220 protein-coding genes, 6 pseudogenes and 1 riboswitch (1 of these 227 only partly in view) are annotated in these 230,686 nt (G+C 55.3%); of the genes and pseudogenes, 37 read left to right on the forward strand and 189 right to left on the reverse strand.

The annotated features are described in order from the left end of the window. The 18 genes from FLT43_RS04655 to metH all read right to left on the reverse strand — a co-directional run bounded on the left by FLT43_RS04655 (position 1) and on the right by metH (position 20,724). Entirely contained in the window at positions 1 to 384 is a 384-nt protein-coding gene (locus tag FLT43_RS04655) for an enoyl-CoA hydratase (protein WP_087441799.1), read from the reverse strand. 104 nt (positions 385 to 488) lie between these two features. Beyond that, positions 489 to 962 carry an ABC transporter permease gene (locus FLT43_RS04660; protein WP_087441800.1) on the reverse strand — a complete coding sequence of 158 codons (474 nt, stop codon included), beginning with the start codon at positions 960 to 962 and terminating at the stop codon, positions 489 to 491. Positions 963 to 1,051: 89 nt separating this feature from the next. Continuing rightward, positions 1,052 to 3,064 (reverse strand): GTPase SAR1, encoded by a 2,013-nt coding sequence (locus FLT43_RS04665; protein WP_087441801.1) that lies wholly within the window; start codon positions 3,062 to 3,064, stop codon positions 1,052 to 1,054. After that, positions 3,054 to 4,934, reverse strand: coding sequence for an ATPase, T2SS/T4P/T4SS family (locus FLT43_RS04670; protein WP_087441802.1), 1,881 nt, complete (start codon positions 4,932 to 4,934; stop codon positions 3,054 to 3,056). The genes FLT43_RS04665 and FLT43_RS04670 overlap by 11 nt, the downstream gene beginning before the upstream one ends. A gap of 4 nt (positions 4,935 to 4,938) precedes the next feature. Further along, complete coding sequence (locus FLT43_RS04675; protein WP_244194131.1) at positions 4,939 to 5,700, reverse strand: ABC transporter permease; 762 nt, start codon at positions 5,698 to 5,700, stop codon at positions 4,939 to 4,941. Positions 5,701 to 5,770: 70 nt separating this feature from the next. Then, complete coding sequence (locus tag FLT43_RS04680; RefSeq protein ID WP_087441803.1) at positions 5,771 to 6,484, reverse strand: carbon monoxide dehydrogenase maturation protein; 714 nt, start codon at positions 6,482 to 6,484, stop codon at positions 5,771 to 5,773. Positions 6,485 to 6,504: 20 nt separating this feature from the next. Continuing rightward, on the reverse strand, positions 6,505 to 7,728 hold the full coding sequence (locus FLT43_RS04685) for an SAF domain-containing protein (RefSeq protein ID WP_244194132.1): 1,224 nt from the start codon (positions 7,726 to 7,728) through the stop codon (positions 6,505 to 6,507). Next, positions 7,725 to 9,278 carry a serine/threonine protein kinase gene (locus FLT43_RS04690; RefSeq protein ID WP_087441805.1) on the reverse strand — a complete coding sequence of 518 codons (1,554 nt, stop codon included), beginning with the start codon at positions 9,276 to 9,278 and terminating at the stop codon, positions 7,725 to 7,727. The genes FLT43_RS04685 and FLT43_RS04690 overlap by 4 nt, the downstream gene beginning before the upstream one ends. 168 nt (positions 9,279 to 9,446) lie before the next feature. Next, entirely contained in the window at positions 9,447 to 10,535 is a 1,089-nt protein-coding gene (locus tag FLT43_RS04695; RefSeq protein WP_087441806.1) for an SAM-dependent methyltransferase, read from the reverse strand. An 83-nt stretch (positions 10,536 to 10,618) separates the two neighbouring features. Then, the gene (locus tag FLT43_RS04700) at positions 10,619 to 11,383 is read right to left on the reverse strand and encodes an ABC transporter ATP-binding protein (protein ID WP_087441807.1); all 765 of its coding nucleotides are present in this window, start codon (positions 11,381 to 11,383) and stop codon (positions 10,619 to 10,621) included. Beyond that, on the reverse strand, positions 11,380 to 11,727 hold the full coding sequence (locus FLT43_RS04705) for a thioredoxin family protein (protein ID WP_087441808.1): 348 nt from the start codon (positions 11,725 to 11,727) through the stop codon (positions 11,380 to 11,382). The genes FLT43_RS04700 and FLT43_RS04705 overlap by 4 nt, the downstream gene beginning before the upstream one ends. After that, positions 11,724 to 12,065, reverse strand: coding sequence for a cyclic-phosphate processing receiver domain-containing protein (locus tag FLT43_RS04710; protein ID WP_087441809.1), 342 nt, complete (start codon positions 12,063 to 12,065; stop codon positions 11,724 to 11,726). Before FLT43_RS04710 ends, FLT43_RS04705 begins: the two co-directional genes overlap by 4 nt. A gap of 29 nt (positions 12,066 to 12,094) precedes the next feature. After that, a complete protein-coding gene (locus FLT43_RS04715) occupies positions 12,095 to 13,015 on the reverse strand; it encodes a deoxyribonuclease IV (protein WP_087441810.1) in 921 nt (306 codons plus the stop codon). Continuing rightward, a complete protein-coding gene (locus FLT43_RS04720; RefSeq protein WP_087441811.1) occupies positions 13,005 to 13,850 on the reverse strand; it encodes a DNA-formamidopyrimidine glycosylase family protein in 846 nt (281 codons plus the stop codon). Before FLT43_RS04720 ends, FLT43_RS04715 begins: the two co-directional genes overlap by 11 nt. Positions 13,851 to 13,897: 47 nt before the next feature. Beyond that, positions 13,898 to 14,728 carry a TIGR01457 family HAD-type hydrolase gene (locus FLT43_RS04725; protein WP_087441812.1) on the reverse strand — a complete coding sequence of 277 codons (831 nt, stop codon included), beginning with the start codon at positions 14,726 to 14,728 and terminating at the stop codon, positions 13,898 to 13,900. A 45-nt stretch (positions 14,729 to 14,773) separates the two neighbouring features. Then, positions 14,774 to 15,859 carry a Gfo/Idh/MocA family protein gene (locus FLT43_RS04730; RefSeq protein WP_087441813.1) on the reverse strand — a complete coding sequence of 362 codons (1,086 nt, stop codon included), beginning with the start codon at positions 15,857 to 15,859 and terminating at the stop codon, positions 14,774 to 14,776. A gap of 288 nt (positions 15,860 to 16,147) precedes the next feature. Beyond that, complete coding sequence (gene rnz / locus FLT43_RS04735; protein WP_087441814.1) at positions 16,148 to 17,089, reverse strand: ribonuclease Z; 942 nt, start codon at positions 17,087 to 17,089, stop codon at positions 16,148 to 16,150. Between the two features lie 197 nt (positions 17,090 to 17,286). Next, complete coding sequence (gene metH, locus FLT43_RS04740; RefSeq protein ID WP_087441815.1) at positions 17,287 to 20,724, reverse strand: methionine synthase; 3,438 nt, start codon at positions 20,722 to 20,724, stop codon at positions 17,287 to 17,289. Between the two features lie 163 nt (positions 20,725 to 20,887). Between metH and FLT43_RS04745 the strand changes: the two genes are divergently transcribed. Continuing rightward, positions 20,888 to 21,430 carry a 1,2-dihydroxy-3-keto-5-methylthiopentene dioxygenase gene (locus FLT43_RS04745; protein WP_087441816.1) on the forward strand — a complete coding sequence of 181 codons (543 nt, stop codon included), beginning with the start codon at positions 20,888 to 20,890 and terminating at the stop codon, positions 21,428 to 21,430. Between the two features lie 58 nt (positions 21,431 to 21,488). Here FLT43_RS04745 and FLT43_RS04750 read toward each other — a convergent pair whose 3' ends face one another. The 5 genes from FLT43_RS04750 to FLT43_RS04770 form a co-directional block, all read right to left on the reverse strand. Beyond that, positions 21,489 to 21,941 (reverse strand): FixH family protein, encoded by a 453-nt coding sequence (locus FLT43_RS04750; RefSeq protein WP_087441817.1) that lies wholly within the window; start codon positions 21,939 to 21,941, stop codon positions 21,489 to 21,491. Between the two features lie 224 nt (positions 21,942 to 22,165). Next, positions 22,166 to 22,975 carry an HAD family hydrolase gene (locus tag FLT43_RS04755; protein ID WP_087441818.1) on the reverse strand — a complete coding sequence of 270 codons (810 nt, stop codon included), beginning with the start codon at positions 22,973 to 22,975 and terminating at the stop codon, positions 22,166 to 22,168. 33 nt (positions 22,976 to 23,008) lie between these two features. Continuing rightward, entirely contained in the window at positions 23,009 to 23,593 is a 585-nt protein-coding gene (locus FLT43_RS04760; protein ID WP_087441819.1) for a methyltransferase, read from the reverse strand. Between the two features lie 32 nt (positions 23,594 to 23,625). Further along, positions 23,626 to 23,841, reverse strand: coding sequence for a DUF896 domain-containing protein (locus tag FLT43_RS04765; protein WP_087441820.1), 216 nt, complete (start codon positions 23,839 to 23,841; stop codon positions 23,626 to 23,628). Positions 23,842 to 24,003: 162 nt separating this feature from the next. Further along, entirely contained in the window at positions 24,004 to 24,384 is a 381-nt protein-coding gene (locus FLT43_RS04770; RefSeq protein WP_087441821.1) for a LysM peptidoglycan-binding domain-containing protein, read from the reverse strand. Between the two features lie 249 nt (positions 24,385 to 24,633). On the opposite strand from FLT43_RS04770, the gene lexA reads away from it, so the two are divergent. Together lexA and FLT43_RS04780 are read left to right on the forward strand one after the other, a co-directional pair. Then, positions 24,634 to 25,260 carry a transcriptional repressor LexA gene (lexA, locus tag FLT43_RS04775; RefSeq protein ID WP_087441822.1) on the forward strand — a complete coding sequence of 209 codons (627 nt, stop codon included), beginning with the start codon at positions 24,634 to 24,636 and terminating at the stop codon, positions 25,258 to 25,260. 111 nt (positions 25,261 to 25,371) lie between these two features. Then, positions 25,372 to 25,634, forward strand: a pseudogene (locus FLT43_RS04780) (SDR family oxidoreductase); the annotation flags it as partial. 635 nt (positions 25,635 to 26,269) lie between these two features. Here the strand turns inward: FLT43_RS04780 and FLT43_RS29975 are convergent. Both FLT43_RS29975 and FLT43_RS30775 read right to left on the reverse strand, forming a co-directional pair. Beyond that, positions 26,270 to 26,374, reverse strand: a complete 105-nt coding sequence (locus FLT43_RS29975; protein ID WP_244194133.1) for a sporulation protein YjcZ — start codon at positions 26,372 to 26,374, stop codon at positions 26,270 to 26,272. A gap of 687 nt (positions 26,375 to 27,061) precedes the next feature. Further along, positions 27,062 to 27,202: pseudogene (locus FLT43_RS30775) on the reverse strand (transposase); the annotation flags it as partial. Between the two features lie 1,130 nt (positions 27,203 to 28,332). On the opposite strand from FLT43_RS30775, the gene FLT43_RS04790 reads away from it, so the two are divergent. The 4 genes and pseudogenes from FLT43_RS04790 to FLT43_RS30990 all read left to right on the forward strand — a co-directional run. Beyond that, positions 28,333 to 28,722: a hypothetical protein gene (locus FLT43_RS04790; protein ID WP_087441823.1), complete on the forward strand. Its 390-nt coding sequence runs from the start codon at positions 28,333 to 28,335 to the stop codon at positions 28,720 to 28,722. After that, positions 28,688 to 29,347, forward strand: coding sequence for an O-methyltransferase (locus FLT43_RS04795; RefSeq protein WP_244194134.1), 660 nt, complete (start codon positions 28,688 to 28,690; stop codon positions 29,345 to 29,347). Before FLT43_RS04790 ends, FLT43_RS04795 begins: the two co-directional genes overlap by 35 nt. A gap of 1,190 nt (positions 29,348 to 30,537) precedes the next feature. Next, positions 30,538 to 30,822 (forward strand): DUF2642 domain-containing protein, encoded by a 285-nt coding sequence (locus FLT43_RS04800; protein WP_244194135.1) that lies wholly within the window; start codon positions 30,538 to 30,540, stop codon positions 30,820 to 30,822. A 1,033-nt stretch (positions 30,823 to 31,855) separates the two neighbouring features. Then, positions 31,856 to 32,366 (forward strand): annotated as a pseudogene (locus FLT43_RS30990) (site-specific integrase); the annotation flags it as partial. Between the two features lie 104 nt (positions 32,367 to 32,470). On the opposite strand, the gene glnA reads toward FLT43_RS30990, so the two are convergent. The 13 genes from glnA to FLT43_RS30460 form a co-directional block, all read right to left on the reverse strand. Further along, a complete protein-coding gene (glnA, locus tag FLT43_RS04810; RefSeq protein ID WP_087441827.1) occupies positions 32,471 to 33,799 on the reverse strand; it encodes a type I glutamate--ammonia ligase in 1,329 nt (442 codons plus the stop codon). A 44-nt stretch (positions 33,800 to 33,843) separates the two neighbouring features. Then, complete coding sequence (locus FLT43_RS04815; RefSeq protein ID WP_087441828.1) at positions 33,844 to 34,254, reverse strand: MerR family transcriptional regulator; 411 nt, start codon at positions 34,252 to 34,254, stop codon at positions 33,844 to 33,846. 96 nt (positions 34,255 to 34,350) lie between these two features. After that, positions 34,351 to 35,610: a methionine gamma-lyase family protein gene (locus FLT43_RS04820; RefSeq protein WP_087441829.1), complete on the reverse strand. Its 1,260-nt coding sequence runs from the start codon at positions 35,608 to 35,610 to the stop codon at positions 34,351 to 34,353. A gap of 56 nt (positions 35,611 to 35,666) precedes the next feature. After that, a complete protein-coding gene (gene hflX, locus FLT43_RS04825; RefSeq protein ID WP_087441830.1) occupies positions 35,667 to 36,950 on the reverse strand; it encodes a GTPase HflX in 1,284 nt (427 codons plus the stop codon). Between the two features lie 60 nt (positions 36,951 to 37,010). Further along, positions 37,011 to 37,994: an AAA family ATPase gene (locus FLT43_RS04830; protein ID WP_087441831.1), complete on the reverse strand. Its 984-nt coding sequence runs from the start codon at positions 37,992 to 37,994 to the stop codon at positions 37,011 to 37,013. A gap of 101 nt (positions 37,995 to 38,095) precedes the next feature. Further along, entirely contained in the window at positions 38,096 to 38,731 is a 636-nt protein-coding gene (locus FLT43_RS04835) for a YdcF family protein (RefSeq protein ID WP_087441832.1), read from the reverse strand. Between the two features lie 78 nt (positions 38,732 to 38,809). Continuing rightward, positions 38,810 to 41,416: a transglycosylase domain-containing protein gene (locus FLT43_RS04840; protein WP_087441833.1), complete on the reverse strand. Its 2,607-nt coding sequence runs from the start codon at positions 41,414 to 41,416 to the stop codon at positions 38,810 to 38,812. Between the two features lie 194 nt (positions 41,417 to 41,610). Then, on the reverse strand, positions 41,611 to 41,853 hold the full coding sequence (gene hfq, locus FLT43_RS04845) for an RNA chaperone Hfq (protein ID WP_040730128.1): 243 nt from the start codon (positions 41,851 to 41,853) through the stop codon (positions 41,611 to 41,613). A gap of 49 nt (positions 41,854 to 41,902) precedes the next feature. Beyond that, the gene (gene miaA / locus FLT43_RS04850) at positions 41,903 to 42,820 is read right to left on the reverse strand and encodes a tRNA (adenosine(37)-N6)-dimethylallyltransferase MiaA (protein WP_087441834.1); all 918 of its coding nucleotides are present in this window, start codon (positions 42,818 to 42,820) and stop codon (positions 41,903 to 41,905) included. 13 nt (positions 42,821 to 42,833) lie between these two features. Beyond that, positions 42,834 to 43,628, reverse strand: coding sequence for a class I SAM-dependent methyltransferase (locus tag FLT43_RS04855; protein WP_087441835.1), 795 nt, complete (start codon positions 43,626 to 43,628; stop codon positions 42,834 to 42,836). A 56-nt stretch (positions 43,629 to 43,684) separates the two neighbouring features. After that, positions 43,685 to 45,817: a DNA mismatch repair endonuclease MutL gene (gene mutL / locus FLT43_RS04860; protein WP_087441836.1), complete on the reverse strand. Its 2,133-nt coding sequence runs from the start codon at positions 45,815 to 45,817 to the stop codon at positions 43,685 to 43,687. 13 nt (positions 45,818 to 45,830) lie between these two features. Continuing rightward, positions 45,831 to 48,629: a DNA mismatch repair protein MutS gene (gene mutS / locus FLT43_RS04865; protein WP_087441837.1), complete on the reverse strand. Its 2,799-nt coding sequence runs from the start codon at positions 48,627 to 48,629 to the stop codon at positions 45,831 to 45,833. Between the two features lie 61 nt (positions 48,630 to 48,690). Further along, positions 48,691 to 50,007 (reverse strand): putative amidoligase domain-containing protein, encoded by a 1,317-nt coding sequence (locus tag FLT43_RS30460; protein WP_258558872.1) that lies wholly within the window; start codon positions 50,005 to 50,007, stop codon positions 48,691 to 48,693. Here FLT43_RS30460 and FLT43_RS29995 point away from each other — a divergent pair. Next, a complete protein-coding gene (locus FLT43_RS29995) occupies positions 49,907 to 50,179 on the forward strand; it encodes a hypothetical protein (protein ID WP_244194138.1) in 273 nt (90 codons plus the stop codon). The genes FLT43_RS30460 and FLT43_RS29995 overlap by 101 nt on opposite strands. A gap of 270 nt (positions 50,180 to 50,449) precedes the next feature. Here FLT43_RS29995 and FLT43_RS04875 read toward each other — a convergent pair whose 3' ends face one another. The 6 genes from FLT43_RS04875 to FLT43_RS04900 form a co-directional block, all read right to left on the reverse strand. Continuing rightward, positions 50,450 to 51,010, reverse strand: a complete 561-nt coding sequence (locus FLT43_RS04875; protein WP_087441839.1) for an outer spore coat protein CotE — start codon at positions 51,008 to 51,010, stop codon at positions 50,450 to 50,452. Positions 51,011 to 51,403: 393 nt separating this feature from the next. Continuing rightward, positions 51,404 to 52,390: an aromatic acid exporter family protein gene (locus FLT43_RS04880; RefSeq protein ID WP_087441840.1), complete on the reverse strand. Its 987-nt coding sequence runs from the start codon at positions 52,388 to 52,390 to the stop codon at positions 51,404 to 51,406. A 145-nt stretch (positions 52,391 to 52,535) separates the two neighbouring features. Then, complete coding sequence (locus FLT43_RS04885) at positions 52,536 to 53,375, reverse strand: ABC transporter permease (protein WP_115057864.1); 840 nt, start codon at positions 53,373 to 53,375, stop codon at positions 52,536 to 52,538. Next, positions 53,359 to 54,156, reverse strand: coding sequence for an ABC transporter ATP-binding protein (locus FLT43_RS04890; RefSeq protein ID WP_174818226.1), 798 nt, complete (start codon positions 54,154 to 54,156; stop codon positions 53,359 to 53,361). Before FLT43_RS04890 ends, FLT43_RS04885 begins: the two co-directional genes overlap by 17 nt. A gap of 29 nt (positions 54,157 to 54,185) precedes the next feature. Beyond that, positions 54,186 to 55,193: an ABC transporter substrate-binding protein gene (locus FLT43_RS04895; protein ID WP_087441841.1), complete on the reverse strand. Its 1,008-nt coding sequence runs from the start codon at positions 55,191 to 55,193 to the stop codon at positions 54,186 to 54,188. A gap of 229 nt (positions 55,194 to 55,422) precedes the next feature. Beyond that, a complete protein-coding gene (locus FLT43_RS04900) occupies positions 55,423 to 56,940 on the reverse strand; it encodes a carboxypeptidase M32 (protein ID WP_087441842.1) in 1,518 nt (505 codons plus the stop codon). A 145-nt stretch (positions 56,941 to 57,085) separates the two neighbouring features. Here FLT43_RS04900 and FLT43_RS04905 point away from each other — a divergent pair, with 145 nt between their 5' ends. Then, the gene (locus FLT43_RS04905) at positions 57,086 to 57,460 is read left to right on the forward strand and encodes an iron-sulfur cluster biosynthesis family protein (protein WP_087441843.1); all 375 of its coding nucleotides are present in this window, start codon (positions 57,086 to 57,088) and stop codon (positions 57,458 to 57,460) included. Beyond that, on the forward strand, positions 57,460 to 58,092 hold the full coding sequence (locus tag FLT43_RS04910; RefSeq protein WP_087441844.1) for a beta-class carbonic anhydrase: 633 nt from the start codon (positions 57,460 to 57,462) through the stop codon (positions 58,090 to 58,092). The genes FLT43_RS04905 and FLT43_RS04910 overlap by 1 nt, the downstream gene beginning before the upstream one ends. Before the next feature lie 58 nt (positions 58,093 to 58,150). Here the strand turns inward: FLT43_RS04910 and FLT43_RS04915 are convergent, their stop codons facing one another. Beyond that, positions 58,151 to 59,128 (reverse strand): CobW family GTP-binding protein, encoded by a 978-nt coding sequence (locus FLT43_RS04915; protein ID WP_087441845.1) that lies wholly within the window; start codon positions 59,126 to 59,128, stop codon positions 58,151 to 58,153. 174 nt (positions 59,129 to 59,302) lie between these two features. Between FLT43_RS04915 and FLT43_RS04920 the strand changes: the two genes are divergently transcribed. Next, a complete protein-coding gene (locus FLT43_RS04920) occupies positions 59,303 to 59,845 on the forward strand; it encodes a PadR family transcriptional regulator (protein WP_087441846.1) in 543 nt (180 codons plus the stop codon). A gap of 42 nt (positions 59,846 to 59,887) precedes the next feature. On the opposite strand, the gene FLT43_RS04925 is transcribed toward FLT43_RS04920, so the two are convergent. Next, positions 59,888 to 60,433 carry a DUF309 domain-containing protein gene (locus tag FLT43_RS04925; RefSeq protein ID WP_087441847.1) on the reverse strand — a complete coding sequence of 182 codons (546 nt, stop codon included), beginning with the start codon at positions 60,431 to 60,433 and terminating at the stop codon, positions 59,888 to 59,890. Positions 60,434 to 60,632: 199 nt separating this feature from the next. Here FLT43_RS04925 and FLT43_RS04930 point away from each other — a divergent pair, with 199 nt between their 5' ends. From FLT43_RS04930 to FLT43_RS04960, 7 genes are all read left to right on the forward strand, one after another. Then, the gene (locus FLT43_RS04930) at positions 60,633 to 61,070 is read left to right on the forward strand and encodes a hypothetical protein (RefSeq protein ID WP_087441848.1); all 438 of its coding nucleotides are present in this window, start codon (positions 60,633 to 60,635) and stop codon (positions 61,068 to 61,070) included. Next, positions 61,071 to 61,361, forward strand: a complete 291-nt coding sequence (locus tag FLT43_RS04935) for a YxcD family protein (RefSeq protein ID WP_087441849.1) — start codon at positions 61,071 to 61,073, stop codon at positions 61,359 to 61,361. 287 nt (positions 61,362 to 61,648) lie between these two features. Continuing rightward, positions 61,649 to 61,882: a 3-dehydroquinate dehydratase gene (locus FLT43_RS04940; RefSeq protein WP_087441850.1), complete on the forward strand. Its 234-nt coding sequence runs from the start codon at positions 61,649 to 61,651 to the stop codon at positions 61,880 to 61,882. A gap of 238 nt (positions 61,883 to 62,120) precedes the next feature. Then, positions 62,121 to 62,822 (forward strand): response regulator transcription factor, encoded by a 702-nt coding sequence (locus tag FLT43_RS04945; protein WP_087441851.1) that lies wholly within the window; start codon positions 62,121 to 62,123, stop codon positions 62,820 to 62,822. 135 nt (positions 62,823 to 62,957) lie between these two features. Next, positions 62,958 to 63,821, forward strand: coding sequence for a class I SAM-dependent methyltransferase (locus FLT43_RS04950; protein WP_087441852.1), 864 nt, complete (start codon positions 62,958 to 62,960; stop codon positions 63,819 to 63,821). Beyond that, entirely contained in the window at positions 63,791 to 64,516 is a 726-nt protein-coding gene (locus tag FLT43_RS04955; RefSeq protein ID WP_087441853.1) for an RluA family pseudouridine synthase, read from the forward strand. The genes FLT43_RS04950 and FLT43_RS04955 overlap by 31 nt, the downstream gene beginning before the upstream one ends. Before the next feature lie 36 nt (positions 64,517 to 64,552). Continuing rightward, a complete protein-coding gene (locus FLT43_RS04960) occupies positions 64,553 to 65,896 on the forward strand; it encodes a CapA family protein (RefSeq protein WP_087441854.1) in 1,344 nt (447 codons plus the stop codon). Between the two features lie 35 nt (positions 65,897 to 65,931). On the opposite strand, the gene FLT43_RS04965 is transcribed toward FLT43_RS04960, so the two are convergent. Next, entirely contained in the window at positions 65,932 to 66,390 is a 459-nt protein-coding gene (locus FLT43_RS04965) for a MarR family winged helix-turn-helix transcriptional regulator (protein WP_087441855.1), read from the reverse strand. A 245-nt stretch (positions 66,391 to 66,635) separates the two neighbouring features. On the opposite strand from FLT43_RS04965, the gene FLT43_RS29230 reads away from it, so the two are divergent. Continuing rightward, positions 66,636 to 66,806 carry a hypothetical protein gene (locus FLT43_RS29230; RefSeq protein WP_164776607.1) on the forward strand — a complete coding sequence of 57 codons (171 nt, stop codon included), beginning with the start codon at positions 66,636 to 66,638 and terminating at the stop codon, positions 66,804 to 66,806. Here the strand turns inward: FLT43_RS29230 and gyrA are convergent. The 13 genes from gyrA to FLT43_RS05030 all read right to left on the reverse strand — a co-directional run bounded on the left by gyrA (position 66,803) and on the right by FLT43_RS05030 (position 89,162). Continuing rightward, on the reverse strand, positions 66,803 to 69,250 hold the full coding sequence (gene gyrA / locus FLT43_RS04970) for a DNA gyrase subunit A (RefSeq protein WP_087441856.1): 2,448 nt from the start codon (positions 69,248 to 69,250) through the stop codon (positions 66,803 to 66,805). The genes FLT43_RS29230 and gyrA overlap by 4 nt on opposite strands. A gap of 15 nt (positions 69,251 to 69,265) precedes the next feature. Further along, positions 69,266 to 71,257 carry a DNA topoisomerase IV subunit B gene (parE, locus tag FLT43_RS04975; RefSeq protein WP_087441857.1) on the reverse strand — a complete coding sequence of 664 codons (1,992 nt, stop codon included), beginning with the start codon at positions 71,255 to 71,257 and terminating at the stop codon, positions 69,266 to 69,268. 185 nt (positions 71,258 to 71,442) lie between these two features. Continuing rightward, positions 71,443 to 72,432, reverse strand: a complete 990-nt coding sequence (locus tag FLT43_RS04980) for an ABC transporter permease (RefSeq protein WP_087441858.1) — start codon at positions 72,430 to 72,432, stop codon at positions 71,443 to 71,445. Continuing rightward, positions 72,425 to 73,390, reverse strand: a complete 966-nt coding sequence (locus FLT43_RS04985; RefSeq protein WP_087441859.1) for an ABC transporter ATP-binding protein — start codon at positions 73,388 to 73,390, stop codon at positions 72,425 to 72,427. Before FLT43_RS04985 ends, FLT43_RS04980 begins: the two co-directional genes overlap by 8 nt. Before the next feature lie 24 nt (positions 73,391 to 73,414). Further along, positions 73,415 to 74,230: a GDSL-type esterase/lipase family protein gene (locus FLT43_RS04990; RefSeq protein WP_087441860.1), complete on the reverse strand. Its 816-nt coding sequence runs from the start codon at positions 74,228 to 74,230 to the stop codon at positions 73,415 to 73,417. Positions 74,231 to 75,322: 1,092 nt separating this feature from the next. Continuing rightward, positions 75,323 to 77,185: an ABC transporter ATP-binding protein gene (locus tag FLT43_RS04995; protein ID WP_087441862.1), complete on the reverse strand. Its 1,863-nt coding sequence runs from the start codon at positions 77,183 to 77,185 to the stop codon at positions 75,323 to 75,325. Continuing rightward, positions 77,182 to 78,954, reverse strand: coding sequence for an ABC transporter ATP-binding protein (locus tag FLT43_RS05000; protein WP_087441863.1), 1,773 nt, complete (start codon positions 78,952 to 78,954; stop codon positions 77,182 to 77,184). Before FLT43_RS05000 ends, FLT43_RS04995 begins: the two co-directional genes overlap by 4 nt. A gap of 350 nt (positions 78,955 to 79,304) precedes the next feature. Continuing rightward, on the reverse strand, positions 79,305 to 82,994 hold the full coding sequence (locus tag FLT43_RS05005; protein WP_244194140.1) for a dynamin family protein: 3,690 nt from the start codon (positions 82,992 to 82,994) through the stop codon (positions 79,305 to 79,307). A 96-nt stretch (positions 82,995 to 83,090) separates the two neighbouring features. After that, positions 83,091 to 83,348: an NAD/NADP transhydrogenase alpha subunit gene (locus FLT43_RS05010; protein WP_087441865.1), complete on the reverse strand. Its 258-nt coding sequence runs from the start codon at positions 83,346 to 83,348 to the stop codon at positions 83,091 to 83,093. A 25-nt stretch (positions 83,349 to 83,373) separates the two neighbouring features. Further along, the gene (nth, locus tag FLT43_RS05015) at positions 83,374 to 84,042 is read right to left on the reverse strand and encodes an endonuclease III (protein ID WP_087441866.1); all 669 of its coding nucleotides are present in this window, start codon (positions 84,040 to 84,042) and stop codon (positions 83,374 to 83,376) included. Between the two features lie 80 nt (positions 84,043 to 84,122). Continuing rightward, complete coding sequence (locus FLT43_RS05020; protein WP_087441867.1) at positions 84,123 to 86,882, reverse strand: S-layer homology domain-containing protein; 2,760 nt, start codon at positions 86,880 to 86,882, stop codon at positions 84,123 to 84,125. Positions 86,883 to 87,007: 125 nt separating this feature from the next. After that, complete coding sequence (locus FLT43_RS05025) at positions 87,008 to 87,622, reverse strand: GerMN domain-containing protein (protein WP_087441868.1); 615 nt, start codon at positions 87,620 to 87,622, stop codon at positions 87,008 to 87,010. A 64-nt stretch (positions 87,623 to 87,686) separates the two neighbouring features. Further along, entirely contained in the window at positions 87,687 to 89,162 is a 1,476-nt protein-coding gene (locus FLT43_RS05030) for an N-acetylmuramoyl-L-alanine amidase (RefSeq protein WP_087441869.1), read from the reverse strand. Positions 89,163 to 89,464: 302 nt separating this feature from the next. Between FLT43_RS05030 and FLT43_RS05035 the strand changes: the two genes are divergently transcribed. The 3 genes from FLT43_RS05035 to FLT43_RS05045 all read left to right on the forward strand — a co-directional run bounded on the left by FLT43_RS05035 (position 89,465) and on the right by FLT43_RS05045 (position 92,021). Next, positions 89,465 to 89,917 (forward strand): MarR family winged helix-turn-helix transcriptional regulator, encoded by a 453-nt coding sequence (locus tag FLT43_RS05035; protein ID WP_087441870.1) that lies wholly within the window; start codon positions 89,465 to 89,467, stop codon positions 89,915 to 89,917. Positions 89,918 to 89,941: 24 nt separating this feature from the next. Then, positions 89,942 to 91,591, forward strand: coding sequence for an MDR family MFS transporter (locus FLT43_RS05040; RefSeq protein WP_087441871.1), 1,650 nt, complete (start codon positions 89,942 to 89,944; stop codon positions 91,589 to 91,591). Between the two features lie 133 nt (positions 91,592 to 91,724). Beyond that, entirely contained in the window at positions 91,725 to 92,021 is a 297-nt protein-coding gene (locus FLT43_RS05045; protein ID WP_087441872.1) for a DUF5316 domain-containing protein, read from the forward strand. 25 nt (positions 92,022 to 92,046) lie between these two features. On the opposite strand, the gene FLT43_RS05050 is transcribed toward FLT43_RS05045, so the two are convergent. From FLT43_RS05050 to leuC, 3 genes are all read right to left on the reverse strand, one after another. Then, the gene (locus tag FLT43_RS05050) at positions 92,047 to 92,631 is read right to left on the reverse strand and encodes a TetR/AcrR family transcriptional regulator (RefSeq protein ID WP_087441873.1); all 585 of its coding nucleotides are present in this window, start codon (positions 92,629 to 92,631) and stop codon (positions 92,047 to 92,049) included. Between the two features lie 165 nt (positions 92,632 to 92,796). Beyond that, complete coding sequence (leuD, locus tag FLT43_RS05055) at positions 92,797 to 93,408, reverse strand: 3-isopropylmalate dehydratase small subunit (protein ID WP_087441874.1); 612 nt, start codon at positions 93,406 to 93,408, stop codon at positions 92,797 to 92,799. A gap of 13 nt (positions 93,409 to 93,421) precedes the next feature. Then, the gene (leuC, locus tag FLT43_RS05060; RefSeq protein ID WP_087441875.1) at positions 93,422 to 94,846 is read right to left on the reverse strand and encodes a 3-isopropylmalate dehydratase large subunit; all 1,425 of its coding nucleotides are present in this window, start codon (positions 94,844 to 94,846) and stop codon (positions 93,422 to 93,424) included. 163 nt (positions 94,847 to 95,009) lie between these two features. Between leuC and FLT43_RS05065 the strand changes: the two genes are divergently transcribed. After that, the gene (locus FLT43_RS05065; protein ID WP_087441876.1) at positions 95,010 to 95,939 is read left to right on the forward strand and encodes a LysR family transcriptional regulator; all 930 of its coding nucleotides are present in this window, start codon (positions 95,010 to 95,012) and stop codon (positions 95,937 to 95,939) included. Positions 95,940 to 95,990: 51 nt separating this feature from the next. Here the strand turns inward: FLT43_RS05065 and FLT43_RS05070 are convergent, their stop codons facing one another. Next, on the reverse strand, positions 95,991 to 97,862 hold the full coding sequence (locus tag FLT43_RS05070; protein WP_087441877.1) for a glycoside hydrolase family 3 N-terminal domain-containing protein: 1,872 nt from the start codon (positions 97,860 to 97,862) through the stop codon (positions 95,991 to 95,993). Next, complete coding sequence (locus tag FLT43_RS05075) at positions 97,859 to 98,713, reverse strand: carbon-nitrogen family hydrolase (RefSeq protein WP_087441878.1); 855 nt, start codon at positions 98,711 to 98,713, stop codon at positions 97,859 to 97,861. The genes FLT43_RS05070 and FLT43_RS05075 overlap by 4 nt, the downstream gene beginning before the upstream one ends. 168 nt (positions 98,714 to 98,881) lie before the next feature. Between FLT43_RS05075 and FLT43_RS05080 the strand changes: the two genes are divergently transcribed. The 8 genes from FLT43_RS05080 (at position 98,882) to mtnB (ending at position 107,071) form a co-directional block, all read left to right on the forward strand. After that, positions 98,882 to 99,382, forward strand: coding sequence for a type IV secretion system protein VirB6 (locus tag FLT43_RS05080; RefSeq protein WP_087441879.1), 501 nt, complete (start codon positions 98,882 to 98,884; stop codon positions 99,380 to 99,382). 121 nt (positions 99,383 to 99,503) lie between these two features. After that, positions 99,504 to 100,694, forward strand: a complete 1,191-nt coding sequence (locus tag FLT43_RS05085) for a pyridoxal phosphate-dependent aminotransferase (protein ID WP_087441880.1) — start codon at positions 99,504 to 99,506, stop codon at positions 100,692 to 100,694. Positions 100,695 to 101,214: 520 nt separating this feature from the next. Further along, complete coding sequence (gene proB / locus FLT43_RS05090) at positions 101,215 to 102,300, forward strand: glutamate 5-kinase (protein ID WP_373994965.1); 1,086 nt, start codon at positions 101,215 to 101,217, stop codon at positions 102,298 to 102,300. A gap of 42 nt (positions 102,301 to 102,342) precedes the next feature. After that, positions 102,343 to 103,590 (forward strand): glutamate-5-semialdehyde dehydrogenase, encoded by a 1,248-nt coding sequence (locus FLT43_RS05095; RefSeq protein ID WP_087441882.1) that lies wholly within the window; start codon positions 102,343 to 102,345, stop codon positions 103,588 to 103,590. An 82-nt stretch (positions 103,591 to 103,672) separates the two neighbouring features. Further along, entirely contained in the window at positions 103,673 to 104,554 is an 882-nt protein-coding gene (proC, locus tag FLT43_RS05100; protein WP_087441883.1) for a pyrroline-5-carboxylate reductase, read from the forward strand. Next, positions 104,551 to 105,768 (forward strand): 2,3-diketo-5-methylthiopentyl-1-phosphate enolase, encoded by a 1,218-nt coding sequence (locus FLT43_RS05105; protein WP_087441884.1) that lies wholly within the window; start codon positions 104,551 to 104,553, stop codon positions 105,766 to 105,768. Before proC ends, FLT43_RS05105 begins: the two co-directional genes overlap by 4 nt. Further along, positions 105,765 to 106,430, forward strand: a complete 666-nt coding sequence (locus FLT43_RS05110) for a 2-hydroxy-3-keto-5-methylthiopentenyl-1-phosphate phosphatase (protein ID WP_244194141.1) — start codon at positions 105,765 to 105,767, stop codon at positions 106,428 to 106,430. The genes FLT43_RS05105 and FLT43_RS05110 overlap by 4 nt, the downstream gene beginning before the upstream one ends. Continuing rightward, the gene (gene mtnB, locus FLT43_RS05115) at positions 106,427 to 107,071 is read left to right on the forward strand and encodes a methylthioribulose 1-phosphate dehydratase (protein WP_087441885.1); all 645 of its coding nucleotides are present in this window, start codon (positions 106,427 to 106,429) and stop codon (positions 107,069 to 107,071) included. The genes FLT43_RS05110 and mtnB overlap by 4 nt, the downstream gene beginning before the upstream one ends. Before the next feature lie 590 nt (positions 107,072 to 107,661). Here mtnB and FLT43_RS05120 read toward each other — a convergent pair. From FLT43_RS05120 to FLT43_RS05220, 21 genes are all read right to left on the reverse strand, one after another. Then, entirely contained in the window at positions 107,662 to 108,363 is a 702-nt protein-coding gene (locus FLT43_RS05120) for a DnaD domain-containing protein (RefSeq protein WP_087441887.1), read from the reverse strand. 202 nt (positions 108,364 to 108,565) lie between these two features. Then, the gene (gene asnS, locus FLT43_RS05125) at positions 108,566 to 109,861 is read right to left on the reverse strand and encodes an asparagine--tRNA ligase (protein WP_087441888.1); all 1,296 of its coding nucleotides are present in this window, start codon (positions 109,859 to 109,861) and stop codon (positions 108,566 to 108,568) included. 14 nt (positions 109,862 to 109,875) lie between these two features. Beyond that, the gene (locus FLT43_RS05130; protein WP_087441889.1) at positions 109,876 to 111,087 is read right to left on the reverse strand and encodes an acetate kinase; all 1,212 of its coding nucleotides are present in this window, start codon (positions 111,085 to 111,087) and stop codon (positions 109,876 to 109,878) included. Further along, on the reverse strand, positions 111,084 to 111,956 hold the full coding sequence (locus tag FLT43_RS05135) for a 3-hydroxyacyl-CoA dehydrogenase family protein (protein WP_087441890.1): 873 nt from the start codon (positions 111,954 to 111,956) through the stop codon (positions 111,084 to 111,086). The genes FLT43_RS05130 and FLT43_RS05135 overlap by 4 nt, the downstream gene beginning before the upstream one ends. 144 nt (positions 111,957 to 112,100) lie before the next feature. Then, positions 112,101 to 113,606, reverse strand: a complete 1,506-nt coding sequence (locus FLT43_RS05140; protein ID WP_087441891.1) for an AAA family ATPase — start codon at positions 113,604 to 113,606, stop codon at positions 112,101 to 112,103. Next, positions 113,575 to 114,141, reverse strand: a complete 567-nt coding sequence (locus FLT43_RS05145; protein ID WP_087441892.1) for a quinolinate synthase — start codon at positions 114,139 to 114,141, stop codon at positions 113,575 to 113,577. The genes FLT43_RS05140 and FLT43_RS05145 overlap by 32 nt, the downstream gene beginning before the upstream one ends. Positions 114,142 to 114,437: 296 nt before the next feature. Beyond that, positions 114,438 to 114,959, reverse strand: coding sequence for a DUF5590 domain-containing protein (locus FLT43_RS05150; protein ID WP_087441893.1), 522 nt, complete (start codon positions 114,957 to 114,959; stop codon positions 114,438 to 114,440). A gap of 12 nt (positions 114,960 to 114,971) precedes the next feature. Continuing rightward, positions 114,972 to 116,282 carry an amidohydrolase gene (locus FLT43_RS05155; protein ID WP_087441894.1) on the reverse strand — a complete coding sequence of 437 codons (1,311 nt, stop codon included), beginning with the start codon at positions 116,280 to 116,282 and terminating at the stop codon, positions 114,972 to 114,974. Continuing rightward, positions 116,279 to 116,926, reverse strand: coding sequence for a redox-sensing transcriptional repressor Rex (locus FLT43_RS05160; RefSeq protein WP_087441895.1), 648 nt, complete (start codon positions 116,924 to 116,926; stop codon positions 116,279 to 116,281). The genes FLT43_RS05155 and FLT43_RS05160 overlap by 4 nt, the downstream gene beginning before the upstream one ends. A 35-nt stretch (positions 116,927 to 116,961) precedes the next feature. Further along, entirely contained in the window at positions 116,962 to 119,817 is a 2,856-nt protein-coding gene (gene dinG, locus FLT43_RS05165; RefSeq protein WP_087441896.1) for an ATP-dependent DNA helicase DinG, read from the reverse strand. A gap of 115 nt (positions 119,818 to 119,932) precedes the next feature. After that, positions 119,933 to 120,565 carry a tetratricopeptide repeat protein gene (locus tag FLT43_RS05170; RefSeq protein WP_087441897.1) on the reverse strand — a complete coding sequence of 211 codons (633 nt, stop codon included), beginning with the start codon at positions 120,563 to 120,565 and terminating at the stop codon, positions 119,933 to 119,935. Positions 120,566 to 120,763: 198 nt separating this feature from the next. Continuing rightward, a complete protein-coding gene (panD, locus tag FLT43_RS05175; protein ID WP_087441898.1) occupies positions 120,764 to 121,150 on the reverse strand; it encodes an aspartate 1-decarboxylase in 387 nt (128 codons plus the stop codon). After that, a complete protein-coding gene (gene panC / locus FLT43_RS05180) occupies positions 121,135 to 122,046 on the reverse strand; it encodes a pantoate--beta-alanine ligase (protein ID WP_087441899.1) in 912 nt (303 codons plus the stop codon). The genes panD and panC overlap by 16 nt, the downstream gene beginning before the upstream one ends. Then, the gene (panB, locus tag FLT43_RS05185) at positions 122,043 to 122,924 is read right to left on the reverse strand and encodes a 3-methyl-2-oxobutanoate hydroxymethyltransferase (protein ID WP_087441900.1); all 882 of its coding nucleotides are present in this window, start codon (positions 122,922 to 122,924) and stop codon (positions 122,043 to 122,045) included. Before panB ends, panC begins: the two co-directional genes overlap by 4 nt. Before the next feature lie 356 nt (positions 122,925 to 123,280). After that, positions 123,281 to 124,252, reverse strand: coding sequence for a biotin--[acetyl-CoA-carboxylase] ligase (locus FLT43_RS05190; RefSeq protein ID WP_087441901.1), 972 nt, complete (start codon positions 124,250 to 124,252; stop codon positions 123,281 to 123,283). Beyond that, positions 124,249 to 125,538, reverse strand: coding sequence for a CCA tRNA nucleotidyltransferase (locus tag FLT43_RS05195; RefSeq protein WP_087441902.1), 1,290 nt, complete (start codon positions 125,536 to 125,538; stop codon positions 124,249 to 124,251). The genes FLT43_RS05190 and FLT43_RS05195 overlap by 4 nt, the downstream gene beginning before the upstream one ends. Before the next feature lie 72 nt (positions 125,539 to 125,610). Continuing rightward, entirely contained in the window at positions 125,611 to 126,771 is a 1,161-nt protein-coding gene (gene bshA / locus FLT43_RS05200) for an N-acetyl-alpha-D-glucosaminyl L-malate synthase BshA (protein ID WP_087441903.1), read from the reverse strand. Positions 126,772 to 126,838: 67 nt separating this feature from the next. After that, positions 126,839 to 127,537 (reverse strand): bacillithiol biosynthesis deacetylase BshB1, encoded by a 699-nt coding sequence (gene bshB1 / locus FLT43_RS05205; RefSeq protein WP_087441904.1) that lies wholly within the window; start codon positions 127,535 to 127,537, stop codon positions 126,839 to 126,841. Next, positions 127,537 to 127,959: a methylglyoxal synthase gene (gene mgsA / locus FLT43_RS05210; RefSeq protein WP_087441905.1), complete on the reverse strand. Its 423-nt coding sequence runs from the start codon at positions 127,957 to 127,959 to the stop codon at positions 127,537 to 127,539. Before mgsA ends, bshB1 begins: the two co-directional genes overlap by 1 nt. Before the next feature lie 41 nt (positions 127,960 to 128,000). Then, positions 128,001 to 128,804: a 4-hydroxy-tetrahydrodipicolinate reductase gene (gene dapB, locus FLT43_RS05215; protein ID WP_087441906.1), complete on the reverse strand. Its 804-nt coding sequence runs from the start codon at positions 128,802 to 128,804 to the stop codon at positions 128,001 to 128,003. Positions 128,805 to 128,834: 30 nt separating this feature from the next. After that, the gene (locus tag FLT43_RS05220) at positions 128,835 to 129,215 is read right to left on the reverse strand and encodes a nucleotide pyrophosphohydrolase (RefSeq protein ID WP_087441907.1); all 381 of its coding nucleotides are present in this window, start codon (positions 129,213 to 129,215) and stop codon (positions 128,835 to 128,837) included. 155 nt (positions 129,216 to 129,370) lie between these two features. Between FLT43_RS05220 and FLT43_RS05225 the strand changes: the two genes are divergently transcribed. Both FLT43_RS05225 and FLT43_RS05230 read left to right on the forward strand, forming a co-directional pair. Continuing rightward, on the forward strand, positions 129,371 to 130,240 hold the full coding sequence (locus FLT43_RS05225) for a YitT family protein (RefSeq protein ID WP_087441908.1): 870 nt from the start codon (positions 129,371 to 129,373) through the stop codon (positions 130,238 to 130,240). 1,443 nt (positions 130,241 to 131,683) lie between these two features. Next, positions 131,684 to 132,597 (forward strand): annotated as a pseudogene (locus FLT43_RS05230) (transposase). Positions 132,598 to 133,067: 470 nt separating this feature from the next. Here the strand turns inward: FLT43_RS05230 and FLT43_RS05235 are convergent. The 62 genes and pseudogenes from FLT43_RS05235 to FLT43_RS05530 form a co-directional block, all read right to left on the reverse strand. Then, positions 133,068 to 133,910: a sporulation protein YpjB gene (locus tag FLT43_RS05235; RefSeq protein WP_087441911.1), complete on the reverse strand. Its 843-nt coding sequence runs from the start codon at positions 133,908 to 133,910 to the stop codon at positions 133,068 to 133,070. A gap of 52 nt (positions 133,911 to 133,962) precedes the next feature. Beyond that, positions 133,963 to 134,598, reverse strand: coding sequence for a DUF1405 domain-containing protein (locus FLT43_RS05240; RefSeq protein ID WP_087441912.1), 636 nt, complete (start codon positions 134,596 to 134,598; stop codon positions 133,963 to 133,965). 140 nt (positions 134,599 to 134,738) lie between these two features. Then, on the reverse strand, positions 134,739 to 135,602 hold the full coding sequence (locus FLT43_RS05245) for a menaquinol-cytochrome c reductase cytochrome b/c subunit (RefSeq protein WP_087441913.1): 864 nt from the start codon (positions 135,600 to 135,602) through the stop codon (positions 134,739 to 134,741). An 18-nt stretch (positions 135,603 to 135,620) separates the two neighbouring features. After that, a complete protein-coding gene (gene qcrB, locus FLT43_RS05250) occupies positions 135,621 to 136,292 on the reverse strand; it encodes a menaquinol-cytochrome c reductase cytochrome b subunit (protein ID WP_006678863.1) in 672 nt (223 codons plus the stop codon). Positions 136,293 to 136,310: 18 nt separating this feature from the next. Then, positions 136,311 to 136,847: a QcrA and Rieske domain-containing protein gene (locus tag FLT43_RS05255; RefSeq protein ID WP_006678864.1), complete on the reverse strand. Its 537-nt coding sequence runs from the start codon at positions 136,845 to 136,847 to the stop codon at positions 136,311 to 136,313. A 172-nt stretch (positions 136,848 to 137,019) separates the two neighbouring features. Then, complete coding sequence (locus FLT43_RS05260) at positions 137,020 to 137,469, reverse strand: DUF2487 family protein (RefSeq protein WP_087441914.1); 450 nt, start codon at positions 137,467 to 137,469, stop codon at positions 137,020 to 137,022. A gap of 93 nt (positions 137,470 to 137,562) precedes the next feature. Beyond that, a complete protein-coding gene (locus FLT43_RS05265) occupies positions 137,563 to 137,742 on the reverse strand; it encodes an IDEAL domain-containing protein (RefSeq protein ID WP_087441915.1) in 180 nt (59 codons plus the stop codon). 23 nt (positions 137,743 to 137,765) lie between these two features. Continuing rightward, on the reverse strand, positions 137,766 to 138,272 hold the full coding sequence (locus tag FLT43_RS05270) for a gamma carbonic anhydrase family protein (protein WP_087441916.1): 507 nt from the start codon (positions 138,270 to 138,272) through the stop codon (positions 137,766 to 137,768). A gap of 67 nt (positions 138,273 to 138,339) precedes the next feature. Next, complete coding sequence (locus FLT43_RS05275; RefSeq protein WP_087441917.1) at positions 138,340 to 139,494, reverse strand: hypothetical protein; 1,155 nt, start codon at positions 139,492 to 139,494, stop codon at positions 138,340 to 138,342. Positions 139,495 to 139,633: 139 nt separating this feature from the next. Beyond that, entirely contained in the window at positions 139,634 to 140,248 is a 615-nt protein-coding gene (locus tag FLT43_RS05280; RefSeq protein WP_087441918.1) for a histidine phosphatase family protein, read from the reverse strand. A 48-nt stretch (positions 140,249 to 140,296) separates the two neighbouring features. After that, positions 140,297 to 140,893: an anti-sigma factor gene (locus FLT43_RS05285; RefSeq protein ID WP_087441919.1), complete on the reverse strand. Its 597-nt coding sequence runs from the start codon at positions 140,891 to 140,893 to the stop codon at positions 140,297 to 140,299. Beyond that, positions 140,893 to 141,474, reverse strand: coding sequence for an RNA polymerase sigma factor (locus FLT43_RS05290; protein WP_087441920.1), 582 nt, complete (start codon positions 141,472 to 141,474; stop codon positions 140,893 to 140,895). Before FLT43_RS05290 ends, FLT43_RS05285 begins: the two co-directional genes overlap by 1 nt. 429 nt (positions 141,475 to 141,903) lie before the next feature. Beyond that, a complete protein-coding gene (locus tag FLT43_RS05295; protein WP_244951371.1) occupies positions 141,904 to 142,683 on the reverse strand; it encodes a prolipoprotein diacylglyceryl transferase in 780 nt (259 codons plus the stop codon). Positions 142,684 to 143,117: 434 nt separating this feature from the next. Next, the gene (locus FLT43_RS05300; protein ID WP_087441922.1) at positions 143,118 to 144,194 is read right to left on the reverse strand and encodes a phosphotransferase; all 1,077 of its coding nucleotides are present in this window, start codon (positions 144,192 to 144,194) and stop codon (positions 143,118 to 143,120) included. 271 nt (positions 144,195 to 144,465) lie between these two features. Continuing rightward, complete coding sequence (locus tag FLT43_RS05305) at positions 144,466 to 145,560, reverse strand: prephenate dehydrogenase (RefSeq protein ID WP_087441923.1); 1,095 nt, start codon at positions 145,558 to 145,560, stop codon at positions 144,466 to 144,468. Then, a complete protein-coding gene (hisC, locus tag FLT43_RS05310; protein ID WP_087441924.1) occupies positions 145,557 to 146,654 on the reverse strand; it encodes a histidinol-phosphate transaminase in 1,098 nt (365 codons plus the stop codon). The genes FLT43_RS05305 and hisC overlap by 4 nt, the downstream gene beginning before the upstream one ends. A gap of 42 nt (positions 146,655 to 146,696) precedes the next feature. Further along, positions 146,697 to 147,527 (reverse strand): tryptophan synthase subunit alpha, encoded by an 831-nt coding sequence (gene trpA / locus FLT43_RS05315; RefSeq protein ID WP_244194143.1) that lies wholly within the window; start codon positions 147,525 to 147,527, stop codon positions 146,697 to 146,699. Continuing rightward, positions 147,524 to 148,747 (reverse strand): tryptophan synthase subunit beta, encoded by a 1,224-nt coding sequence (trpB, locus tag FLT43_RS05320; protein WP_244194148.1) that lies wholly within the window; start codon positions 148,745 to 148,747, stop codon positions 147,524 to 147,526. Before trpB ends, trpA begins: the two co-directional genes overlap by 4 nt. 24 nt (positions 148,748 to 148,771) lie before the next feature. After that, a pseudogene (locus tag FLT43_RS30000) lies at positions 148,772 to 149,515 on the reverse strand (phosphoribosylanthranilate isomerase); the annotation flags it as partial. Then, on the reverse strand, positions 149,512 to 150,315 hold the full coding sequence (gene trpC, locus FLT43_RS05325; protein ID WP_087441925.1) for an indole-3-glycerol phosphate synthase TrpC: 804 nt from the start codon (positions 150,313 to 150,315) through the stop codon (positions 149,512 to 149,514). The gene trpC and the pseudogene FLT43_RS30000, both read right to left, overlap by 4 nt. Further along, positions 150,305 to 151,360 carry an anthranilate phosphoribosyltransferase gene (gene trpD / locus FLT43_RS05330; RefSeq protein WP_087441926.1) on the reverse strand — a complete coding sequence of 352 codons (1,056 nt, stop codon included), beginning with the start codon at positions 151,358 to 151,360 and terminating at the stop codon, positions 150,305 to 150,307. The genes trpC and trpD overlap by 11 nt, the downstream gene beginning before the upstream one ends. After that, positions 151,357 to 153,009, reverse strand: coding sequence for an anthranilate synthase component I (trpE, locus tag FLT43_RS05335; RefSeq protein ID WP_087441927.1), 1,653 nt, complete (start codon positions 153,007 to 153,009; stop codon positions 151,357 to 151,359). Before trpE ends, trpD begins: the two co-directional genes overlap by 4 nt. A gap of 422 nt (positions 153,010 to 153,431) precedes the next feature. After that, a complete protein-coding gene (gene aroH / locus FLT43_RS05340; protein ID WP_087441928.1) occupies positions 153,432 to 153,800 on the reverse strand; it encodes a chorismate mutase in 369 nt (122 codons plus the stop codon). Between the two features lie 2 nt (positions 153,801 to 153,802). Then, on the reverse strand, positions 153,803 to 154,924 hold the full coding sequence (gene aroB, locus FLT43_RS05345) for a 3-dehydroquinate synthase (protein ID WP_087441929.1): 1,122 nt from the start codon (positions 154,922 to 154,924) through the stop codon (positions 153,803 to 153,805). An 11-nt stretch (positions 154,925 to 154,935) separates the two neighbouring features. Further along, on the reverse strand, positions 154,936 to 156,105 hold the full coding sequence (gene aroC / locus FLT43_RS05350) for a chorismate synthase (RefSeq protein WP_087441930.1): 1,170 nt from the start codon (positions 156,103 to 156,105) through the stop codon (positions 154,936 to 154,938). Positions 156,106 to 156,317: 212 nt separating this feature from the next. After that, on the reverse strand, positions 156,318 to 156,503 hold the full coding sequence (locus tag FLT43_RS05355; RefSeq protein WP_087441931.1) for a molecular chaperone: 186 nt from the start codon (positions 156,501 to 156,503) through the stop codon (positions 156,318 to 156,320). Between the two features lie 89 nt (positions 156,504 to 156,592). Beyond that, complete coding sequence (locus tag FLT43_RS05360; RefSeq protein WP_087441932.1) at positions 156,593 to 157,474, reverse strand: CheR family methyltransferase; 882 nt, start codon at positions 157,472 to 157,474, stop codon at positions 156,593 to 156,595. A gap of 165 nt (positions 157,475 to 157,639) precedes the next feature. After that, a complete protein-coding gene (ndk, locus tag FLT43_RS05365) occupies positions 157,640 to 158,083 on the reverse strand; it encodes a nucleoside-diphosphate kinase (protein ID WP_087441933.1) in 444 nt (147 codons plus the stop codon). A gap of 91 nt (positions 158,084 to 158,174) precedes the next feature. Further along, positions 158,175 to 159,149, reverse strand: coding sequence for a heptaprenyl diphosphate synthase component II (hepT, locus tag FLT43_RS05370; protein WP_087441934.1), 975 nt, complete (start codon positions 159,147 to 159,149; stop codon positions 158,175 to 158,177). Positions 159,150 to 159,157: 8 nt separating this feature from the next. Further along, positions 159,158 to 160,027 carry a menaquinone biosynthetic enzyme MqnA/MqnD family protein gene (locus tag FLT43_RS05375; RefSeq protein ID WP_087441935.1) on the reverse strand — a complete coding sequence of 290 codons (870 nt, stop codon included), beginning with the start codon at positions 160,025 to 160,027 and terminating at the stop codon, positions 159,158 to 159,160. Next, entirely contained in the window at positions 159,999 to 160,628 is a 630-nt protein-coding gene (locus FLT43_RS05380; RefSeq protein WP_087441936.1) for a UbiX family flavin prenyltransferase, read from the reverse strand. Before FLT43_RS05380 ends, FLT43_RS05375 begins: the two co-directional genes overlap by 29 nt. Continuing rightward, on the reverse strand, positions 160,625 to 161,497 hold the full coding sequence (locus FLT43_RS05385; RefSeq protein ID WP_087441937.1) for a UbiA-like polyprenyltransferase: 873 nt from the start codon (positions 161,495 to 161,497) through the stop codon (positions 160,625 to 160,627). Before FLT43_RS05385 ends, FLT43_RS05380 begins: the two co-directional genes overlap by 4 nt. Continuing rightward, positions 161,490 to 162,227 (reverse strand): demethylmenaquinone methyltransferase, encoded by a 738-nt coding sequence (locus FLT43_RS05390; protein WP_087441938.1) that lies wholly within the window; start codon positions 162,225 to 162,227, stop codon positions 161,490 to 161,492. The genes FLT43_RS05385 and FLT43_RS05390 overlap by 8 nt, the downstream gene beginning before the upstream one ends. Positions 162,228 to 162,265: 38 nt before the next feature. Further along, positions 162,266 to 163,135, reverse strand: a complete 870-nt coding sequence (locus FLT43_RS05395) for a heptaprenyl diphosphate synthase component 1 (protein WP_087441939.1) — start codon at positions 163,133 to 163,135, stop codon at positions 162,266 to 162,268. A gap of 124 nt (positions 163,136 to 163,259) precedes the next feature. Beyond that, the gene (locus FLT43_RS05400) at positions 163,260 to 163,808 is read right to left on the reverse strand and encodes an ATPase (RefSeq protein WP_087441940.1); all 549 of its coding nucleotides are present in this window, start codon (positions 163,806 to 163,808) and stop codon (positions 163,260 to 163,262) included. Positions 163,809 to 164,008: 200 nt separating this feature from the next. Beyond that, positions 164,009 to 164,230 (reverse strand): trp RNA-binding attenuation protein MtrB, encoded by a 222-nt coding sequence (mtrB, locus tag FLT43_RS05405; RefSeq protein WP_087441941.1) that lies wholly within the window; start codon positions 164,228 to 164,230, stop codon positions 164,009 to 164,011. Positions 164,231 to 164,400: 170 nt separating this feature from the next. After that, entirely contained in the window at positions 164,401 to 164,673 is a 273-nt protein-coding gene (locus FLT43_RS05410) for an HU family DNA-binding protein (protein ID WP_006678894.1), read from the reverse strand. A 279-nt stretch (positions 164,674 to 164,952) separates the two neighbouring features. After that, positions 164,953 to 166,431 carry a stage IV sporulation protein A gene (gene spoIVA, locus FLT43_RS05415; protein ID WP_087441942.1) on the reverse strand — a complete coding sequence of 493 codons (1,479 nt, stop codon included), beginning with the start codon at positions 166,429 to 166,431 and terminating at the stop codon, positions 164,953 to 164,955. Between the two features lie 364 nt (positions 166,432 to 166,795). Continuing rightward, a complete protein-coding gene (locus FLT43_RS05420; RefSeq protein ID WP_087441943.1) occupies positions 166,796 to 167,536 on the reverse strand; it encodes a hypothetical protein in 741 nt (246 codons plus the stop codon). A gap of 78 nt (positions 167,537 to 167,614) precedes the next feature. Beyond that, the gene (locus FLT43_RS05425) at positions 167,615 to 167,971 is read right to left on the reverse strand and encodes a 2Fe-2S iron-sulfur cluster-binding protein (RefSeq protein ID WP_087441944.1); all 357 of its coding nucleotides are present in this window, start codon (positions 167,969 to 167,971) and stop codon (positions 167,615 to 167,617) included. 63 nt (positions 167,972 to 168,034) lie between these two features. Beyond that, complete coding sequence (locus tag FLT43_RS05430) at positions 168,035 to 168,673, reverse strand: nucleotidyltransferase family protein (RefSeq protein ID WP_087441945.1); 639 nt, start codon at positions 168,671 to 168,673, stop codon at positions 168,035 to 168,037. A gap of 124 nt (positions 168,674 to 168,797) precedes the next feature. Continuing rightward, a complete protein-coding gene (locus FLT43_RS05435) occupies positions 168,798 to 169,097 on the reverse strand; it encodes a 2Fe-2S iron-sulfur cluster-binding protein (RefSeq protein ID WP_087441946.1) in 300 nt (99 codons plus the stop codon). Between the two features lie 34 nt (positions 169,098 to 169,131). Continuing rightward, complete coding sequence (locus tag FLT43_RS05440; RefSeq protein ID WP_087441947.1) at positions 169,132 to 169,311, reverse strand: DUF2768 family protein; 180 nt, start codon at positions 169,309 to 169,311, stop codon at positions 169,132 to 169,134. Positions 169,312 to 169,467: 156 nt separating this feature from the next. After that, positions 169,468 to 169,746 carry a stage VI sporulation protein F gene (locus tag FLT43_RS05445; protein ID WP_087441948.1) on the reverse strand — a complete coding sequence of 93 codons (279 nt, stop codon included), beginning with the start codon at positions 169,744 to 169,746 and terminating at the stop codon, positions 169,468 to 169,470. Between the two features lie 95 nt (positions 169,747 to 169,841). Then, positions 169,842 to 170,867 (reverse strand): NAD(P)H-dependent glycerol-3-phosphate dehydrogenase, encoded by a 1,026-nt coding sequence (locus FLT43_RS05450; protein ID WP_087441949.1) that lies wholly within the window; start codon positions 170,865 to 170,867, stop codon positions 169,842 to 169,844. Beyond that, entirely contained in the window at positions 170,857 to 171,471 is a 615-nt protein-coding gene (gene plsY / locus FLT43_RS05455) for a glycerol-3-phosphate 1-O-acyltransferase PlsY (RefSeq protein WP_087441950.1), read from the reverse strand. The genes FLT43_RS05450 and plsY overlap by 11 nt, the downstream gene beginning before the upstream one ends. Before the next feature lie 12 nt (positions 171,472 to 171,483). Continuing rightward, positions 171,484 to 172,806, reverse strand: a complete 1,323-nt coding sequence (der, locus tag FLT43_RS05460; protein ID WP_087441951.1) for a ribosome biogenesis GTPase Der — start codon at positions 172,804 to 172,806, stop codon at positions 171,484 to 171,486. Between the two features lie 139 nt (positions 172,807 to 172,945). After that, positions 172,946 to 173,539 (reverse strand): permease, encoded by a 594-nt coding sequence (locus FLT43_RS05465; RefSeq protein ID WP_244194144.1) that lies wholly within the window; start codon positions 173,537 to 173,539, stop codon positions 172,946 to 172,948. A gap of 111 nt (positions 173,540 to 173,650) precedes the next feature. After that, the gene (gene rpsA / locus FLT43_RS05470; RefSeq protein WP_087441953.1) at positions 173,651 to 174,871 is read right to left on the reverse strand and encodes a 30S ribosomal protein S1; all 1,221 of its coding nucleotides are present in this window, start codon (positions 174,869 to 174,871) and stop codon (positions 173,651 to 173,653) included. 255 nt (positions 174,872 to 175,126) lie between these two features. Beyond that, the gene (locus FLT43_RS05475) at positions 175,127 to 175,705 is read right to left on the reverse strand and encodes a lysophospholipid acyltransferase family protein (protein ID WP_087441955.1); all 579 of its coding nucleotides are present in this window, start codon (positions 175,703 to 175,705) and stop codon (positions 175,127 to 175,129) included. Between the two features lie 6 nt (positions 175,706 to 175,711). After that, a complete protein-coding gene (cmk, locus tag FLT43_RS05480; RefSeq protein WP_087441956.1) occupies positions 175,712 to 176,416 on the reverse strand; it encodes a (d)CMP kinase in 705 nt (234 codons plus the stop codon). A 146-nt stretch (positions 176,417 to 176,562) separates the two neighbouring features. Beyond that, complete coding sequence (locus FLT43_RS05485; protein ID WP_087441957.1) at positions 176,563 to 176,763, reverse strand: diadenosine tetraphosphatase; 201 nt, start codon at positions 176,761 to 176,763, stop codon at positions 176,563 to 176,565. 1,167 nt (positions 176,764 to 177,930) lie between these two features. After that, entirely contained in the window at positions 177,931 to 178,572 is a 642-nt protein-coding gene (locus tag FLT43_RS05490) for a flagellar brake protein (RefSeq protein ID WP_087441958.1), read from the reverse strand. Positions 178,573 to 178,691: 119 nt separating this feature from the next. Further along, positions 178,692 to 180,035 carry a germination protein YpeB gene (ypeB, locus tag FLT43_RS05495; RefSeq protein ID WP_087441959.1) on the reverse strand — a complete coding sequence of 448 codons (1,344 nt, stop codon included), beginning with the start codon at positions 180,033 to 180,035 and terminating at the stop codon, positions 178,692 to 178,694. A gap of 118 nt (positions 180,036 to 180,153) precedes the next feature. After that, positions 180,154 to 180,303 carry a hypothetical protein gene (locus tag FLT43_RS29235; protein ID WP_006285250.1) on the reverse strand — a complete coding sequence of 50 codons (150 nt, stop codon included), beginning with the start codon at positions 180,301 to 180,303 and terminating at the stop codon, positions 180,154 to 180,156. A gap of 119 nt (positions 180,304 to 180,422) precedes the next feature. Further along, a complete protein-coding gene (gene prsW, locus FLT43_RS05500; protein WP_087441995.1) occupies positions 180,423 to 181,136 on the reverse strand; it encodes a glutamic-type intramembrane protease PrsW in 714 nt (237 codons plus the stop codon). A gap of 65 nt (positions 181,137 to 181,201) precedes the next feature. Continuing rightward, positions 181,202 to 182,452, reverse strand: coding sequence for a Glu/Leu/Phe/Val family dehydrogenase (locus FLT43_RS05505; RefSeq protein ID WP_087441960.1), 1,251 nt, complete (start codon positions 182,450 to 182,452; stop codon positions 181,202 to 181,204). 174 nt (positions 182,453 to 182,626) lie between these two features. Then, entirely contained in the window at positions 182,627 to 183,247 is a 621-nt protein-coding gene (locus tag FLT43_RS05510; protein WP_087441961.1) for a genetic competence negative regulator, read from the reverse strand. Positions 183,248 to 183,512: 265 nt separating this feature from the next. Further along, positions 183,513 to 183,947, reverse strand: a complete 435-nt coding sequence (locus tag FLT43_RS05515; RefSeq protein WP_087441996.1) for a DNA-directed RNA polymerase — start codon at positions 183,945 to 183,947, stop codon at positions 183,513 to 183,515. Positions 183,948 to 184,082: 135 nt separating this feature from the next. Next, entirely contained in the window at positions 184,083 to 184,892 is an 810-nt protein-coding gene (locus FLT43_RS05520) for a metallophosphoesterase (RefSeq protein ID WP_087441962.1), read from the reverse strand. A gap of 6 nt (positions 184,893 to 184,898) precedes the next feature. Then, positions 184,899 to 185,294 (reverse strand): hypothetical protein, encoded by a 396-nt coding sequence (locus tag FLT43_RS05525; RefSeq protein WP_087441963.1) that lies wholly within the window; start codon positions 185,292 to 185,294, stop codon positions 184,899 to 184,901. Then, positions 185,291 to 185,881 (reverse strand): CPBP family intramembrane glutamic endopeptidase, encoded by a 591-nt coding sequence (locus tag FLT43_RS05530; RefSeq protein ID WP_087441964.1) that lies wholly within the window; start codon positions 185,879 to 185,881, stop codon positions 185,291 to 185,293. The genes FLT43_RS05525 and FLT43_RS05530 overlap by 4 nt, the downstream gene beginning before the upstream one ends. Before the next feature lie 207 nt (positions 185,882 to 186,088). On the opposite strand from FLT43_RS05530, the gene FLT43_RS05535 reads away from it, so the two are divergent. After that, entirely contained in the window at positions 186,089 to 186,580 is a 492-nt protein-coding gene (locus tag FLT43_RS05535; protein ID WP_087441965.1) for an inorganic diphosphatase, read from the forward strand. 413 nt (positions 186,581 to 186,993) lie between these two features. Then, entirely contained in the window at positions 186,994 to 188,580 is a 1,587-nt protein-coding gene (gene serA, locus FLT43_RS05540; RefSeq protein ID WP_087441966.1) for a phosphoglycerate dehydrogenase, read from the forward strand. A 157-nt stretch (positions 188,581 to 188,737) separates the two neighbouring features. Here serA and FLT43_RS05545 read toward each other — a convergent pair whose 3' ends face one another. From FLT43_RS05545 to ald, 34 genes and pseudogenes are all read right to left on the reverse strand, one after another. After that, entirely contained in the window at positions 188,738 to 190,177 is a 1,440-nt protein-coding gene (locus FLT43_RS05545) for a sensor histidine kinase (RefSeq protein ID WP_087441967.1), read from the reverse strand. A gap of 1 nt (position 190,178) precedes the next feature. Further along, the gene (locus tag FLT43_RS05550; RefSeq protein WP_087441968.1) at positions 190,179 to 190,895 is read right to left on the reverse strand and encodes a response regulator transcription factor; all 717 of its coding nucleotides are present in this window, start codon (positions 190,893 to 190,895) and stop codon (positions 190,179 to 190,181) included. Positions 190,896 to 190,975: 80 nt separating this feature from the next. Further along, complete coding sequence (gene ccsA / locus FLT43_RS05555; RefSeq protein WP_087441969.1) at positions 190,976 to 192,229, reverse strand: cytochrome c biogenesis protein CcsA; 1,254 nt, start codon at positions 192,227 to 192,229, stop codon at positions 190,976 to 190,978. Beyond that, complete coding sequence (resB, locus tag FLT43_RS05560) at positions 192,226 to 193,890, reverse strand: cytochrome c biogenesis protein ResB (RefSeq protein WP_087441970.1); 1,665 nt, start codon at positions 193,888 to 193,890, stop codon at positions 192,226 to 192,228. Before resB ends, ccsA begins: the two co-directional genes overlap by 4 nt. 26 nt (positions 193,891 to 193,916) lie before the next feature. Then, positions 193,917 to 194,441 carry a redoxin domain-containing protein gene (locus FLT43_RS05565; protein WP_087441971.1) on the reverse strand — a complete coding sequence of 175 codons (525 nt, stop codon included), beginning with the start codon at positions 194,439 to 194,441 and terminating at the stop codon, positions 193,917 to 193,919. A 239-nt stretch (positions 194,442 to 194,680) separates the two neighbouring features. Next, on the reverse strand, positions 194,681 to 195,424 hold the full coding sequence (locus FLT43_RS05570) for a pseudouridine synthase (protein ID WP_087441972.1): 744 nt from the start codon (positions 195,422 to 195,424) through the stop codon (positions 194,681 to 194,683). Between the two features lie 602 nt (positions 195,425 to 196,026). Beyond that, positions 196,027 to 197,228: pseudogene (locus FLT43_RS05575) on the reverse strand (IS256 family transposase). A gap of 458 nt (positions 197,229 to 197,686) precedes the next feature. Continuing rightward, positions 197,687 to 198,220: a spore maturation protein gene (locus FLT43_RS05580; protein ID WP_087442641.1), complete on the reverse strand. Its 534-nt coding sequence runs from the start codon at positions 198,218 to 198,220 to the stop codon at positions 197,687 to 197,689. Between the two features lie 81 nt (positions 198,221 to 198,301). Continuing rightward, positions 198,302 to 198,946 (reverse strand): nucleoside recognition domain-containing protein, encoded by a 645-nt coding sequence (locus FLT43_RS05585; protein ID WP_087442640.1) that lies wholly within the window; start codon positions 198,944 to 198,946, stop codon positions 198,302 to 198,304. Positions 198,947 to 198,987: 41 nt separating this feature from the next. Then, positions 198,988 to 200,223 (reverse strand): D-alanyl-D-alanine carboxypeptidase family protein, encoded by a 1,236-nt coding sequence (locus tag FLT43_RS05590; RefSeq protein WP_087442639.1) that lies wholly within the window; start codon positions 200,221 to 200,223, stop codon positions 198,988 to 198,990. A 228-nt stretch (positions 200,224 to 200,451) separates the two neighbouring features. Then, the gene (gene ytfJ / locus FLT43_RS05595) at positions 200,452 to 200,892 is read right to left on the reverse strand and encodes a GerW family sporulation protein (RefSeq protein ID WP_087442638.1); all 441 of its coding nucleotides are present in this window, start codon (positions 200,890 to 200,892) and stop codon (positions 200,452 to 200,454) included. A 129-nt stretch (positions 200,893 to 201,021) separates the two neighbouring features. Continuing rightward, a complete protein-coding gene (locus tag FLT43_RS05600; protein ID WP_087442637.1) occupies positions 201,022 to 201,726 on the reverse strand; it encodes a DUF2953 domain-containing protein in 705 nt (234 codons plus the stop codon). A 50-nt stretch (positions 201,727 to 201,776) separates the two neighbouring features. Beyond that, a complete protein-coding gene (locus FLT43_RS05605; RefSeq protein WP_087442636.1) occupies positions 201,777 to 201,983 on the reverse strand; it encodes a hypothetical protein in 207 nt (68 codons plus the stop codon). After that, positions 201,964 to 202,665, reverse strand: a complete 702-nt coding sequence (locus FLT43_RS05610) for a metal-dependent hydrolase (protein ID WP_087442635.1) — start codon at positions 202,663 to 202,665, stop codon at positions 201,964 to 201,966. The genes FLT43_RS05605 and FLT43_RS05610 overlap by 20 nt, the downstream gene beginning before the upstream one ends. 1 nt (position 202,666) lies before the next feature. Continuing rightward, a complete protein-coding gene (gene scpB / locus FLT43_RS05615) occupies positions 202,667 to 203,284 on the reverse strand; it encodes an SMC-Scp complex subunit ScpB (RefSeq protein WP_087442634.1) in 618 nt (205 codons plus the stop codon). Further along, positions 203,253 to 204,047, reverse strand: a complete 795-nt coding sequence (locus FLT43_RS05620; RefSeq protein WP_087442633.1) for a segregation and condensation protein A — start codon at positions 204,045 to 204,047, stop codon at positions 203,253 to 203,255. Before FLT43_RS05620 ends, scpB begins: the two co-directional genes overlap by 32 nt. Before the next feature lie 82 nt (positions 204,048 to 204,129). Then, complete coding sequence (ribH, locus tag FLT43_RS05625; protein ID WP_006676815.1) at positions 204,130 to 204,597, reverse strand: 6,7-dimethyl-8-ribityllumazine synthase; 468 nt, start codon at positions 204,595 to 204,597, stop codon at positions 204,130 to 204,132. A 48-nt stretch (positions 204,598 to 204,645) separates the two neighbouring features. Continuing rightward, on the reverse strand, positions 204,646 to 205,887 hold the full coding sequence (locus FLT43_RS05630; protein ID WP_087442632.1) for a bifunctional 3,4-dihydroxy-2-butanone-4-phosphate synthase/GTP cyclohydrolase II: 1,242 nt from the start codon (positions 205,885 to 205,887) through the stop codon (positions 204,646 to 204,648). 23 nt (positions 205,888 to 205,910) lie between these two features. Beyond that, a complete protein-coding gene (locus FLT43_RS05635; protein ID WP_087442631.1) occupies positions 205,911 to 206,570 on the reverse strand; it encodes a riboflavin synthase in 660 nt (219 codons plus the stop codon). After that, a complete protein-coding gene (ribD, locus tag FLT43_RS05640; RefSeq protein ID WP_087442630.1) occupies positions 206,551 to 207,720 on the reverse strand; it encodes a bifunctional diaminohydroxyphosphoribosylaminopyrimidine deaminase/5-amino-6-(5-phosphoribosylamino)uracil reductase RibD in 1,170 nt (389 codons plus the stop codon). The genes FLT43_RS05635 and ribD overlap by 20 nt, the downstream gene beginning before the upstream one ends. Before the next feature lie 262 nt (positions 207,721 to 207,982). Next, positions 207,983 to 208,148: riboswitch (FMN riboswitch) on the reverse strand. 79 nt (positions 208,149 to 208,227) lie between these two features. Continuing rightward, a complete protein-coding gene (locus FLT43_RS05645) occupies positions 208,228 to 208,725 on the reverse strand; it encodes a VanZ family protein (protein ID WP_087442629.1) in 498 nt (165 codons plus the stop codon). A 40-nt stretch (positions 208,726 to 208,765) separates the two neighbouring features. Then, positions 208,766 to 209,569: a transglycosylase SLT domain-containing protein gene (locus FLT43_RS05650; protein ID WP_164776670.1), complete on the reverse strand. Its 804-nt coding sequence runs from the start codon at positions 209,567 to 209,569 to the stop codon at positions 208,766 to 208,768. A 578-nt stretch (positions 209,570 to 210,147) separates the two neighbouring features. Then, complete coding sequence (locus FLT43_RS05655) at positions 210,148 to 210,585, reverse strand: peptidylprolyl isomerase (RefSeq protein ID WP_087442627.1); 438 nt, start codon at positions 210,583 to 210,585, stop codon at positions 210,148 to 210,150. A gap of 124 nt (positions 210,586 to 210,709) precedes the next feature. Continuing rightward, a complete protein-coding gene (lysA, locus tag FLT43_RS05660; RefSeq protein ID WP_087442626.1) occupies positions 210,710 to 212,050 on the reverse strand; it encodes a diaminopimelate decarboxylase in 1,341 nt (446 codons plus the stop codon). Between the two features lie 152 nt (positions 212,051 to 212,202). Then, positions 212,203 to 213,960, reverse strand: a complete 1,758-nt coding sequence (locus FLT43_RS05665; protein ID WP_087442625.1) for a spore germination protein — start codon at positions 213,958 to 213,960, stop codon at positions 212,203 to 212,205. A gap of 1,329 nt (positions 213,961 to 215,289) precedes the next feature. Beyond that, complete coding sequence (gene sigF / locus FLT43_RS05670; RefSeq protein WP_087442623.1) at positions 215,290 to 216,045, reverse strand: RNA polymerase sporulation sigma factor SigF; 756 nt, start codon at positions 216,043 to 216,045, stop codon at positions 215,290 to 215,292. An 11-nt stretch (positions 216,046 to 216,056) separates the two neighbouring features. Next, on the reverse strand, positions 216,057 to 216,506 hold the full coding sequence (spoIIAB, locus tag FLT43_RS05675) for an anti-sigma F factor (protein WP_087442622.1): 450 nt from the start codon (positions 216,504 to 216,506) through the stop codon (positions 216,057 to 216,059). Further along, positions 216,503 to 216,856: an anti-sigma F factor antagonist gene (spoIIAA, locus tag FLT43_RS05680; protein ID WP_087442621.1), complete on the reverse strand. Its 354-nt coding sequence runs from the start codon at positions 216,854 to 216,856 to the stop codon at positions 216,503 to 216,505. Before spoIIAA ends, spoIIAB begins: the two co-directional genes overlap by 4 nt. 89 nt (positions 216,857 to 216,945) lie before the next feature. Beyond that, complete coding sequence (locus tag FLT43_RS05685; RefSeq protein WP_087442620.1) at positions 216,946 to 218,175, reverse strand: D-alanyl-D-alanine carboxypeptidase family protein; 1,230 nt, start codon at positions 218,173 to 218,175, stop codon at positions 216,946 to 216,948. 224 nt (positions 218,176 to 218,399) lie between these two features. Next, complete coding sequence (locus FLT43_RS05690; protein ID WP_087442619.1) at positions 218,400 to 219,728, reverse strand: pyrimidine-nucleoside phosphorylase; 1,329 nt, start codon at positions 219,726 to 219,728, stop codon at positions 218,400 to 218,402. A 34-nt stretch (positions 219,729 to 219,762) separates the two neighbouring features. Further along, positions 219,763 to 220,584, reverse strand: a complete 822-nt coding sequence (locus tag FLT43_RS05695) for a purine-nucleoside phosphorylase (RefSeq protein WP_087442618.1) — start codon at positions 220,582 to 220,584, stop codon at positions 219,763 to 219,765. Further along, positions 220,584 to 221,561: a tyrosine recombinase gene (locus FLT43_RS05700; protein ID WP_087442617.1), complete on the reverse strand. Its 978-nt coding sequence runs from the start codon at positions 221,559 to 221,561 to the stop codon at positions 220,584 to 220,586. The genes FLT43_RS05695 and FLT43_RS05700 overlap by 1 nt, the downstream gene beginning before the upstream one ends. A gap of 129 nt (positions 221,562 to 221,690) precedes the next feature. After that, a complete protein-coding gene (locus FLT43_RS05705; protein WP_087442616.1) occupies positions 221,691 to 221,927 on the reverse strand; it encodes a DUF4227 family protein in 237 nt (78 codons plus the stop codon). A gap of 87 nt (positions 221,928 to 222,014) precedes the next feature. After that, the gene (gene ald / locus FLT43_RS05710; RefSeq protein ID WP_087442615.1) at positions 222,015 to 223,133 is read right to left on the reverse strand and encodes an alanine dehydrogenase; all 1,119 of its coding nucleotides are present in this window, start codon (positions 223,131 to 223,133) and stop codon (positions 222,015 to 222,017) included. Between the two features lie 183 nt (positions 223,134 to 223,316). Between ald and FLT43_RS05715 the strand changes: the two genes are divergently transcribed. Further along, a complete protein-coding gene (locus tag FLT43_RS05715) occupies positions 223,317 to 224,732 on the forward strand; it encodes a S8 family peptidase (protein ID WP_087442614.1) in 1,416 nt (471 codons plus the stop codon). 15 nt (positions 224,733 to 224,747) lie between these two features. On the opposite strand, the gene fur is transcribed toward FLT43_RS05715, so the two are convergent. The 4 genes from fur to FLT43_RS05735 form a co-directional block, all read right to left on the reverse strand. After that, the gene (gene fur / locus FLT43_RS05720) at positions 224,748 to 225,227 is read right to left on the reverse strand and encodes a ferric iron uptake transcriptional regulator (RefSeq protein WP_087442613.1); all 480 of its coding nucleotides are present in this window, start codon (positions 225,225 to 225,227) and stop codon (positions 224,748 to 224,750) included. 102 nt (positions 225,228 to 225,329) lie between these two features. Then, the gene (gene spoIIM, locus FLT43_RS05725) at positions 225,330 to 225,974 is read right to left on the reverse strand and encodes a stage II sporulation protein M (RefSeq protein ID WP_087442612.1); all 645 of its coding nucleotides are present in this window, start codon (positions 225,972 to 225,974) and stop codon (positions 225,330 to 225,332) included. Between the two features lie 118 nt (positions 225,975 to 226,092). Further along, positions 226,093 to 227,304 (reverse strand): endonuclease Q family protein, encoded by a 1,212-nt coding sequence (locus FLT43_RS05730; protein ID WP_087442611.1) that lies wholly within the window; start codon positions 227,302 to 227,304, stop codon positions 226,093 to 226,095. Then, positions 227,292 to 227,879 carry an NUDIX domain-containing protein gene (locus FLT43_RS05735; RefSeq protein ID WP_087442610.1) on the reverse strand — a complete coding sequence of 196 codons (588 nt, stop codon included), beginning with the start codon at positions 227,877 to 227,879 and terminating at the stop codon, positions 227,292 to 227,294. Before FLT43_RS05735 ends, FLT43_RS05730 begins: the two co-directional genes overlap by 13 nt. 153 nt (positions 227,880 to 228,032) lie before the next feature. On the opposite strand from FLT43_RS05735, the gene FLT43_RS29240 reads away from it, so the two are divergent. Then, positions 228,033 to 228,182: a hypothetical protein gene (locus FLT43_RS29240; RefSeq protein ID WP_164776660.1), complete on the forward strand. Its 150-nt coding sequence runs from the start codon at positions 228,033 to 228,035 to the stop codon at positions 228,180 to 228,182. A gap of 104 nt (positions 228,183 to 228,286) precedes the next feature. On the opposite strand, the gene FLT43_RS05740 is transcribed toward FLT43_RS29240, so the two are convergent. The 3 genes in view from FLT43_RS05740 to FLT43_RS05750 are tightly spaced (each overlapping or abutting the next) and all read right to left on the reverse strand, a layout consistent with a single transcriptional unit that may run on beyond the window. After that, positions 228,287 to 229,348 (reverse strand): mannonate dehydratase, encoded by a 1,062-nt coding sequence (locus tag FLT43_RS05740; protein WP_087442682.1) that lies wholly within the window; start codon positions 229,346 to 229,348, stop codon positions 228,287 to 228,289. After that, positions 229,314 to 230,447: a Gfo/Idh/MocA family protein gene (locus FLT43_RS05745; RefSeq protein ID WP_087442609.1), complete on the reverse strand. Its 1,134-nt coding sequence runs from the start codon at positions 230,445 to 230,447 to the stop codon at positions 229,314 to 229,316. Before FLT43_RS05745 ends, FLT43_RS05740 begins: the two co-directional genes overlap by 35 nt. Then, positions 230,444 to 230,686: the 3' end of a sugar phosphate isomerase/epimerase family protein gene (locus tag FLT43_RS05750; protein WP_087442608.1), read on the reverse strand. 645 nt of this gene lie beyond the right edge of the window; 243 of the gene's 888 nt are visible here — the last part of the coding sequence; its start codon lies beyond the right edge, outside the window — the gene reads right to left on this strand; it ends in the stop codon at positions 230,444 to 230,446. Before FLT43_RS05750 ends, FLT43_RS05745 begins: the two co-directional genes overlap by 4 nt.

Here is a 230,686-nt window from a genome sequence, read left to right on the forward strand (position 1 = left end):
CTATAGCGGATCGAAAATCACCTGCTCCAGGCTGCCGTCGGAATGCCATACCTCCTTCATACGATACAAACCGTTCAGCCGGATTCCCGAAGCGTCTATACGGTCCCAGCCCACATCTCGCCCATATTCTGTCAAGCCTACTTGAATCACGGCATCTATCGCGTGAATATGATAGATCGATTGCAGCACGGTAGCTCCCGTGACCGTATAGGTTGCCGGAATTTGCAGCCGGGGCGCGAGATTCGGATTCCGTTCATCGAGAACGCGATCCGCTTCGTCCAGCAGAAGCTTGCGGGCCGTTACCGCATCATGCGAGATCGAGAGCGCCGCCATAAAAAGGATAAAGGCAACCAAAAGGGATATCATGTGAGCGGCATTTTTCATATATAATCTCCCCCCGTCCACAGTTCCGGCCCGAATGGAAGCCATGAAGGACAGGACGCAACTTTGAACCAGAGTTCTGGCGGCCTGTTGGCTGAATTCTCCACTTACTGCTGCTCGAACACGATGCCGCGTGTCACATTGCTCTGGTCCACAATGACACGGGCTTTAAATTTGCCGCTCGGATTTACATAGCTTTCCAGCGACTCCAGGGTCGCCAGCTCCAGGCTTTCGTTGCGCTTCGCGCTGGAGACGGTCCCGTTGTCAAGCACATCTGACCCGTAGTAGGTCCCTTCCGTAATTCCATTCGACTTGTTTTTGCCTGTGATGACGCGAACGCCGAACTGATCCTGCTTATAAAATTTGCGGATGGCGTTCACGACCTGAGAACCGCTTACCGTTGTGTTGTCATAGACGGTGAACGATGCTTTGCTGAGCTCCGTCTGTATAGACGAGAACTCATTTTGTGCCGTCTTCGTCGCCTCTTGGGCGCTGACGAACAGTAGTACGACAATCGTTATCAACGCAATGGTCAAAAAGATTCCCGCCGCTACCTTCAGCGCGGATTGAGCATTATTCATGGCAAATCATCTGCTCCTTTTCCGGATTTTTGTTCTATTGGGTTCTGATTGGCATGTCTGGCTTGGATAGGCCGCTTACTGAGCGGAGGCTACAGCTGACGAATTTGCTCAAAAGACGAGCGCATTTGCTCCGCGCTCATCCAGACGAGCGGTATGACCAAGTATAGAAAGACGAGGGCATACATCGGCGCGAATCCGAACCATTGTCCCCATACCGCTTTGGCATCGATGCTCTTCTCATAATGCTGTTTGATCATTTCCTGCTCATAGAGCCAGTCCTGTTCTACGTCATCGAAGGCTTGATAAAGCGGAATCAGATCGAAGGCCAGTTCGATTTTTTCGACGAAGCGGACAAAGTCCGGGTAAGGAGCATCCCGCTTCAGCTGCTGCAGCGCCGCTTCCGCCCCGCTCTCCCAATTCATGAGACATGCATGCAGCGGCTTCCTGAAATAAATAGAGCTGCGCCCCATCCAGCCCACGATCTGTTCAGCCGTCATGCGGTCGAAGGCTCTCAGCAGCAAGGTCAGCGACTGGAACTGGCTAATCTCCGTCCTCATGTCGATATGCTGCAGCCGGCTCCGGACGTGAAGCAGGACGACCGGGCAGGCATAGGCGGCAAGACTCGCAGCAAGGATCAGCAGCACCTCCCACCATTGGATGCAGCTCCCTTGCAGCCGATCAGCATAGTTCGCGAAGTAGTTGATTAGCTGCCTGGATTTCCGTTCGCTTGCCACCGAGGGGTGATCCAGGAGTTGTGCCTTCCACGTCTCAAGCGCTTGCTGGGACGGCTGCCCGGCAGTGCTGCCAACCATGGCCGGCAGCTCCAGCCCGAGCGCCGTCATCTGCCGCTGCAGCTGATTCCACGCCCCGGAAGCGGCTGTAGACTGCAATAGGAACAGCAGACAGACCCCGCAGCACAGCACGACCGCACCCAAAGCCCAGCGCCGGGCATAGAATTGATCGACCGGCATGTCGTCGTTCGCCTCTCTCAGCAGCCGCTGAATCCGCCGAATCGATGCGGGAGATGTGCGGGCCATCAGTCGCCGTACGAGAAGCTTGACGGCAGGGCGGGTCCAGATACGGGACTCCCATGTCCGACGGGCTCCCACCTCGCCCCGGCCTGGCTGCCAATGCAGTTGCAGCAGCAGCCTGTGGCAGATGAAGACTGTGATGAACACCGTCAGCTGAAGCAGCCAGCCGAGCTTGCTCTCGTAAAATTGCTCCATCAGCGGGAAATAGGCCTTTGCCCAGCGGGCAAGCGGGTCAGCGAACAACACGGGCATGATCGCGATGGCCTGAAGCCCGCTCAGAAAATATTCCAGCCGGGAGCGCATCGTAAATTCCAGATGGATCTCCCTCACGAGCATCGAGATGCCTTGCAAATAGGAGGACCCTTGCCGCTGAGGCGGATCCCCGTATTCGGCCACGAAGCGCGATAATCCAGCGAACAGCTTGAAGTAACGGTTCGGAGCCGCCTCCTCATACGCGGCCAGGGCCGCTTCCGGCTCCTGTTCATCCATCATGTCAAGCATTCGCTTCATGTGGGGCTCCAGCATCGGGTGGCTGCCGTCCGCCGCCTCGGCGATCGCGGCATCGGCCATGCGATGGCGGTGATAGGCTTGCCTCACACTGGCGAAGGCCTCCGCCCCGAGCTTCAGCAGCTTACGTTCGGCGCGTTGGACTATCGCATCCCGGTACAGCCCTTCCGCGACGCTCAATACGAGCAGGAGCATGAGCCATGACAGCACATCCTGATCGAACGAGAGGAATACGATCGCCGCTAACGCAGCCGTCGCGGCGCTGCCGAGCAAGACAGCTGACGTCTTCCGGCGCAGCAGCCATTCATCATACGAATAGAATAGGCTTAGCCGCTGCCGGATTGCGCGGGCCCGGCTCTTCAGCAGCGGCGTCTTTACAGCCATCATATAGAACCGCTGCAGCCCTGCATGCCATGCCGCCTTCATATGTGCGCCCCAAGAATTACTTCGCTGCCGGTATAGATAAGCTTGTCCCGTTTCCAGCCTTCTGCTGATCCTCCAGAGCAGAACACCGATGGCTACCGAGACGGCGGCCAGCCCCATCAGCACAGTACTAACCGGCAATCGCCATCCCTCCTTCTTCAGTCAGCCATTCGCGGAATCTCCGCTTGTCCTCGGCCGTCATTTCCCGCTCCATTGCTTCCGCCTGCCGATCGGATAGCGGATGAACCAACCAGTACCGGCCTTGCCGGTATTCGACGATATTGCGGTATTCGAACGCGCGCGTTCGGCCAAGCCGGCGGTGCAACTGCTCGGAGGACAGAATGTAGCGCTCCCAAGATACACCTCCGCCCCCGCTCTCTGCGGCCGGCGGCATCTCCCCCGGCTCCGGATCCGCCATTGGGATGCACTCGGTGATCCGCTCAATATACCGCTTCCCGTCCGCGTCCCGGGCCAGATGCACATCAAAATGGATCACGCCGCTAACCTGCTGCTCCGCAATCGCTTCGTTGTGGAACATTCCGCTTTTAAGCAGCGAGTTGCGAAGCGCGAAAATAAGATCCGTAAATGTTTTGGCGTGATGCGTGAAGACGGTGAACAAGCTGGCGACCTGCGCCATTTGAATCATCCAGGCCGCGATCGGGTCGGTAGCAACTTCACCGAGTATATGCACCGTGCCATCCGTTTTCTTCTGCACGTCCAGCCCGGCCTGACCGGAAATGCGCTCGGTCTCCCTGAGCGAGACAATATTCCGGTGCGGGTACAGTCGCCGCAAATGGAGCTCGAACGCCTGCTCCTGCACGCGAAGCGGATAGAAAGGGTAGATGGACTGGACTAATGCCATCAAAAGCGTCGTCTTCCCCGATCCTTGCGCACCGGTAACAGCCGTCACCCGCGCTCCCTTCATTAAATAAGTAAGCAGAGCGATCGGCAGCTCGGCGTTATTATCCGTAATTAGCTGCGAAAGCGTGACCCGGCTCGTATCGAATTTGCGGATAAAGAAGCACCATGATTCCGCAAAGGGCGGGCGAAGAACGACAACCCGCGAGCCGTCCTTCATATGATTGACCCGGTAGCCATCCGCTTCGGTCAACGGGCCGGGCGATTGATATTTGTAAATGTTGTGGCACACCCTGCGCAGCTCTGCGTCGCTGCCGAAGGAAAGAAACGCAAAACGAATCGATATCCCTTTATAAAAAATCCATACGCTGTCGCAGGCTCTGATCTCCTCTTTGTCCCCCGATTCCGGCTGCACCAAAGCGGCGTACGGCGTGCCGGCCAACACCTCAGGGACCCCGTTAATGCCGCCGGATACGCCGTCAATGCGCATATCGCGCATCTCATCAATGACCGAGAACCCTTTATACCGCTGATACAGACGTTGAGCTACAATCCGTATCCGGTCCCGGTGTCCGAACGGCAGACGCTCCATTCGAAACGCCGCGTCGACATCCCCGCTCGTGACGACATAGCCTGATTCGTCCTCCGCAGATGGAGTAACTTTTAATTCATCCCACTTGTATGTCCGTATCAGTTCATCCAATGCTTCGTACCCGTAGCGTTGCTTGTATGCATACAGGAGCAAATCAAACTTGTCCTGTACAGTCAGCAGAGCCGGACTGTTGAACGAGATAAGCCGCTCTAGCTCATCTGCCGCAAGCTTGATATGCTGTTCGATAATGTCGACAATCCACTCTTTAATATATTCCTTGGCCGCAGGCTCGCCGTTGTTGCATGCTTTCAACGCCTTTTTGAGCGCCAGCCGGCGCGCTGTCTCGCGCCGGAACTCCTCTTCATTCGCATGGACATCCATCAGAATGTCAGAGGTCCACGTTATGAAATACTGCTTCACGACAGCGTCCAACCTCTCCCATGTCCAATCCTGCGGCTTGCCCGCACTGGCCGCCTTACTTCCCTTGCTGCGCAGGCGCAGCCCCAACCCGATAAGCGTGCCCGCAGCAATGGCCGCGATGAGAATTCCGTTCCAGAACATGCGCTCACCCCGCTTTACCTGGATCGGAACGCGCTATCGCGCCTGACTCCGCCATGAGCCATTCCGCCAGCTTCTTGTGATGATGGGCGAATCCATTCCGCTGCTTGCGCTGCGGCTTCATGAGCTGCTGAATATACCAGGCAAGCAGCTTGCCCTCGTCTGCGGCGTTCCGGAAACCGGCGGAGTACGGAATCATGAACACGGGTGCCTCCGGCCTGTATTGACGCCGAATCCGGATATCATTTTGCCGGATATCGTCATCATACATGCCTAATATATAGGCAGAGACGGGAGAGCCCTGATCGCGGAAGGCGGCATCCAGTGAAGAACGCTGTTGGCTGGCAATGAGCAGCGTCCCATGGGCCCGCGCCCCGACAGACTGCGCCATATCGTCATCTTCTCCGCCTGCATCCCATAGCACGATATCGTACCGTTTCTCCGTCTGCCTCATTATCCTCTGTATCCAGTGGCGCAGCTTGGCTCTGCCAGTCGATCGTTCATTTTCGTCGTCAAAACCCGGGAGCATATCGAGATTGCGCATGACGGGAATCGTGAAGGACACGAGGAGATCATCCTCCGCCTGTTGATGCTCCAGCATGCGAAGCAGGTTGCTCCAACCGTTCGGAGTGGTGCGATAATGAATCGAAGACGCGGCCTCCGGCTTCGGCAGGAGCGCCTCCAGGCCTCTGCCCCGCCGCTCGGCATGAATGAGCAGCACGCGCAGCTGGCAGCGCCAGGCGAGCGTCATTCCCAAGCATGCCGTCAAGGAAGTGCCTCCGCACATTCCCCGTCCTGCCGAACGTATCATCCAATGCTTGCATAGCGGCATTTTTGCATTACCATCCTTTCGTCGTGTCCTTCAGGCATTTTCTCCATTCTTTGTCTGCCAGCGGACCTGCGATCCGTTCCGCCAACCCGCGCCATGCTCTTTTCGTTCCGCGCGCATAGGCCTGAAGGCACATCGTTCCCGCATGCTCCTGATCCATCTTCGCCGTCCAATCCCGTTCGTCTTCGGGAATGACTACCGCATCCTCCGACCAGCACTGCTCGAATCCCGGCTGATACAGTTCTTTCACGAATTCGAGCTCGGACTCCGGCTCCAGGGAACGGAACAGCACCGGAATGAATGCGAGCGGTTCCCCTTCCTGATTGCGCTGGAAGGCAGCCAGCCATTCTTTGTTCTTCGCGATGTGATAGCTCTCGACAGTCTGGCAGAGGAAGCGGCAATCCGCTTCCGACCATTGCGCGGGAGCAAAAAATGCAGCTGAATCCGTATCGATGAGGATATCATCATAGCTCGGCGGCGCCTCCTCTTTCCGCTCCAGTCTCTGGAACGCGTCCTTCCAATTCAAGCATCCGGTCAATATGTCGAACCCATTCCAATTGAGCGGACTCATGGTCGGGTCCGGTCCGGCAACCCGGTACGCGCTCCATTGCGCCTGGGTCCCGTCAATCAACAGTACTTTTCGCTGCAACCGGGCAAGCAATGTGCATACCGCAAATAGATGCTCACTCTTATCCACGCTTCCGATAAATACCGCGCTAGACATTCGTATTCCCCCTATCTTCTTCACTTCCGCTTCTCCCGTTGGCGGCGGTCAGGCTCGGAAAAGATCGATTCGTGCTCCGTCGCATTTTCTGTATGATTTCCGGAGCCGCCTGTTCCTTGCTGCGACTCCTCCTCCGGAATGGAATGAACCGGTTCATCCGGCGACGGGGGCTGCGCAGGCCTTCTGTCCGGCTCCTTCTCTGTTCCCGCGCTTCCGGGAACCGTATCCGGCAGTGGCCGCGGCGTGTCCTGGGTCAACCGTTCTGTCGACGTGCCGCCCTTCGGACCGACGAACGGCGAATTCCTTACCGCCTCCGGCGCTCTTCCCGTCAGCGGAGACGCTCCGGCGGGATGAGCGGGAACGGGGTAACCGGCCGCTTCTTGCGTCACTTGTTCAGGTCTCATTCTTACCCCGCCGGAAGTGTCCCGCTCGGCGGCCTTGTCGGCCCATGCGTTTTCCATCTGTTCCCGAAGACGGGACATTAACGCCGTCTTCGCCTCCTTCGCGATATTCGGGTTCGATTGCATGAGCTTCAGCACCTGTTCATTGGGCGGATAATTGACTGCCGCATCCTTTTGCAGATGAGGTTCGATATACCGTAATGCATAAATCTGACCTCCATGCAAATAAGCGTCCACACAGGCGCTGGAGAACGACAACCGTTCGCGTTCATCCATCTGCAGCCAGATCGTGGGCTCCTGCAGTTCATGAACCGCCTTGCGAGACAGGATGACATAATCTTGGCCATCCGGGAACCGGATGCGCACATCAATCGCATCGCGCTTGCTCAACAACAATGGCAGTTGAATGACCGCCGTCTCCACCCAGCGCATATCATCCGCCAGCCGCGCCTCTTCATACAGCATCGAGGCGAGCACCGGAGTTTTGGCAGATACATCGATTTTCAGCACTTTGCCGACGGCGTCATCCACCTCGCCCACCTGGCCTGCCGGAGCAGCCGATTCCGCGATCTCCCTCCGCTTCAGATCGGCCATGCTGATTCGGGTCCCGGCTTTGAGCGGCCGCTCGAATGCCCATATCGTCGCCTGCTGCTTCTCCCGTTCCGCCGCCAGCCGCTCCAGCCGATCGAATTCCTGCTTATATTCGGCTTCCACTGAAGACCGCAGCGCGAATAATTGGCGGTCGGACCACCACAGGCAGAACCCGAACAAGATGCCTGCTGCCGCCGCACCGCATAGAGCGGACCACGCCATTTGCTTCCTTCTCCGTGTCCATCGTCTCAACTTCGCACCTCTCCTTTGCCAAGCTTCATCTCCTTCATCCATCTTCCGAACCGATTCAGCCATCTCCTGCCGGTACGGCCCGACCCTACGAGCTCTTCCGTCCAGCGCAAGGCATCCTCGCTCCACTCGAATGGATTCGGCTGATGCGGCAGCTTCGCCACACCTCTGCAACGCCCGCGGAGCCAAGCCGGCCGCCAGGCAGGATAGGCATCCGCATGTGAGATGGCTGCAATCCAATGCGTGCATTGGTTCGCTTCGAACCTTCGGGCCGCCTCGCGCAGCTCTTCCCGGCGCCAGGGAGACGCGCTGCCGACGAGCACGGGAATCTGAGCCCGCTCGAACTCCTCTATCCGGCGTCCCGTTGCATCCGCTCCCGTATCAAGCACGACATATTCGTACCGGCCAAGCAAATACGGCAGCAGATTGCCCTGCGTCCAGCGGTAGCAGGTCACGCCATGAAGCCGAACTCCTTCGGCATCATCTCCCGCCGTCTTCCGGCTGTCCATCGCATCCGGCTCTTCGCCTTCATAATCCGCATCCAAGGCGCGAATGACCGCACCGTCCGCCTCATCCCGGGCATCAACGTAGGCTGCCCTGCCCAATTCCCCGGCAGACAGGTGATACGCGCACATGAGCGCCGCATGCGTCGCTCCGATTCCGGAGGAAGTGCCGTGAAAAGCAATCACTACGCCGGCGCCAGTCCTCCCGGCAGCATAAGGAGAAGCGTTGATGCCCACTGTGGAAGGAGTGTCCCCCGCAGCGAACGGCCTTAATACTTCGAGCAATTCCTGTGCCGATTGATAGCGATGTTCGGGACGGATGGCCAGCAGCTTGACGAGAACCGGAAGGAAGCCGGCCAGAACATCATCGGCCAAACATTGCGGCGGAATCGGAATCTCTCCCTTCCAGCGGCCATCTGACATCATATAGGCCAGCAGAGCGCCTATCCCATACAGATCAGTGCGGGCATCGCTCTGCTTGCCCTCGTACTGCTCCGGCGCGGCGAACCCGACTGTGCCAAGCTTCACTGTATCGTGATCCTTGTCTGCATCGACGTTGCGGGCGATTCCGAAATCAATCAGCTTCACCTGGCCCTGCCGGCTCAGCATAATGTTCGACGGCTTCATATCGCGAAAGACAATTGGCGGATGCCGGCTGTGCAAATAAGACAAGGCTTCGCAAATCGGCACCGCGTAGCCGATTGCCTCGGTGAACGTAACAGGCCGCTCCCGCATTCGTTCTCCCAATGTCACCCCCTCGATATATTCCATGACGAGATAGGCTCTTCCCGACGCGTCGGGCGGATAAAAGTCAACAATCAAGGGAAGATGCGGGTGGCGCAAAGCCGTCAGCAGCCTTGCTTCATGCACGAGCTGCTCCATATCCCTGGCCACGGGCTTGGAAACCTTAATCGCCCACTGCTTCGAAGCCAGCCTCTCGTCTTCCGCCAAATAGACGGAACTCATCCCCCCGCTTCCGAGCAATCGGACAATGCGGTACCTGCCGTGCAGCAGTTGACCCGGCTGCAGGCTATATCCATGTTCCAGCAATGCAATCCCCCCCAGACAACGCAAAAAAGCACCCTGAAAACGAACCATCGTTCGTAATCAGGGTGCTTCCCTGTGTGCACGCTATGTTTTGATGCTAGTGTATAAGATTTGTAGCGGCTTGTCCAGCCTTATTTCGAAAAAGATCGTGCCACTGTACATTTAGTATCATTAATATTTCATCATATAAAGTGTAATCTCGTCCCGATTATGGAACAACTGCTTCGCCCGGATAATTTGGGCATGCTCGGCATACATGGCAGTTACATCGCGAATCGTCTGCAGCGGCTTTTTGTGCATCAATTTTACGGTGACGAGGATCGTTCCCCCCGCAATCACGCCGTCCAGCAAGCGGATAACCATCTCTGCCGTCGCTTTGGGGCTCCAGCTCATATCGCAGACGAGCAGATCGAACTCATTCGGCTCCACCGGGACATCGGCAGCATTCCGCTTCACATACGTCAACTGCGGGTGCCCTATCAAGCTCGGATGCATTTTGGCCGGGTCGATCGCGGTAACATGCACTCCCCGCTCCAGCAAGAGGCTCGTCCAGCCTCCCGGCGCGGCGCCGACGTCCAGTGCATGCCGATAAGCAGAGTAATCGAGACCGAATGTCCGTTCCGCTTCCAGCAGCTTGAACTTGGCGCGGGAGATTTGCCCTTCCTCCCTCTGGAACCGCATCGCTCCGCCGGGCCAATCGGATCCCGCTTCCGCGGAATTCATCATTCCTGCATAGATTGCATCCTCGCTAATCACAACAGATACGATAATATCCGGTTCGGCCAGTACTGTCTCTCCTCCAATCCGTTCGATTACGGAGAGGAACGCCTCCCGGATCGCCTTATCTTCCTCTGTCCTCGCCCCGCCGGACCGAACATGGACGGCGACCCGCATGCCGCTGCCGGCTTGGAGACCGGAGCCTGCGGTCAACTTCTCCAGCCACAAGGCGCACATCGCTTCCAGTTCTTCTGCCGGACCATTCGCGAGCCCCTCCTCGCGCTTGAGCGCCAGGTGCACCGGCTGAATATGCCGGCCGAAGATCGGCGGCTCCTGCTGCCATCGTTCCATCGCTTCAGCGGAACCGGCTGGAAGCTCCATCAAGGCCATCTCGCCGGGAACGAGCATGCGGCTCTTCAACTGACCGAAGCTTCTGCGCAGCTCCTCCTGCGCATACGGGATATAACCGTGATTGGAGGTGACAATCCAATGGGATGACGGTGTATAATGTGACTCCAGAATCAATTCTTGTACGGATTCCACGTGGGCAAACCTCCAGCTTTGTTGCGAATATCAATCGCTATATTGAACATCATTGCAAACATATAATTTCAAAAAGACAACGCTCACGGAACCCGTATCCATGGTCGATCATTCGTCCAGTCCACCTGGACAGGCATATCGAAGGTCTCCGAGAGCAGCTCCGGAGTCATCACCTCGCGCTTCAGCCCGGACGCGACCATCCGCCCCTCATGCAGCAGCGCTACATGCGTGAACAGCGGGATAATTTCCTCCGAATGATGCGTCACATAGACAATCCCGAGATCGCGTCCCGAGAGCAGCGCCATATCTTCAAGCAGCTTCTCCCGCTCATAAATATCGAGGCCGGAGCACGGCTCGTCCATAATAAGCAGCTCGGGATCGCCCATCAATGCGCGGGCAAGCATAATTTTCTTGCGTTCCCCTTGCGAGCAGACGGCAAGCGGCTGATCCGCCAGACGGCCAAGATGGAATTCCTCCAGCAATTGCTGGGCCCGCTCCTTCACTTCCTTCGGAATCTCCTGATAGAAGCGCAGCCAAGCGAAGGCACCGGTCGCCACCACTTCCCACACCGGGTCGCGCAGCGTTAATTTTTCGACGAGCGATTGACTAATATATCCGATCCGTTGTCTCACTTCTCTTACATCGCACTGACCATATGTATGACCAAGTACGCGGACGGTTCCGCTGGAAGGAAATTGGTAGGCGGTTATCAGTTCAAGCAGCGTCGTCTTCCCGGATCCGTTCCGTCCCAGCAACACCCAGTGCTCCCCAGGGTTTACGCTCCAGTTCACGTCATCTAAAATGGTTCGCTCTTCTCTCTGGAACCTGATCTGTTCTAGCTGTATCACAGCAATCCCCCGCCTTTCAATCGTTCATACATATAAGTTACCGAATGAAATGCATAAATCTTCTCCGGCCCGCTCTCCCGTTCCGCCGTGTCTTCTCCCCAGAGCAGAAGACAAGGGACGCTCTCGATGCGATGCGCCTGCACCAGTTCGGCGGCATCCAGCACATTGACCGAAGCGATCGCAAGCTGTGAATAAGATTGCTCCAGTAGAGCCAGCATCCGTTCAGCAAGCCGGCACGTCCCGCAAAAGGGGCTGTACACATAGAGTGCCCGCCGGCTTCCTGCAGCCGTGACCGGACGACCTGGCATAAAGTGCTGAAGCTCTTGCCCGCGGACCGGGTTCACTGCTTCTCCATCCTAACCCGCTCCAGCGTATCCCAGCCCATGGGCCCGTTATGAAGCTTCACGGAGTCCGGCTTATGCTTATACAGCTGCTGGTACATCCGTTGTCTCCCTTCCGGGCAGGAAGTATGGAGATAGATTTCCTCCTGCGGATAAAGTCCGCGGCGCACCATTTCCAACACAAGCTCCGTTCCCGTGGGCTCGTCCGGCCCCAGATCATGATCTAGCGATAAAATACCGACGTGCTCCTCTTCCAGAAGCAGGAGACATTCCTCCATATTCCGCGCCAGCACGAATCCGTCCGGACAGCGCCGCCAGTCGTCCAGGTAGACATGAATCATCGCATTCCCTCTTTCCCTTCACCATGAAATCATTTGTTGCCGGCCCGAACTGCCTGCTTCAGCCTGTTCCACTCGGGAACATGTCCGTATTGTTCGCTGCCTGGCGTCTCCAGAATGAGCGGCTTGCCGCAGATCCCTTCAGCCATCGCCAGTCGGGCCAGATCCTCAATGCCGATATGCCCGTCTCCCAGATTAGCGTGACGATCTTGGCGCGAAGCATAGACTTCTCTTGAATCGTTCAAATGAATGACCTGCATATGCGGCCAATAACCAAGCTCATGCCCTTTGGCAACGAATTCATCGGTCTTGGACGGATCCCACAAGCCGCTGACGAACGCATGACAGGTATCGAAGCAATAGCCGATTTTGTCGGAATAGCGGCTTAACTGCCTGATCTGGATAAGCTCCTCCAGCGTTACTCCGAGGCCGCCATGACTGCCCGCCTGATTCTCTAGCAGAAGCCGGGCGCGCCCGTTCCAGACGGCAAGCACCGTATCGATCGTACGAATAATGTTCCCGTAGGTGCGCAGCAGAAGCTGATCACCGTCGGACTTGCCTTTAAACATACCGAAATGGACGACCGCTCCAATCGATCCGCAGGCTTCCGCAATCATCAAATCATTCAACAGCGATTGCACCGTCGCTTGGAACCGCTCTGGCGCCAGTTCGGCATCGACCGCCAGATTCGTCGGATACGGCGTATGAACGACGGTCTGAATCCCGTGACGTTCACATATCTCCCGAGCCGCCTCCGCCTCATCCTCGTAGCCGAGCTTGACGGACAAGCCCCTTGGGTTCTTACTGAAATATTGATAGCAGCCAAGGCCAAACGCCTCCTGCAATCGGACCGCGTCACGCGCGGCATGGCTATACCCGCCTCGCAGCGACAAATGACAACCGTATTGCAGCGCAAAGCTGCCGTCTCCCCTCCCTGGGAGACTAGGATTCATCCACTGGCGGCAGCGGCTGGCACTGCGGACAGAAATACGCGGGCTTCCGCTGGATCTGCATTTCTTCAATCGGCGTGCCACAGCGCGGGCAAGGCTCCCCTGTCTTGCCTGCAATTCCCCATGAGACTGAAGCCGTACTGCCGTCAGCTGCCGCTCCGCTCCCATCCTGCCGCTCGATCGCTTCCTGAAGCACATGAATCATTGATAAATACAACCGGTCAAGCTCTTCTTCCTGCAGCTGATCAACACGCACAGAAGGGCGAAGCCCGGCGGCGAACGCGATGTCATCCGCATACCGGCTGTCAATTCCGGCCAGCAGCGCGGGATTCATCAAGGCCGCCTTCAAAGTCGACCGCCGCTTGGCGAACCGTTGGCGGAACCGTTCCGCCGTCAAGTGGCGGGACAATGGATCAGGACCATGCTCCCGCTGCTGTTGATCCAGCTCTTTCGCCGTCAGCAGCAACAGCTGAAGCGACCGCGACTTGACCACGGTCACCGCCACGCTGTCCAAGCGGAGCGAAAATGAAGGCTTGCTTGCGCTTGCGGCCGTTTTCAGTTCCTCGTCCTCCGCACCGGCTTCGAGCCTGTCAATATGAAGATCATCCTCCTGGCCCAACCGCAGCACTAGGCGCTGACCATTATCCAGATGAAAAATAAGATCCGTCCCTCTTCGTTCCACAAATAAAATTTGTCGGCCAAGAGCCTGATCATGCATACGTTCCATTTCCACGTTCAGCCCGGATTGGCGCTGCATATCCAATGTGCGGATACGTTGGCCTACCGTATGCTGATCCAACCATCTCCGGTAACCTTCGATCTCGGGAATTCCCGGCATCGAGCATCTTCCTTCCTATGTCTATAAATTAATGGCGTTAATGCCGCTTATTCGTTAACATGCGCTTGTTCCATGAACCACTGCCGCAGCTCCTCCAGCGTAGCGCATATCATATCGGGATTGACTCCCGAGCGTTTCTGATAATCCTCGAGGTTGGCCGCTGTTGTAAGGCCTGTCAATACAAGCGCCGTCCGGCACCCCGCCTGCTGACCTGCCAGCATATCAGTCATCATATTATCGCCGATGACGATGGCTTCCTCCGCGCGGCAGCCCAGCCGTTCCAGTGCGGCGTCCATGATGATGCGGCTCGGCTTCCCGATCACGACGGGTTCAACTCCGGAGGCAGCCTGGATCGCCGCCCCGATCGACCCGGCTCCAGGGGAGAATCCCCGGTCGGAAGGCAGCATCAGATCCGGATTCGTCAGAATCGAGAGCGCTCCCTTGCGCACTGCGGCTGCGGCCGCTTCCAGCTTCGCATAACTCACGCTCCGGTCAATTCCCTGAACGACGATATCGATCTCTTCATTCCATACGGCCTCTACATCCGCCGTCCACGTAATTCCGGCATCCGTCAACGCTTGCTCCAGGCCCCGTTCCCCGATCATAAATACGCGGCGGCCCTGATATTTCTTCTGAATATACGATGCAGCAGCTTGTGCAGACGTGAGCACATCCTGACTTTTCGCATTGATTCCGAGCCCATTCAGCATGTCAGCAACTTCTTCCGGCGTACGCGACGAGTTGTTCGTCACGAACTGATACGGAATTCGGAGCTGCTGTAATGTCGAGACCAGCGCATCCGCTCCTTCAATCATCGTCGATCCGTGATACATCGTTCCATCCAGATCAATGCAGGCATACCATTTCGTGTCCATCATGATGCTTCCCCATTCCTTTCTTCGCTTGCCGTAACATGTCTAGGCCTACCGCTCCCGGTCGGCACGGATGACATGATCCACCCACTGCTCAACCGCATTGCCGTCTGCCAAGGTCGGAACGATATCCGACCAGCGTTCATCTCCGGACAATCGCAAAATGAAATGATGAAGCGCCGCAAAGTGGCTGTCCTGAAACACGCCCATCGTGGCCTTTTCGTCCGGGAGCAAATACAGGCTGTCCGGTTCAGGGAGCGCCGGATGCTGTCCGTTCAATAAATGAAGGGCCGGCATCTTGTCCCGTTCCAGGTCGCAGGTTATGCTCCCCTTCGTACCGACGATGTCTATCCGGAACGCCTCAGCGCCATAAGCAATCCGGGATACTTCCACCATCCCATGGACGCCGCTCTCTGTCTTATAGGTCATGACGCCCCAATCATCGACATGGACCGGGACACGCTCTTCTGAGCCGGCCGTCTTCGGCCGCTCCGGCACAAACGTATGTACATGACCATCCACGCTCGCGAAATCACCGAACCAGTGACGGATCAGATCAAGCGCATGCACGCCGATATCCGTAATGGCTCCTCCGCCGGACAAAGAGTCGCTCAGCCTCCAACTGAAAGGCCTTGATTCGCTCAAATATCCGGAACGCAGATAAGCGATTTTGCATTGCAGAACTTCGCCGACCAGCCCCGCCTCCAGCCAGGACCGGATGCGCATGACAGCCGGGTGATAACGAAATACAAATGCGAGCTGCTGCGGGTGCTGTGCGGGTATCTCCCCTACCAACTCTTTCGTCGCCTGCGCATTGTCCGTTACCGGCTTCTCGCAATATACAGCCTGCCGGCGGGCGACCGCGGTTCTGACTTGATCTGCGTGCAGCGCATTCGGTGTGCAAATGCTAACCGCATCAGAGCCTTCGATCTGAAGCGCCTCTTCCAACGAATTCGTAATATGGGCAAATCCGATGCGGCGTGCCTGGACGCCCACCTCTTCGGGCCGTCTGGTGACCAACGCGTGGAGATATAGCTCCACGGGCAGCGGCTTCACAATCGGCAGCGTTCTCAATGCAATCATATGGGTTTTGGCGATCGTGCCGAACCCTACTATAGAGAAACCAAGCTTCTGCATGGAGGATTCCACCTTTCCTAATTCCCGCCTTCGCTCACGATAGGTTGCCGGGAAATACTCAACTTTGATCCATTGTAAAGAACCGCCACTCCGCTTGCAAGGCTGGATATTAGAATGACCCGTCCATTTTCGACGGTACGCCGCGTCGATCGACGTCGAAATTCCCTCTAAGTCTCCCGTTCCGCCCCGTATGGTGCACCCATTGTCAACTTGTGCGCTTTCCCGGAAAATAATACCCCGAAGCATCCGGGCTTCGCCAAACAGTCGGCACTCCGATTACAGGCTTCGCTAGCGGCTATTGTCCGGTTCCATCGCGAGCGGAACGGCAAGCAGGTCGTCGGCGAGCACTGTGGAGGGAAAGATCGCCCTCGCCTCGGCCAGCAAATGAGCCAACGTCTCCTCTTCTTTGTAGCGCGAGCTGAAGTGGTTCAACACCAGCTTGCCCGCGTCGGCCTTCATGGCGATAGCGGCTGCATCCGCGGCGGTGCTGTGGCCGTATTCATGCGCATTGCCGCGCTTATCTTCCATGAACGTAGCTTCATGAACAAGGACATCCGCCCCTTCCGCCAACCGTACCGCATTCTCGCACGGCCGCGTATCGCCTAATATCGCGACCACCTTCCCCGGTATCGGTTCTCCCAGGACGGCCGCAGCCGCAATGCGCCGCCCGTCCGGCAGCGTGACATCCTCCCCGCGCTTAAGCTTGCCATAGATCGGTCCGGGTGGAATCCCCATCTGCTCAAGCACCTCAATGCGCAGCTTGCCCGGACGGGCCAGCTCCTCAACCCGGTAGCCATAGGAAGGCACACGGTGATCCAACGGAAGTCCGGTGACCCGGAAGCTGTCGTCGGACCAGATTAAGCCCGGCCCGATCTCCTGGATATGCAGCGCATAGGGCAAATGCGTATCACTTACTCGAAACGCGGTCTCCATGAATTCGCTCAGCCCTGCCGGTCCGAACACGGTCAACGGGTCAACTCCGCCCTGATAAGCTCTGCTGGACAACAGCCCCGGCAACCCGAATAAATGATCCCCGTGCAAATGCGTAATAAAAATAAATTCGCACTTGCCAAGCTTCAATGGAGAACGAAGAACTTGATGCTGCGTCCCTTCGCCGCAATCGAACATCCAGAACGTTCCCCGTTCTTCCTGCAAGCGAAGCACGAGGCTGCTTACATTGCGCCGGGTAGTCGGCATGCCAGCCCCAGTGCCGAGAAAATAAAGATCCATGGCCTTGTCTCCCCCTTTACTTCATGATATAAAATAATTTCGGTTACTGATAGTGCATTCGTAGTAAGCTATACCCAACTGCGCTTCGTTCGATTCCGCCCCTGCCCCTACAAAACAAAACCTCCGCACCAGCCTATAGAGAAAGCGGTGCGGAGTTGCTGTTGTGTGACCCATTATGCTGAAAGGTTCCTTACGCCTTATGCCTTATCCACGTTGAAGTACGTTCCTTGCGGATGAGCGAATACCATCGCGGTGACGGAGGCTTCCGGCTCCATCATGAAGCCTTCCGTTAAGTGCACGCCGATATCCTCCGGCTGCATGAGGCGGAACAGCGGCTCCTGATCCTCCAGGTTCGGACAGGCCGGATAACCGAACGACACCCGAATGCCCTGGTATCTGGCGCCGAACCGTTCCTTCATCGTCATCTCGGCAGGATCGGGGATACCCCATACTTCCCGCATCATGTGGTGAATCCGCTCAGCCAGACCTTCCGCCAGCTCCAACGCCACCGACTGCAGGGCGTGGGAACGCAGATACTCGCCTTGGTGCTTGAACTCATCAGACCGTTCGCGGACTCCCTTCCCGGCCGTTACGACCAGGAAGCCGACATAATCCATGACGCCGCTCTCCTTCGATCGCAGGAAATCAGCCAGACACATATAAGGATCGACCTGCTGCCGCGGGAACGTGAAGGTATGGAGCACTTCATCCTGCCGCTCCGGATTATAAATATGAATGGAATCCCCTTCCGACTGCGCCGGGAAGAAACGATACATCGCGTTGGCTTGCAGCACGCCGCTCTCCGCTTCCTCGCGCAAAATCCGATCTACCGTCTCCTTCAGCTCGACCGTCTTCGGATCGCGCTCCTTCAAGCGCTGCTCGACGGACCCGCGCATGCCGAGGTGATGCCCAAGCAGCATCTGCATATTCACGTACGGAATCACTTGCGGCACGGGTATATTACGCAGCACGTGGCGTTCCAGATCCGGCGGAAGCTGCACCGGCGCTTCCTTGATCGCCGAGCGGACCGCACGGGTCAGCTTCGGCAGCTTCTGCTCCCCTTCCTCTTCCTTCGCTAGCCGTTCCTTATGGGCACGCAGCTCATCGACGAGAAGCTGCCGTTCCTCGGCGTTCATCAGCTTGTTCGCCAAGTCCAGCCCCTCCATTGCATCTTTGGCATACAGGACAAGGCCGTCATATTCCGGAATGATCCGGTTTTTCGTAAATTTGCGCGTCAGCGCCGCGCCGCCGACCATAATCGGCACATCGATGCCGGCGCTCCGCAGATCTTGCGCGGTCACAACCATCTGTTGGGCCGATTTGACCAGCAGACCAGATAAGCCAATCGCATCCGGCTTTTCCTTGCGGTAAGCTTCAATCAGTTGTTCAGGCGGAACTTTGATCCCGAGATTAATAATTTCATAGCCGTTGTTGGACAGAATGATTTCAACCAGGTTCTTCCCAATATCATGGACGTCGCCTTTTACGGTGGCGAGCAATATTTTCCCCTTGACTGCAGATTCGTTCTTCTCCATATGCGGCTCGAGGAAGGCAACGGATGCCTTCATCACCTCCGCGCTCTGCAGCACCTCGGCCACGATCAGCTCATTGTTATTGAACAGGCGGCCAACCTCTTCCATTCCTTTCATCAGCGGGCCGTTAATTATGTCAAGCGGCGGATATTTGTCCAGAGCGAGCGCCAGATCCGGGGTAAGTCCTTCCTTCGTGCCCTCCACTATATAAGAAGCAAGCCGTTCCTCCAACGGAAGATCGTTCGTTTTCACCTTCTTCTCTACTGCCCGGTTGCGGAACGCGGCCACGAACTCGGCAAGCGTCTCGTCATTCGTCTCGTAGAGAAGCGCCTCGGACAGCTTCCGCTCATGCTCCGGTATGGAAGCATATCGCTCCAGCTTCTCCGTGTTGACAATCGCGTAGTCGAGTCCCGCCTTGGTGCACTCATATAGAAAGACAGAATTCAGGACTTCCCGGCCGGCCTCCGGCAAGCCGAACGATATGTTGCTGACGCCGAGTATCGATTGGCAGCGGGGCATCGCTTCTTTGATGAGGCGGATGCCTTCGATCGTTTCTTTCGCCGAGCCGATATATTGCTCATCCCCGGTTCCGACCGGGAACACCAGCGGATCGAAGATGATATTTTCCGGCTCGATGCCAAAATCATTGACCAGAATATCATAGGAGCGCTGAGCGACCTCGAGCTTATCCTCCCGGGTAATGGCCTGACCGCGTTCATCGATCGTGCCGACGACGAGCGATGCGCCATAACGGTGCACTAATGGAACGACATTCTCGAATTTTTCCAGTCCGTCCTCCAGATTAACCGAGTTAATGATCGCCTTGCCTTGCGTATATTTTAATGCCAGCTCCAACACTTCCGGGTCCGTCGTGTCGATGACGAGCGGCACTTTGACCTTCTTTACCACTTCCTGCAAAAACACGCGCATATCTTCTGTCTCATCCCGATCCGGATCCTGAAGGCACACATCGATGACATGAGCTCCGCTCTTCACTTGGGCACGCGCCACCTCTGCCGCTTCTTCAATCTTGCCTTCCCTGATTAACCGCTTGAACTTGCGCGAGCCCAGCACGTTCGTCCGTTCGCCGACCATGTATGGGCGGCTCTCATTCTCGATATATACAGTCTCGATTCCGGATACGGCCGGCGGGTGGCTTCCGGCTTGCTGACGAGGCTCGTATTTATCCAACTCCTCCTTCAGCACACGGATATGCTCCGGCGTTGTCCCGCAGCAGCCGCCTGCAATATTCAGCCAGCCCTGTTCGGCGAAGGTGGCGATTTTGCGGGCGAGCGATTCCGGGGATTCGTGATAATGTCCGTTCTCGTCAGGCAGGCCTGCATTCGGGTAGCAGCTGATCGCCGCCCGGCTAATCGCGGAGAGCGATCGCAAATGATCGCGCATGAATTCCGGTCCGGTCGCACAGTTCAAGCCGATCGACACCGGATTCAGATGCTCGAGGGAGATATAGAAGGATTCAATATTTTGTCCGGCAAGGGTCGTTCCCATCGGCTCGATCGTGCCCGAAATCATTAACGGCAGCTTCTGTCCCGTCGTCTCCATCGCGCGTTGAATGGCAATCGAACCGGCTTTCACGTTCAACGTGTCTTGAGACGTCTCCAGCAGCAGCGCGTCGACTCCCGCTTCAATGAGCGCCAGGGCTTGTTCGTAATAGGTGTCTACCAGTTGATCGAAGGTAACCCCTCCGGTGACCGACAGCGTTTTCGTCGTTGGGCCCATCGCTCCGGCCACGTAGCGCGGCCAATCTGGCGTGCTGAACTTCTTCGCCGCCTCTACCGCCAGCTTCGCCGCTGCCAGATTCAATTCACGGGCCTGCTCCTGCAGATCGTACTCCGCGAGCACGATGCTGGTCGCGCCGAAGGTGTTCGTCTCCAGAATGTCAGCTCCGGCTTCAAGGTATTGTTCGTGTATTCGTGAAATGACGTCAGGACGAGTCAGAACGAGCATTTCGTTACATCCGTCCAAATGTTCGCCTCCGAAATCTTCCGGCGATAAATCCGCCTGCTGAATCATCGTTCCCATCGCACCGTCTAGAATGAGAATACGTTCTTGAAGTCGTTCTTCTAATGTTGGTTTCTTCATCCTTCTGCCCACCCTCTGTCAAACGTTTAGAACCTAGTTTAACAGAAGTGCAACGTTTAGGAAAGACTTGCGATCTTTTCACTCGATTGGCTCTTGCCCATTCATTTCCTGTGTACTATAATACAATCACAATTATTCTGATTATGAAAGTAGGGATTGGCGAATGGCTGAGATTCGGATTCGAAACACGAACGAAAAAATTACTGGAGAAGAGAATGTTCGTAAGTTCCTGGAGGGGCAAGGCGTGCTGTATGAGCATTGGAATCCGAACAAATTAGACGCCTCCCTGCAAGACAAATTTGTGCTGACCGATGACGAGAAGCAGGCGATCCTTGACACATTCGATGACGAAGTCCGTGACTTGGCCGCGCGCAGAGGGTATCGGACATGGGACATTATCGCACTCTCCGACGCGACGCCGAATATTGAAGATCTGCTCAAAAAATTCGAGCAAGTTCATACTCATACCGAAGATGAGGTAAGAGCGATAACCGCCGGCAACGGCATCTTCGTTATTAAAGGATCCGATGACGTCGGCTATATGGATGTCATTCTGTCTGCGGGCGATGTCATCTCCGTTCCGGAGAACAAGCCGCACTATTTCACCTTAATGGAAAATCGCAAAATTGTAGCCGTTCGCTTATTTATCGAAACCGAGGGCTGGATCGCTCATCCGTATGCGGATCCGTCCTTCCAGCAAGCGTGATCGGATTGAATGGCCAAAAAAGCCCTGTCGCCATGACAGGGCTTCCTTCCTTGCTTGTTTATTTGACTTCGAATTGCTTCTTCGGCATCGAATGCATATCTCGTGCTGTTACATGGGAGATCACATTATATGTGCCCGCTTTATCAAACGTATGCTCGAATTGATATGTACCATCCTGCGTGAACGAACCTTCGGCTCGCTCATGCTGTTCTTCCCCTTCCAGCCAATACTCGAACTCCACTTTGTCCGCATCATCCACCGCTTGTTCGTTCTGTGTAACGCGAGCGGTTATCGTGACAGGCTCATTCGCTTTGACTTCCGCAGGAACCTGCAGGTCTACTTTGATCAAGTCCGGTACCGCCCCATCCTGCCCATGCTCATCGTGCCCGCTGTGATCGCCGGAGCCATTGTGGCTCGCATGCTCGCCGCCATTGCTATTGCCATTTCCGCAGGCTGCAGCGAAAATAAGCATCAGGCAAAGCGATAGCGCCAACATTGCCTTCTTCATCATGCCCATTCACTCCTTAGCTATTCCAAACCTCTCTATATATTCATTATAAACAACAATACTTCGTAAGATATGACTCGATCGGGCTAGATCCTGAACAGTTATGTGACGGTTATGTGACATTCATCACATCAAAATCTGCGCATGACAGCTCCGCGGCGTACAATTTGACCCCCATCAAGCAAGAAAGCCCGCCCTTCAGGCAGACTTCCCTATCATTTATAGGCTTACTTTAACGCCGCTTGATTTATCGATTCAATCACGCCGATCAGTTCCATCAAGTTGGTTATCTCGTGTTCGGGCCGGATATTGCCGGTCAATGTCACGCCCTTGCGATTAATCCAGGCATGATGCATTCCAACATTTTGCGCACCCAATATATCCGTGGTCAGCTTGTCCCCAACCATCAAGCCTTCATGAGGACCGATGCCCAGTAATGACATCGCGTGGCGGAACAGACTCGGTGCAGGCTTCCCTTCCGGATGATGACCGGAGATGACGATATGATCGAAGAACGGAATGATATCAGGAATGCCATCAAGCTTTTCCTGCTGCAAATCCGGAGCCCCGTTCGTCAAGAGGAGCAATTGATAATGAGGCTTCAACGCCCGCAAAATATCATACGTCTCCTCATATACGTAAGAACGCGACCGACGTTCGCGCATGAATCGCTCCGCCAGCTCCGCTCCCAGCGCCTCATCCTCGCACCCTGATTGGCGAAGACCTGTCGTCCATGAGGCGGTCCGGTAAGCCGGCGCCAACTGCTGCAGGCTTCGGAACTGCTCATGCTCTCCCCCGGTAAAATGCCCCCATAACGCCTCAAAAGGATTGATGCCAATATTGGTCGTGAAGGCGTAGGTTGCATAGGTTTCATATAACGCTCTTGCAGCGTTCCGCACCTCGGTCTCCAATTGTTCCGCGTCTACTCTCGCTGTGGAGTGCGCATAGTGACACACAGCGGCAAAGGCTTCCTCCACACACCGCTCATCCCACAGCAGCGTGTCATCCAGATCGAATAATACGGCACGTATGGCCATTGCGTCTCCCCCCTTGTCTCCACTCTGGCAAAACTACTTCTTCGGCTTCACGAAGACGACCTTATCCGACTGCTCCGTCTCCTTGGACTTATCGTTCTTGTCTGCTTTTGAACTCTCTTCGTACGCTATCTGGTTCTGGGCAGCGAACTGCTGCAGCCGCGCATGCATCGCTTCGATATCATAGCGGTTCATCATACGGGAGAACACCCAGTTCGCGCCTTTGCCGTTCTTTTCAATAACGATGAAGCCAGGCTGATACGTTATTTTTTTGATGTCTTCCACTTTGAGCGTACGCAGCCGATTCCATTTTGTCGTGCTTAGTTCGTCTTTCGTGACCCGTAAAAAGGGCCGGCGCAAAAACAGCATCAATGCCAATGCCAAATAACAAATAACAGTTATCCAGTACAGCGTAGGGGACGGCAGGTTCGTGCCAACACTGCCAAGCAGCCCATAAATGATCGTAAACCCGGTCAATATCAAAGGAAGAATAAAATTCCGGCCCTTGAATTCATCGAAAGCAACCGTATGGGAAGCGATCCCCGGCTTGCCCTGCTTTTTGCGTTGCTTGTTCAACTGAGCGCTATTGCGCCGTACTTGACGTTCCCAACTACGCGACATCCCATCCAGACCTCCTATATATGCTAAACACTCTAATGAACGGTGCTTCCCGGTTGATTGTTCTGTTCGCCTTCTTCGTCTTCCACATAGCGAATGCTGTCCAACTTGTTGCGTACCTGCTGCCGGAACAATACGAGGTATTGCTCTCTAAGCGCGGCCCGTTCCGCCAGTTCCTCCGAGTTCAGCCCTACGCTCTTATGCTTGCGGGCCAGCTCGTTGATGCGCGCGATTAATTTATCCATGTTCATCTTGTACCCTCCATACACTGGTGCATATCTTCTACTTTGACATGCTGCCTCAGCCTTGTCAAGCAAGCTGACGGCGAGAGAATACAAGAAGCACGTCTTCGGCCTCAATAGGAGAGAAAAGCGGTGCTGTGAGAAATATGATCCGTCACAGCGGAAATATCGTCAAGAAAATATCGGCACGTCAATGACGATGCCGGATTGCAGCGTATGCCCTCTTAAATCGTTCAATTGAATAATCTTGTATATGTATTCACGGGTATCCATTCCATTCGGTTTGTATTCCGTCGCGATCTCCCACAGGCTGTCCCCGGGCTGAACAAGTACGTGCTCCGTAACTACAGAAGGCTGCTCGGATACAATGTCGTCATCCCCCCATGCTTGGACGATTCCCGCACATAAAAGGAACAACAGAACAAAGAGCAATATCGCTCGAATCATCTTCCTTCTATTATAACGGTTCTGCTCTACAGGTTGATGCATAGATAATCTTGCTTCCGTTCGATATGCATAATTCCGTCTCGGGTTATATACCACTTGGCTCATGTTCGCCCACTCCCCAAACACTTGTTCTATTCTTGTTGTCCATAATGTAGCACGAACATACGTTCAGGTCAACAGTTTTTAAGGAACGTGCGTTCTCTTTTTTATTTCCCGAATCCCATTAAGTGACGTTTCCCGAAAGGAAAACGAAAAAAACCGCATAAAATCAAGGTTTTTTAGAACTTACGTTTGTGCGAACGGAGGTTCTATGGTATAATTTTGACAAAAGAGCATTCATTGGAGTTGATATCTTTGTCTAAAATATCAAGTCGACAACAAGCGATCCTTGATTTTATACGTGATGAAGTCCGCACCAAGGGTTATCCTCCTTCCGTAAGAGAGATCGGGGAAGCTGTCGGCCTCGCATCGAGTTCTACCGTGCACGGCCATCTGGACCGGCTGGAGAAGAAAGGCTTTATCCGCCGGGACCCAACGAAGCCAAGAGCAATCGAACTGCTGAGCGAACAATCGGATCGCCATTCGGAATTCAGCCATGCCGTGGCACGCGTTCCCGTCATCGGGAAGGTAACGGCCGGAGAACCGATTACGGCAACAGAGAACATCGAAGATTACTTCCCTCTTCCGGTGCATATGGTGGGAGATGATGACAACATCTTTATGCTATCCGTAGTCGGCGACAGCATGATCGAAGCCGGAATACATAACGGAGACTACGTTATCGTCCGCCAGCAGCAGACAGCGAACAACGGTGAAATTGTCGTAGCCATGACCGAGGAGAACGAAGCAACCGTAAAGACATTCTACAAGGAACGCGATCATATCCGCCTTCAGCCGGAGAATCCGACATTTGAGCCGATCCGGTTGAAGCATGTGACGATTTTGGGCAAAGTGATTGGGTTGTTCCGTGATTTTCATTAATGGTTACAACCAATGGGAGCAAGTGTAAAGAAGCCGCTTTGGATACAGCAGTTCTGTATTCGGAAGCGGCTTTTTGACGAGTCCGGGCCATATGTCATGATTCATTCGGGGGCTGAAGCCGTCGCGTTCGCCAAGGAAGGCGCCGACATCGCGATGGTGTATTTGAATGAGCATGCCGAGGAAGCAAGCGGCGTCAGGCAGGCCGGACGCGCTGCGTGCTTATCGGTCGCGACATTGGAGAAGAATCGTTCTGTAACCATACTGTGGAACAGACCGTAAAGGAGCTTGGGAAGCTGGACATATTAGTCAATAATGCTGGCGAACAGCATCCGCTGGAGCGCATCGGTCGCATTTCAGATGCACAGCTTCAAAGAATGCCGGTGCAGCGCCCTAGATGACCTGAAAAGCTCGCTCCCAGCTACGTCTATCTGGCAAGTGCTGATTCCTCTTACGTCACCGGACAGAGTTTGCATGTCAACGGGGGCGAAATTAAGTAATCATTATTCCTGGTACCGGGCGCTTTTACTAATGCCACCAGGATTCGACAATTTGATGCGCAACAGTCGGATCATATCCTTTCCCAATCAGATATGATACGGCTGCCGCTTCGCGCAACGCATGTTCAACCGATATGCAATGTGCTTCCTTTAATCCGTTTTGCACCCATGGCTCGACGGTCTGTAATGTTTCCATCTTTAAATGTTGAGTCTCCGAACATTCATGCGGATAGGAATGATGAGGATAAGAATAAGGGTTCATGTATGACCACGGGTTAAGAGACATTGAATATGGTTGGTATTGGTAACTCAAAGAAAAACAACTCCCCTCATAGTTCATACCTCATCATATGCCTATGGACCAATTATGCTCCAGTTCAAAAACAAATTATTGTAAGTCCTTCCTCCCATTTATCCGGGCATACAAAAACGGCCCTGCTGAATAAGCAGGACCTTGTACAGTAGGCTGCCTTTAATCGCAAATGCGCAAGGCGCTGACTCATAAAAAACGATTAGTAAATAAATGCACGGGAAACGATTACTAGCAGTATAAACAATACCAAAATTACACCTGTCGACGTCCAGAGCCCACCAATACCACAAGTAACTCCACCCATTCGAGTTACCTCCTTTCACTTGGTACTCCCATGATATTAGAATTACGGACGGTTTGACTTGGCTATAACCCATAGGCACAAAATTTGGGCCGTTAGTGCGAACGGCGCCCTCAACCGTGACCTTGCTGCTCCCAGGAGTGAAAGTGTTGTGCCATCACTTTCAGGATAGATACCCCTCAGCTTTAGCACAATCATTTAAAGCAATTACTCATAATGTAATACAGAAAGGAGGTGGCTTGAATGAGACGTCATCGTAGAACAATCACTGTTGTTCTTAAACGAGGTCAGAAAGTATTGGTAGTGTGTAGAAGAAAACGGAGAAGACATTGTTGGTAATTACTCATTTGTGTGGAGCACCGTAGAACCTTAGCGTTGGTGCTCCATCCCTTCCGCTGACGGCCTTGTTCTAGCCTTTCGGCGTCTTCAGATGTAGTGCAGTTTCTGCTGCCATTGGGGCACCTCCCCCGTGTATATCGTAAGAAAAAAAGCCTCGGAGTAATCCGAGGCTACTGAATAACTTGCGGTTTTAACTAAACAACTGAATACCGAGAATTATAAGATGGTTGGTATCCCTGAGTTTGGAATATCGGTCGTCTTTTCGCTTTTTAATTCTGCCTTAAAAGCTGGATTTCTTACTCCATCAGCTTTCGTGTTCTTATCAAATTACTCAAAAATTGCTTTGAGCTACAAGTACTTGAACATCCGAATCGTATCAATTACAGTTCTGCCGTTCTCTCGACAATAGTTCTGTTCGAGTTCCTCATACACGAAGGAAAAGTCAATGAGCCCAGTAATTTTGCGCAATATGCTGTCTTTGGGAACGACCAAGGAACCTCACATGCCCCATTCAACACAAACGAAACCGCAGAAGTTAAGTTACAAAAAACTCAACTATTACTGGCGTTGCAAGGTCAAGCGTATCGCCATCCGGAATCGTTATCGTTGTTACTGTCCTGGAAGCATCAGAGAACTCAAAATTCCCAAGATACCCCCAGGGGAGGAGCATAAGTGCCATAGTCTGACTATAAGTCACTCATAATCGTATTTTTCAAGTACTCATTAAATTCGGAATATTCATCTTCTGCACTACTCCTTGGATAACTCATGATGACAAGATTATAGGGCAAATTCTCTTTTCGGTAAGCAGGATGTTTATGTTCGTAAGGGTTTTCTTGAAACTGTTGTAGATATGCTCTTTATGGTTGTGCCAATTTTATACGATATTAGATAGAAGTCACAAGTTCGCGTATTTTGCCCTTTTCAGGAGCTGCTTCTACTTCATCATCAGTAGGTCTCATCAGTTATTAATTGCATATCGTAATTAAGTCCCGGAGGAGATTTCAATGTAAGACTATAATTAAAACGACCTCCATAAGTTTATCTATCAGGTAAAAGTCATTGTCTCCGTAACTTTCAATCGGCTCGATAAATTGAGCAAAATTGCTACCTCCTTCTGCATCTGATTCGCTTTAGTTCACATCAAAGACTATGGTTTTTGAATGATTCCTGACACAGCCTCCGTACTGTCCTCTTACTGAGCAGTATTCGGTCGTTGTCATCGTTATAACCCCAACAGGCCCCTTCCCTTTAAGGTCTATTAGGTTAGCCCGAATCGTTAACCCGCTGCTCCCCCATCCACTTTCAAGCACCCGGATCAGTATGTGCTCCATTTTTAAATGAAGACATGGTATTGGACCTACACTTGTAGTTCAGATCGCTGATTCAGCTCGTCTTGCCCTGTTTACCGCATCATGCCCCCGCAGCATGTCATTAAGGCAGTGCAATAAAATACGTTCATCCGCCTCGTAAAACTCCGGAAAAGCCAGATACGCAGATACCATTTTGGAAAATTAATTACTATGGTCTCTTTAGATGTGCATCGACACATTGTATACGTTTGTATACAATTCATAACAAAGTAATATGTATTCAATTGTATACAAGTGGAGGGTTTTAAAATGAAAGATGAAGTATTTAGAGATTTTAAGAAAGAGAGACATCATCATGGTGAACGTTACAAAGGAAAAGATAGTTCACACCAGCGGGGTCCAAAAACCTTTCGACGTGGGAGGGCAATTGCTTTTTTAGAGATGTTGAATCTTAAGCGTTCCACCATTAAACAACAGTTAGATCAACCAGAGTTTGAATCGATTCATCAAATTTTAGTTGGTGAATTAAAAGCCATCGATATGGTAATCAACGAATTTATTCAGTTATTTGAAATACACATAAGTGAAGCCATGGAAATACCCAAGACAAAGAATGAAGAAACGGAAACTTCTGTGTCGGAAAGCAAAGAGTTTAAAGCTAAAGATGAGAAAGGAAGTGAATCTGATGAAACAAATTAACAGTTATATCGATTCCGTATTTTATAAGCAAGATGCTCTTTTGGAGGATGTTATTTCATCCATACAAGAAAACGGAATGCCCGCCATATCGGTATCTCCTTCCTCTGGAAAACTCCTGACGATGCTTGTTTCCATTTCAAGGGCTAAAAATGTGTTGGAAATAGGGGCTCTGGGGGGCTACAGCGGGCTTTGCCTGGCCAGGGGATTCGGTATCGAAGGAAAATTAACCTCCCTTGAATTAGAGGAAGGTTACGCAGAATTAGCATACAGCAATCTTTCTAAAGCTGGCTTTGGTAATCAAGTCACCTATGTTACCGGACCGGCTTTGCAAAGTCTTGAAAAATTAGTTGCCAACAATAAACAATATGATTTTTTCTTTATTGATGCTGACAAGGAAAATTACGAAACTTACCTGACATATTGCATTAGTCTCGCGGAAGCGGGCGCTTTAATCGTTAGTGATAACGTACTGGCAGGCGGCACGGTAGCGGATCAGGACGCTCAGCCTAAGCGTTATACAGAAATAATGAAGAAATTCAATAAAACCGTGGCCAATCATCCTCAATTAGAATCACTGCTTATTCCAATAGGTGATGGGATGACCGTTTCCAAAGTTAAAAAATAAAGGATAACGGAAAAATAATATTTCGTTCAGCCGAGTTCCAATACGAATGGAATTGTTGAGAACCACAGAAGAGCCGGAATGGCAAATACCTCTACGGCTCTTTATACTCATAATTTTTTGTGGGCATTTGAGGGTATCGACCCGAATGACGCAAAAAATCTTCCCGTGCCCCCACAGTAAAAAAACCTCGATGCCTTAGAGGTCCAAGGGCTTCGATAATTAATATAAGGTCATATATTGATCGCGTTCCCACTGATGAACCTGTGTGCGGGTTTAAGTTTTTGCTTTTCACACAGTTGCATATTACTTGAAAAACCTTATAATAACAGGCTTTTTCGTAATCGGGAACATTATGTAACTTCATATGACTTCTTAATTGTGGGTGGTTTTGTGGGTGATTCGTACCATAAAAATAGCCCCGGAGTGATCCGGAGCTTCAGGTTGAGACAAACCCTCGCGAAATACTGCAGCCCCGGGAGTTCTTTATGTTCTTTGTCCATATTTCAAATACGAAGTTCAAATTATCAGATGGGTGACAGCCTTCCAGGTCCAGGTCGCCATTTTTTTGAGGTCATGGCAGCAAAAACTCGCTCTATTGTCTCCTTTCGCCCCGCATACATTCGTTGTTTTCCTCTGTTTGGCGAAGGTGGTCTGCCTCTTCAACATATTCAGCCCAAACATATCGCTTGATGCGTTTCACTGCATCTTTACTCTCACATTGTGTCCGGAGCGGACAAGCTTGGCAGATTGGCGGGTTCGAGCGATACATTTTAACCGTCACGATTCGTTGTTTCGTAAAACAGTAGCGCATTTGCTGGACATAGGGAACAGCCGTAGTGTTCATCGTCTCAACGTGTACTTGTACATATCTATCTCCCCCTTAGAGGGCCCGAAGGCCCTTAATGTAAACATGTATATTCCTTTAACAATTGGGTCCTGGTCATGAGAAATCTGCTTCGTGCCATCATCACAGTATTCGTGTGGATGTACCATTTGTATCTTCGTAGTGGACATAGATCATTTCATATCCATCGAGGCTTTCGAACAGGCAGAAGTGCTTGTGTGCTACCTTTTCTGCTTTATTCATACCTCTTTCCCCGCATAATACAACACGTTTCTGGGCATTCGTCCAATTCATTTTGTAGGCGACTGCATAGAATGCCATATAAATTATTTGGGAGGTAATTATTTTGAGTAGTCATCCAATGATGCATCAAATGCCTTATATGCACCACAAGTCCTATATGCACCACAAGCCATATATGCATCACAAGCCTATCGTGGTTTATCCTGTAAATCCTTGCGTTGTTGAAGCTTTAATGTGCCAAATTGGAAATGTTGTTATTCTGGAAACCACACGTGGTAGAATCGACGGATGTGTCCTGGATGTCAAACAAGACCATGTTTTGCTCGAACAAAGAAAAAAGAAATTTTTTGTCCGCATTGCAGAAATCGTTTGGATCATGCCAGAATAATTTGTGATATATGTCGGGGAGGTTCACCCTCCCCTTAGGTGCTGAGCGCCCATAGATTTAATATTCGAGGAATCAACTGCATCCGCCGATGTCGAAGAGGTCAATCTGCATCTCATTCTCGATTTCGTGATTTAGTCCCTAATCGGATACGGCTCGCCGACACGCTTCATAAAGCTGTATTGCTGAACCTTCCTGTATTCATTGACTGTGCTGCCGGCAGGATGGATTTACAGTTTAAGCCTTAGAGAGGCATAGTTCGCAAAAAACAATCGAGCTCAGGCTGTTGAGAAAGTCCAAGGGATTTTGTGGCACTTTATTTTTTATGTGGTGGATCTCGTCTCTCCGTAGAAAAAATCGATTTAAAACGCTAAGGGTCCAAGTTTTGAGTAGGAAAATGGACAATCTCCACCCCTTCGTAAAAAATTTTCCAACGGCCATTTCCCTAGACACGTCTATCCGGTAGGCGAATTCCGCAAAACTGCACGATTTCTCCAAGCACGCCTATTCGGTAAGCGAAATCCTGCGCCAATACAGCAATTCGATATGGACGACTTTACCAGAAAGGGAATCCTGCAAAACTGCAGGAATTTCACCCGTTTCGCTTTGACTTGAAGCAAAAGGGCCTAAAATGATGTAGATTTGCAGCAATTCCTCGGGATGTGGACTCATTGAGCCGAAATTCCTGTAAAATAGAAGCAATTCCCTCCACACGTTCAAGCCCCAGGAGGCAACGATGCCTCCAGAAGGCAATGATGCATCTTGAAGGCGATGATGCATCTTGAAGGCGATGATGCCCCCAGGATCCGACGCGGTCTCTTGGATCCCGTAAAATTAGGCCGTTGAGAAGTATTGGGGGATTTTCGCCACTTCATTTTTTATATCGTGGAGCTCGTCTCTCAGTAGAAAATATTCTGAGTGCCAAGTTTAGATTGTGTAAATGGACATCTCCACCCCTTCGTAAAAAACAGGCTTTTCCAACGGCCTGGAGCTGCACGAGTATAATATTAAACAACAAATCAAGCCATATTTCAAAGAAATTTTGCTAAAAGATATCAAGCCGATAATGTTCCAGAAATCAATTCAAGACCTTGGAATATCACGGCGAAGAATAAAAGAACTGTTCGGGGACATCAAAACGTATCGCTCTACTCGCGTAATTTCAATGAGTCAGTCTTTACCAATGATCTACGTTATCACATGAACTGCAAAATCAAAACAAGCTTGTCCTAAATGATGCATACCACCACGATCTGAATCTGGTACTATGTCGAGAAGACGGAAATTTCATGCCAAAATCATCACTCTTTAATGCCTTCTCCAGGATTCTGAATCGCGCCGGATTACCGCCATTGCCGATCCATTCGCTGCGCCATACCCACGCAGTCATATTGCTTGAGAGCGGCGCCGATATGAAGTATGTCCAGGAACGGCTTGGCCACGGAAGTATTCAAATTACATCGGACGTGTACGCCCACGTATCCAAAAAACTTGAGGCTACGAATATGGACAAGTTTGAGAATCACCTCAAAAACATTCTCGAATAAAATTGTGGGTGTTTTGTGGGTGCTCCACTCCGCTACCTTCCCCGCATCATTTCACCCACAAATTAAAAATCCCCAGAAGCCTTACGGCTCTAGGGATTAAAGAATTAATATAAGGTCATATACTGATCGCGTTCCCACTGATGAACCTGTGTGCGGTACATATCCCATTCGATTTCCTTCAGCTCCATGAAGTGCTGCAGCGCATGCTCGCCGAGCGAATCACAAATGATCTCGTCGCGGAGCAATGCTTCCAGCGCTTCCTTGAGGCTGGATGGCAAGCTTGGGATGCCTTCCGCTTCGCGCTCTTCGTCCGTCATCACGTAGATATTCCGGTCAGTCGGCGCTGGCAGGTCGGATTTTTTCTTGATTCCGTCCAATCCCGCATTCAGAATAGCGGCCAACGCCAAATACGGGTTCGCCGACGGATCCGGGTTGCGCACCTCAACCCGTGTGCTGAGACCGCGGGATGCGGGAATGCGAACCATCGGGCTGCGATTGCTTGCGGACCAAGCGACGTAGCATGGAGCCTCATATCCCGGAACGAGCCGCTTATAGGAGTTGACTGTCGGATTCGTTATGGCCGCGAAGCCGCGGGCATGCTTCAATACCCCGGCCATGAAGCGGCGGGCATCATCGCTCAAGCCCAGCTTATCCTTCTCGTCATAGAACGCATTCTCCTTGCCCTGGAACAGCGAGATGTTGCAGTGCATGCCGGAGCCGTTCACGCCGAACAACGGCTTCGCCATGAAGGTGGCGTGCAGGCCATGCTGGCGCGCGATCGTCTTCACGACGAGCTTGAAGGTCTGGATCTGGTCAGCGGCCTTGATGGCGTTCGCGTACTTGAAATCAATCTCATGCTGCCCCGGCGCCACTTCATGGTGGGAAGCTTCGATTTCAAAGCCCATTTCCTCCAGCTTCAATACAATCTCGCGACGGCAGTTCTCCCCCAGATCCGTCGGGGCCAAATCGAAATACCCGCCCTGATCGTTCAGCTCCATCGTCGGATTGCCCTTCTCATCCGTCTTGAACAGGAAGAACTCCGGCTCCGGTCCGACATTCATCGCCGTATAGCCCATTTCTTGCGCTTCCTTCAGCGCCCGCTTCAGAATGCCGCGCGGACATCCGGCGAACGGAACTCCGTCTGTTGTATATACGTCACAAATCAACCGTGCTACACGATCTTCCGTTACCCATGGGAATACCACCCAAGTATCCAGATCAGGCACCAGATACATATCTGATTCTTCAATCCGCACATAACCTTCGATAGAAGAGCCGTCAAACATCATTTTGTTGTCCAGCGCCTTGTTCAATTGGCTTACCGGGATCTCCACATTCTTGATCGTTCCCAGCAAATCCGTAAATTGAAGCCGGATAAATCGTACATTTTGTTCTTCCGCGATGCGTACAATGTCTTCTCTGGTGTAACCCATGGAGTAACATCTCCTTCTTGTGAACCTGGATTAGATTGGTTTGATCACTTCGTGAAGAAACGAGACAGTTCACCTTGAATCAATGACACTTGACCCGGTCTATTTCCGGAAATGAGCTGCTGCTTCAGCATTCGATGCAGTTGAGTCTCCGACAGTTCCTTGCGTTTGCTTTCCGAATCTTCGCTTAGCACGGTCGCCTCCTCGGATTCCTTGGAGACCGGATTCAGCACTTGCTTGATCCCGGCGATGTTCACACCCTTCTCAATAAGCGCCTTAATCTCCAGCAGCCGCTCTACATCATTGAATGAGAATAGACGCTGGTTGCCGGATGTGCGTGCAGGCATAATCAATTCATGCTGCTCGTAGTAACGAATCTGCCTTGCGGTCAAATCCGTCAGCTTCATTACGATGCCGATTGGAAACAAAGCCATATTTCTGCGAATTTCATCCCCCACCGCTCATCAACCTTCCTCTGGTGATCCCTTGCTTCCCTTCATTGTATCTCCCGTTCAAATAGGTGTCAACAGATGTCAGAAAAACTGACAGAAAAATCAGGACAGCTTCAGCAGCCCCCGCTCCACCATCGCGGACAATGCGGTCATCGCTCCCAGCTTCGCATGCGCATAAGTCAAGCCGCCCTGCATGTACGCCGTATACGGCTCCCTTATCGGCGCATCCGCCGACAGCTCCAGGCTCCCGCCCTGGATGAAGGTGCCGGCCGCCATAATAACCGGGTGCTCGTAGCCGGGCATTTCCCAAGGCACTGGCACGACATGGGCGTCGACGGCGGATGCCTTTTGAATCCCTTGCACGAAGGCGATCAGATGCTCGGCGGAATCGAAGCGGATCGCCTGGATCAGATCCGTCCGCGGTGCCGACCAGTGCGGGGACGATTCGAATCCGAGCTCCTCGAACATAGCCGCCGCAAAGACGCTGCCGCGCACGGCTTGTCCCACGATGCTCGGCGCAAGGAACAGTCCTTGGTACATGGCGCGCGTCATGCCAAGCATCGCCCCAACCTCGCCGCCGATGCCCGGTGCGGACAGACGTGCCGCCGCCGCTTCCACGAAGCGCCGCTTGCCGGCGATATAGCCTCCGGTCTCGGCGATGCCGCCCCCCGGATTTTTGATAAGGGAACCGGCAATGATATCCGCTCCGGCCTCCGTCGGCTCCAGCCGTTCCGTAAATTCGCCGTAGCAGTTATCGACGAACACGATTGCATCCGGGATCAGCCGCTTGACTTGGGTAACCATGTCCGCGATCTCATCGACGCGGAACGATGTCCGCCAGGCGTAGCCACGCGAGCGCTGAATGCCGATCACTCTGGTTCGCGGCGAGATCCGCCGCTCAACCTCCGCCCAATTGACCTGCCCTTCATCCGACAGCTCCACCTCGCCGTACTGAATGCCCCAGTCGCGAAGCGAGCCGGTCCCGTCGCCTTCCTGACCAATCACCTTGTGCAATGTATCATAAGGTGTTCCGGTAATATACAGCAGTTCATCACCCGGGCGGAGCACGGCGAACAGAGCGGTCGCGATCGTATGCGTCCCCGATACGAAATGAGGCCGCACAAGCGCCGCCTCCGCGCCGAATACGTCGGCATAGACCTCATCCAGCACTTCTCTGCCCCGATCATTGTAGCCGTAGCCCGTCGATCCGGCAAAATGATAATCGCTTACCTGATGCCGCTGAAAAGCCTGAATGACCTTCCATTGGTTCTGTTCCGCAATCGACTCGATGTCCCGGACCCGATCCTTGATTTTCTCCTCTACCCGTTCTGCCAGCTTCATCATCTCATCTGTAAATTGCATGATCCATTCATTCCCCTTGTTCCGACAACGCACTTCCCAACAAGCTCCCGTTGTACTTATGATAGATAAGGCTCCAGCTTGTAGCTATGGAGCTCTGCCTCCGCTCGATCGAGACGAACGGTCAACTGTACATTCTGGCCGTCCGCTTCCTGCTCCAGCACTTCGCCAATGCGATGAGCAAGCGCAATCAGATCGCCGCGTGCGCCCGGCAGCCGGTAGGTTACCGTGCGGCCCGACAGATGCTGCTGCACGGCAAGCCGCACCTGTTCAAGATCGGCTTCGTCGTACGCGCTGATCAAGAAATGGCTCTCATCCAAAGGCAGCATCTGGCGCTGCTCTTCGATGCACATATCCTTCTTATTATACAGCACAATCTGCGGCTTTGCCCCGGCGCCCAATTGCTGCAAAATATCATCGACGACCCGCATCTGCTCCTCCCGCATCAGAGAAGAGGCATCCACGACATGCAGAATGAGGTCCGCCTCATTTACTTCCTCCAGCGTCGCGCGGAATGAAGCGACAAGCTCATGCGGCAAATGCTGAATGAAGCCGACCGTATCCGTCAAAATCGTTAACTTGCCGTTCGGAAGCTCCCATTGCCGGGAGGTCGGATCCAGCGTGGCGAACAGCTGGTTCTCCACGTAGACATCCGCTTCCGTCAGCTGGCGTAGCAGCGTCGACTTGCCTGCGTTCGTATAGCCGACGAGCGCCACTTGAATCGCGCCGCTCTTCTTGCGGCGCTCGCGATAGACGCCGCGATGCCGGACGACCTCTTCCAGCTGGCGCTTCAGATCGGAGATGCGCCGCCGGATATGGCGCCGATCGGTCTCCAGCTTCGTCTCCCCCGGCCCGCGCGTTCCAATGCCGCCTCCTAGCCGGGATAAATTGCGTCCATGGCCCGATAACCGCGGCAGCAGATAAGATAGCTGTGCAAGTTCAACTTGAATAATCCCCTCTCTTGTCTTCGCACGCTGTGCAAATATATCCAGGATCAGCTGTGTCCGGTCAATAATCTTCACATCGAGCGCTTCTTCCAGATTGCGCACCTGGGCGCCGGACAACTCCTGATCGAAGATGGCGGTCGTCGCGTCAAGCTCCGCGATGACCGCTCCCAGTTCAGCAACCTTGCCTTTGCCTATGAACCATCTCGGATCGGCGCTCTCCCGCTGCTGCATCATGACCGACAGCACGGCAACGCCGGCCGTCTCCGCCAGCTGCACCAATTCCTGCAAGGAATCCTCCGGACGAAGCCGGCTTCGCCGGACTTCATCCGTAATGAGTGTCACCAAGACCGCACGGTCTTGAATATGTTGAGAAGTCTCATAGAACGTTCTTCGCATGCATTGAAGGTCTCCTTCATGTCATAGTGGCCGCTTCCCGCTTCTGTACCCCAGTATACCTCATTTGCGCTCCCATTTTAAATCTTCCGGACGAAGCGTCATCAGTTCCAGCTTGCCCGGCGACTGTTCCGGGTAGGTCTGCAGCAAGCGCACCGCTTGATTGCGCATCGCCTTCTCCATAACGTTGCGCACGAACCGCGCGTTGCTGAACAAGTTGGAAGACATAATTTTCTCGTCCAGAATGACGTTCTTCAGCTGCGAGAGCGATTGCGGCATCAACACATAATCCTGTTCCTTGGCAATGGATTCTGCAATCAACAGCAGCTGATCGACCGTATAATCGGGGAACTCGACTTGAATCGGAAAGCGGGAGGGCAACCCGGAATTGGTTTGCATCAACCAGTCCATTTCTTCCGAATAGCCTGCCAAGATCAGAACGAACTGGTTCTTCTGATCTTCCATCGCTTTTACTAGTGTGTCCACAGCTTCCTTGCCGAAATCTTTCTCGCCGCCGCGAGCCAGGCTATACGCTTCGTCAATGAACAAGACGCCGCCCATCGCCTTTTTGATCAAGTCACGTGTCTTTTGCGCCGTATGTCCTATATATTCCCCAACCAGATCCGCGCGCTCCACTTCGAGCAGATGGCCTTTGCTCAGCAATCCGAGCTGCTGGAACATTTTCGCCATAATCCGGGCAACCGTCGTCTTGCCCGTCCCCGGGTTCCCTTTAAAAATCATATGATAGACATGCGAGTGACATGTGAGGCCCGCTTCCTGGCGGCGGCGATTCATTTGCAGAATGGCATAGAGCTCAAACGCAATCTCCTTCATATGCTCCAGACCGACGAGCCGGTCCAGCTCCTTGCGGATGTCGGCAAAAGGCCCTTCTGCCTGCATGGCCGACTGATCCTGACCGGCCGTCCGGGCCTGATCCGGCTGAGCCGCGGACTCAGCCGGCGTGTCCACCGGACGGATGACGACATTAATTTGACGCGAAGGTCTTGTTTCTGCGTTCGATCCGGCCGCTTTGAGTCGTACGTTCATATGCGTCACCCTTTCGACGTTCAACTCCCGATCCTGCCATCCCGAGGCAGAACCGTCTATGTTGTTCAATATATTCTAGCGTCGAACAGGTTATTAGAAGTTTACGGAATCCACAACTCGTCCCATTTCCATTTCGTATAGGCCAACGATTCACGGCTGCGGTACCATAGCGGAGACAGCACCTCGCTGTTAACCGTTACAACCTGCGGCTGGTCATAATGGAGCGCCTGCGCGATCTCCAACGCGCGCATGCCGTGGAAATCATGCGTCACGATCGTGGCCGACGTCCAGCCTCGCTCTTGCATCATGCGCTGGCTGAAGCGGAGATTTTCCAGCGTGCTCGTCGACTCGCCTTCCAGTACGATGCGATCTTCGCTTACCCCGTGATCGATCAAATAGTGAGCCATGCCTTCGGCTTCCGTGAAGTTCGCATCCGGGCGATCCAACCCTCCGGACACGATAATATAATCGAAGCGCCCCTCCTTGTACAGCTCAAGCGCTTTGTTCAGCCGCTCCCGCAAGCCCGGACTCGGTTCGTCTCCCCAGAGCGAAGCGCCCAGCACGATGCCAATGTCCGTGCGGACGGGCTGTACCACATCAGGCATCGACGCTATCTTCCACTGTGTATAGGCCAACCACAGAAGGCCTGCGAACAGCAGCGTTCCGGCAAGTGACAGCAGCCTCGCCCGCAATCTGCCCTTATTTGTATGTACGCCAAGCTCTTGTCCTTGAATCATGCGCGGCTCACTCCTCCTTGTTCAAAAGAAAAGCGCGCAATTCCACATTGCGCGCTTCCTCTGATGCTTAGAAATGCATTAATCATTTCCGTTGCCGTTATTTCCGTTACGGCCAAAGCCATGGCCGTTGCCCTCTCCGTTGTTGCCATGAACGGCCTGATCCTGCCCCGGATCCGGAGCTTCGAAGCTATTCTGATCCGGCGGAGTCGACGTCTCCGTTTGATCAGGTACCACGGTTCCAGGCACCGTGCCCGTATCATCCCCGTCGCCGGACGGATCGGAACCGTCAGGGTCAGGAGGAAACGGATCAACCGATCCGTCCGGGTCTCCCCCCGGATCCGGAGGATCTACGATCGGCGGTTCCGGTGTTTCTGGCGTTTCCGGTATTTGGATTTCTTCTTCCTCGATCTTGACCGTGGCGACATTGGAACGGGCCGATTCCTCGTCCCCGCTTACCGCCGTTACCACATAAGAATACGTCTCGCCGGCGAATACGCCGATATCTTCCGCATTCGTTACCTTCAGTCCAGACAGCAACTTCGTGTAATCCTGTTCGGCGGAAGACTTCCGGTACAAATTGTAGACGATGTTCTCGCCTTGTACCGGCTGCCAGCTCAGCGATACCGTCTTCGTCGCTTCCGAGTAGGAAGCGGTCAGACCGCTGACCTTCTGCACCGGATCAGGCTGCTTCTCGACATCGTCCGGCTTCCCGAAGGAACCGGACTTCCGGTCCTTCAGCGCCTTGCCCATCACTTCGCTGAACATGCGCGAAGGCACCCGGCTGCTCTCAAGCAGCACGTGATCGCGGTCCGTCTTGTCATATCCCATCCATACCGCCGCCGTCCATTCCGGCGTATAGCCGACGAACCATGCATCCCGGTCGCCCGGTCCGTCATAGCCCGGAACCGAATGCTGTGTCGTTCCCGTCTTGCCCGCTACCTGTCGGCCGCTGATCTGCGCCTGGGTACCGGTGCCGCTTTTCACGACATCCGTAAGCATCTCGGTCATATAATAGGCAGTCTGCTCGCTCATAACCTTCATCGGCTTCGGCACATGATACGTGAAATAATCATGCCCCTTGCGGTCCACAATCTTCGCCACAGCGTAAGAAGGATAATAATTGCCTCCATTGGCGAATGCATTATAGGCGGTGGCCATATTAATCGGCGTCACGCCATGCGTCATCCCGCCTAATGCAATCGACAAGTTGAAATCGTCATTCGTTAACGGAATGCCCAAGCTCTTGGCAAATTCAAAGCCAGTCTTCAATTTAATCTCATTGAGCAGCCAGACCGCCGGAATATTGATCGAGCGTCTGACCGCTTCCTTCATATCGACGCTAGTCGTATAGCCGCCCAGGTTAGTCGGACTATAGCCGTTGAAGGATTGCTTCTCGTTGCTCAGCTTCGACCACGGGAACCATTTGCCGGTCTCCAGCGCCGGGGCGTAGGACACAATCGGCTTGAAGGCCGAACCCGGCTGCCGGGTGATGGTCGCCCGGTTCAATCCTTTACGGGCATAGTCTCGTCCGCCCATCATCGCCAGGATTGCGCCATTCTTATGATCCGTAATGACCATCGCGCCCTGTACCTTCGTCTCGTCCTTGCTCTTCTCGAACATTGCGTCGTTATTGAAGGCGTCGTACATGATACGCTGCGCATTCGCGTCCAGCGTCGTATAGATCTGGTAGCCGCCGCGGAACAACTGGTCTTCGGTAAGACCGGTCCTCTCCACGATTTCCTCTACCATATAATCAAGATAAGAATAATACGCTTCTTCGGTATTGCTGTCGGCCGCGCCTTCATCCTTGGTCTCTACCGGCACATAATCGACCGCAGACGCTTCATCCCGCTCCTGCGCTGTAATATAGCCCTGCTCGTACATCAGCTGGAGCACGACCTGGCGGCGTTCCTTCGAGCGCTCCGGATTATTGATCGGATTGTAATGGGTCGGCGCCTTCGGAATGGCCGCCAACGTAGCAATTTGCCATAATTCAAGCTGATTGAGATCTTCCGTACCGAAGTAAGTTTTCGATGCGGCGATAATGCCATAGGCCCGTTTTCCGAAGAAAATACGGTTCAAATACATCGTCAAAATTTCGTCTTTGGTAAAATGATTCTCCAGCGCCAGCGCGATGGACACCTCGGTCGCCTTACGGAAGAAAGTCTTGTCGCTGGTCAGGAACATGTTCTTCGCCAGCTGCTGGGTAATGGTACTTCCGCCCTCGGCCAAGCTTCGCGACACAATATCCTTCACCATAGCACGCCCGATGGACCATAGGTCGACCCCGCGGTGCTCGTTGAAGCGCCGGTCCTCCGTTGCGATGAACGCATCGCGGACGCGCTGCGGAATATCTTCCGGCTCGGCAATCTCCCGATGCTCAATCCCTTTGCCCAGATGGGCGATTACATTATTATTGCTGTCATATACGGTGGAGATTTCAGCCATCTCGAACATGTCGGCGTCCTTATACTCGCGCATCAGCCGCTCCCCGTTCAGCAAGATGAACAGATAACCGCCAACCGCGATAAAGGCGGCAAACGCAGCCATAAAAAACGATAGCCAGAAGGTTTTGCGCCAACTCCACTTGCTGCGTTTCTTCGGAGGCTTCCCCTTTCCTTTCCCCTTAGTTGGCACCGGTGTGCGCGTGCGTGTACGCTGGGGAGGTTGCTTCTCTCTCGTCATCGTAACCGACTCCCTTTTGTTCACAGAAATGAGTTCTCTCTACTCTATCTCCTACGATTTGCATGCTATCCAGCACCTGATGGGACGTGCAATGAAAAGAACAACCCTTCAGGGTTGTTCGGCAGCGGACTATACCATTAGACGCAAAACAGGGGCGAAAAGTTGCATTGCTTCTCTTCGGCCCCCGCTAAAACTTATTGCGTGTCGTTCTGATGATCCTGCATCAGGGATACGTTACGCTGCGGCGTAAACGTGGAAATGGCGTGTTTATACACCATTTGCTGGCGGCCGTCACTGTCTATGACGATGGTAAAGTTGTCAAATGCGCGGATAACCCCGCGAATCTGGAACCCATTCGTTAAATACACCGTCACCGGGATGCTCTCCTTGCGCAATTGGTTCAAAAACGTGTCCTGGATATTAATAGATTTATTCATCGTCCGTACCCCCATAATCATAAGGTTGTGTTGAAATATATTCAACCTCTTACCGAAACTTTCCTGCTATGATTTTACAAAGTCGATCGAAATGTTCGTCCGCACGCTCCACATCGGTCACATCCACCCATTCAATATCTTGCATGCGGCGGAACCATGACAGCTGACGCTTCGCAAAACGCCGCGTATCTCGCTTTAATCGTTCGACGGCGGCCTCCAGCGACATTTCATTCTCCAAATACGCTGCGATTTCCTTGTACCCCAGCCCCTGCATGGAGATGAGCTGGCGCGAGTAGCCTGCATCGAGCAAGCGGCGCACTTCCTCAATCAGTCCGTCCCGGATCATGATGTCGATTCGATCCTCAATACGTTTATATAGCATCTGCCGGTCCATTGTCAAACCGATTAAGCACAGGTCATACGGAGACGTCTTCTGTTGGCCTGCAAGCTGCGAAGACAGCGTCTGGCCGGTCAGATGGTAAATCTCCAACGCCCGTACGACCCGCCGCTGATCATTCGGATGCAGCCGATTCGCCGTTACCGGGTCAACGGCCTGCAGCTTGGCGTGCAGCGCTTCAGGGCCATGAGCGAGCGCAAATTCGTTCATTTCCCGGCGAAAAGCCTCGTCCGAACCGGCATCGCTGAACTCGAAGCTGTAGCAGACCGATTCCACATACAAGCCGGTCCCCCCGACAATGAACGGCATCCGATCCCGTGCGGTGATATCGTCAATCAGATGACGGCATCGCTCCTGGAACTCGGCGACGGAGAAGGCATAATCCGGATCATGGATATCCAGAAGATGATGAGGTATCCCCCTTCTCTCCTCCAGCGGCAGCTTCGCGGTGCCGATATCCATCCCACGGTATACCTGCATGCTGTCGCCGGATATAATCTCGCACTCGTAGGCATGAGCCACATCCAGGCTCAGGTTCGTCTTGCCAACTGCCGTAGGGCCGACGAGCACGAGCAGCCTTGGCCTAGTTGGCGACGTTGTTGCCGGCAATGTCAATCACTCCATATGCTAATTTCGTCCCGGTGTGCACGATCCGTTCAAATCCGAGCCGTCCGAATTCCTCGCTGCCACGCAACTCCTTCATGACGACCGTCTTCCGGGCCACGCGGCAAGCTTCGCGAATCGCTTCCGGCTTCACCGCTCCCGGATTGGCCAATGCGCGCAGCGGATCGATCGATGCCGATTCCTTCACCGGTTCACGGAACATCGGATCGAAATAGACAATGTCCACCGAACGGTCGGGAAGGCTGCGCAGCCATCCCACATGATCGGCCTGCTTCAGCAAGATGCGGCGCATCGCTTCATTGACGGATTCAATGCTGCTCTCATACAAGTGAAGGCCTTCGTGCAGCAGGGTAAAAAGCGCCTGCTCGCTCTCCAGAGCCGTCACGCGGCCCGCTTCGCCCACGACATGGGAGAAGACGAGCGCATCGGATCCGAGACCAGCCGTGCAATCCAGCACCTCATCGCCCGGTTGGGCGCGGCTGGCGGCAACCATCGTGTCCCCTTCGCCGGCCAGCAGCCGCTTGATACGGACATAGGCCATGCTGGGGTGATAGATCAGCTCGGTTACCCCTAGCTTCGTATATCGTACATCCTTATTGCGGTAGACGACAAATTCATCGTCCCCGTACCGGTTCCGAAGAGCGGCCAGCGTGCATCTGCGGCGCTCGACGAACCGGTGGCCGAACGTCTCGGCCATCTTCCGGGCGCGTTCCCTTATGTGCGGGGAGGTCTTATCCCCCGTAGTTACAATCATGAGCTCCTCCTCATTATATACGCTTCAGAAAGGGAAACACAAATGCGGCAACCGCATTACATGACCCGCTTGAACATTTTCTCCAGATCATAGGTCGTGAATTTGACGACGATCGGGCGCCCGTGCGGGCAAGTATACGGCTGGCGGCATGCGGCCAGCCGGGCCAGCAGCGCTTCCGCCTCCGCCTCGGTCAAGCGCTGGTTGGCCTTGATCGAGGCTTTGCACGAGCACATAATCGCCGAAGCCTCTCTCAGCTTGCCGACATCCGGCACTTTTTCGCGCAGCACCCAATCCGTCATCTCCCGCACGAGATCGGCTTCCTCTCCGTTCGGGAACCAGTGCGGATACGACCGGACGAGGAAGGTCTGCCCTCCGAACGGCTCCAGCCGGATGCCTGCCTGCTCCAGCAGGTGCAACCGATCTCGTATTCGCGCGGCTTCCGCCGTCGTGAACTCCAGCGTCAACGGCAGCAGCAGCTCCTGCGACGCCTCCTCGGGATGCCCGAAGCGCTCGTAATAATATTCATAATTGATGCGTTCATGGGCCGCATGCTGATCGATCAGATACAACCCCTCCGCATTGGATGCGATGAGATACGTCCCATGCAGCTGGCCGATAAGCTCGACGGCCGGGAATGGCGGCAGCTCCGCCTCCGGCGGCTTGCCCGGGCCGGCTTGCCATGCCGCCTGAACACCCGCCTGGCGGAAGCCGGACGGCGGCCGGTTCGGCGCTGGCGCCGGGGCAGCAGCACCGGAACGCGGGCTTCCGCTCCCGCCGGCATAGCTTCCGCGGGACTCGCGCACCGCTTCCGGCTCCCGCATCGGCCCGGCATCCGGCTCAGGCTCCCGCTCCGCTTGCACAGCATCCCGGCGGCCATAGTCCGCCTCCGGAGCAGCCGCCTGGCCGCTCTCCGCTGGCACTGCCCCCGCCCCAGCGCTCCGCTCTGCATCGACTGCAGGCTTCACTCCGGTGCGGTCAAGCTCAACCCCTGCCAGATCCGGACCCGGACCAGGGGCAGGAGCCTCGCTCTCGGGCGGAAGCGGCGGCAGATCCGGCTCCGCTGACGGAACGAGCGCGCCCATCGGCTTGAGCCGGGGCTCGTCGCGGCCGCCGGCCAGCGGCGCGGCCGCCCACTGCCATTCCGTCTGCTCGACATAAGTCCGCACCTTCGCCTTGTCCGGAGCGGCCTGCGGAATGAGCGCCTGCTGCAGCAAAATGTCGCGCAGCGTAGACGCGATAAATTCGCACAGCTCCGGCTCCTTGCTGAACCGGACCTCCAGCTTCGCCGGATGCACATTGACATCAACCAGTGTCGGATGCATCCGCACGTGGAGGACGATCATCGGGAACCGGTTAATCGGCAACAGCGTATGGTACGCCTTCAGTACCGCCTGATTCAAGGCGAAGCTGCGCACATAGCGCCCGTTCACGAACCAGGACATCGCGTTGCGGTTCGATCGGGTCAGCTCCGGCTTCCCGATATAGCCCTCCAGCTTGTAATCCAGCTGCTCCGCCTCCACCGGCACCATGCTCTTCGCCGTCTGCACGCCGTACACCGCCGCGATCACCTGCTGCAAATCGCCGTTGCCGATCGTCTGCAGCAGCAAATTATCATTATGCTTCAACGTGAACGCAATCTGCGGATAGGCGAGCGACAGCCGGTATATGTAGTCGGAGATATGCCCGAGCTCGGTCTGCACCGTCTTCATATATTTCAAGCGGGCGGGCGTATTGTAGAACAAATCGCGGACGGCGATATCCGTCCCCTGCATCGACTGCGCCGGCTCGGATGCTTGTGCGGTTCCTCCTTCTATCGTCAGCTTCCGCCCGAGGCCGCTGTCATCCGCGCAGCTTGTGAGCTCCACCCGCGCCACGGCGGCAATGCTGGGCAAGGCCTCCCCGCGGAAGCCGAGGCTGCGGATCGCGAACAGATCCTTGCCTGAAGCGATCTTGCTCGTGGCGTGGCGCTGGAAGGCGTTCTCCACATCGTCTTCCCCGATTCCGGATCCGTTGTCCTTGACCCGAATCAACTGGAGCCCGCCCTCCTCGACGGTCACATCAATCCGGGTGCTCCCGGCGTCGATCGAATTTTCCACCAATTCCTTGACGACGGAGGAAGGCCGTTCCACGACCTCGCCAGCCGCAATCTGATTGGCGATATGCTCGTCCAATATATGAATGACGGCCATCTCGGATTCCCCCTTATTCGTTCTTCAGCCCGCGTGCCCGCTTCATGAACGCGTGCAGCGCGTTCATCGCCTCGAGCGGCGTGAGCGACAGCACGTCGACTTCCTGCAGCTCGGCAATCAACACATCGGCCTGCCGGTTCCGCCGCTGCTCCTCCTTCGTGACCGGAGCGGTTGGAGCAGCCGAAGCCGTCGCCGCCGCGGATTCCTCCCAGCCGAACAGCGACAGCTGCTCGACGGCGCCGCTTGCGGCCGTTCCCGCTTCCCGCACCGGCGCCGGCTCCGCAACCAACCCCTTGGCCGCGCCTTCCTCTGCAACCGACGTCGGCTCGGCCTGCTCCCGCACCCGATCCGGCAGTACCTGCCGCTCCGCCTGTGCTATGCCAGCGTCGACCGAAGCTGTCTCCCCGGTCTCCCGCGGCGCTCCCGTCTCATACGTCTTCAACAGATCATAGGAGCGATGGATAATCGAATCCGGCAGCCCGGCCAGCTTCGCGCAGTAGATGCCGTAGCTTGTGCTCGCCGCTCCCGGAATCAGCTTCCGCAGGAAGGTTACTTGATTCCCGCTCTCCTGAACCGCCATACAGACGTTGCGCAAGCCGCACAACCGTTCCTCCAGGTGCGCCAGCTCGTGGAAATGGGTCGATACGAGCGCCTTGCAGCCGATCTCGTCGTGCACGAACTCGATCACGGCTTGAGCAATCGACATCCCTTCGCTCGTCGACGTTCCCCGTCCGAGCTCATCGATAATAACCAAGCTCCGGCGCGTCGCCTTCGCGGTCATCACCTGGATGTCCATCATCTCCACCATGAAGGTGCTCTGGCCGCCAATTAGATCATCCGCCGCGCCGATGCGGGTGAAGATCCGATCGACTATCGGCATGACCGCCCGATCGGCCGGCACGAAGGCGCCCATCTGAGTCAAAATCGACATCAGCGCGACCTGGCGCATATAAGTGCTCTTCCCGGCCATGTTCGGCCCGGTAATGAGCAGCATGGCTGCGGCCTGCTCCTCCAGCACGGTATCGTTCGCCATGAACGAGCCGCTCTCCATGACCGCTTCCACCACCGGATGGCGCCCGCCTTCGATATGCATATCATAGCCGTCGGTAACCTCAGGACGGACGAAGCGGTGCGCCGCGCCGACCGCCGCCAGCGACTGATACACGTCAATCTCCGCGATCGCCTCGGCCAGCGTCTGCAGCCTCCGGATCTGCTCGCCGATGCGCTGGCGCAGCTGGCTGAACAGATCGTATTCCAGCCCGATCATTTTATCTTCCGCTTCCAGGATGAGCGCTTCCTTCTCCTTCAGCTCCGGCGTAATGAACCTCTCTGCGTTCGCCAACGTCTGCTTCCGCTCATAGCGGCCCTCCGGCAGCGCCTGCAGATTCGATCGGGTAACCTCGATATAATAGCCAAACACTTTGTTATAGCCGACCTTCAGCGACTTGATGCCCGTCTCTTCCCGTTCGCGGCGTTCCAGCTCCGCGATCCACTGCTTGCCGTTCACGCTCGCTTCCCGCAGCTTGTCCAAATGCGCGTCATAACCCGCCTTGATGATGCCGCCGTCGCGTACCGACACGGGCGGTTCCTCGACGATGGCGCGATCGATCCATGCCACGATATCCTGGCAGTCGTCCAGGCCGGACACCCGCTCGCGCAGGGTCGCCGAATCGGTCTCGGCGCAGCACCGCTTCAAGCCCGGCACCCGCTCCAAGGAATGCTTCAGCGCGATCAGATCGCGGCCGTTCGCGGTGCCGAACGCAATCCGGCTGACGAGACGCTCCAGATCGTACACCTGATGAAGCTGCTCCCGGATATCCTCGCGCCAGATCATATGATGATACAGCGTCTCCACCGCTTCGAGCCGCGCCTCGATCGCCCGCTTGTTCATGAGCGGCTTGTCAATCCAGCGGCGCAGCAGCCGGCCTCCCATCGACGTCTGTGTCCGATCGAGCAGCCAGAGGAGCGAGCCCTTCTTCGCCCGCTCGCGCACCGTCTCCGTCAACTCCAGATTGCGGCGCGTGAACGGATCGAGGACCAGATATTGATCCGGCTCGTACGTCCGCACCTGGGTCAGCTGAGACAATGAGCGCTTCTGCGTCTCGGCCAGATACGACATCAGCAGCGCTAGCGCCTGACGGCGTTCCGGTTCGAGCCGCATCCATGCCGCCTCGCCGAATTGCCGCTGAGCAAGCGTCTCATCCCGCTTCGTCCAAGGAGTGAACAGAACCGGCTTGCTCCACGCCTTCGTCACCGGCCGCGCCTCGTCCAGCACTCGCTCGGCGCCGAGAATCTCCGTCGGCGCATACACGTTCAGCTCGTCCAGCAGCCAAGACTGGCCGGCCGGGGCTGACGTCGCCGTCACCTCGCCGGTCGACAGATCGCAGGCGGCCAGGGCATACATGCCTTCATGCTCCGTCAGGCAGAGCAAATAATGATTGGCCTTCTCGTCAATCATCTTCCCTTCCATAATCGTGCCCGGGGTGATGATGCGCACGATCTCGCGGCGCACGACCCCCTTCGCGGCCGACGGATCCTCCATCTGCTCGCAGATGGCGACCCGGTACCCCTTCTCGATCAGCCGCTGTATGTAACTGTCGGCGGAATGATACGGAACGCCGCACATCGGGATCCGGTCTTCCGTCCCGCTGCTGCCCCGTCCGGTGAGCGTAATCTCCAGCTCCTTGGCCGCCACAATTGCGTCGTCATTGAACATTTCATAGAAATCGCCGAGGCGGAAAAACAAAATTGCGTCCTCCGCCTGCTGCTTAATCGCCAAATACTGCTCCATCATCGGCGTCATCTTCGCCATTAAACACCCTCCGATACCTGACCTTGAATCGTCCTCATTATATCAAAAAAAGAGCGCAGACTCACGCTTTGACCGCGCCTTCCTTCCGGATGGCCCATGTCTGGCGGATATCTGCGCGCTCATTCCACCGCCAGGCCGAATCGATGCGGCGGGCCAAGGAGCGGATGAGGGCCTGCTCCCGCTCGCTCCCGGTTCCACCTCCGGCAGAGACGGCTTCATACTCCAGCGCGGCCAGCAGCCCCTGCACCGCGGCCCGGGCAATCGGACGCAGCTCCTCCGCCGGCCGGCCGGCGTGATAGGCCCGGATGACACGGTCGCGCAGACTGTCGCGCCGCTTCAAGCGATGACTGTGCCTGACGGCCGCGTTCATCAGGGCCAGCACTTCCTGCGCCAGATCGGGCGAGAACAGGAAGCTGGGCAGCGTCCGGTATTCGAAGCCGCCGGCCCCGCCATGCTCCTGCAGGCGGACGTCGCCGAACGTTCCGTAGCGAGGCCGCCGTGACGCGCCGGACGGGTCCTCCAAGGCGGCTACCGGCACGGCGACATAAGTATCCAGCACCCGCACGAGCTCGGACGTCAGCGGCAGCCCGCTCAGATGGATATGTCCGCCGAGCGGGAAACGGCCGAGCGGCAGGCCGCCGGCAAGCCACTCCAGCGCGGCGCCTTCCTCCGCCGCTTCGAGGCTGCGGCGGGCTTCCGCCATCGCGGCGGCGATATTGCGCACGAGCTGCGCGGGACTCGGGGCAGGATCGGGCCGCAGCTCCATCAGCGGGAAGCGCACCTGCCCCCCGATGCGCACCGCATCGCAGCCCGCCCGGCCGCCCCGTGGCAGATAGCGGCTCGCCGCAATTAGCTTGCGCCGGCGCGCATCGTGCAGCACGAGCTCCGCATCGAGCCCCAGCAGGAGCGAGCCCGGCCGGGCGCGGGCAGACTGCTGTTCGGCGGCCGCCTTGGCCCAGGAAGCGGCGTAGCGCTCCAGCACCCATGCCGGGAGGGGCGCCGGAACGGGCTCTACCCGCTCGATGGCGTCGCCGGGGCGGGGCTCCTCCAGGACGCCTGCGGGCGCATCGGCCTCTTCGGCGGCGGGGCAGCAGCGGAGCGTGACCGCCCCCGTGTCGCGGCCGAGCGCATATACCGCCCGCACAGCGAGCCGGGCCAGCCGCAGGTAGGGCGGCCGCTTCCAATCGTCCAGCAGGCGGTAGAAATAGCCGCCGGACGGCGCCTGGAAGCATTGCGCCGCCGCGACCGCTTCAAGCTGGCTCACCCAGAAGCAGAGCGTGCGCACGAAGCCGGGGCCGGACGGCTCGCTTCCCGGCTCGTCGTCCCAGGCGGCCCTGTCCAGCACGGGCAGTCCCCACAGCCGCAGCCGGTCCCGCATCGCAGGCCCGCTCCATGACCCGGCATGGCGGTTCAAAATCATCCGCTTGGCGCCAGCGGAGCCAATGCCAGCCGCCGCGTCCGGCAGGCGGGCGGCATCAGGCGCCTGCAGCCAGAGGACATCGACGCCCGGCGGCGCTTCGGCTGCCTTCGGACGCAGCGCTGCGGCATAACGCCGCCATTGACGATATCCGGCGGCATGATCGGTATACAGACAGACACCGCCGCCCAATTCCAGACGTTGCATCGCCTCGTCCCCCGTTCATCATGATGATCCCGATTGCCTGTATGCGGCAATTCGGCAAATTTTCAAAAAAAAGGAGGGCTCCCGCCCTCTTCGATGATGCTGCTGCTGCATATGCATAAGTATGAAGTTCAACGGATGAGGGCTTCAGGATGTTATCCGGGATATCTCCGCAGGCGGTGAGGGTCTGCGGACCTAATCACAACTCCTCATCCGTTATATCCGGATCCAGATCGTCGAACTCATCGTCCTGGATGCCGAAATCAAAGTCCTTGTCTTCGAAATCGTTGCAACCGTTCGGGCAGACGCGCACACATACCTTAGTCTCCGCTATCATCTCTACCGCGAATTCCCGCTCCACGCGAATCGTAACCCCTGTCCCTGACGAGGAGACGCTGGCCTCGACGCAATTCGGCTCTTGGATCGCCTCAGCCGCTACCTCTTCCGTCGTTCGGCGATGCTTCGGATCGACATAAGACAATCCGACCAGCTCCACGTAGGATACCGTCTCCTTGGCTACATCCGTCTGGGAATTGTTGTCGTACGAATACCAGATGTTGATGTCATACGTGCCGATGACCTCAATTCCATCTCCGGCCCTCACCGATTCATATTGATGATTGATAATCCAGGCTCCCAGTATACTCGTCGGATGATGAGGCGGAGTGACGGTATGTGTAACGACGGAGAACTTGCGACCTTTGCCGCAGACTGCTTTCGTGATTATCTCACGGCAGTGGTGTTTATCTGAAATTGCCATCGTGTGGACCTCCTCCATACAATCATTCAATAAAGTGTATGCAGGACGTGGGCGAATGTTGAATAGACAGATTTAAATATAGAGAAAAAAGATATATGCTTCGGAATCCAGCTTCTATACCGAAGCGGCGCGGGCGCTGCGCCAGCGGTCATATCATGATGTCGCGCCGGAGATATGCGGCTCGCGGCCGCCGCGCTTCTCCTTATTGCCGACGGAGATTCTAGCGATGCGGCATTTCCGGGAACCGCCGATTTCTACCGCGCCTGCACTTCTTCCACTATTCCATCCTTTTGCGAACATAGCGAGCAAGAAAGAGAGAGTCCGTTCCGCACCGTCATACATAGTATATCTTTATGATGGAAGAGACTGTCCGCATGCCACCGGCAGGCCAATTCAGGCGGCCAGTTGTTTTTTTTGTTTGTCCTTTTTTGCGATCTTCAGGAAGCTGTACAGTTCGCGATTCAGCTGCAGCACTGCGGAGCGGACTTCGAATTCCTGCCGCGTCGCCGGCAGATCCATCGCCCGGAACAGCCCCTCCAGCTCCAGCAGCAGCTGTTCGGTCTTGCCCGTATAGTGCGGCTCCTTCACGTCGCGGCTGAGCTGATCGAATAGCTTGGCCACCAACAGACATTGCGGAAGCTGCTCATATACCTGCGAGATAAGCTGCATCATATTTTGCACATGGTCGAGCTGCGTCTTGCGCATATAGAAATAGACCAGCCACCGTTCGTCCTCCCGCACGTCGTCGGAACGAAGCAGCAAATTTTCAAGCGCCCGGGAGGCGAGCCGGATGCCTTCGTCGGCCGAGGCGTTCGCCTCGATAATTTCGCGCCCGTCCCATGCGTATGAGGGATCGCGGAGACAGCGGCTGATCTGCTGAAAAATGCGGGAGAAGCGCTCGTCGACATCACTCCGAATCCGAACGAGCTTATCTTCCTCGCTCGGCATGTAAATCAGATTGACCAGGGACGCGGAACCGAGGCCGACGAGCAGCAGCACGACCTCATTGAGCACCCCCGTTAGCGTCAAAGTGCCTGCGCCATAAATATGGAAGGTGACGACCGAACTCGTCACAATGCCTTCTTTGAAATTGAGCCGTACAATGACCGGAAAAGCCAACAATATGTATAAAGCCAGTACCCACAGATGAAAGCCGAGCAGTCCGAACAGAAGCGACGCCATAAGCAGTCCGACGAGCGAGGCGAAAAAGCGGGCCGAGACGGTCTGGATGCTCCGCTTCCGCGTCACATCGACTCCCAAAATAGCCAACAGGCCCGCACCGAGCGGGTTGGGGCTTCCTATCAGCCCAGCTGTAATGATCGCGCAGATCGAGGCGATTGCCGTCTTGATGACACGAATGCCGACAAATCGGAAAATCATAGAAATGCTCCTTGCTGTAAAAGGATTAGGTAGACTTTCATTATAATCTACAATCCCCTTGCATACCAAACATTTCGTGGTGATCGGACTTCACCGCCGGAGAGGGCGGCAGCGTTGTTCCGCACTCCACCTGCCGCCCTGCGGCTTACGATCGGTTCAACCATGCCCGTTCCAGATAGGCGACTCCCTGGTACATCAAGGTCGCCACCACGGCGATAATGACCAAAGACGCCATCACCAAAGTGAAATTGAACACCTGGAAGCCATAAATAATCAAATAGCCGAGTCCGATCTTGGAGACGAGAAATTCTCCTACGATAACGCCGACCCAGGCCAATCCGACATTCACCTTCAGCGTCGATACGATTGCCGGGAAGGAGGCCGGCAGGATGACTTTGCTGAAAATGACGCTTTTGCCTCCGCCGAACACCCGCACGACCTTAATATAATTCGGGTCGACCTCCCGGAAGCTGTTGTATACGACGATCGTCGTGATGATGACCGTGATCGATAACGTCGTGGCGACGATTGCCGCGAAGCCAGCTCCGAAGCCAACGATGAAGAGCGGCCCAAGCGCCACCTTCGGCATGCTGTTGAAGACGACCATGTACGGATCCAACACTCGTGCCAGGAAGTCCGACCGCCAGATCACGACGGCCAGCAGCGTGCCGAATAACGTCCCCAGCACAAACCCGGCAACCGTCTCCCCGACCGTCATCCCGAGATGCGGCCAGATCGACCCGTCGGCAAAGTCCTGCACAATCTGCTCCCATACCTTGCTTGGATAGCTGAACAGCAGCACGTCGATCCATTTCATGCGGCCGGCCAGCTCCCACAGTCCAACGCAAGCGATGAGAATAGCCGTTTGGGTAAGCAAGACGATCCAGGTCCTTTTCCGGCGGTCGGCCCGATAGCGCGAATATGTCCGTGCGAGCAACTGACTGGATTCCTCGGCCGCTCTGTTTATCTCAGTTCCGCTCTGCATGTTCGCCCTCCTTTCCGTCCGATGCCTCCAGCTCTTTCCACAGCTCATGGAACATCTCGTTGAAGCCGGGCTGCTCTCTGGCAAAGAAGGGCTGCGCCTCCCGTATCGCATCCGGGATAGTGAAGGCTTTGCGCATGCTGCCGGGATCGCGATTGAGCACGATCACCCGGTCGCTGACCGCAATGGCCTCCGACAGATCGTGCGTTACCAGCACGGCGGTCTTCCGCCGGGCCTTCAATGTATCGACGACCAGATCCTCCAGCTGCAGCTTCGTCTGATAATCGAGCGCGGAGAACGGTTCATCCAGCAAGAGCAGCTCCGGCGAGGTCGCCAGCGTCCGCACGAGCGCGACCCGCTGCCGCATGCCTCCGGACAGCTGATGCGGATATGACGCTTCCGTACCGCCCAATCCCATTCCGTTCAGTAAATCCCGCACCAGCTCCTCCGATTCCCGATTCCACCGCTTCGTCAGCTCAAGGCCGAGGCTCGCATTTTCCAGAATCGTGCGCCACGGATACAAATAGTCGCTTTGCAGCATGTAACCGACCCGCGGCGAAGGTCCCGCGACCGCATTGCCATAGACGCGGACGCTGCCATGCGTCGGCTCCAGCAGCCCGGCAATAATGGAGAGGATCGTCGTCTTGCCACAGCCGCTCGGCCCGACCAGACTGACGAATTCCCCCGGCATAATCATGACGGACAGCCGCTCAATCGCAAGCTTCGCTTCGCGTTCCGTCACATAGACATGAGTGACTTGAGACATTTCTACCGCTGGGATCACGCGTCCGCCTCCTTCATTCTGTCCGTCAGCTACTTCACCTGCCGCTTGGCTTCCTCCGCAAATTCATTATTGACGATCCGGCCATACTCGATCCGTTCTTTCAATTCGCCCGCCGAGTCGAGCACATCCAGCAGATTGCTCCACTCCTTATCGTCCAGCACCGGATCGGCCGCGAAGGAGCCCTGTTCCTTATACCGCTTCACCGAGCTGACGACAATGTCCCGATCCGTATCCTTGAAGAACGGCATAATAACATCGGCGATCGCTTCCGGCGATTCCGACTCCACCCACTTCTGCGCCTTATAGACCGCATTGGTGAACTTCTGAGCCGCTTCCTTGTTCTTCGTCAGATAGCTCTGCTTCGTCATGAAGACCGTATACGGCAGCAGTCCGCTCTCCACGCCGAACGAAGCGACGACCGCCCCTTTTCCTTCCTTCTCGAAAATGGACGCCTGCGGTTCGAACAGCTGCACGTACTCCCCTGTGCCCGAAGCGAATGCAGAGGCGACGTTGGCAAAATCAATATTTTGAATCAGCTCCAGATCGCCGTGCGGATCGATGCCATGCTTTTTCAGCGTGAACTCGCCAGCCATTTGCGGCATGCCGCCTTTGCGCTGTCCGAGGAACACCTTGCCCTTCAGATCATTCCAATCGAAGGTGCCTTCGGCATGGCGTGCCATCAGGAACGTGCCATCGGTCTGCGTCAGCTGCGAGAAGTTGATCACCGGGTCTTCCGCTCCTTGCTGCGCGACATAGACTGACGTCTCCGAGCCGACAAGCGCGACGTCGATCGCTCCGGAGAGCAGCGCCGTCATCGTCTTGTCTCCCCCGAACGTCGTCTGCAGCTCCACCTCCAGTCCCTCTGCCTCGAAAAATCCTTTGCCCATCGCGACATATTCTGGCGCATAAAAGATCGACCGGGTCACTTCCCCGACCTTCACCTTCATTTTGTCACTTTTGCCTCCGCAAGCCCCCAGCACTGCCGAGCACAGCAGCAGCACGGCGAGCACGGTGAAGCCAAGCCGTCTATGCTTCATCGAATGATCCCTCCTCTGCGGGTAAAATAAAAACCGTTGCTCCGCTCCTGCTCCCGCTGTCCTTCCAGCCGTGCCGGCCCGGCCGCCGGAGATCATGTTCACGGATATTGCATCGTATGCAGGCGGTGAATAAATGGTTATTCGCACAGCACGAAGAAGCCGCATCATTCCCTTGCGGGATGACGCGGCTTCTTCGCGAGCTCGGTTCGTTGCCGTTTTCAATTATAGATTACAGGCTATATACATCCTTCATTTTAGCCGACAAGTAATCGACCAAATATTGCGGGTTCAACGCTTCCCCCGTCACCTGCATCACGATCTCGGCAGGCGTAAGCAGCTTGCCGTGCTGATAAATGCGCTCGGTCAGCCACTCCTTAATCGCCAGCAGCTCGCCGCTGGCGATCCGGTCCTCCACATCCGGCATGCCTCGATGCAGCGCATGCATGAACTGAGCCGCATACATATTGCCGAGCGAATAAGACGGGAAGTAGCCGAATCCGCCGCCCGACCAATGGACATCCTGAAGCACGCCTTCTCCCGCATGCTTCGGACGAACGCCAAGATACGATTCATACTTATCATTCCATACATCCGGAAGATCGTCCACGGACAAGCCTTCGTTGAACAGCATTTTCTCGATTTCATAGCGGATAATAATATGTAGGTTATAAGTGACTTCGTCCGCTTCAATCCGGATCAGCGACGGCTCCACCCGGTTCACCGCCCGGTACACCATCTCGTCGGTCACTTGTCCGAGCTGGAACGGGAAGGTCTGCTGCACCTGTCCATAGTATCTTGACCAGAAGGCGCGGCTCCGCCCAATCAGATTTTCCCAGAAGCGCGACTGGGATTCATGAATCCCCATCGAGGTGCCGGACGCCAGCGGCGTGCCTGCGTATTTTCCGCTAATATTTTGCTCGTACAGCGCATGTCCGCCTTCATGAAGCGAGCTGAATATCGCATCGGCCATATCATGCGTCTTATAATGCGTCGTAATCCGCACATCGCCCGGATTGAGCCCGATCGCGAACGGATGAACGCTCTCGTCGAGTCGGCCGGCATCGAAATCGTAGCCGATCTCCTTCAGCAAGTAATGGCTGATCGCCTTTTGCCCTTCAATCGGGAACTCCTGGAAGAGAAAATCCGCGGCCGGCTGCTTGCCGGAGGCTTGGACCGACTGCACGAGCGGAACGAGCTGATCCCGGAGCCGTCCGAATATTGAATCCAGCTTGGCTACCGTCATATCCGGCTCATAGGCGTCCAGCAGCGTATCATAGCGCGTATCCCGCACGCCCCAGTAATCGATGAATTGCTGGGTCTTCGCTACGATGTCCCGCAAGTACGGCTTGAACGATTCGTAATCTCCCTTTTGCTTCGCATCCTCCCACAGCGTCTCGGCATGAGAGGTCAGCACGACATACTCCTGATGAAGCTTCGGCGGGATAAGCCGGCTGCGATTGTATTCCTTGCGGGCGTCCTTCACCATTTTGCGATCCGCCTGACTCAACGAATCGAGCATGCCAGGCTGCTCCAATTCATCCAGACAGTTCCCCATCTCTGGAGAGACGGACAGTGAGAACATCTCTGCCGCCAGCGCGCCGATGGCGTGGGCCCGCTGCTCCGCCCCTTTGCGCGGGGCGCCTGTCCGCAGATCCCACTGCATGAGGCCCAACGCTTCCTCATAACTTTTCATTTTCGTCAACATATCGTGAAATTGCTCCAACACCGGATGTTCGTTTGTGCTCATTTGCAAAACTCACCTCATTTTTCTTGATTCTACGGGCGCTCCTGCTGCCGTTTCCGCTCACCTCTTGATGATACGTGGTGTTCGGGATATAATCAACTTTCAAAAGCGGCATTCCCGCTGCAGCTCTGAAGAAGGAGTTGGTACTATGTCAGTCAGCATCGAAGTGACGCCGGGAGCAGAGGAAGCGTTGAGACGGAAGCTGGACGGGCCGTCCGGCGAAGCAGGCTATATCAAGCTCATCTATGATACGGATGGATGCGGATGCGCGGTGAACGGGGTTCCCGCCCTCTGGCTGGTGAGGGAACGGGGCGCCTGCGATGAGGACCTTCCGAATAACGCAAGCCTGCCCATGCTGCTCGGCCGCCATCAGGCTGTATTTTATGAAGATCGCATGAAGCTCGATGCCGGAGCGATTGCCGGATCCTTCGTGCTCAGCAGTCCGCAGCAGATCTATTCGACACATGTCATTTGCTCGGATCGGCGCACGGCTTCCGAGGCATCTTCAGAGGAGGAATATTGATGAAGAACAACATGGAATCCATTTTGGAATTCAACAAGCAATTCGTGGACAAGCGGGAATACGAGCAGTTTTTGACGAACAAGTACCCGGACAAAAAGATGGCTATTATTACCTGCATGGATACCCGGCTCGTCGAGCTGCTTCCCCGGGCGATGAATCTGCGCAACGGCGATGCCAAAATCATCAAAAACGCGGGCGCCATTATTTCGCAGCCGTTCGGCAGCGTCGTGCGCAGCGTGCTCGTCGCCATCTATGAGCTGGGAGCGAATGAAGTCGTCGTCGTCGGGCATTATGGATGCGGCATGACCGGGCTGAATTCCGAGGGCATTATCGAGAAGGCGAAGGCAAGAGGAGTTCAGGATGTCGTCCTGGACACGCTCACCAATTCAGGCATCAAGCTTCACCATTGGCTTCGCGGATTCGACAACGTCCATGAGGGCGTGTTGAACAGCGTGCGCATTTTGCGGAAGCACCCGCTGCTGCCGAACGATATCCCCGTGCATGGCATGGTCATTCATCCGGATACCGGCGCTCTGGAATGGGTAGCGGACGGCTACCGCTACCTGGAGGATCTCCAATCCGATCCGGAACTGGCGGACAAGGAGACGCATACCCCTTCGGCCACCCGTTGATCTAACGGCGACAGCTCCTGGCTCAGAACATCCGGTTCTGCTCCAGGAGCTTTCGTAGTTATTGGCATATATCGCAGAAGGAGCGCTCCAGTTCGGCGACATCCATCTGTTCGCCGATCATGACGAGAACATCCTCCACCTCGCCCTGCGGCATAATGGGAACGAACTCGGTCGCCCGGTACGCGTACTGAAACATATAGCGCTTCGTCGTATCGGTGAAGGTGACGATTCCCTTCGCCCGGTATACGTTCGAGGGCTGTCCAAGCAGCCAGCGCTCGAACCTCTCGCTATCGACCGCTCGCGGAATGGCTCGCGTCCACACGGTAACCTTGTCGTGCGCGTGATGCCTTGACGCGCAGCCAGGCTTCGCCTCTTGCTCTACGGGGGCATCCCCCGTCCGAATCGCATCCTGCCATCTTGAACGGTCGATGGCGGCCCGCTCGGTAACGAGCATGTCGGCCTCGGCATTCCATGCGCGGAGCTCACGCTGTACCGCTTCCAACTGCGCTTCATTCACCCGATCGGCCTTGTTCACCAGAATGAGCTGAGCCGCGCGGACCTGCTCCTGCAGGAGATTCATCAGCTTGCGGTTCGGCTTTTCCCCTTCGTCAAGCATCGCGGCAAGATGAGAAGCATCGGCCAAGGTCACGATATGATTCAATACGACATCGGAATACAGCGATATCTCCGTAATCGAGTCGACCAGCTCCATCGGCTGGGCGATGCCGGTACATTCCACATAGATGATGTCGGGACGCTCCGACTGAACCAGTTCGTACAGCTTGAGACTGAAATCGCCCCGCATCGAGCAGCAGATGCATCCGTTCAGCAGCTCGGTCATCGCCACGTCCTCAGGCAGCAGCTGCCCGTCCAGATTCACCTCGCCGACCTCATTCATGACAACAGCCGGCTTCATGCCCGCATCAAGGCTCCATTGCAGCCATTGCTGAAGGAGTGTCGTCTTGCCGCTCCCGAGGAAGCCCGCCAGGATAACGACGGGAATTTTTTGTGCCTTGTCTGATATTGCGTTCGCCATTACGTACTCTACCCCATTTCCACTTGCCTGAACTCGCAGCAACCGCATCGCGGGTTGATGTTGAATACTGCTTGCAAATATGTAATCAATTACATATAATGGAATGTGAAAAGGTCTGTCCGTTCCCCTTTGCGGCGGGACGCAGACCCATTCCTGTATTGGAGGTTGTCCCCCGTGCTTAATACATTATCTTACGGACTACTCGGACTTCTTGCAAGCGAGTCTTGCTCCGGTTATGATCTAATGCTTCGCATCCAGCCGTTCTGGCAGGCGAAGCACAGCCAGATCTACCCGCTGCTGGCCAAGCTGGAGCGGGAAGGCTACGTTCAATATGTGCGCATTGAACAGAAGGACAAGCCGGATAAGAAGGTCTATTCGCTGACCGAACAGGGGAAGCAGGCGGTCTTGGACTGGTTGGGCGAGCCGCCGGCGGAGCAGTTGTCCCGCGACGAGCTCAGCCTGAAGGCCAAGTGCATCTGGATGATCGATCGTGAACTCGCCATTCCTTTGTTCCTGACACGCAAGAAGCAGCTGGAGACGAAAATCGCTTACCATGAAAAGCTGCTGCAGCGCATTCCCGAGGAAGAGCGTCATGTCCGCTCCAAAAAGTTCGGAAGCTACATTTTGCTGCACCGCGCGATCTCGCTCGCGACGGCCCAGATCGAATGGTGCCGCTGGGTCGTCCGGATGCTGGAGGAAGAGGACTCGACCTCCTAAGACGGCGCGGCCGGCATGCGCCTCCCCTGGCGGAACGGGATTCTACGGACGCCCCTGCTTCCGGTTCCGCCCCTTCAGGCGCTGGGCCGCCCTGCGCGCCGCAATGACCGGTTCGCGGTCCCTCAGCTTATGACGATGAAGGATGCTCTCGTCTTGCTCGCTTCCCGTGCGGCACCACTGCCAGCCCAAGGCCTGGCAACGGGCTTCGCATTGAGCGGCCAGCTCCGGATCGGCAATAGGGAAGTTCCACTCGGCATACGTCCGCTCCGGCGCACCCCCTTGACGATACGACTCCACCCGCTCCGACAATTGGGCGATAAGCTCCGAGCCGTCGATCCCCAGTTGCGACCACGCAACCTCCGGAGCATGCGCAAGCGCGCTGCGCAGCATTTTGCCGGCCCCGGCCAGATTGCCTCTGCGCTCATGGTACAAGCCGACCGCAATCTGCACGAGAGTCAGCCACCAGACTTTCCGTTCAGCCGATGACTCCGCCTTCCAGTGCTCCTCCATAATCTCGTGGCATTCGAACCAATCCCTCGTGCCGTGGAATTCCAGCATATAGTCGATGTACGCTAGCGGATAATCCATTCGGATCCTCCTCTCATCTATCCGGATTTATCTTCCCTTGAATAATAAAATAGTAAAAAATCCGCCTTAACGGATCCTAGTTTCTATGATTAGCGGCACAGACAATTTCATTGTAACAAGTTCAATATTTTTTTGAAACCTCTTTCGGAACAGCCCGTATTAGTATCGGATACAACTAATCTACTGGAGGAGGCAGTTCATGCGTAAATGGATTATCGTTATGATGGCGTTCCTGCTCGTGTTTGCGGTGACAACGCCATCGCTGGTGGATGCCAAGCGAGGGGGATCATTCCGTTCGGGCGTGAAGAAGTATCAACCCGCCCCGAAGAAAGCGGAGACGAACAACCAAGTGAATCGTTCGGACACAACCGGCAATACCAAGACAACCGGCACGAACACGACGGGGAACCGCGGATTTTTTAGCGGAGGCAGCTTCATGAAGGGCCTGATGATCGGCGGGCTGGCCGGCATGCTGTTCGGCGGGTTGTTCGGCAACATGGGCTTCTTCGGAGAAATATTGGGATTGCTGGTGAATCTCATGGCGCTCTTCGCCCTGTTCATGCTCGTCGTCATGATCTTCCGTAAATTCAAGGATCGCCGCAAGCCGCCGCGGCCGGACAGCGGGCGGTGGAACTAAATGCAGCTTCGCATTAGTATGGATGAGATCGTGAACGCCGTGTGCTTGCACCTGGCGATGCGCAGACAGGTTCAACCGACGGATATTGAAGTCGAGCTCTGTTGGGATGAGGAACACGGATTCACCGCCGAGGTATGGGTGAACGGGCGTCATCAATATTTGGTCGAGATGAACCTGCTGGAAGCGATCGAGCAATACGTCCACAAGGAATACGGGCAGCGTGCCTTCCGGCACCAGATTCGCCTGGAAGTGGATGATGAGATCTGGGCTCAAGTCGACACCGGCTTATAATCGCTGCGGACAGGGGGGCGTGCAAGAACTGCGCCTTCCCTGCCTCCGGCATCACATTCATAGATGCAGTTCGCACATTCATACATGTAAGCGGCAGACAGGAAAACGAATACGTTTTTCACGTTTCGCCGTTTTTTTCATCATTTTCTGCCTCCATTTCATGCCTTGGGTAACATTTTTTTTCGATTTGTAACAACATTGTCTTATGATTTTAATGTTCATTTAATGTTCCTTTCGTAGAATAACTATAACGGAAATAATCAGAAGTTGAAGGAGGTCCGTTACAGATGAAAACTGTCTTTATCGATTTTCAGGAGCGTAAAATTCCCGTGTTTTGCACAAATATATCGCACAAAAATACATTCTCGTTATTAATGGAAGCTTTGAATACGAAGGTGCGTACAGGCAAGAAAGCCATCAAGACCTGTCTCGAATCCTTGATCAGCATCGAGATCATCGGGTCAGAGGCGATCCTGCACTCCAAGCGGGAGATGGACTCGCTCGCGCTGTCACTGTATTGAGCCGGACTGGACATGTCCTCCGCCTTGAATCGAATAGGGAACTTCGCCTGAACCTGAATCGCGGCGTCTGTCCTCACATCGGACAGGCGCCGTTTTATGTCGGAACGCCCCTACCCTGCTCGGGCCGCGAGATGGAGGCCGCTCGCCTCCACTTATTCCTATGAAAACGCATGTATAGATTGTCATCATCTGACAACATTCGCTATAATGGGAAGAAGAGCGGAGGGGATGACCGGTAATGAATGACGTACGGATATTAATCGTTGATGACGAATGGGAAATCACCGAGCTTATCTCGCTGTATTTGAGGCGAGAAGGGTACCAGGTCTTCGTGGCGGATAACGGATATTCTGCCTTGCATATGGTCAAGGAGACCAATCCGGATCTTATCATTCTCGATATTTTGCTGAAGTCGCTGGATGGCTATGAAGTGTGCAAGGAAATACGCAAAACTTCCTCCGTCCCGATCCTGTTTATCAGCTGTAAAAGCGAGGACATAGATATTATAATGGGTCTGACCGTAGGCGGCGATGATTATATCACGAAGCCGTTCAGCCCCGGCCAACTGGTGGCCAGAGTCAAGGCTCACTTGCGCAGAACGTTGCAATCCTACTCTATCCTGCCTTCACCTTCTGCCCACCAATTGCATTATGGCGAACTCGAGATCAATCTGCTCAGCCACGACGTGAAGGTCGGCGGCAGGACGGTCTCGCTGTCCGCGAAGGAATTCGATCTGTTGACCTATCTCGCCAAATCCCCGAACAAAGTATTTAAGCTCGAACAGCTGTATCAGCATATCTGGAATTCCGAGAGCTTCGGCGACACGCGCACGTTGATGGTGCACATTAGCAATCTGCGGAAAAAAATCGAGCGCGATCCCGCCCACCCCCGTTATATCGTCACCGTTCGAGGCGTAGGCTACAAGTTTCAATATGAATAAAACCGGCGCAAGTTGCCCGTATGAAGCCGATGAAGCCATGCGGGCATGTTTGCATGCGGATTTTCTGGCGCCCGCCGTTCGGTTATAGTACAATAACGCTTAGTGACTGAAGTCAGAAAGGAAGTAGTGCACGATATGTATATGGCAAAAGATTGGCAAGATTATGAGGTCATCGATACCGGGAACGGTGAGAAATTGGAGCGCTGGGGCGATGTTATCCTGCGCCGCCCGGATCCGCAAATTATATGGCCTATCGAACGGGAAGCGAAGCATTGGCATCAGGTTCACGGCCACTACCACCGCAGCTCTTCGGGAGGCGGCAGCTGGGACATGAAGAAGCCGATCCCGGAACGCTGGTCGATACAGTACCGCGACTTGAAGTTCCATATCCGCCCGACCAACTTCAAGCATACCGGGCTGTTCCCGGAGCAAGCGGTGAACTGGGCCTGGATGATGGAAAAAATATCGCAAGCGAACCGCCCGATCAAAGTGCTGAATCTGTTCGCCTATACGGGCGGCGCGACCGTCGCATGCGCTTATGCGGGTGCAGAAGTATGCCATGTGGACGCCGCCAAAGGGATGGTGCAGTGGGCCAAAGAAAATGTGCAATTGTCCGGCCTTGTCTCCCGTCCGGTTCGCTTCATAACGGATGACGTGTTCAAATTCGTGCAGCGGGAGGAGCGCCGCGGCAACAAGTATGATGCCATTATTATGGACCCTCCATCGTACGGGAGAGGACCTGGCGGTGAAACGTGGAAGCTGGAGCAGAGCTTGTATCCGTTCCTGGCCTCCTGCATGAAAATTATGTCGGACACCCCATTGTTCCTGTTAATCAACTCGTATACGACCGGGCTCTCCCCGTCCGTACTGAACAATATGCTCAGCATGACGATGAAGAAGCGGTACGGAGGAAAGATTACAAGCGGCGAGATCGGACTGCCAATCACGCAGTCCGGACTGGTGCTTCCATGCGGTATCCTGGGCCGCTGGGAGGCGTGACTCCGGTGCCGAACATAGACGTCCTGTACGAAGACAATCATGTCATCGTCGTCGTGAAGCCGCCGAATCTGCTGTCTCAGGCCGATGATACCGGGGATATGGACATGCTCACGGCGATCAAGCAGGATTTGAAGATACGCCACAACAAGCCGGGCAATGTATATCTCGGCCTCGTTCACCGGCTGGATCGTCCCGTCGGCGGCGCGATGGTGTTCGCGAAGACATCGAAGGCGGCCTCCCGGCTGTCCGATACGGTCCGCAAGCGGGAGTTGGGCAAGGAGTATATCACCGTCGTGCATGGCGTCCCTGCCTCCCGGCACGGCACCTTGAAGCATACACTGCTCAAGGATGCCCGGACCAATACCGTCCGCGTCGTGCCGCCCGGCACGGCGGGAGGCAAGGAAGCGGTGCTCGACTATGACGTGCTTGGAAGCGCCGAAGGGATGTCGCTTGTCCGGATCGCGCTGCACACCGGGAGACCGCACCAGATCCGCGTGCAGATGAAGCAGTTGGGCTGCCCGCTATACGGAGATCAGAAGTACGGGGCCGAGCTTAATCGGCCGGGACAGCAGCTCGCGCTATGGTCGCGGCGGTTGACCTTTGCCCATCCGGTTACGAAGACGGAGTTGGAGTTCTATTCCACCCCGCCTCATGAATACCCTTGGACCATATGGAAGGACAGCATCCTTGGCTGATGCTGCCTGCGTCTTAAGGGAAGGGAGTGGCATATGATGAACAAGTATCGATTCAAATTCGACAAGAGATTCATTTATGCAATGCTGGTCATCCTGCTGCTGACCGCCTGCGGATCTCTCGCCCCTAATCCTCATGCCCATCAGGGGCAGGCAGCCGCGCTGGAGGCCGGAGAGGAGAAGCAGACGGACGAGGACACATTCGAGGAAGCGGTGCCTGCCTCGGCAGACAAGACAGGCCAGACGGACGAGATGGACGAGACGGACACCGCCGCGAAAGCGGAAGAGCCCGCCGCTGAAGCCGAACCGTATACGCTGAGCGGAAGGCTCCTGGCTGTAGGCGATATAATGATGCATTCGCCGCAGTTCCCGGCATATCTGAATCCGAAGACGGGACAGTATGATTTCCGCGGGTTCTTCACGAACGTGAAGCCGATACTGAAGGAAGCCGACTGGTGCTGGGCAAATCTCGAGACCCCTTTGCTTGGGGGCGAGAAGGTGTATACGGGCTACCCGATGTTCAATGCCCCGCCCGAGCTGGCCGACGCGCTGAAGGATGCCGGCTTCAACATCGTCACCGCCGCGAACAATCATACATTGGACCGGCGGGAACGCGGAGCGCTGCGAACGAGAGAAGTGCTCAAGGATCGCGGCCTCGTCACGAAGGGCATCTCGGCTTCCCTGTGGGAATCCAAGCAGCCGACATTGATGGACAAGAACGGGATAACGATGGGTATTCTTGCTTATACATACGGAACGAACGGAATCCCGCTTCCTAAGGATAAGCCGTACCTCGTCTCCCTCATTGACGAAAAGCGCATGATTGAAGATATTCAGAAGACCCGTTCGGCCGGGGCCGATGTCGTGGTCATCGCCCTGCATTTCGGAACCGAGTACGAGCCGAATCCGAACAAAGAACAGACCCGGCTAGCGCGCAAGCTCGTCCAAGCCGGAGCCGACATCATTCTTGGCTCGCACCCGCATGTGCTTCAGCCTTATGAGCGCTTGACCGTCAAAGATAAGCACGGCCAGACGCGGGAGGGACTTATTATTTATTCACTAGGCAACTTTATATCGAATCAACGGGGAGACGGCAAAGATGTCGGTGTCATCTTCGGTGTCACAATTGAGATGCATATGCCGGAAGGAACAATCGAGCTGAAGGAAATTTCGGCTGAGCCGACATGGGTGCATATTAATGGGCCGCATGAAAAACGTAAATACAGCGTCATTCCTCTATCCTCAGTCTTGAAGGATAAAACGGATACACGGTTCACCAAGCAGCAACGGCAGCAGATGTCCAACATGAAGCAGCGGGCAGCCAGACATGTCTCTTCCATGTCCGAGGTGCCGGTGCTGCTGCAGGCACTGCCGGCCCGCTAGCGCGAACGTCGCGGCGCTTCCAGCCTCTCGGGAATTCAACGCTTCGTACCGGCCGCTACCGCCTCCGTATCGGGTGCAGGGGCGGCCGGCTTGTTCGCCAGCTTCCCCAGCAGCAGAATGAGCAGCTGCTGATTATGGGTGGAGATGCGATGCAGGGTATCATTCCAATACGATTCCCGAATCTCGATGCCGCGCCGCATCTCTTGTTCTCCGAACGGGGTAGCCTGAATCCACACGATTCGCCGATCGACCGAGTCGCGTTCACGCATAATGAGCGCATTCTTCTCCATTCGATCGAGCAATGTCGTAATCGCTGCCGGAGTCGTCGCCAGGTGCGGCAGCAGATCGGAAGGCTTCACCTTGCCGTACTCCGCCACCAGCTCAAGCACGACGAGCTGGCTTTCCGTCAGACTAGGCGCCAGCGCTTCATCCATAACCCCCTTGTAATCCTTCGACAACTTCGACCATAGCTTGGCAAATTCGGTTGCATGCATATCCGCTGCTTCCCCCTTTTCTCCGTGCCGAGTTCAATTACGAGAATATCCGATTCCCAAAAACAAGTAAATTATACCACATGATCCACGCGCGGTCATCACTCCAGCCACGCTCGCGTCCATTGTTCCCTTCTGCCAGCGTGGTTCCGGGCCCGATTCGGCACGCTGCGGGCCCGGTGCGCATAAGATAGCACATGGGCGAATGTCCCGCCTAATCCCATACCGAATGGCGAGGAGGAATGCTGATGAAGTTCACCGATGACGAGCTAATCCACAAGGCCGTGAGGGCCGGATTCTTGCAGCAAGACCCGCAGTGGGTCGACCGGCTCGATGAACCGGTGCCCCTGCGGGTCCTATTAGAATGGATAATCCGAATGCATGATGATCTGTATCCTCCGCACAAGCCGTTTGACTAATCCCCGCGCGGTCCGATCACGACCGTCGCTGCGATCTCTTCCCCTTTGTCCATTGGCACGAGAGAGCGGCCATGCGCCTTCCGGTCCATCAATGGCGCCTGTTCGGTCAGCAGCGTATGGGCATGTCCCGCATCGGTAATGAACGTAATCGGATAGGCGGTCTTGCTGAAGAAGGCGCCGATCAGGCGGGATCCGTTCGGTTTCACCCGCTTGCCCTCTTTGAACTCGAAGGTGGCGATCCCTTTGCCGCCGCGTCCTTGGGTCGGATAGTCGAGCAGCAGCGAGCGCTTGCCCCATCCGAGATCCGACATGACCGTTATTTCTCCTTCGTCTCCAATGACCTGAATCGCCGCAGCTACTTCATCGTCTTCCTTCAGTTGGATGCCGCGCACGCCGCCGGCGGCCCGTCCCATCAGGCTGACCTCTTCTTCGGCGAAGCGGATGGACATCCCGAGCTTCGTCACGAGCATGAGATCATGCGAGCCGTCGCTCGGCAGCACCGTCAGCACTTCGTCGGCGTTCGCGACCTTGCAAGCCGCGATCGCCCCGGAACGATTCGTCTCATACTCCTTGAGCAAGGTTCGCTTCACCTGGCCTCGCCGGGTGACGAACAACAAGGAGGAGTGCTCATCGGCGAACGATTTGACAGGAATGACGCTGACAATGCGATCTTCCTTCCCGATCGGAATCACATTCACGATCGCCGTGCCATTATCCTTCCATTTGAATTCGGGCAGCAGATGAACCGGCAGCGAGAAATATTGCCCCCGCTGCGTAAACAGCAGCAGCCGATCCAACGTATTGACCTCGAACACATGGCGGATATAGTCGCCTTCCTTCACGCCGGAGCCTTCCCACTCCCCGCCCGAACGGGTGAACGAGAGCAGACTCGTTCGCTTGATATAGCCTTCGTTCGAGAGCGTTACGATGACATCCTCGGCATTGACGATCACTTCCAGGTTGACCTTAATCTCCTCGACCTCGCCCTGGATGACTGACCGTCTGTCGATGCCATATTTATTGCGAATCTCGTTCAGTTCCTTCTTGATCACAGAGAACAGCTTGCGCTCATTGTCCAGTATTGAACGGAACTCCGTAATTTTTTTCCGGATTTCGTCAAGCTCCTTCGTCAGGGCTGTCAGCTCCAGATTGGTGAGACGGTATAATTGCAAGGTCAGGATCGCATCGGCCTGACGCTCCGTGAAGCCGTACTTGTCCATCAGATTAGCTTGCGCATCCTGGCGGTTCTTGGAGCCCTTAATCGTCGCGATGACGTCGTCCAAAATATCGAGCGCTTTGACCAAGCCTTCAAGCACATGAGCCCGGTCCTCCAATTTGTTCAGATCGTAACGGGTGCGGTTCGTTACGACTTCCTTCTGATGGCTGACGTACTGCTCCAGCATCGGCTTGAGGCCGAGCTGCTGCGGCGCCTTGTTCACGATCGCGACCATATTGAAGTTGTAGACGATTTGGAGATCCGTCTTTTTCAGCAAATAATTCAGAATTCCGGTCGAATCCGCATCCTTCTTCAGCTCTACGACGATCCGCAGGCCGTCCCGGCCGCTCTCGTCCCGAACCTCAGCAATGCCGTCCACCTTCTTTTCCAGCCGGATGTTCTCCATGGACGTGACAAGCCGCGCTTTGACGACTTGATACGGAATCTCTGTAATGACAATCTGCTGCTTGCCGCCGCGGATATCCTCGATCTCCGTCTTTGCCCGAATGTAAATGCGGCCCTTGCCGGTCCGATAAGCATCGCGAATTCCGTCTTCCCCCATAATAATCCCGCCGGTCGGGAAATCTGGCCCGTGCACGATCTGCATCAGATCGTCCAGCTCCATCGCCGGCTTGTCGATCAATGCGGTGCAAGCATCGATGACCTCGCGCAAATTGTGGGTGGGAATCTCGGTTGCGAAGCCGGAAGAAATCCCGCTGACCCCGTTCACAAGCAAATTAGGAAAGCGCGCGGGCAGTACGGTAGGCTCCTTATCCGTATTATCGAAGTTCGGACGGAACTGGACCGTATCCTTCTCAATATCTCTCAACAGCTCCATCGCTATCGGAGACAGCCGGGCTTCCGTATACCGCATCGCAGCTGCCGGATCGTCATCCTGCGAGCCCCAGTTGCCGTGCCCGTCTACGAGCACATGCCCCATCTTCCAAGGCTGGGCCATGCGCACCATGCCGTCATAAATCGACGCGTCCCCGTGCGGATGGTAGTTCCCCATCACATCCCCGACGGTCTTCGCCGACTTGCGGTACGGCTTGTCCGGCGTATTGCCGGATTCATACATCGCATACAGAATGCGGCGCTGGACCGGCTTGAGGCCGTCCCTGACATCGGGAATCGCTCGATCCTGGATAATATATTTGGAGTACCGGCCGAACCGGTCGCCGACGACATCTTCCAGAAACGCTGGTTTGAATTGTTCCGATACGCTCATCAGTTTCTCACCTTTCTATTCCTCGAACTCCGCAAAATCCACATTCTCCACGATCCAGCGCTTGCGCGGCTCCACCTTGTCGCCCATCAGCGTCGACACTCTGCGCTCCGCCTTGGCTGCATCCTCGATGCGAACCTGCAGCAGCGTGCGGGTCTCCGGATCCATGGTCGTCTCCCAGAGCTGTTCGGGATTCATTTCCCCGAGCCCTTTGTACCGCTGAATCTCGGCGCTCGATCCGAATTGCTTCATATAGTTGCTTAGCTGCTCATCCGTCCAGGCGTAGCGTACCGAGACATGCTTCCCTTTTTTATGCGTAATTTTAAATAAAGGAGGCTGCGCAATGTACACCTTGCCTTGGTCGATCAGCGGCTTCATATAACGGTAGAAGAATGTCAGCAGCAGCACCTGAATGTGCGCGCCGTCGGTATCGGCATCGGTCATGATGATGATCTTGGCGTAGTTGCTCTCATCCGCCTCGAATTCCGTGCCAACGCCCGCTCCGATCGCGTGAATGATCGTGCGGTACTCGTCGTTTTTCAAGATATCCGCCAGCTTGGCTTTTTCCGGATTCAACGGCTTGCCCTTTAGCGGCAATATCGCCTGGAAGCGCGAATCCCTGCCCTGCTTCGCCGATCCGCCTGCCGAGTCCCCTTCGACGATGAAGAGTTCATTGCGCGTATAATCCTTCGACTGGGCTGGCGTCAGCTTCCCGTTCAGATTCGAGCTCTCGCTCCGCTTCTTTCCGCTGCGCACTTCTTCTCTCGCTTTGCGCGCCGCCTCGCGCGCCTTGGAGGCCTGGATCGCCTTCTTGACGAGCATCTGGGCGACTTGCGGATTTTCCTCCAGGAAAATGCTCATATGCTCGGACACGACCGTATCGACCGCACTGCGGGCAGACGCGCTGCCCAGTTGATCCTTCGTCTGTCCGACGAACTCGACATCCGACATTTTCACGTTGATGACGGCCATCATGCCTTCGCGCAGGTCGTTGCCGTCGAGATTTTTGTCCTTCTCCTTCAGCAAGCTGTTCTTGCGCGCATATTCATTCATCACCCGCGTGTAGGCGGTCTTGAAGCCCGTCTCGTGCGTGCCGCCGCCGCGAGTCGGAATCGAGTTGACGAACGAAGCGATCGTCTCCGTATAGCCATCATTATACTGGAGAGCGACCTCCACTTCCGTCTCATCCTTCTCGGCAGCGAAATGAACGACTTCATTGAGCACGCTCTTGCCTTCATTCAAGAAGCGAACAAATTCGCTTGCCCCGCCTTCATAGCAGAAGGTATCCTCCTTGCCGGTCCGCTCATCCTTCAGAGCGACCTTCAGACCGGAATTGAGAAAGGCAATCTCCTGCAGCCGCTCCGCCAGGTTGTCATAGCTCAAATGAATGTTGCCATGGAACACTTTGGCATCCGGCTTGAAGGTCACCTTCGTGCCGGTCTTGTTCGTATTTCCGATAATCTCGAGACCGGTCACCGGTTCCCCGACATGCTCCGTCCCGTTCTCATCCGTCCACGATTCGAAGCGTTGTCTATGAATATGTCCGTCCCGGTAAATCTCCACCACAAGCCACTCCGAGAGCGCGTTCGTGACCGAAGCGCCGACCCCGTGCAAGCCGCCTGATTTTTTATAGCCCGCGCCGCCGAATTTGCCCCCTGCGTGCAGCACCGTATAGACGACCTGCGGCGTCGGAACGCCGGTCTTATGCATGCCTGTCGGGATGCCGCGTCCGTTGTCACGGACCGTCACCGACTGGTCTTTATGAATCGTTACATCGATCTGGGAGCAGAATTTGGCCAAATGCTCATCCACGGCATTATCCACGATCTCCCATACCAGATGATGCAGACCTGAGGAACTCGTACTGCCTATGTACATGCCCGGCCGCTTGCGAACAGCGACAAGCCCTTCCAGTACCTGTATATCGTCCGCTCCATATTCCCCGTTCCGGTTCCCCGATGCTCCCTCGTTGCCCGGCAGCTGTTTGAACAAATCGATTTGCTCGACCATTCCAGCTCCTCCTTCAATCCTTCATTCAAATGCATCTGTTCATAATCAAAAGAAAATCTGTCGCACCCGTAGGAAAGGAGAACACTCCCACCATGTATATCGTCCGGATGCAAACAGATGTTACGCCTTCTTGATAAGTTTGTCCGAAAATCTTTACGAACAAGGAAAACAAGTACTTGTATATTCTAATTCAATATATCCTGTTTCGTAAAGACGCGGAATGCGACAATCAATCCGGCAGCCCCCCATACCGTTAGTACGGCGAGGGAGAACGGCAGCGTCATTCCTTCCACGGGAGCCGGGGTTCCCGCCAAATAATCCGTCAGCTTCAGGTTAATCATGAATAAATATTTTGCTGCCGGCCAGGAAGAGGCCATGTTGTAAAGAATCGATCCGGCGATCAAGGTTGCCATCAGCGTCACGATGCTGGCCGCCGTACTCCGGACAAGCACCGATATCATGAAGCCGAGCGCGGCGACGACAATGCTCGAGAACCAGACAAGTCCGAGCTGCATCAGCATATAGAGCCAGGAAGGCACCGTATGCACCGTCTCGAAATTGACATCCGTTCCGGTCAAGGAGAAGCCGGTGAATATCGGATAGGTCCAGCCGCCGTAACCGAAGACGAGCCCGGAGATAAGATAAGACAGCAGCGCTGTCAATAATACGATGATGCCGGTGAACATCATGAGCACAATCCATTTGCTCAGCAGCACCTTCCAGCGCCGGATCGGCCGGGTCAGCAGCATTTTGATCGTGCCTGTCGAACGTTCCGAGGACACGATGTCGCTCGCAATCGCCATGACAAGCAGCGGAATGAAGAGCGTAACGGCATTATCCAAAAAGGTACGCGTAAAGGTAACCCCATTCGGGTCGCTCGGATTGATATCATGATCAAGATTATATTGAAGCTGCTGCAGCACGATGCGCCGGTACTTCTTCCACTCCTCCGGAACCCGGTCGCTTCCGAGCGAGTTCTGGATGTCCGTAATCCGCTGCTGCAGCTCCAGACGCCAGTCTTGGTTGAATTTTTCACGATTGTTTTCCACGGTTTTCATTTGCGCGTAGGTGAAGACCGGAATAATAATGATGAGGATAAGCAGGATGACATAGAAGCGGTTCTTCCTCAACACTTTGATCGTCTCGTTCTGAATCAAAGGCAACAGGCTACTCAATGCGCTCCCCCTCCGTTATTTCCAAAAATAGCTGTTCCAGGGTCGGCATGATGCGTTGGATTCCTTCCACTTCGATGCCCGCATCCAGCAAGCTTCGGTTCAGCCCGGCAATCTGTTCCGGAGCCGTCTCCGTCAAAATCGCGTCCTCCGGCAGCCCGACGAGCGCCGCGGCATCGATGACGCCCTCTTCCCGGCTGTAGAACCGGACCGCACCGCTGCGCTCCAGAATCTCCCGCGCCTTGGCGGCCGGCTGTGCCTGCCAGATAACGAATTGATTCCTTCCGGTCAACAGCCCTTCGACATCATCGACAGCCAGCACCTTCCCGCGGCTAATAATCGCGACCCGATCGCACATCAGCTGAATCTCGCTTAGCAAATGACTGGAGACGAACACGGCCATGCCGCTGTCCGCCAGCTCGCGAATGAAGGCGCGGAGCTCCTTGATGCCGAGCGGGTCCAGCCCGTTCGTCGGCTCATCCAGAATAAGCAGCCTCGGCTGTCCGAGCAGCGCCTGCGCGATGCCGAGGCGCTGCCTCATGCCGAGCGAATAGGTCTTGACCCGATCATGGATCCGGTTGGACAGGCCAACGATGTCGACGACCTCTTGAATTCGTTCGGGTCCCAGCTCCGGCATCATGCGGGCGAAATGTTCTAAATTTTCCCACCCGGTCAAAAAGTTATACATCTCCGGGTTCTCGACAATCGATCCCACATAGCGCAAGGCCCGCTCCGGCTCGCGATTCACATCGAATCCGCACACTTGAATGCGCCCGGATGTCGGCTTAATGAGATCGACCAGCATGCGGATCGTTGTCGTCTTGCCCGACCCGTTCGGGCCGAGAAAGCCGAAGATTTCCCCTGCCCGCACATCGAAAGTGACATCGTTAATGATTGACTTGCGGCCGATCCGCTTCACGACCTGCTGCACCGACAGGACGATGGATGAATCCATGCTCATAAGCTTCCTCCTCTCACGCGATCCTTACCGGATACTCTGGACGATGCGCTCCGCGATCGCCTGATAGCCTTCCCCGTTCGGGTGAAAATGATCCGAAGACAAATAACTTCCGATATTGTGCTGGAACAAATCGGTCGTCGGCACGAGCAGCATGTTCTCGTCCTGATTAATGATGCGGAACGCCTCATCATTCCATTTCTGCACGACTGTATTCCCGATCTGCCGCATTTCCTTCAGATCCGCGAACGGATTGTACAGCCCGACATAGACGATAAGCGCATCCTTATTCCAACGGCGAATGCCCTCCAAAATCCGCTTCAGATCTGCAGTCCCCTTCTCCGTCTTCGCCAGCAGCGCACGCTCATCCATCGCGGACGGACTCATCTGCTCACTCTGCGCACTCTGGAACAGATCGTTGCCGCCAATGGTCAGCAGAATGACATTCGCCTTCTTCAGCACGTACCCGGTGCTCTCCTGCTCAACCCGTTCGGCTAACTGCTCTGCCCTCAAGCCGTTAATTCCCATATTATTAAGCAGCGTGACCGGCTTATCCGTACCTTCCTTCAGCAATGACACCGTACGGCGAACGTACCCCTCTCCCGTACCGTCACCAGTGCCTCTCGTCAGCGAATCGCCGAGCGACGCTATCAGCAGCTCCTTCGATCGGCTCGTCTCCTCAACAGGAGGCAGCTTCATCTCCGGCTTATCCGTGAACGGCACAGACGCCGGCCGCAAAATATCCGCTACCCCGAAGCCAAAACCGATGATAAGCAGAACCGTGGACAAACATCCGAATATAACAATCCAACTCCATAATTGCGAGATTGGTCTGCGCTGCATATCCATCCTCCCTCACCATCTTTGCCCGGGTATTCCGGATCTCCGCCTAAAGATGGCCGACATGTTACGTATACTGCCATGCGATTGACAATACATGCTATATTGTTTTAGAATACCTGTTCCCGTACCGATTTGCAAACGAGTCCCTTACGTTTTGCAAAACAAAGCCGCTCCCCGGAGCAATTTGGTTAGTTCCCGCCCCTTCCTCAACCCTTCACTGTTCTTTTCACCATTCTCCCATTCGCTCAGGACCATCCCTTCTCTGGTTGTCATAGATGTCTTCTCCCAACCTATCAGGAGTTACTCCGGTATCCATTGATGCATTCTCCCTTCTAATCAGGTCGCTCTGTTTCACTTTGGCGCATTCTCCCTTCTCGTCAGGACTTTCTATTCCCTTTTACGCTTATCCCTTCTCATAAGACTGTCTCTATTCTTGTCAATCGCCATCCTTCTAGTTTTGCGACTCTAACCGCTCTCTGCACTCTTCCTTCCACACAGGTTCGTCCAGGTGCACCTCTCACAGTGCCTTTTGGGTATTATCCCGTTCAATCAGCCTCAACGTGATCATCATTTTAAGGATTCAATAATTTATCATTGAACCCTTACATAATGAACCAAGACTTTGTTTCCAATCGAGAAATGGACAGCAATAATACTGAACTTTCAGGAGAAAAGCCGTTCGGGACCCACCATTCTGAGCAATGGGGAGAATATGTATAAGAGGTTCAGCGCAGACCCAAGCATTGACTTATTCCACCTTCATTTTCTATCTACACTGCACTTCCATCTTCACCTGCGCCTGACTGGATGGGAGATTGCTTATAAGCGGCTTCTTGCATTTCTAGGCCGATTTTCTGAGCACTGGGGAGAGTGCAGTTGAGCATCCGCATCGATTGCGCCGTTCCCGATTTGCCATAGAGAGTCATGAAAAGAAAGTCGCTATCAATGACTTTACGACCCCATAATTTCTGAGCATAGCGGGGATTCCGGCCCCGGTGCCTTTCCACAGCAAAAAAGCTCCATCCACGGAACCTCCCAACTCGCTTGCGCGGTCCAGGTCGATTCGGGCGAATGGAGCCATCTTTTTTCAGCTTACATATATTTATATTGGGCGGCGACGAGGCCGTAGTACGTTCCTTGCTTCGTCATCAGTTCTTGATGGGTCCCCTGCTCCTGAATCACCCCGTGATCCAAGACGATGATGTTATCGCAGTGGCGAATCGTCGACAGCCTGTGGGCAATGATGAACGAAGTCCGGCCCTGCAGCAGCGTCTTCAGCGCCTCCTGGATTTTCAACTCGGTCTCGGTGTCGATACTGGCCGTCGCCTCATCTAGAATCAGAATGCGCGGATTCGCCAGCAGCGCCCGAGCGAACGAGAGCAGTTGCCGCTGTCCCATAGAGAGCAGATTGCCCCGCTCCTGCACTTCGGTGTCATACCCGTCCTTCAGCTTGACGATGAAGTCATGGGCGAATACCGCCTTGGCGGCCGCTTCGACCTCCGCATCCGTAGCATCAAGCCGGCCGAAGCGGATATTGTCGCGAATCGTGCCCGAGAAGATGAACGTATCCTGCAGCACGATGCCGATCTGGGAGCGAAGACTTTCCAGTGTCACATCCCGGATATCGATGCCGTCAACGAGTACGCGGCCTTCTGTCGGATCGTAGAACCGGCTGAGCAGGCTGATGATCGTGCTTTTTCCTGAGCCGGTATGTCCGACGAGAGCAATCGATTCGCCCGCTTTGGCGGACAGCGAGATGTTGCGCAGCGCCGGGCGGCCTTTCTCGTATTCGAACACAATGTTTTCGAAATTCACGTCGCCGTGCACTTCCGGCATCTTTCGCGCTTGATCCTTTTCCGCGATGGTCGGGCGCTCATCCATGAATTCGAAGATGCGCTCCGACGAAGCCATACCGATCAGCATCTGCGAATACATCTGGCCGAGCCGGTTGATCGGCTCCCAGAAGTTCCCGATATATTGTGCGAAGGCGAACAGAATACCGACCGTAATCGCCTCGGTCTGCACGAGATGCGAGCCGAGCATGAACAGGATGAACGCTCCGATAGCACTCGTAATCTCGATAACCGGTCCGAACGTCTGGTTCATGGCGGACGCCCGATCCCATGATTTCTTGTTGACCTGGTTCATGTGATCGAAATATTCCATGTTCGCTTGCTCTTGCGTGTACGCCTGCGTTACCCGGATGCCTTGAATCGCTTCGTTCAAATGAGAGTTAATGCGCGACTGCTTGATGCGCACATCCTGCCAAGCGAAACGGATCTTTTTGCGCAGCTTGGTCGAGATCAGGAACATAATCGGCACGGTAATCATGACGGCGACCGCTAACTGCACATTAAGGAACAGCAAAATGATGATGATCCCGAGCAACTGCAAGCAGTCTACAAGGGTATTAATTGCTCCGTTCGTGAACAGATCCTGGAGCGAGTTGACGTCGTTGGTAATCCGAACGAGTACGGAACCCGCCGGACGTTTGTCATAGAAATGAAAGGACAGCTTCTGAATATGCTTGAACAGGTCTGCCCGCAGATCGTAAATGATCCGCTGTCCGATCACGTTCATGAACTTGATGCGGAACGCGTTGGCCGCCCATTGCACGAGGTACAGGCCGAATACCGTTCCGGCAATAATATAGAGCAGCCGTGTCGACGGATCCCCGACCGCCGGCTGTATCGCATGGTCGATCGCGTAGCTGATGAGGAAAGGGATCGCCAGCTTCGTAATGGTGCCCAGCACCATCATGATGATCAGCACCGGCAGCAGCTGCTTGCGGTATGGCTTCATATAGACGAGCAAGCGGCGCATTTGGGCCCAGTTGAACGGCTTCTCGATAATCTCGTCATCCTGATAGACGAACCGGGATCGCTTCTGTGATGTATCCTGCGGAGTCTCCCGCCCCTTCCGGCCGGCGGCAGCCGCTTCGTTCATCGCGCTCATGCTCTCACCTGCTCTCTCATGCCTGCCGCAGCGCCCTGCAACTGGTCAGCATATTGAATATGGTAGACATCCTGATAAGTGCCCGGCACCTGAATCAATTCGTCGTGCGTGCCGCGTTGAATAATCTCACCCTTGTCGAGGACGATAATCTCATCCGCATGGCGCAGAGAAGAAATGCGATGCGCGATGATGAATACCGTGCGCCCCTTCATCACCTCTTGGAAGCCGGCTTGAATCTCATGCTCAGTCTCCATGTCTACGGCACTGGTCGCATCATCAAGAATAAGCACCTTCGGATCCTTCAGCAGCGCTCGAGCGATCGCGATCCGCTGCTTCTGGCCTCCGGAGAGGCCGAGTCCGCGTTCCCCGACAATCGTATCGTAGCCGAGCGGGAACTCCATGATGAAGTCATGCGCCTTAGACAGCTTGGCTACCCGAATGACATCCTCCATCGTCACGTCATCGCGCCCGTAGGCGATATTATTATAAATGGAAGAAGAGAACAGGAACGTCTCCTGGAATACGGCCGCCATCTGGGTGCGCAGACTTTGAATATCCACATTACGGATATCCTGCCCATCCAACATAATGCTTCCCTGCTTCACGTCATAGGCCCGCATCAACAGCTGGATAATCGTCGTTTTCCCCGAACCGGTTCCACCGAGAAGACCGATGACCTTGCCGGGCTCCGCATCAATCGTCACATTGCGGATGGCGTCCACATCGCCTTCATAGCGGAATGTCACGTCATTGAACTGGACATGGCCTGTGACCTGGCTGTCATTGAGCACAATCGCATCCTTCCGGTTCTCAACGTCTACCGGCGTGTCCAGAAGTTCCAGCACCCGTTCGCCGGACGCTTTCGATTGTGTATAGTTGTTAATATGGAAGCCGACGCCCCACATTGGTCCGATAATGTACCAGATCATGCTGAAGAACGATACCAGTTCACCAAGAGACATTGAACGGTTGATAACCTTCGTTCCCCCAACCGCGATGAGGAGTACGATACAGAAGCAGGCCAGCATTTCCATTAAGGGAAAATAACGCCCCCATAAGGTCGATGCATAGATTTGGTTTGCCTTGTACGCCTCGTTCCGATCCGAGAACTTATCGACTTCATGGCTCTCGCGCGCGAACGATTTGACAGTGCGCACACCGGTAATATTCTCCTGGACCGCCGTCGTCAATTGGCTGAATGCAATCCGCATTTCCCGGAAAGCCGGATGAATTTTGGATTCGAAGCGGAAGGCAACGAACACGAGCAGCGGAATGGAGACAAGGGTAGTTAGCGTTAACCCCCAATCGATCGAAAACATCATCGCCGCGCCGAAGACCACCATCAGCACCATATTCAGGATCTGAGCGAACCCGAATCCGATAAAGTTGCGAATCGCTTCCAAATCGGCGGTCAGGCGAGACATCAGGTCGCCGGTTCTTGCTTTGTCATAATAGCGGAATGATAAAAATTGCAGCTTGCGATAGCAGGCGCCCCTCATTTCATAGGCCACATGATTCCCCAGGCGTCCGCCAAAAAATCCGTGCATAAATTGCAAAATGCCTTTGATGCTGACAACGACGACTACCGTTATGGCCAGCCAAGGCACCAATTCGAACCGCTTTTTTGCTATCACGTCGTCGATTAGAATGCGCAGCAGATTGGGATAAACCAATCCGAGCGCCGTCGCGACAATCAAGCAAAACACCGATGCGAACAGCAGGCCTCGTTTGGGCCAGTAGAACGAGCCGAGCTGTTTGAAGACGTTCATCGGACTTCTCCTCCCTAACTATCTTTCGTGGTGGCTGCTCAAACCATCTGTCCCCGCCGACGCGGCACACCGGAACGAATCGGAAGGCAAACATTTTGAACGCGCACTCATTAGATGTATTGCAGTTTATCATCGGCCCCATCCAACGGCAAAACGGCAATTCGCTCATAATTCCGGCTATGACTTCCTATTTCGAGAATTCAGATAACGAATCCGATGATCTCTTTTAAATCATCTGATTTCCTTCGATCCTAGCCGCTAGAGACACAATAACGCTTACCCCGTTCATACGTGGTAAGCGTTATCTTCGAATTGATGCCTTTTTGATATAGAAACCCGTTCAACTCATCTCATTCCAACGTGCGCCGCACCGCCTCGATCGCTTCACGCAGCGGCTCGGCGTCATAGTCCGTCCGCGATGCTTCATCAAGACGCTCGGCATGGGCGCGAAGCGCATCCTCCCATTGTCCGCGCAACAGTTGGGCGGTCTGGCCCATCTGCTGCAGCGCATGTTCCGCGAACGCGTCGCGATGGTCGCGCACGGTCAGTTGAATCGCCTGCGACGCTTTCTCTTCGAGCGCCTGACGAAGCGCATCGCGCCCTCCTCCTTCGAAGAAGGCTTTGGCATTGCGGAAATAAGAGCGCAGCCAGCGGACCGATACGTCCGCAGGTTCGGCAGGCTCTTGTACCTCCGGCGTCGGCCACGACTCCAGCGGTTCCGCTGCCAAGGCGAAGCCGGGAAGCTGCTGCTCGCAATGCTCGAGCAGACGCGCACGCTGTGCCTGCACGATCCGCTTGGCCGTCTGCTCCAACCGAAGCGACGTCGCGTACAGCTCATTGGACAGCTCCTTGCGGAACAGACGCAGCCATTCGCGGTAACACCGCTCCAGCGCGGCGTCGCCGCCGCGAGCATCCTGCCGCAGAGAGGCCGGATTGAACGCGTATGCAAAGCTGTCATTGAACCGGTACAGCATCCGCTGCCGAACATGGTACAGCAGTTCGTCGGCTTCCTGCTCCAGCCGGGCGCTCTCGTCCGCATGCAGCCATTCGCGGGCACGCGCCTCACATTCGGAAGCCGCCTGCCGGTTATGCTCCGCCTGGCGCGCCCGCTCCGATGCGTCCGCATGCGCGGCGTCCCACATCGCCAGCAGCTGCGACAGCACCCGGCGCAGCTCCTGGCGGGATACTTCCGCGCTCAGGCCTGCCAAATCCTCCGAAGCGAAGCGGAGGAATTGCTCCTCGAAGGCGGCAAGTCCGGAAACCTGCCACCCCTCCGCGTTGCCAGACAGCGAGGCTTCCAGTCCCCGCAGGCTCGATACCGGGAACAAGCGCGGACGGCGAATGCCGAATTCCGTCAACCGATCCGAGACGTAGCTTACGACTCCTTCCAGCTCCTCCCCGGACGCCGCCAGATCCGCAGCGTTCACCAGGAAGAACATCTTATCCAGCTCGAAAGCGTCCTTCACGCGGCCGAGTTGGGTCAGGAACTGGCGATCCGCCTGGGAGAAGGCGTGGTTGTAATAGGTTACGAACAGGATGATATCCGCATTTTTCATATAATTGAAGGTAACTCCGGTATGGCGGGCATTAATGGAATCTGCGCCCGGCGTATCGACGAGCACAAACCCTTCCCGGGTCAACGGGCTGTCCAGGTGCAGGTCAATCCGCTCGACGAACGCGGACTTCCATTCATCCTTGACGTAGGCGCGATATTCCTCCCAGCCGACATCAAGCGCCGCCCCGAGATGCGGACGCGCGTCGTCATATCCCCGCTTGACCGCCTGGATGAAGCTGTAGTGCGGACGCCCGGTCGGATGCAGCGTTTCCGGCGAATGCCGGTCCAGGGCCTTCAGCACCTCATCCATATCCATAGCAGCGGTCCCGCTCTCGCCCATGCTCTCCAGGGCGAAGCGAACATCGTCGAGCAGCTTCGCCTCGCTCTTCATCGTAATACGCGCCGTACCATGCGGATGATCCTCCGTCGGCGCCGCGATCGTATTGATGGCCGCCGTCGTCGGATTCGGCGAGACCGGGAGCGCATCCTGGCCCATCAGGGCGTTGGCGAACGACGATTTCCCGGCGCTGAACGCCCCGAATAAGGCGACCGTGAACCGGTTCGCCTCTAGCCGCGCGGACTTGTCGCGCAGCCCTTGCGCCAGCGGACGCATCGCCGGCAGCGGCGCCAGCGCCTGCGCGGCCTGCGTCAGCCGCTGCGCCGCATCGCGCAGCAGCCGACGCGCCCCGGCCGCTTGCACGGGTGCGCCCGCTGGCGCTTCCGCTGCGGCTGGCAGCGGTCCGCGCAGTGAAGGGGGCGCTGCCGCCGCTGCGCCGTTGTCCTGTGCCGGCAGGCGGCGCGTCTGCGGCCGCTCCACCGGTGGCAGCAAGCGCTGCGGGTCGTCCGCTTCGATAGAACGGACGCCCTCCCACGAGGCGATCAGCGCGGTGCGCTGTGCCGTCATGGCGTGCTCCTGCGCGGCCAGCCGCTCGTCTTCCGCCAGCTCGGCGCTCAGCTCGCCAGCCAGCGCCCGCTGCGCCTCGGCCTTCCGCTCCAGCCGGGTCCGCTGCGCAGCGAGGTACGGCTCGGCCTGAGCCAGGACGGCGCGGCGAATTAGCGAGCGCGCCTCATCACCGAGCGCGCGGCAATAATTGAGCGTATACTCCGAAGGGGCTCCTGCCCCGGGCTGAACCGCTTGTGCCAGCCATGGACCATCCAGCGCCGGCAGCGCCGCTTCCAGCTCTGCGGCTGCCTTCGCCTCGTCCATGCCGGCAGCATGGGCTGCTTCCCGAATCATGCGCAGCACATGGACCTCCGCATTGGCGCGGATTCCTTCCCGCCAAGCGTCCGCGAAGGCGGCGAGGCGCCGCTCGCGTTCCTGCTCCGTCTTCTGTCCGGAGAAGAGCAGCCCGACCCGGAAGCCAGGCATCCGCGCTTCCAAATACGACTGGGCCAGGTCACGCGTCGCCGCCGGCGTAATATTCGCATCCCGCAGCAGCTTCTGCAGCGCCTCCTGGAAGGCCGAAGACAAGGATTGCGCTTCGGCCTCCACGGCACGCACGGCCGCCTGCTGCGTCTCCCAGCGCTGCCTCAGCGCCTGTGCCGCTTCCGTCCCGCCTAGGGCTTCAATCCACGCCTGCCGCGCCTGCTCAATCGGCGCGATGCGCATCGCGATATGGGAGACGGCCAGTTCCCTCGCTGCCCGCTCCACGCCGAACCGTACCAATGCCGCCTTGTCCTCGACGATGCGGCGCATATAGCGCTCCAGCGTTGCCCATTCGTTCAGCGGATGATCCGGCTCCTTCAAGCTGACATAGAAAATGGCAGCCGGCTTGAGCTGCCAAGCATCCAACGCCCGCTTCACGTCGTCGCGGTAGATGTCGAAGGCGATCTCGCGCTCCCGGTGCTTGTCTATCTGGTTCACGATCCAGATGAGCGGCTTGCCGGCATCGGCCACTTCCTTCGCAAATGCAAAATTATATTCCGATTGAACATGATTGTAATCCGTAACATAGAACACGACATCTGCCAAGTGCATAGCCGCTTCGGTCGCTTCCCGATGAGCCGGATCGGCCGAATCGACTCCGGGCGTATCGAGCAGAGCGGCCCCTTCCTTCAGCCAATCGGCTTCATTGTACAGATACACCCGTTCCACGGCCTCCCCGTCACGGCATACCTCTGCCAGCTGTTCAATTGGCACGGAAACAACGCTCGCTTGCTCGCCGTCCCTGCGCATGATATCGGCGCGCCGCTTGCCGTAGCGAACAGTGACCACGTTCGCGCTTGTCGGGATGGGGCTGGACGGCAGCAGATCCGCTCCGCACAGCCGGTTGATCACCGTCGATTTGCCGGCAGAGAAATGCCCGCAGAACGCCAAAATAATCGTGCCTTCCCGCCATTTGCCGAGCAAATCAAGCATTTGCCGGCTCCTGGCGTGATCTCCTGTCTCGCGGAATTGATCCGCCGTATGTTTGAGCCACGCTTCCATGGAGCTAATTCCTGCTGTCGTTTCTGCGGCCGTTTGCTTTGCATTCAAGTCCAGCATCTTCATGTCCTCCGGTCTGCGATAATAAGGCCTGATATAATGAAAACCGAGCCTTGGCTGCATCCGCCTTAGACTCGGTTTCTAGTTTACCATATTTTATTGTTCCGGGAGGATAATTTCAAATTGCTCCCCGTGCTGCAAAATGGTGATGCCCAAATCCTTCACCTTCATCACGACGACCCCCCGCTTCTGGCGCATGCGATCCACATATTGCGCAGGCACCTCGCCGGCTCCGTATATCATGACGCCTTCTACTTCTTTCTCCTCATCCTCCTGCAGCGGAGTCTGAATAATGGCCTCGTAGATATCGGAAAACTGCTCAAAATCATTCGTATAGACAGAAATGCATTTCATCGCGACCGCTCCTATTCACGTTCTTTTATTTTCCAGTCTTTCTTGGTTTGGTCGCTTTCATACGTGCTTTTCCCACGCGGCAGCAATCGATGAGAGGACAAATCTCGCACCGGGGCGACTGCGCTTTGCAATGATAACGTCCAAAAAATATAAGCCGGTGATGCGTAAGCGTCCATTCGTCCCGCGGAACTTTGCGCATCAGCTTCTTCTCCACTTCCAGCACGCTGTCCTGTTCATCGGCCAGCTTCAAGCGCTTGGCTACCCGCTCCACATGCGTGTCGACCGCGATCGCCGGCACGCCGAACGCATTGGAGACAACGACATTCGCCGTCTTGCGCCCGACACCGGGAAGCTCGGTTAATTGGGCATGCTCCCGAGGCACCTCGCCGTCATACTTGTCGAGCAGCATACGGCACAGCTTCTGGATATTGCTTGCCTTGTTGCGGTACAGCCCGATCCGCCGGATGTCCGCCTGCAGTTCCTCCAGTGGCACCGCCAAATAATCCTCGGGGCGCTTATACTTCCGGAACAAGTCCGCGGTTACTTTATTGACGGTCTCGTCCGTGCATTGGGCCGACAACAGAACGGCAATCGTCAATTCGAACGGATTGGAATGGATCAACTCGCAATGCGCATCCGGATACATGCTGGCGATCGTATCCAATATTCGGCGTACACGTGCACTGGTTGCCAATTCTTTCCCTCCATTCCTTAGGTAAAAACCGTCTCATCCCTGAACAGGAATGAGACGGTCAGATACAACCCTACTGTATTTTAAGACAATCTTTCGATTTCAACAACCTTGTTTTTCACGATATAGAGCATAATTTCAGTGTCTTCCTTGATCGTAGACAATGAAATTTTGTCTCCTTTGGAATGAACATACACATTTGACGCCATGTTGAAGATATAATTGCTCTCCGCAAGCGAACGCTTCACATACAGATCATCTCCGCTTACTCTCCAGAAGCTCCGCTTCGTGCCGGTGATCAGATTGACCGTAGTCAGACCGTCAACGTTCTTGCGTACAAAGACCCGATCGCCGGTTTTGAGCGCATTGACACTGCCTGTGGAAGACTCGTCCACCTGAATAACCGGATTTTTACCGAGCTGATGCACCGATGCGCTGCCCTCATTGTCACGAACCGTTAACACTCCCGAAGAGGCGTCAATCGATTCGATGCGTCCATAGGTCACTTGCACCTTGCTTGCCTCGACGAAGTTGCGGCCGTCCATCACCACATTAAGATACTCGTTAGGCTTAATATCGGCCAACTTGATTCTCTTGCGGTCAAGATCATAGAATGACGTGCTGCCTACGCTGAATTCCTCTACGTTCGAACCGGACGTGCGCAGACGGATACGATTGCGCGATGTATCGACGGATTGTACCTCGAACTGCTCGACGGTGCGCAGCGCCAGGGAGTTCACGGTCGTCTGATCGTCCGTTAAGTAGGCTACGACATAATCGCCGCTACGGAGATCGGCCACCGTTGCGCTCGTCTTATCGAATCTCTCCACGTACAATGTAGTGTTTTTGTATGGCAGCGTAACCGCCATGCCGTTCTCCAGCTTCATCGTCACCGTCTTCGCGGTGCCGCTGGCTGAGATGAACGTGCCTTCGAACTTGTTGACGAATTGGACCAGCAGCGCTTGATTGGCCGTATGCTGGATATTCGCTTTCTTCTTGCCCTCCCGCAGTTCGCTTACGATATCATCGATGTACACACTATCGCCGTTGCGTTCGAAGCGGGTCTCATTGGTCAATTTCAAGGCGTAAGGCACTTTATTCGCGTCCATTACGGTCAACAGATTGTTCGTTCGGTCATAGTTGATTACCGTTACCCCGATCAGCGTCTCCAGCTTGCGATCGAGCACTTTAATTTTCGTAACCAGATCATCGCTGTTCAACGTCAGTTCCACCCGATCGCCGAATTCTCCGGCAACCAGATCATCGAACGTCGGAACCTTGATGCCTTCCATAATGATTTCCACGTTAGGCGCGAGCATCTTCGCTTCCAGCTTGTCATTCTCCTTGCGGATCGTCAAGCTCGTCTTCGCGGCTCCCTTCTCGTACAGACGGCCCGTCATCGTCAACTCCGTCAATTGGGTCAGTTCAATCGACTGGACGATGCTGTTCTTAACCACGTAGGAGATTGCCGAATCCGGCTTCAGATCTTTGATGCCGTTCATCAGTTGATCCTTGTAGCGCACAACCGCATCCTCAGCGACGGTGAAGGTCTCTTCACTTCCGCTCTCTGGCTTTATCGTAATGGAACGGTTGGTCGCGTCAACGGCGACAACGGTGCCCTTGTCCGATTTGTTGACAGGGCCGGACTTCACTTGAAGCTCGATTACTTTGCGATCGGAGGTAAAGGTTTCCCGCTTAATCTCCAGCACGCTGTCCTCCGTCAGCTGCGAAGCCTGGATCGAGTTGCCGCTTGCGTCTTTCAGCACGGTCGACGAATCATAGAAAATTTCAGTCAAATCCGCTGTGCCGTCACGCTTCACGTACAGCTTGTTCTCCGAGCTAACGGCGTATTTCAGCGTAGCTTGAGAGGATTCCACCTGCGGCGTGCTGTCGAGCAGCTCGACGAAAGCGCCGGCCCCGCCGCTGCCAAGGACTCGCACCTTCGTGTACAGCGCCAGATCGGATGCCTTGATCGCTTTATCCGAATCGGCCTGGTAATACAGCGTCTTGTCATCGAGACGGAACGTCGAAGCCTGGTCATTCTCCCCGTACAAGCGGATTTCCTTGTCCGTCAGCTCCATAATATAGCCAATCGACTCGTTCTCGCGCTTGACGTCCGCTATCTTCTCCCCGCGGCTGAAAAAGGTCGCAAGCTGCGCGCGCGTGACCTTGCCCAGCGGGTCGAATTTGTTGCCGTTCAGGCCGGCTGCCAGCTTCAAATCGACGGCAGTATTGACATAGCCGAGCGCAGACGAGGAAATCTTGCTGTTATCGGCAAAAGAAGTCTGCTTGCTCTTCGCCTGCTTGGCTTCCTCTTCCTTGCCGACGGCACGTACGAGGATTTTCGTAATCCATTCCCGCGTCGCTTTCTTCTCGCCCCAGCTGCTCTTCGGATCCGGATTCGCCATTTCCTCGTTCTTGTCGATAAGCCCCTTCTGGAAGGCAAGCACGACGTAAGGCTTGAAAATTTCGCCCACCTTGAAGTCGGCTGGCAGAGCAACTGAATCGGACGAGTTCAATTCTCCCTGCAGACCCATGAAGCGGATCGCCATCGTGATCGCCTCTTGCTGGGTGACGTCGTCATTCGGGCGGAATTTGCCGTTGTTGCCCTTCAAAATATCCAAAGCTGCGAGCTTATGTATATGCTTCTCAGCCCAGAATCCCAAATTAACATCGCTGAACATCGGGCTGACTCCCGCGGACGCAGACTGATTCTGCGCCGTCTGTGCGGACTCTGCCGCCATAACTGCCATTGGCGCGGAAGTGAGCGTCAGCGAGACGGCAAGCAGCGCGCTGCCAAGCGTACGGAACTTGCGCTTTGGTTGTGTATTATTCGAGTGCATATGTAATCCCCTTCCCCAAATAGTCCATGTAATAGTCCATGTAATAGTCCATGAAAATTGCTATAAGTAGTTCCATTTCGACAAGAACAGGGGCAATTCCTGCCCCTGTTCCCAAAAAGTTCGTATTATTGTCGGTGGATCGGATGCTCCAGCGTAACATGCCCCATCATGCTCTCCTCAGCTTGGCCGTCTACGAGCACATCAATCGCTTTGATCTCGTCGAATTGGAACAGTGTCTTCGTCAATGCTTCGATAGCGAACGATTCGCCACCGGCGCCGAGACGGGCATCGTCCGGAATATGGATATCAACGGTCAATGTTCCGTCGCTCAGCTTCACTGACTTGAATTCTATTTTTGCCCATAACGGAGTGTCTTCTGGATTATCAGACGTCTGGAGCGCCTTCAGCGCTTCTCTATACTTCTCTTCATCATCCGCGAATTGAATCTTGGCGGAGTACGATTTTAATTCCATCAGATCGCCATCGGACACATAAGCCGTAATTGACTGCTCCTGCTTCTCCTGCTTCCCCGGTTCTTGGTTCGCAGGCTCTTCTTTATCCGGTTCCTGCTGATTCGAATCCGTGTGATCCGGATCCTGAACAGCCCCGTTATCCGGCTGCACCTCAGTCGGAGGCACCTCCGGCTGGCCGGCATTCGTCGTCGGCTTGGCGCCGCATGCAGTAACCAAAGAGATCGACAGGACGATCGCAGCCAATCCCCACCATTTTTTATTTTTCATCAGTAATGACCTCCTTTACACCGTTCCTAACGCAACACGAAGCAAAAAGTTGCGTTCTTCATCCTCAGGACAAGCCCAAATAGTCAAGAATCCCCTTGACGATGTTGTCGGCGACGCGCTGTTGGAACTGTTCGTCAAAAAGCTGGGCTTCTTCGGCGGCATTGGTCAAAAACCCGACTTCAAGCAAAATGGCCGGCATTTTCGTCTCTCTCGTGACATGATGATTTGCCTGGCGGACACCGCGGTCTTTGAATTGCGTTCCTTCCATCAGATGCTTGTGCATCGTCTCGGCGAACGCCTTGCTCTCCGAGCGCCAGTAGTATGTCTCCGTGCCCGACACAGAAGGTTTATTGTCAACACTGTTCGCATGAATCGACACGAACAGATCCGCATTCAGACTGTTCGCAAGCTGCGCCCGTTCACTTAACTCCAGGAACGTGTCGTCCTCGCGTGACAGTACGGTGTTGAACCGGTCGTCTTGACTCAAAATCTCGCCAACCTTCAGAGCGAGCGACAGATTGAAATCTTTCTCGTACCGCTTCTTCACGCTGACGGCCCCGGAATCATGATCGCCGTGACCGGCATCGATAACGACCGTATACTTGCCGTCCGTCTTGATCGGAGGCTTCGGCTCGGAGGTGTCTTTGCCCGGAACAAGTTCGATCGAAGTCAGCCCCGATTCGTTATAGACAATCTTCCCGTGATTCGGGCTGTTCAGGTCAATGACGAACCGGACCGTATTCGGGCTGTCGCTGAACATCGCGAAGCGGATTCGCTGCACGTCAGGGTAGTCCGTAAGTTCCATTTCCCCCTGACTGCCGCTGTTGAAACCGAATTTCTCCAAAAATTCATCGGAAAATACTGCCTTCGGGAAGTCGATAACGACCCGATCCGGAGAGTCCATCGTCATGATGCTCGGCGTGACGCTGCGAGTAGCAGCGATATGTAACTTATTATCGATGAATGAAAAATCAGTGATTAGGGCATCCCCTTCTTGAGGGTTCACGACACCGCCACCGTTGTCATCGGATTTGCCGTTATCCGAGCTACCATTCGCGTCCTCGCCGCTCGGGGTCCCCGGCGTTGGCGGGACGACTTCGGATGACTCGTCAGCCGTGAACAGATAGACCGACTTGGTCTCCCTGTCCCAATCTACCGTCAATCCCATATTTTCCCCGATGATCCGCAGGGGTACAAGTGTGGTGCCCTTTTGCAGCATCGGAGCTACATCCAGCTTTACTTCCTTGTCATTTACCGTTGCCGTCTTCTGATCGACGGCCATAGTCAATCGATTGCTGTCATTATATATGGCTACCGACTTCGCCTTCGGGTCCCAATCGACCTTGTACCCTAACTGTTCCGACACGACGCGAACCGGAATCATAGTGACCGAATTAACTAACGTAATCTTTTCGGGCAATGGAATGGAATTGCCATCCAGGTACAAGGCTCCTGTCGGAGCAGCTTGTCCCAATTGAGGAAACAGCATGAACAACCACATGAGCATCAGAGCTACACCAAATTTTTTTCCTTTTTTCATCTTCACCTCTACATCCTTTCAAATTGTTCCGGCCTATCTGTCTATGTGTTCAGACCAGACGATATATTAGACGGAAAACATGACCAAAAGTTGCGTGATTTCAACATTTTTCGGGTATATTTTTCCTTACTTATTAAGGTAATAGAAGCGGGACGACGTGGCAACCAAAAATTTAAAAAAAGGTTGACGCCATTTTAACAAAAGGGATATACTATAAATTGCTTTTTATTTTAGTAGGTAAACTATTTAACTTGTATACATTATATTTTGTATAAATTATAGCAACTAAAGGAGGTTGGATAATGGCGAGGGATGAAGATCTTGTTCAGTTCGAGCGGCTGTTCTGGCGAGTGTCCCGCAAGATTCAGTGCTTGCGCAAGAAGAAGTTCAACGATCGCTTGTCGGATTCGCAGACTTATATTCTCGTGAAGCTGGCGACCGAAGGGCCGCAGAAGGTGTCCGGGTTAGCGGAGTCGATTGGCATTACGCCCGGCGGCGTCACCAGCATTTCCGACAAGCTGATCGCGAGCGGGTATGCGCAGCGCAAGCGCGATGAAGAGGATCGCAGGGTTGTCTTTCTGGAGATTACCGACAAAGGCATGGACGTGATGAGGGAGCTTCATCAGGAGCGGCTGGAGATCATCCGCTATCTGTTCAATAACTTGCCAGCAGACGATCTGCAGCATCTCAATCGTACCTATGAGAAGCTGCTGGAGAACCTGGACAAATATGAGAAAGAAATGCTTGAAGAGTAATGGAGTAAGACAAGGAGTGGATTTATGGAACATTTATCAGAAAAACGAAAACTAACGATCATGATCGCGATTATGGCTGCGATGTTCTTCTCGGCCATCAATCAGACGATCATCGGCGTTGCCATGCCGCGCATTATCGCGAAGCTTGGCGGGATGGACTATTATACATGGGCAATTACGATTTATCTGCTCACCTCGACGGTCGCTACCGTGCTGGTCGGCAAATTATCCGACATTTATGGGCGCAAGCCTTTTATTTTGACAGGTATAGCGCTCTTTATGCTGGGCGCATTCTTGTGCGGTTTTTCCGCTGATATTTTTCAATTGATTGCCTTCCGCGGCATCCAGGGGATGGGCGCCGGCATTATAATGTCTACCGCATTCACGGCGGTCGGCGATCTCTATGCGCCGCGTGAGCGGGCGAAATGGATGGGCATCATGAGCGGCGTGTTCGGCCTGTCCAGCGTACTGGGGCCTCCGCTTGGGGGCTATCTGGTCGACCATCTTGATTGGAGATGGGTATTCTGGATGTTCCTGCCGCTTGGCATTATCGCCTTCTTTATGATTATCTCCCTGTTCCCGAAAGTGGAGCGCAAAGTTGGAGAATCGATCGACTATTGGGGCTCGGTGTTCCTGACGACGACTATCGTACCGCTGTTGCTCGCCTTCTCCTGGGCGGGAGACGGCGCAGGCAAATATGCTTGGGGTTCATGGCAAATTATCGGCTTGTTCTCGGCTACCCTCGTTTCCCTCATTATTTTCATTTTGGTGGAAATGAAGGTTAAATCACCGGTGCTGCCGCTGTCGCTGTTCCGCAACGGCATCGTCACAGTCTCGAACCTGGCCGGATTCGTATTGAATGCCGGCATGATGGGCGCCATTATTTATGTTCCCTTCTTTGTGCAAGGGGTGAAGGGCATCTCCCCGACCTATTCGGGTTATGTCACTATGCCGATGTCTGTCGTTATGATTCTGTGTACGGCATTTATCGGACAGTTCATCTCGAAGACGGGAAAATATAAAAAGATGGCCATCGGCGGCCTGCTCATTATGACCTTCGGCATGGTGCTGCTGCACTTTATGACTCCGGATACAGCGATTTATATTACGATTATCTACATGTGCATCGTCGGTCTCGGTCTCGGGATCAGCATGCCTGTCTTCTCCCTGACGATTCAGAATGCGGTAGAGCCGCAGCAGCTCGGCGTGGCGACCGCATCGTCGCAGCTGTTCCGTTCCTTGGGCGGAACGATCGGAATCGCCGTGATGGGTACCGTCATGAACTCGCACATGACTAGCAAAATGACCGAACTTGGCGCGGCATCCGGCGCTGCTGGCGGACAAATGCAAATCGACCCGAAATACGCGGAGTCGCTCAAGGAAGTGATGAATCCGCAGACGCTGCTCGATCAGCCGAAGCTGGAAAGCATCATAAACCAGCTGCCGCCCGAGCTGCAGACGATGGTCGACAATCTCGTTCATATGGTGCGCGAAGCGCTTAGCTACGGCGTTACCAGCACCTTCCTGACGGGAGCAATCGTCACTGCGGTAGCCGTCATCCTCACCTTCTTCCTGAAGGAAATCCCGCTTCGCTCCGCGAAGGATGTCAAGGTGAAGCAAGGCGACCATGCAGGAGAAGCGAGACAGCAAGTCATCGTTAATTCCAAATCTTAATATGCGCATCGGAACGAACGAACCGCCTTATCCCTTCGGATAAGGCGGTTATTTGCAATCAATCCATTCCATTATTAGCCATATCATCGTATAATAGATGTCGATGGAATAATTAGTAACGGGGGCGCTATCTATGTACATCCGCATCCTATGGGGATTGATCATCATAGGAGTTACGGGAATCTATGCGTTGGTTACGGGCAATCTGTACCACATGTTCCTCATCAACGGCTTCGTCGGTCTCGGACTATGGGCATGTGCCGGCTTGCTGTCCGGCACGTTCAGGGATCATCGCTATTGGCAATTCAATTACACCCGCAACTCGGAGGATGATACGCGCAGGCAGACAAGCTTCAGCGCTACGCTGCTCTTGCTCGGCCTGCCAAGCGTGCTTGCTTCGCTTCTCCTCTACATCTTCGTATATCGTTAACCGGCATTTCCCGCCATTTTGCCATTCAAGCGGGCGTCTCTGCATCGCTTGCCGGAGCCGCCAGCCCCAGCGTCATCGTCTCTGCCATCAAGGCTACCGCTTGCTGCAGCGTACAGGATGACCGCATCAAAAATTCAGGCTCGAACAAGGCGGCCGAAGCCCCGATCATCATCTGCACGACGCTCGGCACATGGACAGGCCGTATTTCCCCGGCGGCAATGCCTTCTTCAATAATATTGCTCACGGTAGACCAGCCGCATTCTTCCTGCAAATAATTGTTGATTTTATTCCATTCATGTGGAGCAAGCCGCTTCATCTCCGCCAGCAGCCGCTGATCGCTCAGCTTCAGCCCGCTCGGCACGATGGAGAGCACCCGCTTCAGCTTCTCCAGACTGCTCCACTGCGGATTCTCGTAAATCCCTTTCTCAAGCTGGATAACTTCATCGATCGATTGGTCAACAATCGCGCCGATCAACTCCTCTTTCGACGAGAAATGCTCATAAATGGTTCGCTTGCTAATCCCCATCTCCCCGGCCAGATCACTCATCGTAAATTTGAGTCCCTGTATCGACATCAAGTCCAAGGCCGCTTGCATCAGCCGTTCTCTCATGTAACTTCCCCCTCTTGAACAACAAGGTAAGCCCTTCGCATCATGCGTATCATCATGCCGAGTATATGTCACGCTCTATGCGGAGTCAAGCTGCCAACAACGAACAAGACTCCCTCTGCGAAGAGTCTTCGCGGCAGGGAGTCTTATGGATTGCACTGTTTCTTATTAAGATGCGGAAGCGGCCAGGCGCTCGGCATGCTTCGCCTCATACGCGGCAATCGCATCCTCATGCTGGAGGGTCAACCCGATATCATCGAGTCCCTGAAGCAAAAATTGGCGGCGGTGCTCATCGAGGTCGAACGAACAGGACAGGCCGTAATCATCGGTTAACTGTTTGTACTCCAGGTCGATATGAAGCTTGTAGCCTTCATGGCTCGCCGTTCGCTGGAACAGGTCCTCCACCTGCTCCTCCGACAGCTTGATAGGAAGAATACCGTTCTTGAAACAATTATTATAAAAAATATCCGCAAAGGAAGGAGCAATCACACAGCGGAATCCATAGTCGAGAATCGCCCACGGCGCGTGCTCACGCGAGGATCCGCAGCCGAAGTTAGCTCGCGAGATCAATACGGACGCTCCGTCGTACTGCGGCTGATTGAGCGAGAAAGACGGAATTTCCTTCCCTTCCTCATCAAAACGCCATTCGTAAAACAGAAATTGCCCGAACCCGCTGCGCTCGATACGCTTCAAAAATTGCTTAGGAATGATGGCGTCCGTATCTACGTTCACGCGATCTACCGGCGCCACCAATCCCGTCATCGTTGTAAATGGTTGCATCGTCCGTTCCCTCCTAATTCAATACTTCCGAGTTGAATTCCCAATTGCGGACATCGACGAAATGCCCCTTAATGGCAGCGGCAGCTGCCATCGCTGGAGAGACGAGGTGGGTGCGCCCTCCGCGGCCCTGGCGTCCTTCGAAGTTCCGGTTCGAAGTCGACGCGCAGCGTTGGCCCGGCTGCAATACGTCCGGATTCATCGCAAGGCACATGCTGCATCCGGCGTCACGCCATTCGAAGCCTGCTTCCTTGAACACGGCGTCCAGCCCTTCGCGCTCAGCCTGCAATTTGACGCGGCCCGATCCAGGCACGACGATTGCGGTGACCTTGCCGCTTACTTTATGCCCTTTGGCCACTTCAGCGGCCGCGCGCAAATCTTCAATCCGTCCGTTCGTGCACGATCCGATGAACACATAATCGATGCCGATCTCGGTCATCTGCGTTCCCGGCGTCAGCCCCATATATTCAAGCGCCTTCTCCGCGGCCTTGCGCTCATTCTCTGTCTTGAAATCGGCCGGATTCGGCACCGCAGCCGTAATATCCGTTCCCATGCCAGGGCTTGTGCCCCAGGTCACCTGTGGAATGAGGCTGTCCATATCGACTTCCACGACCATGTCATAGGAGGCCCCTTCATCCGTGCCAAGCTGCTTCCAGCGTTCGATCGCCTTGTCGAACGCTTCGCCCTGAGGAACATACTGGCGTCCGCGCAAATATTCGAATGTCGTCTCGTCCGGCGCGATCAGTCCGGCACGCGCCCCCGCTTCAATCGACATGTTGCATACCGTCATCCGCTCTTCCATCGTCAGCTCGCGAATCGCTTCTCCCGTATATTCGATGACATAGCCCGTCGCGAAGTCCGTTCCGTATTGCGCGATGAACCCGAGAATCATGTCCTTCGCCGTGACGCCCGGCTTCCGTTTGCCGACGAAGCGCACTTCCATCGTCTTCGATTTGGCTTGCTGCAGGCATTGGGTAGCCAGTACATGCTCGACCTCGCTTGTGCCGATACCGAAGGCGAGCGCTCCGAACGCCCCGTGAGTGGACGTATGGCTGTCTCCGCATACAATCGTCTTGCCCGGATGGGTCAGGCCCAGCTCAGGGCCCATGACGTGCACGACCCCTTGATCGATGCTGTTCAGATCGAACAGCGTCACGCCGAACTCCTCGCAGTTTTTGGACAGTGTGTCGATCTGCTGCTTCGAGATCGGATCGGTAATATTGAAGCGATCCTTCGTTGGCACGTTGTGGTCCATCGTCGCGAACGTCAATTCCGGTCTGCGCACCTTGCGGCCGCTCATGCGCAACCCTTCGAACGCCTGCGGCGATGTGACTTCATGCACCAGGTGCAGGTCAATATACAAGATCCCCGGCTTTCCTTCCTCTTGAACGATAACGTGATCATCCCAAATTTTTTCATACATCGTTTTCTTAGCAGCCATTCGTTCTTCACCTCTCCGCATAATGCGCTGTACTATTAGAATGAATATAGCATTTGCTTCTTCATTGATCCAAGATATAATATCTATAACAATGATAGGTTCAACCTATAACTCATCTGTACATCATGGAGTTAGCGATATTCATACATTGGAGGACATACCTATGGAATTCCGGCAACTACAATATGCGGTGCAGATTGCGCAGGAACGCAATTTCTCGCGGGCAGCCGAGAAGCTGCATATCGCTCAGCCCTCGCTCAGCCAGCAGCTGTCCAAGCTGGAAAAGGAAATCGGCGTGCTGCTGTTCCGCCGCACCACCAACTCAGTCGAGCTCACGCATGCAGGCGAGATCTTCGTCGAGCGCGCTCAAAAAATATGGGATGCGATGGAGCAATTAAAAAGTGAAATGGCCGATATCAGCCAGACGAAAAAAGGCAAGGTCGTCATCGGGACGATGCCGATTACGGGCTCTCATTTGCTCCCGCATGTGCTTCCTTCGTTCCATTCTATCTACCCGGATATCGAGCTCGTGCTCGTGGAGGATACGTCTACGTCCAACCTGGAACGGATGACGGCTCAAGGAAAAAACGATCTTTGCCTGCTCTCGCTGCCGCTAACCGACCCGGCCCTGACCTGGGAGCCGCTCGTCGACGAGGAGATTCTGCTCGCCGTCCCCAGCCAGCATCCGCTCCTGCCCCAGGGCGGAGCTCCCGCCGAAGAGGTACCGCTCGCTTCCTTGCAGGACGAGCCGTTCATCCTCCTGAAGCGGGGACAGGGCTTCCGCCAGCTGACGATGGATCTGTGCGAGCAGGCCGGATTCCGGCCGAATGTCGTATTCGAGAGCAGCAATATCGAGACCGTGCAATCGCTCGTGGCCGCAGGAATGGGCGTTGCGCTCGTCCCCGCGTTCATCGCGCGGGCGCCGCGCATCGAATTCGTCCCCGCCTACCTGCCGCTAGCCGGACGCCCCGCGCGCACCCTCGTCATCGCCTACCGTGAAGGCCGTTATATGTCCCATGCGGCATCAGCGTTTATGGAGACCTTGAAGAATACGGTCGCCAAGCGATTCGGCGGGCAGGCCGGAACCCCTTAAATGAAGAACAGCCCCGGGACCGCTTATGTCGGTCCGGGGCTGTATGTCTGTCTAGGGCATCGTCACCGGCAGCTTGCCTGCGGGCGGTTCGGCAGAGAATAGCGCCTGAACCCCGGCGCGGAGATTGCTGGCCGTCGTCCCGTAGACAGCGATGCCGAGCGGGATATCCGGCAGTTCAGCGATATCGTAAGGCGTCCCGACCGACAGCGCCGCAGCCGTAATGCCCTGCTCCGCGGCAGCCTGGAACCAGCTTCTCGCCGTCTCCGCGCTGGTGCGGTTATGATGCAGGTCTTGCGTAACCCAGACCGCGATCGTCCCGGTCGGCCATTGCCGGGTCGATGAGGCTTCCATTGGCGTCCGCGCTTCGACCTGGATGCTCCCCCCGGCCGCAGAGGAAGCGGCCGCTTCGATCTCGCGCTGTACGCGCTCCAGCACCGTCCGCTGATCCCCGATGAGGATGACACGGCGGCCGTCCCCGCGAAGCAGCGGCAAATTCGTCTTCACTCCGCTCCCCCATGCGGTCGCGGCTTCGGACGCGATGCAGTCGGCCGTCTGCTCCGCCGAGCCTGATTGGAAATATGCTTCGGCTCCCCGGATTGCATCCTCCAGCGGGACGGGCGGGGAGGCCGTGTCCGGCAGCAGGCCGTACTTCCGCTTCATCCGCAATATTCTGCGGACGCTGTCGTCAATCCGGGCGGCCTCAAGCTCGCCGGCATCCACTGCCCTGCGGATCGCGCTCGCCGCCGCGGCCGGCTCCGGCGGCATCAGGAGCATGTCCGCTCCCGCCTTCACCGCCATGACCGCCGCTTCCTCGCTTCCAAAGTGATCGGCGATAGCCTTCATATTGAGCGCATCCGTCACGATAACCCCCTGGAAGCCAAGCTGTTCGCGCAGCACGCCGGTCAGCAGCTCGGGCGACAAGGTCGCGGGCAGCGTAACCGGCTTCCCGTCCAGCTTCGAGACGGCTGTCGCCGGCTCCAGCTGCGGCACTTGAATATGTGCGCTCATAATCGCATCGACGCCTTCCGCGATCGCGGCCCGGAATGGCACCCATTCGACGGATTCGAAGCGTGAGAGGCCGTAATCAAGCTTCGGAAGCCCGATATGCGAATCGGTTGCCGTGTCGCCATGCCCGGGGAAATGCTTCGCCACCGCAGGCAGCCCGGCGGCATGCATACCGCCGATGAATGCCTTGACGAAATCCGCAACCTGCGCCGGATCCGATCCGTATGAGCGGAGGCCGATGACCGGATTGTCCGGATTGCTGTTGATGTCGGCGACCGGGGCGAAGTCGAGATTAAGCTCCAGCTTGGCGAGCATCTGGCCGAGCACTTCCCCTGTCTTGGCGGCCGCTTCCGGGCGCCCCGTCGCGCCGATCGCCATATTGCCGTTCATCGCCGAGGCGAAGGGCAGCCGCGTGACGATGCCGCCCTCCTGATCGGTGCTGATCCATAACGGAATGGCAGCCGTCTGCTGCAATTGGCGATTCAGCGTCAAGACCGTGCGGATATCGGGAATATCGCCGCGGAACAGGACGACCCCGCCAGGATGGAGCTGCTGCATCGCTTCCACCAGTTGGACGCCGCCGGCTTCTTGGGCGACCGCCTCCACATCGACCATTAGCATTTGACTAATCCGCTCATCGAGCGACATGCCAGACAGCGTCCGTTCAATGAACTCCCTTTCCTTCTTCTGTTCGGCGATTGTTCTTTCGTCCCCGCTTGGCTTACCGCCCGGTAACGGCGGGGCATTGCCCGCACCGTTACCGGGCCCGCCCCCAAATCCTGCCTCAGGCTGAAGCGCGAACCAGACACCGAGGCCAACGGCCGCAGCAAGCAGCACCGAGGCCAGAATAATGAGCTTCCGCTGGAATCCGCCTCGCCGTGTCCGGCCGTGCCGGTTCGAACGCGAAGGCGTGCTCATTCCCTCTCCTTGGCCGCAATGACCTGCCCGCTTCCGCGGTACAACGCTTCCCGCCGATCCGCGAAGACCGGAATGCGGCTGCGGACCTCCTCTACGGATGACAGCGGGATATCTGCGTAAATATCCGTCTCTTCTTCTTCCGCCCCTGCGATGGGTTCTCCCCAAGGATCAAGCACGACCGAATGACCGAAGAAGGCGGACGCCGTTCCGTCCGCACCTATGCTTGTTCCGACCCGGTTGCAGGCGGCGACGAACATCTGATTCTCAATCGACCGGGCCGTCAGCAGCATGCGCCAGTGGTATAGGCGCGGATGCGGCCATTGGGCCGGCACGAACAGCACCTCCGCGCCGTCGAGGGCCAGCGTGCGGGCCAACTCCGGGAAGCGCAAATCGTAGCAAATGATGGCACCGCACGCCACACCATCCAGTTCAAAGCGTCCCAGCATGTCTCCCGCAGTCAAATACGAATGCTCATCCATCAACCGGAACAGATGAATTTTATCGTATTGAGCTGCAATCCGTCCCTGGCGATCCGTTACATACAGGCGGTTATAGAAGCGGCTTCCCTCACGTACCGATACCGATCCTCCTACAATATTCACTCCATACCGGGCGGAAAGCTCCGACAGCAGCTCCCGCGCCGCTTCCCCTCCGGGATCTGCCAATTGATCGAGCTTTTCCAACGCATAGCCCGTATTCCACATCTCCGGCAGCACGATGACATCAGGCCGGCCTTCCGGACTGTCCATCACTTGCTCGATGCGGCGCTGTACACGGTCGACGTTGCGATCCGGCTCTCCGATGCTGACATCCATTTGAATCAGGCATATTCTCCATGCTTCCGGCTTCATTCGATTGCCACGCTCCTTCGTTCGGTCCAGTTTTTCCACACTTTCCTTCATGATACCTTTTCATGGAATGGAGTCAAGCCGGACACACTAAAGAAGGTCTATAGGTTCGTGCTCAACAACGACTCTCTGAACCTCTATTACGGCACCGAGATGAAAGGAGTTTTCCTTATGATAAGTCAAGCAATTCGAGCTGCTGCTGCCGCGCTGCTGATCGGAATCTTCGCTTGGACCGCCGCCGCCGGCGCCTTCCCTGCGGAATTCGAGCCCGGGAACACCGCCCCGTCGGCGAAGGTTCCTCCCGTTCAGCTGTTCGACATGCAGCAGGAACGCATTATTAAGACGATTCCGAACCAGGAAGAACATCAGGCTGCCGCCCGGGAATGGCTTCAATCCGTTACCGGCCTCGCTCCCCAGATGACGCTCGACAGCCGCTGCGGCTATATCGTCCGCATCCCGCTGGAAGCGCCCGTAGAGATCAAGCTCCCGCCGGGGCCATTGAAGACGAAAGATGTTTTCTTAATCTACTGTCCGGACAAAGATCCGTTGCTCCTGGTCTTCTCCGAGCAGCGCAAGCCGTTCCTTCTGCGTATTTCGTCGAACGTGAAGCCGTTCATGCAGAAGTTGCTCGCTCCGGCCTCCCCGAAGCAAGTGACGCCTTCCAGCAGCTGACCCTCGGGACGGCTGCTTCCTTTTCATCGTATTAAAAAGAGGTATATACACTTCCGGAAAAACATGTTAAATTATCGTTAATCTTCGCGCTTGGCGATATATGTGTCTGGAGTGATTGACGATGAAGCCTACTATACCCCAAATCGTGCCGGCAGATCGGATGAACGGTCTGCCGAAGCAGTTCTTCGCCACTCTGGTTGCGCGCGCCCAAGCAAGGGTCGCAGCCGGTCATGATGTTATCAATCTCGGACAAGGCAATCCCGATCTGCCGACTTCTCCGCATATCGTCGCCGCCCTGCAGGAAGCGGCTGCCAATCCGTTATATCACCGCTATCCCCCGTTCCAAGGCTACCGCTTCCTCAAGGAGGCCGTCGCGGAACGGTACATGACCGATTACAGCGTCGAGCTGGATGCGGATACCGAGGTTGCCGTTCTCTTCGGCGGCAAGACCGGGCTCGTAGAGATCAACCAGATATTACTGAACCCGGGCGACGTTTGTCTTGTTCCGGATCCCGGATATCCCGATTACTGGTCCGGCGTCGCGTTGGCCGGAGCGGAGATGGTCATGATGCCGCTGCTTGAGGCGAACGGATATTTGCCGGATTATGAGCGGATTGACACCGCATGTCTGGAACGGGCGAAGCTGATGTTCCTCAATTACCCGAACAATCCGACATCTGCAATCGCGGATCGTCGGTTCTACGAAGAGACGATTCGCTTCGCTGAACGGAACGGTATTGTCGTGGCAAGTGATTTCGCCTATGGCGCGATCGGCTTCGACGGCCACCGTCCGATCAGCTTCCTGGAACTCCCGGGAGCGAAGGAGGTCGGCGTCGAGTTCTATACGATGTCCAAAACCTACAATATGGCCGGCTGGCGCGTCGCCTTCGCCGTGGGCAACGCCGAGATCATCCGGCTCATCAATCTGATGCAGGACCATATGTACGTCAGCCTGTTCGGCGCGGTGCAGGCCGCAGCGGCGGCCGCGCTCACCGGACCGCAGGACTGCGTCCGCGAGCTGTGTGGGGCCTATGAATCACGGCGCAATGCGCTCTACGCGGCGCTGCATCGCATTGGCTGGAACGCGCCGCCGCCGGCCGGCTCCTTTTTCTGCTGGCTCCCTGTGCCTGCCGGATTCTCGTCGGCGTCCTTCGCCGATCTGCTGCTGGAGCAGGCGAATGTGGTGACCGCTCCGGGCATCGGATTCGGCGGGCACGGCGAAGGATATGTCCGGCTGGGCCTGCTCGCGCCGGAGGAGCGGCTGATCGAGGCGGCGGAACGCATCGGAGCGCTCGGTCTGTTCGGCGGCTGATACGGCATCCGATCTGCTGTGAATGGACAACGTTCCGCCCAGCGTTGACAATCCGTAGCTAGCGGCCGCTTTACACGTCTCAGAACCGCATGGTATTCTAAGGGTAACCGCGCCGCCGCAATGGAACGGCAGGCGCCGGATACATGGAACGCGATGACAGGACCAGTACGTAACCAAGTCATGCCCAGAGAGCGGATGCCCCGGCTGCAAGCACCGCCGTTGACCGTTACCGAACCTATCCTTGAGCGGTCGGCGTAAGCGATGAATCGTGAAGCTGAACGGCAGCCCCGTTATCGGCAGGAAGCAGGAAGCGGAGCAATCCCGCGCAAGGCCGTTGATCATGAGCAGCATCATGCTGCGATGGCCGGCAGACGCGAGGATGATGTCCGTCTTCAACAAAGGTGGTACCGCGGAAGTTCAACTTTCGTCCTTTATAGGACGAAAGTTTTTTTATATTCCGCAACAGGTATAGAAGCACGCAGTATAACGGCAGGAAGTGATTGAATTGCAACGCATCGTAATGAAAATCGGCAGCAGTTCCCTTACGTCGGACAATGGCGGCCTTGATCGCGCTCGGGTCTCCTTCTATGTCCGGGAAATGATCTCCCTGCGCCAACGCGAGGCCCAGGTTGTGCTGGTCACCTCCGGAGCGGTAGCGGCCGGGTTCCGGCATATCGGATACCGGGAACGGCCCAAGCAGCTGCACGAGAAGCAAGCGGCCGCCGCGGTCGGGCAGGCTCTGCTGATGCAGGCGTACCAGGAGGAGCTGCAGCTGCATGGAGTCCCTGCGGCCCAGATTCTGCTCACCCGCTCCGACTTCGCGAACCGCCGCCGGGGCCATAATGCGTATATGACGCTGCAGGAGCTATTGGCCAGAGAGGTCGTCCCGATTATTAATGAGAATGATACCGTCTCGGTCGAGGAGCTGAAATTCGGCGATAACGATACGCTCTCTGCGCTCGTCGCCAATCTGGTTCACGCGGACCGGCTCATTATCGTCACCGATACGGACGGCTTATATACGGCCGATCCGCGGACAAATCCCGAGGCGACCCGCTTCGAGCGCGTCGATCAGATTGACGAGGATCTGTATGCGTATGCCGGTGGAGCAGGCTCCTCTGTAGGCACGGGCGGGATGCGGTCGAAGCTGGACGCGGCACGTATCTCTATGCGCGGGGGGGTCCCCGCATTTGTCGGCAAGGTCAATGAACCGGGCGATCTTCTGCACGCGGTGGATGGCGACGGGAAGGGGACCTATTTCGACACCCATTTTCATGCGCTGCCGATGAAGAAACAGTGGCTCGGATTCCATTCGACGGCGCATGGCCGCATCAGTGTCGATGCCGGGGCGGAGGAGGCGCTGCTGGCCAAAGGCTCCAGCCTGCTGCCCGCCGGCGTCCGATCGATCGAAGGCGAATTCCATTCCGGCGATGTGGTCGAAGTCATCGGTCCAGATGAGCGGCTTATCGGCAGAGGCATCGTCAATTACGATTCGGATCAGCTGCGCACGGCGGCCGGCTGGTCGAGCGACGAAGTGATGAAGCGGATGGAAGTGAACCGGATCGAAGTCATTCACCGGGATGAATGGGTTACCCTGCGTTCCTAATGTTTCGGCAAAAATAGATTTTTATATGGAGGAGGAACTACGATGAGTGAAGTGCGTAACAAAGCCGGGCTCGCGAAGCAAGCGGCCCAGATTATGAACCGGTTGACCACGAAAGAGAAAAATGCGGCGCTGCACCAAATGGCGGATAAACTGCTGGAGCAAGAACGCTCCATTATCGAAGCTAATACGAAGGACTTGGAGAACGGCCGGCAGCAAGGCACCTCCCCTTCCCTGCTCGATCGGTTGGCGCTGAACAGCGCCCGCATCGAAGCGATGGCGGAAGGTCTGCGCCAGATCGCCGCTCTGCCCGATCCGGTGGGCGACGTGCTGGACACGTTCACCCGTCCGAATGACCTGCGGGTCGAGAAGATCCGGGTCCCGCTCGGCGTCATCGGCATGATCTATGAAGCACGGCCGAATGTCACCGTCGATGCGGCCGGCCTCTGCCTGAAGACCGGGAATGCGGTCGTCCTGCGGGGCGGCTCGGCCGCGATGGAATCGAACAAGCGCATCGTCGCCGTGCTGCACGAGGCGCTTGCCGGGACGGCGCTCCCGGCGGATGCGCTGCAATTGATTGAAAATCCGGACCGCTCCTCGGTCGATGAGATGCTGAAGCTGAACGGACTGCTCGACGTCGTCATCCCGCGCGGAGGCGCTTCGCTGATTCGGAATGTCGTGCAAAATGCTACCGTTCCGGTGATCGAGACAGGTGCCGGGATCTGCCATACGTACATCGATGAATCGGCCCGCCCGGCGATGGCGGAAGCCATTGCCGTCAATGCGAAGGCTCAGCGCCCATCGGTCTGCAACGCCATGGAGACACTGCTCGTGCATAAGTCGTATGCGGAACAGCATCTGCGGGCGCTGCTGGACCAGATGCGGGCCCAGGATGTCGAGCTCCGCGGCTGCGCGCAGACGCGTGCGCTTGACCCTTCGGTAGCGCCCGTGGCCGAAGCGGATTATGCGACTGAGTACAACGATTACATCCTCAATGTGCGCATCGTTGATTCGCTTGATGCCGCCTTGGAGCATATCGCGCGTTACGGCACGATGCATTCGGAGTGCATCGTTACCGAGAATGCGCGGCATGCCGAGCGCTTCCTGCAGGAGGTTGACGCCGCGGCCGTCTATCACAACGCCTCGACCCGCTTCACGGACGGATTCGAATTCGGCTTCGGCGCCGAGATCGGCATCAGCACCCAGAAGCTGCATGCACGCGGACCGATGGGATTGCCGGCTCTAACCTCAAGCAAGTACCGAATCTACGGAACAGGACAGATTCGTTCCTAACAGGATAGCGTTGCTAACAGAACAGATTTGTTCTTAAAGAGAGAAGCTTAGCAAATCGATAGGGATAGGAAGAGAGAGAGGAATGATACTGATGGACAATCGACATACACATATAACCGACTCGTTCCGCTCGCTTCGCATCGGCATTTACGGGGCCGGTTCCATGGCGGAGGCGATTATTCGCGGCCTGACGGAGAAGCAGCTGATCGCGCCGGACCGGATCGCGGTCGTGAACCGGAGCAATACCGAGCGGCTGGAGGAACTGCAGCGGCGTTACGGCGTTGCCGCCGATAATTCTCCGCAGGGCAAATCACGGCTGCTGCAAGCAGCCGATATCGTCCTCCTCGCCGTCAAGCCGAAAGATGCGGCAGGCGCACTCGCCGAGCTGAAGACCTGCCTTCAGCCGGGTGCGCTCCTGCTCTCGGTCGTCGCCGGGCTCTCCATCGCTACGATGCAGCGCATTGCAGGTCCGGTTCCCGTCGTGCGCACAATGCCGAATACATCCAGCTCGATCGGCCTCGGCGCCACCGGCGTCTGCTGGTCGGAAGAGACGTCCGCTGAACAGCAGGAAGCTGCGCTTCATCTGCTGCAGGCCGTAGGCTACGCAACCGTGGTGGCCGAGCATGATCTGAATATGGTTACCGGCCTATCCGGAAGCGGCCCGGCATATGTATACTATTTAATGGAAGCGATGATCGCGGCGGGCGTCGACGGCGGGCTCTCCGCGGAGCAAGCCCGCGAGTTGACCGTGCAGACGGTTCGGGGCGCAGCCGAGATGGTGCGGCTAACCGGAGAAGAGCCTGCCGATCTCCGGCGCAAGGTGACCTCTCCCGGAGGGACGACGGCAGCCGCGATCGAGACGCTGGAGCAGTACCAATTCCAGCAGGCGCTGCGTTCCGCTATCCACCGCGCGGAAGCCCGCGCGCAAGAGATGGGTGAACAAATTGGGAGGGAGACATATTGAAAGCACATTGCACCGCCACGTATCGCATTTATGACGATCGGGCCGACTTCGCCAGCAAGGCGGAAGGCATCGCCGTCGGTATGACGGTCGGCAGTTGGACCGAGCTGCCGGAAGCGCAAAAAGCGGATATGGCCAAGCATCTGGGACAAGTCCTCTCTGTCGTGCCTTGCGAATCCGACATCCCGGGCGAGCGGTATGCGGATATTACGATCGCCTATCCCGACGTCAACTACAGCCGGGATCTTCCGGCGCTGCTCGTGACGATGTTCGGGAAGCTGTCTATGGATGGACGCATCAAGCTGATGGACATCGAATGGTCCGATACGTTCAAGCAAGCGTTCCCCGGACCGAAGTTCGGCTTGGACGGAGTGCGGAAGCTGGTCGATGTCCATGACCGGCCGCTGCTGATGAGCATTTTCAAATCCGTTATCGGCTATGATCTGCCGGCTCTTGCCGAACAATTCCGGCAGCAGGCCTTGGGCGGGGTCAATATCATTAAAGACGACGAAATTCTGTTCGAAAATCCGCTGACGCCAATCGAACGCCGGGTGAAGGCCTGCATGGAGGCGGCGGATTCCGTCAGCCAGCAGACCGGCCAAAGGCTGCTATATGCGGTCAACCTGACCGGGCCGACGTTCAAGCTGCGGGATCAAGCGCTGCGCGCGATCGAAGCCGGAGCCAATGCCTTCCTGTTCAATGTGCTGGCCTACGGCTACGATGTGCTGCACGCGCTCAGCTCAGATCCGGATATATCGGTGCCGATCGCGGCGCATCCGGCGATGGCCGGCAGCATGTATCCGTCGCCGCATCACGGCATTGCGGCCCAATTGCTGCTCGGCAAGCTGATGCGGCTCGCCGGAGCGGATCTGGTGCTGTTCCCGTCACCATACGGCTCCGTAACGATGCCGGCGGAGGATACCTTCGCCATCCGCGATGCGCTCACCCAGCCGGATATGGCGCTGCTGCGCAGCTTCCCGGTGCCGTCCGCCGGCATCCATCCAGGCATCGTGCCGCTTATCATTCGCGACTTCGGCACCGATGTCATTGTCAATGCGGGCGGCGGCATCCATGGGCATCCGCTCGGTACCGCTGCCGGAGGGCGCGCATTCGTGCAAGCTATCGACGCCGTCATGCAGGGCAAGACACTGGAAAGCCGGGCAGCCGATCAGGAAGAGCTGCGGGCCGCGATTCAAGCATGGGGGGTGAAGCAGTGAGCCGGGGCCAACGACGGGTCATCTTCTGCGATTTCGATGGAACGATTACGGAGAACGACAATATTATCGCCATTATTCGCCACTTCAACCCGCCAGGCTGGGAACCGATTGTCCAGGACGTCTTGGAGGAACGCATCTCCATTTCTGAAGGCGTCGGGCAAATGTTCGCTCTGCTGCCATCATCGATGCGGGATGAAGTCATCAGGTTTGCGCTCGGACAAGCCGTCATCCGGCCGGGGTTCGAGGAATTCGTCCGCTTCTGCCGCGACAGCGATATCGCGCTGTACGTCACGAGCGGCGGCATCGATTTCTTCGTCTACCCGCTGCTTGAGCCGTTCGGCATTCCTTTCGATCATATCTATTGCAACGGAAGTGACTTCAGCGGAGAGTCGATTCGGATTACATGGCCGCATCCCTGCCAGGATCCGTGCCAGAACAAATGCGGCATGTGCAAGGCAACCATTGCCCGCCGCTTTCCGGAGGAACAATATGAGCGGATCGTTATTGGGGACAGCGTGACGGACTTCGCGGCAGCGAAGCTGGTCGAGTTCGTCTATGCGCGGGCCCAGCTTATCAGCAAATGCGAAGAGCTGCATCTTCCTTATGCGCCATTCGGGACGTTTTATGATATTATCGAGCATCTGGGAGGTTCGGCTTCATGATAGACATCCGGTTAACTATCGAGGAAAAGCAGCACGCCCTTGCCGAGCTGCGCAGCATCAAGGAACAATTCGCAGCGCGTCATTGGTTTCCCGGGACGAGCGGCAATCTGTCCGTTCGCACGGGGGACATCGAGGAGGGGCGTTTTCAATTCGCGATTACGGCCAGCGGCAAGGACAAGTCCGTACATACGACGGAGGACTTCCTATTCGTGGATGAAGCCGGACAGCCCTGTGAGGCGACCCGGCTCCAGCCAAGCGCGGAGACGCTCATCCACTGCGAGATTTACCGGTTAACCGGGGCAGGCGCCATTTTTCACATTCATACGGTATTCAATAATATCGTGTCCGAGATCTATGGGGACGAAGGCTATATTCCCGTCCAAGGCGTGGAGCTTATCAAAGCTTTCGACATCTGGGAGGAAAATGCGCGGATCGACATCCCGGTCATTCCGAATTACGCTCATATTCCGAGCATCGTTCCCTGCATTAGGGCCAAGCTCAATCCGGACATCCCGGGCGTCGTCCTGCGCAACCACGGCATTTACACTTGGGGGGCCAACTGCTTCGAGGCGAAGCGCCATCTTGAGGCGTTCGAATTTCTGTTCGAGCATGTCTATCGAATGAAGGCGCTGGGACGATAGCCATCACCTTCGATCGCTTGGGAAGACTGATCTTCCAAGCGATCGTATTTTTTTCCGGAAGCCGCTGCGGAAGTTATGCTCAAGAGATAGCTGGTCACGCGGCGGCCGTTACGCAGCCAGCCCTTTGCTCCATTCTCCCCTTCAATCAGGTACATAATCGGAGGTTTGCTCTTCTTCTATCCCCTTCTCAAAAAAGGCTCCCTCTCCCCCTGCCCGCAACGCCATGCACCTGTCAAAATGATACCGTTATCCGTGTTACATGACGTTTCTAAGAGTGCGGTTGTGTGAAAAGTGTGAAGAATCGAAGCTCCTCCGGCATCCCTGCGTGCTTGTTGCTTACGAATTAATCCCCCTTGATCAGATGGAGTCTGAGCCGAAGGGAGAGTATGCATAAGCGCCATAACACGGCATAACTCAACATAGCACTATATCACCTCGCGGAAGCGCTCGCGCTGCTGGAGGAGCGGACAGACATTCGCCATCACTAGTCCGAAGCTGCGGCTCCTCCAACAAGAATACCCCCGGCACGATGAGTCTCTCTCACTCGTGCCGGGGGTTACGGTGAAGCTATTCTTGGCAGCGGCTCATGCTCAATTATCGGAAGGAATGCGCAGCTTCCCGGTGGAACGGAACCGCTGCGTGTACACCTTAGCGTCCTCGATCGTGCGGACGCGGTTGCGGCTCCACTCAAGCAATATCCGATCGATGTAGCGGAAATACACTTTGCCGGCGAATACCGCTTCCTTCAGCGCCAGCAAAATCAGCTCTTCCGGATACCGGTCTTCGTCAATCCAGCCGGCAATCGTCTCGCACTCCATCGGGGAGAGGGGACGTCCGAATTCCTTCTCGAATATATTAAATAGATTCGGAGGCTCCGCGTCGGACAACGGCGCCGCCGCCCGCAGCCGCTGCCGTTCTGCCCGGATTTCCTCAGCGGCTGCCAAGGCGAGCTTTTCCCACAATCCGGTCAAATTGTATTGCTCGTACTGGACATCCGTCGCTGGATCAATGTTGTCGTCTATACTCAAAAAACCTTCTTTCATCAGCTTCTGCAGCGATTTGATAACCGCATCAGGAGCTGCTCCCATTCGTTCCTGCAGTTCGTCGATTGTCGGGAACTCCTTCATCTCCTGCTGCTTGAAGCCGATGAGGTGAATGAGCAGCATCACATCCGAATCGCTCAACTTCCATTGCTTATAGTAACGCAGCAAATGATACGGCACGCTAATGCTGCCCGATTGCAGGCCTAGCGCCAACCCTTTGGCAAAGGTCCGGAATCCGTCTACACTCACCAAGGTACCTCCTCTTCCCAACATACTCTCCTTATTGTCGCACAAACGAATGCTTTTGGTAAGGCTTACATTGATAATGTTTCCAAAAAATTCATGAACTTGTGTAACAGTAATCCCGTATCACCGAAGCGATACGGGATAATATGCTAGCTATCAGGCCGTGCCTAGCGGCGCCATGCGGCGCTGCGCAGCATACAGACCGTTATGGATACAGACGGTACAACAGGCGCGGGAACGGAATTGTCTCCCGAACGTGCTCAAGCCCGCAAATCCACGCCACTGTGCGCTCCAATCCAAGACCGAAGCCGGAATGAGGCACGGAACCGTATTTTCTCAAATCAAGATACCACTGATAAGCTTCATCGGACAGCTCATGCTCGCGGAAGCGCTCCTGCATCAGCTCCGGATCGTCGATACGTTGCGAGCCGCCGATAATCTCGCCATAGCCTTCTGGCGCGATCATGTCGGCGCAGAGCACGACTTCCGGACGGTTCGGATCCGGCTTCATATAGAACGCCTTGATCGATGTCGGGTAATGCGTAATGAACACCGGCGTCTCGTATTTCTCGGCGATCGCCGTCTCATGCGGCGCTCCGAAGTCTTCGCCCCACGGAATGTCGTGGCCTTGCTCCTGCAAAAACTGAATCGCTTCATCATACGTGATGCGCGGGAACGGACCTGTCACCTTCTCCAGCTTCGAGACATCCCGTCCTAGCGTATCGAGCTCGGCGCGGCAGTTCTTCAGCACGGACTGCACGATATGGGCTACGAATTGCTCCTGCACCCGCAGGTTCTCTTCATGATCGACGAAGGCCATCTCCGGCTCGATCATCCAGAACTCGATCAGGTGTCGCCGGGTCTTCGATTTCTCAGCGCGGAACGTCGGGCCGAACGAGTACACCTTGTTCAGCGCCATCGCCGCAGCTTCCATGTAGAGCTGCCCGCTCTGGGTCAGGAACGCGTCTTCTTCAAAATATTTCGTATGGAACAGCTCCGTCGTGCCTTCACAAGAGGAAGGCGTCAAGATCGGAGGATCGACCAGCGTAAAGCCATGCTCGTCGAAAAATTGCTGCACCGCGCGAATAATCTCGGCGCGAATCGTCAGGATGGCGCGCTGTCTTGGCGCCCGCAGCCACAGATGGCGGTGATCCATCAGGAAGTCGACCCCATGCTCCTTCGGCGTAATCGGATAGTCCTCCGTTAACTGGATGATCTCGACTCCGGTTACCGTCATTTCATAGCCGGACTTGGAGCGCGGCTCTTCCCGAACGATCCCTGTAAAATATAAAGAACTCTCCTGTGTCAAGCTCTTGGCCGCTTCCCATACCTCTTCCGGCACTTCACTCTTCACGACGACACCTTGGATGAACCCGGTGCCGTCCCGCAGCTGCAGAAATTGAATCTTGCCGCTGGAGCGTTTGTTATGCAGCCAGCCGCCGATGCGAACTTCTTCGCCCACATGGCGGTTGACATCACGGATGACACATGTGGTCGTCATCATTCGTCTCTCCCTTACGATTGTTTGGATTGTTGAACCAATCGATACGTATCGCGGGCAATCATTAGCTCTTCATTGGTCGGAATGACGAATACGTCCACCTTCGAATTCGGCGTCGAGATACGGCGCGGTTCCTTCGAACGCACCTTGTTCAGCTCCCGATCAATCTCTACGCCGAGGAACGTTAGCTTCTCGCATACATGCTGGCGAATGACGACCGAGTTCTCGCCTACGCCGGCGGTAAATACGACCGCATCCACGCCGTCCATCGCAGCCGCATAGGACCCGATATACTTGCGCATGCGGTACGTGTACATCTCGAACGCCAGCGTCGAATTCGGTTCGCCTGCTTCCATTCCGTCCGTAATCTCGCGCATATCGCTGGATACGCCGGAGATCGCGAGCAGCCCGCTATGCTTGTTCAGCATCGAATTGACTTCATTGACCGTCAGGTCTTCCTTCATCATCGTGAACGGAACGACCGCAGGGTCCAGGTCGCCGCTGCGCGTACCCATCATCAGGCCTTCAAGCGGCGTCATCCCCATCGACGTATCGACCGAGATGCCTCCCTCGACCGCCGTCAGGCTGGCCCCGTTCCCGATATGGCACGTAATGATTTTCAGCTCTTCCAGCGGGCGGTCCATCAGCTCGGCCGCGCGCTTGCTGACATAATCATGCGATGTGCCGTGGAAGCCGTAGCGGCGGATTTTATGCTTTTTGTACAGCACTTTTGGAATGGCGTACATGTACGCTTTCTCTGGCATCGTCTGGTGGAAAGCCGTATCGAAGACAACGGATTGCGGCACGTTCGGAATATTCGCCTCTACGGCCTTAATCCCCATCATATGGGCCGGATTATGCAGCGGCGCCAGATCGAACAAGCGACGAATCTCGGCTTTGACCTCCGAATCGACCAGTACCGAATTTTTGAACGATTCGCCGCCATGCACGACGCGATGGCCGACCGCATCGATCTCGTCGGTCGACTTCAGAACACCGACTTCCGCATCGGTCAACTTGTCCAATACTTTGCGGATTGCCGTCGTGTGATCGAGAATCTCGCTGACTTCCGTGATCTCTTCCGTATGATGCGGCTCATGCACGAGGATGGAAGAATCCATCCCGATGCGCTCTACCCGGCCTGCCGCCAACACCGACTCGTCCGTCATATCGTACAGTTGATATTTAAGCGAGGAGCTTCCCGCGTTGATTACGAGTATTTTCATAGTCGATCCCCATCCTTATCATACTTGAAAAATCCGACGCCCGTCTTCACACCAAGGTGGCCGGCTCGCACCATCTTTTTCAACAATACGGACGGACGATATTTGATATCGCCGAATTCGCGGAACATGCGTTCCAACGCCGCCAATACCGAATCCAGACCGAAGCGGTCCGCCATTTCCAAAGGCCCATATTGGAAATTGTATCCGATACGCATCGCGTTGTCGATATCTTCTGGCGAAGCGACGCCTTCCTGGAGCACATGAAGAGCCTCGTTGATGAGAATGCAGCTCACGCGCGTCGTCACGAATCCCGGAGATTCATAGACCATAACGCCTTTCTTCTGCACAACCTCTTCGACGAAGCGCTTTGTTTCGTTAAATGTAGCGTCCGAAGTCTTCAGCCCGCGGATAATCTCCACTAGCTCAACCTTCGAGACGGGATAAATAAAGTGCATGCCGATAACCCGTTCCGGATATTTCGTCTTGCTGGCCAGCTCGGTTAACGACAATGTGGATGTATTGCTTGCCAAAATAATATTGCCTGGGCAAACGCGATCCAATTCAGCAAAGACTTGCTTCTTCGCTTCCAAATCCTCCGAGATCGTCTCGATGACCAATTCGCAAGATCCCAGTTCCGCCAAATGTGTCACTTTATGTATGCGGGACAGGATCAATTTTTTCTCCGCCTGGGTGATTGCCCATTTCTCCATTTGTTTGTCCAGACTCGCTTCAATCATCGAGTAGGCATGATCCAGCTTCTCTGTCGACTTTTCCACCAACAGCACGTCCAAGCCTTTAACAGCAAGCATTTCCGCAATGCCTTGGCCCATAGTACCGCCGCCGATGACGCCGATTTTCTTGAAAAACATGGTTTCTTCCACCTTTCCTCCATCTATGCTCTGTATAGTGTACCCGATAACAGGCATTCGTTATCAGTGCACAGGGATCTTAATCTATCATAACATGAATCTTGCATATAAAAAGAAAAACCCAGCGTGTTTTCACGCTGGGAATTACTGCCTGTCACATAATAGACACCGGAATTGCTCTCCGCTCAGATTTTCCTCGCTCAAAAGCTGGTGCAAAATGCGCTCAAAGGCAGGCTTGCGCTCACCCAGCAGCGCGTGCGTACGCTGGAAGAGCTGCTCCATGATGACTTGCGTCTGCCGGGTCAAGGCTTCAGGCGATACCTGCTTCAAGCGGACGATGCCCAACTCCGTCAGGCCCGCATTGACCATCGTGTCGACGATGTTCAGCGCCTGATCGAAGTCGCCTTGCGAGCCGGTGCTGCGGTTGCCGTAGAAGATCTCCTCGGCCACGGCTCCGCCGAGCGCAATCATAATCTGTTCCTCCAGGAACGGCTTCGTGTACAGATAACGCTCTTCCTGCGGCTGATGACGGACATACCCGAGCGCCTGTCCCCTTGGGCTGAGCGCCACCTGGGATACGCTGCCGGGACGGACCACTTCCGCCATAATCGCGTGGCCCAACTCGTGGATCGCGACGCGCCGGCGCTCTTCCTGATTCGTCTCCCGGTCGATCTTCTCGCCCATCATCACTTTATCGATCGCCTGGGAGAAATGGTTCGTCGTAATGACATCCGACTCATCCCGCATCGCATAGATTGCGCCTTCATTCAAGACGCTCTCCAGCTGCGCCCCGGAGAAGCTGAAGGTCTCGTCGGCGATCCGCTCCAGATCGACGTCATCGGCCAGCGGCTTATTGACGGCGTGAAGCTTCAGAATATGAAGCCGGCCCTTTTTATCGGGGAGATCGACCTGAATATGGCGGTCGAACCGTCCCGGGCGAAGAAGGGCGCTGTCCAGCATCTCCTTGCGGTTCGTCGCGGCCATAACGAGAATGCGCGGGCTCATGTCGGCATACAGCCCGTCCATCTCCGTCAGGAGCTGGTTCAGCGTCTGATCGTACTCTCGCTGTTGTCCGCCCTCCCGCTTCCCGCCGATGACATCGATCTCGTCGATGAAGATGACGGCGTTCTGCTTCTTCTCCTTGGCTGCGCGCTGCCGGGCCTGCTTGAACAGCTCGCGCACGCGGCCGGCTCCGACGCCGACGAACATCTCCACGAACTCACTCCCGGCGACGCCGATGAAGACGGCATCGGCATAATGCGCCGCCGCTTTGGCCATCAGCGTCTTCCCTGTCCCCGGAGGCCCGGTTAGCAGGATGCCCTTGAGCGGACGGATCCCGAACTTCCGGATCTCATCCGGGCGAACAAGGAAATCGAGCGCTTCAATTAATTCATTCTTCGCCCGTTCCTGGCCGCCAATCTGCTCGAAGCTTAGCGGGGCTACATCCGCCTTGCGCGAATCGCTGCGGGCGCTTCCGTTCGTCACTCCGGCACCGCCGCGCCGCTTGACGGCATACAATAGCACGATTAATACAACGGCTGCCAACACGATAGGAAGGATATTCACGCCACGAAAAGCGAGGAAGATGACGATCGAAATCGCCGCTCCGATAGCCGCCTCAGGCCAGCGGATCGACAGTCTGTTCTTCATGCGGCCACACCCCCATTGCGGTTCCGTCCAGCGGCAAGAGCATCGTCTTGCTGCCTTGCTTGTCCTTCAGTTGAATATAGACATACTGGTTATCCATCTCCGTCACGACTTCCAGGTCTGGCTGGTTCGTCTTCAGCTCCTGCAGCTTCTTCGGAATATCGCTGTAATTCCGGTGAACCATCGCCTGAGCTACATCGAACAGCGCCTGCGACCACCATTTGTCAATCGATGGCGTACTGTTCTCATTGATATATTCAATCTGCACTTTTTTACCTTTGGCATACTGTGCAATATCGTTATTCAGCTTCTGTACCACTTCACGAATATCGGCGTTCGGATCGGCCTGAATTTGAATGCTAAGCGTATCCGAATGCCAATCTACCTGATACTTCGTAATCTCGGCATGCTGCCGCATGACGCGATCTACGGGCTGTTCCACATACTTTGTCTGATACACGGCCCACCCGCCGAATAAAATACCGCCGGTCAGCAGCATAATAAGCAGGGTCGGCGCAATGCGAATGTTCTTCGTCATGCCACGAAAACCCCTTTCTATTCCTGTATAGCACTGAAAATTGCAGGCTGAACATGTTGCTGGCGTGCAGACGAAATCATCTGCTTTGGCTGACATACGGTGCTAAATATGTGCAAGTCATACTTTTATCTATCAACTCATGACATACATTAGTATACCATAGATGATATACGATTTCGGAATGTAAAGTGTTCCATGACTGCCAGCACAGCAAAAAGCACCGCCTCCCTTCAGCGGCGTTAACACGCTGAAGCGAAGCGGTGCGGAATGGAAGAGCAGGTCCAAGCTGCCCTTGGCTATTGATTGGGCAATCCATAGATCTCGCCCAAGGGAGAACCATCATAGAAGGAATAAAACTGATAAAAATACCGGCGCGTCCCTTGCTCGTCCTTACGCTGGACGAAGGCTTGCCACACATATTGATTATCCTTGTATCCGGGCAGCAGCCGCACGATACGGGCATCCGGATACGCCTGATGAATAGTGGCCTTCACCGTGGCTTTATCCACGCTGTCGGCTGCCGGGATCGAGGTGACCCGATCGGGAAATACCCATACCCAGACGGCCTTCTCTTCCTGGTTGACCCCATTAATAACATAGACGACTTCTTCCCATATACTCTTGTCAATGCCGTTTACCTCGGTCAACGGCATTTCCTGCTGCGCGCGCTGCAGGATCTCTGCTTCTTTTACCCGCTCATCGGAATAAATGTAATTGACGTACATTACCAAGGCGACAATGAATAGGATAAGCACGAGGAACGCCAGCACGGCGATGAACCACCGGTTGCGGCGGCGGCGACTGCGGCTTCTGGCCATGCGCTCCTCCCGTCAGCGCTCGAGCAGGCGCTCGAAGCACCGCTCGGCTTCATAGAGAATGCGCTCTTCGTCCAAGGTCAGGCACTGGCCGTCCTTAACCACTTGGCGCCCGTCGACCCATACATGAGCGACGTCTTTGGCGGAAGCGGAATAAATCATATGCGAGACGAAGTCGGTATGCGGGACGAAATGCGGCTGGTTCACATTGACCGCCACGATATCCGCCTTCATGCCGGCTTCCAGCAGACCCAGCTTCTCTGCCCGGAGCGTCTGCGCTCCGTACAGCGTCCCCATACGCATCGCTTCGGCCGCCGGAACCGCCGTCGGATCGCCGGATACACCCTTATGGATCAGGGCAGCCAAGCGCATCTCTTCGAACATATCCAGATTGTTGTTGCTTGCCGGCCCGTCGGTTCCCAGCGATACGGTTACGCCGGCGCGCAGCAGCTCCGGAACCCGCGCCACGCCGGAAGCCAGCTTCAGATTGCTGCCCGGATTATGGGAGACGGCCACGTCATGGCGAGCCAATACTTCGATCTCCTCATCGGTCAGATGAACGCCGTGCGCCACGAAGGAAGGGCGCGAGAAGAAGCCGAGCTTCTCCAGATGAGCGACGGGACGCAGCCCATAGTCCGCGACATTCTGGGCGACTTCCGCCGCGGTCTCCGACATATGCGTATGCAGCGGAAGATCGAGATCATGCGCCGCCTGCACGAACTTCTCGATGAAGCCCGGCGGGCATGTATACGGAGCGTGCGGAGCCAGCATCGTCGTAATGCGGCCGTCCGCCTTGCCGTGCCACTCGCGGGCGAATTGAACGGCTTCCTGCAGCTTCGCTGCCTGCACGTCTTCTGGGCATAGACCGATCGCGCCGCGCATCAGGCAGGCGCGCATGCCGGATTCCTCGACGACCTTGGCCACCTCATCCATATGGTCATACATATCGACGAATGTCGTCGTCCCGCCTTTCAGCATTTCTAGAACCGAGAGCGCCGTCCCCCAACGGACGTCCTCCGCAGTGAATTTTGCTTCCATCGGCCACATTTTCTCTTGCAGCCACGTCTGGAGCACCATATCATCGCCATAGCCGCGCAGCAGCGACATCGCCGCATGGCCGTGGGTATTAATGAGCCCCGGAATGAAGAACAGCCCCTTGCCGTCGATCCGCATCGCCTCGGGCGTATCATGCTCTTGCGGCAAATGTTCTCCCACATAGACAATCATGTCATTTTCAATGACCATCGTACCTGTAACCGCCGTGTGCTGCGCGCCTGGGCGAAGTGACGCAAAGTTCCCGTTACTAATAATAAGTTTCGTCGTCATTCTACCGGAGCTTCCTTTCTCTCATCGGATAAATAATAGGCCAGACTGAACATGTCCGTCGTAAAATCGGCGGTATGCACCCGCACGTGAGGCGGGACGCGAAGAATAACCGGAGCGAAGTTCAAGATTGCCTCCACTCCCGCGTCGACGAATTGCTCCGCGACATGCTGCGCCTCCGAGGCGGGTACGGTGATGATTCCGATGCGGATTTTATGTTCGCGCACGGTGTCCGCCAGCTCGCTCATCGGCTGTACGCGCAGATTGTTGATCTCGGTGCCTACCTTCGGCTCCAGCTGGTCGAATACAGCCACAATCCGCATATTGTCCTTCATATATGCCGTATAGTTGCACAATGCATGGCCCAGCTTCCCCGCTCCGACGAGACCGACATTAATAATCTGATCCAGCTTCAGTATATGGCGGATTTGTTGAATCAGGTAAGAGACGTCATACCCAATTCCTTTGCGTCCAAAATCGCCGAAATATGCCAAGTCTTTGCGAATCTGGGCGGGATTGAGGTCCAGCTTCTGACCCAAATCCTGTGAAGAAACCGTCAGAACCTCTCGCTGCTTCAGTTCCATCAGATGACGTAAATAAACCGGCAGTCTGCGAACGACAGCTTCTGATATTTTCAACGTTTTCATATCTATTTCGTTGCCCCCTCATCGCTCTTACACGCCTATTTTTCGTGCTCGCTTAACCACGCTTCGATTCTGGGCACCAGCTGCACATTGGCCATGTGCTCCATCTTCGGCCCAGGAAGCGAATATAAGAAATGTTTGCCGTAGCTCGTCTCAATGACCCGTGTATCGTACACGATGACGATGCCTTTGTCCTGAGCGGTCCGCACAAGGCGTCCGAAGCCTTGCTTGAAGCGGATAACCGCCTGCGGAACCGAATATTTGCGGAACGGGTTCTGCTTCTGGCGCTTCAGCCGGTCGCATTTGGCTTCGACGAGCGGATGGTTCGGCGGCTGGAACGGCAGCCGGACAATGGCGAGACAGGTCAGCGCGTCTCCAGGAATGTCGACCCCTTCCCAGAAGCTGCTCGTACCGAGCAGCACGGAGGCCGGCTGCTCCCGGAAGCGGCGCGTCAGCTTGCTGCGGTTCCCGCTGTCGATGCCTTGGCCCAGCACCTGAATGCCGCTCGCGCTCAGCGCCTCCTTCAGCGGCTCGTATACATCCCGGAGCATACGATACGAGGTGAACAGGACGAGCATTCTGCCGCGCGTGACGAGCGCTACATCCCCGATCGATTTCGCGAGCGTCTGATTGAAGACCGCGTCGGATGATCCTTTGACGCTGGGGAAATCGCGCGGGATAACGACCAGCGCCTGCTCCCGGTAATTGAACGGGGAAGGCAGAATGACCGTATGCAGCCTGCCGTCGTTAGCAGCCTCCATCAGCCCGATTTGCTCCTGCACGAACTGGAAGGACTTATCTACGGACAATGTGGCTGAAGTGAGGATGACGCTCTTCTTCGGCTCGAAGAAATAACGGTTCAACGCCTCGCTCACGTCAACGGGCACGGCATACATCTGCAGCGACTTGAATTTGAACTGCGTGTTGCCCTCCATCCAGTAGACCGTCTCTGGATCCGATCCTTGCATGAACAGCCGGAAATCGTCGCGGACCAGGCCTACATCCTTCAGAAGCCCGCTAATATCGACGATGACGCCTTCCAGTTCGTCGTCATCGGCCTCTTTCCACTCATTGACCAGCTTCTCGCCCGAGCGCACAATATCGCTGAGACGGGTGTGGATCGATTTCTCCAGCTCTACCGCCTCGGGCCAGCTCTCCGGACGCTCGCCGGCCGGGAGGCGCAGCACCGCCTGCCCGCCCTCGAATTGCCCGGCTTCCCCGGAAGGAAGCAGCTGATACAGCATGTCATGCAGCCGATCCCATTGTTCCTTCACGTCGACGATCTGCTGCAGCAGCTTGTCGATCCCTTCGGCCCAGATAAGCGCTTTCTCATGGCCTGACAACCGAAGTCGCTGTTGAAGGACGACAAGAGCGCCGCTCTTGCTGTCTTTGAACAGCCGGGTGAGCGGGTGAATGAGTGAAAAATATTGCAAATTCGTCCCCAAGTGCTTGCCGGCCGTCTCCTCGAAATGATGCGCCTCGTCAACGACGAGATGCTCATAGCCTGGCAGCAGACGATGGTCCGCCATCACGTCGGTAAATAATAACGAATGGTTCGTAATGACGATATCGGAGAGGTTCGCGTTATTTTTGGCCCGGTGATAGAAGCAGCGGCGGAACCAAGGACAGGAACGGTTCAGGCACGAATCACTGTCGCTGGATACCGAATCCCAGAACTCGGGGCCTTTGTGAACGAGATGAAGCTCCTCGTCATCTCCATGCTCCGTCCGGCTAAGCCACACGAGCAGCTGCGCCGCTGTAATGCTGTCATCTCTTGCGTGGACGAACTCTCTGTTACTTATTTTATGTTCAAATTTACGCAAACACAAATAGTGACTGCGCCCTTTTAGTAGCGATACCTTGAACGAAAAAGGAACAATCTGCTCCAGAAGCGGCACATCGCGCTGTCTCAGCTGCTCCTGCAGGTTGATTGTATGGGTGCTGACGACCACCTTCTTCTCATGAAGAACGCTCTGATACAGGGCCGGAAGCAAATAACCGAGCGACTTGCCGGTTCCCGTCCCGGCTTCAATCAGCAGATGCTTGTCCTGATCGAGACATTCCATCACTTCGTTGAACATCTGCTCCTGCGAAGCGCGGGGCTCGTAATGATCAAGCATCGCTTCCATTCGCCGCTTCACTTCATCCAGAAAATGGCGGAACGACTTGCCGGACAGCGGGTTGTCCGCGGACGCGTCGCGGGGCGGCGGCGTGTCGGTCCAATCGTCCTGCTTGAGCATCAGCTGACGGTGGGGGAAATAGCCTTCCTCCTCCCAGCTGGCCATATTGCGTTCCCGTTCAGTTAGCTTCTCCGCCAGAAGCCACTTCAAATCCCGCTCCTCGTGATCCCCGAACACATCGACGATGCCTTGCAGCGTAAGCAGAGGCAGGTCATCAATAGCTTCCATGCACCGGCGGAAGATGTCCGCCGTCGCAAGCGCGTCGCTGTCCGCCTGATGAGGCCTGTCATGGGCAATGCCGAAATCATGAGCTACGGAGCCTAGCTGATAGGAAGGAAGCGAAGGGAACAAAATGCGAAGCAGCTCAATCGTGTCCAATATCCTTCCGGTGAACGGCAAATAACCGGTCTGCTCCAGCGCTTGGCGCAAATATTGGTAATCGAAGCCTACATTGTGGCCCACAAGGACAACGTCGCTCAGCAGCGGCACCATCCCGGTCATGGCCTCGTCCAGATCTGGCGCATCCTGAACATCCCCGTCGGAGATGCCGGTAAGATTGGTAATGAATTCGGGTATGCTTACCGTCGGACGGACCAGGGTGTGGTATTGTTGTTCTACGTTCAGATCATGCCCCAGAACGACAAGGCCAATCTGTATAATTTCATCGCTGGGCTGATTGCCCGTCGTCTCAAAATCCAACACAGCAAATCTCATTATCTGTTAATTCCTCTCACCGTTTCTGTTCTTAGCATAACAGATGATCGGTCATTTGGAAATGCACAGAGGGAAACATCTGTGCGTATTTTTACGTACAGGTTTCCCTCTCTGGTTACGGCATGTGAATCCACTCACCGCCATATTGCAAATGATCGCCATCCGACAGACACGCTTTCAAGTTCAAAACAGGCTCTGGCAGTGAAGGATCAAGCAGGTGCGCTTTGCTGAAGTATTCCTTCGCTTTGGAAAGATCCCGCTGCTCGGCGCTGATGCATCCCAAGGCATTGTAAGCGATCGCTTTGAGGCATTTGCTCTCGGTCAGAGGAATGATGAGTTGAAAATGATGTCCCGCTTCCTGATTCCGGCCCAGATGCAAATAACTCATGGCCAAATAAATGCGGCTGTCGATATGGTCCGGCCTTATCGATGCCGCCGCTTCCAAATGCTTGACGGCTTCATCATACATCATCAGCATGTAGTATCCCTGACCTCGCTGGAACGGATCCGTAATATCGGGCAGTGTCGGCTGCGGCTGCGCCTCGATCACGTCATTAGGACTGTGCGGGCGCAGCGAGGCGAGCTTCTCTTCGAACCGGAGCCACTCCTCCACGATGTAATCGCTCATGGTGGACAGCACCTTCAATTGCCGGTCCAATTCCTGCTTGCGCTCTCCCGCCGCTTGGGGATACTGGCGAATTAACTCATCCAGCACTTCATTCATCGTCGCGAATACTTGTTGCAGCACGATTCCATCCCACCTTTACGAGTGATGCGTATCGTCTTCATAACGGATCTACGTTCATTGTGTGTTAAGGGGGTGGATTTCATTCCGTGCTCCAACGTTTACCCAACGGAGCCTGGCGCTGTCAAGAGCTGGGCCTGTCCAGGATGAAGTGTTGTACCGTTGTTCGCTGTGTTGGCCGACGGTCCTTATCTAGGCAAGTTACTTGACCGTCGCGTGGACTTCCGTGCCGGCCATCAATTCGACAGGCTTGTTCTCCCCATCGACGAACACGATTTTGGGCGTATAGGAACGAGCTTCTTCGTCGGTCATCGACGCATATGAAATAATAATGACGTTGTCTCCGGGCTGGACCAGGCGTGCCGCCGCCCCGTTCAAGCAGATGACCCCGGAATGGCGCGGCCCCGGAATGACGTAAGTTTCCAGACGGGCGCCGTTGTAATTATTGACAATCTGCACTTTCTCATTAGCCCAAATGTCGGCGCATTCCATCAGATGCTCGTCGATCGTAATGCTGCCCACATAATTCAAGTTAGCCTCCGTCACCGTCGCCCGGTGAATTTTCGATTTCATCATTTCACGGAACATAAGCGTCCTCCTTGGCGGCTGAACAGCCGGTTGTCAATTAAGCGCGTTCGCCCGAAGCGGACCGCCAGCGCGATAAGCACGTCGCTCCCTGCATTGCCGGCCGGTTCATCAGAAGGCAGCGCCTGCAGCGCCGGGAACGTCAATATGTCAACGTAATCAATATCCGCCAGCGGCGCTTCGCCGATAATCTGGCGGAGGCGGGACTTTATGTCTCCCGCCGTGAGCGCCGGGTCCTCCCGAAGCCACTGCTCCGCCATGCGGAGCGAGCGGGATAAGCCGAGCGCCTGTTCGCGCTCCTCGCCGCTCAGGTACACATTGCGCGAGCTGAGCGCGAGCCCGTCCGCTTCCCGCACAATCGGGCAAGGGACGATCGCGACATCGAAGTTCAGGTCGTCCACCATCTGTTGAATGACGGCGACCTGCTGCGCATCCTTCATACCGAAGTATGCCCGATCGGGCTTGACGATATGGAATAGCTTCGCGACGACGGTCGTGACCCCGTCGAAATGACCCGGGCGGGACGCGCCGCACAGCCGCTCGGTAACTTCGCGCACATGAATCGTCGTCTTCGTCGGCTGCGGATACATTTCTTCCGGGGACGGAAGAAAAACGATATCGATGCCAAGCGAAGCCGCAAGCTTCAGATCCCGCTCCTCATCGCGCGGATATTGGGCCAGATCTTCGTTCGGCCCGAATTGAATCGGATTCACGAAGATGCTCAGCACCGTGACCGCGCACTGCTCCTTCGCCTGCCGCATCAGACTGGCATGGCCTTCGTGAAGATAGCCCATCGTCGGGACGAATCCGACCTCTGCCCGTTCCGATTGCTGTTCCGCTTCCTGCCGGAGCCTGCGGACCGCAGTCCGCAGCTCGGCGATGGTCCGAACAGTGATCATCGGACATCCTCCTCTTCCCGGCCGGCATGCCCGTACAATTGGACCTGCACTTCTTCATCGGCCGTGAACGAATGGCCTTCCGCCGGGAAGGCTCCCGACTTCACCTCTCGCACATAGGCACCGATCCCCTCCTGAATCATGGCGCCAATATCGGCATAGGTTTTGACGAACCGCTTCTCGCGGTAATCCGCCGTATAGCGCAGCAGATCGTGGAATACGAGCACTTGGCCGTCGGAGGACGCGCCCGCCCCGATGCCGATCGTCGGAATCGAGAGCCGCTCCGTAATATAAGCCGCCACCTGCGCCGTCACCAGCTCGAGCACGATCGCGAACGCGCCGGCCTTCTCCAGCGCCAAGGCATCCTCCAGCAGGCGGTTCGCATCCTCCGCCGTCTTGCCTTGAATGCGGTAGCCGCCGATCTGATGCACCGACTGCGGCGTCAAGCCGATATGCCCCAGGACGGGCACCCCTGCTTGCACGCACGCTTCGACCGTGGCGGCGATTTCCTTGCCGCCCTCCATTTTGACGGCATGGGCATGGCCTTCCTGCATTATGCGGCGGACGCCGGCCAGCGTGTCGGACATGCTGCCGTGGTACGTCATGAACGGCATATCTGTCACGATGAAGGTGCGGGACGCGCCGCGCCGTACGGCGCGCGAATGATACACCATATCGTCGAGCGTGACCGGCAGCGTCGAGTCATAGCCGAGCACGACGTTGCCGAGCGAATCGCCGACGAGAATCAAATCGACGCCGGCCGCTTCCGCCAGCTGAGCCGACGGGTAATCATACGCCGTCACCATGGCCAGCTTTTCCCCCCGCCCCTTCATCGCCTTCATTTTCACAATGCTTAACGGTTGTGTTGCCATCTCGTACATCCATCTCCTTTTGTAGAGGCTGCTCACTAAGTTCCGCTTTATGGCGGAATCTTGTGGAACACAGACCCTTCGAGGTCAGCCCCTTTTTGTTGATCGGCCTCGTTCCTTCTCTTTAGTGTGCGCAAAACAAAAAAACCTTTCAGCATATCCTGCTAAAAAGGTCACCAAAGAGAAAAAGAGGTCGCATGCGGACGTCCTTCTGTCTCGGTCCCTTCGGCTCAGAGCAGATACGTGCACCACGTTCGTCAAGGAATATGTACTTGTCGGCACGATGTTCCTTGCTTACTCGGGTGAGTGCGATTCTCTCCCGAGATACCGCCTCACCGACTACAGTATAGCAGATTCATGGATCGGTTTCACCCGGAAAAATGCACATCTCCGGAAAAAACTTTTTGCACCGTTCCCGTCTTATCCCTCAGCAGCAGGGCCCCGGATTCATCGAGCCCTTCCGCTATGCCCTGCAACGGCCCTTGGGGGGTCTCGATAGTCACTTGCCGGCCGAGCGTAATGCTCTGCGCCTCCCACAGCGTGCGGATAGGCGCGAACCCTTCCTCCTCATACAGCCGGTACAGCTGCTCCAGCTCCTGCAGGCATGCCGCCACCAATGACGCCCGGTCTACTTCCCGGCCCGTCATGATCTTCAAGGACGTCGCCCGTTCCTGCAGCTCCTCCGGGAAATCGGCCGCATCCAGATTGACGCTGATGCCGATGCCGGCGATGACATAGAGCAGCCGCTCGTCTTCGGCGGCCGACTCGAGCAAGATGCCGGCCACTTTTTTGCCGTCGGCCAAGATGTCGTTCGGCCATTTGATGCCGAGCGGGGCCGACGTCAGCTTCTTCATCGCCCGGAACATGGCCACCGCCCCGAGCAGCGTCAGATGCGGCGTATACGGCAGCGGAATGCGGGGACGCAGGACGATGCTCATCCAGATGCCCTTGCCCGCCGGCGAATGCCAGACATGCCCCTGGCGGCCCCGTCCGCCCGTCTGCTCCTCCGCCAGCACGACCGCACCCTCGGGCACGCCTTCCTTTGCCCAGGCGGCCGCTTCGTTCTGCGTCGACTCCGTCTTCTCCACAATGCGCAGCCGGTTGCCGAAGTTGCCCGGAGCCAGCTTGCTTAGCAGCGCCGCCTCATCGAGCCGGGTCGGCTGGGCCACAAGCCGGTACCCGAGCTTCGGCACGGCGTCGAAGGCGTAGCCCTTCGCGCGGAGGACGTTGATCTGCTTCCATACGGCCGTCCGCGTAATCTGGAGCCGGCGGCTCAATTCCTCGCCGGAAATATATTGACCCGGGTGTTCCCGGAACCAGTCCAGTAATTGTTGATTCATTCTCGCTTCCACTCTTTCTGCACGTATTTCCTAAGCGCGTCGCGCTCGTTCGGCACATCACCGAGCGCGACGGCGAGCCAGGCGGCTTCGAGCGCCTCGCGAAGCCACGGCCCGGCCGGCCGTTCCGCCGCTTGCAGCAGATCCCCGCCCGTCAGGGCAATATCCGGCAAGCGGCGGACGGCGATGCGCTGGAGCCAGGCTTCGCCGTCCCGCAGGAACGGCGCAAGCCGCTCCTCCGGCACGCCAGCCAGCGCCCGGCGGCAGGCGTGCCATCCGCGGAGCGCGTCCTCGCCGCAGGCGTAGAGCGCTTCCGCGTAGGCCCGGCGCCAGGCGTGCTCGCCGCCGGACCCGGCCAGGGCGGCCTCGCCTCCGGCCGCCAGCCGCACCTCCGCGCGCAGGACGCCGAGCACCGCGTCCTGCTGCGCGCCCGAGAAGCGAAGAGCCTGCACGATGCGCTTCGCTTCCTCCTCGCCGGCCGCCAGGCCGAGCAGCAGCGCGGCGAAGCGCAGCTCGGGTCCAGCCACGGACCCGAGCGCGCACAAGAGCCGCGGCCAGCCCTCCGGCGCAGGCCCCGCCAGCGCGCCGAGCGGCTCCTTCGCATAGCGCAGGAGTCCGCTGCGCGCAAGCATGGCCCACCCGCGGGCCGGATTGGCTCCCGCGGTCAGCTTCCACAGCTCGTCGCGCACGCGTTCCATCGCGACGTAGCGCAGCGTCTCCCGCTGGCGGAGAAGCGCCCGCCACGTCGACTTGGCGATGCGTCCGCCCAGCAGCGACGCGAACCGGACGCCCCGCAGCATCCGCAGGGCATCCTCGCGGAAGCGCGTCTCCGGATCGCCGACGCAGCGGATAAGGCCCCGCTCCAGATCAGCGCGGCCGCCGAACGGATCGCGCAGACGGCCCTCAATATCAAGCGCCATCGCGTTGATCGTGAAGTCGCGGCGCCGGAGATCCTCCTCCAGATCGTCGATGAACTCGACCTCTTCGGGCCGGCGATGATCCTCGTAGGCAGATTCCTTGCGGAACGTCGTTACCTCATATGTATAATGATCCATGACGACCGTAACCGTGCCATGGGCGAGTCCCGTAGGCACGACGCGCCGGAACAACGCCATCACCTGCTCCGGCAGAGCGGAGGTGGCGATATCAATATCGCCAATCGGACGGCCGAGCAGCCTGTCCCGCACGGAGCCTCCGACAATATAGGCTTCATGCCCCATGTCCAGCAGTTGGCGCATCACTTGCTTCGATTCCGCATATAGCAACTCTTCTTCAACATTACATTTCATCGATGGGTCACCCCCTTTACATACAAGCGCGCGCAATGGCAGCCATTGCGCGCAATAAATTCCGGCTGTACGTTAACAGACGGGCTTCGGAATGCCGACCTCTTGCCCGAGCACCCGGTAATATATTTGTTCGTATTCCCATGTGATCAGATCATTGCAGAAATCGTGATGAGCCCGATGCAGACACGCCTCGCGCATCGTGCGGGCGAGCTGCGGCTGGCTTAGCAGCTGAATGGCGTAATCCGCCATCGCTTCCGTATCCCCGATCGGAGCGAGGAATCCGGTCTCTCCATGCTTCACCAGCTCCGGAATGCCTCCGGCCTCCGAGCCGATCGTCGGCACGCCGCAAGCCATCGCTTCAAGCGCGACCAGGCCGAAGCTCTCTTTCTCCGAAGGAAGCAGCAAGCAATCGGCCATCGAAATGACTTGGGCGATTTCATCCTGCTTACCGAGAAAGTGAACCCGGTCCTCCAGCCCCATCTCCCGGATTTTGCACTGCACCTTCGGCATATCCGGTCCTTCGCCGACGAAGACGAGACGGGAAGCAACTTCCTGTTGCACGCGATAAAAAATATCCACCACATCCGCCACCCGCTTGACCGGACGAAAATTCGAAATATGCATCACAATTTTTTCGAACGGATAAGCGAATTCAGCTCGAAGCTGAGTGACATCCCGCGGATAGTAGATGCGCTTGTCAACGAAGTTGTAGGTCAAATCGATCGGGCGGGTAATCTCCAGCAGCTCCCGCGTTTCTTTGATCAAATCCTGGGAGACGGCAGTAACCGCATCGCTCTCATTGATGGCGAACCGGATCATGTCCTTGAGCGATTCATCCTGGGCGAGAACCGTAATATCCGTCCCGTGCAGCGTCGTGACGACCTTCAGATCCGGATGGGACATCTGCTTGGCTAAGTAGGCGCACACCGCGTGCGGTACGGCGTAATGAACATGCAGAACGTCGAGCTGCTGCATATTGGCTACCTGCGCCATTTTATTCGCCAGCGACAAATCATAGGGCGGATAGCGAAAGACATAATAATCGTTGACATCCACTTCATGATAGTAGATGTTCTTCAAGAACCCGGATCCGAGGCGGAATGGAATATTGTGGGTAATAAAGTGCACTTGATGTCCGCGCTCCGCCAGAAGCTTGCCTAGCTCGGTCGCAACGACGCCGGAGCCCCCGAGAGACGGATAACAGGTAATTCCGATTTTCAGTCCTTCCTTCAAGCCGATTCCCTCCTATCTGTTCCAAAATGCTCGTTCAACGGCATCCAGCATGCCCTTGACCTGATAATTATAAAAAGGCGGAAACGGCATACGGCCCCTTCATGGCAAAGCCTTCAGCCATGGCAAAGCCTCTGGCCTGCCCGAGCAGAGCGTCTCTTGCCTCGACCCGTTCCACATAGCCTTGATTCAACGGTGTCAAGACGACATCGTCCGTGCCGCTTGGGCGGACGAATTGAGAAGAATAGGTCTGCAGCGCGTTACGCTTCTCTTCATAGACATCGGTCACATCGACCAGAATCTGAGCGGGTGCAATATCGTTAATGAAGTAATAAAAAACCTGCTCCACCGTATGGGCGGGCGCATCGGGCATATACCGGCGCAGCTTCGCATTGAAAATCGCTTCCTGCACAATGCGGCTGCATTGAATATGATCGGGGTGGCGATCCTCCCAGTAAGGCATGAAGACGATGCGCGGACGATAGCGGCGAATCGCGCCGACAACCGCATCGATATGCTCCCGCCGAAGCTCCAGCCCCCTGTCAGGCAGCTTTAGATTGTCGCGGACCGTCAGGCCAAGAATGGAACTTGCCTGCTGTGCCTCCTCCCGCCGCCGCTCGACCGTTCCGTTCGAGGACATCTCCGCCTCTGTCAGATCGCAGATGCCGACACGGAAGCCGAGCTTCGTATGCTTGGCAATCGTGCCCGCCATCCCGATCTCCACATCGTCCGCATGCGCGCCGAAGGCAAGGATATCCAGTTCATTCATTACTCTTCCACTCCCGGCTTGTATTTATGAGCCAATTCCCGCCATGCAAAATCGCCGCGCTGCAGCGCCTTGACCAAAATTTCGGCCGACGCCACATTCGTGGCCACCGGAATGCCCTGCACGTCGCATAGACGAAGCAGCGCGATAATATCCGGCTCGTGCGGCTGGGCCATTAACGGATCGCGCAGGAAAATAATGAGATCCATCTCGTTCTCGGCAACCAGTGCGCCAATCTGCTGATCGCCGCCGAGCGGCCCTGATTGAAAGCGATGGATATCCAGACCGGTTCTCTCCATAATGCGAAGCCCCGTCGTGCCAGTCGAGTACAACTGGTGGCCGTGGAATACACTTTCATACGCCGTCACGAAATTGACCATCTCGTCTTTTTTCCGGTCATGTGCGATAAATGCGATTTTGTACATGCTGTAACCTCCGTTGCGATATCCCCTGTAATATAACGGGCTTAGTCATCTAGCAGATGTTCGAATCCGTAAACCAGCTCTTGCAGCTCCATCACTTTCTTCACCGCGACGTTGACGCCCGGCATATAGCCGGCCCGATCATAAGAATCATGGCGAATTTTCAAGGTTTGTCCATAACCGCCGAAAATAACCTCCTGCTGCGCAAACACCCCCGGAAGCCGTACGCTATGGATTCGGAATCCATTATAGTACCCTCCGCGCGCACCTTCCAGCTTCTCTTCTTCATTCGGATTGCCCTGGCGCTTCTCTTCTCTCGTCTGGGAAATCAGCTCAGCCGTCTTAATTGCCGTCCCCGAAGGCGCGTCCAGCTTCTGCTCCCCGTGGTATTCAATAATCTCTACATCCGGCAAATATTTGGCCGCCTGCTGCGCGAAGCGCATCATAAGTATCGCCCCAATCGAGAAATTCGGTGCGATCAAGCCGCCGATTCCCTGTTCCTTGCACATGCCGCCCAACCGTTCGATATCTTCCGGAGCGAACCCCGTCGTTCCGATTACCGGACGAACCCCGTGCTGTATCGCCAGCTCGGTATTGCGCAGCACCGCTTGCGGTGCCGTGAAATCAACCATGACATCCGGCGCGTTTACTTGCAGTACCTTCTCGAGATCGGACTCGACGATAACGCCGCAGGCCGGCAATCCGACCAGCGAACCGGCGTCGACAGGTCCTGCCGAACGATCGACAGCGGCAACGAGGCGAAGCGCTTCATCTCCTAGCACCATTTTTACGACTTCACGGCCCATTCGGCCTCCTGCTCCGACAACAGCTACTTTGATTTGTTCCATCCTCGCCCATTCCTTTCCTTATCTTGCCCGCTAACCGTTCGGATGTTCCTCAATCCGGGTCCACCGATCAGCGTCTCTCGTGGTGAATTTGTGCATGACATCGTCATGCGCCTTCGTCAAATCAATGCCAAGCGAATTGGCAAAGCATAATAAAATGAACAGGATATCTCCCAGCTCCAATTCAATGGAATTATCCGCCTCCGAAGCCTTTTTCGGCTTCTCGCCATACGTATGATTCACTTCCCTGGCCAATTCGCCTACCTCTTCCGATAAGCGTGCTAGCAAGGCGAGCGGGCTGAAATATCCTTCCTTGAATTGGGATATGTAACGGTCCACTTCGCGCTGCATTTCTGCTAACGGCTTCTCGCGCAGCGTCGACAAGAGCACCTTCAAATCCGAATTTGTCGCCATGCCATCCCCTTCTTCAGCTGTTTCATTCTGCTACTATGTTAACGTATACCCGGCTGGAAAACAAATGCTTTTTATATGTAACTTATTTCGATATACTAAGAATGCGCCGCTCAGGCGCGATGGTTATCTTTAATGAAAAAGGAGCCTTGCCACACGTGAATTCCACCTGGCTGCAGCGCATATGGCAGACCTACCTGCCGATAACGATCGGAACGGCCGTGTACGCGTTCGGTCTGATTTACTTCATTCTTCCCAACCAGCTGATGGAAGGCGGCGTCACCGGAATTACGGTGCTGCTGAACTATGCCGCAGGCATTCAACCGTCTCTTTCCACACTTGTGCTGAACATCCCGCTTTTTGCGATTGGATGGAGAGCGTTGGGAACCCGGCAATTAATATACAGCATCTATGGCGTTCTGTCCCTCACTGTGTTTTTGTGGCTGTTCGAACGAGCGGTGGCCAATCAATGGATCTTCCCGTTCCAGACGGAGCATGATTTCATCCTCGCTCCCCTGTACGCTGGCGTGACCTTGGGAGCCGGCCTTGGCATCGTGTTCCGCTTCGGCGGTACCACCGGAGGCGTAGACATTCTGGCGCGGATCGCGAACCGAAGATTCGGCATCAGCATGGGGCAATTCATTTTGCTGCTCGATATCTTCATCATCGGCTCCGCCTTGTTCTACATCCCGAAGGAAAAAATACTGTATACTCTCGTAAGCGTTTTTATCGCTTCCCGAATTATCGATTTTATTCAGGAAGGGGCATATGCGGCCAAAGCCTTCACCGTCATCACCGACCATGCCGAAGCGATATCGCAGTCGATAACGAACGAGATGGAGCGGGGCGTGACGCTCATTCCCGTCATCGGAGCCTATTCCCGTGAGCAAAAGCAGATCGTGTACTGCGTCGTCAGCCGCACCGAAATGCGCCGCTTCCAAATGCTCGTCAAGCAAATCGACCCGCGCGCCTTCATCGTCGTCAGCGATGTCCACGACGTGCTTGGAGAGGGTTTCCGCGAAGAATAGCGGTCCTGCAGTACGCCTGCACTGAAGATTCATGCACCAATAAAACTTCGCGCACTAAGGAAAACGCCGGAAGCACACGCTTCCGGTTATTTGGTTTTTCTCCTAACTTATCATAGGATGCGACCATAATTTCCTCGTCATAGAAGATATAAACCGGATGGAGTCCCCTCTCGCACTTAGAAGGGGAAAGTCTAGAAATGGGAGGACAGCAATGTGTTAAATAGATTGATGATGTGTCTGAAAATGGTAGCGGACATGTCCGGGATCGTATGTAATGACTCCGTACAAGCCCAGCCGTCCCGCTTCACGCCAGAAAAAATTGATAATTTTGTCCAAAAATACTTTTATACTTTTCCGAAGAAAACTTGCAAAAACATCATTACATCCGCTGCGTTTACGTTTGTCGAAGGTGATCACATCATGTTGCCGGTATGTATATAAGAACGATTCCTACAAACCGTTAACGTTATACGAAAATAATGTATTACCTGCAGTCAGCGTCATTGCGACGCCAGAAGATATGGGGAGGTTCATCATCGCCCATACTGAAGAAGCCAGGAAACAGGCGAATCTGTTGTTTGAGACTACATATAAACCGATCTATGATACTTAGTTTTCGTATGACATTCATATACCGGGGTATGCGTATGCGTTTCATGAAAAGCTGCATGGCTGCGAACGACAGCCGCATCTATCTTTGCGGTTGCAAGTTTTGTTATCTCTTTATTATGCATTACTATTGCTTTATCGGGAATACCCGTTCCGATAAGCGTGTTGCCTCGGTAGCGAAAGTGTTCCTCTGTGATGCGGCATGTGATCCACATTGAATGGGATTCAAAACGCATCTGAATCGAATATGTATCTGATCCGGAGCAAGACATGCAGTCAAGGCATGCACCCAAGGCTCTTTTCACTATTCTCCCGTTGCGTCAGACAGTCCCTGGCATCAGGCTTCATGAACATTTCTTACCCTCATCTGAACATTCTCACCCTCATCAGTGCAAGATTCTCTCCCCCGCCTCTTTACTTCACTCTCCCGATCGTTCAGGACAAGCGTTTCGTCACTGTTTACCGTACAATCACCGCCTGCACATAATAGCTCTGAATCCCATTATTATATGAAAAATATGGCCTCTTTATATGTCCCTTCATTTTTCTCGCTGCCATTTTCAAAACACGACTTACTAGTCTAAATGTTAGGTTTCAGGGAAATGAACATGGGCTTCATTTTCCCTGACGCAAAGGGAGATTGAAGATAAGAAGGGAGAAACATGAGCCCCAAGCCAAGGTAAAACGCTGTGTATAAAATCCGGTGTTGAATCTCAATTTTTTCGGTTCCATTTTTGGAAAAAGAGGGTTGAAAACAGAATGTATGTTCGCTATAATTGTTTTAGGAACATTTGTTCGTTCTCACGGAAAAGTAATCGTTTGGAGGGAGTTCAGGTGGGACCATTGGATCAGATTGCGACATTGGAGGAGTTGTGGAAGATATTCGCTGCCGAAGCGGATTGCGCCGCTTATGTGGAGAAAATCAAATGGCCGGAAGGCTTCATTTGTCCGCGCTGTGAGCATCGCCAGTCTTATGTCATCAGAACACGCCGCCTTCCTCTGTATGAATGCCGTTCCTGCCGTCATCAGACTTCGCTTATTGCCGGAACGATTATGGAAGGCAGCAGAACCCCTCTCAGGAAATGGCTTGCGGCGATTTGGCTCGTCTCGTTAAGGAAGACAGGAATCAATGCCGTTCAATTGCAAGTTGTACTTCAAGTTACCTATAAAACGGCCTGGCTCATTTTACATAAAATTCGAGGAGCGATTCATTATCATGATACCCATGATCTTATGAAGGGAGACGTGCGGGGCATCATCGTGTTCTATGGACGCCCATTCAGTTCACCCATCGTGATGCATGACAAGGAGACGGCAATTATCGTTGCGGAAGCTGCATCCTTCTCCGCGTGCGGACCGGCCAGACAATATAAGATGAAGCTTATCGGCAGGGAGCATCTATCAGGCAAGCTGCTTCTTCCTTCGGGATGTCAGCACTTCACAGATCAGCATGTTGAGAAGAATCATGACTATGAGACGGAGATTAACCGCTACATTTTCCGCATTCGCCGGGACAGCCGGCTTTATATAATGTATCGGCAGGCCCGCCAATGGTTGAATCAGACGTTCCACGGCATCGGCGCCAAGTACCTGCAGCGCTATCTGGATGAATTTAACTTCCGGCGCAATGCGCCAGCTGCTTCCGTCGCATCTCAATTGCTCCAAGTATGTCTTATGCGCTCGACGTTAGCTTAATATATACAGGACACACGTTTTCTCCATCCCGAGCAGCGTCTTGCGCGGCGTAGACGGTCTGTCTTTGCACTCTGAGCTATTGAACAGCGTCTTGTCCAGCATACGGCGGTGTATATGTTAACTTGCCGAGCAGCATCTTGCACAGCGCATGATGGTGCTTCTTTCGATAGAGTTAGACAGTGTTTGTTTCGCTATTCTGGACGTCGTCTTTCACAGCGTAAGAGAGTGCGAGGATAGCGGCAAAAGCTGCTTTCAACGGGGAGGAAAACTGGAAGTGAATAATGACACGGTGGAATGGATTTTTGTTCATTGTCCTGAAGCAAGGGGAGAATATGCATAAGGACGTAAAAACATTTGCCAGACTTCCATTCGGAATTCTCCCCTTTTGTCTCGCATAGCCATTTTTCAACCACCAGCACCCCCAGCACATGAACCAAGCAATAACGTGACGTTTGTTTATCCGCTCAAATGCTTGCCCCCTCGTATTCAAGCTGCTTGATTTACAAGTGCCCGGTGATATTCATTACTTGCGGAAGCGGCCGGGCCGAATCGAGCCATGCTCGTATCGGTACTTCTGCAATGCGACATAGAACAAGACGGAGCAGATAATAAACGTAAATAATAATGTCCATTGCAGCGGCAGTGTCCCTGTATCTTCATGCCCGAATGTCGGCGCATCCTTGGTCTTGCCGAACAATTGGCGAAGCCATTCATCCCCGTGCCGATTCAACGCCTGATTGACTTCAGCGAGGGGCGTCTGCTTGGCTACGGCCCGTTCGACAAGCCGCACGAGGGAGTCGATGACCTCCATCGTCTCCGGACTGCGTTGAATGGTCGCTGCCGGTCGGATGCGGTCCACATGCAGCAGCCACTGTTTTGCGCTGGATAACCACTCTTTTTCTTGCTTTACCTGCTTCATACGGTTCATTTCATCACGCAGCATCTGTTCGTATTGCAGCCACATCGCTTGTTTTTTATGGATTAACGCATCTGATGCCAGCCGCAAGCGGGCCGCCACATGCATCAGACGCTCCTCATTCAATTCTATCGCGGGCAGCGCGCGCTTCACTTGAACAATCGCGTCACTTAACGCCCGAACCCCTTCGACACCCGTCGCGCCATAAAATGAAGTGTCGGTCATCGATTCTCCCATCTTTTGCACAAGCTGCCGCGCCTGATCAAGCTCTTGCTTCTTCACGGCCTGATATATTGCCTCCGATTGCTGGTCCAGCTTCAGCCATCGCTCCTCCGGCTTGCCGGCCATGCTGTTCGGCTCTGTTGCAGCAGCGGCAGGCGGCAGACCGAGTGTACACATGCCGATGATTCCGATTACGATAACAAGCCAACGTGAACGCCTAATAAGCATGTACATCCCTCCCCCATCATCGTATGGGGAGATGTCCAAATTTATGCCTCCGCTAACCGTTCCGTCTTGCCTGCTTCATTGCTGCCCAGCTTAATACAACGCTGACGCCCGTCAATGTGAACGTAAACACGCATACCTCCAACAAATAAGGATGCAGGGTCCGAGGCAGCCAAGGAAATACTCCGGCACTGTAGTCGACGGTATCATTCAGCCATGTCCAGCAGGCCGCTATCGTTAAGCTGGCACTTCCGAATCGGAATAAGCGCACATACAGCAGCGCTTCTACCGCCATCGCCAGATGGGAACTGATCAACATCCAATCCTGCCACACCATCGGCGCTCCTAGGGCAGCACCGGCAAAGATCATAGCGCAGGCCCATACCCCGTACTTGATGGAGGTGACTACCGCAAGCGCATCAATAATCTTGACTATAGCGCTCCCCCATACAGAACGAGGCTGCGGACGTATTAAGAGGAAGAGAATGCTGATTGTAAAAAACAAACTTGCGGTCGGACTATCCGGAACAAACGGAATTTGCCATAGCGGATGATTGTTCCACGTATAGATCAATTGATCTTTATACCAATAATATCCGTACACCGTGCCAACAAGATTGCACCAAAATAATGTCCACAGCACCCAACGCCGGCTTAAAAAAGACCGGCTTAACAAAGATGTCAGCTTCATACGTACTCTACCTTCTTCCGCTCCGATCCAGCCAAGTCGCGCATGCGTTCGCTTAGAACAAGGACGGATCGAATGAACTAATATTCATCTACAGAACGAGCCTGACCGTAACAACGGTCAGGCTCGAGTCTCTACTTATTTTACTTCTCTGCTTTCTGTTTCGCAAGCCATTCTGCGATATGATTCAATTCCTCTTCACTTGCCGCATCCTTCATTGGCGGCATGTTGCCCTTACCATTATGGAGGATGTCGAGGATATCATCTTTGGTTAATGTATCGCCGATGCCGCGGAGCGGAGGACCCGATTGACCTTTCAGGTCAGTGGCGTGACAGCTCAAGCATCCTGCTTTTTTCATATAATCCATTGCCGGATCATCCTTGTCAACCAGCGCGATCTCCTTGTTCGGCTTCGGCTGCCCCGTAGGCTTGCCAGCCATCGCAGCTTCGCGGGCCTTTTCCAGCCGGACCTCATGCTCTGGCCTAATATTCAGCTCTGCCAGTTCAGCTTCATACCCCAGCCAAGCGACACGCGTCAAATAGAAGCAAGCAATCAAGCTGACGATCATGAGCGAGGAAGCTATCGGGCGCTTGTAGAAGCGGCGTTCCTTCCCTTTATCCAGGAACGGAGCCAACATCAATCCGCCGAACATAATACCCGGTATGAGCACCGTACCAATTACGACATAGCTTCCAGACGCATATGGGTATTTCAAGAACTGATACAAGAACAAAAAGTACCAGTCAGGAATTGGAACGAATGCCGTATTGTTCGGGTCAGCCGGATAACCTAGCGGAGCAGGCTCCGCAATGGTCAACACGAAGATTCCCACCAACGCAACAACGCCAACCATCCATTCCTTCAATAGGAAGTTCGGAATGAAAGCTTCGGACTTCCCTGGATACGCGGTATAATCCGGCGGGATCGTGTTGTGGTTTTTCTTCTTAATCCGCGAATCACCGACATATACGATTTTCTCATTCTTCGACGACTTATCGTGTGCCAATTGGTCTCTCCTCCTCTCTTATAGCGGTCCTGAAATACCTTGACGACGAATCATCAAGAAGTGAGCGCCTATCAAGGCTAGTAGAGCCGCCGGCAAGAAGAAGACGTGAATCGCGAAGAACCGTGTAAGCGTCTGCGCTCCGACGATCGTACCACCCTGCAGCAATTCCTTGACGTACGGTCCGATATATGGAACGGTATCGGCGATCTCCATACCGACCTTGGTCGCGAAGTACGCCTTGTTATCCCATGGGAGCAGGTATCCCGTGAACCCGAGACCGATCATGATCAAGAGAATCAATACGCCCACGACCCAGTTCATTTCGCGCGGCGATTTGTAAGAGCCGGTGAAAAACACCCGCAACGTATGTAAGAGCATCATTACGATGACGAGACTCGCGCCCCAATGGTGCATCCCGCGAACAATTTGGCCGAAGGCCACTTTGGTCTGCAAATACTCGACACTGTAGTAAGCGTTGACAATGTCGGGGACGTAATACATCGTCAAAAACATACCGGACAAAATCTGAATCACGGTGATAAAGAACGTCAACCCACCGAAGCAGTACACGAACGCGGAAAAATGGTGCGCCGGATTCACGTGTTCCGGCACTTCGTGATCCGCCAAGTCGCGCCATATCGGCGTGATATCCAGACGTTCGTCAATCCAGTTGTAAACCCCTTTAAACATCTGACCTGCGCCTCCTTGTTACTGCACGTGTTGGTTCGGAATCTTGTCACCAAGATATACAAAACCGTTTTCAATTTTCACTTTGTACTCGTCCAGCGGTGCGCGTGCTACAGCCAGTTGCTTACCTTCCTTCGTGTAATGCGCGCCATGGCACATGCAGAAATACTGATCTTTGTACTTCGGGTTGGAATTCCAGTTAACCGTGCATCCCAAGTGCTTGCAGACCGGTGATAACGCGAAAATATCTCCGTTCTCGTCTTTGCTGATCCAAGCAACCAATTGAGGCTTGCTCTCATACCAGCCGTCGATTTGCGTTACATCGAATGTAAATTCCTGAGGTTCATTGGTAATCTTGCTAACTTCCGCAACTTTTATGTAGTTCCCCTCTGTCTTTTTCTGCAGAAGCGGATCCACGGCGAACCGTACCATGGGAATAGCTGGACCGACGAACATGAAAGCGCTCGCTCCACCCAATGTGTAAGAAAGAAATTGTCTACGAGACATTTCTTTGCGAGGTTGGTGAGGTTTCTGCTCGTTATTTTGCGGTTTGCTCATTACTGTCTTACCCCCTTTACACAACCGTTCTCGCAGCTTGCAATGATTAGAATCACAATCTAACTAGGACATCATTATAATATCCCAGTGCCATGAAAGCGTCAAGAATTTACCAGCTGAAATGCAAATGGGAACACGATTTACGCCAGAAAATGTTGAGATTTTGTCACAATTACCCTTCAAACTGTGACGCGTACCACATTTTTTGAATTTTGTCCTTCATCAATTCCTTGACAGTGTTCGCATCTTCTGTTCCAAGCTCTGCCGGCGAAAAGACAGCATCTGCCTGTGGCACCTCCCCCTGCCGAAGCCGGACGGCTTGCGACACAATGACAATATAGGCAAACCCTTGCTCCTTGAGCCGTCCGCACACCTTGTCCAACAACTCGATATCCGCCGGCTCCGGCTCGCTCGCTCCCGTGAAGTGGTAAGCCGGATAAGTAACAGTCCGCCCGTGGAACGGAATCTCTACTCCGTCCAGCCAGTCCCGCAGCCGTTCGAGCCGCTCCACCGCTTCGACCGGCGATTCCAGCCCTGACAGTCCGGTCACGGGCAGGATGCAAGTGTCCAGATAGGGTCCCCATTCTTTCCATTGTTCTGCAGTCAACTCGCTGAATTTCATGCTGCTCCCCCTTTTTTCCAGTTACTCCTCCCCATATTATAACCCGTGGTACAAAAAAATGAAGAATCGCTCAGCGCGCTTCTTCATTAGGGGTTACTGTAACGTCTTCAGTTCTTCCGTTAAGGAGCGGAACGTGGTCTCATCCCCTGCTGCCAATGCCTTATCAATTTCTTCATAAATTCGTTCCGTCCGATATTTCCGTATCGCGTCGTCCCAGATCATTTCCGCAGTCAAACTCAACATCGTTTCATACGTCACTTTCATTTTATCCATAGGATGCACCTCCAACCTAACGATTAAGAGATCCTATATTCCTTTCCTTTCACCACATAGCTATCCGTTGTTTTCTTCATGCGCTGCAAATCTTCGTCTGTCAACTCCCGTATGACTCTTGCGGGTGAACCGAGAGAAAGAGTATAGGCCGGTAATTTTTTATTTTCAGTGACGACGGAACCAGCTCCTACTAAAGCATATTCACCAATTTCCGCTCCGTTCAGTACAATGGCCCCCATGCCAATCAATGTACCTGTGCCTATCCGGCAGCCATGGACAATCGCGCCATGTCCAATCGAGACGCGATCCGCAATGATTAATGGCTGATCCGTGTTGACATGTCCGATAACACCGTCTTGCAGGTTCACTTCCCGGCCGATCTGTATCGGAGCCAGATCACCGCGCAGCACGGCGTTGAACCATACACTAGACAGGGGACCGACGGTTACGTCACCGATGAGCTTCGCGCCTTCCGCTACATACACGGACGGATCGAGGCTCGGTCGAACTCCTTTGTAAGAGATAATCATATTCCGCACACCTCCGAGACACCTATTCATCATGCCATCCTATGGGATAAAAGGTGGTCTCATCGTATCAATGGGCATGCGGCTTGTCAACGTTCAGCTGAATCCTGTCTTCATGGGCGACATAGACGCCTTGAATGATTTGCTGCCCTTTTTTCGTCATCTGCAGCACCTGGGCGCCACTCGCAGTCTCCCCCAGCCGAAGCAGACCCAGATGAACCATCATCATGATGATGCGCTGCCGAAATACGGATTCGGATGTGTCAAAATAGAACGGCCGTATATAAGGAAGCAGCGTCCGTTCCAGCGATTCCAGCGTCGTCCACCTTGATGTGCACAGCTGGATCCAGTGGACGACAGACAACAGATTCGGAATGGCGTTCTTGTACAGCTTCAACCAGAATCGGTAGAGCGAGGCCGTCGGCTCGGTTCCTCTCCTGCTCCGCCTCTCCTCGCCCGCCGGGGAGCAGCGCAGCCGCCCGTCTCCTTCCTCCAGCCAGCCTTGGTAGAAGGCATAGTCATAGATGAAAGATAATCGGTTCGGATAATCATGGAACCGCCTGCCGTACCCGAATCGCCATTCTCCCTTGCCTATCGGTGTCTCCCGAATCGCGAACGTATCGAGAAGCTGCTGCTGAGCCCGCTTGTACATCACCCCTTCCGAATTCAAGGGCGGAGATTCCGTCGCGACGAAATCAAGGAGCTGCACGATGTCATCGCCAATTCTCCCATCCTCGTCACGATATGCATGCGGTTCAGCGGTAACTTGCAATTGGCTGGAGAAGGATTGATACAGCACATCTTTGAAACGCTGCTTCAGATCGGCCGGAATCTGGAACAAATACTTGGTCTGCGGGTTGCAGCCGTTGAACAGCCAGCCGCTATGCTTGAACTTCGCAATCGTATCCCGCGGTTGAGGCCCAGACGGAGCAGGATCCGACTTGCCCGGCACCACCGTATCGAACTTCGTCTGCTGCACTCGGGCCACCAGTTCCTCCAGACTGAAGGAGGAGCGCTTATCGAACAGGATGGAATTGAGAAAGCGCCGTTCCTCCAGCGACATCTCATTCACATGGCGTTCGAACACATCCCTGCTGCCAAGTGTCAGCAAAATCGATTGGATCAACTCATGCTTGGAGCGTTCATTGCATACACAGCCGTACCGCTTCGCAATCCGGGCCAGTTGCCCGATATCCGCGTAACTGAGCATATCTGCCAGATTCATGCCGAACCTCCGTTCTCTGTAGCTTCATTCCTTGACCGAGTCCTTGTTACATTAACCATTATTGGAAAAAGTCCGGCATTTATTCAGCAAAATAAAAATAAACAGGCCCCGGTTCATCAATCGGAACCAAGGCCTGCTTCTATCTGCCGCGGTGGATAGCCACCGCATCAGAGGGTTGGATATGTTGTGTGCAATTATATAGTACAGGATGCCATTCCGCGCCTCGCCGCTCAAGAATCGAGTACGACAAGTTGCCGATATGGCCCTGCGACATTTGTCCGAACAAAGCAATGAACAATTGGGCAAGCCAGCTTCCATGCGTCACCGCCAGAAGGTTCCGGCCATCGCTGCGGAGCGCCACCGACTCCAGCGTCTTCATGGCCCGGTCGCGCAGCTCGTCATCTCGCTCTTGTCCCAGATCTAGCTCGCGCCAGTCAGCGCCCCAACGCTTCTCCCGCTCCTCCGGCGTCGTTCCTTCCACCTGGCCGTAAGCACGCTCGACCAATCCCGGCTCCGGAGCGAGCAGCGGGATATTCAGGGCGTTCGCCAGGATGGCTCCAGTCTCGTCAGCCCGCCGAAGGCCGCTAGAGATGACGGCTTCAAAAGCGATGTCTTCCTTCTTCAGACGCTCGGCCAGCATCGCCGCTTGCTTCCGGCCAGTATCATTAAGCGGAATGTCCGTTCGTCCTTGAATCTTCCCTTGGGCGTTCCAATCGGTAATCCCGTGTCTAACCAATCCAATATATTGGGCCATTGCTTCTCCTTCTGTACCGTGGAAATGTGTGAACAACCTCAATAAAAATTATCGACGAACCCGCGTCAGCCAATTCAACAGCAACAAGGCAAACGTAACCCCGAACAGGGACAACGCTATCCAATAGTGAGGAATGGTAGGCACCACTTGCAAAATGACCGGATCGCTGATGCTCGCTACCGGGACGCCTATCGTCATATTCCCCCAGCCCGATTGATCGCCGCCGGCAACGACTGTCGGAATCACTCCGCTAATATCTTCGATGTTCGATTGCTCTCTGCGGACAAGCAGCACAATCAGCGCACACAAAAATATCCCCATACAAAAAGCAACAATCCCTGCAAGCATATTGCGAGATCGCAGGGACCATGTCTGTGAACGTTGATGAACCGGAACGAGCCAATCTTGTTCTTCGTAAATCATGTTCATAACCCGTGCCGGTGAAAATCCGGAACCGGACGCCTCCCGAACGAGGATGTCCGAATCGTCTTCCATCCATTCCTCGCTTGCAGCCCATACGCTGTATTGCTCAGCGCAAGATTCGCATTCGCTTACATGCTTCTCAATCGCTAGCCGCTGCGGATCGTCTTCAGGCAATTGGGAATAGACCGGCATCCACTCGAGCGCTTCCGCGCATTTCATCATTAATTCATCCCCTCAACTCCCGGCTCGGTAATGTATGCCTCCAACTGAGACTTCACACTCGCACGAGCGCGGAACAGCAGCGATTTCACGGAGCTTACCGTCTGCCCCAAGGCATGGGCAATCTCTTGGTAATCCAGTTGGTCATACTCGCGCAGGATGAGGGCCGAACGCTGCTTCTCCGGCAGGCGGTTAATGGCTTCACGCACCAAAGACACCTTCTCGTTCCGAAGCAACGCATATTCCGGTGCCGCCTCGCGCGGCGCTTCCGGAACGATACTGTAATCATCGTCCAACGATACTTGCACGCTGCGCTGCTTCCGCAGCTCGCTCAGTACCGTATTACGGGCAATCGTATATAGCCAGGTCGAAAAAGAGGCCTCTGCCTCGCGGAACGTATTCAGGCTCCGATATGCCTTGAAGAACGTCTCGGCACATAAATCCTCGGCAAGCAATTCCAACTGGGAGCTCTTTAACATATGAAATATAAATGATAGCAGTTTTCGTTGATAACGATTCATCAATTCCGCGAATAACTCGACGTTGCCGTCTTTAATCTCGCGGATGATCTGGGAATCGGTCATGGACTCAAGTTCCTCCTTGCCTTCCATATCCTTCCCGATGCGCTACCTGTTAAGGTATACTCTCGAAGTATAGAAAAGTTGCGGATCGGAGTTCAAATTACGTCGTTCTCTCATTCACCTATAAAGCGTATGTAAGATTATTCTTCAAAATGTTAAACAAATTTCTCACATATAGTCGTATTTTAGCATACAAAAGTCGAATAATGATTAAAAATTTTTAAGTTATTTGATGTCCAAGCTTACGATTCCGTAAGATTACATCCATACCGTATGCTGCTCCGTGCCAAAAAGTTCCCCATCTGGTTGATATTTTCAAGGAAATCGGCTCGTACCCGGAAGCACGTGGATCATGCTGCCCTTCCGCTGCATCATTGGGCACCGAAAAATGGGCAATAAAAACGCCACCGAAGTGGCGCCATGCAATGAGAATTAAGCATTCCGATGTCTCAAGGTCTGATAAGACTTCACCAGCATGATCAGACACGTGCCTATAATTAACAGGAGCGAAATAAATTGTGAAGTAGACAGGATCCCGACACTGCCGCGAATAATATCGCCTCGATAAAACTCGATAATAAATCTGCCGAGACTGTAGAGCAACAGATATAGACTTGCAATCAATCCATCCGTTCTCTTTCTCTTCGTCAAATGAATCAGGACAAAAAAAAGGCCGAAGCTAAATAAACTTTCAATAATTTGAGTGGGAATCAGCTTCACACCGTTAGGGGCGAACTCCGATTCGTGAAAGGTAATGCCAAACCAGCCGTGCGTCTCTTCTCCATAGCAGCAGCCTGCCATTAGGCAACCGATTCTTCCAAATCCCTGTGCCAAGGCAATCGAAGGGACGAACAGATCGAGATGCTGCAGGAAATTGAAGCCTTTGATCCTGCAATAGATATAACCCGTAAGAATCCCGCCCAGGATGCCACCGTAGACCACAAAGCCTGAAGAAATGTCCCATAACATTTCTGGATGGTTCATGATATTTTTGCCTTGGGTTATCCAATATAAGAGCTTTGCGCCTAAAAATCCACCCAAAACGCCCCAAAGCGTAATCGAGGAAATATGAGAAGGATTCAGCTGCCTTTTCTCTGCCCGTGTTACCAACACTTGATATGCAGCAATAATACCGATCGCAATCATCAATCCATATCCATATATGGTTATTGGACCAATATGGAGCAAATCATTCTTCATCGTGATTCCCATTCCTTTCGCCTCGCAACAGCTTCACGCATTGTAATGTCCAGCTTGGATATATTGCTTCGGATGCTTGTGGCATAAGCTCGATGACCCAAGTGTATCCGAACGCGAGCTTAATTGTCAAAGTTCCATGATATCCGAGATAACTTGAGCCCATGTAACCAATAGATACGCCTGTGGAGTGAGACTGTTGAGATTAAAGCCAAGGAAAAAAAGAAGCACTTTGATGACGCATACTTGTATGGGTAAAAAAAAGAGCCGCCACAATGGGCGGCCTGCGCTATAGTAAGCGCATAGATATTGGATAGGAGTGGAGAGAAACCATACTGTGCCTTTATTATAATGTATCCGTTTTCATCCCGTCAATAGGTTTTATAAAATTATTTACTTCATTTCACATATTTTTCCGTAGCACCGCAAATCAGGGCGTTACCCCATAATCATTTGTTATGCCCTCTCTCAAAAGCAAATTGCTCCAACCGCCGAATATAATCAGGAATCCGCTCCTTCACAGCAGCGCGGTCGCCGACCCGCAGCCGGATTCCTTCCATCCATTCCTCGTTCAGCAGGCCTGCATGATGGCAGGCCAGATCAAGCAGCATTAGAAACTCCTCAACCTTGAGCGAATATTCAACACGCTCGTCTCCTTCCGCATAGCCGGCAAGATAGCCTTCGGCGAATCCGTTAAGCTGGGCCCTGTAGCTGCCGAAGTTATGCTTCGCATAGCGGGGAGAACGGTCGTACGATGGAAACAGGGTGTTAAAATTATTGAGCAGATTTCCGGAAAACGCATGATCATCATACTGCAACGGCAGCGGATCGATCAGCCGCAGACGCTGGTTGTCAACGATAATGTTCTCCGGCGATATATCCCGGTTGGTCAACGAGAGCCGAGGCGTCCGTCCTAAGCGATAACGGATGGCCTCTTCCAGCTTGCCCCTAATGTGGTCTTCACGAAGCGGAATTCCAGCTTGAACGAGCTGCTCGAATTGCTCCCGGTACTCGTTCGCTTCTTCTTCCCAATAAGCCTTCAGATCCCCTTGGATTTCCCCGGCAAGACCTTTCTCCTGCCAGCCAAGGAATCCAAAACCGCGCAGCGGAACCTCCGCTCTGCTCATGGCTGACATAAATTGTCCGCACTGCCGTCCGAGCTCAACCGCATCCGAACGGGTCGTCTCTGACAGAGACAACGTCGTACCGCAATACGATTCCATCGTAAAGGTAAGGTCAGGCTCCACATGATACGCGAAAAATTCGGGACAGATTCCCGGCATCACCTGATTGGCATGTTGATAATAAAGCCCCCGGGATGCGTACTCCCCCACCATCTCTTGCTCGTTATAGACAAAAGGGGCGCCGTAAGCTGAGGGCTTAGGCACGCGGAGGACAAGAGCTTCATGCTCGGCGGTATGCAGCAAATAGGCGGCATGCCACGCTCCTTCCCCAAGATAAGACGACGAGAGGCCCGCTGTGCTCAAGCCGATCCGGTCAAGTGCCTCCTCGATCGTGAATTTCATGGATGCTGAGCCTCCTTCTGCAGCATATTTGATTTTCTTTATCTGTTCGTCACGATTTCCCTACTCACTCTACCGCCTTACTTCTTCTACATCCATGGTCAATTTCCTGTCTGAAGCACCAAGGATTGCCATACACCCGCAGTGAAAAATCCTATCGATCGCAAAAGCAAACGGGCTAGCCAAGGATGTTCCTCGACTAGCCCGTTGTTATCTGTTTATCGTTCAAGCTGCTCTGCCGTGCACAAGGAGAATGTGCCGTTGGGACATTCCCTTACACATAGATTTGGTACCCGCTCCCGGTTAGCAGCTCATTGGCCCGATCCGCATCCTCCTGCTGCCGGAAAGACAGGCGGAGGACGCCGGGCACGTCTTCGCGGCTCTCAATAATTTGAAGATTGCTCAAATTAATATGATGCTTGCCGAGCTCGGTAGCAATTTTCCCGATAATGCCCGGCGTGTCCGGGACATCCATATACAGATCGTGGAGCCCAAGCAGCACGCCTTTGCGCCGCTCCGGCATCCGGCTGCGGAACTCCCCTGCCTTCGCGAATTGGCGCATAATCCCTTCGCCGTCCCGCTGCTGCAATAGATTGATGAATTGCTCCGTGTTCGCTTTCCAGTCCTGAAGCATTTGGAGAAGGATATCCCGGTTATTTAACAAAATATCCCGCCAGATAACCGGATCGCTCGAAGCAATACGCGTAATATCGCGGAATCCGCCGGCGGCCAGCACCTCGTGGAGACTGTTGTCCTCATTGTATTGTTGAACTTGATTGACCAAAGTGACGGCGACAATATGCGGAAGATGGCTGATGGCGCCGACGACCGCATCGTGCTCCTCCGGATTCATGCGGATAATATGCGCTTTCGTGCAGCGAAGCAAGGAGACGAGCCTGCTGTACGCATCTTCATCGACATTCTCATCCGGGGTCAAGACATAATAAGCGTTCTCGAACAGCAGCGTCGAAGCCGCCTCCACGCCAGAGCGCTCCGAGCCGGCCATCGGATGGCCGCCGATAAAGTGCACCCCGCTCCACGCCAGCTCGCGGGCGCAGCGGGCAACCGACGCCTTCGTGCTCCCGACATCGGTCACGATGCAGCCTGGCTTCACATCCAGCTGATGAAGACTTCTCAGCATCGATTCCAGCATGCCGACCGGGGAGCAGACAAAGATATAATCCGCATCCCGCACGGCATCCTGCAGCGAGGTCGTGGCTTCATCGACGACCCCGCGCTTGATGTACTTTTCTGTTGAAGAAGGATTCGGTGAGTATCCGACCACATGAATCCCGGGGTTATTCTTGAAGCACAGGGCGAGCGAACCGCCAATCAGTCCTACGCCCAGAATCGCGATTCGCGTGCTCATTTGCCCACCTTGAATTCGGCCAATGCCGCTTCCAACGCTTCGATCATCGCTTCATTCTGTTCGCGGGAGCCAATCGTGATGCGGATATGTGTCGGATACTTTTTATGGCCTGCCCGCGTAATAATTCCTTTGCGCATCAGCGCCTCGAACACCTGCTGCGCCGGATGGCCCACGTCCACCATAATGAAGTTGCCATGGGCCGGGAAGCTGGACAATTGCAGCCGTGCGAATTGTTCCTGCACATAGCGGATCCCTTCCGCGTTCAGACGGCGGCACTCCTCGATGAATGCCTGATCCTGAACGGCAGCCAGGGCGGCCGCTTGGGCGAAGCGCGACGTATTGAACGGTTCGCGCACCTGATTGATCAGGCGGATGACATTCGGATGTCCGATGCCATATCCAATCCGGAGCGAGGCCAATCCATAGATCTTGGAGAAGGTCCGCAGCGTGATCAAGTTTTTGTATTGAGGCAAATATTCAAGACAGTCAGGGAATGACTCGTCTGTCACATACTCGCAGTAGGCTTCGTCCAGCACGACGAGCACGCGCTCCGGGACGCGCTTCATGAAGCGCTCCAATTCGGCACGGCCGATAATCGTCCCCGTCGGATTATTCGGATTGCAGATCCAGATTAGCTTCGTCCGCTCCGTGACGGCGGCGAGCATCGCGTCCAGATCATGCGTCCCTTCCTTCAACGGAACCTCGACCGTGACTGCGCCTTCGATATCCCCGTTATGCTTATATTGCGGGAAGGTCTGGTCGGCGGTAATCTGCTCGTCGCCCGCCACCAAGAACGCCCGGCACAGCATCAGAATCACTTCATCCGAGCCCGCGCCGAACACGATTTGATCCGTGTTGACATTGAACTTCTCGGCTATCGCGGCAGTCAGCGCCACGGCAGCCCCGTCCGGATAGATGCTGGCATTTTCAATTTCCTGTCTCATCGCTTCCTTGGCCTGAGGGGAGCATCCGAACGGATTCTCGTTGGACGCCAGCTTAATGATGCGGTCCAAGCCCAGTTCCCGCTTCACCTCATCGACCGATTTCCCTGGCTGATAGACAGGGAGATGTACAATACTGCTCTTCGGTTGCATCCGGTTACCACCTTTCCTTACATGGGAAGTCGCTGCAAAGCGTTAATTTCTTAATTGTCGCACAAAATCGCAAATTTGCAAGATCCCATCTTCAAAAGTGGCCTCATCGGACAACAAGGGTTGAGCTTCTTCTATTTTCCGCACGATGGCGCTGCCGACAATAACGCCGTCGCAGTACGCTGAAAATTGCTTCACGTGAGCGGGCGTCGAGATGCCGAACCCTACGCAGACAGGGAGCTCGGTCGTTGCCTTTACCTGCCGGATGAACCGCTCGACCTCGTCATCGAAGCTGTCTCTGACTCCGGTCACGCCCAGCGAGGATACGCAGTAAATGAAGCCGCGGCCTTGCGCCGTGATGCGGCTGATCCGCTCTTCCGAGGTTGGCGCGACGAGCGGAACGAGGTGAATGCCGCAAGCATCCGCCGCTTCCCGCACCGGCCCGCTCTCTTCGTACGGCAGGTCGGGGATGATCGCCCCGCTGAAGCCGGCCTCCGCCGCCGTCCGGAAAAAGCGTTCGATTCCGTACTGCATGACCGGATTGTAATACGTGAACAGGACATAAGGGATGCGCGCTCCTTGCTCCCGCGCCTGTCTCGCTACCCGGAAGCTGTCCTCCAGCGTCACGCCGCCGTGAAGCGCCCGCTCCGCCGCCCGTTGAATGACCGGCCCGTCCGCCAGCGGGTCGGAATACGGCACGCCCAGCTCAATGACGTCCGCGCCCGCTTCCTCCAAGCGGAGCAGCAGCTTCAAAGTCGTTCCGCAATCCGGATCTCCCAATGTAATAAACGGCATCAACGCCGCCTTCCCTTCCGCACGGTAGCGCGCGAACATATCATCCAGCCGGTTCGTTGCCTGTGCAGCCACGTCGCTCATTCTACCTCTCCCCCCAGCGTCTCCATAATCTGATTGACGTCCTTGTCACCGCGCCCGGACAGACAGATGACCAATATCGAATCCGGGGACATCGACGGCGCTTCCTTGATCGCCTGCGCCACGGCATGGGCCGATTCCAGCGCCGGAATAATTCCTTCGGTCCGGCTCAGCAATTGAAGTGCGTCCAGCGCCTCTTCATCCGTGATCGGCACGTACTTCGCCCGCTTGCTGTCCTTCAGGTAGGCGTGCTCAGGTCCGACGCCCGGGTAATCCAATCCGGCCGAAATCGAGTGTGCCGGCTGCACCTGACCGAATTCATCCTGCAGCACGTAGCTGAGCGAGCCCTGGAACACCCCGCGGGATCCCTTCGTCATCGTAGCGGCGTGGAACGGCGTGCCGATCCCTTTGCCGGCGGCTTCGACGCCAAGCAGCGCCACGGACTCATCCTGAAGGAACGGGTAGAACATGCCCATCGAATTACTGCCCCCGCCGACGGCGGCGATGACGAGATCGGGCAGCCGCCCTTCCTTCTCCAGCATCTGCTTCCGGGTCTCGTCCCCGATAATGCGCTGGAAGTCACGCACCATCATCGGATAAGGATGCGGGCCGGTCACCGACCCGAGAATATAGAAGGTATCATCGACATGGCTAACCCAGTAGCGCAGCGTCTCATTACAGGCATCCTTCAGCGTGCGGGTTCCCGACAGGACGGGAACGACCTCCGCCCCAAGCAGCTGCATGCGGAATACGTTCAGCCGCTGACGCTTCATATCCTCTTCCCCCATGAATACCTTGCATTCCATGCCGAGCAGAGCCGCTACGGTCGCTGTCGCCACGCCATGCTGCCCCGCTCCCGTCTCGGCGATGACCTTCTTTTTGCCCATCCGCTTGGCCAAGAGCGCCTGGCCGATCGTGTTGTTGATTTTGTGGGCGCCGGTATGATTAAGGTCTTCCCGTTTCAAATAAATTTTGGCCCCGCCCAGCGTCTCGCTCAACCGCTCCGCATAATAAAGCGAGGTCGGTCTTCCGGAATACTCCCGCAGAAGCTTGATGAGCTCGGCCTGGAACTCCGGCTCTTTCGTATAGTTATGATAAGCTTCTTCCAGCTCGAGAAGCGCGTTCATCAACGTCTCCGGCACGTATCTTCCGCCGAAGTCGCCGAAGCGGCCGTGAGCGTCAGGCAATGCCGCCGCCGTTCCCTTCGTCTGTGTCTGTTCCATGTCTCTCACCCTTTCGATAAATGCGGTTACTTTACGAATATCCTTTACCCCGTCAGTCTCGACCCCGCTCGATACATCTACGCCATCGATGCGGCTGCCGGCAAGCAGCCTCCCCACATTGTCCGGGTTCAAGCCCCCCGCTACATACAGGGGAAGGCCGAATTCTCCGGCAAGCGAACGATAGTCCGGAATCACGGTCCAATCGAATGTGCGCCCGGAGCCGCCTCCCTGCGACGGATCATGCGTATCCAGCAGGACAGCGTCAATGGAGTGCTGCATACGGCGCAGCATCGCTTGCGCCGCAGCGGTCCGGTCCCCATCCGGTTCCGCGCCGGCAATCGGCACCGTCAGCCAGACCTGTACCTCATGCCGGCTCTTCAACCAAGCGGGAAGGTCCGGATCGTGATCGGCGATCAGTTGCACGGCGTCAAGATCCGCTTCCGCCAGCACCGCGGCCACATCCTCCCGCCGCGGACGGGCGAACACCCCGACCGTGAGCGGAAGCTTCACGCGCTCTTCCTCCAGGCGGGCCAACCAGCCGCGCACATCGGCAGGCGATACTTGCCTCCGGCTCGGGGCGAACACGAAGCCGATGCAGTCCGGTCCGGCTTCTACGATGTCCCGGGCCATCTCCAGCCCGGTCACCCCGCATATTTTCACGCGCGGCCGCCGCCCGTGGCCGCCGCCGCTCCGCTTCTTCCCTGCGGCCTCCGTCACTTCCGGCATAACAACACGCGATCCTGCCGTCATACCCGCAACCCCCGTCATACCGCGATCCGCGGCAGACCGCTCATCAATTGCTCTACGGCCGCTTCCACGTCTGGCTGCCGCATCAGATGCTCGCCGACGAGCGCGGCGTCGATTCCCATGTCCGCCAGACGGTTCATATGCTCCGGCTTGTGGATTCCGCTCTCGCTGACCAGCGTCCGATCGGCCGGTACGAGCGCGCGCAGCCGTTCCGTCTGCTCCAGATCCGTTACAAATGTATGCAAATTCCGATTGTTAATCCCGATGAGCGGTGCATTATCGAGCGCCAGCACCCGCTGCAGCTCCTGCTCATCATGAACCTCGATCAGCGTCTCCATGCCTAACTCGAGCGCGCAGCGGTTCAGCCGCGCCAGCTCGCTATCGTTCAAGATCGCGGCGATGAGCAGCACGGCATCGGCGCCGATGAGGCGGGCTTCCAGCAGCTGCAGCTCATCGATGATGAATTCCTTCCGCAGCACCGGCAGCCCCGTCCGGCCGCGCACCTCGCGCAAAATATCATTGCCGCCTTGAAAATAATCGCGATCCGTCAGCACCGACAACGCATCGGCTCCGGCGGCTTCATAGCCGCGGGCGATGGCCGCCGGATCGAAATCTTGGCGAATCAGCCCTTTGGAAGGCGATGCCTTCTTCACTTCCGCAATCAAGCCGACGGAGCGCCGTTTCCCTGCCGTCAGCGCGTGTATGAGCGAGCGGCACGGCGGCAGCTCCGCGATGGCCCGCTCCGCCTCCCGGCGGTTCAGCTCCGCTGCCAGCTCAGCTGCCTCCCGGCGCTTCGTCTCCACAATTCGATCAAGAAACATGACTCCATCCCCCTGTCGCTTCTCTCCATTGCTCCAGCTTGCGGAGCGTCTGTCCGCTGTCAATCGCATCGGCCGCGATGCGGACGCCTGCGGCGATGCTCTCCGCCTGCCCGGCCACGTAGATGCAGGCGCCGGCATTCGCGAGCACGATGTCGCGATGCGGTCCCTGCTCCCCGTGCAGAATGCGGCGGATAATTCCCGCGTTCGTCGCGGCATCTCCGCCCAGCACGCTGGACAGCGGCTGCGTCTGCAGCCCGAGCTGCTCCGGCGTAATGTCGTACGTTCTCAGCTCGCCATCCTTCAGCTCGCTAATCCGGGTCGGAGCGGACAGGCTGATCTCGTCGAGGCCGTCTTCGCTCGCGACGACGAGGGCCCGCTTCAAGCCCAACTCGCGGAGCACCGCCGCGATCGTCTCGGTGCGGCTGCGGTCATAGATGCCCAGCACCTGGCGATCCGCTCCCGCCGGATTGGTCAGCGGGCCGAGCATATTGAACACCGTGCGCACGCCCAGTTCCCGGCGCGGGGCTGCGGCATGCTTCATCGCAGGGTGGAACACCTGCGCGAACATGAAGCAGATGCCGACGCGGTCCAGGCATTCTGCGGCCTGATCGCTCGTCAGATGGATATTGATGCCGAGCGCCTCTAGCACGTCGGCGCTGCCCGAGCGGCTGGAGGCGGAGCGGTTGCCGTGCTTCGCGACCCGCACGGAAGCGGAAGCCGCGATAATCGCCGATACCGTAGAAATGTTCAGCTTGTGAATGCCGGAGCCGCCGGTCCCGCATGTATCAAGCAACCGATCCTGCGCGGTGATGACGTGGCGGGCACGGCTGCGCATCGCCTCGGCGAACCCGACAATCTCGTCCACCGTCTCGCCCTTCAGGCGCAAGCAGGCCAGCAAAGCGCCGATCTGGGCGGCGGAAGCATGGCCGTCCATCACGTCGGACATAACCTCCCGCGCTTCTTCGCGGCTCAGATGGCCGCCGGCCAGCACATGGGCCAGCGCTTGCTTCGTCAAGACGCTGTCTGGAAGCGTGTGAGTACTCATTGCGGTACGCTCCTTTCTGCCATAAGCTTTTTCCCCGGTTGAACGGCCGCGTAATAGTCCCAATTGACCGGGAGCATGGCCCGCTCCGCAGCCTGGACGGAGGGACGTCCGTCCTTCGGCGCTTCGACGGATACAGCAGCGGATTCCCTGCATTCGAACATCTCCTCCGCCGTCTGAATGGCAAGCAGCAGCGCCTTCGCCTTATTGACCGTCTCCTCGTATTCCTTCTCGGGGACCGAATCCCATACAATGCCGGCGCCGGCCTGAACATAGGCGGTTCCGCCCTTGAAAATAATCGTCCGAATCGTAATGCAGGTGTCCATATTGCCGTTGAAGCCCAAGTAACCGATAGCGCCGGCGTACGCCCCGCGCGCTTCCTGCTCCAGCTCCGCGATAATCTCCATCGCGCGCAGCTTCGGCGCGCCGGAGACCGTGCCAGCCGGCAGACAGGACAGGAAGGCGTCGAAGAAATCTTTGTCCCGGCGCAGCGTGCCGGATACGTTCGATACAATGTGCATCACATGCGAGTAGCGCTCAATGCCCATATACGTATCGCAGCGAACGGTGCCGAATTCGCATACCCGGCCGAGATCGTTGCGCCCCAGGTCGACCAGCATTACATGCTCGGCCCGCTCCTTCTCATCCTTCAGCAGCTCTTCCTCCAGCGCCAGATCCTCTTCCTCCGTCCGGCCGCGCGGGCGGGTGCCGGCGATTGGCCGCGTCTCCACCCGCTCGCCGTTGACCCGGACGAGCGCCTCGGGCGAGGTGCCGACGAGCGTTTCATCGTCCATTTTCAGAATGTACATGTACGGGGAAGGATTCGTCATCCGCAGCACCCGGTACACATCAAGCGGATCAACCGTCGTCTGCCGCTCGAACCGCTGCGAGAGGACGACTTGGAAGATGTCGCCGCCGCGAATGTACTCCTTCGCCCGCTCCACCTTATCCATAAAAGACGCCGGCGTCTCATTCGAACGGTACGGCTTCAGCCCGGAGGCGGCTCCTCCCGGGAGGAAGCGGCCGCTCTGCAGCTCGGTAGCCGGAGCAGCCAGCAGCTTCTCCTGCAGCCCTCTCAGCTTCTCCTTCGCCTGCACGTACAGCGTCCGGATATGCTCTTCTGTGTCGTCCCGCTCCAGATGCAGATTGACGATGAATTGCATCTGCTGCTTGACGTGGTCAAATACGATCAGCTGATCGCAGAACATGAATTGAATATCATTCATCATCAGGTCGTCCCGCCGATGGCGCGGAAGCCGCTCATACTGCTGCACCAGATCATAGCCAAAAAATCCGATCGCCCCGCCCGTCAGCGGCGGCAAGCCCGCCAATGTCGGGCTTGCATACTTGCGGAGCAGCTTCTTTACAGCGGCGAGCGGACGCTCGTGAATCTCAGTGACCGCATCCCGCTCGGTAATGCGCAGCGTTCCGTTCTTGCCCTGCAGTATCAGAAAGGGATCGGTGCCGATAAAGGAGTAGCGCGCCCATTGGACTCCGCCCTCCACGCTTTCCAGCAGAAAAGCATAAGGCTCCTGCTTCAGCCTTTGGAACAGGCGAATCGGGGTCTCTGTATCGGCCGTGATGGTCTCGGAGACCGGTACAACCGGATAAGTGCGGGATAATCGCAATACTTCATCCACATGAGGATGCATGACATCCACTCCTTTCGAATTCGGGTGAGTCGGATGGAAGGAAGAAACAAAAAAACCTCTACCGCAAGGTAGAGGTCCGTTGATTCAATCATGACATTGTGGATGAGCAAGCTCAGGGTATATCAAAGGAGGGATCGCTAAAATAAAGGTCAGTGTCGCCCAATCCTCCCTAATTGTTACTTAGAAAGTATTACACAGAAAGGAAGGGAAGTTCCTATACCTATAGCGATGGCATCCGCTTATGACGTATCCATGCTCTCAGCTCGACTCAACTCAATCTCATCTCAACTCTACTCTACTCAACTATGCTTCTTCACATCATACCCGCAAATAGACGATGCGTCAACACCCGAACGGAGGCAGACGGCATCTCCCTCACTCTCTCCCGTACGGGAACGCTGATTCCCGGGGACGCTTCTCCGCTATGAAGTAGATAAGTCCGGACGCAGCTGGGAGGCCTCATTCAAGTACACGTGACGGATCTCCCGCTGCGATTTGTCTGTATTGACGGTTACCATCAAGCGGATGCACAGCGGCAGGCTCCCCGCGACGGGCACCTCCACGGCGCACATTAACGGCACCCACTCCCAGCCCGGCATCGCGCGAATGGCCTGTGCCGGGAAGGAAGCGTTCAGATCCTGAGTCATCGTAATCCATATGCTGACGATGTCCTCCGGAACGATCTGATTCTCTGCCACGATATGTTCAAGCAAGACGGTCGTCTCGCGCCGTATTTCATCCGCATCATTGCGCTCGACGGTGGTCGCTCCGCGTATTCCCCTTGCATACATGCTTATGTCGTCTCCCCTTTCAACTCTTCGATGATGTTCCGCACCAGTTCGACGGGCACATCGCGCCGAATCTCTACTTTGCCGATAGCTGTCGGGAGCACGAATACCGTCCGGCCTTCCTTGAACTTCTTGTCATGCATCATCGCATCCAGAATCGCCTCAGTCGAATAGCCGGCCGGAATCGATACAGGCAGTCCGAACTGGCGCATCAATGATTCCGTGCGCGCTGCGACATCGGCGGCCGCTCCTATCCGCTCCGCCAGACGGGCCGAGCCGACCATTCCGATCGCGATCGCTTCGCCGTGCATCAGCTCGCCATAGCCGGCAACCGCCTCCAGGGCATGGCCGATCGTATGGCCCAGATTCAGAATCGCCCGCAATCCGTTCTCGCGCTCGTCCTGGGATACGACGGCGGTCTTGACGGCGCAGCCTTGCGCCAAGCCATAGGCCAACGCTTCCTCATCCTTGGCCAGCAGCTTCCCGGCATTGGCTTCGCACCAATCGACGAAGCCGGCGTCCCAGATCAAGCCGTGCTTCACCATCTCAGCCAGACCGGAACGGACATCCCGATCAGGCAGCGATTGCAGGGTCGCCGTATCATAGAGCACGAACTCCGGTTGATGGAAGGCGCCGATGATGTTTTTGGCCAGCGGATGATTCACCGCAACCTTGCCGCCGACGCTGCTGTCATGCGCCAGAATCGTGGTCGGCACCTGGATGAACCGGATGCCGCGCATATACGAGGCCGCCACGAAGCCGGCCAGATCGCCAACGACGCCGCCGCCCAGCGCGACGACCGTGGACATGCGATCGCAGCCCGCCTCCAGCGCGGCGCGGATGCAGTCCTCGAAGACGGCCAGCGATTTCGATTGTTCCCCTGGCGGTACGGTAAGCGAAGCGGTACGGTAACCGGCCGCGTGCAGCGACTGCTCGGCTAGATTCAGATAACGGCGGCCGACATGCTCATCGGTAATAATGAGAACCGGGCTTCCCGCAGGGATGCCCGCTTGCCGGCTCGCCTCGCCAAGCTGTCCCAGCAGTCCGCTTCCGATCCAGATAGGGTAAGAGCGTTCGCCAAGATCGACTCTCAGTTCTACGGCTTGCATCGCTTCCTTGTTCTCCATGACGCTCCCTCCTAGTACCGGGCCACTTGCTGCAAGTATTGCTCGTAGTTGGCGCGAATCTCCTCCATCGAATCTCCGCCGAATTTCTCCAGGAACGCCTTCGCGACCTCCCAAGCGACGACATGCTCCAATACGACGCTGGCCGCAGGCACGGCACAAGCATCGGAACGCTCCACTTGAGCCGTGAAAGCTTCCTTCGTATCGATATCTACGCTCCGCAACGGTTTATACAAGGTCGGAATCGGCTTCATTACGCCGCGAACGACGATCGGCATCCCGTTCGTCATGCCGCCCTCGAAGCCGCCGAGCCGGTTGGAAGCGCGCGTATAGCCCTTCTCTTCGTCGTAGAGGATCTCGTCATGCACCTGCGACCCGCGCAGTCGTCCGGCTTCGAAGCCGATGCCGATCTCGACGCCTTTGAACGCGTTGATAGACATAACCGCCTGCGCGATGCGCCCATCCAGCTTGCGATCATATTGCACATGGCTTCCCAGTCCGACAGGGATGCCTTCGACGATGCACTCCACGATGCCGCCGATCGAGTCGCCCTCTGCCTTAATCTGATCGATATAGGCCTCCATCGCCTGCTCTGTCGCGGAATCGACGACCCGAACCGAAGACTGTTCGGTCCGTTCAATCATCTCATCCAGCGGGAGAGAATGCGGAGGCGCCTCGATCTCCCCGATGCGGATGACTTGTCCGCCTATCTTGATGCCGAACGCTTCTAACAGCTGACGGGCGACAGCGCCTACCGCGACGCGGGCCGCCGTCTCGCGCGCGCTGGAGCGCTCCAGCACATTGCGCAGATCGGTCAATTGATACTTCAAGCCGCCGTTCAGATCCGCATGTCCCGGACGGGGACGATGGACCCGGCGCTTTTCTTCGTCCGAGCCTTCAATCGGCTCCACGTTCATAATATTCCGCCAATGCTTCCAGTCCTTATTCTCGACTACCAACGCGATAGGAGCTCCGGTCGTATAACCATGACGCACCCCGCCGACGATTGCGGCCGTATCCGTCTCGATCTGCATCCGCCGTCCGCGGCCATACCCTTTCTGCCGGCGTTGAAGCTGAAAGTTCAACTGTTCAAAGTCAATCGCCAGGTTGCTGGGCATCCCTTCAACGATGGCGGTCAATTGCGGTCCGTGGGTCTCTCCTGCTGTCAAATAACGTAGACTCACCGTTGCTCCCCCTTTAAGCTGTATTGCTGTAAATGGCTAAAATCCTTAACTCTTTTGCTCATTATAGTATAGGAGGCAACGTTTGACAAGAAAACAAAAACACGCTCTGAAGGCCTTATGCCGCCAAGAGCGTGTCATGACTATGTGCACATATATCGCGGGCCGCTATCCGGCAGCGGGACGCCAAGAACCGGAACAGGTCTTCGGCTCCGCTATCTCCATAGAGAGGCGCGCTTCGAGGCCGCACGCACAGGAGCAGGAACCGTTCCCGCACGCTCCTCCTCCGCCAACAAAGGGAGCCAGTTTTTCAATGTCACTTCCACCCCAATGATTTGGGCGCATTCGTGGATCGTTAATTCTCCTCGCTGGTAAGCCGCGATGACCGTCCTCTTGTCCATTCTTGTTGGTCGTCCCTCCGTCCTCGTAGTCATCCTAGAGGATGTTCATACCGTCTACGTAAGTCTAGTATCGGAAGAAGGGATGCGGATTATACGCTAGATGCCATTTTGCGGTAAAAGAACGTCTCTATCGTCTCCAGCCCGTATTGGCCCGGATTGAAAATCTGTTCCGTGCTTCCTACGAATAGAACCCCGCCCGGTTTCAGCGCATCGGCGAATTTGCGGTACAGCTGGAATTTGGCTTCCTCCGTGAAATAAATCATGACATTGCGGCAAATGATCAAATCCAGCGAGGTATCGAACGTGTCTTCCAGCAGATTCTGCTTCCGGAACCGAATCGCGCTCTTCAATGACTCGATAATCCGGTATCCTTCCGGCGCCTGCTGAAAATATTTCTGCCGGTACAGATCCGGCACATCCTTCAGTGAACGTTCTACATAGCATGCTTCCTTCGCCTTCATCAATACGTTCTCGTCAATGTCGGTGGCGGTAATCTGAGAGCGCTGCATCAGGCCCGACTCATTCAAGATCATGGCCAGCGTGTACGGCTCCTCTCCGGTAGAGCAAGCAGCGCTCCAGCAGCGCAGCTGCTTCGTATTGGCCGCCAATGCCGGCAGCACGCTGTCTCTCAGGGTGACCCAACGATTCGGGTTACGCCAAAATTCGGAGACATTAATCGTCATCCGATCCAAAAATTCATTCAGCAAATCCGGGTTCTGCCGGATCGCTTCGAAGAAGCTGCGGAATGTCGTATATCCGTTCTTCATGCGCAGCGTCGTCAACCGCCGCTTCATTTGCGCTTCCTTGTACTGCAGCAGATCAATGCCCGTCAGGCGCTTGACCTCCACCATGAATTGCCGGTAATCCTCATCCTCATGCCCCGCTGCTGCGGAAGAGGCTCCGCCTTCGGTTGTCGATTGACCGAAAGGATAGGACGATAGGGCAGGCTGCCGCTTCGATTCATGCATCATTATTCACTCTCCACCACTTCATCATAGGAGCCGTTCTTCACAACAGCAAAGAACACGGCTGAACAGTTTCCTATTCGCCGTGTTCCGATGCTTTTCCTGCTTTATGTAAGCTCTTTCATAAATAAGTCCGAAAATGCAGGAGAATCTTTGAAGTGCGGGCTATGATCAGATCCAGCTCTCCAGCGCGCGATCATAGCTGATAATGTCGCTATCAGCGAATAGATTCGCGATCTCTCTGGCAGCGCTTTCTTGCGAATCGGAACCATGCACCAGATTGAGCGGGGTGTGGGACGCATAGTCGCCGCGAATCGTTCCCGGCTGCGCCTCTCCTACCTTCGTCTTGCCAATCATCAAGCGCGACAAGCTGATAATCTCATCACCTTCCCAGATCATAGCGAACACGGGACCAGAAGTAATGAAATCAACCAATTCGCCAAAAAACGGCTTTTCAGCATGTTCGGCATAATGGTGTTCGGCTTGTTCGCGCGTAATCATCATTAATTTCCCGGATACAAGCTTCCATCCTTTGCGTTCAAAGCGGCTTACGATTTCTCCGATGAGACCTCTTTGCACGCCGTCAGGTTTGACCATGATGAATGTGCGTTCCATAGGTTCACTCCTCAATTATTGTGAAAGTAGTCCAGCGAACCAAGTATACCAAATATTTCATCATTGCGCACCTTGACTTTTTGAATCCAGATTAATGGGATCGATTGGCAATAAAATAGGCGATATCCCGCAGGTTTTTGCGCGCACGGATATCAGGCAGCTGCTCGAGGGCCTGAATCGCTTTGTTAATGTAGCGTTCAGCGAGCTGCTCCGCGCGCCGGATGCCTGCGCTATCCCGAATATTATGTAAAATCGAAGATACATCCGTATGTCCGTTCATGGACCGGATGTGCTCAATATCGCGCAGCAGCGCCTGCCGGCGTCCGGTCTCTTCCAGCGCATAAATGACAGGCAGCGTCAAATTGCCCTGCCGGATGTCATTGCCCGGAGGCTTCCCCAGCTGCGCTTCGGTCCCGGTCAAATCCAGCACGTCATCGCGAATCTGGAACGCCATCCCGACATTGTAGCCGAACCGGTACAGCTGGCGGCCGATGGCGGCCGTAGCCCCGGAAGCGATAGCTCCCAACTGGCAGCTGATCGCGATCAGAAGCGCCGTCTTGCGGCGGATTCGCAGCAGGTACTGCCGCTCGGATTGGGACGTATTGAAGAAATCCCGGATCTGCTCCATTTCCCCGATGCACATTTGAACCATCGCTTTCGACAGAATGCGGTGAATTTGCGGTTCCTGCAGCTCGGTGGCCAGCACCAGCGCCTGCCCATAGATGTAGTCTCCGGTATACATCGCAACCCGGTTGTCCCATTTTGCTTTGACGGTCAGCTGTCCCCGCCGCATATCGGCATCGTCAATGACGTCGTCGTGAACGAGCGAGGCCATATGAATCAGCTCCAGAGGGACGGCTACATATTTGAGTCTCTCCAGATCATAGGTTCCGAATTTCCCGGCCAAGAGAACGAAGACCGGACGGATGCGCTTGCCGCCAGCCTTGAGAAGCTGCAGCGAAGCGTCATTCAGCGTCCGGAGATCGGTTGCGATCGATCGTTCCAGTTGCTTCTCGATATACGATACATCCTGCTTCATTGTCGCGTAAATGTCCCACAATTTCATGCCTTCACCTAACCAACCGTATTTTCCGACCAGAGTTCAAGCCGAACTTCATGATCAATAAGCCCTAACTCGTACGCGTATTGGAAATAGCGCTGAAGCCCTTCCTGCTGCGGACGATCGAAATCGTAATTCAAATTGGTAAAATAATTCATCCAGTAGTCGACCGTGCCGCCGATCGTGCGTACGGCCTCCTGCGCCAACGGGCGCGGATCGAGGAGACTCTTCCGCTTGCTGGCTTCGAACGCCTCCATAATAATCCTGATATCGTCGCCATGATGGCGGATGACGTCCCGATTGACCGCCCATACCGCGAAGGTCATCCAATGCCCGGTCCATTGGCGCCACAGCTCGCCGAGATCGATCACTTCATATCCGGGGTTCTTCCAGGAAGCCCGGATGGCGTGATCGCCAATAAGAACGGCGCCGTCCGCTTCAGCCATCATCGCGTCCAGATCCGGATCCATCGGAATGTAGTCCGGGCGGGCATGATAGAACTTCGCGGCGATAATCTTGAATAGATTGGTCGACGTAGCCGACGTGGTCGTCAAAGCGATCTTGCCCCGAAGCGCTTCCTCCAGCGGCTTCTTCAAAAAGAGAAAGATGGAATTGACGCGGCCGTGCGCGCTGACCGACAAATTCGGGAACAGCGTATATTGCTCGGAGGAAATGCCGTAAGCAAACGCCGAAATCGGCCCCATATCAATCCTGCCTTCACGCATTGCTTGATTCAGCCCGGCAGGAACGGCCGGGATCATGTCCAACATAGCCCGGGTGTTCTTCGGCTCAAAATGATAAAAGATCGGCCATACGTTCGTATAATCGATACGGCCGATGCGAATATGGGACGGGTTATTGTTCACGTCTTGCTGCAGTACCATCAGGTTCCCCCCACCTTCTAAACAATTGATGCTCGATATCGAGTGTGTCCAGCACCTTCCCGACCAGGAAGTTCACGATGTCATCCAACGTCTTCGGATGATAATAGAACGCCGGCATCGCAGGCACGATGCGCACGCCCATATGTGCGAGCTTGAGCATATTTTCCAGATGGATCGCATGCATCGGCGTCTCGCGCGGCACAATGATGAGCGGGCGCCCTTCCTTCATCATCACATCGGCTGCCCGTCCCATCAGGTTGTCCGAAGAGCCGTGGGCCAAGGATGACAGCGTCCCCATGGAACAAGGCATGATGATCATTCCTTGGACACGGTAAGAGCCGCTCGCGATAGTGGCCCCGATATCCTGGATCGGATGGTACACGATGCGGCCGGCTTGTTCTCCGAACGCCCGCTCGATGGCCTCCTGGCGCCGGGTGACTTCCCAACCCAGTTCTTCCTTCAGCACCCGCCATCCGGCATCCGAGACGAGCAAATGCACAATGCAGCCAGCTTGCAACAGGCATTCCGCGAGCCGGATGCCGTAAATCGCTCCGCTTGCCCCGGTAATGCCGACGACATAACGCTTGTCCGCCGCTGTCATGGGCCCAGCACCACCAAATCCAGCAAAGTGAAGGCGAATACGACAATGCTCAAAATGCCGTTCAGCGTAAAGAATGCGGTGTTCGTCCGGCTCAGATCATACGGCTTGACCAGCATATGCTCATAAATGAGCAAGCCGGAAGCAATCACGGTGCCGATAATATACCACCAGCTCAATTGAGTGACGAACAGCAGCAGCAGGAATCCGATCGCGGTGACAATGTGAAACCCGCGCGCTATCCACAATGCCTTCGCAATGCCGAACCGGACGGGAATCGATTTCAAGCCTTCCTTGCGATCGAATTCATAATCCTGGCAGGCATAGATGACATCAAAGCCTGTCGTCCAGCAAGCCACCGTCAAATAAAAAATAATAGAAGTCCAGTTGATCTCATTCGTGACCGCAACCCAGCCCCCTAGCGGAGCCAAAGCGATCGTCAAGCCGAGAATAAAGTGGCACAGCCATGTAAAGCGCTTCGTGAATGAATAAATGACAAGCATAAAGACGGCAATAGGCAATAAATAAACAGCCAGAGGCTGCAGATTGGCCGCTGCCCAGAACAGCAGTCCGAACGATACGGCGGTGAATAATATCACTTCTCCTGCCTTGAGCAGGCCGGCCGGAATGGCGCGGTTGGCCGTGCGCGGGTTTTTGGCGTCAATGGCGGCATCAATGAGCCGGTTCAAGGCCATCGCCGCGCTTCGCGCTCCGACCATAGCCATCAGAATCCATCCCCATTCGGCTAGCGTAGGGAAGCGGTTATCCATGACCATGGCGCCTAAGATTGCGCCCATGAACGCAAACGGAAGCGCGAATAACGTATGTTCGATTTTTATCATTTCTAGGAAAATACGCACTTTTTTAAACATGTCCATTCCCCTTCGTGCCGATGTGCAGCGCGGCAATTCCTCCCGTTAGCGGCTTTGCCTCCACTTGCTCCAGGCCGGCGGCGCAGAACATGTCGGCCAGTTCCTGACGTCCCGGGAACGAAGCCAACGATTCCGGCAGCCATTTGTACTGCTCGTAGCGCTTGGCAATCAATTTCCCCTGCAACGGAAGCAGCCGTTCGAAATAAAAATAGTACAGCCCCTTAAAAGGCTGCCATGTCGGCTTGCTCAACTCCAGGCAGACGACCCGCCCCCCGGGCTTGACCACTCTCCGCATCTCCCGAATCACCTGATCATAGTCAGGAACATTGCGGAGCCCGAAGCCGATTGTCACATAATCGAAGCTGTCATCCGGGAACGGGAGATCCATCGCATTGCCTTCAACAAGCCGGATCTGATCCTGCAAGCCCAATTTTTCTATTTTGCGCTGCCCGACGGACAGCATGTTCGGACTGAAGTCCAGACCGGTCATCTGCCCCGTGCGGCTCGCCTGCGCCAGCTGGATGGTCCAGTCGCATGTCCCGCAGCATAAGTCGAGCGCGGTCTCTCCGGGCTGAACATTCATCCGGCGCATCGTATAATTCCGCCACGCTTTATGACGCCGGAAGCTCATAATATCGTTCATGATATCGTATTTATGAGCAATGTTCTCGAACACATCATGCACATATTTTTCTTTGGACTTCCCCGTTTTTGGAGAATGTGTCTCCATGTTATGCGTCACCTTGCCCTTCACCTCAATCCGGTATGTTAGCTGCGTTGAGCCGCAGCGTTGGTCGGAGAAGACGTCAGCACGAGCGGGCTAAGCAATTGGACAACCCGTCCGGTCGTTCCGGCGTCCAGCGGCATCGCGGACGTAATGCTCTGCAGCTTGTCCTGAATGACCCGAATCTGGTACGCCAGCTGCTGCCTCACTTCATACTTCGCCATCATCGCGCTCCAGAACGCGGTATCGTAGGCGCGCTGCTTCATTTTCCTTCTCTCTTCTTCCGTGCCTTGCTGCCACACATGCCAATAAGACCAGCTGCCTTCGAAGCGCTGGAACTGCTCGGAGCGTTCCTGCTCCTGCTTCATCACTTCCAACTCGGCGACCTGGTCGAGCAGTTGCTCCCATAAGCTTACGTCCTGGGAAGCCATACGATGGTTGAACGACTGGAACAGCGTCTTGCGCAGAGATACGCATGCACGCAAATATTCCTCCGCCGTCATCGCCCACAGCTTCATCTTCTCGCTCGTGGCCACCTTGAGCTGATTGACGGCGCAGACCGCCTGGCTCAGCGACCGAATGGCATCGACTTGTCCCGCATGGGCGAGCAGATGATAGAAGCGGCTGCTGAAATAATCTCCCGCCAGCACCTTGAGCTGCCGGGAACGCAGATTGCGATCGCTCTCATCCTTGGTCGCCATCTCAATCATGTCGTGGGTATCCAGGCCCACTTGCACGAGCGAAGTTACCAGCGCAATCAGTTCGCTGTGCTCCGCCCCCTTCTTGCTGCGGTTTAAAAAGGCGAACATCAGCTCCACCCGCGTATGTGGGAACGCAGGCAGGTCAGTGTACGCCTGTATCATGTCATGTTCTACGTACCGTTTTGCCAATTGCGAAATGTGGTTTACTTCCATTATGAGTCCTCCGACAATAAGCGGTTAGTCATCCTGGCAGGATGTCGCAATCTAAATCATTATATCATAGGTTCCATATGAACGGGCACATTTTCTTGTTGTGCCGCCGAACCAGGCAGGTCTCCTATCTGTCTCCGGGAAAAGTCCGATCCCATAGCGGCGTATAAATAAAGCGGAGCGCCTGTTCCGTATCGGGTGAGACGACGCCGGCGCGAACAGCCTTCAAGCGTTCCGGAGTCGCTTCCGGCTTGCGCGCGTCCAGCGACAGCAGAACGTAATTTTTTTTCAAGCGCTCATCCTGTATGACGATCCGCAGCAGCAGCCGGTTCACATTGTCCGTTCGTGTGAAGCTGTGCTGCAGCAGCTCATAGATGTCATGATAGATCGCATCCGGCCTCGCGATGGTGGAGGCGACTTTCATGTCAATCGTCAGTCCGTCTCCGTTCCATGCCGCCCGGCTCAGTCTGAGCTGCAGCGGAATATCGGATAAATAGTCGACCAGCCGCGCCTCAGTGACGGTGACAATCTGCGGTGATGCCGTTACGGCAGCCGCCTCCTGCGGCTTGTTCCCGTCCGCGCGTTGCGCAGCGGTCAGCCAGCCAAGCCCCGCCATCAGCAGGATGGTCGCCATCGCCGTCAGCATGGCCGGCCGCCATCGTTGAACCCGGTTCATTATACCCGCTCCCCTACTGTACATGTTGAAGACATCCGCTGGGAATCCCTATCCCCAGTCTCGACCCATAAGAGGATGTCCATACCTCATCATACAGTGAAATTGCGCGGGGTATGACTGCAATTCCGCAGCAGATCCGCCGCGGGACATTACCGGGCGCCGCAAAAAAACCGCCCCGCAGCATGGCGGAGCAGCTCGCCTTAATCCGTATCGGTATGAATCTCGCCATGCTTCGTCAGGATGACGGCCTTGCCGCGCACCTTGACCGCGGACGTATGATCGGTGAACTGCGCAATCAGCACTTCATTCCTATCCAGCTTCTCGATATGATGGAAGCGGGTATCCTGGCCCCGTGTCAATCCGAATACTTGCACGCCTTGATCCTTGGCCTTGATAACGATATAGTCGGTCTGGTTCTCCAACAGAACTCCCTCCTCTTCTCTCGCTATTATAACATGGTTGCGCCGCTTGCCCATACCCCGTCTCGAACGCCCGGACACGTCTTCCCCGACAAGAGAAAAGCCGCGACGGAATCCCGTCGCGGCTTCACTGAGCTCGCGTTCCCCATAGTCACTAGAGTATGTAAGTTCACTTATTTGATGCCGTCTTTAAGTGCTTTACCCGGTTTGAACGCAGGGATCTTGCTCGCAGGAATTTCGATTTCTTCACCCGTTTGCGGGTTCCGTCCTTTGCGGGCGGAGCGCTCGCGCACTTCGAAGTTGCCGAAGCCTACCAATTGGACCTTGTCACCGTTCTGCAGCGCGTTCGAAATGGCTTCGAAGACGGCGTCTACCACTTTCGTCACGTCTTTCTTGGACAATTCCGTGGACTCTGCAACCTCGGTAATCAATTCGGATTTGTTCATTTTCAATTCACCTCCCGATGAAATATGTCTTGTTATCCCTTTTTTCACTGTTTCCTATGAAAATATACATCATCAACCCTAAAAACGTCAGATACAGCTTGGTTCTGCCGTCTTTCATGGTCGAGGAACAAATTTATAGTAATATACCGCTATCACAAATGCAAGGGGGTAAAATCAGCCCCGCGCCGTGAAATAAACAAAAATAGCCCAATCCGCCCCCTGTTCCCGAGAGAACAAGGAGCGCCTGAGCTATGCTCCGTATCCGGTATGAATGTTCCGTCAGAGGATGATGGCAATCAAGCCGCCTGACCCTTCGTTGATAATGCGCCCCAGCGTCTCCTGCAGCTTGTAGCGCGCATTGTCCGGCATCATGGCGATCTTGCCCTGAATGCCCTCCCTGACGATCGAATGCAGGGAACGGCCGAAGATATCCGATTCCCAGATCTTCGTCGGGTCGTTCTCGAAGTCCTGCATCAGGTAACGCATCAATTCCTCGCTCTGCCTTTCCGTCCCGATAATCGGCGCGAATTCGGATTCGACATCGACTCGAATCATATGAATAGACGGGGCCGTCGCCTTCAGCCGCACCCCGAAGCGGGATCCTTGGCGGATAAGCTCCGGCTCGTCGAGAGCCATCTCGCTCAACGTCGGAGCCGCGATGCCGTAGCCCGTCGTCTTCACCATCTCCAGCGCATCGGCGAACCGGTCATATTCCCGCTTCGCATGGGAGAATTCCTGCATCAGTTGGAGCAAATGATCCTTGCCCCGAATTTCAACGCCGACGACCTCCATCAAAATCTGGTCATACAGCTCATCCGGCGCGTACAAGTCGATTTCGGCAACGCCTTGCCCCATATCCATCCCGCTAAGTCCGGCGCGGGCGATGAATTCATAATCCATGAACTGCTGCACGACGCGGTCGACATCGCGCAGCCGGCGGATATCTTTGACTGTATCGCGAACCGAGCTCTCATAGCTGCTGCGCAGCCAGTGGTTGTCATGAAGCACCATGACCCAGCTCGGCAGATTGACATTGACTTCATGAACCGGGAATTCGTACAGTACTTCCCGCAGTACGCCCATCACGTCATCTTCGCTCATCGTCGCGACGCTAAGAGCCATCACCGGAATGTCGTACTTCTCCTGCAGCTCGTTGCGCAGCGCGACGGTCTCTTCACTCTTCGGCCGCGTCGAGTTGATGACGAGCACGAACGGCTTGCCGACTTCCTTCAGCTCATTGATAACCCGCTCTTCGGAGTCGACATACGAATAGCGCGGAATCTCGGCGATCGTACCGTCGGTCGTAACGACAACACCCAGGGTGGAATGCTCCTGAATGACCTTCCGCGTGCCGATCTCCGCCGCCTCCTGGAACGGTATCGGATCTTCGAACCACGGCGTATTGATCATCCGCGGTCCGTTCTCGTCTTCATAGCCTTTTGCGCCTTCCACGGCGTAACCGACGCAATCCACCAGGCGGACGTTCACGTCCAGTCCTTCCGCGACCTTAATCTGAACCGCATTATTCGGCACGAACTTCGGTTCCGTCGTCATAATCGTCTTGCCCGCAGCGCTCTGCGGCAGTTCGTCGACAGCACGAATGCGGTCGGATTCATTTGTAATATTCGGAAGAACGACCGTCTCCATGAAGCGCTTGATAAAAGTCGATTTCCCCGTGCGGACCGCACCGACGACCCCGAGGTAAATATCCCCGCCGGTACGCTCGGCAATGTCCTTAAAGATGTCCACTTTTTCCAATGATATCCCCTCCTCAAAATGTTCCGACGGACAAGAGGCTTTCGTCCGCCTCTCGTCCTTCTGAAACGATTGGCACCGTTGCTAGGATTGAGCTGTTGCCGTTGTCGCCAGTGTTCTCCGCCGAGACTTCACGTTGTACAAGGGCATTGCGACGCAACTCGTACATGTTTTTGGACTAGTACCATCTTATTTCGCATCTCTCGCAAATATGACCCCTAATAGCAACATTTTTCTTCGCCGGGCGCACTCACGCCTTCCAAATCAGTTATATGAAAGTCATAGAAAAGTATGACAACGCAAACAAGACCGTACGGAAAAATTCCATACGGTCTTGCTATTGGCCACGCGCTTGCCGGCGCATGGATTACGATTCGGCTTCCGCTTGCGGCCACGGAGCCCCGTCCTTCCATATGTATGGGACGGATTTGACCGGAACATAGAATGATTTCTCGGTCAGCAGCGGGCGCAGGTCGGCTCCATCCTCCGCGGGCGGCTTGTCCCCTGCCTCGATGACCTGCATCAGCTCCATCGCGTAATCGGCGTAGACGTGTCCCTGTTCATCCATCATAAGCGCCAACGGTTCTCCGCTGAACGGATTTCTCACGCCCGACGGCTTGAGACCGGCGGCTGCTTCATCGATGCGATAAAAGCCGGGGTAGGCCTCCTCCTTCGAAGGCAGGCGTCCCTGCTTGCGCTTGTAAGAATCGACGGCACGGGCGGCATCGTTCACATATTGCGCCACCGCCAAATCCATGATGCGGACCTTGGGCTCCGTTTCTTCGTCGATAATGAGATAGGAGCCGCTGCCGCCCGCCTCGAACGCACTGGCCGGTGCGGCGCTCAGCTTGCCGCTGTGCTTCAGCGCCTCGAAGTCAACCCGGAACTTCTCATAGCGCGGAACATCCTCTTCGCTGTTCTGTATCGGGAGCAGCCCGGTGTCCTTCCCATATTCATCCACCGCGCTCTGCACGAGCAGCACGCCTTCGCGGGCGGACTGCTGGTTCTCCTTCCGCAATTCCTTCGGATACATGCATCCTTGCAGCAGCGCCAGCAATAGGGCGGTTACCGCCACGATGCCGGCCCTTCGATTTCGGTTCACAATCATTCCCTCCAGCCTGTGTCTATTAGAGGTTGTTCAAAAAGTCCGCTTTTGATCACGAATGAATATCTATTATTAAGCTTGCTACCACAACGTGTCCTCGCCGCGCTGTTCCTCCAGCTTGCGGCGCACAAGCGCTTTCAACGGATCTTCCGGCACCTCGACCGTTACGCTTCCCGCGCTGCCGCTCAGCCGGACCTGGCATGCCAGGCGAGGGCCCAGCGTCTCCTCCATCCCCATCTTCCGCACCTCAGGCGGCGTCGGCGCCGTTACGGCATGCGCATCGCCGGACACGTTCACCTTGCACAGGAGGCAGCCCGCTTTGCCTCCGCAGCGCGTTCGCACGGCAACTCCGGCTTGACGGGCGGCCGCCAGTATCGTCGTCGGCCGGACGATATCAATGACTTTGCCGGCCGGCATAAATGTCACGCGTGTTCCCACAGCGCTCCTCCTTTTGACTGCAGCCTTCTCGGTGCTGATAACCGGTCTTTGGAACACCCATTTCTATTCTTCCTCCCCTTCCCGATCGATTCGGCTCGGGATGATGCCGGCCATCACCTGCGGACAGAGCGCGCACAGCCGCTCCGCGAAGCGCGAGCTGGCCTGGCAGCGGTTCCATACGGCCCGCATCGCCGCGACATGCTGGTCCGGCTCCCGATTCATGACGCGCACGATGGCCTGTGTGCGATCCTCCCGCTCCCGCAGCAGGTTGAAGACCAACTCATGCGCCAGCGGCATCAACCGGATATTATGGCGCCCGAGTATATGCTCCGGCCCGACGGGCCACAGCCCTTCGACAATCACCGTCTCATAGCGGCATTCCGGCGTCGTGACCTTGAAGCTCCCGACCAGCTCGGCCGTAACCCGCTCATGGCAGTAATGGCTTAACAACGAGCGGTAGCGGTCAGTGAAGCTCCATTCCGGCTTATCCGTCGACCAGACGCCCCAAGCGCGGTGCAGCGAACCCGCCTCCGCTTCATCCGCATACATATCGATGTCGCGCGGTTCGCGGTCGATATCGACGCCTTGCAGGACCAAGCCGCAGCTTCCGCCCAGCATCCAGGGCAGCGTCCCCGGCGGGCAGGCCTCCGTCAAAAGGCAGATACAATTCTCAAGCGACTGAGACAATGAATGTTCGTTCATGCGGCGTGCTCCATTTCTTCTGTGAATCTTGACGCGGCGGGGAGGGCGGTAAGCCCTTCCGCGACACACGTGCAAATGATGAATGCCCGTAATGATGGACAGCGCCAATAGACGCAGCTGCTCATCAAAAATACGGCTTATGTATCGCTTCTACCTGACCGTCCTTCACCACCGCCGTCTGACAAGCGAGACGGTAGCCTTGATGGAATTCCTCCTCGTCCATCCGGTTCCATTCCGCATCGGTGACATCGCCCAGGTTGTCGTAGCCCGAGATAATCTGACAGCGGCAGCGGGCGCAGGTCCCCCGCGTGCAGGAAAAGGCCCAGTCCACCTCGGCCTGAATAGCGGCTTCAAGCAGTGTTGTTCCGACCGGCACCGTCACGGTAGCCTCTCGTTCACGTCCCCGTACCTTAATGTCTGCCATAACCGGTTGCTCCTCCTAAATATGCGTGTTGTGATTACATAATGGAAATCAGGCCATACAGCATGCCGGCCAATAACATAATGAATGCGACCAACGATAGAATGCCTTTAACCCAACCCTTGGTCTTCGTTCTGGCGAACATGATTAAAAAGGCGGAAAAAGCCATCAGGCCGATTCCGATAAATGATACCCACATCTTCGTCATACCATCCATAGTCTCTGATTCTCCCATTCCTCACAAACTGCTCCCATTATACCATTCGTACCCTCATAAGAAAACGAAAGTGGACAATTCATAGATCTTCCCAACCAATAGAAAAAGCAGCGCAAGCATCCGCTCACGCTGCCGGCCGGGTCGGGACGGTAACCGTTACTTCTTCATCATCATTTTCATCAACGCTTCCATGTTGTTCGGATTCATGCCGCTCTTCTTCACGGCGCTGACAATATCATTTATCGTAGATTCCGTCACGGGAAGCTTAGCAACCGAAGCGACCTGCTTGATAAGCTGGCGCAGTTGGGTCTCGCTCTGAAGCGTGGAAGGCTTAACCGATCCGGCAAGCTTTTTGATTTGGTTTTCGGTTATGGTTTTGCCGGCTTTTTTGTTGATCTTATTCAGGGCTTCCCTCGGGAATTTACTGTTCGCCATATACTCCCTCCTTAAGTCTGTTTACCTACAATGTATGAACAGACTTCAAGGGAGGTGAGAGATACCCCCGGATTTCCGCTCTCTTCCTTGAACGGTCAGGACCAGGCAGCCACTTCTTCGATCTCATGCTTGCGGACGCGGCCCATCAAAAATTCTACCGCCGTCTTCGCTTCCCTGCCTTCAAACAGGACGCGATACAGCTGCTCGGTAATCGGCATCTGCACCCCGTATTGCTCGGACAGCCGGTAGGCCGCCTTCGTCGTGCGGATGCCTTCGACGACCATCCCCATCCGGGACAACACGTCGTCCACGGCCATGCCTTGCCCTATCATCGAGCCTGCGCGCCAATTGCGGCTATGCTGGCTCGTACAGGTGACGACAAGGTCGCCGACGCCGGCCAGGCCCGCAAACGTGAGCGCATTGGCGCCCATCTTCGTTCCGAGGCGCGCGATTTCGGCTAATCCGCGCGTCAGCAAGGCCGCTTTGGCATTATCGCCGAAGCCGAGCCCATCGGACAGGCCCGCGCCCAACGCAATGATATTTTTCAGCGAGCCGGCCAGCTCCACGCCGAGCACATCGGGATTCGTATACACCCGGAAGAAGGTGTCATTCATGAACAAATCCTGCGCCTGCTCGGCCGTCTCCAAGCCGGCGGAAGCGACGACAACCGTCGTCGGGCATTGCAGTACCACTTCTTCCGCATGACTCGGCCCAGACAGGACCGCAATTCGCTCCAAGCCGCATTCGAGCTCCGCGGCCAATACTTCCGACATGCGGGCCAACGACTCGGTCTCGAAGCCTTTGGTCGCATGGACGATAATCATCTCATCCGTAACATACGGCTTCATCTGGCCGGCCACTTGGCGCATGGCAGAAGATGGCGCCACGACAACGCATGCCGAGGCTCCCTCCATGGCTTCCTGCATGCTGCATGTCGCCTTCAATCCAGGGTGAAGCACGACGTCCGGCAAATATTTTCCGTTGCGATGCTTCTCATTAATTTCTTCCGCTTGGTCGCAATGGCGTGTCCATAAGTACACGTCATGCCCATTTTGCGCAAGCACCTCACTGAGTGCCGTCCCCCAGCTTCCGGCGACGAGTACGGCAACTTTAGCGGACACGTGGCACCTCTCCTTTCTTCGATCCGAGGCGATTCTCCGTGCCTCTCCACAGCTTCATAATATTGCTTCGGTGACGATAGAAGGCGAACGCGCAAATAAGCAGGCTGCCCCAAAATATCGGCCAATCATAACGAAAAATCAAAATAAAGACCGGTGTCAGCAACGTGAAAATAAGCGAGCCGAGGGACACATACCGCTTCCAGACAATCGAGGCGATGGCCAGCACGCCCGCCGTGAAGGCGGGCCAAAACGCCAGCATCGCCAGCACGCCAATCGTCGTCGCGATCCCTTTGCCGCCGCGAAAACGGAAGTATACCGGCCAGTTATGACCGACGATCGCCGCGATGCCGCACCCGACCATCGACCAAGCATTATCGGTCAGCCACCATCCAAGCAGCACGGCAATAATTCCTTTGACCGCATCCAGCAGCAGCACGCAGATCGCTGGTCCCTTGCCCAGCACGCGCAGCGTATTGGTCGCGCCGGCATTGCCGCTCCCATGCTGCCGGATATCGATTCCGCGCAGCCATTTGGCGAACAGGAGGCTGAAACTGATTGAACCGATTAAGTAACTTGCCACAATGGCAATGATTGAATATACCAATTCCGATCTCCCCTAACCTTCATCGGATTTGCGGCGGGTGAACAGCCGTATCGGCGTGCCCTCGAAGTCGAACGACGTCCGGATCCGGTTCTCCAAATAGCGCTCGTAGGAGAAATGCATCAGCTCCGGATCGTTGACGAAGATAACAATCGTCGGCGGCTTCACCGCGACCTGCGTCGCATAATTAATGCGAAGTCGTCTGCCTTTATCCGTTGGCGGAGGGTTGTATGCGACCGCATCGCTGATAACATCGTTGAGCAGATGGGTCGGTATTCTCTTCGCATGGTGCTCTGCAACATGCTCGATGACCGGCAGGAGCTTGTGAAGCCGCTGCTTCGTCTTAGCGGACAGGAAGACGATAGGCGCATAAGGCATGAACAGGAAATGATCGCGAATCTTCGTCTCGAATTCATGCATCGTGCGATCGTTCTTCTCGACGACATCCCATTTATTGACGACAAACAGTACCGCCTTGCCGGCCTCATGGGCATAGCCTGCAATATGCTTGTCTTGCTCAATAATGCCTTCTTCGCCGTTGATGACGACAAGGACGACATCGGCCCGCTCGATCGCTTTCATGGAGCGCATGACGCTGTACTTCTCGGTCGTCTCGTACACCTTGCCGCGCTTGCGCATCCCGGCTGTATCGATCAGCACGAACCGCTGTCCGTCCTTCTCGAACGGAGTATCGATCGCGTCGCGCGTCGTGCCCGCAATATCGCTCACAATAACGCGGTCCTCGCCTAATATGGCATTGACGAGCGAGGATTTGCCTACGTTCGGTCTTCCGATCAGCGCGACTCGGATAACATCCTCATCATACTCTTCCTCGGTCATCTCAGGAAAACGGTTGACCACTTCATCCAACAAATCGCCAAGTCCTGTGCCGTGCGAGCCGGAGATAGGCACCGGATCCCCGAATCCAAGACTGTAAAATTCATAAACATCGTCCATGCGTTGCAAGTTGTCTACTTTGTTAATCGCAAGAACTACCGGCTTGCCGGAACGGAACAGAATCTCAGCCACTTCCTCGTCCGCCTGGGTTACGCCGCTCTTCGCTTCGCACATAAAAACAATGACATCCGCCTCTTCAATGGCCAGTTCGGCCTGCACACGGATAGAGCGGAGCATCTCGTCTTCGCCGTACACTTCAATTCCGCCCGTGTCAATAACGCTGAACGGCTTGCCATTCCATTCGCCCGTTCCGTAAATACGGTCGCGTGTCACGCCAGGCTTGTCCTCCACTATGGCCAAACGGTCGCCGATGACTCGGTTAAAAATGGTGGACTTGCCGACATTCGGCCGCCCGACAATGGCAACAACGGGTTTTGCCATGCAGTTCACTCCTCATCTCTAATGCAACATCTACACGTAGTTCATCATATCAAAAAATCAGCACCTTGGCTAACCAATTTGCAGGAGACCTGCCTAATTTGTAGCTCTCCTGTATCCGGCACCGACGATGCGCCGCAGCTCATTGCAAGCGCATCTGAATCCATTTGTGCCGGGACCATTCAATGACCGCAGACAGCAACCGGACGCTCACAAACATGACCCACCACGCATCCTGCACGGCGGCGCTGCCGAATTCTCCGGAAGAGGACATTTTCAATTGAATGAGTCCTTCGCCTGCCGTAAGTCCAAGTGTCAGCATAATCCACTGATGCGTCCATTCCCGCGAGCACAGCAGCACGATCGCGATAATCATCAGATAGGAGGCGCTGTGTACCGGGATCAGCGGGAGCGGCCAGATCGCCGACTGGGACAGCAGCGCCGTCCATAGCCAGACCGCGCCGATAAATACGATGCGCCCGGCCAAAATGAACATGACCCAGCCGGAGGCTTGCGCCTGCATGCCGGCCAGACTTCCCGCAATCATACACCACAGCAGCCATACCGGCTGAATCCCGCGTCCTTCCGATAGCAGACCGAAGCCCGCATCGTGATAGAACAGCCAGAACAGTCCGACCAGAAGCAGAACCGATCGGGCTGTTCCGGGCAGCAGCACATCCCTCCATCCCGTCGCCACCAATATGGCACAACAGAGCCACAAAATGAATGACAGCATCCCCGGCAACACATCGCTTCAACTCCGATTCCTTTTTTGCTTATTATTTGAAGGAGTCTGCAAAAATAAACGGCGGGCTCCTGAGGAGCCCGCCGAAGGACACGGATTCGATTATTTTTTGAATTTGTTGAGCATATCGCCGAAGCGCTCACCTAAAGTGACGCTCATTCCTTGATTGTTCAAAGAAACGTTCGGGTTATTGTTCAACTCTTCCTTCATTACTTTCTTCTCCGCTTTTGGCGCAGGAGCCGGTGCTTCTTCGGTCTCCTTGATGCTCAAGCTGACACGCTTCTCAGCCGGATTGAAGTCAAGCACCTTCACTTGAACCGTCTGTCCTTGCTTCAGCACCTCGGATGGCGTCGCGATGTGGCGATGCGCGATTTGGGAAATGTGAACCAAGCCTTCCACGCCAGGAGCCACTTCAACGAAGGCGCCGAAGTCAACGAGACGCTTCACTTCACCAGTCAAGATATCTCCTGTCTTGATCTTGTCAGCGGCTTGCTCCCAAGGTCCTGGCTGCGTTGCTTTCATGCTCAGGCTGATTTTGCCGTTCGCCGGATCGACTTTCAATACTTTTACGTTTACTTTCTGTCCTTCTTGAACGAGATCCGACGGCTTCTCGACATGATGCCAAGCCATCTCGGATACGTGAACGAGACCGTCCACGCCGCCCACGTCAACGAATGCGCCGAATTGAGTCAGGCGCTGTACAGTGCCTTCCAGCTCTTGGCCTCCGCTCAGGCTCTCCATGACACGCTGCTTGTTCGCTTCGAACTCTTCGTCAAGCACTTCTTTTTGGGACAGAATGAGCTTGTTGTTCTCGCGATCGATTTCCTTGACCTTTACGCGCAGCGTGCGGCCTTTGTAATCGCTGAAGTCTTCTACGAAGTGACGCTCTACCATGGATGCAGGAATAAATGCGCGGACACCGACATCGGCTACAACGCCGCCTTTGACGACATCAACAACCGTAACTTCAAATACTTCGTTGTTGTCGAAACGCTGCTGCATGACATCCCATGCATTCTCGCTGTCTACTTGCCGCTTGGACAGAACCATGCGCTCCTTGTCATCGTCGATGCTGACAACCTTGCATTCGACTTCTTGCCCTACTTGGACAACATCCGCAATGTTGTCTACGGATACGGAAGACAATTCGCGGACAGGAATGACACCGTCATATTTATATCCAATGCTAACGACCGCTTGGTTGTCGTCGATTTTGACAATCGTGCCTTTGACGGTATCCCCTTTTTTGACGGACACGATGTTTTCCATCACTTCCTGGTTTGCCGTTTCGGCTGTTTCGTTGACTTTTGTTTCTTCAGACATGTGAACTACCTCCTCAATTGAAACCCCATTAATTGAACCCCGCCTTAGAGGCGGGCTTCGCAAGGACTCTTCCGTGCCCTTCTGCAGCTGGCATCGCTGACGCGAATGCCATAATATGCGAATCCGTCCGCGTCCGCAGCCGTTCGAACAGCCGCTCCGCATCGGGATGTCGTAACATTGTCGAATATAACCTGTAAATAATACCTGTAGTATCTGACGTTATCGGAAATTCATGCACGATGGCCTCCGGAATCATCAACCTTCCCGCTTCAGCCGGTAGATATGGTCCATGATGCGCTCGGTTGCCCGCTCTAGAACGTCGCTTCCCTTCTGCTCCAGCAGATCCGACATATCGATGGGCGGACCATAGACGATCCGGGTCTTGCGGAACAGCTTATAGTTGCCGATAATCGCCACCGGAACGACAGCCGCGCCGCTACGGAGCGCAATCATCGCCGCTCCCTTCTTCGCTGCGGCCGATTGGTCCGTATTACGCGTGCCTTCAGGAAATATACCCATAATATCCCCGTCCTGAAGCAATTGAAACGCCGTGCGGATCGTTTCTTTGCCTACGCCGCCCCGCTTGACAGGGAATGCGCCCAGCGCCTTGATGGCCGCTCCGAATACCGGGATGTTGAACAGCTCGGCCTTCGCCATGAAGCGGATGCGCCGCTTGAGCAAGATGCCTATCGCCGGAGGATCCAGCAGACTGATATGATTGGAGCAGAGGACAACGCCGCCATCCTTCGGCACATGTTCTCTCCCGGATGCCTCCAACCGGAAAAGAAGGCGGTAAATCAGGCGAAGCAGCGCCCTTATCATCGTATAAAACATAATTGATTACCGTTCCCCATCTCTGCATAATAATTTGGCCTGATCCACGATGACACGAACGACGTCATCTATCGTCATGCGCGTCGTATCGAGCAGAACGGCGTCTTCCGCCTGCCGCAGCGGAGATACGTCCCTCGTCTCGTCCTGCTTGTCGCGAGCCGCAATCTCCCGCATGAACTGCTCTACGGTCGCGCCGTCAACGCCGCTCGATTCGGCGTAGCGCCGGCGCGCGCGCTCTTCTACGGACGCGGTAACGAACCACTTCTGCTCGGCATCGGGAAGAACATGCGTGCCAATATCGCGGCCATCCATGACGACTCCCTTGCGGGCAGCCATGCCGCGCTGGAGGTGGACAAGCCTCTCCCTAACGGCGGATGACCGGGCATACGAGGAAGCGAGCCGGCTAATCTCCGGCGTCCGGATCTCGTCCGTAACGTCGGTTCCGTTCAACAGAACGGCTTGCCTGGAATCCAGCGGGATCAGTTCAATCGCGACATCCTTCATCTCTTCATGAATGGCATCCGCATCCTCCGGATCTATTCCCAATCGTAACATATGTAACGCTACCGCCCGGTACATGGCCCCGGTATCGATATACGTATAACCCAATTCGCGGGCGACGAGGCGGGCTACTGTGCTCTTCCCTGCTCCTGCGGGCCCGTCGATAGCGATATTCAAACGAAGCGCAGGAGCGTTGGACTGTAAGGTCAACGAGTCTGACTCCTTCCTGGAACAATCACCGTGTATAGAGATATCACTAAAAAAGCAGGCGTTGCCTGCGACGTCAAAATTATACCACACTTCATGTAGGGATGCAAAACAGGCAATGAGGGGATCCGCCCGTTCCCGAATCAGCATCACGGCTTCTTCGTGGCCCCGGCCGCCGGATACGGGACGCCTTCCAGCCTCTCCACCTTGCAGAGCAAGCTTCGTATCCCGCCGTTCGTAAGCAGCAGCTGCACGACAAGCAGCGCCGCGGCGAAGGCCAGACCAATGCGGACCATCCACCTGAAAATCCGTTCCCACCAATCCATCATTGCCGCTTCCCGATTGCGCACCGGCTTCCACTTCCTCCTTGGTTTTGAGGAATATTATGGCTGGGCTTCCATCAGATTATGCACTGTTGATTTAGGGCAGGAGAGTCTTATAAGCCTTGGAAAATGATTGAGGTGACGACTCAACAGAGAATGTGGATGCGGGAAAAAAGGCGGCACGTACACCGTTTGAAATGTGGATGAACCCTTGAAATGCTGCGTGGATACAGCATTTCTTCTCTTTAAGCCGCTATTTGATGAAAGTCCTGCAAAAGTCAGGCCGTTGGAAAACCTCTGTATTTTAGAAGGGGTGGAGATGTCCATGGACATAATCAAAACTTGGCACTCAGAGCGTTTTAAGTCGATTTTTTCTACGGAGAGACGATATCCACCAAAATGGAGTGGCAAAAATTCCCGTGGACTTTTCAACGGCCTGATTTTATGGGTTCCAAGAGACCGCGTCGGATCCTGGGGGCATCATCGCCTTCTGGGGGCATCATCGCTTTCAGGAAGCATCATTGCCTCCTGGGGCTTGAACGTGTGGAGGGAATTGCTGCTATTTCACAGGATTTTCGGCTCAATAAGTCCACATCCTGAGGAATTGCTGCGAATCTACATCATTTTAGGCCCTTTTGCTTCAAGCCGAAGCGAAACGGGTTAAATTCCTGCAGTTTTGCAGGATTCCCTTTCTGGTCGAGTCGCCCATATCTAATTGCTGTATTTGCACAGGATTTCGCTTACCGAATAGGCGGAGAAATCGTGCAGTTTTGCAGATTTGACTTACCGAATAGGCGAGTCTGGAGAAATCTTGCAGTTTCACCGATTTCGCCTACCGGATAGACGTGTCTAGAGGAATGGTAGAATGTTCAGGCCGTTGGAAAAACCCTGTTTTTTACAAGGGGTGGAGATTGTCCATTTTTCTATGGAGAGACGATATCCATCACACAAAAAATGAAGTGCCACAAAATCCCTTGGGCTTTCTCAACAGCCTGCGTTTTGCAGGATTCCCTGTAACGGAGTTCACTTCATAAAGAAAAGTGCTGGGTGACGTTGTAGACGTCATGGGGGTTTTTGCAGGTTCTCGGTGAGTCGAGCTTTCAGAATCAAGGGGGGCCAAAAAAGTACGTCTCACTGTAGTGAAACGTACTTTTTTGGCCCCCCCTGTATGTATTATGCGTTCGGAGACAAGACTCATTTTCTGGCGTCAAGTTGACGTTCGAAGCAGAACCGGATCAGCTTCTGCTGGTCTAATTCGGCGATCTGCCCGAACTTCATCATGATCAAATTCCGCTCCTCATGAAATGGGTGAACCCGCACGATTTCCCCGCTGAACGGAATATGCTCGATCGTTCCGTTCCGGAACGGAACCGCAAGCCAGCATTGCAGCAGCTGTCCTTCGCGAAGGCCCCATTTCGGCGCGGCAGTAAGCGAGACCCCGCCGCCGCTGACATCCTCCGTGCACGCCAAAAATTGAACGCCGTCCAGCGTCGATATCGCGGTTTCCAGCTGAGCCTGCACCCGCAAATAGTTGCGGCGCTGCATTTTCGTCATATCGTCAGGGTTCGGCTTGCGGATAGACAGCATTCGAATCGCCTCGTTCCGCTTGCCCTCGACCTGGGAACGGAAATGCCATTTGATCCCGTCGTTCCGGGAAAAGGAGACATCCAACTCTTCCCCGATGGCGAACAATCCGAATCGGCCGGTCTCTTGGCAGAGCGGAACCTCCATCCAAATGCGCTCGTCATCCAATTCGGTCACCCTTGCTTTATAGGTCGCCTCCTCCGGAGAACGCTCCAACTGCATATACAGCATATCATTGACTTTCGGTAACATAAGCTCCCCCCTGTGGGCAATTATACCACGGGATGCTGTGGTCCAACAGCACAAAGCGCCGGTAAGCATCCTCCCGTCTCCAGGATAGACGCTCCTCCGGCGCTTCTGCGGCGCAAATGTTATTCGTGCACGGCAGTCATTTCTTCGATATGCTCTTCTTGCCCGTTTTCGGCATTAATATAGATTCGGTACGTGCTGCCGTTGATCTTGCCGCCGAATTCATAGCACAGCACTTCTTCCCCTTCATCATTCTTAATCAGGGACAGCCGATCGAACTGAACCTCCATTTCCGGATGTAGCATCTTCTGCGCTTCCTGCTTCGTGAGCTTCGCCTTGCCGATGGTCCGATCCTTATGCTCATATACATAATCCGTCGCCTGGAGCCCGGTCACTTCCCCGTTGTCAAGCGCAACGCGCACGCTGACTTGCTGCGGATAGATGTAGACACCGTTCACGACCGGCACGAAGGTGAAGCTGCCGACGCGGTTTAATTCATTGTATTTGACGGCCTCCATATCGGGATATTCGTGCTTCTTCAAAAACTGCTTAGCGGATTGGGTGGCCTGCTTCATAGAAATTCGCTTTTCCTTAATCTCGCGGGCGTCCATATACGCCATCAGCATGCCTTGCTTCGTGAAATCAATCGTTACGGTGCCCTTCCCGTCATTGCCATAATCGGCGAACGCCGTGTAGGATTCATGCTCCGTTCCTTTACCGTTCTCTTTGACTTCAATTTTCTTGTAATTTTTTTTGCCCAAAAATTGTTCCGCCTTCTGCCGGATTTGCTGTACGCTTAGCGGCTGGCCCTTCAGCATCTTGACGGAACGCTTCGTATAGAGGTTGGCGATGGTAGGCCCCCAATTCAGCTCCGGATACTCGGAGACTTTTTTGTCTACCGTTTTGAAGCCGTCGATAATTGAATTGTCCAGCGACTTTTGCTCTGACGCCATTGCGGTCTCTACATCCATCCAACGCAAATTGTCGGAGAGGACTTTATGCTGAACCTTCTGCAAATCTTTTGAAATATCGCCCGCATTCTTATACAGCGTCTTCAGCGTTTTCACTTCGTCATCCGACAGCGGCTTTTTGGTCAGATCGCGAATCGAGGTGCGGTAAGCGAAATTGGAGATGCGGGACAGAAAATCCTCCGTCTTGTTGAACGGCAGCATGGTCAGCGGGAGCTGGTTAATCTCATTCTGCGCCTGGCTCGTAATCCGCCATACATTGGCGAGCCCTTTGCGGTGCATGGCCTGCGATTGTGAGTTGACCGCGAGAGTGCGTCCCAATTCGCTGTGCAGCCTGTCAACATGGTACGTCAAATCATGGAATGCCCGTTGATATTGGTTCTCCGCCTTAATCAATATTGAATTCTTGTCTTGATGCTCTTGATAGCCCCACACGATCGCTCCAATGAAAAAGAGCGTAACGATCGGAAACATAACGGCACTAAATCGTTTATACATGGTACAAACGTCTCCCTTCACAGCAACTTGTACATCGATTTGTCCATAGTTTGCTGGAACAGCGGAAGGTTTATGCATCGTTTCCTATGTTACGCTCTTCATTCAGACAACTTTCCCATCAAATCGGTTCTTCTTCGACTTCAAAATTATCGCGGTTGTCGCACAGACATTGTTTGAAGCCCGTTTCCACACGGCCTTTTTCCCGCTTGCCGCGCAGCACGAATTTCTCGCCGCACCGGTTGCAGCGAATGGTTACTTTTACCCGCACACGCTCACTCCTCCATCATCTGTAAGAGGTGCTCACAACGTCGCTGTGAACACCCCGCTTCGGAGAGGAAACAGCAAGGATCGCCCCTTGCTTCCTATGTGCCAGTATTGCCTGCCGGTTCACATATTAATCTCTTCCTCCCGCTTCACCAGATGCAGAGGCGAGCGGGCATTCGCCCGGCGCACCTTGCCCATGCCGTAGTACCACAGAAAAATCATCAGCGGTACGACAAACCATATCCAGTAACGTGTCACCGTCAACAATATCAGATCATAAATACCATGCCAGAAAAGAGGGATTAGCAGGGAATAGGCCAGGTATCGCCTGGTCCGTCCGCCATTGTCCTTGGTGAACTTCGCCTTGCCCATATAGTAGCCCATCATCACGCCGAACATCGCATGCCCCGATACCGGCAGCAGCGCCCGCAGGAGCAAATGCGAGAAGGAAGAATGATTAATCCAAGCATACAGGACGTTCTCGATGGTGGCAAAGCCTAGAGACACTGCAACGGCGTATAAAATTCCGTCATAATGCTCGTCGAACTCAATATGATTATAGATCATATGATACAGTACGAACCATTTGACCGCCTCTTCCACCCCAGCAGAAATGGCAAAGGAGGCTACAAGCGGATTGTCTCCCCACCACTTCACCAACCCGTTCTGCACAATCATAATCGGGAAGACGATCAAAAATCCGAGCAGGAACACACGCACGACCATATGAATCGGTTCATAATCATAGCGGTCCTTCAGATAGAAGTACACCAACAGTGCAATGCCGGGGGCTATCGCGGCCGTCAGCAAAGGCAGTATCGGCGTCGTTGATTCCATCGTCTGCACGGCCGTATCTGAAGTGCTGGCGGCTATCGCTGTGATAGCCGGTACTATGCCCACACTTACACCCACCCCCGATAGCGCGCCGCTTCAGCTGTCTTGCGCACGCCGACCATATAAGCGGCCAGCCGCATGTCCACTTGCTTCATCTGATGCGTCTCATATACTTTGTTGAAGCCCTGTGTCATCAGCTGTTGCAGCTTCTGCATAACTTCTTCCTCACTCCAATAGTAGCCTTGGTTGTTCTGAACCCATTCGAAATAAGATACGATGACGCCGCCGGCGCTTGCCAAGACGTCCGGCACGAGCAGGATGCCCCGTTCCGTGACAATCTTGGTCGCTTCAATCGTCGTCGGTCCATTGGCCGCTTCGACGATAATGCTTGCCTGAATCTGATGGGCATTGTCCTCGGTAATCTGATTCTCAATCGCTGCCGGAACGAGAATATCACAAGGCTGCACGAGCAGTTCTTCGTTCGTGATCGTATTCTTGAACAGATTGGTGACGGTTCCGAATGAATCCCGGCGGTCTATCAAATCCGGAATGTCTAGCCCTTCCGGATCGTAAAGCGCACCGTTGACATCGGAGATACCGACCACCTTCGCTCCCGCTTCATGCATGAACTTGGACAGATAGCTGCCGGCGTTCCCGAAGCCTTGCACGATGACGCGCGCATCCTTGAGCGCAATACCGCGCACCTTGAGCGCTTCGAAGATCATCATGACGACGCCCTGCGCTGTGGCAGTCTCGCGCCCCTTCGATCCTCCAAGCACGATCGGCTTGCCTGTAATGAAGCCCGGGGAGTCGAACTCCCGAATATGGCTGTACTCATCGACCATCCATGCCATCACTTGCGAGTTCGTCATAACGTCCGGCGCCGGAATGTCTTTGTTCGGACCGACCATCTGGCTAATCGCCCTGACATATCCGCGGCTCAACCGCTCCAGTTCGCCGAACGACATCCGGCGCGGGTCGCATATAATTCCGCCTTTGCCGCCGCCGTACGGCAAGTCTGCAATTCCGCATTTCAAGCTCATCCAAATGGACAGGGCTTTGACCTCTTCTTCCGTCACATCCGGATGAAAGCGCACGCCTCCCTTAGTTGGACCGACTGCATCGTTATGCTGGGCGCGGAAGCCGGTGAACACCTGAACTTTGCCATCATCCATGCGCACCGGTATCCGCACCGTCAGCATGCGAAGAGGCTCCTTCATCAGGTCCACCATATCTTGTCCATAACCCAGACGCTGCAAGGCCTGTTCAATTACGAGCTGAGTGGAAGCAAGTAGGGAGTTGTGATCAATAGCGGTCATCATTATTCACCTCATAGGTTTATAGTAGAGAAACTCATTGAACCCGGGTGTCTGGACATTGAAGTGTCCAATGAGAGCAAGCTTGAATATACTGACTGACATATGATGACAAATGAAAACAGGGGACTCGCTCCGTTCCGAAGCGGGCGCTCCCTGTTAATCAACAGAAACCATTTAGGCGTGCCGAGGAGGGAAATGACTGCAAATGACAGAAATCGCATTCTCCGGGAGAATGCAGGTTCCGTACTCCTCCAGAACCGCGGCTGTTACGGATGCGGCTTCCCCGTACTCTGCAAGAATAGAGACCAGACCTTGCAGACGGTGAGAGTCGAGATCCGCCGGTTCCGCATAATATATCCACTGATTATTATATTGGTACAGCGCCCCTGAGACGGAGAAATTAGTATTCACCGTATGGGCCGCCTCGATGAAATGCTCAAAATCGCGGAAAGCGAAAACGATGGTGTCGCTCTCTTCCAGCGTCACTTCCATTTCATACACATCATCCAGCTCGTCTTCATCCGCGCCGCTCGCATGATGCCCCGAGCCATCCCAGCGGGTCCGGGTTACAATGACGACCATGCCTTGGGCAGGCATTGCGAACACTTCTACGGCAAGCGGTCCCGTCGCGTCGAATCCGAGTTCAGTGTAAGCCTGGTCCATCATTTCCGCGAACAACTCCTGCAGCTTCGTCATCTCGCGCCACAGATCTTCGCGTTGGATCCCGCGCTCCGACAAATCGTCGAACGTAAGAAAAACCCGAATTTTGTCTTGACTCAGACGTTCGATTTTCATGGACAGGACCCTCCTTTGCAACTTCGGTTATAACAGATTATGAAGCAACATATAATATGTGCTGAAAATGGTTCCTTGTAACCTCATGTTATCATTAATTCAAATGTTTTGCACTACATAAAATAGCCTGTTCGCATCTTCTTAGGTATGTACTGGAAATACCCAAAAAAGCCGTCGATGAACGCTCGACGGCTTTTGTTGCCGGTTGCTCGATCAAGACGGCCGAATCGGCTGCATGATCGTGCAGCCATTGCTTGCTATTCCATTAGTGGCGGGCTTGCTCCTGCATATCCGATTTGGACTCGAACGGCTGTACCGAAGTCTTCAAGGCGTTATGGGCGCTCGTGGAAGCAGCCGAAGAATTCATGGATGAAGGCAGCGGAGCCAGCCCGTTCTCGCTCAGAATCGCGTCAACCTTGCGCTTGACTTCCGGATCGCGATCGATCAGCTGCTTAACTTTGTCCAGGCTGAACTCGTTCGCGTTCGATTGGCCGGCCGCTTTGGTCATGGCGCTGCCCATGTCAGCCAGATTGGACATCATTGCAGAGTCCATCATTTTGTTTTTCGCTTTGCCCATCACGTCCTGCATCACGTCTCCAGCCAACTGAAGCTTGGACTGCAGGTTCGCAAGCGAGCGGCGATCGGCCATATACATGCCGGCGATTACACCGAGAGCCGTCCCGGTAAAAAATGCCCTCATATTCACTGCTGTTCCCTCCTCGATTATTAGGATTCAGTAGTTAGTGTGGTCGCCGCCCACCTGAACCATGCGCAATAAATTCAGGAAACAATGGGATAGGCCATCGCCGGTACCGCCAGATCCGTCCCTTGCTTGTCAACGTGCCCGAAGCGTAATGAAATGAACCTCCGGCGGGCTGCACAAGCGAACAGGGGCATGCGAGGTCCCATATCCCCTGCTGATGAACAATCGTGTGCGGTGTCCGTCCTTGCCAGCGAACGCATACCAGCCAGCCAAGTATTGGCGGTAAAACTTCCCTGTCCGGATAGGTCCGAACCCGGGCAAGCAAATTTGTCCCCCATGAGTATGTCCGGACAAGACCAAATCGATGCCCTCCATATTCTCGCGGCGAAGGGAGAGCGGATCATGAGTAACGACGATGGTGCACCCCGGCCGCTCCCGGACGTCAAGCATACTGAGCTTGACGTTCGTTCTTCCCGTACTGAAGTCATCCCAGCCGACCAGCCATATCCCCGCTCCGTCCCGCTCTAGGCGGATAGCTTCATTGTCCAGCAGCTTCACGCCCAATTCCCTCAGCATATCGTCAAGCCTGCGGATATCGGTGTTGTAATCATGATTGCCATGAACGGCAACGACCGGCCCAAGGCGAGACAGCATCCGTATGTTATGTCTGCACCGTTCGAGCGGAACGCCGGCTTCCGTCATATCGCCACCAACAATGACGAGATCCGCCTTGCTATGCTGCAGCAGAGCCGCCAGCTCCCGCTCGGTAATGGTCCGCCGATGAATATCGGAAATAAAAAACAAGCGGGTGCCGTCGAAAGATGACGGCAGCCGCATTAACGACACTTCCTCTTCTACTATGTTACAACCGCTCGCTTCCCGCAACATGTAGCCCGTAACGGCACAGAAGCCCAGTACAACAAGACCGATCACAGCAATCATGGCGAATTATCCCTCCAACGCCATCTTATGCCGCCCCCACAAGAAGAGCGCGATTAAAAGCCCGATAAACAGCAAAAACAATATATTATAAAACCATTGCGTAATTTTTGCGTAGTTGGAAGGATGCAATTCTTTGCGGGATGGCAAATAACGATCTTCATCCTCTTCCTCATCAAGGAGAGCCCCCGCATGTTCTCCCGGTTCGTCTCCCTGATGCTTCGGTGCTGTTGTCGTGGTGTCTGGATGGGACCCGGCTGCCTCCTTGCCTGATGCGGAAGCCTTGGGCGCCGAATCTTCCCGCAGCCGGCGCAGCGCAGTGAGCGCCGGACTGTCTTCCATGTCGGGGGCCGCAGATCTGCGAGTGAACCCGCGGAATGACGGGTCAGGCCGCTTCTCGCTCATAATTCCCTCCGAAAGCGTAAAATAAGTCCCATAATCAAATCAATGAAAAAGTGAGCCGCAATAGGCGCCCACAATGTTCCCGTCCATTCGTAGACGGTTCCAAGCGCATAGCTGATAAGAAATACCATCAGTGTCGGCAGCCAATGGCGCAAATAGCGGACATGGATCGCGGCGAACAAAATACTGGTCCAGTACGGGCCAAAAGCATACTGTACCGCCCCCCGGAACAGCAGTTCTTCACATATGCCCACAATAAGACAAATGACGACAATATGCCACACTGGCCGCTTGCCGAACAGCTTCTCGTTCATGCCCCCGTCGTCTGTCATTTCCTCCGGCATGAATTGCGATACGGCAATATCGATGAGCACGACGGCGACCGCCAATCCAGCACCCCACCACAGCCACTGCCATCCTTCCGGCAGCACCAGCAGGGCGAACGGATTTCTGCCCTGCAGCCATATCCATATCAATGCTGCCAATAGGGTCAAGCCTTGCGTCAGATACAGGTTAAGAAGCAGAAGGCGATCGTCGAGTTCGTGAACACGAACCTGCCGTTCTTTAAATTGATTCCATTTCTGTTTCATTTAATCCCTGCCTTACCGATATATACACGAAGATGCAACTAAAGTTGCGACGAACCGACAGATGAATCATATCAGAAAAAATGACTTCGATACAACCTCAGCCATTGCAATCGGCTCGATACTTCCTCTACAATAGGTAAAGTTAGCAATGATTACCACCCCGCCGTCCGGACGAAAACGAACATGTCATGAAGGAGGCAACTCGGTATGTCCAAATTGGTCGTAGAGGCTTTCATCGAAATTCCTGCTGGAAGCCAAAACAAATATGAGTATGACAAGGAAAAAGGCCGATTCATTCTCGATCGCGTTCTCTACTCTCCGATGCATTATCCAACGGAATACGGGTATTTGAACGGTACGCTGGCAGAGGACGGAGATCCGCTTGACATTCTCGTTCTTACCACCTTCCCGACTTTCCCGGGCTGCGTCATCGAGTCCCGCGTCATCGGAGTGCTCGTCATGTCGGACGACAAAGGCCGCGACGAGAAGCTCCTCGCCGTCCCAACGAAGGATCCGCGCTGGAATGAAGTCAAGTCCCTGCACGACGTACCGCCGCATCTTTTGCGCGAAATCTCGCACTTCTTTCAAGTCTATAAAGATTTGGAGAACAAGAAGACAACCATTGAAGGCTGGAAGGATGCCGAATTCGCTAAAAATCTGTACGAACAGAGCATTGTCCGATACAAGGCATCCAAATAACCGCTTTCACTTCTGTTTTCGCTATATTATGCCGTTTTTCATCCTATTGACACCGATCAGGAAGCGTGATACATTAAATGAAATTTCATGATGTAATACGGTGAAGGAAAAGAACAGATGCAGAAGCCTCCAGAGAGCCGATGGGTGGTGGGAATCGGCGGCAGACCATACTGTTCCAGCGTTCCGGAGTTGTTGTGCTGAAGCTTGCAGGAGGCAAGTGCGTAGGTCCGACCGGCTAGAGCCCGTTACCGCTCGGCATCTCGCTCCCGAGATGGTCAAGGTCTGGCGCACAAGCGCCGGGCGAATAAGGGTGGCACCACGGAAGAAGACTCTCGTCCCTTACTACGGTCGTAGTATGCGGACGGGAGTTTTTTTATAGATAACTATAATGTAGATATTGGGAGGAGATATCCATGTTTAAAGTACTCGTATCGGATCCGATCAGCGATTTCGGCATCCAGCAGCTGGTCGACGCTCAGGATGTGACGGTCCTGAAGAAGACTGGATTGTCGGAAGACGAGCTGATCGACATCATCGGCGATGTCGACGCCCTGCTCGTTCGCAGCCAGACGCGGGTAACGGCGCGCATCATGGAAGCCGCCAAGCAGCTCAAGGTTATCGGACGCGCCGGTGTCGGTGTCGACAACATCGATCTGGAAGCCGCGACGAAGCGGGGGATCATCGTTATCAATGCGCCGGACGGCAACACGATCACGACCTGCGAGCATGCTTTCGCCATGATGATGGCCTTATCGCGCCATATTCCGCAAGCGTACGTGAAGACAATCAGCGGCGTATGGGACCGCAAATCATTCCTTGGCGTTGAATTGATGAACAAGACGCTCGGCGTGCTCGGCATGGGCCGCATCGGAAGCGAGGTTGCGAAGCGCGCCAAGGTGTTCGGCATGGAAGTCATCGGGTACGATCCGTTCATGACGGACGAGCGGGCGGAGAAGCTTGGGGTCAAGCTTGGCACGGTAGACGAGATTATCCGCGCGGCTGATTTCATCACTGTCCATACTCCGCTGACCGACGAGACGCGCCATATGATTTCCCGTCCGCAGTTCGAAGTGATGAAGCGGGGAATGCGCATCATCAACTGTGCTCGCGGCGGCATTATCGATGAAGGGGCGCTTATTGAAGCGATTGACGAGGGCATCGTAGCCGGAGCGGCCTTCGACGTATTCGAGGCAGAACCGCCGGCGGCTGACCATCCGTTCTTGAGTCATCCCAAGATCATTGTTACGCCTCACCTGGGCGCATCGACGGTCGAGGCCCAAGAGAACGTGGCCGTAGACGTCTCGGAGCAGGTATTGCATATTTTGCGGAACGAACCGTTCAAAAATGCGGTGAATATGCCGCCGGTCGCGCCAAGCGTGCTGAAGAAGATCCAGCCTTACTTCAAGCTCGCCGAGAAGCTGGGCCAATTCGCCGGTCAAATGGCCAAAAGCCCTGTCATGGAGATTGTCGTCAATTATTGCGGCGATCTGGCCGAGGTGGATACCCAGCCGATTACGCGCCACATTCTTAAAGGCGTGCTCTCCCGCCATCTTGGCTCCGATGTGAACGAAGTCAATTCGATGCATCTCGCCAAGGTTCGCGACATCCATATTTTGGTGGAGAAATCCCATATCGCCAAAGGCTTCACGAATCTGCTGACGGTCAAGCTGCGCACCAGCACCGAGGAAAGGCTCGTAGCCGGCACGCTGCTGAACGGATACGGAGAACGGATCGTCCAGATCGACAAATATACGGTCGATTTGGTGCCGGAAGGCTATCTCCTTCTAATCTCGCATCATGACAAGCCGGGCGTCATCGGACTAGTCGGCTCCCTGCTCGGCAACAACGGCGTGAACATCGCGACGATGCAGGTCGGCCGGAAAATCGCCGGCGGAGACGCGATTATGGTGCTGTCCGTAGACAAGTCGGTGCCGCAGGATGTCCTTGCGGAGCTGAAAGCCCATTCGGACATCAATAAAGCGAAAGTCATCGTATTATAACGAAAAGTTGCCCGGATCAAGCCAAGCAATTGCGGCATGTTCCACGGACAACAAGATTTTAGTAAAAAATCCGGCTTGCTCTGACATCATTAGCGGATTGCCGCACGACACAAAACTCCCTTCTCCGCCAAGCGGAAAAGGGAGTTTTCTCATTTCGTCATGCGTTCTCTTTTTGTGACACCGGGATCGGGAGTTGAATGGTGAACGTTGTCCCCTCGCCCTGAATGCTATGAACCTGAATAGAGCCCTTGTGGGCCTCCACAATATTTTTGACGATAGCCAGACCCAATCCGGTTCCGCCGGTTGCTTCCCGCTTGCGGGCCTTATCCGCCTTGTAGAAGCGGTCGAAAATATAGGGGAGATCCTCAGACGGTATGCCCTGGCCGTGGTCCCGAACGACGATGCTGAGCATCTCGCCGCCGTCGGCCGCAATACCGCGGCTTGTAGAGAGGCCGATTTCCTCGCCGGCCGAGGAATGCCGCATCGCATTGTCCAGCAAATTGGTCAGCACCTGCTCCAGCCGATCCTCGTCAGCGGCGGGCAGTACCGGATCATGCGCTTCGAGCTTCAGCACGATCGGAATCTGCTGTTCCTTCGCGAGCACCGTATATTTGCGGTATACGCGGTGAATCAGTTCATTCAGGTCGGTCTCGTTCCAATGCATCTGCATATGGCCCGATTCCATCTTGGCCAGATCAAGCAGATCTTTGACGAGGCGGCCCATGCGCAGCGATTCATCATGAATGACCTGAACCAGTTCCTGCCGTTCCTCCGGGGAGGCTGCGATATCATCCATCAGCGCCTCGCTGTACCCTTGCAGCATGGAGAGCGGGGTGCGAATCTCATGGGACACATTGGCGACGAAGTCCGTCCGCATCTTCTCGAGCTTGACTTCCTCCGTAATATCCCGCAGCACGGCGACCGCCCCGCGTACGCGGCTGTCGGCATGGAGCGGGCCCATCACGACCGACCATACTTCCTTCTGCACATGTACCCGCGCTGTGACTTCCTTTCCTTCCTTGACGACCGTGTGGAAATAAGGCTCCAACGGATCGGGAACCGCCGAAGATTCGGCCCCCTCCTCTTGAATGTTCCACTCCATCTGATTCCAGGTGTTCAGAATCGCTTCGCCCTGCGGATTCGTGAGCAGCATCTGACCGGCCGCGTCGAACGTAATCACCGCGTCGGTCATGCTCCGCAGCACGCTCGCCAAATGCTCCTTCTCATGCTGCAGATCCTGAATCGTCAGCTTCAACTCCTCCGCCATATGGTTGAACGTGCGCGACAACTCGCCAATCTCGTCGGAGGAGCGTATCGTCACCTTCGTGGAATATTCTCCTTGCCGGATCGTGTCCGCGGCCTCCTTCAGCTTGCGGAGCGGCTGCGTAATCTTCGTGAACAGGAACAACGCGAAGAACGTCGTCAGCGAGAATCCGGTAATCGCGGTATAGACGAACAATTGCTTAATGTCATTCGGATGCGCGAAGTTGCTGTCAATGTACGGCAGCAGATATACGCCCAATGTCGCCATGACGAAGGCGACGAGGCCGATGATGGTCATCCATAGCTTTCCGACAATGCTTCGCCAAAATTTCACGTTATTTAGGCACCTCTAACTTGTAACCGACGCCCCATACGGTCGTAATCATGGCCGCCGCCTCCGGCGACACCTTGTTCAGCTTCTCGCGCAGACGCTTCACATGGGTATCTACGGTCCGCAGATCTCCGAAAAATTCGTAGTTCCATACATCCTTCAGCAATTCCTCGCGCGAGAACACTTTGTCCGGAGATATCGCCAAATAGTGAAGCAGCTCATACTCCTTCGGCGTCAGACTCACTTCTTGGCCGCCCGCCGTTACCCGATGGGCATCATGCTCGATAACCAAATGAGGGAATACGATATTGTTGCTCGTCTTCGGATCGTTGGTCAAGAACGCCGTCGCCGACGAACGGCGAAGCACCGCTTTGACCCGGTAAATCACTTCGCGCGGGCTGAACGGCTTGACGACATAGTCATCCGCCCCCACCTCGAACCCTTGCACCCGGTTCATTTCTTCGCCCTTCGCGGTAAGCATAATGATTGGGGTCGCCTTGACCTGCCGCAGCCGCGTGCATACTTCGATGCCGTCTATTCCCGGCAGCATCACGTCGAGCAGGATCAAATCATAATCTTCGCTTACCGCTTTGCGGAGCGCCATTTCTCCATCTTCCGCCTCATCAATGGTGTACCCCTCTTTCTCCAGATACATTTTGAGCAAGCGGCGAATGCGTTCTTCATCATCAACTACCAGTATGCGATTCACTTGTTCAGACATATACGACTCCCCTTCCAATGGTTATACGCGTAACTGGACAGAACAACAGTCCTGTCCAGTCGCATGCGCAGCTGCCCGGATTATACTCCGGCATAGGAATGCAGCCCGGAGATAATAAGATTGACTCCGACCAAAGTAAACATAACGATCAAAAAGCCAATGACGGCAAGCCAGGACGATTTCGTCCCGATCCAGCTGCGAGACAGGCGCAGATGCAGGTAGGCGCTGTAAAAAAGCCACGTAATGAGCGCCCAGACCTCCTTCGGATCCCAGGCCCAGAATCGGGACCAGGCAATCTGCGCCCAGATCATCGCGAAGATAAGCCCGCCCAGCGTAAATACCGGGAAGCCCAGCGCGATGGAGCGGTAGCTGATCTCATCGGCCAGCTCCGGATCGACGCCGCGGACAAGCGGCTGAATCGACTTCGCTATCGGCTTGCGAATAAGCAAACGAATGAGGCCGTAAAGCGCGAGTCCTGCCAATAGCGACCAGATGACGGTGTTCAACTTCCGCCCCGCCTGCACCCCCTTCATCCAGCTTGGCGCTTCCATGAGCGGAAGCGAAATGCCGATAAAGCTCGGCACCTTCTTCAAGGAAGCCGAATCGCTGTTGTACGGAGCGACCAGCGGCGGCATTTGATATGTCACCTTTTCCAGTCTCGTCTCAATTTGACGGTTCTTGACGCTCTCCACCTTCTGGTCAATGATGACCTCGTATCCGGCCCCGCGGAAAATAAACACGATCGAGATGAACCCGACGACGATGACAATGCTGGCCATCGTGAACTCAAGCCAGCGTTGCGGCCGGCGCGGCGCCCCGGCATTCCAGCGGACGGACCGCAGCAGGTGCAGCAGCCCGGCCAGGAAGCCTACCGCGAAGAACGCGTAGCCAAGCGCGACCATTGTTACATGGATATAAAGCCAGATCGAATCTAGCTGCGGGATAAGCGGCTGGACTTCACTTGGAAAGACAGAGGCATAACCCATAATGATGACAGCCAGCGGCACCCCGAATACGCCGAGCACCGTTGAACGGTATATCAGATACACCACGACGAAAGCGGCAATAATCATCATCGCCAAAAAGGACATAAATTCGTACATATTGCTGACCGGAATATGCCCTGCTCCAATCCAGCGCGTGAAGAAGTAGGCGGCCTGCGCCAAGAAGCCGATAATCGTCACGGCGAACGCAATCTTTCCCCACTTCCGCTCCCGGCGGCCGGAATGCTGGGATTTGCCGCCTCCCAGGGCGAACACGAACAGAATGAACGCGATGCAGAACAAGAAAAATGCGACCAAATAGGCATCCTGACTAAATTGTAGCAGATTCAAGCCTTATTCCCCCCACGATCTATCATTTTGGAATCCACCTGCACATCGGCGGCCGCCAATGCTCGTGCCACTTCATTGCGCAAGCCGAACCAATTTTTGTTCGTATGCGCTCCCAATGCCAGATTCTGTCCATCCAGCCGCAGCCACACGCGGCGGTGCTGCCAGTAGAAGCCCATAATCAGACCGATCATGCTGATGGCGGCTCCGACCCAGATGAACGGCATCGCCGTATCCTTGCGAACCGTCAGATAGCTTATGGATTCGGACATCGTCACATCATTCATCGACGGCACGCGCAGCTCGAACCGCTCCGCCATCTTGCCGTTGATGACATCCTGTTGGAAGCGGACCTTGTCTTTTTGCAGCGGGAAATAGAGATAAGGCTCCCCTTCATCCGGTATGCCAGGTCCCTTAATTAGGAAAATAAATGCGGGAGCATTCGGCTCTTGCGACATATTCGCCGGCTCGCCTTTGCTGTTCAAGCCAAAGTCCATAAATTTGCTCGTTAATTCCAGGGTATAAGGCCCTACCTTATACTCGCGTTCCGTCCGGTTCACTTTCAGCTCGAATTGCCCGTATACTTCTTCGGTAGCCGGATTCCGCAGTTCAGGCTTGACCGCCACGAGCTTCGGCGTCAGATCGAAATCGAATTGATACGCCGAGATGCCGTCGTATTCCAACGGATCGTTGACCCGGATATCATACTGGTGAACCTTCTCCAGCACCGGCTCCGCCACCGGATCGTCGCACTTGTCGACACAGCGGAACAAGGTCGCCTTCGTCTCGAACAGCTTCGCGAACACACGGCCTTCCTTGACGAATTGCTCCGGCATCTCCTCTTCCGAATAATACTCGACCGTGAAATGATCATTTTGCAAATAATACGGCGTATTCGGAATCTCCCGCGGCTCTCCCTGCGGAAAGCCGGCATAATACTCCATATGCCATCCCGGAATACTTCTTGCCAGCACCGCCAGCAGGAAGATGATTAGCCCGATATGATTAATATATGGCCCCCAACGGCTAAAGCGGTTTTTCTCCGCGAGCAGCGCCCCGTCGTCGCGGACGATGCGGTAGCCGCGCTTCTTGAGGGCGTTCGACATTGTGTCCAGCCACGCCTCCGGCTCCTCCTTGATGTCGCCCTGATAGGCGACGCGCTGCCGCGTTATGAATTGCTCATGCTTGCGAACCTTTTGCTTATGTAAGGCGCGGTACAGCGGAAGGACCCGGTCCAGACTGCATATGACGAGTGAAGCCCCGATCATGACGAGCAGCGTAATGAACCACCACGATTCATACGTATGGGACAAGCCGAGCAAATAATAGATATGCCCGAGCGTGCCATAGGTTTGCTTGTAGTAGGTCGCAGCGTCGATCGAGATGAAATTGCTTTCCTGCGGATAAATCGTTCCGAGAGAAGCACCGATCAGCGTTATGATAATAATGATGATCGCGAATTTGACCGAGGAGAAGAAGTTCCATATCCGGTCAATCCATGAAGGATTCGCCTTTTGCGATTTGCGGGCGACGCCGTCATATCTCATTTCGAGCACCGCATCGGCCCCGGGCTCCTCGTTCTGCGGTTTGCCGCAGGCTTCGCACAGCACCGTTCCTACGGCGTTCTGATGCCCGCATTCACATTTCGTGTTGACAAACGCCACGTCATTGCCCTCCTTCCATATCCCGGTTATGTACCTGTAATCTGCTGAAGATAAGCATTCAGCTGATCAGGGGATAATTCTCCGATATGGATGGCGTGGACTTTGCCGTTCGGCTTAATGAAGAACGTGGTCGGCATCGGCCCGATACCGAACGCCTTGATTGACTTCCTCTTCTGATCCAGCAGCATCGTGAAATCCACGTTCACTTTTCTCATATAATTCTCGACGACCAGAGGATCTTCCCCCGCATTGACGCCTACAACCTCGACCCCGCGTTCCTTCCAGTTATCTGCCGTGCTCTGCAAGGCGGGCATTTCCCGTTCGCAAGGCTCACACCACGATCCCCAGAAATTCAGGACCACCGTCTTGTCCCGGTAATCGCTTAACTGAACCAGATCGCCCTGCACCGTCTGCAGTGTCAGGTTCGGTATCGCATCCCCGGCTTTCGGCGTCTCCGACTTCTTGAAGGCGGAACTGACAGCGAAGCCGCCGAGCAGAAGGATGCCCGCTAAAATAATGATTTGGACTGTCTTATTGCGTTTCCCCATCATCTACGCCCCTTCCAGAGGTTGTTCAAAAATCCGCTTTCACCGGATTCTGTGAACACTCATTTCTATGACATTTTTCACAATCAGGCAGAAGAGTTGCTACAATTTCCGCACACCATCCACGATCATTATAATTCATTGGTGGAGCGCCCCCTCTTCCTTAATATGAAAATTATGTGTCATAGCAAAGGGAAACAAACCCCACACCTGCCGGGTTCGTTCCAACCGATTCAAGAATCGGTTCAGGCATCTGTGCGGTTCGCTTTAATCGCCATCTTCAATTCGTTGACCTCGGATTTGGTCAAGTGCCGGAATTTTCCCCGTGGAATTCCTTGCAGGAAGATGTTGCCGAATTGAACCCGCTTCAGCTTCACGACGGGATGCCCGATCGCTTCGAACATCCGGCGTACCTGACGGTTGCGCCCTTCATAGATCGTAATGCTGATCGTGGCCGACTTGCGTTCCATATCGACATCATGATATTCCACCTCGGCCGGCTGCGTCATGCCGTCCTCGAGCTGAACGCCCTCTCTCAGCTTCTCCAGCAGATCGCCATGCGGAATGCCCTTGACGGTCGCATGATACGTCTTCGCCACATGATGGCGCGGATGCATGAGCATATTCGCCAGATCGCCGTCATTGGTCAGAAGCAGCAGCCCTTCCGTATCGTAATCGAGCCGGCCTACCGGATAGACCCGCCCTCCGATGCCCTTGACGAAATCAAGCACCGTTTTGCGCCCTTCCGGGTCCGACATGCTCGTAATGACCCCTTTCGGCTTGTGGAAGGCGGCATATACTTTGTTGGCATTCGCGGTAATCGGCTTGCCGTTCATGGTAATGATGTCTGTCGCAGGATCCGCCTTGACCCCTAACGCGGTCACGACCTCTCCGTTAACCTCTACCTTCCCGTCCAGTATCAATTGTTCACATTTGCGGCGCGACGCAACCCCTGCGTTTGCCATAATTTTTTGCAATCGTTCTTCCATCGATGTCTGTCACCTCAAACCTATGATATCCTTTTGTGAACAAGACCACAAGCCGGAGGTTCAAAATATTGTCGAAATCCATATATTGTCGAAATCCATGACAAAGAGGCGGTCCCAAAAGTAGTATTTTACTACATTGAGACAGCCCCCTGATTCTCAAAGCTCGACTTGCCGAAAAACTGCAGAAATACACCTTTCCTTTATGAAGTGTACTCCGTTACAGGGAATCCTGCAAAACTCAGGCTGTTGGAAAACCCCTGTTTTTTACGAAGGGGTGGAGCACAATCAAAACTTGGCACTCAGAGCGTTTTAAATCGATTTTTTCTACTGAGAGGCGAGATCCGCCCTATAAAAAATGAGGTAGCAAAAAATTCCCATGGACTTCTCAACGGCCTGATTTTACGGGATCCAAGAGATCGCGTCGGATCCTGGAGGCATCGTTGCCTTGAGGAGGCAACTTCGCATTCAGGTGGCATCGTTGCCTCCTGGGGCTTGAACGTGTGGAGGGAATTACTGCTATTTTACAGGAATTTCGGCTCAATGAGGTCAAGTCCAAATTTATGTGTAAAATCCTCGATGAGATTGCCAGAGCAAAAAGATGCCTAAGCTGCAGGCCTGTTGAGCTTCTTCCGCCACTCATGGTACTCTTTCATCTCGATATACTTTTTCCCGGCGGACCACTTTTCGTCCTGCTCCATTAACAAGGCTCCAAAAAGACGAAGGACAGAGGCTCGGTTGGGAAAAATGCGAATGACGCGTTCTCGACGCCGCAACTCGCCATTTAGACGTTCTACAGCATTTGTGGTGCGCGTACGTATCCGACAGGCAGCCGGAAGTGCCAAGATCGCTGTCGCATCGTCAAAACCCTCTTCCAAGACCCTCATGGCCTTTGGAGCTTTGTCTTCAAATGCTTCTTGTGTCCGCTTCAGCAGTGTACGGGCACTGGTCTCGTCCGCGGCTTCGTAGATGGCCCTCACATGGGCCTTCAATTCATCACGGCATGCTTTAGGAGCAGCGTCCAGAATATTACGCATAAAGTGGGTTTGACACCGTTGCCAGGTTACGCCTTGGAAATGTTGCCGAATCGCACTTACCAAACCACCGTGATGGTCGCTGGTAATGACATCAACACCGTGCAACCCGCGACTTTTGAGGTGCGTAAAGAAAGCTCCCCACGTTGCAGCTGACTCGGTATCATCTACGGTAAGTCCAAGCACTTCCCGGTAGCCCTCCGCATTAATCCCTGTTGCAATCATTACGCCACGTGAGCGCACACGACCGTCTTCCCGGACTTTGACGTACAGGGCGTCGACAATAAGAAAGGGATAGGCCTTGTCCAGTTTTCGGTTATTCCACTCCTCTACGAGGGATCCAGTTGTTTGCATAGCTCACTAACGGTCGATTTAGAGAACTCCGTCCCGCACAGTTCTTCGGTAATATTGCTTACTTTTCGCGTTGACACCCCATTGAGCACCATCTCCATCATGGCTAAGACAAGGGCTTGCTCACTGCGTTGGTACCGAGAAAAAAGTTCCGTAGAGAACTGACCGTTGCGGAAACGCGGTACTTGCAGGGTTAATTGGCCCACCCGTGTTGTCAGCCGATGAGGGTATGATCCATTACGGTAACCTGCACGTTCTTCTGAGCGCTCATAGTGCCCCGCCTTCAGCTGTTCCGTTGCTTGTGCCTGCAACACTTGATTCAAGATGGACTCTAATAGGGCCGCAATCCCGGCATCTCTTGATTCGGATAAAAACAGTTGATGCAAAAGTTGTGAATCTAGGGTAATCTGGTATTGAGTCATAGCTAGATCCTCCTTCGGAATGTTGTCTCGACAACCTCATTCTATACGAGGATCCTTGCTATGGCTCTTCTTTTTTGCCATTTGCTTTTTACACAATTATATGGACTTAGCTCTCAATGAGTCCACATCCCGAGGAATTGCTGCAAATCTACATCATTTTAGCCCCTTTTGCTTCAAGTCGAAGCGAAACAGGTGAAATTCCTGCAGTTTTGCAGGATTCCTTTTTCTGGTAAAGACATCCATATCGAATTGCTGTATTTGTGCAGGATTTCGCTTACCGAATAGGCGTGTCTGGAGAAATCATGCCGTTTTCTGGATTTCGCACCATAGCGTTTTAAATCGATTTTTTCTACTGAGAGACGAGATCCACCACATAAAAAATGAAGTGCCGAAAATTCCCCTGGGCTTTCTCAACGGCCTGACTTTTGCGGGAATTTCATCAAATAGCGTCCGCCATCTCACCCGAAGACGAGCAGACAGACGATAATGGCGGCCACAAATCCGACCAAATCGGAGAACAGGCCGACCTTGAGCGCATAGCGTCCATTGCGAATGCCGATCGCACCGAAATAGACCATCAGCACATAGAGCGTCGTATCCGTGCTGCCTTGAATAGTGGAGGCCATTCGTCCGATCATAGAATCTGCGCCGTAGGTCTTAATCAGATCGGTGGTAAAAGCGAGCGACCCCGCCCCTGTTATCGGCCGCAGGAAGGCAAGCGGAAGCACCTCGCTCGGAACGCCGAACCAACTGAGCAGAGGAGCGAACCAGCCGACGATCCACTCCATCGCCCCGGAGGCACGGAACACGCTGATGGCAACCATCATCCCCACGAGCGTAGGGATGATGTTGATTGAGGTCTGAAAGCCGTCCTTCGCCCCTTCCACGAACGATTCATAGACGGGGATGCGCTTGAAATACGCGTATAAAGGGATGAAGACGATAATGGCCGGGATGGCCCATGCAGAAATAAGCGACACTACAGCATACATGAGCAGCCGTCCTTTCCGAACGAGTAATGAATTCCCTCTTCAGCCAATGGCGCTTGCCCGCATGACCGGGCCTGCCCGGTCTTAATCAGGCATCGGCGGCACGCCAAGCCCTGTCCGGCCGGTTCCGGCCGTCGCGCTCGGCGGACGGGCCGAAGCCCGGTTACGGTACCATCGATCGGCCGCAATCGCGGCGAGCGTCGCTACCATCGTAGCCAGCAGCGTCGTGCCGACGATCTCGGCCGGATTGGCCGAGCCGAAATTCATCCGAATCGCGATCAGTGTCGTCGGAATCAGCGTAATGCTGGACGTATTGATCGCCAGCAGGGTGCACATCGCCGGCGTTGCCGTGTCCTTGTCCGGATTCAGCTTCTGCAGCTCTTGCATCGCCCGTATCCCCATCGGCGTCGCCGCGTTCCCCAAGCCGAGCAGATTCGCGCTCATGTTGGACATGATGTACCCGAGCGCCGGATGATTGGGCGGTACGTCCGGGAACAAAAAGCGGACGACCGGGCCTAACGCCTTCGCGACTTTAGCCAGCAGGCCGCCGTCTTCCGCGATGCGCATCATCCCCAGCCAGAACACCATGACGCTAATCAGACCGAAGCTAACCGTAACTCCGGTCTTCGCTCCGTCAAAAACGGCCTCCGTCACCGCGTCAATCCGTCCTTGAGCAGCTGCCGCGATAAATCCGACCAGCAGCATGAACATCCATATTGCATTGACCATCGTTCTCCCCCCTTATAACATCCGGCATCCTCCCCTGACGATTAGCGCGCATGGAATAACGAGCCTACCGCAGTCCGCAGCCCTTGGAACCATCTGGCGGCGGCGGTATCCGGCTTGCCTGTCCCGGCCTCGTCGCCGCCTGCCGCAGCTTCCTCCAGCTGGACGGAAATCAGCGGCTTGCCATCCAGCTCATACCGAAGCGATCCGCGATAGCCTAACCGGTAATCGAGACTTCCCGCCGGTATAAGCCGCACGGACGCCTTCACCCGGTCGCGCTCGTCCGCTCCGAGCGGATAGGCGGCAGAGGCCGAAGCTTGAAGATGCTCATTGCCTTGGATCTTATCGCCCTTGGCGACCAGCGGCACTTTTGGAAAGGCCGAGAACCCGTAATCAAGCAACCGGGAATGATCGAGCCAGTCATTGCCGTCATTCAGCGTCACAACCGCCAACTGCTGGCCGTGCCTCGTTGCCGAGCTGACGAGACAGCGAAGCGCTTTGGACGTATAGCCGGTCTTCACTCCATCGGCTCCCTCGTACAGATACAGCATTTTGTTTTTATTGCTCCATTTATAATCCCAATTGTCATTCGGATTCGGCACGGTCTTCACCTTCGTGCGCACGATCTCCTGAAAGGTCGGATTGTGAAGCGCGTATGCGGAAAGCCGGGCAAGATCGTTGGCCGTCGTGTAGTGCCCGTCGGCATCCAGCCCGTGCGGGTTGCGGAATTGCGTCTTGTCCAAGCCAAGCATTTCGGCCTTCTCGTTCATCATGTACACGAACCCTTCTTCAGACCCGCCGACATGCTCCGCGATCGCGACGGCAGCATCGTTGCCCGAGCGCAGCATCAGCCCGTACAGCAGATGGTGGAGGCTCATTTCCTCGCCTCTGCGCAGGTACAAGGAGGAGCCTTCCTTGGCGAAGGCCCGCTTGCTCGTCTTCACCACATCGCTCAGCTGCCCGGTTTCAATCGCCACGATGGCGGTCATAATTTTCGTCGTGCTTGCCATCGGAAGCAGCGCTTCGCCATTCCGGCTATACAGAATACGTCCGCTGGCGACGTCGATCAACGCCGCGGCCTTGGCATGGATGGCCGGGGGCTTTATCCGTTGGGTAAGGCGTTCGGGCTCGCGTTCGGGTTCAGCCTGCACCACCATGCCGGAAGTATCGGAAAATCCCGCGCTTCCGTTCCTCGCCTCGCTGAACGGGCTAAGGACAAGGAGCACGGAACTAATGAGCAGCAGCTTTTTGGTGAATCCCGCATTGGTGAATCGGATCATAGGGTCCTCCTTTGTGTGATGCCAGTCCAATTGTTACCATGTGTATGCTTGTCTGCTTCCAGGTATGCGGAAGGAGACGAGAAATAACGAAGCAGACGAGATAAAATGCGACAGAAGACGAAGACAGCACGGCAAACAGCGCCAAGCCCGCTCCTCCTTCGCACATCGCCTAGCGGATGGGGAAGACAGACGAACTTGACGCTTCTGCATGTGACACGCATGACGATATCACGCCTCTTCTTCATTCGGCCCGCCGTGCCCGTCGCGCTTGAACATCGCTTCGATCCGGTCAAGCACGTTTGGCGTGACATCGATAATCCGTTCGAGTAAATGGGTCTGATTATCGAGCGATACGACGTTGATGCCTTGCTGGCCTACGACAAGGAACGCAATCGGGGTCAAACACACGCCGCCTCCGCTCCCCCCGCCGAACGGCAGGGCATGAGACGATTTCCGATCGTCATGCCCATTCCCGGATCCGGAACGCTGCTTCTCAACCCGGAAGTCGCTCCCTCCTGCAGCGAAGCCGAAAGCGACTCTGCTTATCGGAAGAATAACGCTGCCGTCCGGGGTCTGAACGGGATCGCCAACGATTGCGTTCACATCGACCATGGCCTTGATATTTTCGAACGCAGCTTGCATCAATCCTTCGACAGGATGTTCTGCCATTGCCTTGAGTCCTCCTCCGGATATATAAGTTCCAAAAGCCGTATATCGGCTTTATCCACACCTATCCCCACATTAGGTACGGCCTGCACATCCATAGCTTGTGCACAAATAAAGCGTAGTATGTATAGGCTAGCCCTGCACTTTCCGTGCAGCGGCGTCCGCCAGTGTCCGCCGCCACATGCCGATCCCGCCTTCGGCACGCACAATGCGGACGGCAAGCCGCGCCAGCGAGCGAACGACATGGCCGAATCGTATTTCGGCAATACAGATGATGCGGGTAGAGAAGTAAGGGCGGTGGAACTGAGGGGTGATTCCCAAAATCGGATCATCCTGAAAGCGAAGCGCATAGCTGAGCCTGCCGACAAGCCATGACTTAATGGACCAGGTCGTGCCCGTGACGATGGCGGTTCCGGTTGGATCGCTAAGCCCGATCTCCGTCTCCCAGATGAACAGGCTGCACTTCACCTTGTCCAATGTCTCCTCAACCCACTCGACGATGCCTCTTGTATGCCGGGCCAGCCGCTTGGCCTGTCTGATGTACCGGGCGACAGTCTCCCGGTTCACCTTCCGGCGTGTTTTATCCTGGTTCGTCCTGACGAAGTTCTCCTTCTTCTTCTGCTTCAGATCGAAGCCTTCCTCCATATTGATGAAGCGGATAGAACGCCATTCGTACCGCCAGCGAATCCAACCGTAGAAGGCCCGGATAATAAGAAATACCCGCTCATGCTTATCCGCTTTGTGAATGACCAGCTTGCATTCGACCGTAGAGAAGAGAATCAGGAAGAGCAGCAGGGCGATGATCGCTGCGATGCCGGCCATAATCCATATCCCCATAGTCTGCCTCCGATCCGAAAGATTTCCTGAACTAACCGTATTATGGCCTTTTATCCAATCAGACATGCAGGAAGTTCCATCGCATCATTGATGATGCGGACGCCGGGCACGGCAAAGCCCGCCGCAGATCGACTGACGTCGTCCGCTGGCGGGCTGTTCATGCCGCTTATTTCAGCGATTATCCATTTCATTCGTTCGGCTGCTCTCGAGGCCTCCTCCAGCTCCTGCCAGCTTGGTTCAGCCCAGCTCCAATTCATTGGTGTCAAGCGATTCCCCTGGCGTCAGCTCCATGCCCTGAATGCCGATAAGCTTCAGTTGAGTGACGAAGGCCGCGCCGTCCTGTTCGATCGGCGGGAACGTATTGTAATGAATCGGGATGACGACCTTCGCCTTGGTCCATTGCGCGGCCAGGAGCGCGTCCTCCGGATCCATCGTGAAGAAGCTGCCGATAGGCAAAAAGGCGATGTCCGGCTTATACCGCTCGCCAATCAGCTTCATGTCGCTGTACAAGGCGGTATCTCCCGCGTGGTACACGGTCAATCCATCCATCTTAAGTACGATTCCCGCCGGGTTGCCCAAATATTGAGCCTGCCCGTTCACTGTGACCGAGGAGCTGTGGAGGGCATTGACCCATTTGATCGAACCGAAGTCGAATGTGCCTCCCCCGCCCAGATTCATGCCGATAGCGCGCGTGCCCTGCTGCTCCATGTAATCGGCCAGCTCCACGATGGCCAAGATGGTGGCGTCATTCCGCTTCGCAATGTCCGCCGCGTCTGCGATATGATCGCCATGGCCATGGGTAAGCAGCACATAATCCGCCTGAATCTGATCCGGTGTGGCCTTCGCGGACGGATTGCCCGTCAAAAATGGATCGATGATCAGCCGATGCTTCCCAGTATCGATTTCGACGCAGGCATGCCCATGAAACTGAATTCGCATTTTAACGTTCTCCTCCTTCTTCGTTCACATCTTCAATCGTCAGCTGCCGTCCTTCTAATTTCTGGAACAACAGCTGCGTCTCCTCCTCCAATCCTTCATTTTGTTCGAAGGCCGAAGCTTCCGGCAGTTCGGACAAGCTTGCCAGCCCGAAATAGTCGAGAAAGGCGCGCGTCGTGCCATACAGTATCGGCCTTCCGATCGCTTCGGCCCGGCCCGTTTCTTCGATCAGATCTTTGTTCACGAGCGTCTGAATGGCCCGATCGGACTTGACGCCGCGAACCTCCTCAATCTCCACGCGAGTGATCGGCTGGCGGTAAGCCACGATCGCCAGCGTCTCGAGCGCCGCCTGGGACAGAGACGAGCGGGAAGGCGAATAGGCCATTCGTTCGAAATAAGGCGCATGATCCGGCAACGTCGTCAGTTGATACATGCCGGCAATGGCCACGATCTGGATCCCGCGCTTCGAACGCTCCATGTCCGCCTGCAAATCATGCAGCGCCTCCATGACGATTTCCTGCCGCTGTTTCGTAATTTCTGCGATTTGCTTACTATTTAAACCTTCATCTCCCGCCATAAACAGGAGCCCTTCAATAATCGACTTCAACGTCTGAAAGTCCATCGTCTTCCACATCCCCTTGCCACTGAATCACAATTTCATCGAATACCCGATCTTGAAAACAACGAATCTGCTTCAACTTCATTAATTCCAGCACCGCCAGGAACGTCACGACCACCTCGTGGCGGGACAACTGCTCGCTCAGCAGCTTGGAGAACAGCAGCTTGCCTCCCCTTCCCACCGGCCGCAGAACGGTGACGATATCGCGTATCCGATCCTTCACGGAAATCTCGTCGCGGTGAATCGTGGCGACCATCGTGCGCCGGGATGCTTTGCGCAGCGCCTTCTGGAAGGCCTCAATCAAATCCGACACATGGAGCCCTTCCACCGGATTCGACGGCTTCGACGGCATGAACGGAGTCAGATCCTCCGGTTCCTTCGTGAACAGCAGGCTTCGCTCCGATTCCTTTTCCCGCAAATGCTCGGCGATTCCTTTGTACTTCCGGTATTCCACCAGCTTGCGGATCAGCTCCGCTCGCGGGTCCAGTTCCTCTTCTTCGTAGTCCATCATGTCGTCATCCCATTCCATGACGGGCGGCTTTGGTAAGAGCTGTTGGGACTTCATCGCTAAGAGGGTCGCTGCCATAACGAGAAACTCGCTCGTAATATCCAATTCCAATTCCTTCATGCTATGTAAATAATTCATATATTGATCGGTAATCTCGCTGATCGAGATATCCTGAATAGCAATCTCCGCCTGATCGATAAGGTGAAGCAGCAGATCAAGCGGCCCTTCGAACAGCTCCAGCTTGTAAGTGACGGACACGAACGTTCCTCCCGTAAAAACAAATGTAGCGCCCTATTATAAAGGCATGTACCTCTATAAAGGGCACTACATTAAATAAGCACTATTTCAACTGATTCGTCAAGTTTGCCATTTCAATTGCCGTTGCGGCCGCTTCCCAGCCCTTGTTGCCGGCCTTCGTGCCTGCGCGCTCGATCGCCTGCTCGATCGAATCCGTCGTCAGCACGCCGAACACGGTTGGCACGCCTGTTTTCATATTGACTTGGGCGACCCCTTTGGCTGTCTCGCTGCACACATAGTCAAAATGCGGCGTAGATCCGCGAATGACGGCGCCCAACGTGATCACCGCGTCATATTTGCCGCTTTCCGCCATTTTCTGGGCGATGAGCGGAATCTCGAACGCGCCGGGAACCCAGGCGACAGAGATCTCCTCATCCTTCACGCCGTGGCGCTTCAGCGCGTCCAGCGCGCCCGACAGCAGCTTGGAGACGATGAATTCATTGAAGCGTCCGGCGACGATGCCATATTTTAACCCTTCCGATACTAAATGACCTTCAAATACATGTGGCATAGGTAAAACCTCCCGATGGAATATAGTTTGCTGTGACTAGCTTGCGATTCAGGATTCGATTTGTTCATTCTGCTCGATATCATCGAATACGAGCATATGTCCGAGCTTCGCTGCCTTCGTATGCAGATAACGCGTATTGTCTTCGTTTTCCTGCATCTGAATCGGCACCCGCTCGACAATTTCAAGGCCGTAGCCTTCGAGCCCTTTGATTTTGCGGGGATTGTTCGTCATGAGCCGGATGTGGCGGACACCGAGATCCTTCAAAATCTGCGCGCCGATGCCGTAATCCCGCAGATCCGCCGGGAACCCGAGCTTCAAGTTCGCGTCGACCGTATCCAGGCCTTGTTCCTGAAGCTTGTACGCTTTCAGCTTATTAATGAGGCCGATCCCCCGGCCTTCCTGCCGCATATAGAGGAGAACGCCGTTCCCTTCCCGCTCGATCGCGCGCAATGCGGCCGCGAATTGAGGCCCGCAGTCGCAGCGGTGCGAATGGAACACATCCCCGGTCAGACATTCGGAATGGACGCGGACCAGCACCGGCTTCGTGCCATCGACCTCGCCCTTGACCAAGGCGACATGCTCCTTGTTGTCGACCTCGTTCGTGTAAGCGATCGCCCGGAACACGCCGAAGTCGGTAGGCATGTTGACTTCGACTTCGCGCCGGACCAGATTCTCTTTCTCATTGCGATAATGAATCAGATCTTTGATGCAAATGAGCTTCAAGCCGTGCTTCTGCTTGATCTCTATCAGATCTGGCAGCCGCGCCATCGTCCCGTCTTCCTTAATCACCTCGCAGATGACCCCCGCCGGCGGCGCTCCGCACAGGCGGGCCAGGTCGACGGCCGCTTCGGTATGGCCTGCGCGGCGCAGCACGCCGCCCCGCTTCGCGATAAGCGGGAAGATGTGGCCCGGACGGCGGAAGTCTGCGGCTTGCGCCTGCGGATCGAGCATCTTCTGAATCGTCAGCGAGCGCTCATAAGCCGAGATGCCTGTCGATGTCTCGACATGGTCGATCGACACCGTGAACGCCGTCCCGTGATTATCGGTGTTATGCGTAACCATCGGCGGCAGATCCAGCTCTTCTGCCCGCTCGGGCGTTATCGGCACGCAGACGAGCCCTCGGCCCTCGGTTATCATGAAGTTGATCGCATCCGGCGTCGCCTTGTCGGCCAGCGTCAGGAAGTCGCCTTCGTTCTCACGATCCTCGTCATCGACGACGATGATCACTTTGCCTTCCATTAAGTCTCGGATCGCGTCCTCTATCGTATCGAACTGAAATTGTTCACTCATCGCTCTTCCCCCTTTGCATGTTGTCACATAAAGCCGTGCTCCGCCAAAAAGGCGCTGCTGATGCGGGAGCTTCCGCTCGCGGCGGAGCGGCTGCCGAAGGCCAGCAAATGATCGACATATTTGGCCAACACGTCGCATTCGATATTGACCGTGTCTCCCGGCTGCTTGCCGTGCAGCGCCGTCTCGGCAAGTGTATGCGGAATGATCGAGACGGCGAACACGCCCTCCTCCGCCCGGGTAAGGGTGAGGCTAATCCCGTCCACGGTAACCGATCCCCGCGGGATCATATACTTCGCCATGCCCGGAGCCTCGGGGAGGAATTCGAACACCACCGCATTCGCCTGCGCCGTCCGGCGCATAATGCGCGCCAGCCCATCGACATGGCCCTGTACGATATGTCCGCCGAAGCGGCCATCCGCCGCCATGGCCCGTTCCAGATTGACCGGGGCGCCCGGCTGCAAATCCTTCAAGTTCGTATGCCGGAACGTCTCCGGCATAACATCCGCCATGAATGAGCCGGAGTCATAGGAGACCGCAGTCAGGCATACTCCGTTCACGGCGATACTGTCGCCGATCTTCATCCCTTCCAGCACTTTCCCTGCACGGATATGGAGTACCATCGCTTCCCCGCGCTTCGTAACGGCCTGGAGCCGGCCGACTTCTTCAACGAGTCCCGTGAACATCGTCGCTTCCTCCCTTCACATCCCGCGTTGCAGCAATCCGTTCAAATACGGTGCCGAACGGATATCCGCTAATACAAACATTATCTCCTAGCGTGTCTACCCGCGTATGCCGGAGCCGGTAAGCGTCGTTCATCCGGCTTACGCCATCGAAGGCGAAGTTGGCCGGCGACGCCTGGCCGCCGACAATCGTCGGCGCATAGAACAGCACGACCCGATCTACCCAGCGGCCCTCCAACATCGCGCCGTTCAGGCGGCCGCCGCCTTCCAGCAGGATGGAGCCGATCTCCTGGCTTCCGCACCATTCCATCATGTGGCGCAGATCGACCTGCGGCCCGTCGCCAGCGGCGACAACCTGCACGCCGCGCGCCTCCAGCGCTTCCCGCTTCCCGGCGTCAGCCCGGGAAGTCGTGAACACGATCGTCGGCGCGGTGCGGTCGGCGACGGCTTTCGCTTCCAGCGGAAGCCGCAGCTGGGAATCGACGATAAGCCGCGTCGGATGAAGACCTGGCACGGCAAGCCGCGTCGTCAGCGACGGATTGTCGGCTAGCACCGTGCCGATTCCGGCCATAATCGCATGATGGCGGTGGCGCATCGCGTGCACCTGTTCCCGGGCCTGCTCGTTGGAGATCCACCGGCTGTCGCCCGTATGCGTGGCGATGCGGCCATCCAGCGTGCTCGCCGTCTTGAGCGTGACGTATGGCAGGCCGGTCGTGATGTACTTGGCGAACATCTCGATGAGCGCCTCGGCCGCGGGCTGGAGCACGCCCGCCACCACTTCGACGCCATGCTCGCGCAGCAGCGTGGCTCCCCGGCCGCTGACCGCCGGGTTCGGATCGAGGCAGCCGATGACGATGCGCTTGATGCCGGCTTCCAGCAGGCGAAGGCTGCAGGGAGGCGTCTTGCCGTAGTGGCTGCATGGCTCGAGCGTGACATAGGCGGTAGCATCGCGTGCAGCTTCGCCGGCCATTTGCAGCGCATGCACCTCCGCATGGCCCTCGCCGCGCTGCAGGTGGGCGCCTAGGCCGACGACCCGGCCTTCGCGGACGATGACGCAGCCGACGGCCGGATTGATGCCGGTCTGTCCTATGGCCCGGTCCGCCATATCCAGCGCTAGCTGCATGTAGAACTCATCATTTATTACCGGATGCACCAGAATGTCCCTCCTTGTTTTTACAGCTTGCCCCATAGCAGCAAAAAACCCTTCGGAATCCTCCGAAGGGCTTGGTTGGTGAGCTTACAGGTATGTACTCTTTTTCATCATAGGCACAGTCAAATAAACAGTCCACATCGTTCGCAAATAAAAGAGGCAACCGCCTTCCCGCGTACGACAAACAAACCGGCTGAATATCGGCAACTGAAAAAACTATGTGAAAAAAAGAACTAAAAAGAGTTAAAAAGAAAACTCTTCTCCTGACGCCCTTCTCCCATCCAGACTATACTGTCGGCTCTGGAGTTGCACCAGATCCACCGTTCGAACGAAGTTCGTCCGGGTCACGGACTAAGGAAGACGATAGCCGTTAACTGCGCTACCTTTCCATCACCGCCGGTCGGGAATTGCACCCTGCCCTGAAGGTTCAGCAGATATGATATTGAGTAATCAACAATCGATTACGTAACGGATCTTATCACTTCAAGCGGAAAAAGGCAAGGCTATCCCTCACCTTACCCTTCTCCGCCGGATCGCAACCACGATCAAATAGGCGGCCAACACGAGTACCACTCCGATAGAGTCGACCGCAACATCGGCGAGATGTCCGGTCCGCCCAGGCACGAAGGTCTGGTGCCATTCATCGGAGCAGGCGTATAAGACAGCAATGAGCCCGCTCCCCGCCGCGACCAGTCCCTTCGAACGGACACGGGCCGACAGTGTCAAGATAAGCAGCACCGTCAGCAGGGCGAACTCGGCTACATGCCCGCCTTTACGGATAAAAAATTCGACGAAATGGTAAGGCTCCCGCCATGACACAAGACTGCCGCCATAGTAAAATTCCCAACGCGGAATATAGCGAAGCAGCTGCTCTTCGGAAACGACGGAGCCGAGCGCCGGCTTCACATCCTGAACCGAGTAAGGTTCATCCGATTTCATGAAAATAAATGCCATCCAGGCGATGGTCAAAATAAACCATAGTAGGCCTAACCGGCTTCTCTTGCGCATAGATTCGCATGCCCCTTTCAAATTAGAGCTTCCAGCCCGTTCAATTCGCCTGTCTTGTGCGCTGGATTCTCATCGTCTGAGCCGGCTTCTGCGGCTTTGGGGAAGCCATATTCGACCCCGACTTCTTTGGGGCCGCCTGCGCAGCCTCGGCCGCCTCACGCTTATACTGGGCTTTCGCTTTCAGCACCCGTTTCGTATAGGCGCTATCCAGCGTGCCTTTGTCCTGAATCCAGCGCTTGGATCCGTATCTACCACGATTATAAGCGAGGAGCATCGCTTTTTCCAGGTTATCGCCCTTATACTTGTCCTGCCAATAAGCGCGGCATTCGAGCAGTTCGGCCAAGCCGAGCAGAATATTGTCTTTCGGCTCGAACTTATCAAGATTCGGGCGCCCGATCGCTTTGGACAACCGGGATACGTTGACGGAGTTCATTTGCACGAGCCCGTAATCCTCCGTTCCGTTCGGATTACTGTGCACCAGGTCTGTATCGAAGTTGCTTTCCACTTTGATCAAAGCCAAAAAAGTCATATAATCAATATTCTTTTTGCGGGTTTCCTTCCAGATCAAATCAAGCACTTCATCCGGCAGCTTAATCGACGGAATGTGCGGACGAGCGGGCGCCTCGTTCTTCGTTGACGCCGATTGAATGCGAACCTCTTTTTCTTTCCCGCTGCTCTTATGCAAGTCTACTTGCCGCGCTTGACGTTCCATTTCCAACTCGAATACGAGCGGCACCCGATCCACATACTCCTGGTACGTCGCCGTCTCTTTGTTCAATCCGTCCAGGCTGCAGGATGTAAGGACAATTGCCGCGCCTACGACGGTTATGACACCTTTCCTCATGTTCATCTCCTCTTAATGACCCTACCCCGACTTCGTCAGCACCGATAACCGGTTGCGTTTCTCTCTATCTCTGCGTATTCAAACTTGGTCAGCTTGAAACAAATCATGGTATTTCCGATTCTCATCAGGGGAGAGGTGAGATATACGGGAAGGCGGAAATGATAGAAGCGATGTAATACGGATGTAATGGAATGGATTGAAAAAGAAGGCGTTCATATGGGGGGATTAGCCTGAACATAAGTATGGAGCACCGGTTCCGCGTACTGCAGCCGGCTTCCTTGTTCAGGGGGCACAATAATCGTTGCTTGCCCGGCATTGAACTCCGGGAGCAGATTACCTATTCGCTTCAACCTGATTTGTTCTCAATAGCTTCGGGTCTGTTCTGATTGGCACGAGCCGCCAGATTGCGTTGCCGCTCCCGGCTGGCTTGACTGCCATGATTACTAGGGAACGCACGTTCGTTCTTCCCTAGCATTTTATCATCTTCTATGATTATACGCAATATTTTTATCTTGTCTAATGTTTCTGAATGTAAAAAAAAACCTGCTCCGCAGTAAACGGGAGCAGGGTGGCGAGCTTTAGCCTTCTACGACGCGAACTTCCTTCATTTTGTCGCCTTGCTTGATTTGGTCAACGACTTCCATACCTTCCACAATTTTACCAAAAACAGTATGCACGCCATCCAAATGCGGGAAAGCGTCATATGTGATGTAAAATTGGGAGCCGCCGGTATCTTTGCCGGCATGTGCCATCGCGAGCACACCGCGCACATGCTTGTGCGGATTGCCTTGTGTCTCGCACTTTATCGTATACCCCGGTCCGCCCATTCCGGTCCCTTGCGGGCATCCGCCTTGAGCGACGAATCCCGGAATGACGCGGTGGAAGCTCAATCCGTTGTAGAAGCCCTCATTCGCCAGCTTCTCGAAGTTGGCTACCGTTCCCGGCGCTTCTTTCTCGTGCAATTCAATTTTGACGGAGCCGCCCTTTTCCATCTCAATTTGTGCAAATTTGCTCATTATGTATGAACTCCTCTCATATCTCATTGTGGGATGACTATCGTTAACGATTATACGTTATTTAGGCATAAAAAGAAAACAGCCCCGCTCCGCCAACTTGCAGGCGGCATGCGGGGCGCTGAATTTAGCGGCCAAGCGGCTGCGATTCACGTTTTTCCAGCCGGGCCGGAATCAGATCGCAGCGGACAATATCATCATGCGTTTCGCGGCGGACGACAAGATCCGCTTCGCCCTCCCGGACAAAGACGACGGCCGGGCGCGGGATCCGGTTGTAATTGCTCGCCATCGAATAGTTATATGCACCTGTGCAGGAGACGGCAAGAAGATCTCCGGCCGACACGGTGGGCAACGCCACATCCCAAATGAGCATATCGCCGCTCTCGCAGCATTTACCCGCAATCGCCACGATTTCATCGGTTGGATCGTTCGCACGGTTGGCTACGATCGCCTCATATTTTGATTCATACAGCGCTGGACGAGGATTGTCAGTCATGCCCCCATCGACCGCAACATACTTGCGAACCCCAGGGATATCCTTAATCGAACCGATGGTGTACAGCGTCGTGCCGGCTTCCCCAACGATGCTGCGGCCCGGCTCAACCCAGATCTCCGGCAATTCGCTATAAATCGGCCCGAAGTGCGTGCGTACCGCTTCCGCAATCGCCTTCACATAATCCCGGACAGCGAGCGGCGTATCGCCTTCAATATAGCGAATGCCGAAGCCGCCGCCCAGATTGACGACCTGAAAGACAACATTCATCTGGCTGCGCACGTTGGCCGCGAATTCCGCGACACGCTGCACTGCCATCTGGAATCCTTCCGTCTCAAAAATTTGCGATCCGATATGGGAGTGAATCCCGAGCAGATGCAAGCCTTCCGCATCGGATGCTTGCGCCACGGCCTGAAGCGCCGTTCCGTTCCCAATGTCGAAGCCGAACTTGGAATCCGTCTGACCGGTTGAGATATATTCATGCGTGTGGGCTTCAACGCCGGGCGTCACGCGGAGCAGGACCGAAACTTGTTGACGCCGTATTTTGGCTAATGCATTGAGCAGGTGCAGCTCGGCGAAGCTGTCGACGACGAAGCATCCGATGCCGGCATCGAGCGCCATTTCGATCTCGTCCGGCGTCTTGTTATTGCCATGAAAATGGATCCGTTCGGCGGGAAAGCCTGCTTGCAGCGCCGTATGCAGTTCCCCTTCAGATACGACATCAAGGGACAAGCCCTCCTCGTCCGCGATGCGGCACATGGCCATCACGCAGAACGCCTTGCTCGCGTAGGCAACCTGGAAGTTCAGCCCCGACTCCCGAAACGCTTCCATATATTCGCGGGAGCGGGTACGAATGAGTGTCTCATCCATAATGTACAACGGTGTTCCGAACTGATTTTTCAAGGTGGTCACATCACAGCCGCCGATTTCGAGGTGGCCGGATTCATTGATTGTACTTGTTCCATGTAAGTGCATCGTTTTCTTCTCCCCATTTCCTCATCCACACACTGGATCTCCCAGCACCATGAAAAATATTACATCGAGTATACCAGTCCATTCTATATGGAAGAATGGACTTTTGTACATAACGTTTGCATTATATCTTTATCGCGTCACCGTGTCATTCCCTATGTCTGTCGCTCGCCATTATACCGCCCGGAAGGAGAACCCGGCGGCATCTTCGTATTATCGCGCGTCTTGTTGAAGCTCGGCCGTGTCTTCATGTCCAGCACCGGCTGACGGAACAGAATGTTGAACATCGCCTTGACGTTGAACGGAATAAACGGCCAGAGATAGGACGAATTGTAGGAACGATGCAGCGATAGCCAAAGAATATAGAGCGTAATGCCGATCACCAATCCGGGAACTTTGAACAACGCTACCAACACGAGCAGAATAAGCCGGACAATGCGGTTGGCCAGCCCCAGCTCATAGCTTGGAGTGGCGAACATGCCGACGGCCGCCACAGCCATGTACAAAATGACCTCATTGACGAATACGCCCGTCTTAACCGCAATATCCCCGATTAATATCGCTGCCACGAGTCCAAGCGCTGTAGCCAGCGGGGAAGGCGTGTGGACAGCCGCCATGCGCATCAAATCGATCCCGACTTCAGCCAGCAGGAACTGCATGATAATGGGCAGCTTCGCGATTTTATGCGGACCAATAATCTGCAGGGCGGCTGGCTTGATGCCTGGCTCGATCACGAATAGCATCCAAATCGGCAGCAGGAACAAGGAAGAAAATATGCCGATGAAGCGAATCCATCGCATATAGGTCCCCATGAACGGCGTCTGGCGGTTCTCCTCCGCATGCTGGCATAGATCGAAGAACGTCGTCGGCAGTATCATGACAGAAGGCGATGTATCGACGAAAATGACGACATTGCCGTCAAGCAAATGCGCCGCCACCACATCCGGCCTTTCGGAATACCGGACAAGCGGATACGGGTTCCAGCCTTTGTTGATGATAACCTCCTCCAGTTGCTTATCGGCGAGCGGCAGTCCTTCCAGATTGGCTGCCTTAATCTTTTTGCGCACCGCCTCCACCTGCGTCATGTCGACGATATCATCAATATATGCAAGGCATACGTCGGTTCGCGTCCGCCTTCCGACCTGGATGATCTCATATTTCAAGCCAGGATCGCGAAGCCGCCGCCGCACCAGTGTAACGTTCGTGAGCAGCGTCTCGTTAAATCCGTCGCGGGCCCCGCGCACTACCCGTTCCAGCGAAGGCTCCTCCGGATTCCGCGAAGGGAACGTCTTCACATCCGTCACGATCGCTTCTGCCTCATGCTCGATGAAGAAGGCGCTGCCGCCTGCAAGCACCTTATTGATCACTTCACTGAACTTATTTACCTTTTCCACCTGAATATGCGGGATATAGCAATCAAAAAATGCCTTTAGTGCGTTTGGGCTTATCGATTTTTTGTCCAGGAACGTTAGACGTGCTAAAATAATCGTCATGACCTCGTCCTTGGCAAAGCCATTCAAATAAAAGAGGCCGACCCGCCGTCCGCCAAATGTCATCTCGCGGAAAATCACATCGAACGAATCGGTAAAACCTACAACCTCCTGCAACGTCTTCTTCGTATCCTCCAGACTCTTCGGAATCTCATCATCGCCATTCCAATATGCAATCGCTTCTTCGATCGTGTCCGAGACTTCAACCGGTTGCTGCTTGCCATTGTGTGACGCATTTGCTTTCCCGGGCTTATTGCCTTTTCCCTTCTGTCTTGATCCACTCTGCCGGCTTACGTTCGCCGTGCCGCCTTGCCCATGATCCTGAGCTTCGGACCCAATCGGACCGGAAGAACCGTCAGCGGAAGGTGGAGGCTGCAGCTCCCCTTCCGTCTGAGCTGACTCATGCGTCTCTTGCTCCGTCATTGCCAAAAACCTCCTGTCGCCATGTTGATCTGTACCCTTTAGTATGGTTGAGTTTCATTGCATTATGAGGAAAGATACGGGTAGGAAACATTTGCATCAGCTTAGGGACTTGGTCCGCCTTCTCCGACCTCGAAGCAGGCTGATTTCATTACTAGCCGCTATCCTCTCCCCCAGCCTTTCCACCACTTTCCCCCGGTCAGGATACATGGCACGTTGAGAGGTAAGCAGACTCTTCTAAGCACTATCCCGTTCAGTCAGGTCGGGTTGGTACGTACGCAGCACCTTATGAGCATTATCCCGTTCAGTCAGGGCAGGTTGGTATGTACGCAGCACCTTATGAGCATTATCCCGTTCAGTCAGGGCAGGTTGGTATGGCAGAAGCACCTTATGAGCATTATCCCGTTCGGTCAGGCTGGGGTCGGCACGGAGAGGCTCTTTCTATTGCTACCTACTCCGTTTTTACAGGCGGCAGACTTCGGGCTCTGAGCTATTGGGATAATGGTGTAAAGGGCTTCGTAGTACTTCCCTCCCTATGCGACACAAGTACGAGCATCTGGCGTTCTCCTTCCCGTGAAGAGCACACATCATCAGACGCAACCCTGTGCATCAGATGTTACAACCCATCAGTCCCAACAACCTCACAAACTCAAGGAACGCTCATTAGTCTTAATCGGTTCATCTGTGTATCTAAACGATACATATGCTCTACATGCTGTGCTATCCATTCGGCCGTGACGGACGGCAGACTTCGAGTTCTTAGCTAAGGGGATAATGGTGTAAAGGGCTTGCGAGCACTTCCCTCCCTATGCGACACAGGTACGAGCACCTGGGGTTCTCCTACCGTGAAGTGCACACATCATCAGACGCAACCCTGTGCATCCGATGTTACAACCCATCAGTTCCAACAACCTCACAAACTCCAGGAACGCTCATTACTCTTAGTGGTTCATTTATATACCTAAACCGACATAGATGCTCTACATGCTGTGCTATCCATTCGGCCGTAACGGACGGCAGACTTCGGGTACTTAGCTAAGGAGATAATGGTGTAAAGGGCTTCAGAGCACTTCCCTCCCTATGCGGCACAGGTACGAGCACCTAGGGTTCTCCTACGGGAAGAGCACACACCATCAGACGCAACCCTGTGCATCCGATGACATAACCAATACGTCCCAATAATCTCACCAGCTCCCAGAACGCATATCACACTGTTAACTGTGAAAATCACGAACATAGACAGACCAATAAACAACATATATACATACATTTGCTTTAAGCCGCATGGACAAAAATAAAGACACCGCAGGAATAATCCTTGCGGTGTCCGCTTTATTGCGCAATTTGCGCCTTAATGGACTGCAATATTTTTTTCTCCAGCCGGGATACTTGAACCTGGGAGATGCCGAGCCGTCCGGCTACCTCTGACTGCGTCTGGTCGCGGAAGTAGCGCAAATAGACGATGAGCCGTTCCCGTTCGCTCAAGCCTTCAATCGCTTCATTCAGCGCGAGCTTGTCGAACCATCGATCCTGAGAATCATCCGCGATCTGATCCATCAATGTAATGGGATCCCCGTCGTTCTCGAAGACGGTCTCGTGAATCGAGCTCGGCGGCTTGTTCGCCTCTTGGGCGAAGACAACATCCTCCGGCGAGATTCCCAATTCGTCCGCGACCTCCTTAATGGTAGGCAGGCGATCGAGCCGCTTCGACAGCTCGTCCTTCATTTTGCGGACCTTGTTCGCCATTTCCTTCAAGGAGCGGCTCACTTTGATCGTCCCGTCATCACGCAGGAAGCGCTGAATTTCTCCGATTATCATCGGCACGGCATAGGTGGAGAATTTGACATCATAGGTCAAATCGAATTTGTCGACCGATTTGAGCAAGCCGATGCAGCCGATTTGGAACAAATCATCCGGTTCGTACCCGCGGTTGATAAAGCGCTGGACGACCGACCAGACCAGCCGGATGTTGCAATTGACCAGCGTTTCGCGAGCCACGGCATCACCCGCTTGGCTCAGTGCTATCAGACGTTTCACTTCTGCGTCGTCCAAATAACTTTGCGACGATTGCTTCACATCAGCTTTCATAGCTTCAACCCCTAATTGTAGAGCGCTTTTTTGGATTCGATCCGCTTTTTCATGCGGATGGTGGTACCGGCGCTCAATTCGGTTGTCACTTCAAATTCATCCATGAAGTTCTCCATAATGGTGAAGCCCATTCCCGAGCGTTCCATGTCCGGCTTGGATGTAAACAGCGGTTGTCTGGCCAGTTCGACATCTTCGATGCCATGGCCCCGGTCGGAGACCGTCAGCATAATCTGATCGCCCTCAATCTCCGCCGTAATCGACACGATACCTTCCGGATTGTTGTCATATCCATGAATGATGCTGTTCGTCACCGCCTCGGAAATTACGGTTTTCAAATCCGTCAGCTCTTCCAAGGTCGGATCCAGCTGCGCAACGAAGGCCGCCACGGCTACGCGGGCGAAAGCTTCATTTTCCGAACGGCTGGAAAATTCCAATGACATTTTGTTCGAATGTCCACTCATGATACGTCCTCCAATCCAAGGAGCGCCTGGCGCTCGTTATCGTAGACATGCATGATTTTGAACAAGCCCGACAGCTCGAATAAGCGCCGTACGGCAGGGTTCAGGTCGCAGACGGCCAGCTTTCCGCCTCTGCCCTTAATCTGCTTGTATCTGCCGAGAATGACCCCCAGACCGGAACTGTCCATGAAGGTCAATTCGCTCAAGCTTAACACCACATGGTTCACCTGTCCGCGCTGAATCGCTTCATCCAACTGGATACGTACAATTTCCGATGTATGATGATCCAGCTCTCCCCTCAGACGGGTGATCAGTACATTGCGCCGGTGTTCCAATTCCACCTGCAAGTTCATGCGAATCACTCTCCTCCCATGTTGCCGATACCATTCGTCACCGCCAAACCCAATTCCTGCCTGGCGACAAAACTAGAAGAAGCACGCTGTTATTTGACAAAAAACAACTTTCCGCACGTCCGTTTGAACAGTGTCCACCAGCCAGCTTTCGCTATAGACTCTGTTGCTTCGACAGGGTATTCGCGAATGGCCTTATCCCCTTGATACACGATAATTTTGCCAAGCGATTGGCCTTTTTCGATCGGCGCCTTGATGGATTCCGGAGACTCCAGCTTGAAATGAACGTTTTCCTTGGATCCGCCTTTTTTGAGCAGCACATGGTAAGGGCGCTGTGCCACCAGATCAAGCGACTCGACCATCCCTTTTTCTACCTTAATCCTGCCGATAGAGTCGCCCTTTTTCAGAATAGGGACGTTCATGTACTGGGCGAATGCGAAGTCGAACATCTGCGTCACTTCGGCATTGCGCGTCTTCGTATTCGGTTCGCCAAGCACGACCGCAATTACGCGCAGATTGTCCCGTTTGGCCGTAGCAGACAAGCAGAACTTCGCTTCCGAGGTGTATCCTGTTTTCAGCCCGTCCGCCCCCTGGTAGAACCGGACCAGCTTGTTCGTGTTGACAAGCCAGAACTTTTTATCTGTATTCTGACGCAAGTAATCTTCGTAAGCCCCCGTATATTTCGTAACGCCCGGATATTGAAGCAAGGCTTGAGACATTAGAGCGATGTCATACGCGGATGTATAATGATTGTCCGCAGGAAGACCGTTGCTGTTCTCGAAGCGGGTATCCTTCATGCCGAGTTCTTTGGCCTTCTCATTCATCATCTGCACGAATGCTTTTTCCGATCCTGCAACCTTCTCCGCCATGGCGACTGAAGCATCGTTGCCTGAAGCCATTGCAATTCCCTTCATCATTTCATCAACCGTCATTTCTTCGCCCGGCTCGAGGAAGATTTGAGAGCCACCCATTGATGCGGCATACTCACTGGTCATCACTTTATCCGTCGGCTTCAGCTTACCCTCATCGATGGCCTCCATCACAAGCAGCATCGTCATTATTTTCGTAATGCTGGCCGGCGGCAGCCGATCATGGCTGTTTTTCTGAAAAATGATGGTACCCGTATCCGCATCCATCAGCAGGGCCGAGCGTGCATGTTCCGCGAGCTGTACTTCTGCTGCGCCCGTTGATGAAGTGGCCTGACTAGGCTCTTCCGTTCCGGTCCATGGCGGCACGTCGGCGAACGCTGCAGCGGCGCCGGTTGTCATCAGGCTTGCGCTCAGCAATGCGGAACATGCCACTCTATATAGCCTATTCTTCAAAGTAGTTCCCCTCCTACAAGAGTTGTGCACAACAGAATGGACGGCTCTATCCTCCGCCAGATGTGCTTAGTTTCAGTCTTGTCTGATCACAAGCAAAATATTCCACTATTTCCGGACATAAAAAAAGTTTCTAGCAAAACCAAAGGTTTCGCTAGAAACGGTATCCCTCATTGTCTGCCGTTGAGGGAACGGCTTCTTATGGAACTGTCACAGGAAAAACCCTGTCAGACAAATCTCTCTACGCCATCCTTCGTGACAATGGCATATACCAGCGGCGCCGCCGGTCTCGCTTCGGAAGTAATCCGGTAAGCCTGTATGATCTTCTGTGCCGCTTCCTCCAGACGCGAAGCATCTTTGACATGAAGCACGGCCAGCACATCGCCTGCGTTCACGGTGTCCCCCACCTTGGCGCGGAGATCAATGCCGACGCTCAAATCGATAACGGAATCCTTCGTCTCCCTTCCGGCTCCGAGAAGCATGGCAGCAATGCCGATCTCTTCGGCTTGAATGGCCGCTACCGTGCCGCCGGCTTCCGCCTTCACCTCGAAGCGTTCCCGGGCATGCGGCAGCCGCTCCGGCTGATCCACCACAGACGCGTCTCCACCCTGAGCCGCAATGAGCTCCTTCAGCTTCCCAAGCGCAGACCCGTCCGCAATCAACTGCTCCAGACGCGATTCCGCTTCGGCCGCATCGCGGGCGACCCCGCCCAGCACGAGCATATGGGCGCCCAGGACGATGCAGAGACGATGCAAATCGGGCGGTCCTTCGCCGCGCAGCGTCTGTATCGCTTCCTCAACTTCGAGTGAATTGCCGATGAGATGGCCGAGCGGCTGATCCATATCCGAGATGACCGCAATCGTCTGCCGTCCCGTATCCGTACCGATATCGACCATGGCCTGGGCGAGGGCAATCGAGTCATCCAGCGTCTTCATGAATGCGCCGCTTCCCGTCTTCACATCGAGCACGATGGCGTCGGCTCCGGCCGCAATCTTCTTGCTCATGACAGAGCTGGCAATGAGCGGGATCGATTCGACCGTGGCCGTCACGTCCCGCAGAGCGTACAGCTTCTTGTCCGCCGGGGTAATATTCCCGGTCTGCCCGATAAGAGACACGCCAATATCGTTCACCTGCTTGAAGAATTGCTCCCGTTCCAATTCGACTTGGAAGCCTGGAATCGACTCCAGCTTGTCAATCGTTCCGCCTGTATGGCCCAGACCGCGCCCGGACATCTTCGCGACTGGCACTCCTGCCGCGGCGACCAGCGGCGCGAGAATTAATGAGGTCTTGTCCCCGACGCCCCCTGTGGAATGCTTGTCCACCTTGATGCCGCTGATAGAGCTCAGATCGATCTGATCGCCTGAACGCGCCATCTCCAGCGTGAGGCTCGCCGTCTCGCTCGCCGTCATTCCTTGGAAAAAAACAGCCATAGCCCAAGCGGCGATCTGATAATCCGGTACCTCGCCGCTGCTGTAGCCCTGAATGAGAAAACGAATTTCTTCGGCGGTCAGCTCGTGACCTTCCCGTTTTTTGTGAATGATGTCGACTGCCCTCATCTTCGCTCCTCCTAACCGGATGCTGTAATCAAGCTTACATTTTCGGAATCAGTGCCAATACCAGCTTCAAGAAGGCGTCCTTCACTTTATCCGCTGTCTCCATCACCTCGTCATGGGACAATGGCTGATCGAGAATTCCCGCCGCCATATTGCTGATGCAGGAGATGCCCAGCACCTCAAGACCCGCATGACTGGCAACAATAACTTCCGAGACGGTGGACATGCCTACCGCGTCCGCACCCATCGTGCGCAGCATACGGATCTCGGCCGGCGTCTCATAGTTCGGTCCGAGCAGCCCGGCATAAACCCCTTCGCGGAGCGAGAAGCCCTGCTCATCCGACGTAGCCTTCGCGAGCTGGCGCAGGCGCGGGCTGTACGCCTGGGACATGTCAGGGAAGCGGACGCCCAGACGGCTGTCGTTCGACCCGATGAGCGGATTGCGTCCCGTCATGTTGAGATGGTCGCTAATGACCATCAGATCGCCCGGCTCATAGCTCGTATTAATGCCGCCAGCCGCATTCGTGACAAGTAGCTTTTCCGCGCCGATCGCCTTCATGACCCGCACCGGGAACGCCGTCACTTCCGGACCGTAACCTTCATACATATGGAAGCGCCCTTTCATCATGACGACCGCGCGTCCTTCAATTGTGCCAATCAGCAGATCTCCCGCATGGCCTTCGACAGTAGAGACCGGAAAATGCGGGATCTCGCGATAAGGTATCGTGACGGGATTCTCAACAAGATCGGCCAACACGCCGAGACCCGAGCCGAGAATCAACCCGATCTCCGGACGGACGCTGGTACGGCTCTGAATATAGGATGCCGCTTCCTGGATGTGTTCATAAGCTTGACTCATTATTTTTCCTCCCCGACTGATGATGATGTTCTGGCGCGCGGATGCGCGTGCGTGTATACATCCTTCATGCTCGTTCTTGACATCTGCGCGATATACCGCTGCGTCGTCGCTAATTCCGTATGACCGAGCATCTCCTGCACAGCGCGTACGTCGGCCCCGTTCTGCAGCAGATGGACGGCGAATGAATGGCGCAGCGTATGCGGCGTAAGCGGAAATGGCAGCTCCAGATGCTCCGCATATTTCTTCATGGTCTTCCAAAACCCTTGCCGGGACATGCGCTGTCCGCGAACATTGAGAAATAACGCCTCTTCCGGCATCTCCGCTGCAGCGTCGTTCCATGCAGCCTCGTCTCCGTCAGTTGATTCTTCGCCGAGCAGGCGGGGACGCGACTCTTCCAAGTACCGCTGAATCGCCTCAGCCGCAGCTTGTCCAAGCGGGATGACCCGCTCCCGGTTCGCCGAAGCGCAGCGCACGAAGCCCAATTTGGGCTGCACGTCCCCGACATTCATCGCCATTAGCTCCGACACGCGCATGCCCGTCGCATACAGCGTCTCCAGCATGGCGCGATCGCGGATGCCTTGCTCGGTCGCAAGATCCGGCAGACGGAGCAGCCGTTCGGTATCCTCCGGCGACAAAATCTCAGGAGGCTTCGCTTCCGGCTTCGGCCGCTCCAGCCCGAGCGTCGGATCAAGGTCCAGCCATCCTTCGCGGATGCAAAAATGGCAGAAGGAGCGAATCGAAGCGACAAGGCGGGAAATGCTTGATGCGGCCCGTCCTTCCCGCTTCAACTGAAATATATATTGATTCACGTGAAAAGGCCGGATTGCCGCAATCGAATCCAGTCCGCTCATCGTATCCGCACCCAGGAACGCGCGAATATCCCGCAGGTACGCTGCTCGAGTATGCGCGGACATTCGCCGCTCCTGCGTTACATGCTGTTCATAACGTTCGATGCACTCTTCTATCGGATGCTGCATGTCCAATCTCCTTGCTGCGTCTTTCTCCTACTATAGAGGCGCCAGACATGAATAGGTTCTTTTATACTTTCTTCGCGGGGTCCGCACATTCCTGCTTCCGCCCGTGTGTCTGATGAGTGAACGCCGCAGTTATTCCCCCAGCCAATAAAACAGGCGAAGGCGTTCCTTGAACGTGTGGGGCTCGATGTCCGTCGCCCCCTCAATCTGGAACACCTTCACCGCTTTACCCTGCGGCTCTCTATATCTATCGACTGGAGATATCCAGTCGGATACGCTTCCCAACAGGTGGGCCATTGCATACGTCAGGAGCAAAAAAAGCGCCACGAACTTGAGCCGGCTCAGTACTTTGCGAAGCGATACGATCATCCTCACACGTCCCCCCTTATCCGAATCGTCCCACTACTCGTAACGTATGAGACAAGCGGACAGGATATGCCAGCGGGATGAACAGCGTTAGACGGACGGGAAGGGCTCGGGACGCGCCTCGTAGCCAAGGGCTTCCGCGACGACCCGGTGAACGATGCCACCTTCGTATGTCGTTAGGCCGCCTCTCAACTCCGGCGCGCGATGAATCGCTTCCTCCAACCCCAATGAAGCCAGCCTACGCACATACGGGAGCGTAGCATGCGCCAACGCCAGGGTGGACGTGCGCGGCACGGCGCCCGGCATATTCGCAACCGCATAGTGGATGACGCCATGCTTGACGAAGGTCGGATGCTCGTGCGTCGTCACGCGATCCATCGTCGCGATCGAGCCGCCTTGATCAATGGCGACATCGACAATAACCGAACCGGGCTTCATCTGCTTGACCATATCTTCCGACACGATGCGAGGCGCCTTCGCGCCCGGCACGAGAACCGCCCCGACCAGCAAATCCGCATGGCGGACGGCTTCTTCCACATAGAACGGCTGAGAGACAATGGTCGTCACCCGCCCTTCGAATAAATCGTCCAGCTCGCGCAGCCGATCAATGTTCAGGTCGAGAATCGTTACCCGTGCCCCCATGCCAAGCGCAATTTTGGCCGCGTTCGTGCCGACGGCCCCGCCGCCGATAATAACGACTTCCCCTGGGGGAACACCTGGCACGCCGCCGAGCAGTACGCCTCGTCCGCCTACATACGATTCAAGCAGATGGCTTCCGATTTGCACGGACATTTTACCGGCGATTTCACTCATCGGAGTGAGCAGGGGCAGCTTGCCGTTCGGGAGCTGCACGGTCTCATAAGCGAGCGAACACGTCCCGGATTGGACAAGCGCCTCAGCCAGGTAAGGAACGGCCGCCAGATGAAGATACGTGAACAACGTTTGATTGGACCGGAAAAAGGCAGTCTCCTCCGGCAGCGGTTCCTTGACCTTGACAATCAGATCCGCTTCACCCCATACGGCCGCGGCTTCCGGCGCAATCGCTGCGCCGACCCGGGCATATTCCTCATCCTCAAAACCGCTGCCTACACCGGCTCCCCGCTCCAAGATGATCTGATGACCGTCCTGCACAAGCGCGTGGGCACCTGAAGGGGTCAAGGCGACGCGACGCTCATTCGTTTTGATTTCTTTAGGCACTCCAATCTTCATACTGAATATCCTCCCTAATGAACAATATTGGTCTTGTCCAGGCAAGCGCGCCATTCTCCATCCATGCGACAAATGCATCGCTGAGGCATCACCGTCTTCCCTTCATTCCCATACTCTAATCGTGTGCCCCTCTAGGAAGGCACAACGGAACCTATCCTGAATGGAACGGGAGGACGGTACGGCATGCGCAACTTAACCCGCATGTTACAAGCCGTCGTGCACGGGAAGCCTGCCCGGCACACGGTACGGAAAATCATCGTGCTAAAGGATCGAAAAAGCTTCAATGTGTGCGTTCGCGAGTTGAAAAAGCAGGGCATCGTTCCCTTAAAGCAGGTAAAATCAGCCTTCATGCTATGCTGTCATGTTCATCCTCATGCCAAGCTGGCCGAATTAATGAAGCATCCCAGCATCCGCAGAATCGAGAATGATGCCCGTGTGCGGGCTCATGCGGTTGGTCGGGGTCGGTGTTCTTCTTCTACTACTAGACAGCGTTCCTCGAAGCGGAACCATTCCACAGCCAAAGGTCAAACAGCTTCTATGCAGCAAATTCCATGGGGTGTCAAGCGGATTCAGGCGCCCAAAGCCTGGCCGGAAACCCGGGGCAAGGGGATTCGGATTGCGATTGTCGATACAGGTATCTCGCCCCATCCGGATCTTCGCATCTCCGGGGGGATCAACACGATTCGCCCAGGGGCATCCTATGACGACGACAACGGCCACGGCACTCATGTGGCAGGTACGGCTGCCGCGCTCGGCAGAGGACATCTCCTGTACGGCACAGCTCCCGAAGCGGAGCTGTATGCAGTCAAAGCACTAGATGAAAAAGGCGAAGGGTATGTATCCGATATCGTAGAAGGTGTGGAATGGTGTATTCGGAACCGCATGGATGTCATCAATCTGAGCCTGGGTCTGAACGGCCCCAGCAAGATGCTGCGCAACACGATCCGCCGCGCCCACCGCCAAGGCATCGTTATCGTCGCTTCCGCCGGCAATAACGGTAAGGATGCCGAAGCCATCGATGAGCCGGCAATCTATCCGGAAGTGATCGCGGTTGCGGCGACCGACAGGCTCGACTGCATTGCCAGCTTCAGCAGCCGCGGCCTAGGAATCGATGTCGCAGCCCCCGGCGCAGACATCTGTTCAACGAGCTATAAAGGCGGCTTCGCCGAAGATTCCGGGACCTCGATGGCGGCGCCGCATGTCTCGGGCACAGCCGGATTAATGCTGGCCGCTTGTCCCGGCATGCTGCCGGAGCAGCTTCGCTGCGCGCTGGTTCATACTTCCCAGCGATTGAGCGGGGAACCAGTTACGGCCCAAGGCGCGGGACTCATCAATACGCAGAAGGCAGTCGCGTATACGGCAAAGGCCAAGCACCACGCAGATGAGTCAGCCAATCTCGTCCTGCCGGTAGCGTTTACAGCAGGCCGCCCCGTGAAGAAAAAGCTGACTCCTTCGCGGCAGCCCGCTCCGTCCGCAGCCGCAGCTGGCCTGCCGGGCGCATGCCGGAAGGCGGCAACAGCCGTCCCAAGCAAGCAACGTTCGGCAAATTTGTCAAGAAACTCCATCCAACACAGATTAAATAAGCCTCGACGTCGTTGACATCGAGGCTGTATGTTATGATTCACCGTTCGATGAAGATTCCTTGCGAAGGCGCTCCTTCTCCTGGCACTCCCGGCATATGCCCTGAAAGTCAAGCCGATGGTCGACGACGTGGAATTGGAACTCCCTCTCCAGTCGCTCTTCCAGCGGGCCTAGCCAGTCTTCCTGTATCTCTTGCATCGAACCGCATTGGACGCAGATCAAATGATGATGGTGATGCTTGTTGTTGTCGCCGCGCAAATCATAACGGGCTACACCATCCCCGAAGTTCAATTTTTCCACCACATGCAACTCATTCAGCAGCTCCAATGTCCGGTACACGGTGGCAAGACCGATTTCAGGGGCCTTTTCCTTCACTAGCATGAATACATCTTCCGCGCTGAGGTGATCCTCTTCGTTCTCGAGAAGAACGCGAACGGTTGCTTCACGCTGGGGTGTCAGCTTGTACCCTTGGGATTGCAGTTGTTGTTTGATCTTCTCAATACGCGCTTCCATGATCTCCCCCCTTGCCCGCCAATCCGCAATTCTATTCGCTTCTATCATTATAGGGGGAGAATGCAATGAGTGTCAAATCATTTAAGCAAATGAAAAAGGGTCTCATCCTCCGGATACCGTTCCGGCAAGCAGCGGCGCGGCCAGCTTCATCAAAGAGGGGGATACCCAGGTCATGACGGCGGCGACGACGGCCATCCCGGCTGCCGCCGATGTCTGCACGAGAACGAAGCGGCCTAGCGGCTCGCGCAGCGACTGAACCTTGGGCATGAAGACCCGGTTCTTCAATATATATGTCGCGAACGTAATCGAAGCGACGCTGGCAATCAGAATGAGCGGTATCGCCAGCAGATTATGCGGGGCGACCGAAGCGAAGGCGAACAGCATCCCCTTCCATCCATATTGGCCGATAAGCGTACCCACCGTGAAGCCGATGAAGATTCCTTTGGCAAAGACAAGGATGAGGACAAGCGGGAAGCCGACGATCGAAAAGCCCAGCAGCGCGATCAACCCAATCCATTTGCTGTAGAGCATAGCGGATTCGGTGAACATCCCGGCCCGATCCGGCGCGGGACTGTCGCCGTCCAGCATCACGAAGAAGTGGACGAGATGACTGCCCAGATCCTGCTGCTGCTCCAGCGTCAACGCATTAACCAGCAGCGCCCCGAACACGACGCCGACCAAAAACAAAATCGAGACAAAGAGATACAAATGAAGTTGGGCGCGAAACGAATATGATGCCGGCTTCATGAGGGGAACGGCTCCTTTCCCATACGATGGACTCACAGCTCTGTGTCACTCCATTGTATGCGGCCGCTCGTCCGAATATGAACGAGAAGCCGTTCGTTCTCTGTCGCAGACTTCGGCGTTATGTGACGACTTTACCGTAGGTCCCGCCGCCGCCGCTCGACAAGACCAGGTCTCCGCATCGCGCCCTGACGATATATTCCGCCGTCTTCTCCCCGACCGTCTCCGCCAGCTGCTCCGGGGTCGCCTGATGCAGCACCGCCATCTCGGTGCCGAACCGATCCAGCAGCTTGTTCAGCGTGCGGGGGCCGACGCCCGGAATGAATTCAAGCGGAACCTGCATTATATACGGCGGCCGATGAGCGGGTACCTGGCTATGATCCCGATCCGAGATAGCGTGAATGCGGTCGAGCACGCCCTGCACCATTTTGCCGTGGCCGCAGGCGGGACATGCCGCGGGAAGCTGAGCCGCCTCGGGTACGGATCCGCACTCCATGCAGCGCGAGCGGTGATACTTGCCCAGGCTCGGGTTCAGCCCGTAATTGGCATTGACGCACCGGCCGTCCCGGTTCTGAAGCGCCAATGCCCACTCCTTGAAGCTGGGCTCGGCGACGGTCAATTGGTTGTACTCCCGGGCAATCTTGCGCAGCGAATGGGCATCTGAATTCGTCAGCAGCGTATAGCGATCCAATTCGGAGATCAGACCGGCCATCTCGGTGTCGGCGCTCAGGCCCAGCTCCACCGCATCGATAAGCTCCATGTCCAATACATCCGCCATGCGATCGGAGCAGTTGCCGTAGATGCTCTTGAACGGCGTGAATACATGCGCAGGGATGAATATGCCGCCGTGCGCGGCCGTTTGCTCCTGCAGTGCCTGTCCCGATACGTATACCCGTTGAGAAGACAGATTCATATTGGTTACGTAAGGCGACAGCCACGCTGAGAAATGACGCATCGCATCGAAGCTGGGAAGATAGCACAGCACATGTGCCATCCCGAGTCCTTCCGCCCGGATTTCAAGCTCGGTGCCCAGGAGCAGCGTTGTGTTCCGGTAGCGGATGCCGCCGTCGGCCAGCTCCTCCATCTCTCCCCGCTCAAGCAAGGCAGCGATATCCTCCTGTACGCCTGGCGCGTGCGCATCGATAATCCCTATCAAGTGCAGCCCTTTGCGCTCCGACGCTTCCTTCGCAATCGCCTCGAACGTCAGATCCCGGCTTGCGCTCATCTTGCAGGGTGCGCCGCGGGACGTGCTCCCGATATGGATATGGAAATCTCCGAATACGCGCATGCCGATGAACCGGGAGCCTTCCGCGGACGTAATTATACCGGCCATGAGCCCGTCATCTCGTATATTTTCCATGCATAGAGCGCTTGTATCGTCTTCGCGTCGCCGATTCGGCCCTGGCGAATCGCCTCGAATGCTTCGTCCATCGTCAACGCGCTCACCTCGAGGAACTCATCTTCGTCCGGCTTCATCGTGCCTTCTTCCAATTCATCCGCCGCGTACAGATAGATAATCTCATCCGCGAAGCCGGGAGAGGTCGAGAACGCCCCGAGCGGAATCAGGGAAGCTGCCCGGTAGCCCGTCTCCTCCTCCAGCTCCCGCTTGGCCGCATCCTCCGGCCGCTCGCCCGCATCCAGCTTGCCTGCCGGAATCTCGACCTGCGTCCGTTCAAGCGGCTTGCGGTACTGCTCGACGACGAGCATACGCCCGTCCTTGATCGCCAGCACCGCGACCGCGCCCGGATGGCGGACAATTTCCCGAGTTGCTGTGGTCCCATCGGGCAATGTAACCGTATCGACCTGTAGACCGATAATTTTCCCTTCGAAAATGGTCGTTGTATCAACCGTCACTTCTTCGAGCGACGGGCGTTTCTTTGCTTGATTGACATCATCTTGCACGCTCATCTCGTTGCCACTCCCTTATAACAAATGGTTGGCTCATCCTTCCGGAGCTGTTCCCCTTCGGATTGAGCCATCGTTATGCATACATAATTCCGTTCGATGCAACATAATCATTATACCAAAACGGCTTGTCCGAACGAAATGAGGGGAAATGAAGTGAAACAATATTATTCGAAGCAGGATATGCTGCTCGTCGGGAAAAGCTATGAAATTCGCGCCGAGCTGAGAAGACTCATGATTCGAGAAGGCCGTAACGCCACATTGTCCGTGATTCTCCAAAAGCAACAGAGCCGGGCCAAAATATAGAGAAGCATTGCTTTGCGGCCTATCCGGGCTTGCCGCAAAGACAAAAAGGGTACGGACCAAGGCGTTCATCGCCCTCATCCGTACCCTTGTCTTCGTTGGCGGGATTATGACTCCTCCGACGCAGCGGAACATTTCGTCACGGCTTCCCAAATGCCGTTCAAGTAGACGGCGCCGAGCGCCCGATCATACAGCCCGTAGCCGGGACGTCCCTGCTCGCCCCAGATCATGCGGCCGTGATCCGAGCGCAGCGGGCCAGTGTAGCCGATATCCGCAAGCGCGCGCATCACCGTCGTCATGTCGACGGATCCGGCGGACGACAGATGCGCCGTCTCCTGGAACGAGCGGTGTCCGGTAACCAGCACGTTGCGCGCATGAACGAAATGAATGCGGTCCGCATGGCCGAATTGCCGGATCATATGCGGCAGATCATTGGCCGGATCAGAGCCGAGCGAGCCGGTGCAGAAGCACATGCCGTGAGCGGGATGATCGAACAGGGACAAATAGCGGGCGAACTGCTCCTCGCGGCCCAGAATTCGCGGCAAGCCGAATATCGGCCATGGAGGATCATCCGGATGAACCGCCATCCTCATCCCCAATTCCGCCGCCTCCGGCATAACCCTCTGGATGAAATAAGCGATGTTCTCCCAATACTGCTCCTCGCCGATGGAACGGTAGCGTTCGAACAGGCGGCCGACTTCCCCGTCAAGATAGCTGGTGTCCCAGCCGGGAAGGCGCAGCGTTCCGTCCGCCGGATCCATCTGTTGGATAACGTCATCCTCATAAATAAGCGTCGTGGAGCCGTCCGGCAGGACATGATCGAGCCTGGAGCGGGTCCAATCGAACACCGGCATGACGTTGTAGCAGACCGTTCGGATCCCTTCCGCTGCCAGATTGCGAAGCGTCGCAATGTAATTGTCGATATACCGATCCCGTCCGGCCAGCCCCAGCTTGATATGTTCATGCACCGGAACGCTCTCGATGACGGCGAGCCGCAAGCCGTGCGCCTCCACCGTCTCCTTCAGGCCGCGAATCCGTTCCCGGTCCCACACTTCACCAACCGGAACGTCATAGACGGCCGACACGATGCCTTGCATCCCCGGAATCTGACGAATATATTCAAGCCGGACCGGGTCATCCGCGCCGTACCAGCGGAACGTTAATTCCAAGCTCTTCGCCTCCTTTTCCCGATGGATTCGGAATGACGATCGCATTCGCCTGTGCCGCCAGCGCCAGCTCGGCCGCCTTGAACGCATGCTGCTGCGTCATCGCCCGCTCCGTCCGATGAAGGCAATCGAGAATCAGCTCCCCGAAGAAAGGGAATCCGACCTTGCCGGACACCGGAATATGCCGTTCTCCCTCATGATTGACGAGATAGACATGATCCGGCGTATTGGAGCGGGCGACATCGATATATTTGCGCAGCTCGATATAGCCGTCCGTGCCGAGGATGACGGTGCGGCCGTCTCCCCATGTGCCGAGGCCGTCCGGCGTGAACCAGTCGACCCGGAAATAATTAGTGGCTCCGTTATCCCCGAGCAGCATGGCGTCTCCGAAGTCCTCGAGCTCCGGATATTCAGGATGCGCGTAATTCGCCACCTTGCTGTGCAGCACCTGCGCATCGCCGCAGCCCGCGTAATACAGAAATTGCTCGGCCTGATGACTGCCGATATCGCATAATATCCCGCCGTAACGCTCCTTCTCGAAAAACCAGGCCGGACGCTGCTGCGCCTGCAGCCGATGCGGTCCCGTTCCCATCACCTGCAGCACTCTGCCGATGGCTCCCTCGTGAATCAGCTGTCCGGCATAGACCGCGCTCTCCGAATGCAGCCGTTCGCTGTAGTAGACCATATATTTCTGCTTCGTATCGGCGACGGCGCGGCGCGCCGCTTCCAGCTGCTCGAACGACGTGAACGGCGTCTTGTCCGTAAAGTAATCCTTGCCGTGCTCCATCGCCCGAAGCCCGAGAGCACACCGGTCCGCCGGAACGGCAGCCGCCGCGATGAGCCGTACCTCGGGATCCTCCAAAATCTCCGCCTCCGAGCGGGCGGCCCGCACGCTGGGGTAACGGGCCTGAAAAGCTTCTGCCTTGGCGGGATCGGGATCATAGACCCATTTCAAGGTGGCTCCCGCTTCCACCAAGCCGTTGCACATGCCGTAAATATGCCCATGCTCCAGCGCCATGGCCGCGAACACGAATTCACCCGGCCCGCATACCGGGTTCGGCTTGCCTTCCGGAGCGTAGCGCATGCCGTCAGTACGGTTCATCGCGAATTCCCCCCGGCACTTCCGGCTTCCTGACGGGCAGCGGCTCCATGCGCAAGCTCCTTCATCAGGGAGACGAAGCTGCGCAGCATGTCGCCTGATGAATGGACGCCGCTGAAATCCTCCACCCCGCAATAGCCGTCGTAACCGACAGCGGTCAAGTCCCCCATCACCTGCTGCCAGCGGACGAAGCCCCGCTCCAGCGGCGACCATTCCAGCTTCGGGCCGTTATTTTCCCGCGC

The organism is Paenibacillus thiaminolyticus, from assembly GCF_007066085.1.
Taxonomy (GTDB): domain Bacteria; phylum Bacillota; class Bacilli; order Paenibacillales; family Paenibacillaceae; genus Paenibacillus_B; species Paenibacillus_B thiaminolyticus.

Coding starts and splice junctions, on each gene's coding strand:
- FLT43_RS04655 (WP_087441799.1), bottom strand. CDS start 384: ATGAAAAATGCCGCTCACATGATATCCCTTTTGGTTGCCTTTATCCTT.
- FLT43_RS04660 (WP_087441800.1), bottom strand. CDS start 962: ATGAATAATGCTCAATCCGCGCTGAAGGTAGCGGCGGGAATCTTTTTG.
- FLT43_RS04670 (WP_087441802.1), bottom strand. CDS start 4,934: ATGTTCTGGAACGGAATTCTCATCGCGGCCATTGCTGCGGGCACGCTT.
- FLT43_RS04680 (WP_087441803.1), bottom strand. CDS start 6,484: ATGTCTAGCGCGGTATTTATCGGAAGCGTGGATAAGAGTGAGCATCTA.
- FLT43_RS04710 (WP_087441809.1), bottom strand. CDS start 12,065: ATGATTCATGTCTACCTGGACGACTGGCGGCGCTGTCCGGACGGATTC.
- FLT43_RS04715 (WP_087441810.1), bottom strand. CDS start 13,015: ATGAATCCTAGTCTCCCAGGGAGGGGAGACGGCAGCTTTGCGCTGCAA.
- FLT43_RS04720 (WP_087441811.1), bottom strand. CDS start 13,850: ATGCCGGGAATTCCCGAGATCGAAGGTTACCGGAGATGGTTGGATCAG.
- FLT43_RS04725 (WP_087441812.1), bottom strand. CDS start 14,728: ATGATGGACACGAAATGGTATGCCTGCATTGATCTGGATGGAACGATG.
- FLT43_RS04730 (WP_087441813.1), bottom strand. CDS start 15,859: ATGCAGAAGCTTGGTTTCTCTATAGTAGGGTTCGGCACGATCGCCAAA.
- rnz (WP_087441814.1), bottom strand. CDS start 17,089: ATGGATCTTTATTTTCTCGGCACTGGGGCTGGCATGCCGACTACCCGG.
- metH (WP_087441815.1), bottom strand. CDS start 20,724: ATGAAGAAACCAACATTAGAAGAACGACTTCAAGAACGTATTCTCATT.
- FLT43_RS04745 (WP_087441816.1), top strand. CDS start 20,888: ATGGCTGAGATTCGGATTCGAAACACGAACGAAAAAATTACTGGAGAA.
- FLT43_RS04750 (WP_087441817.1), bottom strand. CDS start 21,941: ATGATGAAGAAGGCAATGTTGGCGCTATCGCTTTGCCTGATGCTTATT.
- FLT43_RS04755 (WP_087441818.1), bottom strand. CDS start 22,975: ATGGCCATACGTGCCGTATTATTCGATCTGGATGACACGCTGCTGTGG.
- FLT43_RS04760 (WP_087441819.1), bottom strand. CDS start 23,593: ATGTCGCGTAGTTGGGAACGTCAAGTACGGCGCAATAGCGCTCAGTTG.
- FLT43_RS04765 (WP_087441820.1), bottom strand. CDS start 23,841: ATGAACATGGATAAATTAATCGCGCGCATCAACGAGCTGGCCCGCAAG.
- FLT43_RS04770 (WP_087441821.1), bottom strand. CDS start 24,384: ATGAGCCAAGTGGTATATAACCCGAGACGGAATTATGCATATCGAACG.
- FLT43_RS29975 (WP_244194133.1), bottom strand. CDS start 26,374: ATGGGTGGAGTTACTTGTGGTATTGGTGGGCTCTGGACGTCGACAGGT.
- FLT43_RS04790 (WP_087441823.1), top strand. CDS start 28,333: ATGAAAGATGAAGTATTTAGAGATTTTAAGAAAGAGAGACATCATCAT.
- FLT43_RS04795 (WP_244194134.1), top strand. CDS start 28,688: ATGAGAAAGGAAGTGAATCTGATGAAACAAATTAACAGTTATATCGAT.
- glnA (WP_087441827.1), bottom strand. CDS start 33,799: ATGGGTTACACCAGAGAAGACATTGTACGCATCGCGGAAGAACAAAAT.
- FLT43_RS04820 (WP_087441829.1), bottom strand. CDS start 35,610: ATGCAATTTACAGATGAGATGATGAAGCTGGCAGAACGGGTAGAGGAG.
- hflX (WP_087441830.1), bottom strand. CDS start 36,950: ATGCGAAGAACGTTCTATGAGACTTCTCAACATATTCAAGACCGTGCG.
- FLT43_RS04830 (WP_087441831.1), bottom strand. CDS start 37,994: ATGAACGTACGACTCAAAGCGGCCGGATCGAACGCAGAAACAAGACCT.
- FLT43_RS04835 (WP_087441832.1), bottom strand. CDS start 38,731: ATGATTCAAGGACAAGAGCTTGGCGTACATACAAATAAGGGCAGATTG.
- FLT43_RS04840 (WP_087441833.1), bottom strand. CDS start 41,416: ATGACGAGAGAGAAGCAACCTCCCCAGCGTACACGCACGCGCACACCG.
- hfq (WP_040730128.1), bottom strand. CDS start 41,853: ATGAATAAATCTATTAATATCCAGGACACGTTTTTGAACCAATTGCGC.
- FLT43_RS04855 (WP_087441835.1), bottom strand. CDS start 43,628: ATGATTGTAACTACGGGGGATAAGACCTCCCCGCACATAAGGGAACGC.
- mutL (WP_087441836.1), bottom strand. CDS start 45,817: ATGGCCGTCATTCATATATTGGACGAGCATATCGCCAATCAGATTGCG.
- mutS (WP_087441837.1), bottom strand. CDS start 48,629: ATGGCGAAGATGACGCCGATGATGGAGCAGTATTTGGCGATTAAGCAG.
- FLT43_RS30460 (WP_258558872.1), bottom strand. CDS start 50,007: ATGCGGGACCGGCTGCGGCTGTGGGGACTGCCCGTGCTGGACAGGGCC.
- FLT43_RS04875 (WP_087441839.1), bottom strand. CDS start 51,010: ATGGCAATTTCAGATAAACACCACTGCCGTGAGATAATCACGAAAGCA.
- FLT43_RS04880 (WP_087441840.1), bottom strand. CDS start 52,390: ATGATTTTCCGATTTGTCGGCATTCGTGTCATCAAGACGGCAATCGCC.
- FLT43_RS04885 (WP_115057864.1), bottom strand. CDS start 53,375: ATGCAGAGCGGAACTGAGATAAACAGAGCGGCCGAGGAATCCAGTCAG.
- FLT43_RS04895 (WP_087441841.1), bottom strand. CDS start 55,193: ATGAAGCATAGACGGCTTGGCTTCACCGTGCTCGCCGTGCTGCTGCTG.
- FLT43_RS04900 (WP_087441842.1), bottom strand. CDS start 56,940: ATGAGCACAAACGAACATCCGGTGTTGGAGCAATTTCACGATATGTTG.
- FLT43_RS04905 (WP_087441843.1), top strand. CDS start 57,086: ATGTCAGTCAGCATCGAAGTGACGCCGGGAGCAGAGGAAGCGTTGAGA.
- FLT43_RS04910 (WP_087441844.1), top strand. CDS start 57,460: ATGAAGAACAACATGGAATCCATTTTGGAATTCAACAAGCAATTCGTG.
- FLT43_RS04915 (WP_087441845.1), bottom strand. CDS start 59,128: ATGGCGAACGCAATATCAGACAAGGCACAAAAAATTCCCGTCGTTATC.
- FLT43_RS04925 (WP_087441847.1), bottom strand. CDS start 60,433: ATGGATTATCCGCTAGCGTACATCGACTATATGCTGGAATTCCACGGC.
- FLT43_RS04930 (WP_087441848.1), top strand. CDS start 60,633: ATGCGTAAATGGATTATCGTTATGATGGCGTTCCTGCTCGTGTTTGCG.
- FLT43_RS04935 (WP_087441849.1), top strand. CDS start 61,071: ATGCAGCTTCGCATTAGTATGGATGAGATCGTGAACGCCGTGTGCTTG.
- FLT43_RS04940 (WP_087441850.1), top strand. CDS start 61,649: ATGAAAACTGTCTTTATCGATTTTCAGGAGCGTAAAATTCCCGTGTTT.
- FLT43_RS04945 (WP_087441851.1), top strand. CDS start 62,121: ATGAATGACGTACGGATATTAATCGTTGATGACGAATGGGAAATCACC.
- FLT43_RS04950 (WP_087441852.1), top strand. CDS start 62,958: ATGTATATGGCAAAAGATTGGCAAGATTATGAGGTCATCGATACCGGG.
- FLT43_RS04955 (WP_087441853.1), top strand. CDS start 63,791: ATGCGGTATCCTGGGCCGCTGGGAGGCGTGACTCCGGTGCCGAACATA.
- FLT43_RS04960 (WP_087441854.1), top strand. CDS start 64,553: ATGAACAAGTATCGATTCAAATTCGACAAGAGATTCATTTATGCAATG.
- FLT43_RS04965 (WP_087441855.1), bottom strand. CDS start 66,390: ATGCATGCAACCGAATTTGCCAAGCTATGGTCGAAGTTGTCGAAGGAT.
- FLT43_RS29230 (WP_164776607.1), top strand. CDS start 66,636: ATGAAGTTCACCGATGACGAGCTAATCCACAAGGCCGTGAGGGCCGGA.
- gyrA (WP_087441856.1), bottom strand. CDS start 69,250: ATGAGCGTATCGGAACAATTCAAACCAGCGTTTCTGGAAGATGTCGTC.
- parE (WP_087441857.1), bottom strand. CDS start 71,257: ATGGTCGAGCAAATCGATTTGTTCAAACAGCTGCCGGGCAACGAGGGA.
- FLT43_RS04985 (WP_087441859.1), bottom strand. CDS start 73,390: ATGAGCATGGATTCATCCATCGTCCTGTCGGTGCAGCAGGTCGTGAAG.
- FLT43_RS04990 (WP_087441860.1), bottom strand. CDS start 74,230: ATGCAGCGCAGACCAATCTCGCAATTATGGAGTTGGATTGTTATATTC.
- FLT43_RS04995 (WP_087441862.1), bottom strand. CDS start 77,185: ATGAGCGCGATGAACGAAGCGGCTGCCGCCGGCCGGAAGGGGCGGGAG.
- FLT43_RS05000 (WP_087441863.1), bottom strand. CDS start 78,954: ATGAACGTCTTCAAACAGCTCGGCTCGTTCTACTGGCCCAAACGAGGC.
- FLT43_RS05005 (WP_244194140.1), bottom strand. CDS start 82,994: ATGCTGGACTTGAATGCAAAGCAAACGGCCGCAGAAACGACAGCAGGA.
- FLT43_RS05010 (WP_087441865.1), bottom strand. CDS start 83,348: ATGAAATGCATTTCTGTCTATACGAATGATTTTGAGCAGTTTTCCGAT.
- FLT43_RS05020 (WP_087441867.1), bottom strand. CDS start 86,882: ATGCACTCGAATAATACACAACCAAAGCGCAAGTTCCGTACGCTTGGC.
- FLT43_RS05025 (WP_087441868.1), bottom strand. CDS start 87,622: ATGAAAAATAAAAAATGGTGGGGATTGGCTGCGATCGTCCTGTCGATC.
- FLT43_RS05030 (WP_087441869.1), bottom strand. CDS start 89,162: ATGAAAAAAGGAAAAAAATTTGGTGTAGCTCTGATGCTCATGTGGTTG.
- FLT43_RS05035 (WP_087441870.1), top strand. CDS start 89,465: ATGGCGAGGGATGAAGATCTTGTTCAGTTCGAGCGGCTGTTCTGGCGA.
- FLT43_RS05040 (WP_087441871.1), top strand. CDS start 89,942: ATGGAACATTTATCAGAAAAACGAAAACTAACGATCATGATCGCGATT.
- FLT43_RS05045 (WP_087441872.1), top strand. CDS start 91,725: ATGTACATCCGCATCCTATGGGGATTGATCATCATAGGAGTTACGGGA.
- FLT43_RS05050 (WP_087441873.1), bottom strand. CDS start 92,631: ATGAGAGAACGGCTGATGCAAGCGGCCTTGGACTTGATGTCGATACAG.
- leuD (WP_087441874.1), bottom strand. CDS start 93,408: ATGCAACCATTTACAACGATGACGGGATTGGTGGCGCCGGTAGATCGC.
- leuC (WP_087441875.1), bottom strand. CDS start 94,846: ATGGCTGCTAAGAAAACGATGTATGAAAAAATTTGGGATGATCACGTT.
- FLT43_RS05065 (WP_087441876.1), top strand. CDS start 95,010: ATGGAATTCCGGCAACTACAATATGCGGTGCAGATTGCGCAGGAACGC.
- FLT43_RS05070 (WP_087441877.1), bottom strand. CDS start 97,862: ATGAGCACGCCTTCGCGTTCGAACCGGCACGGCCGGACACGGCGAGGC.
- FLT43_RS05075 (WP_087441878.1), bottom strand. CDS start 98,713: ATGAAGCCGGAAGCATGGAGAATATGCCTGATTCAAATGGATGTCAGC.
- FLT43_RS05080 (WP_087441879.1), top strand. CDS start 98,882: ATGATAAGTCAAGCAATTCGAGCTGCTGCTGCCGCGCTGCTGATCGGA.
- FLT43_RS05085 (WP_087441880.1), top strand. CDS start 99,504: ATGAAGCCTACTATACCCCAAATCGTGCCGGCAGATCGGATGAACGGT.
- proB (WP_373994965.1), top strand. CDS start 101,215: ATGAAAATCGGCAGCAGTTCCCTTACGTCGGACAATGGCGGCCTTGAT.
- FLT43_RS05095 (WP_087441882.1), top strand. CDS start 102,343: ATGAGTGAAGTGCGTAACAAAGCCGGGCTCGCGAAGCAAGCGGCCCAG.
- proC (WP_087441883.1), top strand. CDS start 103,673: ATGATACTGATGGACAATCGACATACACATATAACCGACTCGTTCCGC.
- mtnB (WP_087441885.1), top strand. CDS start 106,427: ATGATAGACATCCGGTTAACTATCGAGGAAAAGCAGCACGCCCTTGCC.
- asnS (WP_087441888.1), bottom strand. CDS start 109,861: ATGACGACCACATGTGTCATCCGTGATGTCAACCGCCATGTGGGCGAA.
- FLT43_RS05130 (WP_087441889.1), bottom strand. CDS start 111,087: ATGAAAATACTCGTAATCAACGCGGGAAGCTCCTCGCTTAAATATCAA.
- FLT43_RS05135 (WP_087441890.1), bottom strand. CDS start 111,956: ATGTTTTTCAAGAAAATCGGCGTCATCGGCGGCGGTACTATGGGCCAA.
- FLT43_RS05140 (WP_087441891.1), bottom strand. CDS start 113,606: ATGAAGAACAGACTGTCGATCCGCTGGCCTGAGGCGGCTATCGGAGCG.
- FLT43_RS05145 (WP_087441892.1), bottom strand. CDS start 114,141: ATGACGAAGAACATTCGCATTGCGCCGACCCTGCTTATTATGCTGCTG.
- FLT43_RS05150 (WP_087441893.1), bottom strand. CDS start 114,959: ATGGCCAGAAGCCGCAGTCGCCGCCGCCGCAACCGGTGGTTCATCGCC.
- FLT43_RS05155 (WP_087441894.1), bottom strand. CDS start 116,282: ATGACGACGAAACTTATTATTAGTAACGGGAACTTTGCGTCACTTCGC.
- FLT43_RS05160 (WP_087441895.1), bottom strand. CDS start 116,926: ATGAAAACGTTGAAAATATCAGAAGCTGTCGTTCGCAGACTGCCGGTT.
- dinG (WP_087441896.1), bottom strand. CDS start 119,817: ATGAGATTTGCTGTGTTGGATTTTGAGACGACGGGCAATCAGCCCAGC.
- panD (WP_087441898.1), bottom strand. CDS start 121,150: ATGTTCCGTGAAATGATGAAATCGAAAATTCACCGGGCGACGGTGACG.
- panC (WP_087441899.1), bottom strand. CDS start 122,046: ATGATCACTGTTCGGACCATCGCCGAGCTGCGGACTGCGGTCCGCAGG.
- panB (WP_087441900.1), bottom strand. CDS start 122,924: ATGTACGAGATGGCAACACAACCGTTAAGCATTGTGAAAATGAAGGCG.
- FLT43_RS05190 (WP_087441901.1), bottom strand. CDS start 124,252: ATGAATCAACAATTACTGGACTGGTTCCGGGAACACCCGGGTCAATAT.
- FLT43_RS05195 (WP_087441902.1), bottom strand. CDS start 125,538: ATGAAATGTAATGTTGAAGAAGAGTTGCTATATGCGGAATCGAAGCAA.
- bshB1 (WP_087441904.1), bottom strand. CDS start 127,537: ATGAATGAACTGGATATCCTTGCCTTCGGCGCGCATGCGGACGATGTG.
- mgsA (WP_087441905.1), bottom strand. CDS start 127,959: ATGTACAAAATCGCATTTATCGCACATGACCGGAAAAAAGACGAGATG.
- dapB (WP_087441906.1), bottom strand. CDS start 128,804: ATGGAACAAATCAAAGTAGCTGTTGTCGGAGCAGGAGGCCGAATGGGC.
- FLT43_RS05220 (WP_087441907.1), bottom strand. CDS start 129,215: ATGGCGACAAATTCGGATTTGAAGGTGCTCTTGTCGACGCTGCGCGAG.
- FLT43_RS05235 (WP_087441911.1), bottom strand. CDS start 133,910: ATGCTTATTAGGCGTTCACGTTGGCTTGTTATCGTAATCGGAATCATC.
- FLT43_RS05240 (WP_087441912.1), bottom strand. CDS start 134,598: ATGAAGCTGACATCTTTGTTAAGCCGGTCTTTTTTAAGCCGGCGTTGG.
- qcrB (WP_006678863.1), bottom strand. CDS start 136,292: ATGTTTAAAGGGGTTTACAACTGGATTGACGAACGTCTGGATATCACG.
- FLT43_RS05255 (WP_006678864.1), bottom strand. CDS start 136,847: ATGAGCAAACCGCAAAATAACGAGCAGAAACCTCACCAACCTCGCAAA.
- FLT43_RS05260 (WP_087441914.1), bottom strand. CDS start 137,469: ATGAAATTCAGCGAGTTGACTGCAGAACAATGGAAAGAATGGGGACCC.
- FLT43_RS05265 (WP_087441915.1), bottom strand. CDS start 137,742: ATGGATAAAATGAAAGTGACGTATGAAACGATGTTGAGTTTGACTGCG.
- FLT43_RS05270 (WP_087441916.1), bottom strand. CDS start 138,272: ATGATTATCTCTTACAAAGGAGTTCGACCGAGCCTCGATCCGTCCGTG.
- FLT43_RS05275 (WP_087441917.1), bottom strand. CDS start 139,494: ATGAATCTGGCAGATATGCTCAGTTACGCGGATATCGGGCAACTGGCC.
- FLT43_RS05280 (WP_087441918.1), bottom strand. CDS start 140,248: ATGGCCCAATATATTGGATTGGTTAGACACGGGATTACCGATTGGAAC.
- FLT43_RS05285 (WP_087441919.1), bottom strand. CDS start 140,893: ATGATGAAATGCGCGGAAGCGCTCGAGTGGATGCCGGTCTATTCCCAA.
- FLT43_RS05290 (WP_087441920.1), bottom strand. CDS start 141,474: ATGACCGATTCCCAGATCATCCGCGAGATTAAAGACGGCAACGTCGAG.
- FLT43_RS05295 (WP_244951371.1), bottom strand. CDS start 142,683: ATGGGAATCACGATGAAGAATGATTTGCTCCATATTGGTCCAATAACC.
- FLT43_RS05300 (WP_087441922.1), bottom strand. CDS start 144,194: ATGAAATTCACGATCGAGGAGGCACTTGACCGGATCGGCTTGAGCACA.
- FLT43_RS05305 (WP_087441923.1), bottom strand. CDS start 145,560: ATGAGCACGCGAATCGCGATTCTGGGCGTAGGACTGATTGGCGGTTCG.
- hisC (WP_087441924.1), bottom strand. CDS start 146,654: ATGCAACCGAAGAGCAGTATTGTACATCTCCCTGTCTATCAGCCAGGG.
- trpA (WP_244194143.1), bottom strand. CDS start 147,527: ATGAGCGACGTGGCTGCACAGGCAACGAACCGGCTGGATGATATGTTC.
- trpB (WP_244194148.1), bottom strand. CDS start 148,747: ATGGAACAGACACAGACGAAGGGAACGGCGGCGGCATTGCCTGACGCT.
- trpC (WP_087441925.1), bottom strand. CDS start 150,315: ATGTTTCTTGATCGAATTGTGGAGACGAAGCGCCGGGAGGCAGCTGAG.
- trpD (WP_087441926.1), bottom strand. CDS start 151,360: ATGAGTACTCACACGCTTCCAGACAGCGTCTTGACGAAGCAAGCGCTG.
- trpE (WP_087441927.1), bottom strand. CDS start 153,009: ATGCATCCTCATGTGGATGAAGTATTGCGATTATCCCGCACTTATCCG.
- aroH (WP_087441928.1), bottom strand. CDS start 153,800: ATGTATGCAAGGGGAATACGCGGAGCGACCACCGTCGAGCGCAATGAT.
- aroB (WP_087441929.1), bottom strand. CDS start 154,924: ATGGAGAACAAGGAAGCGATGCAAGCCGTAGAACTGAGAGTCGATCTT.
- FLT43_RS05355 (WP_087441931.1), bottom strand. CDS start 156,503: ATGGACAAGAGGACGGTCATCGCGGCTTACCAGCGAGGAGAATTAACG.
- FLT43_RS05360 (WP_087441932.1), bottom strand. CDS start 157,474: ATGATGCATGAATCGAAGCGGCAGCCTGCCCTATCGTCCTATCCTTTC.
- ndk (WP_087441933.1), bottom strand. CDS start 158,083: ATGGAACGCACATTCATCATGGTCAAACCTGACGGCGTGCAAAGAGGT.
- hepT (WP_087441934.1), bottom strand. CDS start 159,149: ATGAAATTGTGGGACATTTACGCGACAATGAAGCAGGATGTATCGTAT.
- FLT43_RS05375 (WP_087441935.1), bottom strand. CDS start 160,027: ATGGTACTGCAGCAAGACGTGAACAATAACCCGTCCCATATTCGCATC.
- FLT43_RS05380 (WP_087441936.1), bottom strand. CDS start 160,628: ATGACAGCGGCGGACAAGCGTTATGTCGTCGGCATTACCGGGGCAAGC.
- FLT43_RS05385 (WP_087441937.1), bottom strand. CDS start 161,497: ATGTTTAAAAAAGTGCGTATTTTCCTAGAAATGATAAAAATCGAACAT.
- FLT43_RS05390 (WP_087441938.1), bottom strand. CDS start 162,227: ATGGAGACACATTCTCCAAAAACGGGGAAGTCCAAAGAAAAATATGTG.
- FLT43_RS05395 (WP_087441939.1), bottom strand. CDS start 163,135: ATGGAAGTAAACCACATTTCGCAATTGGCAAAACGGTACGTAGAACAT.
- FLT43_RS05400 (WP_087441940.1), bottom strand. CDS start 163,808: ATGAACCGGGTTCAACGATGGCGGCCGGCCATGCTGACGGCGATGGCG.
- FLT43_RS05410 (WP_006678894.1), bottom strand. CDS start 164,673: ATGAACAAATCCGAATTGATTACCGAGGTTGCAGAGTCCACGGAATTG.
- FLT43_RS05420 (WP_087441943.1), bottom strand. CDS start 167,536: ATGATTGTGAACCGAAATCGAAGGGCCGGCATCGTGGCGGTAACCGCC.
- FLT43_RS05430 (WP_087441945.1), bottom strand. CDS start 168,673: ATGAACGAACATTCATTGTCTCAGTCGCTTGAGAATTGTATCTGCCTT.
- FLT43_RS05435 (WP_087441946.1), bottom strand. CDS start 169,097: ATGGCAGACATTAAGGTACGGGGACGTGAACGAGAGGCTACCGTGACG.
- FLT43_RS05440 (WP_087441947.1), bottom strand. CDS start 169,311: ATGGATGGTATGACGAAGATGTGGGTATCATTTATCGGAATCGGCCTG.
- FLT43_RS05445 (WP_087441948.1), bottom strand. CDS start 169,746: ATGGCGAACAGTAAATTCCCGAGGGAAGCCCTGAATAAGATCAACAAA.
- der (WP_087441951.1), bottom strand. CDS start 172,806: ATGGCAAAACCCGTTGTTGCCATTGTCGGGCGGCCGAATGTCGGCAAG.
- FLT43_RS05465 (WP_244194144.1), bottom strand. CDS start 173,539: ATGCTGTCATTCATTTTGTGGCTCTGTTGTGCCATATTGGTGGCGACG.
- rpsA (WP_087441953.1), bottom strand. CDS start 174,871: ATGTCTGAAGAAACAAAAGTCAACGAAACAGCCGAAACGGCAAACCAG.
- FLT43_RS05475 (WP_087441955.1), bottom strand. CDS start 175,705: ATGTTTTATACGATGATAAGGGCGCTGCTTCGCCTGATTTACCGCCTT.
- FLT43_RS05490 (WP_087441958.1), bottom strand. CDS start 178,572: ATGTTACCGAAAGTCAATGATATGCTGTATATGCAGTTGGAGCGTTCT.
- ypeB (WP_087441959.1), bottom strand. CDS start 180,035: ATGTATAAACGATTTAGTGCCGTTATGTTTCCGATCGTTACGCTCTTT.
- prsW (WP_087441995.1), bottom strand. CDS start 181,136: ATGGAATCAACGACGCCGATACTGCCTTTGCTGACGGCCGCGATAGCC.
- FLT43_RS05505 (WP_087441960.1), bottom strand. CDS start 182,452: ATGACCGCTATTGATCACAACTCCCTACTTGCTTCCACTCAGCTCGTA.
- FLT43_RS05510 (WP_087441961.1), bottom strand. CDS start 183,247: ATGAAAATCGAACGTCTGAGTCAAGACAAAATTCGGGTTTTTCTTACG.
- FLT43_RS05515 (WP_087441996.1), bottom strand. CDS start 183,947: ATGAGGGCATTTTTTACCGGGACGGCTCTCGGTGTAATCGCCGGCATG.
- FLT43_RS05520 (WP_087441962.1), bottom strand. CDS start 184,892: ATGATTGCTGTGATCGGTCTTGTTGTACTGGGCTTCTGTGCCGTTACG.
- FLT43_RS05525 (WP_087441963.1), bottom strand. CDS start 185,294: ATGAGCGAGAAGCGGCCTGACCCGTCATTCCGCGGGTTCACTCGCAGA.
- FLT43_RS05530 (WP_087441964.1), bottom strand. CDS start 185,881: ATGAAACAGAAATGGAATCAATTTAAAGAACGGCAGGTTCGTGTTCAC.
- FLT43_RS05535 (WP_087441965.1), top strand. CDS start 186,089: ATGTCCAAATTGGTCGTAGAGGCTTTCATCGAAATTCCTGCTGGAAGC.
- serA (WP_087441966.1), top strand. CDS start 186,994: ATGTTTAAAGTACTCGTATCGGATCCGATCAGCGATTTCGGCATCCAG.
- FLT43_RS05550 (WP_087441968.1), bottom strand. CDS start 190,895: ATGTCTGAACAAGTGAATCGCATACTGGTAGTTGATGATGAAGAACGC.
- FLT43_RS05565 (WP_087441971.1), bottom strand. CDS start 194,441: ATGATGGGGAAACGCAATAAGACAGTCCAAATCATTATTTTAGCGGGC.
- FLT43_RS05570 (WP_087441972.1), bottom strand. CDS start 195,424: ATGGAAGAACGATTGCAAAAAATTATGGCAAACGCAGGGGTTGCGTCG.
- FLT43_RS05580 (WP_087442641.1), bottom strand. CDS start 198,220: ATGTATGCTGTAGTGTCGCTTATTTCTGCATGGGCCATCCCGGCCATT.
- FLT43_RS05585 (WP_087442640.1), bottom strand. CDS start 198,946: ATGGTCAATGCAATATGGATGTTCATGCTGCTGGTCGGATTTATCGCG.
- FLT43_RS05590 (WP_087442639.1), bottom strand. CDS start 200,223: ATGATCCGATTCACCAATGCGGGATTCACCAAAAAGCTGCTGCTCATT.
- ytfJ (WP_087442638.1), bottom strand. CDS start 200,892: ATGGCAGAACATCCTGTCGAAGGATTGATGCAAGCTGCGTTCGAAAAT.
- FLT43_RS05600 (WP_087442637.1), bottom strand. CDS start 201,726: ATGGGGATATGGATTATGGCCGGCATCGCAGCGATCATCGCCCTGCTG.
- FLT43_RS05605 (WP_087442636.1), bottom strand. CDS start 201,983: ATGAATTGGAGCTGGGCTGAACCAAGCTGGCAGGAGCTGGAGGAGGCC.
- FLT43_RS05610 (WP_087442635.1), bottom strand. CDS start 202,665: ATGCGAATTCAGTTTCATGGGCATGCCTGCGTCGAAATCGATACTGGG.
- scpB (WP_087442634.1), bottom strand. CDS start 203,284: ATGGACTTTCAGACGTTGAAGTCGATTATTGAAGGGCTCCTGTTTATG.
- ribH (WP_006676815.1), bottom strand. CDS start 204,597: ATGCCACATGTATTTGAAGGTCATTTAGTATCGGAAGGGTTAAAATAT.
- FLT43_RS05630 (WP_087442632.1), bottom strand. CDS start 205,887: ATGAGTGAACAATTTCAGTTCGATACGATAGAGGACGCGATCCGAGAC.
- FLT43_RS05635 (WP_087442631.1), bottom strand. CDS start 206,570: ATGTTCACGGGACTCGTTGAAGAAGTCGGCCGGCTCCAGGCCGTTACG.
- FLT43_RS05645 (WP_087442629.1), bottom strand. CDS start 208,725: ATGCGCAAGAGAAGCCGGTTAGGCCTACTATGGTTTATTTTGACCATC.
- FLT43_RS05650 (WP_164776670.1), bottom strand. CDS start 209,569: ATGAGGAAAGGTGTCATAACCGTCGTAGGCGCGGCAATTGTCCTTACA.
- FLT43_RS05655 (WP_087442627.1), bottom strand. CDS start 210,585: ATGAGCAAATTTGCACAAATTGAGATGGAAAAGGGCGGCTCCGTCAAA.
- lysA (WP_087442626.1), bottom strand. CDS start 212,050: ATGCACTTACATGGAACAAGTACAATCAATGAATCCGGCCACCTCGAA.
- FLT43_RS05665 (WP_087442625.1), bottom strand. CDS start 213,960: ATGACGGAGCAAGAGACGCATGAGTCAGCTCAGACGGAAGGGGAGCTG.
- sigF (WP_087442623.1), bottom strand. CDS start 216,045: ATGAAAGCTGATGTGAAGCAATCGTCGCAAAGTTATTTGGACGACGCA.
- spoIIAB (WP_087442622.1), bottom strand. CDS start 216,506: ATGAGTGGACATTCGAACAAAATGTCATTGGAATTTTCCAGCCGTTCG.
- spoIIAA (WP_087442621.1), bottom strand. CDS start 216,856: ATGAACTTGCAGGTGGAATTGGAACACCGGCGCAATGTACTGATCACC.
- FLT43_RS05690 (WP_087442619.1), bottom strand. CDS start 219,728: ATGAGGGCAGTCGACATCATTCACAAAAAACGGGAAGGTCACGAGCTG.
- FLT43_RS05695 (WP_087442618.1), bottom strand. CDS start 220,584: ATGAGTCAAGCTTATGAACACATCCAGGAAGCGGCATCCTATATTCAG.
- FLT43_RS05700 (WP_087442617.1), bottom strand. CDS start 221,561: ATGCAGCATCCGATAGAAGAGTGCATCGAACGTTATGAACAGCATGTA.
- FLT43_RS05705 (WP_087442616.1), bottom strand. CDS start 221,927: ATGATCGTATCGCTTCGCAAAGTACTGAGCCGGCTCAAGTTCGTGGCG.
- ald (WP_087442615.1), bottom strand. CDS start 223,133: ATGAAGATTGGAGTGCCTAAAGAAATCAAAACGAATGAGCGTCGCGTC.
- FLT43_RS05715 (WP_087442614.1), top strand. CDS start 223,317: ATGCGCAACTTAACCCGCATGTTACAAGCCGTCGTGCACGGGAAGCCT.
- fur (WP_087442613.1), bottom strand. CDS start 225,227: ATGGAAGCGCGTATTGAGAAGATCAAACAACAACTGCAATCCCAAGGG.
- spoIIM (WP_087442612.1), bottom strand. CDS start 225,974: ATGAAGCCGGCATCATATTCGTTTCGCGCCCAACTTCATTTGTATCTC.
- FLT43_RS05730 (WP_087442611.1), bottom strand. CDS start 227,304: ATGGCCGGTATAATTACGTCCGCGGAAGGCTCCCGGTTCATCGGCATG.
- FLT43_RS05735 (WP_087442610.1), bottom strand. CDS start 227,879: ATGAGCGTGCAAGATGATGTCAATCAAGCAAAGAAACGCCCGTCGCTC.
- FLT43_RS05745 (WP_087442609.1), bottom strand. CDS start 230,447: ATGAACCGTACTGACGGCATGCGCTACGCTCCGGAAGGCAAGCCGAAC.